The 224450-nt window shown below is 68.4% G+C and carries 212 protein-coding genes, 3 tRNA genes, 11 pseudogenes and 1 riboswitch (2 of these 227 only partly in view); of the genes and pseudogenes, 114 read left to right on the forward strand and 112 right to left on the reverse strand.

Going from position 1 to position 224450, the window contains the following annotated elements:
• The 15 genes from hisD to ACQ86G_RS12220 all read left to right on the forward strand — a co-directional run.
• On the forward strand, positions 1-85 hold the final stretch of the coding sequence (gene hisD, locus ACQ86G_RS12150; RefSeq protein ID WP_431260790.1) for a histidinol dehydrogenase. Its footprint begins 1229 nt before the window's first position; 85 of the gene's 1314 nt are visible here — the last part of the coding sequence; its start codon lies off the left edge, out of view; its stop codon occupies positions 83-85.
• A gap of 176 nt (positions 86-261) precedes the next feature.
• Positions 262-1812 (forward strand): methyl-accepting chemotaxis protein, encoded by a 1551-nt coding sequence (locus ACQ86G_RS12155; RefSeq protein WP_431260791.1) that lies wholly within the window; start codon positions 262-264, stop codon positions 1810-1812.
• A 176-nt stretch (positions 1813-1988) separates the two neighbouring features.
• Positions 1989-2207: a CopG family transcriptional regulator gene (locus ACQ86G_RS12160; protein ID WP_088408424.1), complete on the forward strand. Its 219-nt coding sequence runs from the start codon at positions 1989-1991 to the stop codon at positions 2205-2207.
• Positions 2204-2707 (forward strand): PIN domain-containing protein, encoded by a 504-nt coding sequence (locus tag ACQ86G_RS12165; RefSeq protein WP_431260792.1) that lies wholly within the window; start codon positions 2204-2206, stop codon positions 2705-2707. The genes ACQ86G_RS12160 and ACQ86G_RS12165 overlap by 4 nt, the downstream gene beginning before the upstream one ends.
• On the forward strand, positions 2704-3804 hold the full coding sequence (hisC, locus tag ACQ86G_RS12170; protein WP_431260793.1) for a histidinol-phosphate transaminase: 1101 nt from the start codon (positions 2704-2706) through the stop codon (positions 3802-3804). Before ACQ86G_RS12165 ends, hisC begins: the two co-directional genes overlap by 4 nt.
• 16 nt (positions 3805-3820) lie before the next feature.
• A complete protein-coding gene (gene hisB, locus ACQ86G_RS12175; RefSeq protein WP_431260794.1) occupies positions 3821-4417 on the forward strand; it encodes an imidazoleglycerol-phosphate dehydratase HisB in 597 nt (198 codons plus the stop codon).
• Positions 4414-5082, forward strand: a complete 669-nt coding sequence (hisH, locus tag ACQ86G_RS12180; RefSeq protein ID WP_431260795.1) for an imidazole glycerol phosphate synthase subunit HisH — start codon at positions 4414-4416, stop codon at positions 5080-5082. Before hisB ends, hisH begins: the two co-directional genes overlap by 4 nt.
• Positions 5083-5184: 102 nt before the next feature.
• On the forward strand, positions 5185-5928 hold the full coding sequence (gene hisA / locus ACQ86G_RS12185; protein ID WP_431260796.1) for a 1-(5-phosphoribosyl)-5-[(5-phosphoribosylamino)methylideneamino]imidazole-4-carboxamide isomerase: 744 nt from the start codon (positions 5185-5187) through the stop codon (positions 5926-5928).
• A 3-nt stretch (positions 5929-5931) separates the two neighbouring features.
• Positions 5932-6702 (forward strand): imidazole glycerol phosphate synthase subunit HisF, encoded by a 771-nt coding sequence (gene hisF / locus ACQ86G_RS12190; protein WP_088408420.1) that lies wholly within the window; start codon positions 5932-5934, stop codon positions 6700-6702.
• Positions 6699-7394, forward strand: coding sequence for a 16S rRNA (guanine(966)-N(2))-methyltransferase RsmD (rsmD, locus tag ACQ86G_RS12195; protein ID WP_431260797.1), 696 nt, complete (start codon positions 6699-6701; stop codon positions 7392-7394). The genes hisF and rsmD overlap by 4 nt, the downstream gene beginning before the upstream one ends.
• Before the next feature lie 8 nt (positions 7395-7402).
• Positions 7403-7912: a pantetheine-phosphate adenylyltransferase gene (coaD, locus tag ACQ86G_RS12200; protein WP_431260798.1), complete on the forward strand. Its 510-nt coding sequence runs from the start codon at positions 7403-7405 to the stop codon at positions 7910-7912.
• Between the two features lie 3 nt (positions 7913-7915).
• Positions 7916-8170: a YfhL family 4Fe-4S dicluster ferredoxin gene (locus tag ACQ86G_RS12205; protein ID WP_431260799.1), complete on the forward strand. Its 255-nt coding sequence runs from the start codon at positions 7916-7918 to the stop codon at positions 8168-8170.
• Positions 8171-8301: 131 nt separating this feature from the next.
• Entirely contained in the window at positions 8302-8805 is a 504-nt protein-coding gene (locus tag ACQ86G_RS12210; RefSeq protein ID WP_431260800.1) for a Panacea domain-containing protein, read from the forward strand.
• Positions 8774-9202: a hypothetical protein gene (locus ACQ86G_RS12215; protein ID WP_431260801.1), complete on the forward strand. Its 429-nt coding sequence runs from the start codon at positions 8774-8776 to the stop codon at positions 9200-9202. Before ACQ86G_RS12210 ends, ACQ86G_RS12215 begins: the two co-directional genes overlap by 32 nt.
• Positions 9121-9579, forward strand: a complete 459-nt coding sequence (locus ACQ86G_RS12220; RefSeq protein ID WP_431260802.1) for a hypothetical protein — start codon at positions 9121-9123, stop codon at positions 9577-9579. The genes ACQ86G_RS12215 and ACQ86G_RS12220 overlap by 82 nt, the downstream gene beginning before the upstream one ends.
• Positions 9580-9618: 39 nt before the next feature.
• Here the strand turns inward: ACQ86G_RS12220 and ACQ86G_RS12225 are convergent, their stop codons facing one another.
• The 4 genes from ACQ86G_RS12225 to ACQ86G_RS12240 form a co-directional block, all read right to left on the reverse strand.
• Positions 9619-10170 (reverse strand): histidine phosphatase family protein, encoded by a 552-nt coding sequence (locus tag ACQ86G_RS12225; RefSeq protein WP_431260803.1) that lies wholly within the window; start codon positions 10168-10170, stop codon positions 9619-9621.
• A 2-nt stretch (positions 10171-10172) separates the two neighbouring features.
• Positions 10173-10967 (reverse strand): adenosylcobinamide-GDP ribazoletransferase, encoded by a 795-nt coding sequence (locus ACQ86G_RS12230; protein WP_431260804.1) that lies wholly within the window; start codon positions 10965-10967, stop codon positions 10173-10175.
• Positions 10968-11132: 165 nt separating this feature from the next.
• Entirely contained in the window at positions 11133-12083 is a 951-nt protein-coding gene (locus ACQ86G_RS12235) for a DUF3369 domain-containing protein (RefSeq protein ID WP_431260805.1), read from the reverse strand.
• Between the two features lie 68 nt (positions 12084-12151).
• A complete protein-coding gene (locus tag ACQ86G_RS12240) occupies positions 12152-13174 on the reverse strand; it encodes a diguanylate cyclase domain-containing protein (protein ID WP_431260806.1) in 1023 nt (340 codons plus the stop codon).
• Positions 13175-13411: 237 nt separating this feature from the next.
• Between ACQ86G_RS12240 and ACQ86G_RS12245 the strand changes: the two genes are divergently transcribed.
• From ACQ86G_RS12245 to ACQ86G_RS12255, 3 genes are all read left to right on the forward strand, one after another.
• Positions 13412-14755, forward strand: coding sequence for an MFS transporter (locus ACQ86G_RS12245; RefSeq protein ID WP_431260807.1), 1344 nt, complete (start codon positions 13412-13414; stop codon positions 14753-14755).
• 150 nt (positions 14756-14905) lie between these two features.
• The gene (locus tag ACQ86G_RS12250; RefSeq protein WP_431260808.1) at positions 14906-15823 is read left to right on the forward strand and encodes an amino acid ABC transporter substrate-binding protein; all 918 of its coding nucleotides are present in this window, start codon (positions 14906-14908) and stop codon (positions 15821-15823) included.
• Positions 15824-16094: 271 nt separating this feature from the next.
• Positions 16095-17336, forward strand: coding sequence for a hypothetical protein (locus ACQ86G_RS12255; protein ID WP_431260809.1), 1242 nt, complete (start codon positions 16095-16097; stop codon positions 17334-17336).
• 42 nt (positions 17337-17378) lie between these two features.
• Here ACQ86G_RS12255 and ACQ86G_RS12260 read toward each other — a convergent pair whose 3' ends face one another.
• The 4 genes and pseudogenes from ACQ86G_RS12260 to ACQ86G_RS12275 form a co-directional block, all read right to left on the reverse strand.
• A complete protein-coding gene (locus tag ACQ86G_RS12260; RefSeq protein ID WP_431260810.1) occupies positions 17379-17837 on the reverse strand; it encodes a hypothetical protein in 459 nt (152 codons plus the stop codon).
• Positions 17824-19135 (reverse strand): annotated as a pseudogene (locus tag ACQ86G_RS12265) (hemolysin family protein). The gene ACQ86G_RS12260 and the pseudogene ACQ86G_RS12265 overlap by 14 nt, the downstream one beginning before the upstream one ends.
• 162 nt (positions 19136-19297) lie before the next feature.
• Positions 19298-19678: a hypothetical protein gene (locus ACQ86G_RS12270; RefSeq protein ID WP_431260811.1), complete on the reverse strand. Its 381-nt coding sequence runs from the start codon at positions 19676-19678 to the stop codon at positions 19298-19300.
• 113 nt (positions 19679-19791) lie between these two features.
• Positions 19792-20376: an NADAR family protein gene (locus ACQ86G_RS12275; protein ID WP_431260812.1), complete on the reverse strand. Its 585-nt coding sequence runs from the start codon at positions 20374-20376 to the stop codon at positions 19792-19794.
• A gap of 95 nt (positions 20377-20471) precedes the next feature.
• Between ACQ86G_RS12275 and ACQ86G_RS12280 the strand changes: the two genes are divergently transcribed.
• Positions 20472-21224 carry an NUDIX hydrolase gene (locus ACQ86G_RS12280; RefSeq protein ID WP_431260813.1) on the forward strand — a complete coding sequence of 251 codons (753 nt, stop codon included), beginning with the start codon at positions 20472-20474 and terminating at the stop codon, positions 21222-21224.
• 206 nt (positions 21225-21430) lie between these two features.
• Here ACQ86G_RS12280 and ACQ86G_RS12285 read toward each other — a convergent pair whose 3' ends face one another.
• From ACQ86G_RS12285 to ACQ86G_RS12415, 27 genes and pseudogenes are all read right to left on the reverse strand, one after another.
• The gene (locus ACQ86G_RS12285) at positions 21431-22000 is read right to left on the reverse strand and encodes a hypothetical protein (protein WP_431260814.1); all 570 of its coding nucleotides are present in this window, start codon (positions 21998-22000) and stop codon (positions 21431-21433) included.
• A 168-nt stretch (positions 22001-22168) separates the two neighbouring features.
• On the reverse strand, positions 22169-22960 hold the full coding sequence (locus ACQ86G_RS12290; RefSeq protein WP_431260815.1) for a hypothetical protein: 792 nt from the start codon (positions 22958-22960) through the stop codon (positions 22169-22171).
• Entirely contained in the window at positions 22954-23340 is a 387-nt protein-coding gene (locus ACQ86G_RS12295; protein ID WP_431260816.1) for a DUF4440 domain-containing protein, read from the reverse strand. Before ACQ86G_RS12295 ends, ACQ86G_RS12290 begins: the two co-directional genes overlap by 7 nt.
• A 43-nt stretch (positions 23341-23383) precedes the next feature.
• Positions 23384-24718: a hypothetical protein gene (locus tag ACQ86G_RS12300; RefSeq protein WP_431260817.1), complete on the reverse strand. Its 1335-nt coding sequence runs from the start codon at positions 24716-24718 to the stop codon at positions 23384-23386.
• A 154-nt stretch (positions 24719-24872) separates the two neighbouring features.
• Positions 24873-25934: a nicotinate-nucleotide--dimethylbenzimidazole phosphoribosyltransferase gene (gene cobT / locus ACQ86G_RS12305; RefSeq protein ID WP_431260818.1), complete on the reverse strand. Its 1062-nt coding sequence runs from the start codon at positions 25932-25934 to the stop codon at positions 24873-24875.
• A complete protein-coding gene (locus ACQ86G_RS12310) occupies positions 25934-27433 on the reverse strand; it encodes a cobyric acid synthase (RefSeq protein ID WP_431261390.1) in 1500 nt (499 codons plus the stop codon). The genes cobT and ACQ86G_RS12310 overlap by 1 nt, the downstream gene beginning before the upstream one ends.
• Positions 27434-27471: 38 nt before the next feature.
• Complete coding sequence (locus tag ACQ86G_RS12315) at positions 27472-28602, reverse strand: pyridoxal phosphate-dependent aminotransferase (RefSeq protein WP_431260819.1); 1131 nt, start codon at positions 28600-28602, stop codon at positions 27472-27474.
• Positions 28599-29618, reverse strand: coding sequence for an adenosylcobinamide-phosphate synthase CbiB (gene cbiB / locus ACQ86G_RS12320; protein ID WP_431260820.1), 1020 nt, complete (start codon positions 29616-29618; stop codon positions 28599-28601). Before cbiB ends, ACQ86G_RS12315 begins: the two co-directional genes overlap by 4 nt.
• A gap of 130 nt (positions 29619-29748) precedes the next feature.
• Positions 29749-30318, reverse strand: a complete 570-nt coding sequence (cobO, locus tag ACQ86G_RS12325) for a cob(I)yrinic acid a,c-diamide adenosyltransferase (protein ID WP_431261391.1) — start codon at positions 30316-30318, stop codon at positions 29749-29751.
• 112 nt (positions 30319-30430) lie between these two features.
• The gene (locus tag ACQ86G_RS12330) at positions 30431-32599 is read right to left on the reverse strand and encodes a TonB-dependent receptor (RefSeq protein ID WP_431260821.1); all 2169 of its coding nucleotides are present in this window, start codon (positions 32597-32599) and stop codon (positions 30431-30433) included.
• Positions 32596-36843, reverse strand: coding sequence for a cobaltochelatase subunit CobN (gene cobN / locus ACQ86G_RS12335; RefSeq protein WP_431260822.1), 4248 nt, complete (start codon positions 36841-36843; stop codon positions 32596-32598). The genes ACQ86G_RS12330 and cobN overlap by 4 nt, the downstream gene beginning before the upstream one ends.
• Positions 36840-37169: a DUF2149 domain-containing protein gene (locus ACQ86G_RS12340; protein ID WP_431260823.1), complete on the reverse strand. Its 330-nt coding sequence runs from the start codon at positions 37167-37169 to the stop codon at positions 36840-36842. Before ACQ86G_RS12340 ends, cobN begins: the two co-directional genes overlap by 4 nt.
• Positions 37166-37627, reverse strand: a complete 462-nt coding sequence (locus tag ACQ86G_RS12345) for a MotA/TolQ/ExbB proton channel family protein (protein ID WP_088408395.1) — start codon at positions 37625-37627, stop codon at positions 37166-37168. The genes ACQ86G_RS12340 and ACQ86G_RS12345 overlap by 4 nt, the downstream gene beginning before the upstream one ends.
• Before the next feature lie 8 nt (positions 37628-37635).
• A pseudogene (locus ACQ86G_RS12350) lies at positions 37636-39029 on the reverse strand (cobyrinate a,c-diamide synthase).
• 7 nt (positions 39030-39036) lie between these two features.
• On the reverse strand, positions 39037-39939 hold the full coding sequence (locus ACQ86G_RS12355; protein ID WP_431260824.1) for an ABC transporter ATP-binding protein: 903 nt from the start codon (positions 39937-39939) through the stop codon (positions 39037-39039).
• Positions 39936-40958, reverse strand: coding sequence for a FecCD family ABC transporter permease (locus ACQ86G_RS12360; RefSeq protein ID WP_431260825.1), 1023 nt, complete (start codon positions 40956-40958; stop codon positions 39936-39938). The genes ACQ86G_RS12355 and ACQ86G_RS12360 overlap by 4 nt, the downstream gene beginning before the upstream one ends.
• Positions 40958-41908 carry an ABC transporter substrate-binding protein gene (locus ACQ86G_RS12365; RefSeq protein WP_431261392.1) on the reverse strand — a complete coding sequence of 317 codons (951 nt, stop codon included), beginning with the start codon at positions 41906-41908 and terminating at the stop codon, positions 40958-40960. Before ACQ86G_RS12365 ends, ACQ86G_RS12360 begins: the two co-directional genes overlap by 1 nt.
• 5 nt (positions 41909-41913) lie before the next feature.
• The gene (gene cobU, locus ACQ86G_RS12370) at positions 41914-42540 is read right to left on the reverse strand and encodes a bifunctional adenosylcobinamide kinase/adenosylcobinamide-phosphate guanylyltransferase (protein WP_431260826.1); all 627 of its coding nucleotides are present in this window, start codon (positions 42538-42540) and stop codon (positions 41914-41916) included.
• A 112-nt stretch (positions 42541-42652) separates the two neighbouring features.
• Positions 42653-44439, reverse strand: a pseudogene (locus ACQ86G_RS12375) (TonB-dependent receptor plug domain-containing protein).
• Positions 44440-44716: 277 nt separating this feature from the next.
• A riboswitch (cobalamin riboswitch) is annotated at positions 44717-44985 on the reverse strand.
• Positions 44981-45127, reverse strand: a complete 147-nt coding sequence (locus ACQ86G_RS12380; protein WP_431260827.1) for a hypothetical protein — start codon at positions 45125-45127, stop codon at positions 44981-44983. It overlaps the preceding riboswitch by 5 nt.
• A gap of 524 nt (positions 45128-45651) precedes the next feature.
• A pseudogene (pth, locus tag ACQ86G_RS12385) lies at positions 45652-46278 on the reverse strand (aminoacyl-tRNA hydrolase); the annotation flags it as partial.
• A 139-nt stretch (positions 46279-46417) separates the two neighbouring features.
• Positions 46418-47035: a 50S ribosomal protein L25/general stress protein Ctc gene (locus ACQ86G_RS12390; protein WP_431260828.1), complete on the reverse strand. Its 618-nt coding sequence runs from the start codon at positions 47033-47035 to the stop codon at positions 46418-46420.
• Between the two features lie 118 nt (positions 47036-47153).
• Positions 47154-48116, reverse strand: a complete 963-nt coding sequence (locus tag ACQ86G_RS12395) for a ribose-phosphate pyrophosphokinase (RefSeq protein ID WP_431260829.1) — start codon at positions 48114-48116, stop codon at positions 47154-47156.
• A 67-nt stretch (positions 48117-48183) separates the two neighbouring features.
• Positions 48184-48260 (reverse strand) — tRNA-Gln (locus tag ACQ86G_RS12400).
• Positions 48261-48298: 38 nt separating this feature from the next.
• Entirely contained in the window at positions 48299-49369 is a 1071-nt protein-coding gene (gene ispE / locus ACQ86G_RS12405) for a 4-(cytidine 5'-diphospho)-2-C-methyl-D-erythritol kinase (RefSeq protein WP_431260830.1), read from the reverse strand.
• 10 nt (positions 49370-49379) lie between these two features.
• Entirely contained in the window at positions 49380-49979 is a 600-nt protein-coding gene (locus tag ACQ86G_RS12410) for an outer membrane lipoprotein LolB (protein WP_431260831.1), read from the reverse strand.
• Positions 49979-51805 carry a tetratricopeptide repeat protein gene (locus ACQ86G_RS12415; protein ID WP_431260832.1) on the reverse strand — a complete coding sequence of 609 codons (1827 nt, stop codon included), beginning with the start codon at positions 51803-51805 and terminating at the stop codon, positions 49979-49981. The genes ACQ86G_RS12410 and ACQ86G_RS12415 overlap by 1 nt, the downstream gene beginning before the upstream one ends.
• Before the next feature lie 99 nt (positions 51806-51904).
• Between ACQ86G_RS12415 and mutM the strand changes: the two genes are divergently transcribed.
• From mutM to ACQ86G_RS12430, 3 genes are all read left to right on the forward strand, one after another.
• On the forward strand, positions 51905-52756 hold the full coding sequence (gene mutM, locus ACQ86G_RS12420; RefSeq protein WP_431260833.1) for a bifunctional DNA-formamidopyrimidine glycosylase/DNA-(apurinic or apyrimidinic site) lyase: 852 nt from the start codon (positions 51905-51907) through the stop codon (positions 52754-52756).
• Positions 52753-53808, forward strand: coding sequence for an A/G-specific adenine glycosylase (mutY, locus tag ACQ86G_RS12425; RefSeq protein ID WP_431260834.1), 1056 nt, complete (start codon positions 52753-52755; stop codon positions 53806-53808). The genes mutM and mutY overlap by 4 nt, the downstream gene beginning before the upstream one ends.
• Before the next feature lie 160 nt (positions 53809-53968).
• Complete coding sequence (locus tag ACQ86G_RS12430) at positions 53969-54334, forward strand: hypothetical protein (protein WP_431260835.1); 366 nt, start codon at positions 53969-53971, stop codon at positions 54332-54334.
• A gap of 28 nt (positions 54335-54362) precedes the next feature.
• Here the strand turns inward: ACQ86G_RS12430 and rapZ are convergent.
• The 3 genes and pseudogenes from rapZ to ACQ86G_RS12445 all read right to left on the reverse strand — a co-directional run bounded on the left by rapZ (position 54363) and on the right by ACQ86G_RS12445 (position 57878).
• A pseudogene (gene rapZ, locus ACQ86G_RS12435) lies at positions 54363-55207 on the reverse strand (RNase adapter RapZ).
• An 86-nt stretch (positions 55208-55293) separates the two neighbouring features.
• Positions 55294-57003: a DNA repair protein RecN gene (gene recN / locus ACQ86G_RS12440; RefSeq protein WP_431260836.1), complete on the reverse strand. Its 1710-nt coding sequence runs from the start codon at positions 57001-57003 to the stop codon at positions 55294-55296.
• The gene (locus ACQ86G_RS12445) at positions 57003-57878 is read right to left on the reverse strand and encodes an NAD kinase (RefSeq protein ID WP_331612772.1); all 876 of its coding nucleotides are present in this window, start codon (positions 57876-57878) and stop codon (positions 57003-57005) included. The genes recN and ACQ86G_RS12445 overlap by 1 nt, the downstream gene beginning before the upstream one ends.
• An 80-nt stretch (positions 57879-57958) precedes the next feature.
• On the opposite strand from ACQ86G_RS12445, the gene hrcA reads away from it, so the two are divergent.
• Both hrcA and ACQ86G_RS12455 read left to right on the forward strand, forming a co-directional pair.
• Entirely contained in the window at positions 57959-58975 is a 1017-nt protein-coding gene (gene hrcA, locus ACQ86G_RS12450; protein ID WP_431260837.1) for a heat-inducible transcriptional repressor HrcA, read from the forward strand.
• A 100-nt stretch (positions 58976-59075) separates the two neighbouring features.
• Positions 59076-59152, forward strand: a tRNA-Ile gene (locus tag ACQ86G_RS12455).
• A gap of 9 nt (positions 59153-59161) precedes the next feature.
• On the opposite strand, the gene ACQ86G_RS12460 is transcribed toward ACQ86G_RS12455, so the two are convergent.
• The 4 genes from ACQ86G_RS12460 to ACQ86G_RS12475 form a co-directional block, all read right to left on the reverse strand.
• On the reverse strand, positions 59162-59770 hold the full coding sequence (locus tag ACQ86G_RS12460) for an HNH endonuclease (RefSeq protein WP_431260838.1): 609 nt from the start codon (positions 59768-59770) through the stop codon (positions 59162-59164).
• Complete coding sequence (locus ACQ86G_RS12465) at positions 59767-60270, reverse strand: hypothetical protein (protein WP_431260839.1); 504 nt, start codon at positions 60268-60270, stop codon at positions 59767-59769. The genes ACQ86G_RS12460 and ACQ86G_RS12465 overlap by 4 nt, the downstream gene beginning before the upstream one ends.
• A gap of 129 nt (positions 60271-60399) precedes the next feature.
• Positions 60400-62625 carry a sensor histidine kinase gene (locus tag ACQ86G_RS12470; RefSeq protein ID WP_431260840.1) on the reverse strand — a complete coding sequence of 742 codons (2226 nt, stop codon included), beginning with the start codon at positions 62623-62625 and terminating at the stop codon, positions 60400-60402.
• A gap of 13 nt (positions 62626-62638) precedes the next feature.
• Positions 62639-64075 (reverse strand): HsdM family class I SAM-dependent methyltransferase, encoded by a 1437-nt coding sequence (locus ACQ86G_RS12475; RefSeq protein ID WP_431260841.1) that lies wholly within the window; start codon positions 64073-64075, stop codon positions 62639-62641.
• Positions 64076-64935: 860 nt separating this feature from the next.
• On the opposite strand from ACQ86G_RS12475, the gene ACQ86G_RS12480 reads away from it, so the two are divergent.
• The 4 genes from ACQ86G_RS12480 to ACQ86G_RS12495 all read left to right on the forward strand — a co-directional run bounded on the left by ACQ86G_RS12480 (position 64936) and on the right by ACQ86G_RS12495 (position 67290).
• Entirely contained in the window at positions 64936-65403 is a 468-nt protein-coding gene (locus ACQ86G_RS12480; RefSeq protein ID WP_431261393.1) for a protein NO VEIN domain-containing protein, read from the forward strand.
• Positions 65404-65580: 177 nt separating this feature from the next.
• A complete protein-coding gene (locus ACQ86G_RS12485) occupies positions 65581-66294 on the forward strand; it encodes a hypothetical protein (RefSeq protein ID WP_431260842.1) in 714 nt (237 codons plus the stop codon).
• 46 nt (positions 66295-66340) lie between these two features.
• Entirely contained in the window at positions 66341-66811 is a 471-nt protein-coding gene (locus ACQ86G_RS12490; RefSeq protein ID WP_431260843.1) for a DUF6795 domain-containing protein, read from the forward strand.
• A 71-nt stretch (positions 66812-66882) separates the two neighbouring features.
• Positions 66883-67290: a DUF6795 domain-containing protein gene (locus tag ACQ86G_RS12495; RefSeq protein WP_431260844.1), complete on the forward strand. Its 408-nt coding sequence runs from the start codon at positions 66883-66885 to the stop codon at positions 67288-67290.
• Between the two features lie 17 nt (positions 67291-67307).
• Here ACQ86G_RS12495 and ACQ86G_RS12500 read toward each other — a convergent pair whose 3' ends face one another.
• Entirely contained in the window at positions 67308-68003 is a 696-nt protein-coding gene (locus ACQ86G_RS12500) for a restriction endonuclease (protein WP_431260845.1), read from the reverse strand.
• Between the two features lie 206 nt (positions 68004-68209).
• Between ACQ86G_RS12500 and ACQ86G_RS12505 the strand changes: the two genes are divergently transcribed.
• On the forward strand, positions 68210-69058 hold the full coding sequence (locus ACQ86G_RS12505) for a hypothetical protein (protein WP_431260846.1): 849 nt from the start codon (positions 68210-68212) through the stop codon (positions 69056-69058).
• 21 nt (positions 69059-69079) lie between these two features.
• On the opposite strand, the gene ACQ86G_RS12510 is transcribed toward ACQ86G_RS12505, so the two are convergent.
• The gene (locus ACQ86G_RS12510; protein ID WP_431260847.1) at positions 69080-69895 is read right to left on the reverse strand and encodes a hypothetical protein; all 816 of its coding nucleotides are present in this window, start codon (positions 69893-69895) and stop codon (positions 69080-69082) included.
• 60 nt (positions 69896-69955) lie between these two features.
• Here ACQ86G_RS12510 and ACQ86G_RS12515 point away from each other — a divergent pair, with 60 nt between their 5' ends.
• The 3 genes from ACQ86G_RS12515 to ACQ86G_RS12525 are packed head-to-tail and all read left to right on the forward strand — an operon-like array spanning position 69956 to position 72233.
• Positions 69956-70216 carry a hypothetical protein gene (locus ACQ86G_RS12515; protein WP_431260848.1) on the forward strand — a complete coding sequence of 87 codons (261 nt, stop codon included), beginning with the start codon at positions 69956-69958 and terminating at the stop codon, positions 70214-70216.
• 3 nt (positions 70217-70219) lie between these two features.
• Positions 70220-71110 carry a CPBP family intramembrane glutamic endopeptidase gene (locus ACQ86G_RS12520; RefSeq protein ID WP_431260849.1) on the forward strand — a complete coding sequence of 297 codons (891 nt, stop codon included), beginning with the start codon at positions 70220-70222 and terminating at the stop codon, positions 71108-71110.
• Between the two features lie 19 nt (positions 71111-71129).
• On the forward strand, positions 71130-72233 hold the full coding sequence (locus tag ACQ86G_RS12525; protein WP_431260850.1) for a porin: 1104 nt from the start codon (positions 71130-71132) through the stop codon (positions 72231-72233).
• A gap of 39 nt (positions 72234-72272) precedes the next feature.
• Here the strand turns inward: ACQ86G_RS12525 and ACQ86G_RS12530 are convergent, their stop codons facing one another.
• Positions 72273-73235 carry a hypothetical protein gene (locus ACQ86G_RS12530; RefSeq protein WP_431260851.1) on the reverse strand — a complete coding sequence of 321 codons (963 nt, stop codon included), beginning with the start codon at positions 73233-73235 and terminating at the stop codon, positions 72273-72275.
• Positions 73236-73342: 107 nt separating this feature from the next.
• Complete coding sequence (locus ACQ86G_RS12535) at positions 73343-73705, reverse strand: hypothetical protein (RefSeq protein WP_431260852.1); 363 nt, start codon at positions 73703-73705, stop codon at positions 73343-73345.
• Positions 73706-73897: 192 nt separating this feature from the next.
• Here ACQ86G_RS12535 and ACQ86G_RS12540 point away from each other — a divergent pair, with 192 nt between their 5' ends.
• Positions 73898-74689, forward strand: coding sequence for a transporter substrate-binding domain-containing protein (locus ACQ86G_RS12540; protein WP_431260853.1), 792 nt, complete (start codon positions 73898-73900; stop codon positions 74687-74689).
• A gap of 188 nt (positions 74690-74877) precedes the next feature.
• Here ACQ86G_RS12540 and ACQ86G_RS12545 read toward each other — a convergent pair whose 3' ends face one another.
• The 7 genes from ACQ86G_RS12545 to ACQ86G_RS12575 form a co-directional block, all read right to left on the reverse strand.
• Positions 74878-75000, reverse strand: a complete 123-nt coding sequence (locus ACQ86G_RS12545; protein ID WP_431260854.1) for a hypothetical protein — start codon at positions 74998-75000, stop codon at positions 74878-74880.
• Between the two features lie 21 nt (positions 75001-75021).
• Positions 75022-77274, reverse strand: coding sequence for a peptidase domain-containing ABC transporter (locus tag ACQ86G_RS12550; protein ID WP_431260855.1), 2253 nt, complete (start codon positions 77272-77274; stop codon positions 75022-75024).
• A complete protein-coding gene (locus tag ACQ86G_RS12555; protein ID WP_431260856.1) occupies positions 77271-77687 on the reverse strand; it encodes a secretion protein HlyD in 417 nt (138 codons plus the stop codon). Before ACQ86G_RS12555 ends, ACQ86G_RS12550 begins: the two co-directional genes overlap by 4 nt.
• Positions 77688-77719: 32 nt before the next feature.
• Positions 77720-78619 carry an HlyD family secretion protein gene (locus tag ACQ86G_RS12560; protein WP_431260857.1) on the reverse strand — a complete coding sequence of 300 codons (900 nt, stop codon included), beginning with the start codon at positions 78617-78619 and terminating at the stop codon, positions 77720-77722.
• A 447-nt stretch (positions 78620-79066) separates the two neighbouring features.
• Positions 79067-79351: an EF-hand domain-containing protein gene (locus ACQ86G_RS12565; RefSeq protein ID WP_431260858.1), complete on the reverse strand. Its 285-nt coding sequence runs from the start codon at positions 79349-79351 to the stop codon at positions 79067-79069.
• Between the two features lie 146 nt (positions 79352-79497).
• Complete coding sequence (locus ACQ86G_RS12570; RefSeq protein ID WP_431260859.1) at positions 79498-79686, reverse strand: hypothetical protein; 189 nt, start codon at positions 79684-79686, stop codon at positions 79498-79500.
• A complete protein-coding gene (locus ACQ86G_RS12575; protein ID WP_431260860.1) occupies positions 79683-80516 on the reverse strand; it encodes an excisionase family DNA-binding protein in 834 nt (277 codons plus the stop codon). The genes ACQ86G_RS12570 and ACQ86G_RS12575 overlap by 4 nt, the downstream gene beginning before the upstream one ends.
• A 108-nt stretch (positions 80517-80624) precedes the next feature.
• On the opposite strand from ACQ86G_RS12575, the gene ACQ86G_RS12580 reads away from it, so the two are divergent.
• A complete protein-coding gene (locus tag ACQ86G_RS12580) occupies positions 80625-81548 on the forward strand; it encodes a class I SAM-dependent methyltransferase (protein WP_431260861.1) in 924 nt (307 codons plus the stop codon).
• A 92-nt stretch (positions 81549-81640) separates the two neighbouring features.
• Here the strand turns inward: ACQ86G_RS12580 and ACQ86G_RS12585 are convergent, their stop codons facing one another.
• On the reverse strand, positions 81641-82975 hold the full coding sequence (locus ACQ86G_RS12585; RefSeq protein ID WP_431260862.1) for a PLP-dependent aminotransferase family protein: 1335 nt from the start codon (positions 82973-82975) through the stop codon (positions 81641-81643).
• A gap of 114 nt (positions 82976-83089) precedes the next feature.
• Between ACQ86G_RS12585 and ACQ86G_RS12590 the strand changes: the two genes are divergently transcribed.
• A complete protein-coding gene (locus ACQ86G_RS12590) occupies positions 83090-83959 on the forward strand; it encodes a DMT family transporter (RefSeq protein ID WP_431260863.1) in 870 nt (289 codons plus the stop codon).
• A gap of 424 nt (positions 83960-84383) precedes the next feature.
• On the opposite strand, the gene ACQ86G_RS12595 is transcribed toward ACQ86G_RS12590, so the two are convergent.
• Entirely contained in the window at positions 84384-84941 is a 558-nt protein-coding gene (locus tag ACQ86G_RS12595; protein ID WP_431260864.1) for a hypothetical protein, read from the reverse strand.
• A 17-nt stretch (positions 84942-84958) separates the two neighbouring features.
• Here ACQ86G_RS12595 and ACQ86G_RS12600 point away from each other — a divergent pair, with 17 nt between their 5' ends.
• A complete protein-coding gene (locus ACQ86G_RS12600; RefSeq protein ID WP_431260865.1) occupies positions 84959-85417 on the forward strand; it encodes a (2Fe-2S)-binding protein in 459 nt (152 codons plus the stop codon).
• Here the strand turns inward: ACQ86G_RS12600 and ACQ86G_RS12605 are convergent.
• On the reverse strand, positions 85366-85749 hold the full coding sequence (locus ACQ86G_RS12605; RefSeq protein WP_431260866.1) for a hypothetical protein: 384 nt from the start codon (positions 85747-85749) through the stop codon (positions 85366-85368). The two genes, ACQ86G_RS12600 and ACQ86G_RS12605, sit on opposite strands and share 52 nt — an antisense overlap.
• On the opposite strand from ACQ86G_RS12605, the gene ACQ86G_RS12610 reads away from it, so the two are divergent.
• On the forward strand, positions 85736-87751 hold the full coding sequence (locus tag ACQ86G_RS12610) for a molybdopterin cofactor-binding domain-containing protein (protein WP_431260867.1): 2016 nt from the start codon (positions 85736-85738) through the stop codon (positions 87749-87751). The genes ACQ86G_RS12605 and ACQ86G_RS12610 overlap by 14 nt on opposite strands.
• Positions 87752-87825: 74 nt before the next feature.
• Here the strand turns inward: ACQ86G_RS12610 and ACQ86G_RS12615 are convergent, their stop codons facing one another.
• The 5 genes from ACQ86G_RS12615 to ACQ86G_RS12635 all read right to left on the reverse strand — a co-directional run bounded on the left by ACQ86G_RS12615 (position 87826) and on the right by ACQ86G_RS12635 (position 89488).
• On the reverse strand, positions 87826-88158 hold the full coding sequence (locus tag ACQ86G_RS12615; protein WP_431260868.1) for a hypothetical protein: 333 nt from the start codon (positions 88156-88158) through the stop codon (positions 87826-87828).
• Positions 88158-88376 carry a hypothetical protein gene (locus ACQ86G_RS12620; protein ID WP_431260869.1) on the reverse strand — a complete coding sequence of 73 codons (219 nt, stop codon included), beginning with the start codon at positions 88374-88376 and terminating at the stop codon, positions 88158-88160. Before ACQ86G_RS12620 ends, ACQ86G_RS12615 begins: the two co-directional genes overlap by 1 nt.
• A gap of 73 nt (positions 88377-88449) precedes the next feature.
• Entirely contained in the window at positions 88450-88902 is a 453-nt protein-coding gene (locus ACQ86G_RS12625) for an SMI1/KNR4 family protein (RefSeq protein WP_431260870.1), read from the reverse strand.
• The gene (locus tag ACQ86G_RS12630) at positions 88899-89330 is read right to left on the reverse strand and encodes a hypothetical protein (protein WP_431260871.1); all 432 of its coding nucleotides are present in this window, start codon (positions 89328-89330) and stop codon (positions 88899-88901) included. The genes ACQ86G_RS12625 and ACQ86G_RS12630 overlap by 4 nt, the downstream gene beginning before the upstream one ends.
• Positions 89327-89488, reverse strand: coding sequence for a hypothetical protein (locus tag ACQ86G_RS12635; RefSeq protein WP_431260872.1), 162 nt, complete (start codon positions 89486-89488; stop codon positions 89327-89329). Before ACQ86G_RS12635 ends, ACQ86G_RS12630 begins: the two co-directional genes overlap by 4 nt.
• A gap of 225 nt (positions 89489-89713) precedes the next feature.
• Here ACQ86G_RS12635 and ACQ86G_RS12640 point away from each other — a divergent pair, with 225 nt between their 5' ends.
• Positions 89714-90871: an FAD-dependent oxidoreductase gene (locus ACQ86G_RS12640; protein ID WP_431260873.1), complete on the forward strand. Its 1158-nt coding sequence runs from the start codon at positions 89714-89716 to the stop codon at positions 90869-90871.
• Here ACQ86G_RS12640 and ACQ86G_RS12645 read toward each other — a convergent pair.
• The 5 genes from ACQ86G_RS12645 to ACQ86G_RS12665 all read right to left on the reverse strand — a co-directional run bounded on the left by ACQ86G_RS12645 (position 90790) and on the right by ACQ86G_RS12665 (position 94988).
• Positions 90790-91545, reverse strand: coding sequence for a hypothetical protein (locus tag ACQ86G_RS12645; protein ID WP_431260874.1), 756 nt, complete (start codon positions 91543-91545; stop codon positions 90790-90792). The genes ACQ86G_RS12640 and ACQ86G_RS12645 overlap by 82 nt on opposite strands.
• A gap of 51 nt (positions 91546-91596) precedes the next feature.
• Entirely contained in the window at positions 91597-91857 is a 261-nt protein-coding gene (locus ACQ86G_RS12650) for a hypothetical protein (RefSeq protein ID WP_431260875.1), read from the reverse strand.
• Positions 91858-91948: 91 nt separating this feature from the next.
• On the reverse strand, positions 91949-92584 hold the full coding sequence (leuD, locus tag ACQ86G_RS12655; protein ID WP_431260876.1) for a 3-isopropylmalate dehydratase small subunit: 636 nt from the start codon (positions 92582-92584) through the stop codon (positions 91949-91951).
• Complete coding sequence (gene leuC / locus ACQ86G_RS12660) at positions 92581-94044, reverse strand: 3-isopropylmalate dehydratase large subunit (RefSeq protein ID WP_431260877.1); 1464 nt, start codon at positions 94042-94044, stop codon at positions 92581-92583. Before leuC ends, leuD begins: the two co-directional genes overlap by 4 nt.
• Positions 94041-94988: an alpha/beta fold hydrolase gene (locus tag ACQ86G_RS12665; RefSeq protein WP_431260878.1), complete on the reverse strand. Its 948-nt coding sequence runs from the start codon at positions 94986-94988 to the stop codon at positions 94041-94043. Before ACQ86G_RS12665 ends, leuC begins: the two co-directional genes overlap by 4 nt.
• Before the next feature lie 90 nt (positions 94989-95078).
• Here ACQ86G_RS12665 and ACQ86G_RS12670 point away from each other — a divergent pair, with 90 nt between their 5' ends.
• From ACQ86G_RS12670 to ACQ86G_RS12695, 6 genes are all read left to right on the forward strand, one after another.
• Positions 95079-95993: a LysR family transcriptional regulator gene (locus tag ACQ86G_RS12670; protein WP_431260879.1), complete on the forward strand. Its 915-nt coding sequence runs from the start codon at positions 95079-95081 to the stop codon at positions 95991-95993.
• 153 nt (positions 95994-96146) lie between these two features.
• On the forward strand, positions 96147-97541 hold the full coding sequence (locus tag ACQ86G_RS12675) for a cytochrome ubiquinol oxidase subunit I (protein ID WP_431260880.1): 1395 nt from the start codon (positions 96147-96149) through the stop codon (positions 97539-97541).
• Positions 97538-98521: a cytochrome d ubiquinol oxidase subunit II gene (locus ACQ86G_RS12680; RefSeq protein WP_431260881.1), complete on the forward strand. Its 984-nt coding sequence runs from the start codon at positions 97538-97540 to the stop codon at positions 98519-98521. The genes ACQ86G_RS12675 and ACQ86G_RS12680 overlap by 4 nt, the downstream gene beginning before the upstream one ends.
• 153 nt (positions 98522-98674) lie before the next feature.
• Positions 98675-99337: an amino acid ABC transporter permease gene (locus tag ACQ86G_RS12685; protein WP_431260882.1), complete on the forward strand. Its 663-nt coding sequence runs from the start codon at positions 98675-98677 to the stop codon at positions 99335-99337.
• A gap of 169 nt (positions 99338-99506) precedes the next feature.
• A complete protein-coding gene (locus ACQ86G_RS12690; protein WP_431260883.1) occupies positions 99507-100619 on the forward strand; it encodes an IS481 family transposase in 1113 nt (370 codons plus the stop codon).
• 130 nt (positions 100620-100749) lie between these two features.
• Complete coding sequence (locus tag ACQ86G_RS12695; RefSeq protein WP_431260884.1) at positions 100750-101673, forward strand: DMT family transporter; 924 nt, start codon at positions 100750-100752, stop codon at positions 101671-101673.
• A 78-nt stretch (positions 101674-101751) separates the two neighbouring features.
• On the opposite strand, the gene ACQ86G_RS12700 is transcribed toward ACQ86G_RS12695, so the two are convergent.
• A complete protein-coding gene (locus tag ACQ86G_RS12700; RefSeq protein ID WP_431260885.1) occupies positions 101752-101970 on the reverse strand; it encodes a hypothetical protein in 219 nt (72 codons plus the stop codon).
• A 219-nt stretch (positions 101971-102189) separates the two neighbouring features.
• Between ACQ86G_RS12700 and ACQ86G_RS12705 the strand changes: the two genes are divergently transcribed.
• On the forward strand, positions 102190-102873 hold the full coding sequence (locus tag ACQ86G_RS12705) for an ion channel (protein ID WP_431260886.1): 684 nt from the start codon (positions 102190-102192) through the stop codon (positions 102871-102873).
• Positions 102874-103075: 202 nt separating this feature from the next.
• Entirely contained in the window at positions 103076-103828 is a 753-nt protein-coding gene (locus ACQ86G_RS12710) for an MBL fold metallo-hydrolase (protein ID WP_431260887.1), read from the forward strand.
• Between the two features lie 79 nt (positions 103829-103907).
• Here the strand turns inward: ACQ86G_RS12710 and ACQ86G_RS12715 are convergent, their stop codons facing one another.
• The 8 genes from ACQ86G_RS12715 to ACQ86G_RS12750 form a co-directional block, all read right to left on the reverse strand.
• On the reverse strand, positions 103908-104246 hold the full coding sequence (locus ACQ86G_RS12715; protein ID WP_431260888.1) for a hypothetical protein: 339 nt from the start codon (positions 104244-104246) through the stop codon (positions 103908-103910).
• Complete coding sequence (locus tag ACQ86G_RS12720) at positions 104243-105007, reverse strand: hypothetical protein (RefSeq protein ID WP_431260889.1); 765 nt, start codon at positions 105005-105007, stop codon at positions 104243-104245. Before ACQ86G_RS12720 ends, ACQ86G_RS12715 begins: the two co-directional genes overlap by 4 nt.
• 92 nt (positions 105008-105099) lie before the next feature.
• The gene (locus tag ACQ86G_RS12725; RefSeq protein ID WP_431260890.1) at positions 105100-106281 is read right to left on the reverse strand and encodes a glycerophosphodiester phosphodiesterase; all 1182 of its coding nucleotides are present in this window, start codon (positions 106279-106281) and stop codon (positions 105100-105102) included.
• A 147-nt stretch (positions 106282-106428) separates the two neighbouring features.
• Positions 106429-107361, reverse strand: coding sequence for a DUF2145 domain-containing protein (locus ACQ86G_RS12730; RefSeq protein WP_431260891.1), 933 nt, complete (start codon positions 107359-107361; stop codon positions 106429-106431).
• A 62-nt stretch (positions 107362-107423) separates the two neighbouring features.
• Positions 107424-107918 carry a hypothetical protein gene (locus tag ACQ86G_RS12735; RefSeq protein WP_431260892.1) on the reverse strand — a complete coding sequence of 165 codons (495 nt, stop codon included), beginning with the start codon at positions 107916-107918 and terminating at the stop codon, positions 107424-107426.
• An 82-nt stretch (positions 107919-108000) separates the two neighbouring features.
• A complete protein-coding gene (locus ACQ86G_RS12740) occupies positions 108001-108411 on the reverse strand; it encodes a hypothetical protein (RefSeq protein WP_431260893.1) in 411 nt (136 codons plus the stop codon).
• Positions 108412-108417: 6 nt separating this feature from the next.
• On the reverse strand, positions 108418-108984 hold the full coding sequence (locus ACQ86G_RS12745) for a hypothetical protein (protein WP_431260894.1): 567 nt from the start codon (positions 108982-108984) through the stop codon (positions 108418-108420).
• Positions 108985-109142: 158 nt separating this feature from the next.
• Positions 109143-111290, reverse strand: a complete 2148-nt coding sequence (locus ACQ86G_RS12750; RefSeq protein WP_431260895.1) for a CocE/NonD family hydrolase — start codon at positions 111288-111290, stop codon at positions 109143-109145.
• A gap of 374 nt (positions 111291-111664) precedes the next feature.
• On the opposite strand from ACQ86G_RS12750, the gene ACQ86G_RS12755 reads away from it, so the two are divergent.
• From ACQ86G_RS12755 to ACQ86G_RS12765, 3 genes are all read left to right on the forward strand, one after another.
• The gene (locus ACQ86G_RS12755) at positions 111665-112078 is read left to right on the forward strand and encodes a response regulator (RefSeq protein WP_431260896.1); all 414 of its coding nucleotides are present in this window, start codon (positions 111665-111667) and stop codon (positions 112076-112078) included.
• Between the two features lie 66 nt (positions 112079-112144).
• Positions 112145-114055 (forward strand): diguanylate cyclase domain-containing protein, encoded by a 1911-nt coding sequence (locus ACQ86G_RS12760; RefSeq protein WP_431260897.1) that lies wholly within the window; start codon positions 112145-112147, stop codon positions 114053-114055.
• Between the two features lie 182 nt (positions 114056-114237).
• The gene (locus ACQ86G_RS12765; RefSeq protein WP_431260898.1) at positions 114238-115794 is read left to right on the forward strand and encodes a methyl-accepting chemotaxis protein; all 1557 of its coding nucleotides are present in this window, start codon (positions 114238-114240) and stop codon (positions 115792-115794) included.
• A gap of 66 nt (positions 115795-115860) precedes the next feature.
• Here the strand turns inward: ACQ86G_RS12765 and ACQ86G_RS12770 are convergent, their stop codons facing one another.
• On the reverse strand, positions 115861-116397 hold the full coding sequence (locus ACQ86G_RS12770) for a carboxymuconolactone decarboxylase family protein (protein WP_431260899.1): 537 nt from the start codon (positions 116395-116397) through the stop codon (positions 115861-115863).
• Between the two features lie 198 nt (positions 116398-116595).
• Between ACQ86G_RS12770 and ACQ86G_RS12775 the strand changes: the two genes are divergently transcribed.
• Entirely contained in the window at positions 116596-117546 is a 951-nt protein-coding gene (locus ACQ86G_RS12775) for an AraC family transcriptional regulator (RefSeq protein WP_431260900.1), read from the forward strand.
• Between the two features lie 120 nt (positions 117547-117666).
• Here the strand turns inward: ACQ86G_RS12775 and ACQ86G_RS12780 are convergent, their stop codons facing one another.
• Positions 117667-118710, reverse strand: a complete 1044-nt coding sequence (locus tag ACQ86G_RS12780; protein ID WP_431260901.1) for an NADP-dependent oxidoreductase — start codon at positions 118708-118710, stop codon at positions 117667-117669.
• A 22-nt stretch (positions 118711-118732) separates the two neighbouring features.
• Complete coding sequence (locus ACQ86G_RS12785) at positions 118733-119863, reverse strand: MFS transporter (RefSeq protein WP_431261394.1); 1131 nt, start codon at positions 119861-119863, stop codon at positions 118733-118735.
• 242 nt (positions 119864-120105) lie between these two features.
• Here ACQ86G_RS12785 and ACQ86G_RS12790 point away from each other — a divergent pair, with 242 nt between their 5' ends.
• The 27 genes from ACQ86G_RS12790 (at position 120106) to ACQ86G_RS12920 (ending at position 148206) form a co-directional block, all read left to right on the forward strand.
• A complete protein-coding gene (locus ACQ86G_RS12790; RefSeq protein WP_431260902.1) occupies positions 120106-121200 on the forward strand; it encodes an AraC family transcriptional regulator in 1095 nt (364 codons plus the stop codon).
• Positions 121201-121424: 224 nt separating this feature from the next.
• Entirely contained in the window at positions 121425-122123 is a 699-nt protein-coding gene (locus ACQ86G_RS12795; RefSeq protein WP_431260903.1) for a DVUA0089 family protein, read from the forward strand.
• Positions 122124-122133: 10 nt separating this feature from the next.
• Positions 122134-124047, forward strand: a complete 1914-nt coding sequence (locus tag ACQ86G_RS12800; protein WP_431260904.1) for a S8 family serine peptidase — start codon at positions 122134-122136, stop codon at positions 124045-124047.
• Positions 124048-124360: 313 nt separating this feature from the next.
• On the forward strand, positions 124361-125482 hold the full coding sequence (locus ACQ86G_RS12805) for an EpsD family peptidyl-prolyl cis-trans isomerase (protein ID WP_431260905.1): 1122 nt from the start codon (positions 124361-124363) through the stop codon (positions 125480-125482).
• Positions 125482-126378 carry a polysaccharide export protein EpsE gene (epsE, locus tag ACQ86G_RS12810; protein ID WP_431260906.1) on the forward strand — a complete coding sequence of 299 codons (897 nt, stop codon included), beginning with the start codon at positions 125482-125484 and terminating at the stop codon, positions 126376-126378. The genes ACQ86G_RS12805 and epsE overlap by 1 nt, the downstream gene beginning before the upstream one ends.
• Before the next feature lie 43 nt (positions 126379-126421).
• The gene (epsF, locus tag ACQ86G_RS12815; RefSeq protein WP_431260907.1) at positions 126422-127840 is read left to right on the forward strand and encodes a chain length determinant protein EpsF; all 1419 of its coding nucleotides are present in this window, start codon (positions 126422-126424) and stop codon (positions 127838-127840) included.
• Entirely contained in the window at positions 127840-128760 is a 921-nt protein-coding gene (locus ACQ86G_RS12820) for a polysaccharide biosynthesis tyrosine autokinase (protein WP_431260908.1), read from the forward strand. The genes epsF and ACQ86G_RS12820 overlap by 1 nt, the downstream gene beginning before the upstream one ends.
• A gap of 133 nt (positions 128761-128893) precedes the next feature.
• Positions 128894-129283: an archaeosortase/exosortase family protein gene (locus ACQ86G_RS12825; RefSeq protein WP_431260909.1), complete on the forward strand. Its 390-nt coding sequence runs from the start codon at positions 128894-128896 to the stop codon at positions 129281-129283.
• Positions 129208-129825, forward strand: coding sequence for an archaeosortase/exosortase family protein (locus ACQ86G_RS12830; protein ID WP_431261395.1), 618 nt, complete (start codon positions 129208-129210; stop codon positions 129823-129825). Before ACQ86G_RS12825 ends, ACQ86G_RS12830 begins: the two co-directional genes overlap by 76 nt.
• Positions 129822-130589: an exosortase C-terminal domain/associated protein EpsI gene (locus tag ACQ86G_RS12835; RefSeq protein ID WP_431260910.1), complete on the forward strand. Its 768-nt coding sequence runs from the start codon at positions 129822-129824 to the stop codon at positions 130587-130589. Before ACQ86G_RS12830 ends, ACQ86G_RS12835 begins: the two co-directional genes overlap by 4 nt.
• A 99-nt stretch (positions 130590-130688) precedes the next feature.
• Positions 130689-131618: a hypothetical protein gene (locus tag ACQ86G_RS12840; protein ID WP_431260911.1), complete on the forward strand. Its 930-nt coding sequence runs from the start codon at positions 130689-130691 to the stop codon at positions 131616-131618.
• A complete protein-coding gene (locus ACQ86G_RS12845) occupies positions 131531-132250 on the forward strand; it encodes an O-antigen ligase family protein (protein ID WP_431260912.1) in 720 nt (239 codons plus the stop codon). Before ACQ86G_RS12840 ends, ACQ86G_RS12845 begins: the two co-directional genes overlap by 88 nt.
• Positions 132247-133302: an acyltransferase family protein gene (locus ACQ86G_RS12850; RefSeq protein WP_431260913.1), complete on the forward strand. Its 1056-nt coding sequence runs from the start codon at positions 132247-132249 to the stop codon at positions 133300-133302. Before ACQ86G_RS12845 ends, ACQ86G_RS12850 begins: the two co-directional genes overlap by 4 nt.
• Position 133303: 1 nt before the next feature.
• Positions 133304-133957, forward strand: coding sequence for a serine acetyltransferase (locus tag ACQ86G_RS12855; protein WP_431260914.1), 654 nt, complete (start codon positions 133304-133306; stop codon positions 133955-133957).
• A gap of 4 nt (positions 133958-133961) precedes the next feature.
• The gene (locus tag ACQ86G_RS12860; RefSeq protein ID WP_431260915.1) at positions 133962-134654 is read left to right on the forward strand and encodes a hypothetical protein; all 693 of its coding nucleotides are present in this window, start codon (positions 133962-133964) and stop codon (positions 134652-134654) included.
• Positions 134579-135448, forward strand: coding sequence for a hypothetical protein (locus ACQ86G_RS12865; protein ID WP_431260916.1), 870 nt, complete (start codon positions 134579-134581; stop codon positions 135446-135448). The genes ACQ86G_RS12860 and ACQ86G_RS12865 overlap by 76 nt, the downstream gene beginning before the upstream one ends.
• An 83-nt stretch (positions 135449-135531) precedes the next feature.
• Positions 135532-136800 carry a glycosyltransferase family 4 protein gene (locus ACQ86G_RS12870; RefSeq protein ID WP_431261396.1) on the forward strand — a complete coding sequence of 423 codons (1269 nt, stop codon included), beginning with the start codon at positions 135532-135534 and terminating at the stop codon, positions 136798-136800.
• Positions 136793-138013 (forward strand): glycosyltransferase family 2 protein, encoded by a 1221-nt coding sequence (locus ACQ86G_RS12875; RefSeq protein ID WP_431260917.1) that lies wholly within the window; start codon positions 136793-136795, stop codon positions 138011-138013. The genes ACQ86G_RS12870 and ACQ86G_RS12875 overlap by 8 nt, the downstream gene beginning before the upstream one ends.
• Before the next feature lie 4 nt (positions 138014-138017).
• Positions 138018-138875, forward strand: coding sequence for a WecB/TagA/CpsF family glycosyltransferase (locus ACQ86G_RS12880; protein ID WP_431260918.1), 858 nt, complete (start codon positions 138018-138020; stop codon positions 138873-138875).
• A 134-nt stretch (positions 138876-139009) separates the two neighbouring features.
• Positions 139010-140146, forward strand: a complete 1137-nt coding sequence (locus ACQ86G_RS12885; protein WP_431260919.1) for a polysaccharide pyruvyl transferase family protein — start codon at positions 139010-139012, stop codon at positions 140144-140146.
• Positions 140146-141150 carry a glycosyltransferase family 2 protein gene (locus ACQ86G_RS12890; protein WP_431260920.1) on the forward strand — a complete coding sequence of 335 codons (1005 nt, stop codon included), beginning with the start codon at positions 140146-140148 and terminating at the stop codon, positions 141148-141150. The genes ACQ86G_RS12885 and ACQ86G_RS12890 overlap by 1 nt, the downstream gene beginning before the upstream one ends.
• A 1-nt stretch (position 141151) precedes the next feature.
• Positions 141152-142669, forward strand: coding sequence for a lipopolysaccharide biosynthesis protein (locus tag ACQ86G_RS12895; protein WP_431260921.1), 1518 nt, complete (start codon positions 141152-141154; stop codon positions 142667-142669).
• 51 nt (positions 142670-142720) lie between these two features.
• The gene (locus ACQ86G_RS12900; RefSeq protein WP_431260922.1) at positions 142721-143281 is read left to right on the forward strand and encodes an acyltransferase; all 561 of its coding nucleotides are present in this window, start codon (positions 142721-142723) and stop codon (positions 143279-143281) included.
• A 31-nt stretch (positions 143282-143312) separates the two neighbouring features.
• Positions 143313-144377 carry an acyltransferase family protein gene (locus tag ACQ86G_RS12905; protein WP_431260923.1) on the forward strand — a complete coding sequence of 355 codons (1065 nt, stop codon included), beginning with the start codon at positions 143313-143315 and terminating at the stop codon, positions 144375-144377.
• A gap of 226 nt (positions 144378-144603) precedes the next feature.
• Entirely contained in the window at positions 144604-145716 is a 1113-nt protein-coding gene (locus ACQ86G_RS12910; protein WP_431260924.1) for a glycosyltransferase family 2 protein, read from the forward strand.
• 85 nt (positions 145717-145801) lie between these two features.
• Entirely contained in the window at positions 145802-146809 is a 1008-nt protein-coding gene (locus ACQ86G_RS12915) for an NAD-dependent epimerase (RefSeq protein WP_431260925.1), read from the forward strand.
• A gap of 56 nt (positions 146810-146865) precedes the next feature.
• Positions 146866-148206, forward strand: coding sequence for a UDP-glucose dehydrogenase family protein (locus ACQ86G_RS12920; RefSeq protein ID WP_431260926.1), 1341 nt, complete (start codon positions 146866-146868; stop codon positions 148204-148206).
• 65 nt (positions 148207-148271) lie between these two features.
• Here the strand turns inward: ACQ86G_RS12920 and ACQ86G_RS12925 are convergent, their stop codons facing one another.
• Positions 148272-149900: an Atrophin-1 multi-domain protein gene (locus tag ACQ86G_RS12925; RefSeq protein ID WP_431260927.1), complete on the reverse strand. Its 1629-nt coding sequence runs from the start codon at positions 149898-149900 to the stop codon at positions 148272-148274.
• A 562-nt stretch (positions 149901-150462) separates the two neighbouring features.
• Here ACQ86G_RS12925 and kdsA point away from each other — a divergent pair.
• The gene (gene kdsA, locus ACQ86G_RS12930; protein WP_431260928.1) at positions 150463-151302 is read left to right on the forward strand and encodes a 3-deoxy-8-phosphooctulonate synthase; all 840 of its coding nucleotides are present in this window, start codon (positions 150463-150465) and stop codon (positions 151300-151302) included.
• Between the two features lie 90 nt (positions 151303-151392).
• Here kdsA and ACQ86G_RS12935 read toward each other — a convergent pair whose 3' ends face one another.
• The 12 genes and pseudogenes from ACQ86G_RS12935 to ACQ86G_RS12990 form a co-directional block, all read right to left on the reverse strand.
• Positions 151393-152652, reverse strand: coding sequence for an acyltransferase family protein (locus ACQ86G_RS12935; RefSeq protein ID WP_431260929.1), 1260 nt, complete (start codon positions 152650-152652; stop codon positions 151393-151395).
• Positions 152653-152789: 137 nt separating this feature from the next.
• Positions 152790-153941, reverse strand: coding sequence for a non-hydrolyzing UDP-N-acetylglucosamine 2-epimerase (gene wecB / locus ACQ86G_RS12940; RefSeq protein WP_431260930.1), 1152 nt, complete (start codon positions 153939-153941; stop codon positions 152790-152792).
• A 7-nt stretch (positions 153942-153948) separates the two neighbouring features.
• On the reverse strand, positions 153949-154500 hold the full coding sequence (gene rfbC / locus ACQ86G_RS12945; RefSeq protein ID WP_431260931.1) for a dTDP-4-dehydrorhamnose 3,5-epimerase: 552 nt from the start codon (positions 154498-154500) through the stop codon (positions 153949-153951).
• A complete protein-coding gene (gene rfbA / locus ACQ86G_RS12950) occupies positions 154500-155390 on the reverse strand; it encodes a glucose-1-phosphate thymidylyltransferase RfbA (RefSeq protein WP_431260932.1) in 891 nt (296 codons plus the stop codon). The genes rfbC and rfbA overlap by 1 nt, the downstream gene beginning before the upstream one ends.
• A 14-nt stretch (positions 155391-155404) precedes the next feature.
• Complete coding sequence (rfbD, locus tag ACQ86G_RS12955; RefSeq protein WP_431260933.1) at positions 155405-156286, reverse strand: dTDP-4-dehydrorhamnose reductase; 882 nt, start codon at positions 156284-156286, stop codon at positions 155405-155407.
• A gap of 13 nt (positions 156287-156299) precedes the next feature.
• A complete protein-coding gene (gene rfbB / locus ACQ86G_RS12960; protein ID WP_431260934.1) occupies positions 156300-157358 on the reverse strand; it encodes a dTDP-glucose 4,6-dehydratase in 1059 nt (352 codons plus the stop codon).
• Positions 157359-157454: 96 nt separating this feature from the next.
• On the reverse strand, positions 157455-158735 hold the full coding sequence (locus tag ACQ86G_RS12965; protein WP_431260935.1) for a nucleotide sugar dehydrogenase: 1281 nt from the start codon (positions 158733-158735) through the stop codon (positions 157455-157457).
• A gap of 102 nt (positions 158736-158837) precedes the next feature.
• Positions 158838-160247 carry a mannose-1-phosphate guanylyltransferase/mannose-6-phosphate isomerase gene (locus ACQ86G_RS12970; RefSeq protein ID WP_431261397.1) on the reverse strand — a complete coding sequence of 470 codons (1410 nt, stop codon included), beginning with the start codon at positions 160245-160247 and terminating at the stop codon, positions 158838-158840.
• Between the two features lie 125 nt (positions 160248-160372).
• On the reverse strand, positions 160373-161395 hold the full coding sequence (gene galE / locus ACQ86G_RS12975; protein WP_431260936.1) for a UDP-glucose 4-epimerase GalE: 1023 nt from the start codon (positions 161393-161395) through the stop codon (positions 160373-160375).
• A gap of 16 nt (positions 161396-161411) precedes the next feature.
• Positions 161412-162584: a hypothetical protein gene (locus ACQ86G_RS12980; RefSeq protein WP_431260937.1), complete on the reverse strand. Its 1173-nt coding sequence runs from the start codon at positions 162582-162584 to the stop codon at positions 161412-161414.
• Positions 162585-162612: 28 nt separating this feature from the next.
• A complete protein-coding gene (locus ACQ86G_RS12985; protein WP_431260938.1) occupies positions 162613-163596 on the reverse strand; it encodes an undecaprenyl-phosphate glucose phosphotransferase in 984 nt (327 codons plus the stop codon).
• 20 nt (positions 163597-163616) lie between these two features.
• Positions 163617-164006 (reverse strand): annotated as a pseudogene (locus tag ACQ86G_RS12990) (undecaprenyl-phosphate glucose phosphotransferase); the annotation flags it as partial.
• Positions 164007-164143: 137 nt separating this feature from the next.
• Between ACQ86G_RS12990 and ACQ86G_RS12995 the strand changes: the two are divergent.
• The gene (locus ACQ86G_RS12995; protein WP_431260939.1) at positions 164144-164677 is read left to right on the forward strand and encodes a hypothetical protein; all 534 of its coding nucleotides are present in this window, start codon (positions 164144-164146) and stop codon (positions 164675-164677) included.
• 8 nt (positions 164678-164685) lie between these two features.
• Positions 164686-166239: a ubiquinone biosynthesis regulatory protein kinase UbiB gene (gene ubiB, locus ACQ86G_RS13000; protein WP_431260940.1), complete on the forward strand. Its 1554-nt coding sequence runs from the start codon at positions 164686-164688 to the stop codon at positions 166237-166239.
• Between the two features lie 15 nt (positions 166240-166254).
• Here the strand turns inward: ubiB and ACQ86G_RS13005 are convergent, their stop codons facing one another.
• The 3 genes from ACQ86G_RS13005 to ACQ86G_RS13015 all read right to left on the reverse strand — a co-directional run bounded on the left by ACQ86G_RS13005 (position 166255) and on the right by ACQ86G_RS13015 (position 167402).
• Positions 166255-166845 (reverse strand): sigma-70 family RNA polymerase sigma factor, encoded by a 591-nt coding sequence (locus tag ACQ86G_RS13005; protein ID WP_431260941.1) that lies wholly within the window; start codon positions 166843-166845, stop codon positions 166255-166257.
• On the reverse strand, positions 166803-167000 hold the full coding sequence (locus ACQ86G_RS13010; protein ID WP_431260942.1) for a hypothetical protein: 198 nt from the start codon (positions 166998-167000) through the stop codon (positions 166803-166805). The genes ACQ86G_RS13005 and ACQ86G_RS13010 overlap by 43 nt, the downstream gene beginning before the upstream one ends.
• Positions 167001-167180: 180 nt before the next feature.
• A complete protein-coding gene (locus tag ACQ86G_RS13015) occupies positions 167181-167402 on the reverse strand; it encodes a FliM/FliN family flagellar motor switch protein (protein WP_431260943.1) in 222 nt (73 codons plus the stop codon).
• Between the two features lie 496 nt (positions 167403-167898).
• Here ACQ86G_RS13015 and ACQ86G_RS13020 point away from each other — a divergent pair, with 496 nt between their 5' ends.
• The 4 genes and pseudogenes from ACQ86G_RS13020 (at position 167899) to aspS (ending at position 172448) form a co-directional block, all read left to right on the forward strand.
• Positions 167899-169344: a sodium:solute symporter family protein gene (locus ACQ86G_RS13020; protein WP_431260944.1), complete on the forward strand. Its 1446-nt coding sequence runs from the start codon at positions 167899-167901 to the stop codon at positions 169342-169344.
• 101 nt (positions 169345-169445) lie between these two features.
• Positions 169446-169796, forward strand: coding sequence for an FmdB family zinc ribbon protein (locus ACQ86G_RS13025; RefSeq protein WP_431260945.1), 351 nt, complete (start codon positions 169446-169448; stop codon positions 169794-169796).
• A gap of 21 nt (positions 169797-169817) precedes the next feature.
• Positions 169818-170492 (forward strand): DUF502 domain-containing protein, encoded by a 675-nt coding sequence (locus ACQ86G_RS13030; protein WP_431260946.1) that lies wholly within the window; start codon positions 169818-169820, stop codon positions 170490-170492.
• Positions 170493-170655: 163 nt separating this feature from the next.
• Positions 170656-172448 (forward strand): annotated as a pseudogene (aspS, locus tag ACQ86G_RS13035) (aspartate--tRNA ligase).
• Positions 172449-173027: 579 nt separating this feature from the next.
• Here the strand turns inward: aspS and ACQ86G_RS13040 are convergent.
• A complete protein-coding gene (locus ACQ86G_RS13040; RefSeq protein ID WP_431260947.1) occupies positions 173028-173357 on the reverse strand; it encodes a hypothetical protein in 330 nt (109 codons plus the stop codon).
• 380 nt (positions 173358-173737) lie between these two features.
• Between ACQ86G_RS13040 and ACQ86G_RS13045 the strand changes: the two genes are divergently transcribed.
• Both ACQ86G_RS13045 and ACQ86G_RS13050 read left to right on the forward strand, forming a co-directional pair.
• On the forward strand, positions 173738-174979 hold the full coding sequence (locus ACQ86G_RS13045; protein ID WP_431260948.1) for a hypothetical protein: 1242 nt from the start codon (positions 173738-173740) through the stop codon (positions 174977-174979).
• Between the two features lie 44 nt (positions 174980-175023).
• The gene (locus tag ACQ86G_RS13050) at positions 175024-175341 is read left to right on the forward strand and encodes a hypothetical protein (protein WP_431260949.1); all 318 of its coding nucleotides are present in this window, start codon (positions 175024-175026) and stop codon (positions 175339-175341) included.
• A 63-nt stretch (positions 175342-175404) separates the two neighbouring features.
• On the opposite strand, the gene ACQ86G_RS13055 is transcribed toward ACQ86G_RS13050, so the two are convergent.
• The 3 genes from ACQ86G_RS13055 to ACQ86G_RS13065 form a co-directional block, all read right to left on the reverse strand.
• A complete protein-coding gene (locus tag ACQ86G_RS13055; protein WP_431260950.1) occupies positions 175405-176103 on the reverse strand; it encodes a flagellar basal body L-ring protein FlgH in 699 nt (232 codons plus the stop codon).
• Between the two features lie 9 nt (positions 176104-176112).
• Positions 176113-176634: a cell division protein FtsI gene (locus ACQ86G_RS13060; RefSeq protein WP_431260951.1), complete on the reverse strand. Its 522-nt coding sequence runs from the start codon at positions 176632-176634 to the stop codon at positions 176113-176115.
• A gap of 92 nt (positions 176635-176726) precedes the next feature.
• Positions 176727-177140 carry a hypothetical protein gene (locus ACQ86G_RS13065; protein ID WP_431260952.1) on the reverse strand — a complete coding sequence of 138 codons (414 nt, stop codon included), beginning with the start codon at positions 177138-177140 and terminating at the stop codon, positions 176727-176729.
• A 303-nt stretch (positions 177141-177443) separates the two neighbouring features.
• Here ACQ86G_RS13065 and nudB point away from each other — a divergent pair, with 303 nt between their 5' ends.
• The 3 genes from nudB to clsB all read left to right on the forward strand — a co-directional run bounded on the left by nudB (position 177444) and on the right by clsB (position 180090).
• A complete protein-coding gene (gene nudB / locus ACQ86G_RS13070) occupies positions 177444-177995 on the forward strand; it encodes a dihydroneopterin triphosphate diphosphatase (protein ID WP_431260953.1) in 552 nt (183 codons plus the stop codon).
• Between the two features lie 119 nt (positions 177996-178114).
• The gene (locus ACQ86G_RS13075; protein ID WP_431261398.1) at positions 178115-178819 is read left to right on the forward strand and encodes an endonuclease/exonuclease/phosphatase family protein; all 705 of its coding nucleotides are present in this window, start codon (positions 178115-178117) and stop codon (positions 178817-178819) included.
• On the forward strand, positions 178816-180090 hold the full coding sequence (clsB, locus tag ACQ86G_RS13080; protein ID WP_431260954.1) for a cardiolipin synthase ClsB: 1275 nt from the start codon (positions 178816-178818) through the stop codon (positions 180088-180090). The genes ACQ86G_RS13075 and clsB overlap by 4 nt, the downstream gene beginning before the upstream one ends.
• 22 nt (positions 180091-180112) lie before the next feature.
• Here the strand turns inward: clsB and ACQ86G_RS13085 are convergent, their stop codons facing one another.
• The 3 genes from ACQ86G_RS13085 to hutU form a co-directional block, all read right to left on the reverse strand.
• Positions 180113-181393, reverse strand: a complete 1281-nt coding sequence (locus ACQ86G_RS13085) for an alpha/beta hydrolase (RefSeq protein ID WP_431260955.1) — start codon at positions 181391-181393, stop codon at positions 180113-180115.
• Positions 181394-181538: 145 nt separating this feature from the next.
• Positions 181539-183098 (reverse strand): histidine ammonia-lyase, encoded by a 1560-nt coding sequence (gene hutH / locus ACQ86G_RS13090; protein ID WP_431260956.1) that lies wholly within the window; start codon positions 183096-183098, stop codon positions 181539-181541.
• Between the two features lie 66 nt (positions 183099-183164).
• The gene (hutU, locus tag ACQ86G_RS13095) at positions 183165-184871 is read right to left on the reverse strand and encodes a urocanate hydratase (protein ID WP_431260957.1); all 1707 of its coding nucleotides are present in this window, start codon (positions 184869-184871) and stop codon (positions 183165-183167) included.
• Positions 184872-185012: 141 nt separating this feature from the next.
• Here hutU and hutC point away from each other — a divergent pair, with 141 nt between their 5' ends.
• From hutC to ACQ86G_RS13130, 7 genes are all read left to right on the forward strand, one after another.
• A complete protein-coding gene (gene hutC / locus ACQ86G_RS13100; RefSeq protein WP_431260958.1) occupies positions 185013-185747 on the forward strand; it encodes a histidine utilization repressor in 735 nt (244 codons plus the stop codon).
• A gap of 122 nt (positions 185748-185869) precedes the next feature.
• Positions 185870-186424, forward strand: a complete 555-nt coding sequence (locus ACQ86G_RS13105) for a HutD/Ves family protein (RefSeq protein ID WP_431260959.1) — start codon at positions 185870-185872, stop codon at positions 186422-186424.
• The gene (hutI, locus tag ACQ86G_RS13110; RefSeq protein ID WP_431260960.1) at positions 186421-187674 is read left to right on the forward strand and encodes an imidazolonepropionase; all 1254 of its coding nucleotides are present in this window, start codon (positions 186421-186423) and stop codon (positions 187672-187674) included. The genes ACQ86G_RS13105 and hutI overlap by 4 nt, the downstream gene beginning before the upstream one ends.
• 122 nt (positions 187675-187796) lie before the next feature.
• Positions 187797-188621 (forward strand): N-formylglutamate deformylase, encoded by an 825-nt coding sequence (gene hutG / locus ACQ86G_RS13115; protein ID WP_431260961.1) that lies wholly within the window; start codon positions 187797-187799, stop codon positions 188619-188621.
• Complete coding sequence (gene hutF, locus ACQ86G_RS13120; RefSeq protein WP_431260962.1) at positions 188618-189973, forward strand: formimidoylglutamate deiminase; 1356 nt, start codon at positions 188618-188620, stop codon at positions 189971-189973. The genes hutG and hutF overlap by 4 nt, the downstream gene beginning before the upstream one ends.
• A gap of 78 nt (positions 189974-190051) precedes the next feature.
• The gene (locus ACQ86G_RS13125; protein ID WP_431260963.1) at positions 190052-191608 is read left to right on the forward strand and encodes a methyl-accepting chemotaxis protein; all 1557 of its coding nucleotides are present in this window, start codon (positions 190052-190054) and stop codon (positions 191606-191608) included.
• Between the two features lie 266 nt (positions 191609-191874).
• On the forward strand, positions 191875-193431 hold the full coding sequence (locus ACQ86G_RS13130; RefSeq protein ID WP_431260964.1) for a methyl-accepting chemotaxis protein: 1557 nt from the start codon (positions 191875-191877) through the stop codon (positions 193429-193431).
• A 1-nt stretch (position 193432) separates the two neighbouring features.
• Here ACQ86G_RS13130 and ACQ86G_RS13135 read toward each other — a convergent pair whose 3' ends face one another.
• Positions 193433-195115 (reverse strand): diguanylate cyclase, encoded by a 1683-nt coding sequence (locus ACQ86G_RS13135; RefSeq protein WP_431260965.1) that lies wholly within the window; start codon positions 195113-195115, stop codon positions 193433-193435.
• Positions 195116-195225: 110 nt separating this feature from the next.
• Here ACQ86G_RS13135 and ACQ86G_RS13140 point away from each other — a divergent pair, with 110 nt between their 5' ends.
• Complete coding sequence (locus ACQ86G_RS13140) at positions 195226-196110, forward strand: DUF429 domain-containing protein (RefSeq protein WP_431260966.1); 885 nt, start codon at positions 195226-195228, stop codon at positions 196108-196110.
• A 78-nt stretch (positions 196111-196188) separates the two neighbouring features.
• Positions 196189-197119, forward strand: a pseudogene (locus tag ACQ86G_RS13145) (ketopantoate reductase family protein).
• An 86-nt stretch (positions 197120-197205) separates the two neighbouring features.
• On the opposite strand, the gene ACQ86G_RS13150 reads toward ACQ86G_RS13145, so the two are convergent.
• From ACQ86G_RS13150 to ACQ86G_RS13170, 5 genes and pseudogenes are all read right to left on the reverse strand, one after another.
• Positions 197206-197697: a Csu type fimbrial protein gene (locus ACQ86G_RS13150; RefSeq protein ID WP_431260967.1), complete on the reverse strand. Its 492-nt coding sequence runs from the start codon at positions 197695-197697 to the stop codon at positions 197206-197208.
• 342 nt (positions 197698-198039) lie between these two features.
• Positions 198040-198959: pseudogene (rocF, locus tag ACQ86G_RS13155) on the reverse strand (arginase).
• 43 nt (positions 198960-199002) lie between these two features.
• Positions 199003-199959: an LOG family protein gene (locus tag ACQ86G_RS13160; protein WP_431260968.1), complete on the reverse strand. Its 957-nt coding sequence runs from the start codon at positions 199957-199959 to the stop codon at positions 199003-199005.
• 96 nt (positions 199960-200055) lie between these two features.
• Positions 200056-200805 carry a HesA/MoeB/ThiF family protein gene (locus ACQ86G_RS13165; protein ID WP_431260969.1) on the reverse strand — a complete coding sequence of 250 codons (750 nt, stop codon included), beginning with the start codon at positions 200803-200805 and terminating at the stop codon, positions 200056-200058.
• A 3-nt stretch (positions 200806-200808) separates the two neighbouring features.
• Positions 200809-201969: a S1C family serine protease gene (locus tag ACQ86G_RS13170; RefSeq protein WP_431260970.1), complete on the reverse strand. Its 1161-nt coding sequence runs from the start codon at positions 201967-201969 to the stop codon at positions 200809-200811.
• Between the two features lie 13 nt (positions 201970-201982).
• Here ACQ86G_RS13170 and ACQ86G_RS13175 point away from each other — a divergent pair, with 13 nt between their 5' ends.
• From ACQ86G_RS13175 to ACQ86G_RS13185, 3 genes and pseudogenes are all read left to right on the forward strand, one after another.
• Positions 201983-202735 (forward strand): Nif3-like dinuclear metal center hexameric protein, encoded by a 753-nt coding sequence (locus ACQ86G_RS13175; RefSeq protein WP_431260971.1) that lies wholly within the window; start codon positions 201983-201985, stop codon positions 202733-202735.
• A pseudogene (pdxA, locus tag ACQ86G_RS13180) lies at positions 202732-203759 on the forward strand (4-hydroxythreonine-4-phosphate dehydrogenase PdxA). The gene ACQ86G_RS13175 and the pseudogene pdxA overlap by 4 nt, the downstream one beginning before the upstream one ends.
• Before the next feature lie 116 nt (positions 203760-203875).
• Positions 203876-204532, forward strand: a complete 657-nt coding sequence (locus ACQ86G_RS13185; RefSeq protein WP_431260972.1) for an energy transducer TonB — start codon at positions 203876-203878, stop codon at positions 204530-204532.
• A gap of 37 nt (positions 204533-204569) precedes the next feature.
• Here the strand turns inward: ACQ86G_RS13185 and ACQ86G_RS13190 are convergent, their stop codons facing one another.
• Both ACQ86G_RS13190 and mscL read right to left on the reverse strand, forming a co-directional pair.
• Complete coding sequence (locus ACQ86G_RS13190; RefSeq protein WP_431260973.1) at positions 204570-206984, reverse strand: DUF1631 family protein; 2415 nt, start codon at positions 206982-206984, stop codon at positions 204570-204572.
• Positions 206985-207101: 117 nt separating this feature from the next.
• Positions 207102-207545, reverse strand: a complete 444-nt coding sequence (gene mscL, locus ACQ86G_RS13195) for a large conductance mechanosensitive channel protein MscL (protein ID WP_088403231.1) — start codon at positions 207543-207545, stop codon at positions 207102-207104.
• Positions 207546-207766: 221 nt separating this feature from the next.
• Here mscL and petA point away from each other — a divergent pair, with 221 nt between their 5' ends.
• From petA to ACQ86G_RS13240, 9 genes and pseudogenes are all read left to right on the forward strand, one after another.
• Positions 207767-208363 carry a ubiquinol-cytochrome c reductase iron-sulfur subunit gene (petA, locus tag ACQ86G_RS13200; protein WP_088403232.1) on the forward strand — a complete coding sequence of 199 codons (597 nt, stop codon included), beginning with the start codon at positions 207767-207769 and terminating at the stop codon, positions 208361-208363.
• 32 nt (positions 208364-208395) lie between these two features.
• Positions 208396-209795: pseudogene (locus ACQ86G_RS13205) on the forward strand (cytochrome b).
• Positions 209796-209821: 26 nt separating this feature from the next.
• The gene (locus ACQ86G_RS13210; protein WP_431260974.1) at positions 209822-210604 is read left to right on the forward strand and encodes a cytochrome c1; all 783 of its coding nucleotides are present in this window, start codon (positions 209822-209824) and stop codon (positions 210602-210604) included.
• Between the two features lie 164 nt (positions 210605-210768).
• Positions 210769-211386, forward strand: coding sequence for a glutathione S-transferase N-terminal domain-containing protein (locus tag ACQ86G_RS13215; RefSeq protein WP_067276593.1), 618 nt, complete (start codon positions 210769-210771; stop codon positions 211384-211386).
• 14 nt (positions 211387-211400) lie between these two features.
• Complete coding sequence (locus ACQ86G_RS13220; RefSeq protein WP_431260975.1) at positions 211401-211952, forward strand: ClpXP protease specificity-enhancing factor; 552 nt, start codon at positions 211401-211403, stop codon at positions 211950-211952.
• Positions 211953-212083: 131 nt separating this feature from the next.
• Positions 212084-212159: transfer RNA gene (locus tag ACQ86G_RS13225), tRNA-Thr, on the forward strand.
• A 122-nt stretch (positions 212160-212281) separates the two neighbouring features.
• The gene (locus ACQ86G_RS13230; RefSeq protein ID WP_431260976.1) at positions 212282-213637 is read left to right on the forward strand and encodes a DUF6538 domain-containing protein; all 1356 of its coding nucleotides are present in this window, start codon (positions 212282-212284) and stop codon (positions 213635-213637) included.
• A gap of 14 nt (positions 213638-213651) precedes the next feature.
• The gene (locus ACQ86G_RS13235) at positions 213652-213903 is read left to right on the forward strand and encodes a DUF551 domain-containing protein (RefSeq protein ID WP_431260977.1); all 252 of its coding nucleotides are present in this window, start codon (positions 213652-213654) and stop codon (positions 213901-213903) included.
• A 201-nt stretch (positions 213904-214104) separates the two neighbouring features.
• Positions 214105-214878 carry a hypothetical protein gene (locus ACQ86G_RS13240; protein ID WP_431260978.1) on the forward strand — a complete coding sequence of 258 codons (774 nt, stop codon included), beginning with the start codon at positions 214105-214107 and terminating at the stop codon, positions 214876-214878.
• Positions 214879-215773: 895 nt separating this feature from the next.
• On the opposite strand, the gene ACQ86G_RS13245 is transcribed toward ACQ86G_RS13240, so the two are convergent.
• Positions 215774-216424: a recombinase family protein gene (locus tag ACQ86G_RS13245; RefSeq protein ID WP_431260979.1), complete on the reverse strand. Its 651-nt coding sequence runs from the start codon at positions 216422-216424 to the stop codon at positions 215774-215776.
• A gap of 161 nt (positions 216425-216585) precedes the next feature.
• On the opposite strand from ACQ86G_RS13245, the gene ACQ86G_RS13250 reads away from it, so the two are divergent.
• Both ACQ86G_RS13250 and ACQ86G_RS13255 read left to right on the forward strand, forming a co-directional pair.
• Positions 216586-217311 (forward strand): hypothetical protein, encoded by a 726-nt coding sequence (locus tag ACQ86G_RS13250; RefSeq protein WP_431260980.1) that lies wholly within the window; start codon positions 216586-216588, stop codon positions 217309-217311.
• A 523-nt stretch (positions 217312-217834) separates the two neighbouring features.
• The gene (locus ACQ86G_RS13255) at positions 217835-218776 is read left to right on the forward strand and encodes a DNA adenine methylase (protein ID WP_431260981.1); all 942 of its coding nucleotides are present in this window, start codon (positions 217835-217837) and stop codon (positions 218774-218776) included.
• Here ACQ86G_RS13255 and ACQ86G_RS13260 read toward each other — a convergent pair.
• Complete coding sequence (locus tag ACQ86G_RS13260; protein ID WP_431260982.1) at positions 218713-220083, reverse strand: ParB N-terminal domain-containing protein; 1371 nt, start codon at positions 220081-220083, stop codon at positions 218713-218715. The two genes, ACQ86G_RS13255 and ACQ86G_RS13260, sit on opposite strands and share 64 nt — an antisense overlap.
• Positions 220084-221059: 976 nt before the next feature.
• Here ACQ86G_RS13260 and ACQ86G_RS13265 point away from each other — a divergent pair.
• A complete protein-coding gene (locus ACQ86G_RS13265; protein ID WP_431260983.1) occupies positions 221060-221740 on the forward strand; it encodes a DVUA0089 family protein in 681 nt (226 codons plus the stop codon).
• Positions 221741-221825: 85 nt separating this feature from the next.
• Here the strand turns inward: ACQ86G_RS13265 and ACQ86G_RS13270 are convergent, their stop codons facing one another.
• Complete coding sequence (locus ACQ86G_RS13270) at positions 221826-222161, reverse strand: hypothetical protein (protein WP_431260984.1); 336 nt, start codon at positions 222159-222161, stop codon at positions 221826-221828.
• 255 nt (positions 222162-222416) lie between these two features.
• Between ACQ86G_RS13270 and secA the strand changes: the two genes are divergently transcribed.
• Positions 222417-224450: the 5' portion of a preprotein translocase subunit SecA gene (gene secA, locus ACQ86G_RS13275; RefSeq protein ID WP_431260985.1), read on the forward strand. 726 nt of this gene lie beyond the right edge of the window; the window shows 2034 of its 2760 coding nt (coding positions 1-2034); the start codon lies at positions 222417-222419; the stop codon falls past the right edge of the window.

A 224450-nucleotide genomic window follows, 5' to 3' on the forward strand; every position in this document is an offset into this window, starting at 1 on the left:
GCTCGGCCCCATCGCTGCGACGCTCGCCTACGGCGAGGGCCTGCAGGCGCACGCGCAGGCGGCGGAGTTCCGGCTCAAGCGATGACCCGCCGCCGTCGGGCGGCGGCGGTTCGCGGGCGGGGTCGCGCAGATTTCACGCGGTGACGCCGGGCAAACCCTGGGTCGCGGATAAACCGCCACATTTCCCGTCGTTTCGCGGTTCGCCCTTTCGTGCGAAACGCCTAGCATGCTTCGAACATCTCCATCACAGGACGTCGAATCATGAAGGTCTCGGATCTGCGCGTCGGGGTACGCATCTCACTGGGTTTCGCGGCCGTGCTGCTGGCCACCGTGCTGGTGGGCGTGGTGGCGATCACCCGCATGCAGGTGATCCAGGGCAACGTGGAAGAAATGGGATCCGATTGGATCCCGTCGATCAACGCGATCAACGCCTTGCGCGGCGATCTCAACGAGCTGCGACGGGCCGAGATGGGCATGTGCTTGAAAGACGTCATCCTCGAAGTCGAGCAGGAGCAGGAGCGCATCAAGAACCTGCGCGAGAAGTCGCTGCCCGAACTCGCCAAGACGTATGAGACGCTGGTGTCTTCCCCGGCTGAGGCTGAGCAATGGAAGGACGCAAAAGCGAAATACGCGACCTTCATCGCAGTGCAGGACAAGCTGATCGCCGCGCGCAAGGCCGGCAACCGCGGTGAATACCAATCCACTGTCAACGGCGAATCGCAGCAGGCCTTCGTCGCGCTGATCGGCGCCGTGCAGAAGCTGGTCGACATCAACACGCAGGGCGCGGGCGACAGCATCGAGGAATCGCGGAAGGCCTACAGGACCGTCATCACGACCATGGTGGTACTGATCTTGGCTGCGCTGGCCGCCGGTGGCGTGCTGGCCTTCTACCTGACCCGCAGCACGGTGCGTCCGCTGACCGCCATGGTGGGCGTCGCCACGCGTGTCGCCGAAGGCGATCTGACCGTCGACATCGATACCTCGCGCCGCGATGAGCTGGGCCAGCTGGCCCAGGCGCTGTCGGCGATGCAGGGCGCCTTGAACCGGTCCTTGTCGGCGGTGCGCACTAGTGCCGAGAGCATCGCGATGTCCAGCGCCGAGGTCGCCGCGGGCAGCAGCGACCTGTCGGCGCGGACCGAGCAGATGGCGTCCAGCCTGGAAGAGACCTCGGCGACGATGCACGCGCTGACCGACACGGTCCGTCTCAACGCCGACTCCACGCGCCAGGCCAGCCAGCTGGCGCTCAATGCCAGCCAGGTCGCCGATCGCGGCGGCGTCGTGGTGTCCGAGGTGGTCAGCACGATGGACCAGATCAACGCCTCCTCGCGCAAGATCTCCGACATCATCGGCACGATCGACGGCATCGCCTTCCAGACCAACATCCTGGCGCTGAATGCCGCCGCTGAAGCCGCTCGCGCGGGCGAGCAGGGCCGCGGCTTCGCGGTGGTCGCGAGCGAGGTCCGGTCGCTGGCGCAGCGCAGCGCCGAGGCGGCCAAGGAGATCAAGACCTTGATCGGCGCCAGCGTCGAGCGTGTCGACGTGGGGTCACGCCTTGTCAGCGATGCCGGCGAGACCATGCGCGAGATCGTCTCCGCGGTGCAGCGGGTGACGGACATCATCCAGGAGATCTCCTCGGCCACGCAGGAGCAGAGCACGAGCCTGATGGAGGTGGGGCAGGCCGTCCAGCGCCTGGACGAGGTCACCCAGCAGAACGCCGCGCTGGTCGAAGAGTCGTCGGCGGCCTCCGAGTCGCTGCGCGAGCAGGCGGGGAGCCTGCAGCACGTCGTCGCGCAGTTCCGCCTGCAGGCCTGACCCTCCGCAGTCCAAGACCAGGGGGGCAGCGAGCCTCCGTGGGGCCGGAACGACTCTGGGGGTTCCCGGAGGGACGTCCCCTGAGTCGTGGAGAGCCCGCGCCAGGACGACCGAAGTCGGTCTTCATCCAACACGAAGTTCGTGCAACACGAACTTCGTGTTACTCTGAAGGCCTGATGAAGAACGTCACCGTGACCATGGAAGACAGCGTCGCCGAGTGGGCGAGGCTGGAGGCGGCGCGGCGCAACACCAGCGTCTCGCGGCTGGTCGGCGAGTTGCTCGCCGAGAAGATGCGCCACGACGACGCCTACGAGCGCGCCTTGCAGGACTGGCTGCACCGCGAGCGCACCTGGTCGTCCGACGGCCAGCCGTATCCTGGACGGGAGCTGCTGTGAGCACCTCCGTTGCTCCCGTTGAACTGACCGCGCCGGTCTTCGTCGACACCTCGGTGCTGATCCTCAGCGAGGATGGCGCCGATCCTGCCCGCCGCGCGCAGGCCATGGCCTGGCTGCGCTGCCTGTGGCAGCAGCGCCTGGGACGCACGTCCAGCCAGGTCCTCAACGACTTCTACCGCGCGGTGACGACGCACATCACCCCCGCGATGCCGAACGGCGACGCGCGGGCCGAGGTGCGCCGCTACCAGCGCTGGGCGCCGTGGTCGACCGATCATGCGACGGTCGAATCGGCCTGGTCGCTCGAAAGCCGCTTCTCGCTGGCGTACGCCGACGCGCTGATCGTCGCGGCCGCCAAGGCGCAGGGCTGCGAGACGGTGCTGAGTCTGGCGCTGCCGCACGGACAGCTCTACGACAGCGTCCTGATCGTCGACCCGCGGCGCGCGTTGCCGGCTGGCGTCTCCCTTTCCGAATTGCTGCCCACCGCGGCGGTCGCCCCATGAAAGCTGCCCTCGATCGAGCCCTCGGTGTCCTGCGCGAGGACGTCCGCGCGATGCACGCCTACCAGGTGCATCCGTCCGCCGGCCTGATCAAGCTGGACGCGATGGAGAACCCGTTCCGGCTGCCGGAGGACCTGCAGCGCGCGCTGGGCGAGCGCCTGGGCGCCGTCGCCATCAACCGCTATCCGGGCGAACGCACGCAGGAACTGGCGCAGGCGCTGGCCGCGCACGCGAAGCTGCCCGAAGGCCAGTCGCTGATGCTGGGCAACGGCTCCGACGAACTGATCTCGCTGCTGGCGATGGCCGTCTGCCAGCCGGGCGGGCGTGTCGTCGTCCTCGCACCGGTGCCGGGTTTCGTCATGTACGAGCTGTCGTCGAGGTACCAGCACCTGGACTTCGTCGGCGTGCCGCTGACGGCGGATTTCGAGCTCGACGAGGCCGCGATGCTCGCCGCGATCGCCGAGCACCGTCCCGCGATCGTCTACCTGGCCTATCCGAACAACCCGACCGCCAATCTCTGGGACGACGCCGTCATCGAGCGCATCGCCCAGGCCGCGCCGGGGCTGGTCGTCATGGACGAGGCCTACCAGCCCTTCGCCGCGCGCGATTCGATGGCGCTGATGGCGCGCCATCCGCAGGTGCTGGTCATGCGCACGATGAGCAAGTTCGGCCTGGCCGGTGTGCGCATCGGCTACATGATGGGCAACGCCGAGCTGATCCGTCACATCGACAAGCTGCGGCCACCGTACAACGTCAGCGTGCTGAACGCGGAGGCCGGCCTCTTCGCGCTGGAACACGCCGAGGTCTACGAGCGTCAGGCCGCCGAGCTGCGGGCCGAGCGCCAGAAGCTGCAGACCGCGCTGGCCACGTTGGCAAGGACCGTCGACCTGCACGCCTTCCCGAGCGAGGGCAACATGATCCTGGTGCGCGTGCCCGACGCCAACCGCCTCCACGCTGACCTGAAGGCCCGCGGGGTGCTGGTGAAGAACGTCTCGGGCATGCATCCGCTCCTGGCTCGTTGCCTGCGCCTGACGGTCGGCACGCCGGACGAGAACGCGGCCATGCTGGCGGCCATCGAAGCCAGTCTGACATCCTCCTGATCTCCCTGGAATCCCCATGAGCTCCGAACGCATCGCCGAAGTCCGCCGCGACACCAAGGAAACGCAGATCCGCGTGCGCGTGAATCTGGACGGCACCGGTCAGGCGTCGCTGAACACCGGCATCGGTTTCTTCGACCACATGCTCGACCAGATCGCCCGCCACGGGCTGATCGACCTCGACATCGAGGCCAAGGGCGACCTGCACATCGACGGCCACCACACCGTCGAGGACGTCGGCATCACGCTGGGCATGGCGGTCGCGCAGGCGATCGGCGACAAGAAGGGCCTCACCCGCTACGGCCACAGCTACGTGCCGCTGGACGAGGCGCTGTCGCGCGTGGTCGTGGACTTCTCCGGCCGTCCCGGCCTGGCGATGGACGTCAAGTTCACCGCCGGATCGGTCGGCGCCTTCGACACGCAGCTGACCTACGAGTTCTTCCAGGGCTTCGTCAACCACGCGCTGGTGTCGCTGCACGTGGACAACCTCAAGGGCCACAACGCGCACCACCAGTGCGAGACGATGTTCAAGGCCTTCGGCCGCGCGCTGCGCATGGCGATGACGCTGGATCCGCGGTCGGCCGGCGTGATCCCGTCGACGAAGGGCACGCTGTGAACGCCTCGGGAACCAGCCAGCCGCGCACCGTCGCGGTCGTCGACTACGGCATGGGCAACCTGCGCTCGGTGTCGCAGGCGGTGATGGCGGCCGCGCAGGACCAGGGCGTGCGGGTGGTCATCACTTCGCAGCCCGACGAGGTCTATGCCGCCGAGCGCATCGTGCTGCCAGGGCAGGGCGCGATGCGCGACTGCATGCGCGAGCTCGCCGACAGCGGCCTGAAGGAAGCGGTGCTCGACGCCGCTGCGCGCAAGCCGCTGATGGGCGTGTGCGTGGGCATGCAGATGCTGCTGGACCACAGCGAGGAGCAGGATACGCCCGGGCTGGGCCTGATCCCCGGTCGCGTGAGACGCTTCCGCCTCGATGGGCAGCTCCAGCCTGACGGCAGTCGCTACAAGGTGCCGCAGATGGGCTGGAACCGCGTGCACCAGACGCGGGCGCACCCGGTCTGGGGCGAGGTGCCGGACGGGAGCTGGTTCTACTTCGTCCACAGCTTCTACGCCGAGACGTCGGACCCGCGCGACAGCGCCGGCGACAGCGAGTACGGCCCGCGCTTTACCTGTGCGGTGGCGCGGGATAACATTTTTGCCACCCAATTCCACCCCGAGAAAAGTGCCGCGTCCGGGCTCGCCCTGTATCGCAACTTCCTGCACTGGACGCCTTGAGCGCATGACGCGCGGCGTCCCGTCCTGCATCGCAGGCGTGGCACGCGACGGTCTCGAGTGTTCCAGAACCTTTCCCCTTCCTTCACCCCCACTGCCTCGGCCATGCTGCTGATTCCCGCGATCGACCTGAAAGACGGCAAATGCGTCCGCCTCAAGCAAGGCGACATGAACGACTCCACGACCTTCGGGGAAGACCCGGCGCAGATGGCGCGACGATGGGTCGACGCCGGCGCCCGGCGTCTGCACCTCGTGGACCTGAACGGCGCCTTCGCCGGCAAGCCGGTCAACGAGGCGGCGATCAAGGCGATCCTGCGCGAGGTCGGCGACGACATCCCCGTGCAATTGGGCGGCGGCATCCGCGACCTGGACACGATCGAGCGCTACCTGGACGACGGCCTGTCGTACGTGATCATCGGGACGGCCGCGGTGAAGAACCCCGGCTTCCTGCAGGATGCGGCGACGGCCTTCGGCGGCCACATCATCGTGGGCCTGGACGCGAAGGACGGCAAGGTCGCCACCGACGGCTGGAGCAAGCTGACCGGCCATGAGGTGATCGACCTCGCGAAGAAGTTCGAGGACTACGGCATCGAGGGCGTGATCTACACCGACATCGGCCGCGACGGCATGCTCACCGGCATCAACATCGACGCGACGGTGAAGCTGGCGCAGGCCCTCTCCATCCCGGTGATCGCCTCGGGGGGCTTGTCCAACCTCGCCGACATCGACGCGCTCTGCGCGGTCGAGTCCGAAGGCGTGAGCGGCGTGATCTGCGGCCGCGCGATCTACACCGGCGACCTGGACTTCGCCGGCGCGCAGCGGCGCGCCGACGAGCTGAACGGGGGCTGACCGGTGCTGGCCAAGCGGATCATCCCGTGCCTGGACGTGACCGGCGGTCGCGTCGTCAAGGGCATCAATTTCGTCGAACTGCGCGACGCCGGTGATCCGGTCGAGATCGCGGCCCGCTACAACGAGCAGGGCGCCGACGAACTGACCTTCCTCGACATCACGGCGACCAGCGACGGCCGCGACCTGATCCTGCCGATCATCGAACGGGTGGCCTCGCAGGTCTTCATCCCGCTGACGGTCGGCGGCGGCGTGCGCTCGGTCGCCGACGTGCGCCGGCTGCTGAACGCGGGGGCGGACAAGGTGAGCTTCAATTCGGCGGCGGTGGCCGATCCCGAGCTGATCCGCGCGGCCTCCGACAAGTACGGTGCGCAGTGCATCGTCGTCGCCATCGACGCCAAGCGCCGTCAGAACGCCGACGGCAGCACCGGCTGGGATGTCTACACGCACGGCGGCCGCAAGAACACGGGCCTGGACGCCGTCGAGTGGGCGACGCGCATGGCTGAACTCGGCGCGGGCGAGATCCTGCTGACCAGCATGGACCGCGACGGCACCAAGAGCGGCTTCGACCTGGCGCTGACGCGCGCGGTGTCGGACGCGGTGGGCGTGCCGGTGATCGCGTCGGGCGGCGTGGGCTCGCTGCAGGACCTGGCCGACGGCATCACCAAGGGCGGCGCCGACGCGGTGCTGGCCGCGAGCATCTTCCATTACGGCGATCACACCGTCGGCGAAGCCAAGGCGCTGATGGCGTCTCAGGGCATCCCGGTCCGCCAATGAGCAACTCCAGCGGGCGAGCCAAGGGCCGTGAGCGCGATCAGTCGCCGGAGATCGACGGCCTGCGCCGGTCCGGGCGACCCGGTCCGCGGGTGACGGTGGGCGAGGGCGCGGTCAAGCCGCGTCCGCGCGAGGCGGGGCCGGGAGAGGTCCGCATCGTCGGGGGTGTCTGGAAGCGATCCAAGCTGCCGGTGCCGTACGTGGTCGGTCTGCGTCCGACGCCTGATCGGGTGCGGGAGACGCTGTTCAACTGGCTGGGGCAGGACCTGGCGGGCTGGCGGGTGCTGGACGCCTTCGCCGGCAGCGGGGCGCTCGGCTTCGAGGCCGCGTCGCGCGGCGCGACCGGCGTGACCTTGCTGGAACGCGACGCGACGCTCGCGAACGCGCTGCGCGCCAACCTCAAGCGTCTGGACAAGGACGGCACGGTGCCGATGACGATCGCGAACGCCGACGCGCTGGCCTGGATGCGTCGCGGGACGCCGGGGTCGTTCGACCTGATCTTCCTGGACCCCCCGTTCGCGGACGGTCTATTCGTCGATGCCCTCACCGCGGCGGCGCCGCTGCTGGCCGGGAACGGCCTGATCTACCTGGAGTCGCCGGAGGCCATCGAAGCGCCTGCCGCGCTGGGCTTGTCCGTATGGAAGGAAGGGCGTGCCGGGGCGGTGCATTACCGCCTGCTGCGCCGCGGCGGATAATCCGCCCCATGACCTCCCAGATCCTGCTGACGGCCGTCTACCCCGGCACCTTCGACCCGATGACCCTCGGCCACGAGGATCTGGTGCGTCGCGCCAGCCGGTTGTTCGAGCGCCTGGTGCTGGCGGTCGCGGCGGGCCATCACAAGAAGACGATGTTCAGCATCGCCGAGCGCCTGGACATGGCGCGCCAGCTGGTGGCGCCGTATCCGAACGTCGAGGTGGTGGCCCTCGACGGCCTGCTGAGCCACTTCGTGCTGGCCCACGGCGGCAAGGTGGTGGTGCGCGGGCTGCGGGCGGTCTCGGACTTCGAATACGAATTCCAGATGGCCGGCATGAACCGGCAGCTGATGCCCGAGGTCGAGACGGTCTTCCTGCCGCCGTCGGACAACTACCAGTTCGTCTCCTCGACCTTCGTGCGGGAGATCGCCACCCTCGGCGGCGAGGTGGCCAAGTTCGTCTCGCCGCTGGTGCGCGAGCGCCTGGCGGAGCGCGTCGCCAAGAACCGCGTGGAGCAGTAAGCCATGGCCTTGATGATCACCGACGAGTGCATCAACTGCGACGTCTGCGAGCCGGAGTGCCCCAACCACGCTATCTCGATGGGCGAGGAGTACTACCAGATCGAGCACAGCAAGTGCACGGAGTGCGTCGGGCATTTCGACGAGCCGCAGTGCGCGATGTTGTGCCCGGTGGCCTGCATCCCCGTCAATCCTGATCACGTCGAATCGCGCGAGACGCTGATGCAGAAGTACGTGCGGCTGACCCAGCAGACCGCTTGAGTCATTCGCCTACTTGAACGGGCAATTGAAGCGCCGCACGCCACGGCGCAAGATCACCGCCTTCTGATTCCGGACCTCGACAGAGCGTCGTGAGACCTGCCGGGATCGCTCCCCAAGGAAGGACGGTGGTGATGGCGGATATCAATGACGTCGCAGACTATCTGATCGTGCAGTTGAGCGAAGCGGGCGAGATGCCCAGCGTTCACCGGCTTCACAAGCTGCTTTATTTCATCCAGGGCTGGCATTTGGCGGTGCATGACAGGCCGCTCTTCCCGGAGCCTTTCCAGGCTTGGGTCCATGGTCCGATCTGCCGGCGGCTCTTCGACCGTTTTGCGGCGAGCCGTTCGCTCTATGCGGGCGTTGGCCTGGAGGACGTGCGCGACTGCTTCGCGGCCGGCGCACTCACGGCTGAGGAGCGCAATCACATCGACAAGGTGATCGATGGATATGGCATCTATCCGACCTTCCAGCTCATGCGCATGTCGAGGGAAGACTCTCCCTGGCTGAGGGCCCGAGGCCGACTGCCCATTGAGGCCCGCTGCGAGGCGGAGCTGGACGACGACGAGATGCGCAAGTGCTTCCGGGCACAGATGGAGGAGACCGATGAAGTTCAAGCCCGTCTGTCGGCCGCTTGAGCGCGGCTACCGGCCGCCGGAAGGTCGCGGGGGAGATGCCGAGACGACGCATCCGTCCATGCGGCGCACGCGCACGTCGAAAAATCCTCCTTGGTCCTTCGGCTTTCGGCTCTTCCGGGAGATCAAGTACTTCGGTTTCGAGTCTGCCGAGATCGACCGGCGTTGGCTCGTCTCGGTACTTCATCGACTGAGCGAGCTCTCCGGTCTCCGTGTCCTCGATGTGATGAACGATCGATCGCTGCGCGAAGGCACCCTGCGGATCCATGACATCGATTGGGCGGCCAAGAGTATCCCGATCCGTCCCGAGGATCTCGATTGGATCGATCAGGATCAGCATCGACCAGGCAGCGAGTTCGTTCTATTGCAGATCGCGATATCCAAGGCGGGGGACGCCTGATCGGCTTCTTCGACGCCGACGAGATCTTCCAGATCGTGCTCTTCGATCCGCTGCACAACGCCCAGCCCAGCAAATACAACGACTACAAGAAGGTCCGTCTGTCCAAGCCGCTCGGCTGCGAGGTGACTGCACTGCGGCATGAAGTCGCGCAGGTGATGGCGAAGAGCCGTGAGCGCGCGTGCGGATGTGAGATCGACCTTGCTGCCGCGCTGCAATGGCGCCGCGACCAGCGTGGCAGCGCGATCGTCATGCCGGTCATCGACGGCACCGAGATCGAGGACGCCGACCAGCTCATCGCCGAAGGCCGAGTCGGCAGCTACCGAGACATCTTTGCAGCCGGCCTCGTGGCTGTGTTGGAGAGACGTCTCGATAGCTGAAGACGAAGCTGAGGAGGCGCCCGCAGCGGACTTCGGAACTCAGAGTTCCCAGCGCTCCGAGTAGTCGGGCGGCCGCGGCCATTGATCGGCTTGAGGCGGTTGGTCGCGATGCTCTCGCGCCCACCGCCTCGCCAGCATCCACCCGCCGTGGCTGACGACCAGCGCCCCGCCTGACCACGTCGAGGCGCGTTCGAGCAAGGCCGTCAGCGACTCGCCGCCCTCTGGCGCGAAGCGCGCGAAGTCCGCGACCCAGGCGTCGATCTCATGCTTCGGAATCTCCGCCCACGGCCGGCCATCCCACGCGCCGAAGTCGATCTCCGCGAGCGCCGCATCGATGCGATGCCGCCATCCCCATCGCTTGAGCCAGCGTCCGACGTCCGCGCAACGCCGCATGGGCGATGTCCACACCTCTTGCGGCAACCGGTGGCGTCGCGCGTGGGCCTGGATGCGCCGCGCGAGCCGCTTGGCGCGGCGGCGCTCGACCGACAGGTCGCAGCGCGCGCCGACGCACAAGCCCTTCGCCCCTTCTGGCCGCGGATGCCGCCAGACGGTGACCTGGATGCCGGCGCCGACGCTGGCAGGGGGAGCCATCGTCAATCCGCCGGGAACAGCGGCGCCATCGCCAGGAACGCCAGCAGCGCGCCCAGCTCCACGACCTGCTGCGTCGCACCGAGCGTGTCGCCGGTGTAGCCCTGCAGGCGGCGTTCCAGCATCGACTGCATGTAGAAGGTCAGTCCCGCGGAGACCACCACCGCCGCCAGCATCTCGGGCACGTTCTCTGGCGTGATCCACGCGCCGGCGACCGTCGCGAGCACCACCAGCGCCAGCGCGATGGCAAGGCCTGGCCCGCTGATCTGCATCGCCAGGGGTTTCGCCTTCGCGTGTTCGGCATCGCCGGCGTAGGGCAGGGCGTGCAGCAGCCACACCGGCGCCGCGCGCGAGGCGACGTGCGCCCACACGAGGGCGAGCATCGCGAGCGTCGGATCGATGTCCGCGAGTCCCAGCAGCACGGTCGCCTTCAGGCCCAGCACGAGGATCAGGCCCAGCGCGCCGTAGCTGCCGATGCGCGAGTCCTTCATGATCGTCAGCGCCTTCTCGCGCGAGACCGCGCCGCCGAGCGCATCGCAGCTGTCGGCCAGTCCGTCCTCATGGAAGCCGCCGGTCAGCCAGACGCTGGCCGCCATCGCCAGTCCCACGGCGACGGTGGCCGGGAACAGTTGGAGCGCGCCCCAAAGCACCAGTGCCGAGAAGCCGCCGATCACCGCGCCGACGAGCGGGAAGTAGCGCGCGCACTGCTGCAGCCACGCGGGTTCGAACCCGACCCAGCGCGGCACGGGCACGCGCGTGAAGAACTGCAGGGCGACGAAGAAGAGGCGGACTTGATGCATGGACGCGGAAGGGAAAACCGGCCGCGATGATACGAGCCGCCCGCCACAGATCGCTCGGTCCGGGGTCAGCGAGCGCTGGTGGGGCCGGAATGGGGCTTGGGGTCCCTGGAGGGGCGCCCCATGCCCCGTGGAGAGCCCGCGCCAGGCTTCCCGCGGTCGGTCGCTTCAGTGCGCCCGATCCCGCTCCAGCAGCCCCTCATACGCGATCGCGACGTTGGCACAGAAGATGTCGAGCATCTCCCGGCCCTCGTCGTCGAGCGGATCCGACAGCACCATGTACAGCAGGCTCTCATTGCCCGAGTGCGTGCGGTAGTAGCCGATGAAGCGGCCGTGCTCGAAGCTGCTTTCGCGGGTCGACAGCGCGCGGTCGAGCGCTTCGCGGACATCGGTGGGCAGGTCGGTCACCTGGGCGTCGGCGAGCAGGCCCTGGTATTCCGACGTCGCGGCCAGCACCTGCAGCCGGCCTTGCGCGTGCGACGCCGCGTACATGCGGCTCGCGCAGAGGCCCTGTGCCTGATAGCCGAGCATGTGCCCGACCTGCTCCAGCAACGCCGAGGCGAAATGGCGCAGGTTGCTCGAGTCGTGGATCTGCGTGATCGCGTCGATCGAGCGCCGCAGCGCCGCGCGCGACTGCGACAGGATCACGATGTCGCGGTACGAGCGCAGCGCCGAGTAGAAGACCGTGATCAGCTTGCGCTTGGTCAGTTCGGTCTTCTCCTTGTAGTCGTTGATGTCGTAGGTCTTGATGACGTGCTCTTCGGGCGCCTGACCCGGCTGCCCGGTGCGCAGCACGATGCGCACGTGGCTGTTGCGCAGCTCCTCGCGGATGAAACGCGCCACGTCCAGTCCCGCGTGTTCCGACTCCATCACCACGTCCAGCAGGATCAGCGCGATGTCCTGACGGTCGCGCAGCAGATCGCGCGCTTCCGCACCGTTGTAGGCATTGAGGAACTGCAGTTTCCGACCTGCGAACTCGAAGTCCGCCATGACCAGCTGGGTCACCTGATGCACCGCCGGGTCGTCGTCGACGATCATCACCAGCCACGGGGCTAGCGGGCGCGAGCGGGCGTCTTCTCCGGGATCGGGCAGCTCGTCGGCGAACACCATGTCGGTCATCGGTTCCTCCCTGCTGATTTTGTTGCGGGCCATTATCAACAGCCGGGGTGACATGGGAAGCCTGGAATTCAGCAGGACGGCTCCAGCGGCATCGGGCCGGTGCGGTCCCGGCCTTGCCGCGTGCGTTTGGCCTCGTACATCCGCATGTCGGCGCATTCCATCAGCGCCGTCGCGTCGCGCCAATCCTCCGGACAGCGCGAGGCCCCCATGCTGGCCCGCAACGGGAGGACACGATCGATGTAGGTGAAGGCCCCCTCGACGGCGGCGTGGATGCGCTGGAGCGTGGCCTCCAGCGTCGCCGCGGATCCCGCATGGGTCAGCAGGATCGCGAACTCGTCGCCGCCCAGCCGCGCGACCGTGTCCGATTCGCGCGTGGTGCCCGCGAGGCGGCGGCTGAACTCGATCAGCGCCGCGTCGCCCGCCGCATGGCCCAGCGTGTCGTTGATGTGCTTGAGGCCGTCCATGTCCAGCAGCACGATGGCGATCGGCGGATCACCGCGCTCGACCTCCGCGGTGGCGTGACGCAGCCGGTCCATGAACAGCGAGCGGTTGGCCAGCCCGGTCATGTCGTCGTGCGTGGCGCGATGGAACAGGTCGTCGCGCCCGTAGCGCGTGGCCCAGTACATCGCCGCGCCCAGTACCTTGGACATCAGCGACAGCACCTCCACCTCGCGGTTGCCGAAGTTGCGGATGCGGGACGAGAACGCCTTGAGCACGCCGACCGGCGTGCCCTGGTGGGAGAGCGGCAGCACGACCATCGAGCGCAGGCCCACGCGCCGGCAGGCCTCGAGGTCGACCCGGCTGTCCGTATCGACGTCCTCGCAGATCAGCGGGATGCCCTGGCGCAGGCAGGTGCCGGAGAGGCTGCCGTCGCGGCGCACGCGCACGCCGAGTTGATGGCTGGCGGCGCCGGCGACGGCCCGGTAGACCAGGTCTTCGCCCTCGGCCAGCTCGATGGCGGCGCCGTCGGCGTCGACCAGTTCCAGCGTGCCGTGGACCGACAGCGACATCACGCCGGCCAGGTCCAGCCCGAGCTGGGCCACCTGGCTGTGGATCTCGATGATGCGGAGTAGCGCTTCCCGGCTCGGCATCGACCGCCCCGAAAGGACCCGCTCCCTGGCCCACGACGGCCACCACCGCGCGCGCACTGGGTGCGTCGATGCGCGGGACCACCTGCCGTCGTGCCGCCAGTCTAGACCTGACCTCCGCGCGATTCACCCCCCGTTTCCGGTGACGTTGCGGCGCGGCACCGCCGCGTCTCGGGGAATCTCCCGATGGGGGCCATGTCTTTACGCTGCGGATACGCGGGATGCGCAGAATCGCGCCCCATGTCAGAAAACAAATCGTTCCCGGCTGCCGATGCAGCCCCCGCCGGCGCCCGTCCTGCGAACCACACGACGGGCGCGTCCGCCGCACCGGCCGCTCCCGCGGCGATCGTGCCGTTCACGTCGTACCAGAAGCTCGCCGCCGGGCTGATGGCGCTGCTGCAGTTCTCCGTGGTGCTGGACTTCATGATCATGTCGCCGCTGGGCGTGATGATCATGCCGGCGTTGAACATGAGCTCCGGCCAGTTCGGCCTGGCCGTCTCCGCCTATGCGTTCAGCGCCGGCATCGCCGGGCTGCTGACGGCGGGCTTCGCCGACCGCTTCGACCGCAAGCGCCTGCTGCTGTTCTTCTTCTGCGGCTTCCTGCTGGGCACGCTGTGGTGCGGCCTGGCGACGAGCTTCGCCTCGCTGCTGGCGGCGCGCATCGTCACCGGGCTGTTCGGCGGCGTCATCGGCTCCATCGTCATGGCGATCACCGCCGACCTGTTCCCGCCGGCGCAGCGCGGCCGTGTGATGGGGCTGCTGCAGGGCGGCTTCGCGGCCAGCCAGGTGCTGGGGCTGCCGTTCTCGATCTTCCTGGCCTCGCGCTTCGACTGGCATGCGCCGTTCATCGCGATCGTGCTGTTCGGGCTGCTCGCCGCGCTGGTGATCGCCTTCAAGCTCCAGCCGGTGAACGCGCACCTCGGCGCGGCCGGTACCGGCCAGCACAGCGCGGCGCGGCACCTGTTCCAGACGGTGCGCATCCCGCGCCAGCAGCTGGCCTTCGCGCTGACGGCGCTGCTGACCACCGGCGGCTTCATGCTGATGCCGTTCGCGAGCGCCTTCGTCGTGCACAACGTCGGCATCCCGCTGGACCATCTGCCGATCATCTACCTGATCACCGGCATCTGCACGCTGGTGTTCTCGCCGCTGATCGGCCGCCTGTCCGACCGCATCGGCGCGATGCCGGTGTTCTATGCGGGCTGCGCCATCACCATCGCCACGGTCGCGTTCTACACGCACCTCGGCGCGTCGCCGCTGTGGGTGCTGATCGTGGTCAACGTGGTGATGTTCGTGGGCATCTTCTCGCGCATGATCCCGGCGCAGGTGACGCTGGCCGGCGTGCCCGCGCCGGAGCAGCGCGGCTCGTTCAACGCGATCAACTCGGCGCTGCAGCAGCTGGCCGGCGGGCTGGCCTCGCTCGTGGCCGGGCACATCGTGCACATCGGACCGGACGGCCACGTCAACGACTTCCCGTACGTGGGCTACGTCGTCATCGCCTCGACGCTGGTCGCGGCGCTGCTGATGCGCCAGCTCGTGCGCGGCAAGCCGGCAGGCGGCGTGCCGGCAGCGGCCAAACCGCATTGAGTTCGCCCATCGATCCGTGAGGGAAGTCACGGATCGGTCCGCCATCTTGCGAAACTGTCTAGAGTGAGCCCTCGAGCAGGGGGCATTGGTTACACGCGGGGAACATCCGCTCCCTAGAATTCAGGGTTTCCACCGACCCGGAATTCGACCATGTCCACCGCGATCCGGCGCCTGAGCGGCGCATTCGTCCTGTCCGCCGCTGCGCTGACGTCGCTGTCGGCGGCCGCCGCCGGCCCCGTCGTCGACACGATGGCCCGCATCAAGGAGTCCAAGTCGATCACGCTGGGCGTGCGCGAGGCGTCGCGTCCGTTCTCGTTCGTCAACGAGCAGAAGCAGGGTCAGGGTTACTCGGTCGACCTGTGCCTGCAGGCCGTCGACGAGATCAAGAAGGAACTGAAGCTCCCCGAGCTGAAGGTCAACTACGTCGTCGTCTCCGGCGCCGACCGCATCCCGAAGCTGCAGAAGGGCGAGATCGACCTGGAATGCGGCTCGACGACCAACACGAAGGCGCGTCAGGAGCAGGTCGACTTCAGCTACACGATCTTCGTCGCGGGCATGCGCGTGCTGATCCCGAACGGTGCCAAGGTCGACTCGATCAAGGACCTGGACGGCATGACGATCGCGCTGGCCAAGGGCACGACCTCGGAGAAGCTGTTCACGCAGCTGAACAGCTCCGGCGAGGCCAAGATGCAGCTGGTGCAGTACCCCAACAACACCGACGCGTTCAAGGCGCTGCGCGAGGGCAAGGCCCGCGCGTTCGCGCAGGACGATGCGCTGCTGCTGGGCCTGGCGTCCAAGGACAAGGCGCTGGACAGCCTGAGCCTGGGTCAGATGGCGTTCTCGGTCGAGCCCTACGGCATCATGATGCGCAAGGGCGACGCCAAGCTGGCGGCGGCCGTGGACCGCGCGCTGAGCCGCGTCTACGGCAGCGGCGAGATCGAGCAGCTCTACAACAAGTGGTTCCAGACCTCGGCGCTGTCGATCCCGATGAACCGCCTGACGCGCGACGGCTTCAAGCGGCCGAACCGCGAAGCCGGCGTGGCGATGCTGCTGGGCTACTCGATCTGATCGTCGATCCGGGCGGCGATCCGGGCGATCCGTCCGGATCCTGATGAGCAAGCGGACCTTCGGGTCCGCTTTGCATTGGTGGGTCGGAAACGCTGGCCCGGGGGCAAGACCTGGACCCGCGTGGCCCGGTCGGACTCCCTAGCCCTTGGGGGATGCATTCGTGCGCATCGCCGGGACACTGCGCGCTTCCAGTTTCTGCAGGAAGTCCATGCGCTGTCCCGACCTCGTCCGCCGTTGCTCGTCGTCCCTGGGGCGAGCAGCCATCGCCGCCGTGTTGTCGGCGCCGCTGCTGCCTGCGCTGGCCCTGGAGGTCCCGTCCGGCTGGACGCAGCGCGTGCATGAAGACGGGCTGCTGCTGCAACCCGCTGACCTGCCGCCGGGCCAGGTGATGCAACTCTGGGTCGCGCCGCCGGTGGACGTCGGGCGCGAGGACGGTGTCGCCGCGCTCGCGCGCATCAAGGATCCGATGCGCGGCCTGGGCGCCGCGGGTCAGCCGACCTGCAGGACGCCGCAGACGCTGCAGGCCGGCGTGGTGCTCCAGAACTGCGTGGCGACGGTGAACGGCGCGCCGGTCGAGACGCAGATCTACCTGCGCCCGGCGCGCGACGGCCAGGTCGAATGGCTGCGGATCGCGTTCTCGCAGGATGAGGCGCTGCTGCAGCGTTACGGCGGAGGGTTGAAGACGCTGTCCTCGAAGTCCAATGAGCTGTGGCCCGCGTTGAAGGCCCTGGCCGGGGACGCGCGTCGCCAGCGCGAGGCCGCCGAGCGGGCGGCCACGCTGGAGCGCCGTGCCGCCGCCGATCGCGCGATCCACGTCGCGCCGGGCAAGGGCGTGGCGGAGCGCGACATCGCCTTCCTGCTCTGGACCTGGTACCAGCCCAGCGGCGAGAGCCTGGTGGAGAACCTCCACCTGCTGCTGAAGGACGGCACCGGCTACCGCAACCTCGACCTGCCGCCCGACGAGCTCGACATGGCCGCGGCGCGGAAGGTCAAGCCGGAGCGCGTCATCCAGTGGCGCCGCAGCGGCGGCGACTGGCAGATCAGGGAGCACGACGAGAAGGACTGGCGCACGATCCGCGGCACGCCGGCGACCCCGGCCTCGGCGGGCCAGCGGCTCGACGGGACGTTCACGCACTCCTGGTACAGCATCCTGGGCGGCGGCAGCTCGCAGCAGCGCTTCCACTTCCAGCCGGACGGCAGCTTCGAGCAGACCGGCAAGTCGGTCTTCGGCACCGGCGCGATGGCGGCGGCGAACGGCGTGGCGGGAATGGCGACGAACACCTACTCGCGCGGCGGCAGCACGACGACCTCGTCGGTCAGCGCGGCCGGGGCGGGCGCGGGCGGCGCGCAGCGACAGCGTCGCAACGGCGCCGACTTCGTCGGCAGCTATCGGCTCGACCGTTGGGCCATGGTCGTCGAGCGCGAGAACGGCGAGCAGGAGCGGGTGCTGTTCGCGTTCAATGGCGACAGGCAGCGGGCGGTGTTCATCAAGGACATGGGCTATTCGAAGTAGCGGCCATCGGCCGGGACCGTGCGGCGATCCCGGCCTCGGAGGCTATCTTGCGGTGGTGCCTTTCGCGCAATCCCTGATCAGCAGGTCCACCAGCAGGCTCCCTTGCGTCGCATAGGTCCACTTGTCCGTCTTGAGCAGGATCGCGATGGGCCGGGCGGCATCGATCGAGCGATCGATCAACGCGACGTCGTAGGTCTTCGCCTCGTTGTCGAAGACCACCTCCGCATCCATCGATCGCCTGAGCGTCACCGCCACGCGCCGCCTGTCCTTCCCGCTGCCTTGCTCGACCTCCAGCGCGCACCCCTCGCGCAGCGCATAGCGCCAGCGCGGGCCGGGCGCGTCGCGGCCGACGACGTTGAGCTCGGCGACGCGCTCGGCGTTGCTCATGTCGAAGGGACTGACCAGCGGCCGGTCCTCGCCGGGATAGCCCTCCGAACACGACACGAGCAGCGGCGCCGATACCAGCACGACCGCCACCCGCGCGACGTCACGCCACGACATCGGCAACCTCCGCGACCTCCGCCACGCGTGACGCCAGCACCTTGTCGATGGTCTTGCCGTCCATGTCGACGATCTCGAAGCGCCAGCCTTCCCACTCGACCGTGTCCGCCTCGCGCGGCAGACGGCCGGTGAGCAGCATCATCATCCCGCTGAGCGTGTGATAACGGCCGCGTTCCTCCTCCGGCACCTCATCGAGTTCCAGGCGGTCCTTCAACTCCGGCACCGGGATGTGGCCGTCGAGCAGCCACGAGCCGTCCTCGCGCTGCACCGCCCACGCCGACGCCGGATCGCGCGGCTGGAACTCGCCGGTGATCGCCTCGACCAGGTCGTGCAGCGTGACCAGGCCCTGGACTTCGCCGTACTCGTCGATGACGAAGGCCATGTGCACCGCCGACAGGCGGAAGTTGGGCCAGCAGCTCCATGCCGGTCAGCGTCTCCGGCACGTACAGCGCGGGCGCGAGGCGCTCGTCCAGGCGCGGCTGGCGCTGACGCAGCATCTCCGACAGCAGCTGGCGCGCGTTCACCACGCCGACGATGTCGTGCAGCCCGCCGCGCACGACCGGGAACAGCGCGTGGTCCGAGGCCTCGATGCGCGCAAGGGTCGTCTCCATCGGATCGTTCAGGTCCAGGCAGACCACGTCGCGGCGCGACACCATCAGCGAGCCGATCTGGCGGTCGTCCAGGCGGAAGACGTTGCGCACCATCGCGTGCTCGTGGGACTCGATGACGCCGGCGCTGGTGCCTTCGGCGAGCACGGCGTGGATCTCTTCCTCGGTGACGTTGAAGGCCGCCGACTGCTTCACGCCGAGCAGGCGCAGCAGCGCGTTGGTCGAGCCGGACAGCAGGCGCACGAATGGCTTGGTCGCGACGGCCAGCGCCGCGATCGGGCGCGCGACCAGGCGCGCGACCGCCTCGGGGTTGGACTGGCCGAGGCGCTTGGGCACCAGCTCGCCCAGCACGATCGAGAAGTAGGTGATCAGCACGACGACCAGGCCGGTCGCGGCGCCGCTGGCGTACTCCGCCGGCACGCCGTGGGAGGTGATCCAGAGCGCCAGCGGCCCGGCCAGCGCGGCCTCGCCGACGATGCCGTTGAGCACGCCGATCGAGGTGATGCCGATCTGGATGGTCGACAGGAAGCGGGTGGGATCCTCCCCCAGCTTGACGGCCGCGGCGGCGGCGCTGTCGCCGTCGTCGATGAGTTTCTGCAGGCGCGCGCGGCGCGCGGTGACCAGTCCGATCTCGGACATGGCGAACAGGCCGTTGAGCAGGATGAGGAAGAAAAGTAAGGCGATTTCCATGATGGATGAGGAAGGAGCGCGGCTCCACTGGCCCTCGAGGTCGAGGGGCGAGGTGGAGACGACGCGGACGCACGCGATCGCGGAATGCGCGACGCGTGCCGACAGGGACGGGCGAGGAGGGGGAGGCGGCGGAGCGCCTCGGCGCGGGCTACACGGGCGGCGTCAGGCGCGCGGCGGCCGCAAGGGCGGCTGCGGGCAGCGCTGAGGCTCGTGCAGCTGAGGCGTGGGGAGCGGGCTCACCTGCGGCGGCGCGACGCGCAGGGCGCGCGTGTCGGGCTTGCAGTGGTCCGGCATGTCGTCCGAGGTGTCGCCGAGCTCGAAGAGCAGGGCGGCGACGTCGGCGGAGAGACCCGCGGCGTGATCGTCGTCGGCGCTCGCCTGTGCCGCGGTGATGGCCGCGACGGCAGGATAGTCGGGTTGCCCGTCGACCAGCAGGTGCTGCGCATGCGCGACGCCCGCGGCGAACATCGTCACGCCGACGGCGGCGATGCCGTACGCGGGGACGAGGATCGTCAGGACAAGGATGCGGAACCAGCGGGTCACGGGCGTGATTCTATCGAGTCGCCCGGGTGGCGCTGCCGGCAGGTCATCTCGGCGGGCCGGTCGTTCCGAAGCGGGCGACGGTGGCGGCGGTCACGGCGTCGCCTTCCATGGGCTCATTGGTCCGTCGCCTCCTTGGCCGCCTTCAGCCGCGCGCGGACTTCCATCAACGCGAAGCCGAGCAGGTTCAGCCCCTTCCAGCGGGCCGGGTGGCACGCGTCGGCATCGTTCGCCGCGAGCCCGATGCCCCAGACCGGATCGACGGGGCTGGCCTCGACCAGCACCTGGTCGCCGGTGCCCAGCAGGAACCGGCGCAGCGCTCCGTTGTTCTCGAACTTCCCCATGTTGGCGGCCACGACGATGTCGAAGCGGTGCTCGGCCCATCGGCGTTCGTCGAAGCCGGCGACCTTGCGGCCGAGCTGCTTCGCGAGGTCCGGCGTCTTCGCCTCCAGGATCTGCTGACGCAGGGCGAGATCGCCGAACAGCTCGGCCTTGCCCGCCATCATGAAGTGTTCCGCCGTGCGGAAGGTCTCCTGGCCGACCTGGAACGGGGCGTCGTACCACTGGCTGAAGCACGAGGCGTTCACGCCGCGATCCTTGGGGGGACGATGGCCCCAGAAGAGGACGTATTCGACCGGTTGTCCGGCCTGGACGACGTCGACCAGGCTGCGGAGGTCCCGGGTGTCGCTGGCTTGTTTCATTGTTGTTCTCCCAGAAGTCAGTGGAGTTGTATAGTGCAACCCATCGAAGGTTGCACAATACAACCCTCCAACGATCCGATCAAGCCCGAATGACGATGACCACCGACCCTTCGCGCCGGAAACCACAGCCTGCTGCCGCGGTCCCGTCCTTTCCGTTGCCGTTCACGACGGTCGACGTGGTGATCTTCTCCGTCGTCCAGGACCAGCTGCGCGTGCTGCTGGTACAGCGGCCGTCGAAGGAGGACGAGCCGTTCCCCGACCGCTGGGCGCTGCCGGGCGGCTTCGTCGACATTGACCGCGACCGCGATCTGGAAGCCTGCGCGCGGCGCAAGCTGTCGGAGAAGACGGGCGTCGCCAGCCCGTACCTGGAGCAGCTCGGCAGTTGGGGCGGCAAGGACCGTGATCCGCGCGGCTGGTCGGCGACCCACGTGTACTTCGCACTGATCCCCGCTGACGGCGTGACGCTGGCCAAGGGGGCGAACGCCGCCGACGTCGGCTGGTTCGAGGTGGAGACGCTGCTCAAGCGCCCCCGTCTGGCCTTCGACCACGCGGCGATCCTGAAGGCCGCCGTCGAGCGGCTGCGCGGCAAGGTGGAGTACACGTCGCTGCCGGCGTTCCTGCTGCCCGAGGCCTTCACGCTGCCGCAGCTGCAGCGCATGTACGAGGTCGTGCTGGGCCGGCCGGTCGACAAGAGCGGTTTCCGCACGCGGATGCTCGCGGCCGGGTTCCTCGAGGAGGCGGGCGCGATGGCCGGCGACGCCAACCGCGCCGCGATGGGGTATCGCCTGCGCGATCGCAAGACGGCGGTGGTGTTCCCGCGGACCTTCAGTCCCAGGCAGGGCGAATGAACCTGGCCATCGGGCGCTGACCCGTCGCGGTCAGAAGTCCCGCGTGTCGCCGCGGCTCGCGCGAAGCGCCGGGGCGACGTGACGCGCGATTCCGCCTTTCCGGGAGGGCGACTCTGATCGACACCATGTCCGTGGGCGATGCCGCCGCGGACGCAGCGATCGTGGCACCGCCTTGCCGGGCTGAACGCAAGCCGCCGCGCGCGGCCTCATCCCTGGAGGAACGGCTCGATCCACCGTTCGAAAGCGTCCTGCCATTCCCGCTGCGCGGCCTCGAGGATCGCTTCCGGATCGTCGACGGGCGCCAGCTGCAGCTGTCCCCGCAGCCAGCCGATGTAGGCGTCGAGCCGCTCGCTCTTGCGGTAGTGATGCTCGCTGCGGAAGTAGTGGATGCGGTCGAAGTCGATGCGGGGTTCCACGTCGCAGGTGCTGACGCGCAGCAGCTCGCGGACGTCGCGCGCGACGATCCATTCGCCGCCTTCGTCGCCGAAGGCCACCACCGGCCAGCGATCGGGCATCGGCGGCTGCGACGGGTCCGGATTCCACAGCGCGTAGAACGAGCCCGACGCGGTCGCCCGCGCGAACGGGATCAGCCGGGACAGGAAGGCGGGATCCGCCGACCAGCCTCGGCGCAGGCCGTCATGGCCGTCCTGGGTCAGCGTCAGCGCGGCGGAATAGTTGCCGTCCCCGATCTCTTCCTGGAAGCGGAGCAGCTTGCGCAGGGATTCGGGAACGGGCAGGCCGCCGAAGGGGGCGGCAAAGTCGGTCGGATCGATCATGGGGGAGGAACGGGAGTCGGCACAACGACCGGCTGGACCCGGCCAGCCCCGCCGCCAGAAGGCAGCGGAGCCGCCGCGAATCTAGCGCCCATCGGGGTTCCCGTGACGTGACCTTCGTCCACTCCCCCGCCGATGTCCCCTGACCCGGCGTCGCACGCGTTATGTGCGTCAGCGCACCTTTTCGAGCGGGCGCACCTTCATCGCGCGGATCTCCGGCCGCAGCCACCTGCGCACCAGCGGTCCTTCGAGGAGCTCGCCGTCGCTGCACACCTCCCACACCCGGGGATCGAAATTCCGGTCCCCGCTCAGGCGCGCGGGCGGCGTGAACTGCATCTGGTCGATCGCCATGCCCTCGTTGCAGTCCGGATGATCCTTCTTCACGTTGCGCCCGATGGCTTCGGAGAGCGCGTCCAGTCCCTCGGGCTGGAACAGCGATTCGGTCGCCACCGTGGCCATCGTCCGTTGATCCAGCAGCACCGCCGTGTTGGCGGCCGACGGCCGGACGCCGCCGTAGGCCTCGTGGCTTTCGAAGCTCACGAACGGCCCGAACGCGTGCGTCGCGTTGAGCATCACGCGCGTGGTCTCGCAGCCGGCCGTCGATGCGGTCGCCTTGACCCGGGCGATCAGTTGCCGGTCGTTGAGCCGGGTGCGCTCCTGGTCGCTCAGGTCGCCGCACTCGCTGAGCCGCTCCGACCACCTCGCACGCACCCAGTTGTTCAGGCGGTCCGTTTCCGCGCGGTCCCCGCCGATGAAGACCGAATAGCTCCAGCTCACGTCCACGTCTTCCTGTGACGCCGCGTCGCAGGTTTCGCAGGACTTCGCCTGGACCTTGAACTCGTAGGTGACGTCACGGACCCGCAACGGCGTGGTCCACGGTTCGGCGGCGATCGCGGCGGCGACGGGGCTCAGCAGCAGCACCGCCACCAGGGAGCGCGGGTGGAAGCGCACGGTGGTCACCACGGCGTCGCCGCCGCCGTGCCCTGGTGATACCGCATCTGCCAGCCCGCCGCCGTCTTCAGCCACAGCGAGGACCGCAGCGTGTGGTGGATCAGCGAGCCGTCCTCCTGCCGATGCGCCGAGCGGTAGGTCAGCAGGGCCGCGTCAGGGGCGAGCGGCGCGATGCGGAACTCGTCCGGCACGACCTTCGGCGGCTCGTGGTCGTCGGCGAGCCAGCGGATGATGGTCTGGCGGTCGTACTGGCGGCCGGAGCGGCCGACCTCGTGGAACTCCGGGTGCAGCAGCTGCGACAGGCGCTCGGCGCTGCAGCGCACGCCGGGGTGGTGGAGCTCGACTTCCAGGGCGCGGAGCGTGTCGAGCAGCGAGACGTCGATGTCGGTCATTGCGGGGTTCAACGGTAGGACGACGGAAGGATAGCCTCAGCCTTCAGTGCGGCGGGGGCTGCCGCCAGTTCACGAGTTCGGTGCGGACCGGTGTCATGGCGCGTACCTCCGGCTTCAGGGCGCGACGGACCTGGATCCCCATGAACACGCTGACGTCCTCGCAATCACGCCATGTCGACGGCTTGTACGGGCGCTCATAGGCCAGGAGGTCAGGGACCCTCAAGGTCGATCTGTCGATCAAAGGCAGGTCATGGCAATCCGGATGCTCCCGCGCCACCGAAGCCTCGAACGCTGCCGAGAGTCCCAGGATCGCGCGCTCGTCGAAGAGGTCCGACAGGGCTACCGGTGCCAAGGTGTCGCGGTGGATCAGCATGTCCTCGCGCGCATGGCTCGTGTGGAAGGCCCCCGCCATGGCGGTGTAGCGCGTGAACGAGAGATAGGGGCCGAAGCCGCCGGTGGCCAGCACCGCGGACTGGATGGTGCCGCAGTCGTCCGACTTCGACGTGGCCTTCACTTGCGCGACGACCTCCTCGTCGCTCATCGCGGCCAGTCGGTCGATCGGCAGCTCGGCGCCGCAATCGCCGATGCCCTCGAGCCACCAGCGTCGCAGCCAGGCGTTGAGTCGGCCGATCTCCTCCGGCTTTCCATCCAGGAATATCGGATAGCTCCAAGTGATGTCGAGCTCGCGGTAGGTGACGGGCGGGGAGACCGGGCCCTCGGGTGTCCATGGATCGACGGGCACTTCCACCTTGAACTCGTGGCTGACCTCTCGCACGCGCAGCACGGCCTCATCCGCCGCGCGCCTGGCGACAGCAGTGACGCTCGTCGCGGTCTCAGCGAACGGTCCGATCTCGCGCCAGCGACGGGCATCGGCCGCGTCGAGCGCGACGTCCTCGCCTTCCTCGGGCAGCACGCCCGAGTTGGGATCGGCATAGCGCAGCGTGCCTTCGAGCCTGCCGGCGCGCAGGAAGCCGTTGAAGGCGATGCGATCGACGATGTCGAACCCGAGGCTGTTCCCGGCCGACAGGTGAAGTTCCCTCGTGCCTGGCCGGTACTCGCCACCGGTGATCCGGAACTCGATGCCCGGGCAGTTGCCGGCGGCCTCGTACAAGAATCCGTAGGGCTGCCACACCGGCTGCACGCGACCTTCCTTGAGGATGGGCCTGACCCACAGCTGCGCGGAGAGACCGCTGCAATCGCCGCTCTCCGAAGACACCGCGACGTTCGAGAAATTGCCGAGGAAGCGGGCCTGCGGCACGCGCTGCGACGCGGAGGCGAGCGGCGGCTGGTCCGAGCCCGCCGCGGCGCCGGTCGACAGCAAGCCGAGTGCGCAGGCGCCCACCGCGAGCACACCGCCCAGGGCGCGCCAAGTCGTCATGAATGAGCGAGTGGAGGGGAGGGACGGACAAGACATGGACATCGGCGCCGCTTGAATGTTGGCGCGAATGCTGCCATGCCGCTCACGCGCGTACCACGGAAGAAATCTTCCAGCCCCCTTGGCGCCTCAGGCCTGGCAGTGCACGCCGCGCGTGTCAGGCTCTGTCGCTCACGCCCGCCGAATCGAAGCTCGCCATCTCGCCGAGCACGCGGCAGGCCGACTCCAGCAGCGGCCAGGCCAGCGCCGCGCCGGAGCCTTCGCCCAGGCGCAGGCCCAGGTCCAGCAGCGGCTGCGCCTGCAGCGTGTCCAGCATCAGCCGGTGGCCCTGCTCGTTCGAGCGGTGCGCGAAGATGCATCGCTCCAGCACCGCGGGCTGCAGCTTCGCCGCCACCAGCACCGCCGCGCCGGTGATGAAGCCGTCGACGACGATCACGCGGCGTTCCAGCGCCGCCTGCAGCACCGCCCCGACCATCATCGCGATCTCCAGCCCGCCGAGCGCGGCCAGCGCCGTCAGCGGCTCGGTGGCACGCGGATGCTTCTCCAGCGCGCGCGCCAGCACGGCCAGCTTGTGGCGCAGCTGCGCGTCGTCCAGTCCCGTGCCGCGCCCGACGCAGTCCGCCAGCGCATACCCGCCCAGCCGCGCCAGCAGCAGCGCCGCCGACGAGGTGTTGCCGATGCCCATCTCGCCCAGCAGCAGCGCGTTGCCCGGCCGCTTCTGCAGCAGCGTCTTGCCGGCGGCGATGGCGGTCGCGCACTCGTCCGTCGTCATCGCCGGCCCCTCCAGCATGTCGCGGCTGCCCATCGCGATCTTGGCGATCAGCAGGCCCGGCCGCGGCACGAAGGTGTGGCGCACGCCGGCGTCGACGACGCTCAGCTGCAGCCCGTGCTGGCGCGCCAGCACGGACACGGCCGCGCCGCCCGCCAGGAAGTTCTCGACCATCTGCCAGGTCACGTCGGACGGGAACGCCGACACGCCGTGCGCCGCCACGCCATGGTCGGCCGCGAAGACCATCATCTGCGGTTCCACCAGGCGCGGCTCCTCCGTGCCCTGGATCAGCCCCAGCCGCAGCATCAGGCCCTCCAGCCGGCCCAGCGAGCCCAGCGGCTTGGTCTTGCGGTCGATGCGGCGCTGCAGCGCCGTCGCCAGCGCCGCGTCGTGCAGCGAAGGGATCTCGGGAATCAGGTCGGGCTTGGTCATCGGGGACGTCTCGGACATCAAGGGGAAGAGGAGGGGGAGGGCGAGGGCATGGACGCGGGAGACAGCAGACCCATCAGCACACCCGGCGCGAAATGGCGGTCGATGTAGTCGGCCAGTTCGTCGAAGACCTGGTCGAGCGGACGCGCGGGGCGGTCGAACAGCGCGGCCAGCACGCGGTCGTCCTCGAACAGGCCGTGCAGGTAGTGGCCGAGCACCGGCCCGTGCTGCCAGCCGACCGGCTCGCCGAGGCCGTCGAACAGCACCGGCCGCGCATCGGGCAGCCCCGGATGCTGCGCCGTGCGGCCATGGTGGATCTCGTAGCCGCGCACGGCCTGACCTTGGAGCGACGACCACGGCGCGCCCAGCGTCGGCGAGAAGCGGCACTCCGCCTCGCGCAGCAGCTTCTCGCGCTCGAACAGCGTCACCAGCGGCAGCAGGCCCAGGCCCGGCGCGTTGCCGTCCAGCCCGTGCGGATCGACCAGCGCCTCGCCCAGCATCTGCAGACCGCCGCAGATGCCCAGCACGCGTCGGCCGGCGGCGGCGTGCGCCGCGACGGCGACGTCCAGCCGCTGCGCGCGCAGCCAGGCGAGATCGGACGCCACCGCCTTCGAGCCGGGCAGGATGATCCAGTCCGCACCCTCGAGCTCCGCCGGCGTGCGGGCCCAGCTCAGCCGCACGTCGGGCAGGTTGCGCAGCGGCTGGAACTCGTCGAGGTTGGACAGCCGCGGATACGCGATCACGGCGACGCGGACCGGTGCGCGGCCGTCGCCACCGGTGCCGAGGCCGCCGGTGGTGCGGTCGTCGAAGACGCTGTCCTCCTCGGGCAGCCCATGGCCGCGCCACATCGGCAGCGTCGCGAGCGTGGGCACGCCGGTCATCTGCTGCAGCATCTCCGGCCCCGGCGACAGCAGGGCGGCGTCGCCGCGGAAGCGGTTCAGCACGAAGCCGCGGATCAGCGCGCGCTCGTCCGCCGGCAGCAGCGCGTGCGTGCCGTACAGATGGGCGAAGGCGCCGCCGCGGTCGATGTCGGTGACCAGCAGGCAGGCCGCGCCGGCTTCACGCGCGGTGCGCATGTTCACGTAGTCGCTGCTGTGCAGGTTGATCTCGGCGGGCGAGCCGGCGCCTTCGATGACGACGACGTCGTTCTCGACCAGCAAGTCGTGCAGCGCGCCGCGCGCGCTGGTCCAGAGCGCCTCGCTGCGCTCGCGCCACGGCGCGCGGCTCAGCGCCTCGTCGACGTCGCCGAGCACCACGACCTGCGAGGCCGTGTCCTTCTCCGGCTTCAGCAGCACCGGGTTCATGCGTACCTCGGGCCGCGCGCGCGCGGCCAGCGCCTGGAAGTACTGCGCCGAGCCGATCTCGCCCTGGCGTCCGTCCAGGCCGGGCACGACGCGCGCGTTGTTGCTCATGTTCTGCGCCTTGTACGGCGCGACGCGCAGCCCCTGGCGCGCGTACCAGCGGCACAGCGCCGTGGTGAGGAAGCTCTTGCCCGCGCCGCTCGTGGTGCCGAGCACCATGACGGCCCGCCCCCGGCGCTGCCCCGACGAAGCGCCGCTCACGACATCTCCCCCATCATCGTCGTGTCGAACGGATGCGTGGTGTCGAACGCGCCATGGCGAGACGGCGGCGACGGCAGCGGCGTGTGACCGCCGAAGGTGGCCATCGCCGCGGCCAGCGCGCCGACGGCTTCCGGCGATTGCACCGACACCCGCACCAGCCCGGGCAGACCGAAGGACGTGGCGTCGCGCAGTTTGATGCCCATCGCGCGCAGCCCTTCGAGCAGCGGCTCCGGCACGCCGTGCCAGGGCGACGGCAGCGCGGCGAGCCAGTAGTTGGCGACGCCGCCGTCGATCTGGTCGAAGCCCATGGCGGCCATCTGCGTCCATTGCATCGCGTGCCACTCGCGCAGCAGCGGCAGCGAGGCTTCGAGTTCGCCGCGGATGGACGGTGTGGTCCAGGCCTCGAGCAAGGCCTGGCCCTCGGAGGAGAGCACCCAGCTCGGCGCGAGTTCCGCGACCCGGGCGATCCAGAGTCCGTCGCGGGGACCGATCAGGTAGGCGCCGCGCACGCCGGTCAGGCCGAAGGCCTTGTTGGGGCAGACGAGCCGCCAGGCGCCGTCGGCGATCGCCTGGGGCAGCGAGCAGCTGCCGGAGAGGCGCAGCGCGTCATAGGCCTGGTCGACGACCAGTTGAGAGCCGCTCTGGCCGAGTGCGAGCGCCACGGCCGTCCACTCGTCGAGGCCGAAGCTCGCGCCGGTGGGGTTGTTGGGATCGCAGACCCACACCAGCGACGGCAGCGTCAGCGTGTCGGCGAGCTGGAACGCGTCGTCGTAGGCGGTCACCTGCAGGCCCAGTGCGTGGGCGGCGGCGGCGTAGTCGCCGAAGCCGGGCTGCGGCACGCAGACACGCGTGACGCCCGAAAGCATCGCGGCGAGCGTCAGGCGGCGGATCGCTTCCGAACCGCCGGACGCCGGCAGCACGCGGTCGGGCTCGACGCCGTGCCAGTTGCCCAGGCGGGCGCGCAGCGTGGCGTAGGTGGGATCGGGATAACGCAGCCGGTCGGCGCGCAGCACCGCGTCGAGCGCGGCCGGCGGCGGGCCGAGCGGGTGGGCGTTGGTCGAGAAGTCGTGGCGCACCGGCGGGCCCGCGTCGGTGCCGCCGTGCGTGAGCGATTGGAAGCGGGTCATCGCGGGCTCCCGATCGCGGCGCCCGTGTCGATGCCGCTCGTGCCGCCACCGATCCCGAGCACGAAGACGAACGCGAATCCACCGCGCAGCGCGGCCGCGCTCAGCGCCAGCAGGGCGGCGAGGCCCAGCATCGTCCCCGCGGCGAAACGTTGCGCGGCGACCATGTCCTCGGCCACGACGTCGCTGCCGGACGGATTGAGCCGGTAGTGGCCGGGTTTGCTCAACGCGCGGCCGAGCCGCAGCGCCATCGCGCCCATCGGCCAGCCGCCGTTGGGCGAGGGGGTGCGGGTGGCCTCGCGCAGCAGCGGTGCGAGCAGTGCCGGCCGCAGCGCGACGAGCGCCAGCCCGGTCAGCCGCGCCGGGATCCACGACAGCGCGTCGTCGGCGCGCGCGGCCCACTTGCCGGCCCATTCCCAACGGCCGCGGTAGCCCCACATCGCATCGGCCGTGTTGGCGAAGCGGTAGACCGCCGCGCCCGGCAGACCGGCGACCATGAACCAGAACAGCGGCGCGATGACGGAGTCGTTGAGGTTCTCGGCCAGCGTCTCGATCGCGGTCTCGCGGACCTCGAGCGCGGAGAGTTGCGTCGTGTCGCGGCTGACGAGGCGCGACAGCTGCGCGCGGCCTTCCTCGAGCGAGCGCGACAGCGCGCTTTCGACGGCGGCGACCTCGTCGCGCAGCATGCGCCACGCGAGCATCGGCTTCAGCGCGAGGCCCAGCAGCAGCGCCGCGACCGCGAGCCGCCAGCCGCCGAACCAGGGTTCGAGTCCGATGATGACGGCTTGCTCGATCACCAACGCGGCGAGGGCGGACAGCGCGATGCCCGCTGTCCATGCGAGCGCGCCGCCGATGAACGCCGCCTTCGGCGACATCCCGCAGAGGCGGTCGCCGAAGAGGGCCAGGTAGCGCCCCATGCCGACGACCGGATGCACGGCGGCCGGCGGCTCGCCGAAGCAACGGTCGAGCAGCAGCGCGATCGGGATCGCGAGGGCGAGCAGCCAGGACATCGGACTCATGGGACGGGCGTCGGGAGGCGTCGAAAAACGTCGAGAGGCGTCGGGTGACATCGGGTGACGTCGGATGACGGGGAAGGCGACGATGAAATCTGGCGCGCAGCTTAGCGGGCAGGAGGCCGTTGGAGGGAAGTCAATCCTCAATTCCGCGTTGTGCCGGCACACCTGCCTTGAAGTGGTGTTTCACCATTGTCATTTCCGTCACCGTGTCTGCCAGATCCATCAATTCCTGCGGTGCATTGCGTCCCGTCAAGCAGACGTGAACGTGCGCCGGCCGCGCGCGCAACGTCTCCAGCACGGGCTCCAGCGGCAGCCAGCCATAACGCAGCGGATACATGATCTCGTCGAGCACGACGAGGAAATGCTCGCCGCCGAGGATCGTCGCCTTCGCGCGCTCCCAACCGTCGCGCGCCAGTTGCGCCGAATGGTCCAGGTCCTTGCTCTTCCACGAGAAGCCGTCGCCCAGTCCCTCGATCGGCACGCCGATCTGCTCGAACAGGCGGTGCTCGCCGAAGCGCGCGCTCGGCACCTTCATGAACTGGTAGATGTGGACCCGCTTGCCACGCCCGTGCGCGCGCAGCGCCAGGCCGAAGGCGGCGGTGCTCTTGCCCTTGCCGTTGCCGGTGTGGACGATCACCAGCCCGCGGCGTTCGCCGTCGGGGATGATGCGCACGCGGTCGACGGGCGGTTGTTCGATTTCCATGTCGTGCTCCGGAGGATGGAACCTGTCGAGGATCAACTCGGTGTGCTCCCTCTCCCGCTTGCGGGAGAGGGTGGGGGTGAGGGCCAGCGGCCGTGGAAGTCCTGAAACTTCTTCAGATCCGCGCGCGCAGACTGAGTCGGAAAGTGCGCGGCTCCATCGGATGCACGAGCCGTCCGTTGATGCCTTCGCCGTTGTTGCAGCCCGCGCCTTCGGCGCGCGTGCAGGCCGCGCCCCAGTACTCGATGTCGTTGGCCTTCGTGTCGAAGAGGTTCAGCACGTCCAGCCCGAGCTGCCACCGGTCGCTGAGCTGATACCCCAGCCGCCAGTTGGCGGTGAACACGGCCTTGGATTTCTGCGTGCCGGTTTCCTCCAGCGCATACGCGCCCAGGTAGCGCAGCTTGAAGCCGCTGGACCAGGGACCGCTCGGCGCCCAGTTGGCCGACATCGACGCCGACCACGGCACCGCGTTGGGCACGCGCTTGCCGCTGCCGAACTCGGTCTCGGTCGCTTCGACGAAACGCGCGCGTGACCAGGCCACGTCCGCGTCGATCAACCAGTCGCGGCCGACCTGCACGTCGTTGGACCACTCCAGCCCCACGCGCTTGGACGCGCCGCGCGCCTCGGTCACGCCCTCGTCACCGACGAAGACCAGCTCCGACGCCAGGTTGGCCTGCCACAGCGCCAGGCTGGTGGTCCAGCCCTTCACGGGCTTGGTGCGCAGTCCCAGCTCGGTGCTCTTGGTGCGCGCCAGCAGCGGCAGCGTGTCGGTCGCGCTGCCGTCGGCCGGATTGACCGTCGTCGTCGCGCCGCGTGCATCGTTCGATCGGAAAGCCCGCGCCCAATGCAGGTAGACCTCGGTGTCCGCCGCAACGCGCGCGATCAGCCCGAGCTTCGGACTGAACTGCGACTGGCTGGCCTTGCCGCCGTTGTCCATGTTGAACTCGCCACCGGTCGGCGAGACCGTCGCGCGCATCGTGTCCCAGCGGGCGCCCACGGTGCTGCGCAGCCAGTCGGTCCAGCGGCTCCCCAGTTCGACGAACACGCCGGCGCTGTCCTCGCTGACGCGGTCCTCGCGCACGGTGTGCGTGCGCACGCGGTCGACGGTGTCGTACAGGCCGAGCGTGCCGATCTTGTCGTGGCGCCATTGCAGGCCCCAGGTCACCTGCTGATCGGCCGGCAGCCATGCGGCGGGCAGCTGATGCTTCAGCGAGCCGCCCCACAGCTTGCGGTGATCGGCCTGCTCGTGCTGGTCGCCATCGGGGCCGTTGATGAAGCCGGACGGCGCGGAGAACAGGTTCAGCGCGTAGTCCACCACCCAGGCGTCGGCGGTCCACTGGCCGCTGCCCTGGTTGTAGGCGATGCCGCCGCTCAGGCTGTGGCGATGTGTGCGGCCGCCGTCGTTGGCCACCAGCGTGCCGTAGCGGCCGATCTCGCCGCTGTCGATGGCGCGCTCGGGCACGTGCTCGCTGGCGCGCCAGGCGGCGCTGTAGCTCAGCAGGTCCACGTGCGCGCCGTTGCGTTCGTCGCCGCGCGTCAGGCGCAGCACTGCATTGCGGCGATGCAGGTCCTCGGCCTGGTCCCACGGGCCGTCGTAGACGCTGCCGTCGACCGCACCCAGCATCGACCAGCCGCCGCCGACCTTCGTGCTGCCCGCCGCCAGCGCGCGCCGATAGCCGTAGGGGCCAGCCGTCACCTGCGCGAAGGGCCGCTCGATCTCGCTCATGTAGCCGATGCGCGCGGCGCCGGTCGTCGCGAAGTCACCGTCCTCGGCATTGAAAGCGCCCTTGCGGTAGCGCAGGCTGTCGACCAGTTCCGGGATCAGGAAGTTCAGGTCCATGTAGCCCTGACCGTGCGCATGGCTGGCCATGTTCACCGGCATGCCGAGGACGAAGGTCGCGAAGTCGCTGCCGTGGTCGAGGTTGTAGCCGCGCAGGAAATACTGGTTGGCCTTGCCGTCGCCGCTGTGCTGCGTGACGGTCATGCCAGGCATGGCTTCCAGCAGTTCGGCCGGACGCAGCAGCGGACGCAGCGCCAGGCGCTCGACGCCGACTTCGCCCTCGGAGGCGCTCTCGGCTTCGCCGAGCTGCGCGCGGCTGCTGATGCGGACCGTGTCGAGCGTGCGCGAGGGGGCCGCGTCGATCGCGGCGTCGGCGGCGGCGTTCTGGGTGGCCTTCGGGGCGGCCGCCTGCTGCGCACTCTGCGCCTGTGCGGCGCACGCGGCCAGGGCCATCGCGCTGGCGATGGCGGTCAAGGCCATGGGCTGGCTGTTCTTCGAGTTCATGCGGTTCCCTGGGGGATCAAGTTGTTGTCGTTTTGGAGAGTCAGACCCGCTCGATGCGGCGGGTTCGATCGACGCGATTGCCAGATCGCGCCGGCGCACATCAGCAGCGCCATCGCGACCCAGGCGAGTGCCTGTTCGAGGCGCTGCGCCGCCGGCGCGGCGGGGGTCGGTTTCGGCGGCTCCGGCACGCGCTGCAGCGCGAGGCCGCGCACGGTCGGCACCGGCGGTACGGCCGGCGTCGCGCGCTGCTCCGGTGGCTTCTGCGCCTTGGCGGGAGGCTGCGGCGCGGCGGGCGTGGCCGGCTGGATCGCCGGCACGTCCTGCGGCAGTTGATCCGCCGTCCAGCGACGCACCGCCGCCAGCTCGTTGTTCAACGGCGCCGCCTTCGTCAGGTCGCGGTACAGCGAGGCGATCTCCTGCTTCGTCTGCGCGTCGGGCTTCCAGTAGCCCATGCGCTCGGCCTGCACCATGCGCTCGAGCGCCTGTGCGTAGGCCTGCGGGTTCTGCTTGAGCCACTCGGGCACGCCGAGCTTGTGCTTGTCCTTGACCAGCACGTCGTAGAAGCTCTGCCAGTGATCCGCCCGCACGGTGCCCGGCGCGATGCTCTGCCAGCCGAAGCTGTACTGCACCGCCTTGAGCACCTGCAGCGCGCCGGACCAGCCCTCCGCCTGCTGGGCCTTCAGCCAGCCGGGGTGCAGGTAGCGGCTCTGCATCTCCAGCGCGATCGCCTGCGCGGCGGTCTCGGTGTGCTGCTCGGCGGCGTCCTGCAGCTGGCTCACGTGCAGCGCGATGTCCCTGGTGCTGCCCGCGACCTTCGCTGCCGCGGCCAGACCGCCGAGGTACTGGAACGGGTCGTCGCTGCTGACCATCGCGTACAGATGGCTGCTGCGCGACATCAGCGCCGCGTCGGTGTGGCGCAGGTGCGCGCCGAGCGCCTGCTGCGCCTGCGCGGGCGGGACGCTTAGCGGCTCGCCGTCGACGTAGGGCTGGCTCATCGTCGACAGGAACAGCTGGCCCAGGCGCGGATCGGTCTTGCCGTCCTGGCCCTTCAGGCCGTTGTCCTGCACCGCGTCGGCGATGCCGGTGCCGTAGTCGCCGGCCGGGTTGCCGAACACGCGCGCCTGCGCCAGGGCCTGTGCCTGCGCGGGCTTCAGTCCGGCCTTGCGCAGCTCACCGGCGATCGTGCGGTTGTTGCTGGCGATGGCGTTGTCCGGCTCGGCTTCGCCGGCGGCGGCGACTGCCTGGTCGATCAGCTTCATCAGCGCCGGGAACTGGTCGCGGTAGGAGCCGGTGATCGACAGCAGCACGTCCACGCGCGGACGGCCGAGTTCCTTCGGGCTGAGCAGCTTGATCGAGGTCGGCCGGCCGGTGGCGTCCCACACCGGCGTCGCGCCCAGCGCCACCAGCGCCTGCGCCTCCATGATCCCTTGATGGCGGAGCGTCTCGCCCGCCCACAGCGACAGCGCCAGCCGCTGCGGCGCGGTGCCGGCCTTGGCCTGTTCCTCGTACCAGCGCTTGAACAGCGCCTGTGCGGCCTCGAAGGCCTGCTTCGTCGGCAGCCGGTTGGGGTCGAGGCCGGTCAGGTTGCGTCCGGTCGGCAGGCTCTCCGGATTGCGCAGCAGGTCGCCGCCGTAGGCTGCGGGAATGAAGCGGCCGTCGAGGGCCCTCAGCAGTCCGGGCATCTCGCCTTCGGTCGACAACCGCGTCGCCATCTCCTGCGCACGCAGCGCGAGCTGGTACAGCGCCGCCTGATCGATCGGCTTGCGCGCGGCGCGGTTCGGGACGAAGCCGTCGCCGCAGGTGACCGCCGGGGCGCTCGAAGCGGTACCCGGCGCGGACGCCGCATGCTTGAGTTCCGCGGCGACTGCGGACGCCGCCGAAGCCGCTGCCGCCGTGCCGGCCGCGATGCAGGCCGACGGCCGCAGGTCGAGGTGGCTCGCCGCCTCCGCGTCCTTCAGCGCGAGGTCCAGCCAGCGCGCCGGCCGCGCCGTCGCCACGCCCTCATGGTTGATGAGGAAGGCCTCGTCGATGTCCTCGCCGAGGGCATCGATCAGCGGCACGCGCAGCAGCTGCAGGATCGAGCCGCGGCGCTGGTCCTCATCCGGCACGACGCCGAACACCGCCAGGCCCTTGGGCTGCGAGCTCTGCGCCAGCCGGTCCAGGTAGGGATGCAGCAACTCCAGATATCCGCTGAAGTTCGCGGTGATCTGCTCGGCAGTCCAGCCCAGGTCGCGATGCAGGTTGTGCTCGACGAACTGCTGGACCATCTGCCGCTCCAGCCCTTGCCGCGTCGGACCGGGATCGACGGTCTCCCACTCATGCATCAGCTCGTGCATGTGGGCCATCTGCGCGTTGAACCCGGCGGGGGCGAAGCTCGGCGTGCGGTGGCTCACCATCAGCGCGCGACCACGGCGCTTGGCGGTGAGCGCTTCACCGAGGTTGTCGACGATGTACGGATAGATCACCGGCGTGTCGCCGAGCGGCAGCCACACGGGATCCATCACGTCGGGCCCGCGGATCTTGCCCGGCGCCCACTCCTGCGTGCCGTGCGTGCCGAAGTGGATGATCGCGTCGGCCTGCCGCGCCCACAGGTAGGTGGCGAGGTAGTGATGCGACAGAGGCGTCTTGCTGCGATGCATGAACGGGTCCTGCCCGTTGCGCAGCGTCTCCTCGCGCGGCGGCTGCGGCAGCACGGTGAGCGCGCCCAGCTTCAGGCGCGGGATCACGAAGACCGGCTCGCCGCGCACGCGCAGCACGTAGCGGCTGCTGGCGGGCGGCCCCCAGCGCGCGACGATGGGATCGCGCACGGCTTTCGGCAGCGCGTCGAACCACGCGGTGTAGCGCGCCAGCGGGAGGGCCTCGGCCTCGTCGGCGTCGAGCAGCGCCTGCAGGTCGGTGCCCGGGTAGTACGCCGACAGCATCGGCTTCAGGCCGGAGATCCAGTCGGCCTCGGCGATCGGCGTGACGCCGTAGCCGGCGTCCTTCAATCCGGTGCTGACGCGCGCGAGGCTGCGCGGCACGTTCAGGAACGAGGCGCCGAAGTTGCTCCCGCCGGGCGGGTAGTTGTAGACGAAGGCGACGAGACGCTTGTCGGCGTTCGGCTTGGTCTGCAGCGCGACCCAGCGCGCGGCCTTGCCGGCGACGCTGGCCGCCTGGCGATCGATGAGCTCGGGTTCGCCGCGCTTCGGATGCGCGACGACGACGACCGGGTCGATGAGTCCCGCCGCCTCCGGCTGCGCGAAGTAGAACGGGATATCGGCCTGCGCGAGACCGGTCTCGCTGCCTTCCCACACGGCCGCTTCATTCTGCCGGTAGGGCTGCGTCTGCAGCACCGGCACGCCCCAGCGCTCGAAGGTCGGCTGCAGCGTCGCCCCTTGCGGCAGCAGGCTGTGGTTGACGATCACGCGGGCCTGCACCTGTCCGTCGCGCTCCAGCAGCTCCGACAACGGCTTGTCGCTGAGCTGGCCGCTGAAGGCCGCATAGGCGAGCAGCCCCTGCTGGCGGAACATGGCCAGCCAGCGGTCCAGCCACGCGGTATTGCCTTGGACGAAGTGGTAGCGGTGCAGCAGGATGGCCACGGGCTCGCCGCGCAGTCCCTGCTGCGCGGCCCAGGCGCGGAACTCCGCCGCGTCGGCGAAGAGCCGGGGCGCGCCGGGATAGTGGATGCCGCGCTGCGGGATCAGCTGCGGCGGTCCGAGGTCGGACGGCGTCTTGCCGTCGAGTTGTGCCCGGGCGATCGCGAACGCCGAGCGCGTGTTGACCGGACCTCCGGCCTGCAGGTAGCCGCGCAGGCTGCGATCGCCCGCGACGGGTTCGCCAGCGGGGATCCACAGCACGCGCGGGGCGGGCAGGGCGGCGCGCTGCAGCGCGGCGTCGACGATCTGATGCAGGCGTGCTTCCGCCGTCGGGTGCGGGATGTCGATCCAGACGAGGTCCGCCTCGCGCAACGCGCGGTCCAGCGCCGGATCCTTGTCGACCGGCGCGCCGCGCAGCGGGTACTCGATCTGCTTCACGTCGAAGCCGAGGGCCTTGCCCTCGCGCTCCAGCAGCGCATGCTTGGCGGCCGGCGTGATGTCGACGCTGAGGAACAGCACGCGGGAGGCCGCCTTCGCTGCCTTCATCGTGTGTGCCGCGCTTGCCTTGCTCGCGGCGCGCGCCGTTTCGGCCGCGTTCCCGACGAGCGGCGCGCACAGCCACAAGGCCGCGACCGCGAGGCCGCGCACCATCAGGGACGCGATCCTCATGGCCTGGGCGCTTCCCCGGCCTCGGGCACGTAGATGATCGAGCCGTCCTTCATCTTGTACGCGACGCCGGCACGCTCGCCCTGGCCTTCGGCGTTGCCGCCGTTGCCGCGGTACTTGATCTCCTGGCCGTCCTTGCGCACGATGATTTCCATCCCCGGCTGCCCGGGGTTGCGGATCACCGTCTCGTCCGCATGCGACTGCTGCTGCAGCGCGACCGCGGTCAGCAGCGCGACGACCAGCACCAGGAACACGTCCACCAGGTTGACGGCGGACAGCATCGGATCGTCATCCTCTTCGGCGAGGATGGAAATGCGGCGGGCGCTCATGCCCAGCCCTGTTCGGCCTTGATGACCAGCAGCTCGGCCAGCAGCCAGCGGCGGCGGATCGAATACACGACCAGCGCGATCGCCGCCGCGGCCAGCGCGAGCACCACGCCCGAGAACGCCGAGCTGAACACCGCCAGCGCAGCCTGTCCCTGACCGGCCGCGACGCTCTGCAGCGCCGGTCCGAGCGGCACCATCGTGGCGATCAGGCCCAGCAGCGGCGCGACGCGACCCAGCAGGCGCGGCGCCTCCAGGCTGCGGACGATCTGCAGCTCCAGCGTCTCCAGGTTGCTGGTCGCATGAACCTTCAACTGACGGTAGCCGGGATGACGCCGCTGCACGGCCTCCATCACCGTGGCGCCCGCCGTCCACAGCGAGTAGACGAAGCCCAGGGCGACAAGGATCAGCACCGGCCACAACAGGGCCTGCGCGATGTGGGCGAATCCGGATTCGAGGAACATGGGTCAGCTCAGTTCTTGGAGAGGGAAGAAGCGCCGCCGAAGAACGCCGCGATGGCGTCGGGGTTCGACGGGAAGTAGTGGTGGACGTAGCTCGCGCGCAGCGAGCCGAAGTCGTACAGGCGCTCGGCCGCGCGGCCGGCGTTCGGATTCGTCGCCGTGGCGACGGCGGAGAGCGGTGTCTCCATCGCGGAGTAATGGAAGGTGTGGCCGCGCAGCTCGCCTTCGGGCCAGACCATCGTCTGCAGGCCCAGCGCCGCCATCCGCTTCTGCATCGTCGCGCGGCCCGGCATCAAGGCCGCCATCTCATGCGCCTTGCCATCGACATCGCTCAACTCGTCGAGCAGCACCAGCATCCCGCCGCATTCGGCCAGCATCGGCTTCGCAGCCTCCAGATGCGCCTGCAACGCACCGAAGAAGCGCGGATGCCCACGCAGCGTTTCCGCATGCAGCTCGGGATACCCACCAGGCAACCACAGCGCATCGCACTCAGGAACGTCCTCGCCAACGATCGGGCTGAACTCGCGGACATCCGCCCCCAGCTCGCGCAGCAGATCAAGATTCGCCGGATAGATGAAGGAGAAACACGCGTCGTTCGCCACCGCGATGCGCCTGCCCTCCAACGGGCGACCGAGCAGAAGACGCTCGGCCGGGGGCCCCTTTTCTCCATCTCCTCCTTTGCTTGCCTGCCGGCAAGCAAATTCCCTCCTTGAGTTACGAAAAGGGGCCCCCGGCCTCCCGTCTCCGATCCACTCTGGAAGAAATCACCCACCGAGCCGGCCTCCCACGCATCCGCCCACGCATCCAGTTGCCCGTCGATGTCCGGAAGCTCCAACGCCTGCACCAACCCCAGATGACGTTCCGGCAGTGAGAGCGCCGCGTCACGCTTCAACGCCGCAAGCAACGGCAACGTGTCCGGCAGACCCTCACCCACCATGCGCGCATGCGCATCGCTGCCCACACGATTGGCGATCACGCCGGCAACATGGATGTCGTCGCGGAATCGCGCCAGTCCCGTCGCCAGCGCCGCGAAGGTCTGCGCCATCGCCGAAGCATCCAGCACCACGATCACCGGCAGCCCGAACGTCGCCGCCAGATCCGCGCTGCTGGGCTTGCCGTCGAAGAGACCCATGACGCCCTCGACAAGGATCAGGTCGGCACTCTCCGCCGCCCTCGCCAGCAATGCCCTGCAATGCGCCTCGCCACCCATGAACAGGTCGAGCTGATAGACGGTGTGGCCGCTGGCGCGCTCCAGCACCATCGGATCGAGATAGTCCGGCCCCGTCTTGAAGACACGCACGCGCAGCCCGCGTCGGCGCACCGAGCGCGCGATCGCCGCAGTCACGCTCGTCTTGCCCTGGCCGGAAGCCGGAGCACTGATCAGGAAGGCAGGGCAGGCAGTCATCGAGTGTTCATTCATTGAGGGCGATCCAGCGCCCTTGCACTTGGAGGATCAGCAGCCGGCCGTGGAAGACGCGCTGCAGCGCGTCATGCGTCGCCGGGTCGTGCGGCGGGCCCTCGTGGACGATGCGGCCGCCGTCCATCACGACGACGGTGTCGGCCTGCAGCGCGACGTTGAGTTCATGCAGCACGCTGACGACCGCACCGCCCGCCGCGACGCGCTCGCGCACGATGCGCGCCCAGTCGCTCTGGTGCGGGGGATCCAGGTGCGCCAGCGGCTCATCCATCAGCAGCACGCCGGCGCGCACGGCCAGCGCGCGCGCCAGCAGCACCCGTTGCCGTTCGCCGCCGGAGAGGCTGCCCAGCGCGCGGTCCTTCCAGTCCCAGCTCTGCGTCTGGCGCATCGCGTGCTCGACCGCCTCGTGATCGGCGGCGCTCGCCGGCGCGAGCCACGGTTGATGCGGCAGGCGGCCCAGCATCGCGATGTCGTAGGCGGTGAGATCCTCGGACGCGGCCTCGTTCTGGCCGAGCCACGCGATCTGTCGCGCGCGGGCCTTCGCCGGCCATGCGGTCCACGGCCGGTCATCGAGGGTCAAGCTGCCGTCGAAGGGCAGCAGTCCCGCGATCGCGCGCAGCAGCGTGGACTTGCCCGCGCCGTTGGGCCCGACGATCGCAGTCCATGCGCGCGGCGCGGGGGCCAGCGTCAACGCGTGCAGCACGGGGCGATGGCTCAGCGACAGCGATTGGAGGTCGATGCGCAGCGACGGCACATGGCCGAGATCGACGGGGCTCGTGTTGCCGTCCCCGCCGCCGAGGTCGCCGCCACCGTTGCCGTGGCTCTTGCCGTGGCCGTTGCCGTGGTCCTGGCCATCCACCGCGGAACGGCCGCCCTCGTCGAACCGCGCGGCGCTCATCGCGTGCCTCCCATGCCGCCGAAATGCGCCTTGCGCCGATGCATCAGCCACAGCAGGTAGCTGCCGCCGAGCAGGGCGGTGATGATGCCGACCGGCAGTTCCTGCGGGGCGATGACCCAGCGCGCGGCGATGTCGGCGGCGAGCAGCAGCGCGCCGCCGGTGAGTGCGGACAGCAGCAGCAGGGCGCCGTGCGTCGTCGGTCCCCAGCTGCGCACCAGGTGAGGCGCGACGAGGCCGACGAAGGCGATGAGGCCGCATTGCGCGACCGCCGCGCCGGTCGCCAGCGAGAGCGCGGCGATGAGCAGCAGGCGGATGAGCGTGAGCCGCTGTCCGAGCGAGCGGGCGGTGTCCTCGCCCAGCGTCAGCGCATCGAGCGTGCGGCTGCAGGCGAGCGCGACCAGCAGGCACACGGCCATGGCGACGGCCATCACCTGGACCGCGCTCCAGCCGACGTAGCCGGTGCTGCCCAGCATGAAGGCCTGCATGGCGCGCAGGATGTCGGGATTCATCAGCGTCAGGAGCGCGGAGCCGGAGCCCAGCACGACGCCGACGACCACGCCCGCCAGCAGCAGGCGCAGACTTTGCGTGACGCCGCGGGCGAGCACGAGCGTGAGCAGGACGGCACCGATCGCGCCGGCGAAGGCCGCGCCGGTCATGCCGACGCGCAGCGCGAGCGCCGCCGCGGCAGGCGAGACGCCCATGACGAAGAGCAGCGCCGCGACGCCGAGCGACGCACCCGCCGAGCAGCCCAGCAGATAGGGATCGGCGAGCGGGTTGCGGAACAGCCCCTGCGCGATCGCGCCGGCCAGCGCGAGCAGCGCGCCGGCCAGCCACGCACCGAGGGAGCGCGGCGCGCGGATGTCCCAGAGGATCATCCGCATCGTGTCGCCGCCTTCGGTCCATGGGCTCCAGCCCATGCTGCCGATGGCCAGGCCGAAGGCGAGCAGCACGGCGCCGAGCAGCAGCAGCGCCGCGAGCTGCGCGGCGGTCCTGGCGGAGAGCAGGGAGGAGGCGCGCATCAGCGCATGCCCCCGGGCGGCGCGTTGAAGGGCACGGTCGGCAGCGGCACGGGGCCGGCCGCCGCCTCGCGCAGGCAACGCGCCATCAGCGCGGCCGCCTCGGACATGCGCGGGCCGGGGCGCACGAGCACGTCGGACTCGGCCGGGATCCAGACGCACAGGCGCTGGTTCTTCACCGCGCGGATCGCTGGCCAGCCGGGGCGTTGCGGCAGGCCCGCCGCGTTGCGCTGGCCGACCATGATGACCTGCGGATCGGCGCGGACGATGAATTCAGGGTTGAGCTTGGGGAACGGGCCGAGCTCGGCGGGGATGATGTTCTTCGCGCCCAGTCGCGTCAGGATCTCGCCCATGAAGGAGGCGGTGCCCGCGCCGTAGGGGCCGGCATCGACCTCGTAATAGACGCTCAGGCCGCGCGCGCCGGGCGGCAGCGTCGCGGCGCTCTGCGCGATGTGGCCGTCGATGCGGTTCCACAGCCGGCGCGCATCGTCTTCCTTGCCGAGGATCTGCCCCATCTTGCCCAGCACGCGCTGGACGTCGTTCATGCTCTTGGGCTCGAGCGCGACGACCTTCAGTCCGAGGCCCTCGAGCCGGTCGATGACGCGCGCCGAGACACCGAGCACGACGACGTCCGGCTTGAGCGCGACCAGCGCCTCGATGCTGGTGTCGTCGAGGCCGCCCAGTCGCGGCAGCTTCTGCACGCTCATCGGGAAGTTGGAGAAACGGTCCACGCCGACGACCTTGGCGCAGTCGCCGAGCTCGCAGATGGTCTCGGTCAGCGAGGGCAGCAGGCTGACGATGCGGCGCGGGACGTCCGGCAGCGTCACGGTATGGCCTCGGTCGTCCTTCAGCGAGATCGGCGCAGCGACGGCGGGCGTCGCCAGCGACGGGAGCATCCCCAGCAGCGCGCTGCCCACGGCGATCCTGATCGCCCGTTGCATCCAGCGTTCCATCGATGTCATCCGTTGTTCTCCAGGTCCGCGTCGTTCGCGTCGTTCACGTTGTTCGCCCCATCGGCCGCGGGGCCGATGTCGTCCAGGTCCTCGACCGGCCTCGTCCACGGCTGTCCCGCGACCATCAGCGTCAGCTCGCCGCATTGCCGCGCGACGAGCTGGTTGAGCCGGCCCAGTTCGTCCACGTACGCGCGCACCTCGCGTCCCATCGGCATCACGCCCCAGCCGACCTCGTTGGACACGAAGACGACCGGCGACGCCAGCTGCGGCAGCAGGCGCTGCAGATCGGCGCATTCGGTGCGCCAGTCCTCGAGCCGCGGCGTGCCGTCCATCGGCATCAGCCAGTTGGTCAGCCACAGGGTCAGGCAGTCGACCACCACCAGCCGGCGCGGCGACGATGCCGCACGCAAGGCCTCGCACAGTCGCAGCGGGGCTTCGACGGTGTCGAAGCCCGCCGGACGGTCCGCCTGGTGACGGGCGATGCGCTCGCGCATCTCGTCGTCATGGGCCTCGGCAGTCGCGACGACCGTCACCCGGTGTCCCGGGGTCCGCGCCCAGCGCAGCGCGAGGCGCTCCGCGTGGCGCGACTTGCCGCTGCGCTGGCCGCCGACGATCAGGTGATGAGGGGACATCGGGGATCTCCAGTGAGGCGCAGGGAATGAGGTGCGGTTGTGAAGCGCGGGTGGGAAGAGGGCGTACGACGGGCGCCGAGCTGCAGGCCTTGCCGCCCGGGCCGGTCGTGGCTCACAGCGTCGGCGAGTAGCGCAGGGTGACGAACCAGGTCCTGCCGGCCTGGAAGAAGTTGTTGGCCGTCTGGTAGTCGCGGTTGAACGCGTTGTCGACATTCAACTGCAGCCGCCAGTCCTTGGCGACAGCGTACTGCGCGTCCAGGTTGAGCAGGCCGTAGCCCTTCAGCCGGGTCTTGTTGGCCGCGTCGTCGAAGCGGTCGCCGGAGCCGACGACGGTCGCGCCCAGCGTCCAGGCACTCAGCGCGGTCTCGGCGCGCAGCGTGCCGAAGCGCTTGGCGCGGCGCGCCAGTTGGCGGCCGGAGTTGGCGTCCGTCGGGTCGAGGAAGTCCACCGTGCTGCTGAGCCTGACCGGGCCGAGCTGGGCTCCCCCTTCAGGCTGGTGCCCTTGAGCAGCGCCCGTGCGACGTTGCTGTAGCAGCCGGTCGTGGAGCGGCAGCTGCCGGCCGCGCCGAACGCGATCAGGTCGGTGACGCGGTTGTGGAAGGTGGTGATCGCGACGTCGATGTCGCCCTGCGCCCAGGCCAGGCCGGCTTCGCGGTTCTGCGAGCGCTCGGGGCGGAGTTCCTCGAAGCCCCTGCTGGTGTCGGGACCGTAGACGCTGCCGCGTTGATACAGCGTCGGCGCGCGGAACGCGTTGCCCGCCGAGGCCGTCACGCGCCAGCCGCCGCCGAGCTTGACGCCGGCCGCGAGGCTGCCGGTGTCGATGCCGCCGAACTCGCTGTCGTCGTCGTGGCGGCCGTGCGCCTGCAGGCTGACCGGGCCGACGTTGCCGAGGTAGCTCAGGCCGATCGCGTTCTGGCTGCGCGTGCCGCTGCCGCCGATCAGGTCGACGTTGACGAGCCGGTCCTCGCGACGCTCCAGCACGCCGTTGAGCTGGTGCTGGTCGTTGATCTTGTAGAAGCCCAGCAGCGAAGCGCTGCGGATGCGCGTCTTCGACAGGTAGGGGGCGTTCGGCCGGGTCTCGTAGTTCTCTTCCGACTGGCCCACGGAGAGCTGGCTCGACAGCGCGCCGGACCAGGTCGACTTCAGGCTGAGCTTGGCGGCCAGCGATTCGGTGATGCCGCGATCGTCCGAATCCTTGCCGACGAAGGTGCCCGCGTCGTAGCCGACGTTGCTGCGGCTCTTCAGTCCGATGAGTTCGAGCCGCTGGCCCTCGGCCACGCGCGCCCCCAGGCGCAGGCTGCCGTTGTAGTTGCGCCAGCCGTCCTTGTCGGTGTTGTAGTTCCTGTTCGTCGTCAGGGCGTAGACATTGAAGCCGGTGCCGCGGTCGATCGCCAGCGAGCCGGCGTAGTCGAAGTCGGCAGTGCCGCCGAGCAGGGAGACGTCCGCCTTGGTCTGGCCGAGGCTGCCGTGGCCGATGCCGAGGTCCAGCTGCGGACGGCCGCTGCCCTGGCGCGTGAAGATCTGCACCACGCCGCCGATGGCGTCCGAGCCGTACAGCGCGCTGGCCGGGCCCTTGAGCACTTCGACGCGATCGATGAGCGACAGCGGCAGGTTTTCCCAGCGGGCGCCGCCGGTGGACTGGCCGTCGATGCGGACACCGTCGATCAGGACGACGGTGTGGCGGTTCTCGGCACCGCGCACGAAGACCGACGAGCTGTTGCCGGGGCCGCCGTTGCTGGTGATCTGGAGGCCGGCGACGTTGCGCAGCAGCGCCGCGATGTTGCCGAAGCCCTGGCGCTCGATGGTGTCGCGGTTGATGACGGTCAGGTCGACGGCGACGTCGGACAGCTTCATCGGGCTGCGCGTGCCGGTGACGGTGACTTCGTCGAGCCGGCTCATGGAGGATGCAGCGGCGGCGGAGGCGGGGAGGAGGAGGGCGCGGACTGCGCGGACGCGGAGAACGCCCAGAGCGTCGACAGGGCGAGCGCCATCGGGGTGAGGACGAGCAGCGAGCGGGCACCAGCGCGCGCGCGCGAAACGAACGGAAGCATGAGGAACGGACCAACGACGGAGTTCAGACGCCTGCTCACCCGCAGGGCTTCTGAGAAACGGTGCCGCCGGCTCGTCGTCGAGTCGTCCTTGTGAGAGTTCACGAAGGACGCGTCGCGCGATCGGCTGGAGACGCCACCTGTTGGCCGGTATCCGGGCTGGCGGCCGCTGCCTGTGTCCTTCCCAGCGCGGGCGCGCCAGTGGACATGGGGACAGGCAGTGCCGGCCGTCGCCCGGTGGTCCCTCGTCAGGATCCCGGGCGCGCGACCGGCGGCCACTTACCGTTGCGGGGACAGCTCAGGTTGGCTCGCGCATCGGGGATGCGACCACTTCCTGATTCCCGTTTAACTGCACGGACGCAATGTCCGCGCGAGCACCAACGGCGCGCATTCTAGCGAGGTGTGGCCGTCGTGGCGTCGGCGCCCGTCGTGGGCCTGGGCTGCAGCGCGCCGTCCGGCGACTTCGGCACCTTGGGTTTCTTCTTCGGCGGCTTCTTCGGATCCTTGGGCTTGGGCTTCTTCGGATCCGCGGGTTTCACCGGCTTGGTCGCGCGCTGTCCCGACAGGCGGCCGTCGATGCCGGCGGCCTTGGACGGCGTCTTCGCCGACTGGCGTTCGCGTTCCCGCTCGCGCGCGGCCAGGTCGCGCGTCTCGGCGGCCGTGCGCTGTCGGGCAGCCTCGGCCTCCTTCGGATCGACCTTGTCCTTCGGCAGCTCGGCGGCACGACCTGACCCCTCGGGGCAGGGGCTGTCGCGCAGGTCATGGCCTTCCGGACCGCAGCGGTAGAGACCGAAGGTCCGTTCCTGCTGCGGGGGGACTGCTGCGGGGTGGGCTGCTGCGGCGGCTTGGGCGCATCCTGCGCGTGCACCGCGCCAAGCATGAGGACCAGAACAGCAGTCGTCAGGATCAGGGCGGCGCGCGCGGGCATGTCAGTCTCCGGAGGAAGGGGTGGGGCAGCAGGAATGTGGGGGGCGGGTGTTGCAGCCGGGGCGGCCGCGGCCGTCGTGGCCGTGGTGCCGGGGGCGGCAAGCGGGGCGCCAGGCGTCGGCCCGGCGCCGTCGGCGCCGGGCTTGGGCGGCAGGTTCGCGGGTCTCGGCGGCTTGGGCCGGGGCGGCTTGGCGTGCAGCAGCGCCACGGCCTTGGCCATGTCGCCGCCGGTCATCAGCTTGAAGGCCTCCAGCGACTTGCCGATGCTGTCCTCGACCGCCTGGCGCTCCGCCAGCGGCGGCTTGCGCAGCACGTAGCCGGCGACCTCGTCGCGGTGGCCCGGATGGCCGATGCCCAGCCGCAGGCGCCAGAAGTTGCCGCTGCCCAACTGGGCCTGCATGTCCTTCAGCCCGTTGTGGCCGGCGTTGCCGCCGCCCTGCTTGAGCTTGAACTCGCCGGGGGCGATCTCCAGTTCGTCATGGATGGCGAGGATCTCCTCCGGCGCGATCTTGAAGAAGCGCGCCAGCGCCGCCACCGACTTGCCGGAGAGATTCATGTAGGTCATCGGCTGCAGCAGCCAGATGGGCCCCGGCGCGCCGGGCGCGTCGTTCACGCGGGCCACCAGGCCCGAGTACTTGGTGTCCAGCTGCGGCGAAGCCTTCAGACCGCGCGCCAGCGCATCGATCCACCAGAAACCCGCGTTGTGACGGGTGTCCTCGTATTCAGGGCCGGGATTGCCCAGGCCGACAAAGAGACGAATCATGGGGCGCGATTATCAGTGTCGAGCGGAAAAGCAGAAGGCCCCGCGAGCGGGGCCTTCTTCGGGGGAGATGCCACCCTTAAGGGGGCATTCCGGACAGCGAACGCGATCCTCGTCAGGCGCGCGTCCGGAGACGAAGAAATTACTTCTTCTTCTTCTTCTTGTCGTCGGCCGGGGCGGCTGCCACGACGATGACTTCTTCCGCCGCGGCCGGGACCGGGGTGGCGACCACCGGGTTCGGCTTGCCGTGCGTGACGATCTTGATGTGATCGGCCAGCTTCAGGTCGTTCACGTGGATCGAGTGACCCATCGTCAGGTTGCTCAGGTCCACTTCGATGAACTCGGGCAGCTGTTGCGCCAGGCAGGTGATTTCCAGCTGGGTCAGCACGTGGTTCACGGTGCCCTTGTCGGTCTTGACGGCCGGCGACTCGGCTTCACCGACGAAGTGCAGCGGCACCTTCTTGGTGATCTTGGTCGTGGCGTCGACGCGCTGGAAGTCCACGTGCAGCACTTGCTGCTTGTACGGGTGCATCTGGAAGTCGCGCAGCAGCACTTGCGTGGTCTTGCCTTCCACTTCCATGTCGAGGATGGAGCTGTGGAAAGCTTCCTTCTTCATGGCGTGGAACAGCGCGTTGTGATCCAGCTCGATGACGGCCGGTTCACCCGCGCCGTAAACGATGCCAGGAACCTTGCCAGCGTGGCGCAGGCGGCGGCTCGCTCCGGTCCCCTGCAGCTTGCGCTCAAAAGCGACGAATTTCATATCAATCTCCAAGAATGGACGGAGCGCCAGGATTGACGCTCCGGGTGAAGGCCCCGCGACCAGGTGCCTTCGCGACACGGCCGCTGTCCTTGCGGACAGCGGCCGATACAGGGTGCGATCAGAAGTTGTTGTTCTGCTCGCTGAAGAGGGAGGTCACCGACTCACCGTCCGAGATGCGGCGGATGGTCTCGGCGAACAGGAAGGCGACCGACAGCTGGCGGATCTTGCCGCAGGCCTTGGCCGTTTCCGACAGCGGGATCGTGTTGGTGATGACGACCTCGTCCAGCATGGAGCCGGCGATGCGCTCGATCGCCGGGCCCGACAGGATGGGGTGCGTGCAGTAGGCGAAGACGCTCTTGGCGCCGCGTTCCTTCAGCACTTCCGCCGCCTTCACCAGCGTGCCGGCCGTGTCGATCATGTCGTCCATGATCACGCAGTTGCGACCGTCGATCTCGCCGATGACGTGCATCACCTCGGAGACGTTGGCCGACGGACGGCGCTTGTCGATGATCGCCAGGTCGCAGCCCAGCTGCTTGGCCAGCGCACGCGCGCGGACCACGCCGCCGACGTCGGGGCTGACCACCACCAGGTCGCTGTAGTTGCGGGCCTTCAGGTCCGACAGCAGCACCGGCGAGGCGTAGATGTTGTCGACCGGGATGTCGAAGAAGCCCTGGATCTGGTCCGCGTGCAGGTCCATCGTCAGGACGCGCTCGACGCCGACGGTCTCCAGCAGGTTGGCCACGACCTTGGCCGAGATCGGCACGCGCGTCGACCGCGGACGGCGATCCTGGCGCGCATAACCGAAGTAGGGGATCACGGCGGTGATGCGGCGCGCGCTGGCGCGCTTCATCGCATCGACCATGATCAGCAGTTCCATCAGGTTCTCGTTCGTCGGCGCGCAGGTGGGCTGGACGATGAACACGTCGCGGGCGCGGACGTTCTGCTGGATCTCAACAGCCACCTCACCGTCGGAGAAACGACCGACCACGGCCTTGCCGAGCTCGAGGCCCAGATGCGTGGCGATTTCTTTGGAGAGGGTCGGGTTTGCGTTACCCGTGAAGAGGACGGTATTGAGCAGCACAGCGGGCCATCCTTAGACTTATGGCCCGGTGGCCAACCCAGCGGGTCCCGGATTGAAACTGAAAATTTGGCAGGGGAGGAAGGACTCGAACCCTCGCATGTCGGAATCAAAATCCGATGCCTTGACCAACTTGGCGACTCCCCTACACCGGACACTGTTCGTGGAACAGCACCCTACAACCTTCAATCTTCGGCCCAGCCCCGCAAAGGGTGAACCGACAGACTGCGACACATTCTTCCGACCCAACCTTCGGGGAGTTTTTCGAACTCACCTTCCGGTGTCGCCTTGAGATTGCTCTCCAGGCCGGAAACTGCATCTATCTTTTCCGCTGCTGTCTGCATTGCATTCAGCGAGGGTCGAACTATAGCAAAAACTGCACTGCCTGAACCCGTCATACGAGAATTTTCGTAGCGGGCCTGCAACCATTCAAGCGCCTTCGATACTTCGTGGCTCACAGATTCCGCGGGAGGTTGCAGATCATTTCTGCCCCATCCTTCGTACAACTGCTGCACGGGTATTTCCAGCGTTTGGTGATCGCGGGCAATATTGCTTTCGCGTCCACCCCAGCTATTGACTTCGTTACTCCGGGAATCTGTTTCCAGTATCCCTTTGCTGCGTCCGTCGTTCGCTGCAGGAAAGCCCGCTACTATAGCCACGTTTTCTGACCTTTGCAACAGCGGGCTGGAAAAAATTTCCTTGGTGCCGATGCTCGCCGCCGGTTTGACGACCGCGAGCCGCAGTTCCGGCACCTCGATCGGGGTCAGCACCTCGCCGATGCCTTCGACGAAGGCATTGCGCCCGCCGACGAAGAAGGGCACGTCCGCACCCAGCTTCAGCGCGATCGGCAGCAGCCGCTCGCGCGACCAGTTCAAGCCCCACAGCCGGTTCAGCGCCAGCAGCGTGCTGGCCGCGTCCGACGAGCCCCCGCCCATGCCCGCGCCCGAAGGCAGACGCTTCTCGATGTGGATGTCCGCGCCGAAGGCGCAGCCGCTGGCCTGGCGCAGCGCGCGCGCGGCGCGCAGGCACAGGTCGTCCTCGGGCAGCGCGTCGCCGCGGTCGTGGCGGTGCAGCGCGCCGTCGTCGCGACGCTCGAAGTGCAGCGTGTCCGCCCAGTCGATCAGCACGAACAGCGATTGCAGCAGGTGATAACCGTCCGGCCGCTTGCCCACCACGTGCAGGAAGAGGTTGAGCTTGGCCGGTGCCGGCACGTCGTAGAGCGCCTTCAGCGGCGCCGCGGAGGGGGAGGAGGTCATGCAGGGAAATTCAGGGCGACGCCGGTGCGTCCAGTTTCAGGCGCAGGGTTGCCAGCGGTTCCGGACCGTTCGGATTGATCCGCTGGGCGGAGATCAACTGAACGTCGAAGCGCCGCAGGTCGACCTGCCAGCCGAGCTGCTGGAAGCCCGACTCGCCGGCGGTCCGCGACGGCGCCTGCGGCCACGGGCGTCCGCGCAGCCAGTCGAACAGCGCCTGCAGCGGCAGCGGCTCGCCGAGCAGCTCCTGCGTCAGCGCGTCGATGCTGTCGTAGGCGCGGTCGCCGTCGGGTGTCTTGACCCAGGCCGAGCCGGGCTGCCACGACACGCGCGCCACCAGGCTGCCCATGGCGGTGCTCATCTCCAGCTGACCGCGGCGCGGATCGCCGAGCAGCTCGAAGTTGGCGTTGACGTTCTGGCCGCGCGGCTGGCCGCCGGCACCGGCCGGAACGATCAGTCCGAACTTGCCGGTCAGCCGGGGCGCGTCGGCGAGCGCGGCGGCGTCCGCCTCGCTCGCCTTCGGCACTGAACTGCAGCCGGCGAGCGCGCCCATGCCGAGCGTCGCAGCGCCGAGCGCCGCCATCGCGCCCGCGCTGAACTGCCGCCGCCGCATCAGGGGCGGACCTGCAGGCGTTGCATTGCCGACTGCAGCGCCTCGTTGCGCGGATCGCGGCGGGCGGCGTCGGCGAAGACGCGGCGTGCCTCGTCCTGCTGGCCGGCGGCCCAGAGCACCTCGCCCAGGTGGGCGGCGATCTCCGCATCCGGACGCGAGCCGTAGGCCTGGCGCAGCAGCCGCTCGGCCTCGCCGAGCCGGCCGAGTCTGAATTCCACCCAGCCCATGCTGTCGACGATGAACGGTTCGCCCGGCGCGAAGCTCAGCGCCTTCGAGATCAGGTCGCGCGCCTCCTGGAGCCGCTCGTTGCGATCGGCCAGCGAATAGCCCAGCGCGTTGTACGCGTGATAGTGCTGCGGCTTGAGCTGGATCACCTTCTGCAGCAGCGCTTCCATCTCCTGCGCGCGGCCCAGCTTCTCGGCCATCATCGACTGCTCGTAGATCAGGTCGGCGTCCTCGGGCGTCTGGGCGATCGCGGTGCCGAGCAGGTCATAGGCGGCCTGCCACTGCTTGTTGTCGCGCAGCAGCTGCGACTCGGCCAGCGTGCGGGCGCGACGGTCCTGCTCGCGGTCGGCGGGCAGCTGGTGCAGCAGCTGGCGGCCTTCCTCGAGCTTGCCCTGACGCGCCAGCAGCGAGGCGCGGCGGTAGGCGATGTCGAGGTTGCCCGGCGCCGCCTCGATCGCGGCCAGGCGCTTCTCGGCGGTCTTGAAGTCGCCGCGCATCTCGGCGGTCTGGGCCAGCAACAACTGACCCTGCTGCTTCGCTTCACGCTCGGCCTTGTCCAGGCCGGCGGCGGCGATCGCGCGCTCGGCCAGCGGCGAGACGGCCGGCTTCTCGACCAGCTTCATGTAGCGCTGCAGCGCGTCCTCGGCGGCGTCCGGGTGCTGCAGGTCCAGCTCCAGCGAGCCCAGCGCCAGCCAGTGGCCGGCCTCGTCGGGCGACTGCTGCGTCAGCGTGCGGAACTCGCGCGCCGCGTCGCCGGGACGCTGGGCGCGGGCCAGCGCGCGGGCGTAGGCCAGGCGCAGCGACTGCTTGTCCGGCTTGGCCTGCAGCTCGGCGGTGATCAGCGCCTCGGCCTCGGGACGGTGCGGCAGCAGTTCCAGCGCCAGCAGCAGCGGCTCCTCGCGTTCCGGGAAGTCCTTGGCGGCGGCGCGGACGTGGATCAGCGCGGTCTCGTAGCGCTCGGCCTTCTTGGCGAATTCCGCCAGCACCAGCAGCGAGGCGAAGCGGGTCTCGGGCTTCGCGGCGGTCTCGCGCAGCATCGGCTCGAAGGCCTCCTGGATGCGGACCGGTTCCGGAGTGCGCTGGAACAGCGCCGGCAGCGCGGCGATCAGCGCGCCGCGGCCGTCGGCCGGCGTCAGCGCCATCAGCGAGCGCAGCACCGGCGGGATCTCGGCCGGGCGGTTCAGCAGCGCGAGCAGCTGGATCTGCGTGCGGTGCGCCTCCAGCGAGTTCGGGATCGCCTCGCGCCAGGCGCGGGTGGCGACGACGGCCTGGTCGCCGGCGCGCGACTGCAGCGCGATCTGGACGACGCGGCGGAAGAGTTCCTCGTCGCCGCTGCGGCGGGCGGCGTCGAGCATCACCTGGTAGGCGACGCCGGGTTCGCCGCCCTGGAGTTCCATCTCGCCGATCAGCAGCTGATAGAACATCGGCGCGTCGAGGTCGGAATTGACCACGGGCGCGGAGGCGGCGGAGGCGGGCGCATCGGCGGCGGCGGGCGCGTCACCCTGGGGGGCCGGGGCGGCGGGCGTGATCTGGGCGTGGGCGGCGCAGCTCAGGGCGAGGGCGGCAGAGAGCCACCAGCGGTGGCGCACAAGGGCGGGCATGACGTGACTCCTGAACTGGACGGGAAGGCTCGCGGGGCAAACCGTGGGCCACGGACCATTCTAGGGACCCGGGAAGAAGGGCGCGCCTATGATCCCGGGATGCCCGAGTTACCGGAAGTTGAAGTTACACGACGAAGTTTTGCGCCGGCCATCGCCGGGGCGCGCGTGCTGGACGTGCGGCTGGGGAAACCGCTGCGCTGGCCGCTCGGTGTCGCGGCCGAACGGCTGGTCGGCCGGCGTGTCGGCGACGCCCAGCGACGGGGCAAGTACATCTGGCTGCCGCTGCGGGCGACGGCCGAACAACCCGGCCATGCCGACGAGGGCGAAGGCGGGCTGCTGCTGCACCTGGGCATGTCGGGCTCGCTGGCGTTCCGCGAACAGCAGCCGCCGGCGGGGCCGCATGATCATTTCGAACTGGTGACCGACCGCGGCGTGCTGCGGCTGACCGATCCGCGGCGCTTCGGCGCGGTCGTGTGGTCGGACGGGCTGGACGTGGAACCGGCCGCGAAGCTGCTGTCCCGCATCGGCCGGGAGCCGTTCGACATCGAGTTCCACGGCCCCTACCTGCATGAAGGCTTCCGCGGCCGGCGCGTCGCGGTGAAGCAGGCGATCCTGGCCGGCGACGTGGTCGTCGGCGCGGGCAACATCTATGCGTGCGAGGCGCTGTTCATGGCGGGCGTCGATCCGCGCGCGCCGGCCGGCAAGCTCAGCAGGCCGCGCGCGGAAAAGCTGGCGGGGGCATTGCGGCAGGTGCTGGGCGAAGCGCTCGAAGCCGGCGGCAGCACGCTGCGCGACTTCAAGGACGCGCACGGCGTGGCGGGCAGCTTCCAGATGCAGGCGCGCGTCTACGGACGCGAGGGCGAGCCGTGCCGCGTCTGCGGCACGAAGATCCGGCGCATCGTGCAGGGGCAGCGGTCGACCTTCTTCTGTCCGAGCTGCCAGAAACGATGACCGACGACGAACTGGATGCCCGCGTTGACGCGGTGCGTGACGATTTCGCCCCGCGGCTGCTGGCCTGGCAGCGCCGGGACGGCCGGCACGACCTGCCGTGGCAGAACACCCGCGATCCGTACCGCGTGTGGCTGTCCGAGATCATGCTGCAGCAGACGCAGGTGACGACGGTGCTGGGCTACTACCGGCGCTTCCTGGAGCGCTTCCCCGACGTGGCCGCGCTGGCCGCCGCGCCCAGCGACGAGGTGATGGCCGCGTGGGCCGGACTCGGCTACTACAGCCGTGCGCGCAACCTGCACAAGTGCGCGCAGGCGGTGGTGGAGCGCCACGGCGGCGAGTTCCCGCGCAGCGCGGAGGTGCTGGCGGAGCTCCCCGGCATCGGGCGCTCGACGGCGTCGGCGATCTCGTCGTTCTGCTTCGACGAACGCGTCGCGATCCTCGACGGCAACGTCAAGCGGGTGCTCGGCCGGCTGCTGGCCTTCGACGGCGACCTGGCCTCCTCCGCGCAGGAGAAGCGCCTGTGGCGCCGCGCCGAGGCCTTGCTGCCGACCTCGCCGACCGACATGCCGGCCTACACGCAGGGGATGATGGACCTCGGCGCGAGCCTGTGCGCGACGCGCAGCCCGCAATGCCTGCTGTGCCCGGTGGCGTCGCTGTGCGCGGGGCTGGCGGAGGGGGATCCGACGCGTTATCCGGTCAAGACGAAGAAGCTCAAGCGCGGCCAGCGGGAGAACTGGTGGCTGTGGCTGGAGCACGAGGGCCGCATCTGGCTGCAGCAGCGGCCGTCCGAGGGCGTCTGGGGCGGCTTGTGGACGCTGCCATTGTTTGACGACGAGGCCGCGCTGACGGCCCAGAGCGCGGCGCTGGGCGTCGCGGCGCCGGAGACGCTGCCGCGCGTGAAGCACGTGCTGACGCATTTCGACTGGCTGCTGCACCCGCGGCGCGCGCTGCTGACGCGCGAGACGCGGCCGGCGGGCGAGGGCGTGTGGGTCGCACGCGAGCGGCTGGCGGAGTACGCGCTGCCGGCGCCGTTGAAGAAGCTGCTGGACTAGCCGTCGCTGGACGGTCTGGACACGCTGAGGCGGGCTGAGGCGGGCGGATTCCAAGGGCTTCCGCCGCTGGGCGCCGGGCCGCGCTGCCGGTATGCTCGCGCGATCGCGAAGACGGGCCCGGGAGTGGCCCGCGCAGGTCTCAACCGCATGCAGGGACACCATGTCGAACGACGTCAAGCCGGGCCGGGCCGCGGCCATCAAGAGCGCACTGGAATCGGCCTTCATCGCGCTGCTGGCCAGCGGCGTGTGCCTGTGGTTCCTGATCAGCGAGACCCAGGCGTCCGACGACGGTGATCCGGCCAAGCTGACGATGCTGGCGATCGGCCTGTCTGCGGGCCTCTGCGCGCATTTCGTCTACATGGCCATCGCGGCCAAGCGCGCGGAGCGCAACGCCACGCTGTGGGTGATCCTGATGGTGGTGCTGATGCCGTTCACCTCGGTGGTGCTGGGCATCCTGCTGTTCAACCAGGTGCAGGAGATCGAGCAGCAGGCACGGGAAGAAGGCGGCGCGGGAAGCGCCGCCTGAGACCCCGTCTGAGACCGTTTGAGCGCGCTCAGCGCGCGTCCAGCTCCCGATGCCGCTTCAGCACCTGGCCATGGAAGGCGAACTGCTTGGCCAGCGTCTCGACGAGGTAGACCGAGCGGTGCTGCCCCCGGTGCAGCCGATGGCGACGGTCAGGTAGCTGCGCTGGTCCTGCGCGAAGTTCGGCAGCCACTGCGCGATGAACGCGCCGATCTGGCTGAGCATCAGCCGCACCTCGGGCTGGCCCTCCAGGTAGGCCGCGACCGGCTCATCGCGACCGGTGAGCGGGCGCAGTTCGCGGTCGTAATACGGATTGGGCAGCACGCGGACGTCGAAGACGAAGTCCGCGTCGCTGGGCACGCCGTGCTTGAACGCGAAGGACTCGAACACCAGCGTCAGCGAGGAACCGCTGACATGCACCAGGTCGCGCAGCCAGTGGCGCAGCTGCGCGGGGCGGAGCTGGCTGCTGTCGATGACGGTGGACTCCATGCGCAGCGGCGTCAGCAGCTCGCGCTCGAGCGCGATCGCCTCCTGCAGCGCGCGGTGGGTGTCGCCGTCGTCGCGCGCGTCATAGCGGGCGCGCAGCGGATGCGGGCGGCGCGTCTCCGAGAAGCGGCGCAGCAGCGTGTCGTCGTCCGCGTCCAGGAAGATCGCGCGCAGCGACACGCCTTCCTGGCGCATCTCCTTGATGTGCAGCAGCAGCTGCGGCAGCGAGCCGGCGCTGCGCACGTCCACCGCGATCGCGACGCGGCGCCAGCCGCGCTGGCGTTCGAGGTCGAGGAACTGCGGCAGCAGCTCCGGCGGCAGGTTGTCGACGCAGAAGAAGCCGGCGTCCTCGAGCGCGTGCATCGCGATCGACTTGCCGCCGCCGGACATGCCGGTGACGAGCACGACCTCGCCGCGCGGCGAGGTGGCGGTGGGCGTGGCCTGGGCGGGGGGCACGGGCGCGGTGTTGGGCGCGCTCACGGCTTCACCTTTCTGTTGGGGGCGGGCTTGGCCGGGGCGCCCTTGGCGGACAGCTCCAGCATTTCCTGCGCATGGGCGAGCGAGGTCGACGACAGCCGCTCGCCGCCCAGCATGCGGGCGATCTCGGCGGTGCGGGCCTCGCCGGCGATGGGGCGGACGTCGGAGTTGGTCTTGCCGTCCTTGAGCGCCTTGGCGACGAGGAAGTGGTGGTCCGCGCAGGCGGCGACCTGGGGCAGGTGGGTGACGGCGAGGACCTGCGCGCGCTGGCCGAGCTGCTTCATCAGCCGGCCGACGGTTTCCGCGACGGCGCCGCCGACGCCGGCGTCGATCTCATCGAAGATCAAGGTGCCGGCGCCGCTGTTCTGCTGGCTGGTCGTGACGGCGATGGCCAGCGCGATGCGCGAGAGCTCGCCGCCGGACGCCACCTTGGCCAGCGGCCGCGGCGTGGAGCCCGCGTGGCCGGCGACGAGGAACTCGGCGGATTCCAGACCGAAGCTCTGCGGCTCGTCCTGCGGCAGCAGCGCGACCTCGAAGCGGCCGCCGGACATGCCGAGCTGCTGCATCGCCTGCGAGACGGCGTCGGACAGCGTCGGCGCCGCCTTGGCTCGCGCGGTGCTGACGGTCTTGGCTTCCTTCTGATAACGCTTTAGCGCGGCGGCCTGTTTGGCCTGCAGCGCGTCGAGGTCGGTGGCGGCGTCGAGCTGCGCGAGCTCGGCCTTCCATTCGACCAGCAGCGCGGCCATCTCGGCCGGCTGGCGGCGGTAGCGGCGGGCGAGCGTGACCCAGGCGGACACGCGTTCGTCGAGCTGCTGCAGCCGGTCGGGGTCGAGGTCGGCGGCGTTGAGGTAGGAACCCAGGCTGTGCGCTGCGTCCTGCAGCTGCGCCTGCGCGCCGAGCAGCGCGGTGACGGTGTCCTGCAGGCCGGCGTCGTAGCTGAGCACGTCCTGCAGCGCGGAAAGCGCTTCATCGGTGAGCGCTTCGGCGTTGATCTCCGCCTCGGCGATGCGTTCGAGCGCGCCGCGGGCGGCGTCCATCAGCGACTGCGCGTGCGACAGACGCTGGTGCTCGGCGTTCAGCTCTTCCCACTCATCGGCGCCGGGCGCGAGGCGGCCGAGCTCGCCGATCTGCCAGCTCAGACGCTCATGCTCCCGGGCGAGATCGGCCTGCTTGGACTGCGCGGCGGCGAGCGCCTCGGTGGCCTGGCGCCAGTCGGAAAAGGCGGCGGCCATGGGCTTGCCGTCGATCTGGGCGAAGTCGTCGAGCAGCGCGCGCACGCTGACCGGGCGGGTCAGGCCTTGCCAGGCGTGCTGGCCATGGATGTCGAGCAGGTGTTCCGCCAGCTCGCGCAATTGGGCGACGGTGGCGGTGCCGCCGTTGATCCAAGCGCGGCTCTTGCCTTGGGCGTCGATGACGCGGCGCAGGAGGAGCGACTCCTCAGAACCGTTCACGCCGGTTTCGAAGCCGGCTTCCTCGAGCCAGGGGGCGAGGACGGCGGGGCGGTCGAATTCGGCGGAGATTTCGGCGCGTGAGGCGCCTTCGCGGACGACGGCGGCGTCGCCGCGGGAGCCGAGGGCGAGCTGGAGGGCGTCGATGAGGATGGACTTGCCGGCGCCGGTTTCACCGGTGAGGGCGGAGAAGCCGGCGGCGAAGTCCAGCTCGAGCGCCGGGACGATGACGAAGTCCTTGAGTTCGAGGCGGCGCAGCATCAGGTGTTGCCTTCGTTCCAGCGGAGTTTGCGGCGCAGGGTGGCGTAGTAGGACCAGCCGCGGGGGTGGAGGAAGGGGGCGCGGTGCTGGGAGCGGCGCACGGTGATGCAGTCGCCGTGGAGCAGGGAGGCGAGGGATTGCATGTCGAAGTTCACCGACGCGTCGCGGCCGGCGACGATGGTGAGGCGGACCTCGCCGTTGTCGGGCAGCACGATGGGGCGGTTGGAGAGGGCGTGGGAGGCGATGGGCAGCAGGACCCAGCCGCCGATGCCGGGGTGGAGGATGGGGCCGCCGGCGGACAGCGCGTAGGCGGTGGAGCCGGTGGGGGTGCCGACGATGACGCCGTCGGCGCGCATGTTGGCGACGAACTCGTCGCCGACGTCCACGCGCAGCTCGACCATGGCGGCGGTGGCGCCGCGGGAGACGACGACGTCGTTGAGGGCGACGCCGGAGAAGATCTGCTCGCCGTCGCGGATCACGGCGCCTTCGAGCAGGGAGCGGTGTTCGATCTCGAAGTCGCCGGCGAGGATGGGGAGCAGGGCGTCCTTGAACTGGTCGGCGGAGATGTCGGTGATGAAGCCGAGGCGTCCCTGGTTGATGCCGACGAGGGGGAGGTTGTAGCGGGCGACCTGGCGGGCGAAGCCGAGCATGGTGCCGTCGCCGCCGACGACGATGGCCAGGTCGCACTGGGCGCCGAGTTCGGCGTGGGAGAGGCCGGGCAGGGCGGTGATGCCGGTGCTGTCGGCGGTTTCCTGTTCAAGGGAAACATCCAATCCCTGGGAGGCGACAAAATCGGCAATCTCTTCCAGGATGGGCCGGATGCCCCGGGACTGGGGTTTTCCGACGATGGCCACGTGGCGGAAGCGCTTGGACATGGCGGGAATTACACCACAGCGATGTGCTGGGACCGGGGGTGCGCAGGGGGTGTGGCGCCGGGTTCTTTAGAATGAAAAACATGCTCGACGATCGCGCGAAGACACTGCTGAAGGCTCTGGTGGAGCGGTACATCGCGGATGGATCGCCGGTGGGGTCGCGCACGCTGTCGAAGGCGTCGGGGCTGGAGCTGAGTCCGGCGACGATCCGCAACGTGATGGCGGACCTGGAGGAGCTGGGGTTGATCGCCAGTCCGCACACCAGCGCGGGGCGGATTCCGACGGCGCGGGGGTACCGGCTGTTCGTGGACACCTTGCTGACGGCCAAGCCGGGCGGGTTGCGGGAGGGGGCGGGCTCGTTCGAGAGCCAGTTGTTGCCTGACCAGCCGCAGAAGGTGATTGCCAACGCGGCGCAGCTGCTGAGCAGCCTGTCGAGTTTCGTGGGGGTGGTGACGTCGCCGCGCAAGACGGCGGTGTTCCACCACATCGAGTTCCTCCGGTTGGGGGATCGACGGGTGCTGGTGATCATGGTGTCGCCGGGCGGGGATGTGCAGAACCGGCTGGTGTTCACGGCGCAAGACCTGACCCAGTCGGACCTGACGGAGGCGAGCAACCGGCTGAACGCGCACTACGCGGGGCTGAGCCTGGATGTGGTGCGGGACCGGCTGAGGTCTGAGGTGGATCAGCTGCGCGGGGAGATTGCCAAGCTGATGAGCGCGGCGGTGGACGTCGGGCAGCAGGGGGTGACGGAGCACGAGCCGATGATCCTCTCGGGGGAGAGGAACCTGCTGACGGTGCAGGATTTCAGCCACGACATGGGGAGCCTGCGGCGGATGTTCGACATGTTCGAGCAGAAGACGCAGTTGATGCGGCTGCTGGATGTGTCGGAGCGCGCGGAAGGCGTGCGGATCTACATCGGCGGGGAGAGCCATGTGGTGCCGGTGGAGGAGCTCTCCATCGTGTCCGCGCCGTACGAGGTGGACGGCGAGGTGGTCGGCACGCTGGGGGTGATCGGCCCGACGCGGATGGCCTACGACCGCATGATCGAGATCGTCGACATCACGTCGAGGATGGTGAGCAACGCGTTGTCGCAGAAGTGAGCCGGGCGGCGAAGGCCGCAAGCGTGCTTACAATCCGCCCCTCCGGTGCAACGCCGGAACCAACGAACCCGCCAGGGTTCGTATATGCGATTACCCCCGGGGGCCGTTAGCTCAGTTGGTTAGAGCAGAGGACTCATAATCCTTTGGTCACAGGTTCAAGTCCTGTACGGCCTACCATAAGGGTGTTTATTTTCCAGTCATAATTAGCCGCACTTGCTTTAATGCGGCCGACAGAACATCCGCGCGTTGACGAATCTGCTCCACTGGAAGATTTGCCAGATTATCGAGTTCTAGAAGAATTTGCTCGATTAGCTGATCGGCATGAAGTTGCAACGTTCTCCTTCTTCTAATTGCAACTCGCGATATACGGTTGAGATTCATCAGCTCTACCATATAGCCATAAGGCACTTTTTTGGGCGTTATCTCGCCATTCTCTTCGACGAGAAAATAAGTGTCCTTGTCCGGACTGAATGGGTCAATAAACCCATGTTGGCCGTTATTGCAGGTGCCGTCCTTTTCGGGCCACCAATCTGACTTTAAGCGATTGCATCGAAAGCACGCTAGCACAAGATTACTCGGATCATTTGCTAGACTCAGAAAATGCTTCTGCGGCTTAAAATGATCAAGATTCATCCCCTCGCCGCCAATCTCTTCCAGCATTGCGTCACAATACACGCAACGATTCTGGCAGTCTTCAGCGATCTCATCGTAATAGACAGAGTAATTGGCGTAATGATTTCCATCGCTCTTGGTTTTGTAGTTCAGGCGACGTGCGAGCGCGGGAAAATGAGTCATGGGCGAAACTTTAAAGATTCTTCAATCTTTTTTAGTTGGAGTTCAGCATCATCGAGCTTTGCAAGAAGCCTATCTTTTGCTGGAGTCTCAACTGTCAGGTCCTCCCTATCGCGAGAGAATTTCAATCGTTGAAACTCATCTTCCTCATCGGAGTTAAGGCTTGTGTCGAAACGCTTTCGCAATAAAAGTTCGAAGCGCTCTTCGCGGTCGCCTTGGATATGTGAATAGATGTCCATATGTCGCTTTATTCGCGCACCGATGGCGGCAATCTTCTCCGTCGTAGCTAGATCGCCTTTGCTCAGGACATACTCGACGGTCCCCGTAAAAGTATCGATGTCCTCTGCGTGGTTCGTAAGGATATACAGCGGAATCTGCTTGTCCTGAAGCCGCAGGCGTTCGGCGAGTTGGGTGCCTAGATAATCAGCTGTCCCAGCTGCCATTAGTCGCTGGTCAATAACTATCGAAGCCAGCTGCGCAATTTTACCTATCTCGCCCATCATTGCATCTATGTTTGCAGCCGGGGGAGAGTGACAACATCTACCTCGCTACCGACACATAACTGCAGCCGACGTCGATATGTCCTTAGCGCGATTGGCTCTTCATCAATATAGAGAAGTACGGGCTTCATTTTATTGTTCGATACGAATGATGAATTCTGCACCGCCGATCGGACCTTTCGCCACCGCGCGAACTGAACCGGTTGTGTGCTCATTTACGAACATCTTGACGATTGATAATCCCATGCCAGTTCCCACTACATTCCCTCGCTCATCGCGGCGGGTGGAGTACATGGGATTGAAGATAAAGTCTTCAGTACCCTCTTCTAGACCGCAGCCGCTATCACGGAAGCGAACTTCCGCAAAAGAGCCCGTGCTTTGAATCTCAATCTCAATTCGACGCTGTGCCGCAGGCGTTTTTGCCATTGCCCATATTGAGTTTGACAGCATGTTGACAAATATGCTTTCCCAGTCAATCTCGTACACTCGACTGAGAACTACGCTTTCTTGAACCTTAGATAAATCCACCGCAATTTTTTGTCGGTCAAGTGATTCGCGTAGCGCTGACGTCACTTTCCTAATGACGGAGGAAATATCAACGTCGCCTTTTATTCTCTTTCCTTTGCTAACGCTGGAAAGCGAAAATGCTGCGAAGTTGTTAATGAAATGTGTGCTGGCAATGATGGTTTCGATGTCCTCCGTAAGGTCGGCTTCGACCTCAGGAAGAATCATAAACTTCCCAGCCTGAAAACTTTCTTTGAGCTCGATGGCTGCCGTTGCTGCTAGATTGCAATATTCGCGCGCTTCATGGCCAAAGCATACTGTCAATATGCCTAGCGAAGCAAGATTGGCCAGAGTGTCCTTCTCTCGCTCTAGTTCAACCCGTTGAGATTCATAAGCTTCCTTGTAGCGTTCTGAAGCCTGCTTTGTTTCTTCAACAAGTCGGTTGACCTCCAAAATTTTGAGGTTGACCTCCGACTGCGTAGGAACAATTTCTCCTTCAAAAGCCGCAGTCAAATCATCAACTGCTGATTGGCTTTTTGAGATTGATTCTTCGAGCTGACGGGTTACTTCCTCAACGGGTGTATCTGAAGTGGCGCTGCGAGCCTGTTCAGTCGCCAAGACTTCAAAGTCTGAAATCACCTTAACCACAAAAGCGCGGAGATCGAAGAACGCATCGCTTTCAACCATCGCTTCGCGATTGGCTTGGTCTTGAAGCGTCGGATTCTCGATTCTGCTAATAAAAATTGCTCCAACTACCTGCTTAGGGCCGACCCTCCACCCGCCTTGACGTATGCCGCCTGGGCTACTTGCCTTTCGAATGCCCAAATCCAGCCAGTCCCCTCGGCCCGATGGCTCGCCATATGGCCTGACTCGAAATCGGTCGCGATAAATGCGAATGCCATGCTGTAAGTTCATGAAGGTGCTCCAGGATTTTCTGGATAGTTCCTTCGCTACAGTTTTGTCGGGCTGAGGTACGTAATATATTTTCAGTGAGAGCGGACCGCATCGCGGAATGCTGGCCCGGTTCGGCATCCAGGTCTTCCAATCTTGTGCTGAACTTTGATACTTATCTCCACTCGGCTGATGAATGTACGTTGTAGAAACACTGTTGTCCGCGCCGATTTTGGCCTCAATTGTCCAGTTCGCCGCGTCTAATATCTTCTCCGATGTTATTACACCGTCCACCGACACCGCCCCCGTGCGCATTTCAATACTAAAATCGCCAAGGGAGTCAAATGGAGAGATTAGAAGTGACAGTTCATTTCGTAGACTGCTAAACTTTTCTTCACTCCAGTCTTCCTTTAGTCCAACCAGAAGCAACCGAGTGCCTTTTGATTTGGATTGGAAGAAGTCGCTGTACTTCGTCTCAGGGAGGAAGGGAGTCCTGAATAATCGGTGCTTTACACCCGAAAGTGTGGCGTCTCGCTTTGAGTATCCCCGCCAATTGATGTGCAATTCCAAAACATAATCCATCTCCGCCGTCTTTGTTTGGATGATGGCACGCTTGCATAACCGATCTATACCTAAGCGCCCCAGCCCTTTTGCGCCGGTAAATACGCGCGATTTTCGTTCGGATCTTTCGATGACCGACTTGTTCTCCGTTCCAATCTTTAGCCATTCCCGAACGAGTGTTTCCTCGTCCATTCCGTCGCCATCGTCCTCAATCTGAAGGCGAGCCACGGGTGCAGATTTGTTCTGAAAAGTTATCCGAACATTTTCCGCGTTGGCGTCGTATGAGTTCTTTATGAGCTCAGTAATGGCGGCGGTCGAGCTTGCAATGCTATCCCGCCCCAATTGAAGCGGTAGTCGTGCGGCAACCTCGAACGGGTGACTTCCAAGGAGTTCTTTTGTCATGGCTACTGGGGCGTCATTCAGGCGTGAAGAAGAGCTCGGTCATACGCTGATTCAAGCACTCGTCGCTTGCCGCCGCTTTATATTCCCTTCCCATCTTCGACAACTGAGCGCGGGTTGGTACGGGAAGTCTGTTGAGGTCGCCGGCATTGATTTGCGTGTGGCCTAGGCGGTCATCCAGATAGGAAGCGACTGCATCCGAATTAATGTAAAGTGCGAGTCCAATTGCTTCCCATTTGGAAAGAGGGGAATTTGCGCCTGCAATCACATTAAGGTGGTTTTCGATGGCTACCTTGGGGCCAAGAGAATCTGAAATAAATGGGGCTGCAATTATCCATTTTGTCGAGTCTCTTGGACTGAAACGTCGAACAAGCACGAGGTTGCCGTTCTGGGTAAATAGCTTCGCTGACTCCGTTGAGTCTTTGAAGTACTCGGCTTTATGTCCTAGCGGCCACTTGATACTGTTTCGTCTGACGTGTGACATCCATAGCAGAGGGTAGGTGTCACTTTCCTGGTCCGTGGCTACCCAATTCTTGGCGCGAAATGGGACAACCCTGCCCGTGGATGCACGCAATCCAATGGATTCAAAGGTATTTGGCAATAGCTCCACGCCCACTTGAGAGTTTCGGTGCGGAATTATGACCGCGCCATTCTCTAGATCGCTAAATACCGAAGCAGTCGGCACTAGTTTTCCGACCCCAGTTTGAAGATCGGCTGTTCCAAGGCTGGAGCTGATCATGACCTCGTCTTGCTGGGGTGCTTGGATGCTCGCCCACGTAATCATTGTTTCTTGCTGAATCTTGTCGGCTTTGAACGCGGCTTCTCTATCGTGGAATACATGAACCGCATGAATTTTTATACGGCAGAGAAGGTATTCGCGAAGACGAGAGAAATAACTTCCGCTGGTCCAGCTGCGTGGCGTTAGAAAGCAATAGAAGCCGCCACGATCAAGATGATCGGCGCAGGCCGCCATAAATAGACCATAAATATTCGGTTGTCCGTGAATGACCGCAGGAAGTGTCTTGGCGCGAAGGTCATCCTTGCGAACTTTAAAATACGGGGGATTTGAGATGATTGCGTCAAATCGCTCAGAGGGGCGATTCAAAAGAAAATCCTGATGCCGAATGGAAAAGCTGACTTTGAAACCGTGCGATTTGGCCTGAGTGCGCAGCGTGCGAGCCAACGCGCGCAGACGTTCGACCATTTGCTGGTCCACCTCATATAGTACGAATGAAACCAGCTTTGGCTTCTTTGGAATCGTCGTGATGTGCCTAAAAACGGCCTCCACAAGGTTTCCAGAACCGGCCGCTGGTTCTAGTACGCGAAAGTTTTCTGGCAGAGCGGTCTCGAGGAGGCGCGAAGCCATGAACTTTGCGATCGGGGCCGGGGTCATGTATTGACCGAGCTGACGTTGCCCTTGATCTGCGGACTTCTTCTTGCGGCGAGATGACATTTCGGGCTTGAGTTCTATGGCTTGGCGTTCTTCAATGGCCCATGAGGGACGGTGACGACGCGGTTGCGAAGATCGGGTTGGTCCCGAACGTGGACTTCGATCGGCATCCTGCGGGCCACTGCGACGGTTGAACTACGCAGTCGCTTATTCGTCGATGAGGAGCGGGATCGAGAGATCTTAAGGCCGGTGCGCGAGGCAGCGTCACGGTGAGTGCGAGTGCGCTACACCCTCTGTGGGGGGCGTGGCCGGGGCGCGGCTCTCAACTCTTGGCCGCTAGGCTGCGGGGATGCATTGGCTAGAGTGCCTTCGCTGTGCGTAGTTCGGGCTGCAGCTGTCAGAGAATGATGAAGACCTGCAAATTTGAGGAACTGTGTGCGCAATGCCAATGCCGGGCGTGGCGGGCGCCTCTACCGCTTTCGGGTGTATGACCGCTTCGCAATTCGGCTGATTTTTTAGACAGCTGCAATGGGGGAAGCTTGGCGGACCTTGGCAAAGCGGAATCGTCCAAGCGCCTAGGGGCTGCGGCAGTTTTGTTCTGTTGCTGACCCTAGGGGAGGCCGCTACGACGACGGGATGGCTACTTGCGCAGGAAGTCCGAGGACCAACAACGCCTGGACATGCTATCGATCCAACGCCTGAGTGCTCACGACCCCGGGCAGAGAGCAACTTTCACTTATTCATTCGCTCGGTACGGCAAAGCGAAAACGCCTATCTCGGCCTCCTCGAGTACATCGAGCACGACCTCGAGAAGCAGAACCCATGCGAGTTCGTCTGGCGCGTAATGCGCTGGGAGCTTTTCGGGTTCCGACCTGAGGCCGATGGGGCCGCTGTTCTCGCCGCCGCGGCTGATGCCGGTGACGATGCATTCAAATCTTCCGATTACGCCAAGCAAGCTGCTGGACGTGGCGCCTCCGAGGCGCTTAGCGAAGGTGTCGCGAGCTCTCCGCTCAAGCAGACATCAGACGAACTGGGCATGGCTCTTCGAGACGAGAGGAACCGCAGTCTTGGAGTTCGCGGCGAGAAGCTCGTCGAGGCGGGCCGGCGGGATCTTGCTGATCAAGTCGAGGCCGTTGCATTCGTTGTTAGCCGTTCGGGTTACGACATACGATCATTTGAAGTGGACGAGCGAGTCTCACACCGAGGTGAAGGCAACAGCCTGCCCCAAGTCCGCAGCGTTTTTCATCTCCGCCAACAGGGTGAGGGCCTCGGTGAAACACCCCGATGAATTCCGGATCTATCGAGTGTTCGGACTTCGCGGCGAAGAAGAACTGACTGGCTACTACGCCCGCAAGGACGGAGTCACTGAGGTGCTGCATCTCGTGTCGTAGTCCTCTCGAGAGCTGCCGAGCCCTGTAGCTGAAGCCGATTGATCAGCTAGACCCGCACCGGGATCCGCAAGCAGGCAAGTGACTTTCAACATTCCCCCCGCCCTAGACTGGCCGGCTGGCCTCTTTCGCTCCTGCGCAAGACCTGGCCCTCACCCATCCCAGTCCTGGAGCCCGAAGTTGACGATCACCCAAGCCGACCGCGCCCCTACGAACCCTGGCGGTTTGCCTGAAGCGGCGCTCGCGCAGCTGAACGACGTCCTCTCCCGCTGCCCGGCCACCTTCGCCGAGCACGTCCGCAGCGTGTTCGCGATGGACCACCTGGAATGGACCGTCGTCGACCAGATCACCGAGTCCACCCCCGCCTGGCGTCCCGCCACCCAAGCCCTGCTGATCACCGGCGACCTCGACATCGACGGCAACGTCCTCGTTTCCTCGAGCCAGCCCGTCGACGACACCTACCTGGTCGTCCTCGGTGCCGTGCGTTGCCGCAACTTCATCGTGGCTGACGGCGCCGCGTTCCTTGGCGCGGGCGCCCTCACCGCGAAGGAGGCCATCGTCTGCACCTCCCGGGGCAGCGTCACGGAGGTCGTCGGCGACCTCCAGGCGACCTTGCTGGATTCCGGCCCGGGCGCCTGGATCGACCTCCACACCAAGTCGCAGTTCGCCAAGGTCCAGCATCTGTCGTCCTACGTGATGGTCGCCGGCGACCCCACCCACGCCGACGAGGACGCCGATCTCACCGAACTCCTGGTCGACGAGGCGCTCGAAACGGAAGAGTGGGATGACCTCGATCCCGAGGAACAGGAAGACGAAGACAAGGCCGACTACGTGCGCGTCAACCCGCACCAGGCCTTCGATCTGCTGGCGGAAGGCAAGTCCATCCTCGCCTGAGGCACCTCCCGCCGCCTGACGACATCGCCCCACGAGGACCTCCCCCATGAAACGCATCGCCGCCTGGTTGGCCGTGCTCACCCTCGCACTCTTCGCACTCGGACTCACCATGGCCTTCTTCAAGACCTTCACCCTGTTCTCCGCCGTGGAGGGGACCGTCCTGATGGAGGGAAAACCGGTGGAAGGCCTCGAGGTCCAGCAGACCTGGTCCTGGCACTGGGGCGAGAAGAAGGGCAGCGCCGTGACCCGTACCGACGCCCAGGGGCGCTTCCATTTCCCGGTCGTCACCGGGCGCTCGATCACCGGCAGCCTGCTGCCGCACCAGCCGGTCATCGAGCAGAGCATCCTGTTCGTCCATCAAGGCAAGGTCATCGACGGATGGTCCCATGGCAAGGACAACTACGAGGATCAGGGCGAGCTCAAGGGCAAGCCCCTTCGGCTGGTCTGCGACCTCAAGGACGAGGCCGTCGGCCGCCCGGAGATCCGCAGCTTCGGCATCTGCACGGTGCAGCCGTGAGACGCGCGCTTCTCCATCGCATCGCGGCCTGGGCCGTGCTCACCATCGGACTCTTCACGCAGGGACACGCCATGGCCTTCTCGAAAACCTTCCACCTGTTCTCCGCCGTCGACGGCATCGTCCTGATGGGGGGCAAACCGGTGCAAGGCGTCGAGGTCCTGCAGGACTACTCCTGGCACTGGACGGACGAGAAGGCCAGGAACGTGACCCGCACCGACGCCAACGGGCGCTATCAGTTCCCCGCCATCATGGGGCGCTCGTTCAGCGGCAGCCTGCTCCCCCACGAGCCGGTCGTCGAGCAGCGCCTTCAGTTCGTCTGGCAGGGCAAGACCTACCAAGGGTGGTACCACTCGAAGCACAACTACGACGAGCTCGGCGAACTGGGCGGCAAGCCGCTGCGGCTGGTGTGCGACCTCAGCGAGGAGCCCATTGCGCGCCCGGAGATCGGCAGCTCCGGCATCTGCGCGCTGCAACCCTGAGCGTCTGGCGCCGGGAGTCAGGCGTCGGGCGTCAGGCCGGCCTCGTTCCCTTGCACACCGGATACGTCGAGCACGCATAGAGCTGCTGACCCGCCGTCGGCCCGCGCTTGAGCGTGCGCAGCACCATCGGCTGCGAACACGCCGGGCAGACCACCATCGTGACATCCGCCGGCGCCGGCTGCGACGCGGGCTGCGAGTCGAGCGGCGGCGCGGCCGAGGCGGCCAGCAGCGCCGCCAGCTTCGGCCCGTCGATGAGCCGCATGTTGCGGCCCTCCGCGAACGAGATCGCTTCCCTGGTGAACCGACCCGACGTCACCACGAACTCCACCCGCGGCGCTGCGCGCCGCCATCACCCCGTAGAGGTCCCTCGCCGCGCTGACCCCCACCTTGTGGGCCTTCCAGTGCCGGCACTGGACGAGGAAGGTCTCGTTCCCCGTCCTCGCCGGCTTGCGCAGCACGAGGTCGACGCCGCCATCGGGGCCACCGCCGCCGATCTCGACCACGGTGAAGCCCTTCTGCCGGAACGCCTCGCCGAGTTGCAGCTCGAACTGGTGCCAGGTCATGCCCTCGATCGCGGCGGCAGCCTCCCCTCGGGCGGACTGCTCGCGCCGCGTCCGTCCCGCGAGCTGCCGAAGGAAGGACACCACCGCGCCCGGCCATGCGACCGGATTCACCGAACCCTCTCCCGAGGACCCCTTCTTCTCTCTGGCCATGTCGGCTCTCTCCCTGAAGACGAACGGCGAGTATCGCGACCGCGTCACCTCCGGTGCACCAGACTGGCGCAAGAACGCGCCCCAAGCGTTATCGAGTACGCATTCGGCGCCTGAAGCCCGCCGGCCTGCCGCGGTTGTCGGCCAGAATCCGCCCGCACTCAGAACAACAGCGCCGCAGTCGCGCCCATCACCCCAGGGAGGGGCCCATGTCCACCACCATTTCCGCCCTTTGGCGGCCTCACGCACGGTCTCACGTACGGCATCACGCACGCCTGGCCGCGATCGCCGGCCTGATCGTCCTCACGCTCGGCCTCGGCGCCTGCGACCAGCGCGCCCGCGACCTCCGGGAGTACGAACGCTCCATCGTCAAGGCCACCCCGTTCCTGCAGGTCCTCCAGCGCGGCAAGTTCCCGACCGACGCCGCCATCAAGGCCGCCGACATCGGCCCGTACGAGCCGCTGCTGCTGTCGCAGATCGGCTTCCGCCGCGAGATCAAGCGGGTCCTCGATGCCTACGAGGCCAAGTGGGACGCGCTCGACGTCGACGGCATGCTCCATCCCGAACAGTCGACCAACGCGGCCAGCCGCGCGCGTTCCATGGCGAAGCTGCGGGCGGCGTCGACCTGGAACAGCGAGTTCGAGGACCAGATGACCACCGTGATCGAGCAGGGCGAACGCAAGGTCCTGGCCGAGATGAAGAAGGCCCCCTACGACTCGGCGACGGCGGGCAACCGCTTCAACGAGCAGGTCACGCGGCAGTACGACTACTACATGGACCTGGCAGCTTGGCGGACCGACTTCCATCGCCATGCGGTCGAACTCCTGACGCTGCTCGACACCCACCGGAAGAGCGTCCAGCTGAAGAAGGGCGCCCAGGTTCAGCTGGTGTTCAGCGACGAGGCGGTCCTGAAGCAATACAACGCGAAGGTCGAGGAGATCCAGGCGGTGGTGGCCCGCAGCCAAGCCATGAACGACAAGTTCAATGCCGATCAGGCGAAGATCGAGAAGACCGTGATGGACGCGGTGGAGCGCGCCCGCATCAACACCGCCCGCTGAGCGCCGCGGCGGGCGGCACGCTCAGTCCTCCGCGCCCAGCAGCTGCCCGATCTCGCGGCGGTTGTTCCGCACCGCCTGGTCCAGCACCGGCACCAGCGCCGCCAGGCTGCTGCCCCGCGCCGTCACGAAGCGCTCGGCCAGGTTGCCCAGCGGCGCGGGGCCGACCTTCAGCCGCTCCAGGTTGCCGCCCGAGTCCGTGATGCGCTGCCTCAGCACCCGCACATCCGCATTGAAGTGATTCGCCAGCAGCACGTCGCAGCGGCCGGCCATGAGCTGCCGGATCCTCGTCCGGAAATCCCCGGACACGTACTCCGCGGCAAAGAGTGACCCCTTGGCCTCTTCCAGCGTGCGTCCGTAATCGAGGCCCCGCACCAGGCACACCCGCAGGTCCTTGAGGTCCTCCACCGCGCGCAGCTCGCGATCCACCTCGCTCCTGGCGATCGGCCACACGCCGCTGACGAAGACGTCCTCCGAGAACAGCAGCCGCGACGAGCGGCTCGACGACCGCCCGGCCCCGAACCCCAGCGTCCAGCCGTTCTCCACCAGCGTCAGCAGGCGCGGCACCGGCACCAGCTGGTAGTCCCACGCGAGTTCCGCGTTCCGGCCGATGAGCTCGAGCACCGGCTTGATCCGCGCGATGTTGATCCCCTCCGGCAGCGCGAGCGGCACGACCTGCGTCATGGGCACCACCGGCGCGGCCGAGGCCTCCGCCCCCAGCGCGAGCAGCGGCGCCAGCACCACGGCACGACGGCGCACGCCCGTCCGCCGCGCGGCGACGGTCACGCCTGCCGCCTCCTGCCGGTCCCCACCCACGCTCACCCCCTCGACGCGCTGCATGACCACGATCGCTTTCTTCGGCGCCGGTGTGCCCGGCTTTGGCGACGGAGGCTACCCGCGATGCTTGAAGGCTTGGTGAAGGAGGCGTTGACGTGCGGCGCGCGGAATGAAACAGGGCGCCAAGGGGCCACGGGTCAGGGGTGGCTGGAAAAAATCCGCCGCAGGTTTTCCGATATTCCTGTTTGGCGCACGCCAGTTAATCAACCTCATGGGGTTTGCGATGGTTTTCTGTCGAATCTATTAACTCAAGTCATTGTCCTCGCTGATTTAAGTAATCGGGAAGCTCCCATTGCCGCGTCTGTCGGGTTGAATAGGATTTGAGCGATGATTTCAAACCCGATCGACCCTATTCAAGATATTGATCCGCCCATCGAATTCCTGGGCCGTGCCGCCAAGCGGTTTCTCGAATTCACGCTGTTGCTGCTTTCTGCCGCCGCCGTGTGCGTCCTGGTGGGCATCACCGGACGCGCGGTCCTGGATGCTGTCGCCGCCGATCCGACGCGACGGGTGCCTCCCCTGTGGGGCCTCTCGTTGATCTGCGTTCAGATGCTCGCGGCGCTCTGGATGCTGTCCCTCCTCAAGCGCGGGGATTCGTTGCGCACGCTCTTCCGGATTCGGCTGCGTGCCACCCTCGGACTGGCTGTCGGCGCGACCGCGTTGATCCTGGCGGCGGCGTTGCTCGTCGATTGCCCGGCAATCCTGACGAACGGGTTCTACCCGATCAATCCGAATGTGCATCCGGAACTCTGGGAAACGACATTGGCGACGATGGCCATCTCCGCCTTCCTCGAGGAGCTGTTTCACCGGGCGCTGCTCCAGCCATTGATTGCCAGGCTCTTCTCCAGCGAGGTGGCCGGCCTCGTCGGTGCGGCCGTGATATTCACGGCGATGCATGCGAAGAAGGACGTGGTCCTCATCATTCCCGGGGCCCTGTTGCTGGGCCTCGTCTTCCTGCGCACGCGGTCGGTGGTCTGCACGACGGTGCTTCATCTTGCGATGACCGTGACGCTGGACCTGCTGAAGGGCCGCAGCCTCATGGTGTCGCCGCTGCTGAGCCCCGAAGAGTTCGCGCCGATGCGACCCGCCATCGGCCTGGCGCTCGTCCTGCTCGCGATCGCCTTCGAGTGCTGGCATCGCCGCGCCGATCGACGCGCCATGCCGACTCCCCCGAACGAGAGAATCGCCAACGCCGCCGCCGAGCCAACATCGGTGTGACGCCACCTCGCTCGCTCCGATGCAGTCGCGCTCCTTCCCCTCGCTCGTCCTCGGCGGCCTCGCGCTCATCGCGTCCGCCGCCCACGCCCAATCCACGGTCACCGTCTACGGCCGCCTCAACGTCTCCCTCGAGCATGCCGACGCCGGCCATTCGCCGCGCGACCGCGCCGTCAACCGCGAGTCCAACAACCGCTCCGTCATCGGCTTCCGCGGCGTCGAGGACCTGGGCGACGGCGTGCAGGCGCTGTTCCAGATCGAGGGCTCGCTCGCGCTCGACTCCGGCGTCGGCCCGTCCCTGGCCAACCGCGACACCCGCGTCGGGCTGCAGACGCCTTACGGCCTGGTGTTCGCCGGCCACTGGGGCACGCCGTACCTGCTGGCCACCAGCACCCTCGATCCCTGGTACCCGACCACCGCCGGCTACATGGCCCTGATGGCCAACGGCTCCGCGCCCACCACCAACCACCTGGGCAACACCGCGTCCTTCGACCGACGGCAGCAGAACATCGTCCAATACTGGACGCCCGCGTGGAGCGGCCTGCCGGGTCTCAGCGGCCGCTTCGGCTACGCCTTCAACGACGGCGAGGTCGGTCCCAACGGCGCGCGCCCGCAGCTGCTGTCCGGCTCCCTCACCTGGGACGACGGCCCCTGGAACCTCGCGCTCGCCCACGAGCAGCATCGCGACTACCAGGGCCCGCATCTCACCGACTCCGCCACCAAGCTCGGCGCCGCCTACCGGTTCGGGCCGGGGCGACTCGCCGCCGCCATCGAGCGCCTGCGCTACGAGACGCCGCTCGGCGCCTTGACCCGCGACAGCGTCTTCGTCGCCGCGACCTGGCAGATCGGCGCCACCAGCCTGCGCGCCAGCTTCACCCACGCGGGCGAGGGCAAGGGCCCCGCCGGCACCCGCGTCGGCTTCGTGTCCGCCGGCGACGACACCGGCTCGCGGCAGTGGACCCTCGGCGCGGACTACACGCTGTCCAAGCGCACCGGCTTCTACGCCTACGTCTCGCGCATCGACAACCAGGCCCGCGCCGCCTACGACTTCGCGATCAACCCGCTGGGCGTCGGCATCGGCGAGAAGCCCACCGTGGTCGCGATGGGGATGCGGCACAGCTTCTAGAACTGCCGCAGATCCGTCATACAGGATCAGCGATGGGCATCAAAGGATGTTGCTCTTGGGACTGAACGAAAAGTCTAGTAGCGACGCAGACTCGACACCGTCTCCGTTCTTCTTGCGTTGTTTCCCAGCACGTAACGCGAGCCATGTGCCCTCGCTCAATCGAACGTCGATGCCGACTGCATGTTTGAAAACGGTCTGCGAAGGCACCGCTTTCTGAGTGCCTCGCACATCGCTCGCTTCTATCAGGCCTCGGACCTTCGACGTCCCGCCGCTGATGCGAGCGGCAATCAGCGTCGTATTCGTCTTGACAACGGATCCCTTGGCCAATTCGGTGAGAACGGGCTCATTCCTCGTGTGCTTCCAGGTCACTGAAATCGCGGCACCCTCTTCTAGCATCTTCGATCCCAGATGATCGAAGCCGTATATCAAGCTGCCGGCGAATGCTGTCCCTAGGCTCGTGGAGCGACCTTCATCCGCTCGAACCTTTCCAGTTGCGACAGAAAGGGATAGGCGCGATAGATTCCATTTCTTTGCCAACTCGGCTTCCTTGGCCACGATGCAGTTGGTGTAGGCCGTGTTCGCTGCCGCGGTGTCTCCAATCTGACCCGGCGCAGTGATCGGTGGGCTCCAAGTGCAGGACTTATGGACCGCAATGAGTGGGTCAAAGTCTCGGTCCAGAATAAGGCTGCTCTCGATGGAAACGGCCCGACGAGACATATCGACATTGCTGACCTTCGAACTGCCTTGTGCATAGGAGAAGGTGGTGTTGCCCCAAGCCCTTGCCAAGTAGCCAAAGGCATCGTTTTTGGCGTAAGTCGACAGACTCATCGGAAGCAAAGCGCTTCGAGCCGGTGTAAATGAAACACCCGCCTGCCCGCCATTGTTGCTGACCGATTTAATGGCAGCCACCAATGTGCGTGCGTTCTCAACCGCGATGACGGCGTCTCCGCCAATGCCCAGCACTTTCCCCGCAGACACCTGCCCGGCCGCAGTGTCAGTCAAGAGCTCTTTGATGTCCGTGATTTCCGTCGATGTCGCAGTTCCTTGTGCGAAGACTGCGCCTGTAGCACATGACGTCGTGAGTACCAGGATAAGGCTTGAAGCGTGCCTCATGAGACCACCATCTCGATGTCCGCACGGAGATTGACAATGTCATTTGGCTTTGAAGAGCTGTTGGCATCGCCGTTCTTTTGGAAGGCCTTGACCCCCTCAATGTCCAACTGTGCGTTGTAGATGCCATTCAACGCCTCGCGGGCGATTCCGATCAACACACATACGTACGGTCCTTTGGGAAGCTGCAACGATTCAGCTTCGTGCACAACGAGCGGGTTCGTGAAGTTGATGAGCTTGATCGGACGGTCGGCGGGCGAATATTTGTCCTTCTTATGCCAGACCTGAACCTGGCATTGGATGTCTGCCCCGCCCTGGCGGGCGAATTGAAACGTTACAGGGGAATTTGCTGCAATCGCCATGAGATGCTCTCAAAAGAATGGGAGCCCGACGGTATCGAGGCGCACAGCGGGCCGCATCAGCTGGACTGTGGATGACGCTCACGACAACCGGCTTCAGCCTGTCCCTCATGTCTTGCGCGGCATATCCATATGCCCGTTGACGGGGGCGACTGGTGGCAACATCGGCCCTTCCTACGAACAACGAGGGGCCCCATGAAAGCACTCCGCACTTCCCTGATCGCAGCCGCGCTGCTCGCCGGCGCTTCGCTCGCGGCCCACGCCGCCGACCTGCTCGACGACGTGAAGTCCCGCGGCACGCTGCGCGTCGCCGTCGAGGGCACCTACCCGCCGTTCAACTTCAAGGACGCCAAGGGCCAGCTCGACGGCTTCGACGTCGACATCGCCAAGGCCCTCGCCGCCAAGCTCGGCGTCAAGCCCGAGTTCACGACCACCGAATGGAGCGGCATCCTCGCCGGCCTGCAGGCGGGCAAGTACGACGTCATCGTCAACCAGGTCGCCGCCACCGACGAGCGCCGCAAGACCTTCGACTTCAGCGCCCCCTACGTCACCTCGTATCCGCAGCTGATCATCCGCGCCAACGAGACCCGCGCGCTCAACACCGCCGCGGACCTCAAGGGCAAGAAGGTCGGCGTCGGACAAGGCTCCAACTTCGCCGAGCTCGCCAAGTCCTGGGAGGGCGCCGAAGTCCGCACCTATCCCGGCGCCACCGAGTACCTGCAGGACCTCGCCACCGGCCGCATCGATGCCGCCCTCAACGACAGCCTGCTGATCCCCTACCTCAAGGACAAGACCAAGCTGCCCGTCAAGGCCGGCGCCGCCATCGGCAAGCCCGCCACCAACGCGATCCCGTTCCGCAAGGGCAGCCCCAAGTTCCAGGCCGCCATCGACAAGGCGCTCGCCGACCTCCAGGCCGACGGCACCTACGCCAAGATCTCCACCAAGTGGTTCGAACGCGACGTCAGCAAGCCGATCGAGAACAAGTGATCCAGCGCTGATCCTGCGCCGGTCCTGCGAGGACCCGCCGCGGATCCTCTGCTGAACGCGCGGTGATCGGACCGATCACCGCAACGGGCCGACGCGATGTCTCGCGCCGGCCCTTTTCTCTTGGACGTCTGCAAGCCTCTCGCAGACGTCCCGGCCACCGGGTCACGATCAGTGCCTCGGCGAACCGCTCACCATCCCATCAGGAACTCGTACGAGACCTGGCAGGGCGCACGGCCCTCCGGCGTGCCCGCCCAGTGATCGCCGCCGCTCACCAGCGCGATCTCCTGCGTCGTCAGCTCTTCGAACATCATCTGCCTTTCGTGTCATGTCAGTCATGAGGACCCGTTCGTCCGCAGCCCCATGCCGCGGATGAACACCCATCGACGGGACCGGTGGAAGGCCGTTCCGCCGTCGATGTGGATCAACTCTAGGTCGAGGGGCTGGCAATGAAACTCCCCGCGAGAGGGCGTCGATGGGGGCCACCGGAAGGGGAGAGGCGAGGCCTCGCGAAGCGCACCGCGCTCGAGTACCACCACGCGTTCCGCCCCGGCGATCGTGTCCGGCCGGTGCGCGATGATCAGCCGCGTCAGCGGCAGGTCGGCGAGGTGCGCCGCCACCGCGCGCTCACGCTCGACGTCCAGGTGGCTCGTCGCCTCGTCCAGCGCCAGGATCTTCGGCTCGCGGTACAGCGCGCGCGCCAGCAGCACCCGCTGCTTCTGGCCGCCCGACAGCCCGCCGCCCAGATCGCCGACCAGCGTCTGGTACCCCATCGGCATCGCGCGGATGTCCTCATCGATCTGCGCCAGCACCGCGCAGGCCCGCACCCGCGCCAGGTCCTGCCTGGCGTCGAAGAATGCGATGTTGTCCGCCAGCGAGCCGCTCAGCAGCACGTCCTCCTGCATCACCGTGCCGATGCGGCCGCGCACGTTCTTCAGGCCCAGCTGGCGCAGCGGGATGCCGCCGTAGCGCACCTCGCCCTCGACCGGCTCCAGCAGGCCCAGCAGCACCTTCAGCAGCGTCGTCTTGCCCGCGCCGCTGGGCCCGGTGATCGCGACGCTCTGGCCCGCCGGCACCGTCAGCGTCACATGGCGCAGGATCCACGGCTCGCGCTCGCCATAGCGGAAGCTGACGTCGCGCAGTTCCAGACTCGCGTCCAGGTGCGCGAGGTCGTTGGCGGCCGCCTCGTCGGGCTCCGGCGGCGCCAGCGCGATGTCGGCCAGCCGCTCGGCGTGCAGGCCGAGCATGCGGAACTCGACCGCGAAGTCGATCAGCGCCGACACCCGCCCGGTGAACTGCGTCCGGTAGCTGAGGAACGCGAACAGCATGCCCACCGTCATCGTCACGCTGCCGGCCTGCTGCCCGTCCAGGATCAGGCCGGCGCCGAGGTACAGCACCGCCAGGTTCTCCACGCCGAAGACGAAGGCGTTGGCCGTGCTCATCGCCATCGCCAGTCTGGCGGTGCGGATGTCGCGGTTCTGGACCTCGACGATCAGGTTCTGCCATTGCGCGCCGCGCTCCTGCTCGCGGCCGAACAGCTTCAGCGGCGTCATCGCGCGAAGCGTCTCGAGGAAGTGCGTGTTCTCGCGCGCGGCGACGACGAGCCGCTCCGCGGACGCCTCCTTCAGCGGCCGGTACGCGGCCCAGCGCAGCAGCCCGTACACCGCGACGGCGCCCAGCACGACGAGCGCCAGCGGCCAGGCGTAGAGCGCCATCATGACCAGCGCCGCCACGGCCATCAGGCCGTCGAGCATCGCCTCGACCGCGGAGGTGGTCAGCGTCTTCTGGATCGCCTCGACGGCGCCGAAGCGCGAGGTGATGTCGCCGAGGTGCCGCCGCTCGAAGAAGCCGACCGGCAGGCGCATCAGGTGGGCGAAGGTGTTGCCGCGCCACTGCAGCGACAAGGTCTGCGACAGCAGGATCAGCATCCACGAGCGCGCCAGGCCCAGCGCCGTCTGCGTGACGAGCAGCAGGCCGAAGCCGGTCACGAGCACCTTCAGCAGGTCGCGGTCGCCGGAGCTGAGCACGTCGTCGACGATGAGCTGGTTGCACAGCGGCGCGACGATCGCGAAGAGCTCCAGCACCAGCGCGACCAGCAGGACCTGCGTCAGCGAGCGGCGCAGCCCGAGCACCTTGCCGGTGAGCGCGCCCAGCGACACGCGCGGCGCGGGCGCGACGGGCCGGAAGGCGGCGTTCGGGGTGAATTCGACCGCGACGCCGGTGAAGTGCGCGGAGACCTCGGCCAGCGTCAACCGACGCGCGCCGACGGCGGGATCGAGCACGGTGACGACCTGGCCGCGCACCTTCGTCAGCACGACGAAGTGGTTCATGTCCCAGTGCAGGATGCAAGGCAGCGACAACTTGCCCAGCAGCGACAGGTCGAGCTTCAGCGGCCGGCCGGAGAAGCCCAGGCCGGCGGCGACCTCGAGCACGTCGCGCAGCGCCATGCCCTTCAGCGCGGCGGGGAAGCGGCCGCGCAGTTCGGGCAAGGTCACGGCAGTCCCGTGCGCCGTGGCGATCATGGCCAGGCAGGCAAGGCCGCATTCGGCGATCTCGGACTGCAGGACGAGGGTCGGACGCACGGTCATGGCCGGACCCGTCCCGCCGTCGCGAGCAGGGGCTCCAGCAGCCACTCCCAGATGCGTCGGCGCTCCAGGGTCACGTCGGCGTCCAGCGCCATGCCGGCGCGCAGCGGCACCGCCTGGCCGTAGGCGGCGATGTCGTCACGGTCCAGCCGCACGTCGATCCGGTACAGCGGCTCGTTGGCCTGCGCCGCGCTGACGAGTGCCTGCGCCTGCCCGGCCGGCAGGTCCTGCGGCGCGATGGGCGTCGGACTCACCTGGGCGACCTGGCCCCGGGCCATGCCGAACTTCTGGTACGGATAGGCCGCGTAGCGCAGCCACACCGGCTGGCCCGGCTGCACGAAGCCCACCGTGCGGCTCGGCGCGTAGAGCTGGGCAAGGAGTCTCGGCGCAGGGCCTGGTGCCGCACCGGGCGCCATGCCCGGTGTCCTACCCGGTGTCATGCCCGGTGTCATGCCCGGGGCCGAAGTGCCGGATGCCGCGGCGTCGGACGCCGCAGTGCCGGGGGCGACATGCCGGGCGTCGGCACCAGCGTGACCAGCGTCTGGCCGGCCTGGACCGCCTGTCCGTTGCGGAAGGGCAGGGCGCTGACGCGCCCGTCGCGCGGTGCGGTGACGGCAACGCCGGCGCGGGCCTGCAGCTCGGCGCGCTCCTGCGTGAGTTGCGCGGCGACGCGATCGAGCTGTGTCAGCGAGGTCGCCAATCCCGTCGGAATCGAGGCGAGTTCCGATGCCAGCGACTGCGATTCGCGCGTCAGTGTCTCGATGGCGCGCTGCGCGCCGCGCTCCCGCGCGCGAAGGTCCAGCAGCTCCTCGTCCTTCTGCTGGGTCTGGATCTCGGACACATAGCCGCTCGCCGCCAGCGCCGCATAACGCTTCAGGCTGCGCTGTGCGAGTTCGACGCGCTGGCGGACCATGCCCAGCTCCTCGGTCGCCTGCACTGTTTCTGCGCGCAGGCTGCGCAGGCGCGCGACGAGGGTCTCGCGGTGTTCGTCCGCCTGCCGGCGCTGCAGCCGCCGCTCGGTCTCGAGGCTCTCGCGCCGGGCCTCGATCGCGCGCAGGTTGAGCGCCGTCATGTCGCCGCCGTCGACCAGGCGCTCGCTGCGCACGCGCACCAGGGCCTGTCCGCGTCGCACCAGGTCGCCCTCGTCGACCAGCAGCTCCTCGACCTGTCCGGCCAGCGGCGCGGCCACCTGCAACAGCCCGCCGACCGGCATCAGCAGCCCCGGCACACGCGCCTTGCGCGAGACCTGCCCGATCAGCGCGAAGCCGATCAACGCGATGGCCAGCACGGTCGCGATCGACGCGACGAGCGCGAATTCCGGTCGCTGCGCGACGCGGATGCTCCCCATCCATGAGGCCTGCCGAGACTCCAAGACCGCTGCCCGAAACATGTGATGCCTGCTCGTTCCTGACGCCGCGCGTGCGACAACGGACCGGATTCTTGGGCGGTTCCCCGCGCGGCGACAGGGGGTACGGAAAGGCTTCGAAAGAGGATTGACTTCCCTGGGCCTGGATGCTCCGGACCAGGCATCCCGGCGGTCGATGACGGGGATGTGTGGCGGCCCGACCTGTCGAAGTCGGTCGGTCATCCCCGATGTGTGATCGAGGAGCCGTCGGAGGCACCAGAACGAGGCGGGACACCGGCGGCCCCGCCGATTGGCCGAGGCGCAATGACCGAGGTGCGCGATGCAAAGAGCGGCGCGGATGTGGCGCGGCGCCCACGCCGGTGAGGGCGGGGCGCCGCGGGGGAGCCGGTCGAGGCCGGTCGAGGCCAGTCGCCGAGGGCGACGGCGGGCTTACTTCTTGCGGTCCTTCATCTGGGCCGCGGCGTACTGCTTGACCTGGTCGAGCGTGACTGCGCCGGTCTTCTGCGTGTCGACCTCGTCGAAGTGCTTGGCCAGACGGGGCATGCCGGCCTCGGCTTCGGCCTTGGTGAGCTTGCCGTCGTGGTCCTTGTCCGCGGCGGCGAACCGGTCCTCGAGCTTCTGGGCGGCCTTGCCGTTCTGAGCCTGCGCGGGCAGGGCGGTGAGGGCCAGGGTGGCGACCACGGCGCCGGCCATGGCGGTCAGGACTGCTTTCATGGGAACTCCGCTGAAGTGGAGCCCCGAGCATCGCCGCGCTCTGTGCTGCCGTCGATGACCCGACGGTAAAGCTTCGTCAACGGGTGTCGCTGTCGTTGCGTGCTCACGGCTGCATGTGTCTTGCAGGGCATGTGAGCCGGGCGCTGTCAGGACCTGGCGTTCTTTCGTTCTGTCTGAGACCAGAACGGCAGGAAGAGCTGAGCTTCAGCCAAGTCCAGAAAGACTGCGCGCAGGTACTGGGGGATCAGCACGTTGGCATCCAGGAACACGGCAAGAGCAGCCGAATCGACCAGCGCTTCCAGGGTGGGTGTGGGGCACTTCTGAAGAGGCTTCATCCAGGGCGGGCCCTCTTGGTCGATTTGCTCTTGGAAACGTTGCCCGCAGGCTTGCGGGCGGGCCTGTCCTCCTTGCGGGCCGGCCTGTTGCTCGACGGCGACGGGGCAGCGCTCTTGGTAACCTCGGAGTCGCCCACGAGCCATCCGTCGCGTTCAAGAGCCGCCACGGCGTCCGCCAGTTCCGCCTCCATGAGAGGGGCGACCAACTCGTTCATCTCGTCAAGATGCGCACGTCGACGCAGATGCTCGTCGCGGTACACCAGCACTCGATCCCGCGAGACTCGCCGTTGCCCGCCTTGGGTGACTGCGACTGCACCCAAGAGGCCGCGATCGCACAACATCGCTACGTGAGGCCGGCTCAAGCCCAGCAACTGGGCCGCTTCCGACGTCCGGATCAGATCCGACGCGGGCTCTGCCTTGGCGGGCGCCGTGGCCGGTACCAATCGAAGCAGCACCGATCCCGGCTGCGTGGGGTCCGCCAGATACTCCACTTTCACCCGTCGATCTCCAAAGGTCTGGTCCCTCACCCGCATCACCGAACTTGCCAGCACTTCCAGGTCGATCAGCGCCTGTTCCAAGGTGCGATGCACGTCAGCCAATGCTTCCGGCGCCGGATAGGGCTCGTCCGCGCTCAGATGCGCGCAGATCGCAAGCGCTCGCTGGATGGCGGCGCTGACCGATTCCGGCGCGCTGTTGCTCGCGCCCGGCGCGAGGCGCATCGGCTTCGATCTGCGTCGCGGCTTCTCGAGCTCCGCCAGTGGAGCCGGCGGCGGCTTCGCCCTGCGACTTCGAGACGGGCGGACGGAGGCGGAAGGCTTCGAGGTGCTCATAAGGAGCATCCTATCGCGGTCACCATCAACTCGAAAATAGCGAAATGATGCTGGCCGATCAAAGTCTGCCCGCCTGTCTACACTGGCGCCCCTTCTCCGAGTCCCTCCATGCAAGCGCTCCTCGACGCCATCGCCACGCTCCAGCGGCCCACCGACGCCTGCCGCGTCTTCCACGGTCGCGGAGGCCGCTTTCCCGGCTGCGAGCAGTGGGCGCTGGACGCTTATCCGCCGGTCTTCCTGCTGACCAGCTTCGCGCCGGTCACGGACGAGGAGCTCGCCCGCATCGGCGATGCGCTCACCGCGCGCTGGGCCGAGATCGCGCCGGGCGAACCGCTGAACTGGCTCTTCCAGCACCGCGACGAGAACCGGCCCACCAACCGCCTGATGGCCGGCGCGCTGCCCGACGAGCATGTCGTCGAGGAAGACGGCGTGCGTTTCCACGTCAACCTGCCGCACGGCCAGAACCACGGCTTCTTCCTCGACATGGCCGAAGGCCGCCGCTGGGTGCGACGCTGGGCGCAGGCGCATCCGGGCGGCTCGGTGCTCAACCTCTTCGCCTACACCTGCGCGTTCTCGGTCGTCGCACGGCATGCGGGCGCCGGCGCCGTGGAGAACTACGACATGGCGCGCGGCCCGCTCTCGACCGGCCGGCGCAACCACCAGCTCAACGGCGTGCAGGATCGCGCCGCGTTCCATGCGCACGACATCTTCAACTCGTGGGGAAAGATCCGGCGCGGCGCGCCCTACGACCTCGTCGTGCTGGATCCGCCGAGCTTCCAGAAGGGCAGCTTCGTCGCGACCAAGGACTATGCGCGGCTCGCCCGCAAGCTGCCCGAGCTGCTGGCGCCCGGCGGCCAAGCGCTCGTGTGCCTGAACACGCCCAAGCTCGGCCCCGGTTTCCTGCGCGAGACGATCGCCGCGGAGGCGCCCGGGCTCGAGTTCGTCGAGCGCGTCGCCAACCCCGAGGCCTTCGCCGATGTGTCGGACGAGCGGGCGCTGAAGGTGCTGGTCTACCGTCAGCCTGCCCGTTGAGCGCGGCGCGCAGGTCGTGCGGCCTTCGTGTGCGCGTCGCCCGTCCAGGGCCTGGCGGCGACTGATGGCGACCGCGCGGACCTGGTCAAGCGTCAGAAGCTCCTTGCCTCGATCGCCTCCCTGACGCGGTCGAGCGCGACGCGCAGCCGCGCGAAGTCCACCGATCCGAGCGCCAGCCGGATCGCATGCGGCACCTGCTTCGTCGTGGCGAAGGGCTCGGCCGTCGACACCGACACCCGCTCGTGCTGCAGCGCCATCGCGACCTGGTCTGCGCGGACCTCCTCGCCCAGCGGCAGCCACACGAAGTAGGACGACGGATGGCCGATCCGCTTCATCGCGCCCAGCCGCTCGGCCACGAGGCGCTGGCGCCGTTTCGCGTCCTCGCGCTTCTGCGCTTCGAGCCGCGACACCGTGCCGTCTTCGAGCCAGCCGGTGGTGATCGCGGTCATCACGCCGGGCGTGTTCCAGGTCGTCGCGCGGATGGCCCGCTCCAGGGCGTGGACGCGATCCGCCGGCGCCACCGCGAAGCCCACGCGCAGTCCCGCCGCGACGCTCTTGGAGAAGCCCGAGACGTAGACGGTCCGCTCCGGCGCCAGCATCGCCAGCGGCGGCGGCGGATCTTCGGCGAGGTAGGCGTACGCGCCGTCCTCGATGATCAGCAGGTCGTGCCGCCGCGCCAGCGCCACCAGCTCGCGACGGCGTGTCGCGGCCATCACCCAGCCGAGCGGGTTGTTCAGCGTGGGCATCGTGTAGATCGCCTTCACGCGACGTCGCCGGCACAAGGCCTCCAGCGCGTCGAGATCGGGTCCCGCGCCAGCCGCCGGCACCGACGCCAGCTCCAGCCGCTGCATCCCGGCCACCAGGCGGAAGCCAGGGTAGGTCAGCGCGTCCACGGCCACGACATCGCCCGGCTCCAGCAGCGCCATCAGCGTCACCGCCAGACCGTGCTGCGCGCCGTCGACGATCAGCACCCGGTCGCCGTCGACGCTCAGGCCGCGTCGCGCCAGATGGCGCGCGATCGCCGCGCGGTCCGCGGGGCGGCCGCCATGCGGCTGGTAGCGCAGCAGCGCTTCCAGGTCGCCCGCGCCGGCCAGCTGGCGCAGCGCGCCGCGCAGCAGTTCGGCCTGGCCGGGCAGCGAGGGGTAGTTGAAGCTCAGGTCGACCATGTCCGCCGCGACCGCGTCCAGGTCCACGCCCTGGCCGGTCGCGAGCGCCGTCTCCTTGACGAAGGTGCCGCGTCCGGTCTCGCCGCTGATCAGCCCCATGGCCTGCAGCTCCGCATAGACCCGCGTCGCCGTCACCAGCGCGAAGCCCTCGCGGCCGGCAAGCTCCCGGTGCGTCGGCAGTCGTGCGCCCGGCGGCAGCGCGCCGGTCCGGATCTCCGCCGCCAGCCGGTCCACCACCGCCTTGTATCTGGGCTGCGCCATGCCTTCCGCCTCCAATGCCAGACGTTCGTTCCGCCTGTATCCATGACAATTCTTTGATTGTATTGATGCGCTCGCCTACGCTGCGTCCTCACTCCCCATCGAGGCATCGAGGACATGGACACCGCATCGCGAGGCTGGCTGAACGGATTCATCGGCATGCTGATCTTCAGCGGCTCGCTGCCGGCGACACGGGTCGCGGTGGCGGACTTCGATCCGGTCTTCCTCACGGCGGCGCGCGCCACGATCGCGGGCGCACTCGCGCTGCTGGCCTTGTGGGGGCTGCGGGCGACGCGTCCGACGCGCGCGCAGGCGGTGCCCCTCGTCATCGTCGCGGTCGGGGTCGTCATCGGCTTCCCGCTGCTGACGGCGTTGGCCCTGCAGCACGTGACCTCGGCGCACTCGGTCGTGTTCATCGCGCTGCTGCCGCTGTCGACGGCCGCGTTCGGCGTGCTGCGCGGCGGCGAGCGGCCACGGCCGGTGTTCTGGATCTTCTCCGTCCTCGGCAGCCTGCTGGTCATGGGCTTCGCGGCGGCACAGGGCCTGACCGCCTCGCCGGCCGGCGACCTGCTGATGCTCGCGGCCATCCTCGTCTGCGGACTGGGTTATGCGGAAGGCGCCAAGCTCTCCCGTGTGCTCGGCGGCTGGCAGGTGATCTGCTGGGCGCTGGTGCTGTCGCTGCCGGCGATGCTCGCGCTCGCGCTGTGGCGGCTGCCGGCCAGCGTCACGGGCGTGGGCGCGGCGGCCTGGGTGGGGCTCGGCTACGTGTCGCTGTTCAGCATGCTGATCGGCTTCGTGTTCTGGTACCGCGGCCTGGCCCAGGGCGGCATCGCGGCCGTCGGACAGCTGCAGTTGCTGCAGCCGCTGTTCGGACTGGCGCTCGCCGCCGGGCTGTTGCATGAATCGGTGAGTCCGGCGATGCTCGCGGTCACCGTCGCCGTCATCGGATGTGTCGCCGGGGCCAGGCACTTCTCGCGCGCCCGCTGAGGGCTCCCGGGCGTCTCCCTTGCCCGTCGTCGCCGCCGGTGGATCGGGCAAGTTTCCCGTCGCATCAGGCAAGCCATGGCCCCCGTCGTCTTCCTAGACTGCCCGGGTCACGACGCAGCAATCAGGAGATGGACATGGGTGCTCGCTTCGCATGGGATCCCGCTTGGGGATCCTCGTGGTCATGGCCGCTGCCGTCGCCCTGCGCGATGGCCTGCACGGCCATGCTGGGGCTCGCGGCCGTCACGCCGCCCGTCCACGCCGCCGACGATCCCGGCAACTTCCAGCCGACGCCGATCTCGGCGACGCCGAACCGGCAGGACGGGCTCGCGGCCTTCGCGCAGCTGGAGCGCGTGCTGAAACATCCGCGATGTCTGAACTGTCACGTGCCGGACTCCCCGCTGCAGGGCGACTTCAGCCGCCTGCACTACCCGCCGGTGCAGCGGGGCCCGGACGGCAAGGGCGTCGCGCCGCTGCAGTGCACGACCTGCCACTCGACGCAGAACAGCCCGCTGCCGCACGCGCCGCCGGGACTGGAGACCGACGGCAAGCCCGGCTGGCACATGCCGCCGGCGACCATGAAGATGAACTGGGTCGGCCTGCAGGGCGCGGCGCTGTGCAAGGTCTTCCGCGAGCCCGGGACCAACGGCCACCGCTCGCTGGCGATGCTCGAGCAGCACATGGTCACCGACCACCTCGTCGCCTGGGGCTGGAAGCCCGGACCGGGACGCGCGCTGCCGCCGCTGGACAAGGCGACCTTCGACGAGCAGGTGCGGACCTGGATCCGCAACGGCGCGCCCTGCGACGCCACCGAGCCGCTGCGCAAGTCCGTCGGCACGACGAAGGCCGACGCGACGCAAGGCGTCGTCGAGCACCTGCGCGCACTCGCCACGAACGGCACCGATGCCGCCGGAGCGACCGGCGCCACCAGCGCCCCCGCGGCACAGGCGGCACAGGCGGCACGAGCGGCATCAACGACCAGCAAGCTTCGAGGAGCCAGCCATGATCTCGTTCCGTCTCAACGGACAAGCGCAACAAGTCGACGTCCCGGGCGACACGCCGGTGCTGTGGGTCCTGCGGGACACGCTGGGCATGACAGGGACCAAGTTCGGCTGCGGCATCGCTGTCTGCGGCGCCTGCACGGTGCACATCGACGGCGAGCAGCGCCGCGCCTGCGTCACGCCGATCGAATCGGTGGCCGGCCAGCAGATCACCACGATCGAGGCCATCGGCGGCGACCGCATCGGCCTGGCGGTGCAGGACGCGTGGGTCAAGCACGACGTCGTGCAATGCGGCTACTGCCAGAGCGGCCAGATCATGGCCGCGGTGGCGCTGCTCAAGACCAATCCCAAGCCCAGCGACGCCGACATCGACGCCGCCATGAGCGCCAACCTCTGCCGCTGCGGCACCTACGTGCGGATCCATGCCGCCGTCAAGGACGCCGCCTCGGCGCTCGCCTGAAGGAGCACGACATGCGACCCATGTTCCAGTACCTGAGCGGTGAGTTGCCCGAGGGCATCGAGGATGCCGGCATGGAGGCCGGTGACCGCGCCGGCGCCGCCGGCCTCGCGTCGACCGGAGGCGGTGGCCTCGGCCGGCGCGTGTTCCTGAAGATGAGCCTGGCGTCCGGCTTCGCGCTGTACGCCACCGGTGCCGGTGCGCAGGAGGCAGCCGGGGGCGGCGCGTCCGCCGCGAGCGCAGCCGGCGCTCCGGAAGGGCTCAAGCCCTTCCAGCAGCTCCTCGGCCTTCGTCGCGATCGATGGCGACGGGATCGTCACGGTGACGATCGGCAAGATCGACTTCGGCCAGGGCGTGCAGACGGCGCTGCCGATGCTGGTGGCCGAGGAGCTGGACGCGGACTGGAGCAAGGTCCGCTGCGAGCTCGCGCCGGCGGGCGAGGCCTACAAGGATCCGTTCTTCCACATCCAGATGGTGGGCGGTTCCACCAGCATGAAGGCGTCGTGGCAGCAGTACCGCGAGATCGGCGCGCGGCTGCGCGCGATGCTCGTCGCGGCCGCATCGAAGCAGCTGAACACGCCGGCCGCGCAGCTGCGGACGGAGGCGGGCAGTGTCGTCGCGCCGGACGGCCGACGGCTCGGTTACGGCGCTCTGGCGAAGGCGGCGTTCGCCGAGCCGGTGCCGGCGGCGGTCCGGCTGAAGGACCCGTCGCAGTTCAAGCTGATCGGCAAGCCGATGAACCGGCTCGACGCGCGCGCGAAGTCGACGGGTCGCCAGGACTTCGGCATCGACGTCAAGCTGCCGGACCTGCGCACGGTGGTGATGGTCCACCCGCCGGTCTTCGGCGGGAAGGTGGCGACGTTCGACGCAGCGGCCGCGCTCGCGGTGCCCGGCGTCGAGGAAGTCATCCAGGTGCCGCTGAGCGGCGGCGCGACCGGTCTGGCCATCATCGCCAACGGCTTCTGGCCGGCGCGCAAGGCGCGCGAGCTGGTCAAGGTGGACTGGAACCTGAGTGGTCTGGAGCGCGTCGACAGCGCGGCGCAACTGGAGCAGTTCCGCGCACTGGCGAAGCAGCCGGGCGCCTCGGTGCAGAAGGCCGATACCTCCGCGCTGGAGGCGACGGGCGCGGCGAAGGGCGGCAAGGCAGCACCGGGCCGCATCACGGCGGAGTACACCTTCCCGTACCTCGCGCACACGCCGATGGAGCCGCTGAACTGCACGATCGACTTCCGTGGCGACCGCTGCACGGTGTGGGTGGGTTCGCAGTTCCAGACGGTGGACCAGGCGCAGGTGGCGGGCGTGCTCGGCCTCAAGCCCGAGCAGGTCACGTTGAACACGATGACGGCGGGTGGTGGTTTCGGTCGCCGTGCGACGCCGACGTCGGACTACCTGGTTGAAGCCGCGCAGGTCGCCAAGGCGCGCCATGCCGCGGGCAAGCGCGGCCCGATCAAGATGATCTGGACACGCGAGGACGACGTGCGCGGCGGCTTCTACCGCCCGACGCACCTGCACCGCGTCGAGATCGCGCACGACGGCAAGGGCCAGGTCCTCGCGTGGAAGCATGTGATCGTCGGCCAGTCGATCACGATGGGCACGCCGTTCGCGGACTTCATGGTGAAGAACGGCGCGGACGCGACGATGACCGAAGGCGTGGCGGAGAGCGCCTATCCGTTCCCGATCGCGCTGGACGTGCACCACCCGAAGGTCAACGTGCCGGTGCTGTGGTGGCGCTCGGTGGGGCACACGCACACGGCCTTCGTGATGGAGACGCTGGTCGACGAGCTCGCGCGCGCCGGGAAGATCGACCCGGTGGCGTACCGGCGGCGGCTGCTCGCCAAGCATGAGCGCCACATCGCGGCGCTGGACCTGGCGGTCGAGAAGTCCGGCTACGGCAGGGCGAAGCTGGCCAAGGGGCACGCGTGGGGCGTGGCGGTGCACGAGTCCTTCAACACGGTGGTCGCCTACGTGGTCGAGGTCTCGATCAAGGACGGCCGGCCGGTGCTGCACAAGGTGACGGCGGGGGTGCACTGCAACCTCGCGGTGAACCCGCGCACGATCGAGGCGCAGGTGCAGGGCGCGCTGGTGATGGGCGTCGGCATGACGCTGCCGGGGGCACAGATCACCTTGAAGAACGGCGAGGTCGAGCAGGGCAACTGGAACGACTACCGCGTGCCGATCCACGTGGATGCGCCGAAGGTGGACCTGCACGTCGTGCCGTCGGCGGATCCCCCGACGGGGATGGGCGAATGCGGCGTGCCGCCGATCGCGCCGGCGATGGCGAATGCGATGGCGGCGTTGACGGGGAAGCGGATCAGGAGCCTGCCGTTCCCGGTGTGAGTTCGCGCCCATTCACGAGAACCTTCTGCCTTGGCGTCCGGCGCAGCCGCGCCGGACGAGGGCAAGCCGATGGTTTACTGCAAGCTGTCCAGCAGATGTGAACTGTCCACACCAAGCGACGCGAGTTGTTCCTCGACCATCGCGAACAAGGCTTCAGGCGGCCTCCCGGGGGAACTCTCCGCCACGCTGCGCTGTAAAGAGGCGACCCGATGGATCAACTCGTTGAAACGCCGGAGGTTGGCAGGATGAACCACGTCATCCGTGCCGACCTCGTAGGTGTCGCGCGCGTACATTGAGATGAGGTGGATCAGGCGACTCAGCCAGATGATCTGATCGCGGCGTTGGAGCGCGAGGAAACGCGCCAGCTCCGAAGGCCATGTCGACGTGGTGCTTGGCGGGGTTGTCATCAACGCTTGAGACGGCGGATGCCGAAGTACAGGAGCATGTAGTAGCCGGCGGTGATTGCCGAGGAGAGGGCAACGAGCACGTTCTCGCTCGTTCCGATGTCGAAGAACATCAGTCCGATGCCCGGTGCGATCGCAAAGGAGATTGCGAACACTCCCATTGAATGGGCGACCGCATAGCCCATCGATTCGACAAGCAGTTTTGCCAATACCGCCAGCAAGGGCGATCAGTGGGAGGCCCCTTGAGGTCGAGGCTCGAAACAGTGAGTGCACAAGGGCCGACAACATCGGGGCTCACCAGGCATAGGGTGCGGTCTTCAAGGTGTCCATCCACGCGATGAGCTTGTAGTCTCGACGGACAAGTTCTTCCATGAAGCTCTGGAAGTGATCCGCCACGAACGCGAACGTGGACTCGAAGCGAGGGAAATAATAGACCCGTCCCATCGCGTCGACCGCATAGAAGCTTCCAAGGATGTCCTGGGCGAAGATGACGGCGCCAGTCAGTTCACCTGTCGAGATTCGCGTGAACCATCCTTCACGAAAGCTCAGCTCGTCTCCGAGGTCGCCGTAGCCCACGTGACCGAGCCACTCCAGCAACTGCGCCGGCAGGTCGGAGCCAACCGTCTGCTGCAGCGCCATCAGATCTTCGGAGGAGACCGCCGAGTAGCGGCGGAACACAGGAGCCTTTCGGAAAAGGCGCTGTTGACGAGCCTCCATGATTTTGACCGACAGTGTTCGGATGTTCATCGAATCTGGTCTCGTCCGATGGGCGCTTCAGGCAGACGGTCTCCTTTTGGCAGCATGCGCGTGATGTCCCGAATCGCTCCTGACCAGAGCCCGAAGTGTCCGCGATCCTGCATGGAGAACGTGCCTTCGACGAGGACATATCGTCCGTCGAACTCGCGCCGTTCCTGCGCGGACAGCCCCTCGACTTCCAGCCAGAGGCCGTTCTTCTGAATTCCCGCAGCTTCGTCGTCCCTGTGCAGATAGATCGCGTCGCCTTCAAATTCGAGGCGGACGAACCCAATGATCTGCACCCGCCTGCCGTCGAACCCCCAGGGTGTGGCGATCAGTTGAATCAGGGAGGCGCTGGGCGGCTGCTGCTTGGGCATCAGAAAGAGGCCGATCGCCGCAGCGACGGCCATGAGTGCGAAAAGTGCGATCCGAAGAATCATCCGGCGATCCACCATTTGCCGTTGTCGGCCAAGGAAGTGAGGAGGTGGTATGACATGGAGAACAGAGCCTTTACTGCTGTTGCGACGAGCCAGCGAGGATTCTGCCAACCCGCCAGCGGCGTGACCAACGTGCTGAACCGGCGCTGGTCTTTGGTCATTCCGCAGCTGCGGGGTCAGTCGTTGCTCCGTCATGTCCATCGCCCAGAGCTGCGCTTACCGGTGTGCGCTGGCGGGTTGTTCAAGAAGTCTGCGCCGCACGAAACAAAACGACTTGAAACGCAACCCAGGCCGGGCGGACCTCCCGCTACAACTGCGGTCCTGGCGCGGTGATGGGCCGAATGGGTCGGCCCATCACCCGCGCAGGATCAATGCATGGGTGGTGAATGATGTCGACGGCCGGAACGCAAACCGCAAGCCCCAACGAACGGTGCTTCGAAACAGCTGCACGCGGAGGCCGAGCCGCGCGCATCGCCATCGTCGGCGGTGGCCCCGGTGGGCTCACGCTCGCACGCATCCTGCATCTCAACGGCTTCGCCACCACGGTGTTCGAGCAGGAGTCCGATGCATCGGCACGCACGCAGGGCGGGTCATTGGACCTGCATCCTGACGGGGGGCAGTTGGCGCTCGCTCGGGCGGGTCTTCTGGAGGCGTTCCTCCAGTACGCCCGGCACGAGGATCAGGGCATGCGCGCCATGGAGCCGACCGGCAAGGTCCTGTTCGACCGGGTCGATGCGCATGGGGGAGATCGGCCGGAGATCGATCGCAAGCTGCTGCGCGACCTGCTGCTGCAGTCGCTTCCCGAAGGGATGGTGCGCTGGGATCGGAGGCTCGCATCGGTCGTACCCGTCGATGGCGGCTACACGCTTCGATTCGAGAACGGTGCGCAGGAGACCTTCGACCTGGTCGTCGGCGCGGACGGCGCCTGGTCGCGGGTCAGGCCATTGCTCTCGGCGGTCAGGCCGGCGTACACCGGCCTGACGTTCATCGAGATCGGCATCGACGACATCGATGAGCGATATCCGGCGCTCGCCGCGACGGTCGGCCATGGCATGTTGTCCGTCAAGGACGGGGAGCGGCGGCTTCTCGCGCAACGGAACGGCAACGGCCATGTGCGGATCTATGTGTCCCTGCGTCTGGACGAGCCGGAACTCGTCGATCGCCACATCGATCTCACGAGCCCGGCCGCTGCCCGGCGCGATCTGCTCCAGCGCTTCGAGGGCTGGTCGCCGCAGTTCCTGGACCTGATCCGCGTCTGCAATGACGAGATCGTCGCCAGGCCCATCTACGCATTGCCTGCCGACTTTGTCTGGTCGGGCCGTCCTGGCGTGACCCTGATCGGCGACGCGGCGCATGTGATGTCTCCCGCCGGCGGGCACGGCGTCAACATGGCGATGCTGGACGCCGCTGAACTGGCGAGGCATCTCGTCGGCAATGCCTCCGCCGACGAGGCCGTCCATGGCTACGAAACGGAGATGTTCGCGCGCATCGCGCCGCTTGCCGCCGAGGTGGCGCGGGGATGGGAGAACCACTTCAAACGCTGAGTGCGCTGCGCGACGGGCGCTCTGTCCGGCTGCCCCTCGTCCCGTTCCTGCGCAGGGGTGCCGCCGATCTCGCCAGGCAGGCTCCACGTCTTGAACAGCATGTAGGTGCCGTACAAGCCAGTCAGGCGTTCGTGCTCCTCCTCCTTCCAGGCCTTCTGGAGTTTTGCGACCATCACCGCCGCAGGTGCGGCCTGATCGGGCCGCAGATCCGAGGCCGCCGAGCACATCACCCGAAGCGTGCGCATTCGGGCAAGCGCACTCAGGATGTGGCGTTCGCTGTCGTTCTTGAAGTACATGGACAAGGCCACGCCAAAGGCCAGCGAGTACTTCAACAGGTCCAGGCCGTCGGGAACGACCTCGAAGAACTCCACGTAGTGCCGCACAAGGCCCTCCGTCGACGCCAGCATGTAGTGAGGATTGGCCTCGTTGGTCAACACGTCCCTGGTGAACCCCAGCACGCCCGCAACATAGAGTTCTGGCAATGCGCCTCCTGCCCCGGCGTCATCGGCATTGAAGATGGAGCTGCGAGAGTTCAGTGCGCGGAAATCCAGGTCCAACGGCTCCGGGTCCGCGAACGAATTCGCCAGCATGTACATCAGACGACAGAAATCGCTCGTTTCCGCGACAGCAACGGCGACCGGTCCGAGACCGCGTTCAAAGTCAGAGGGGTCCATGAAGTAGAAAGAGGCATGTTCCTCCGTGCCTCTGCCTGATCAAAGGATTGTTCAGATATGCCTGAATTTCCGAGACAGGTGGAACGGGTCCTTCACCAGTCGGGCAAGCAGCTCGGAGGAAGCGTTGCTCCGGGTTTGGTCTGCAGCATCGACCCCGCACTTGGCGAGCATCCGCGCTCGGCATTGCAGGTGAGAGGCCGCCAGCGTCTCGCACAGCTCCTTCGATTCGGACAGCATTCGTCCTGCCTCCAGCGCCATCGCTTCGAGCTGTTTGAAGTTGGGCAGATCGGACATCTTGGTCGGTTGAGGCATTCGTTCACTCCTTTCTGGAGAAATCAGAAACGATGAAGCAAATGCTAGTCCCGGCGAACGCGCCCGTCGATGACCTATCCCAGTAGAAACCTCACGGGGCCAGTCGTTGCCTCGCCACATCCTTCACCCAGGGCTGCGCCTCCCAATGCGCCTTGGCGAAGGCATCGATCCGCTCGCGGTAGGTCATCGACAGCCCGATCGCATCGAGCCCTTCCAGCAGCATCCGCTGATGTCGCGGCAGCATGTCGAAGCGCGCCTCGACGCCGCCGGCGCTGCGCAGCGTGAGCGTCTCCACGTCGATGGTGACGGCGTTGCCGGGCACCTGGTCCGCCTCGGCCATCAGCCGGAGCACGTCCGCCTCCGGCAGCGCGACCAGCAGCAGCCCGTTGCCCATCGCATTCGAATAGAAGATCTCGCCGAAGCCCGGCGCGACCACCGCGCGGATGCCTGCCTGCTGCAGGCCCCACACCGCGTGCTCGCGGCTGGAGCCGCAGCCGAAGTTGTTGCCGCCGAGCAGCACCGACACGCCGGCGTATTCCGGCCTGTTGAGGACGAAGTCCTCGCGCTCGCGACCGTCGGCGTCGAAGCGCAGGTCGTAGAGCAGCCCGTCGCGCAGGCCGTGCTTATCGATGCCGCGCAGGAACTGCTTGGGCATGATCTGGTCGGTGTCGAGGTTCTCGAGGCGCAGCGCCGCGGTGCGGCCTTCGACTTGGCGGACGGGGTTCATCGCGGGATCTCCTGGGCAGTGGCGGCGGGCGCCAGGCGGCGGACGTCGGTGAGGCGGCCGGTCACCGCGGCGGCCGCGGCCATCGCGGGGCTCATCAGGTGCGTGATCGCGCCGCGGCCCTGACGGCCCTCGAAGTTGCGGTTGGTCGTCGAAGCGCAGCGCACACCGTCGGCGAGCACGTCGTCGTTCATCGCCAGGCACATCGAACATCCCGGCTGACGCCATTCGAGCCCGGCATCGAGGAACACGCGGTCCAGGCCTTCCGCCTCCGCCATCGCGCGCACGGCGCCGGACCCCGGCACGACCATCGCGCGCACGCCTGGCGCGACGTGCCGGCCGCGCAGCACGGACGCGGCCGCGCGCAGGTCCTCGATGCGGCCGTTCGTGCAGGAGCCGATGAACACGTGCTGGATGGGCGTGCCTTCCAGCGCCGCACCGCCGTCGAGTCGGGCGTAGCGCAGCGCGCGCTCGGCGCTCGCGCGCGCAGGGCCTTCGTCCATGCGCGAGGGATCAGGGATCGCCGCATCGATCGCGGCCACCTGGTCGGGACTCGTGCCCCAGGTGACCTGCGGCGCGACCTCGGCGGCATCGAAGCGGTGTTCGATGTCGAAGGCTGCGCCTTCGTCGCTGTGCAGCGTCGCCCAGTGGGCGAGGGCGGGTGATCGCCATTCGCCGGCCAGGTCGGGACAGCGGGCGAGCACGTAATCGATCGCCGTCGCGTCCGGCGCGATCAGCGCGCCGCGCGCGCCGGCCTCGACCGCCATGTTGCACAGCGTGAAGCGGGCCTCGACCGACAGCGCGGTGATCGCTTCGCCGCAGAACTCGACGACGTAGCCGCGCGCGCCCTGGGCGCCGATGCGGCCGATGATCGCGAGGATCAGGTCCTTCGACGTCGTGCCGACCGGCAGCGCGCCGTCCACGCGGATGCGCATGTCCTTCGCGACGCGGTAGACCAGCGTCTGCGTCGCCAGCACGTGCTCCACCTCGGTGGTGCCGATGCCGAAACCCAACGCCCCCAGCGCGCCGTAGGTCGTCGTGTGGCTGTCGCCGCAGATGACGACCATGCCGGGGCGGATCATCCCGTGCTCCGGCGCCACCACGTGCTCGATGCCCTGCAGGGCGTCGGTGGTGTCGAACAGCCGGATGCCGTGACGGTCGCAGTTGGCTTTCAGGTTGGTCGCCTGCAGCGCCGACGGCTTGTCGGCGATCACGCGAAGCTTGGGCGCGACCGGATGCGTCGGGATGATGTGGCTCACCACCGCCACGTTCTGGCCCGGCATGGGCACGCCGCGGCCCTGCTCGTGCAGGCCGGTGAAGGCCTGCGGGCTGGTGTACTCGTTCATCAGGTGCAGGTCGCAGAACAGCAGCACGTTCTGTTCGTCGAGCCCCGTCACCGTGTGGCTGTCGACGAGCTTTCGATACAGGGTGCGCGGTGCGGCACCCGTGAGCGTGGCGGTCATGGCTGGCTCTCCTTGAAGAATGGAAGCACGCGATCGAGCAGTGGCTCCGGCGCCTCCTCGGGGATGTAGTGGCCGCAGGGCAGCGCCTCGCCGCGCACGTCGTCGGCGACGCCACGCCACAGGCTCAGCGGCTCGAAGCAGCGATGGACGACGCCTTCGCGGCCCCACAGCGCGAGCAGCGGCACCCGCAGCCGACGGCCGGCGGCGCGGTCCTCGCGGTCGTGGTCCAGGTCGATGCCGGCGCTGGCGCGGTAGTCCTCGCACAGGCCGTGCGCGGTGCCGGGCAGCGCCAGGCAGCGCTTGTACTCGGCCAGCGCACGCGGGTCGAAGGGCGCGAGGCCCGCGCTGCGGCGGCCCATGACGTCGCGGATGTAGGCGCCGGGGTCGGCCTCGATGAGGCGCTCCGGCAGCGGCGCCGGCTGGATCAGGAAGAACCAGTGCCAGTAGGCGCGCGCGAAGGCGACATTGGTGCCTTCGTACATGTCCAGCGTCGGCGCGATGTCCAGCAACGCGAGTCGTCGCACCGCGGCCGGCGCATCCATCGCCAGGCGGTGCGCGACACGTCCGCCACGGTCGTGCGCCAGCACGTCGAAGCGCTCGTGGCCGAGCTGGCGCATCACGCTCAGCATGTCGGCGGCCATGGTGCGCTTGCTGTAGGCCGCGTGGTCGTTGGGCACCGAGGGCGACTGCAACGCCTCGGGCACCTCCGGCTTCGACGAATCGCCGTAGCCGCGGAGGTCGGCCGCGATGACGGTGAAGTGCTCGGCCAGCGTCGGCGCGACCTTGTGCCAGATCGCGCGCGTCTGCGGATGGCCGTGGAGCAGCAGCAGCGCAGGTCCGGTGCCGCCCATCGTGAGATGGATGCGGACGCCGTCGGCCGTGGGCAGGCTCAGATGCTCGAAGCCGGGGTACAGCGCATCGAGTCCGTGGGAAGCAGCGGGCATGGGAAGACTCCTCGTTGGTCCCGATTCTGGAAGTGAATGCAGGGCACATAATTTCCGCTTCGGCAGTTCTTTCGTTCCGGAGGTTCATCAATGGACGGTTTCTCCGATCTGGCCTTCTTCGCGCTGCTGGTGAAGCAGGGCAGCCTGGCCGCCGCGGCGCAGCAGCTCGGCGTGACGCCGCCGGCGGTCAGCAAGCGGCTGGCGGCGATCGAGCGCCGGCTCGGCGTGCGGTTGCTGCAGCGGACCACCCGCCGCATCGGCCTGACGCCCGAGGGCGAGACCTACCTCGTCGACGGCGCGCGCGTGCTGGAGGACCTGGAGGCGCTGGAGCGCACCGTGGCCGGCAGCCGCGCGGCGCCCAAGGGACTGCTGCGCGTGGCGGCGAGCTTCGGCTTCGGGCGCAAGCATGTGGCGCCGGCGCTGTCGAAGTTCGCGCGCCAGTTTCCGGATGTCGAGGTGCAGCTCGAGTTGACGGATCGGCCGGTCAACCTGATCGAGCAGGGGATCGATCTGGAGGTCCATGTCGGCGAGCCGCCCGACGCGCGGCTCACGGCCCGGCTGCTGGCGCGCAACCGGCGGGTGCTGTGCGCGTCGCCCGCGTACCTCAAGCGCGCCGGCGAGCCCGGCACGCCGCGCGAGCTGGCGCGACATGCCTGCCTCTTCATCCGCGAGAGCGACGAGACCTTCGGCACCTGGCACCTTCAGCAGGGGGCGCGCAAGGAGACGGTCAAGGTGCGCGGGCCGCTGGCCGCGAACGATGGCGAGAGCGTGCTCGCGTGGGGGCTCGACGGGCACGGCGTGCTGATGCGCTCGTTCTGGGAAGCCGCGCCGATGCTGCGATCGGGCCGTCTGCGGCCGGTGCTGGCCGAGTGGTCGATGCCGCCGGCCGACATCCACCTGATCTATCCGCCGCGCGCGCAGCTGTCGGCGAAGACGCGGGCGCTCGTCGACTTCCTGCTGGAGCGCTTCGAGCCCAACCGTGAGGGTGACGACGGCGGGTGGTGATCAACGGCCGCTGGCCCTCACCCCCGCCCTCTCCCGCAAGCGGGAGAGGGGCAAGCAGGGCAATTTGTCCTAGGGCAATCCGTCCTTGGACAGCTTGTCCTAGGACGATCTGTCCCTTCCGCGAACAGGCCGCTTTCGCAACACTTCGCGGCCATGGACACCCTGATCCTCGCGCGCCTGCAGTTCGCGCTCAACATCACCTTCCACATCCTCTTCCCGACGATCACGATCGCGCTGGGCTGGCTCGTGCTCTTCATGCTCTGGCGATGGCGGCGCACCGGTGAATCGCCGTGGCTCGCCGCCTACCAGTTCTGGACCAAGGTCTTCGCGCTCAGCTTCGCGCTCGGCGTCGTCAGCGGCGTGACGATGAGCTTCCAGTTCGGCACCAACTGGCCGGGCTTCATGGAACGCGCCGGCAACATCGCCGGACCGCTGCTCGGCTACGAGGTCCTCACCGCCTTCTTCCTCGAGGCCGGCTTCCTCGGGATCATGCTGTTCGGGCGCGAACGCGTCAGCCCGCGCGTCCACTTCATCGCCACGGCGACGGTGGCCTTCGGCACGACGCTCAGCGCGTTCTGGATCCTCAGCCTCAACTCCTGGATGCAGACGCCCACCGGCTACGAAATCCGCGACGGCGTGATGCATGCCGTCGACTGGTGGGCCATCGTCTTCAACCCGTCCTTCCCGTACCGGCTGACCCACAAGCTGCTCGCGTCGGGACTGACGGCCGCCTTCCTGCTGGCCGGCGTCAGCGCCTGGCAGATGCTCAAGGGCAGCGGGAAGCCGGAGACGCGGCGCGTGATGCGGCTCGGCCTGACGCTGGGCGCGGTGCTGATCCCGCTGCAGATCGTCGCGGGCGACCTGCACGGCCTCAACACGCTGAAGCACCAGCCCGCCAAGATCGCCGCGATGGAAGGCGTGTGGACCACCGAACGCGGCGCACCGCTGCTGCTCTTCGCGCTGCCCGACGAGCACGCGAAGGAGAACCGCTTCGCCGTCGGCGTGCCGCGCCTGGCGAGCCTGATCCTCACCCACGACATCGACGGCGAGATCCGCGGCCTGGATGAATTCGACGGCGCGCATCCGCCGGTCCGGCCGCTCTTCTTCGGCTTCCGCGTGATGGTGGGCATGGGCGTGCTCATGCTGGTCTTCGCATGGGGCGGATGGTGGCTGTTCCGGCGCTCGGGCTGGCAGCGGCTGCCGCGCGCCTGGCTCTGGGGACTCTCGTTCATGAGCTTCTCCGGCTGGATCGCCACCGTCGCCGGCTGGTACGTCACCGAGATCGGCCGCCAGCCCTTCATCGTCTACGGCGTGCTGCGGACCCAGGAGGTCGCCGCGAACAACCCGGGATCGATGATCGCGGCCTCGCTGGCCGGCTACGCGACGGTCTACCTCGCGCTGCTGATCGCCTACATCGCCGCGATCAAGCGCATGGCCGAGAAATCTGCCTCCGCCCCTGACGTCGGGACTGCGCCGGCAGGAACACCAGGATCGCCCGGATGGCCGCGTCCCATCGCCGCGCCGGTGATCTCGAGGAGCTTCTCATGAGCGCGCTGCCGGTGATCTTCATGGCCCTGATGGCGCTGTCGCTGCTGATCTACGTGGTGCTGGACGGCTACGACCTCGGCGTCGGCATGCTGTCCGCGACGGCGCAGGAGGGCGACCGCGACCGCATGGTCGCGTCCATCGGGCCCTTCTGGGACGCCAACGAGACCTGGCTGGTGCTGGCCGTCGGCCTGCTGCTGATCGCCTTCCCGAGGGCGCAGGGCGTGGTGCTCACCGCGCTCTACGTGCCGGTGGTGCTGATGCTGCTCGGGCTGATCCTGCGCGGCGCCGCCTTCGACTTCCGCGCCAAGGGCGACCCGGCGCACAAGCGATGGTGGGACGCGGCCTTCGCGGGCGGATCCGCGCTCGCGTCACTGACGCAAGGGTGGATGCTCGGCCGGTACGTGACCGGCTTCGAGGACGGCATCGCGGCTCAGGCCTTCGCCGCAGGCACCGCGGTCGCGCTGACGGCTTGCTATCTGCTGCTGGGTGCCGGATGGCTGCTGATCAAGTCGGAAGGAGACCTGCAGCGCCGCGCGGTCGCCTGGGCGAAGGGCATGTGGCCGGCGGTCGTCGCGGGATTGCTGGTCGTGTCGGTGGCATCGCCCTGGCTGAATGCGACCGTGCGGGCACGCTGGTTCGACATGCCCGGCCTGATCGCCCTGGCGCCGTTGCCGCTGATCGCGCTGCTCGCACTCGCGGCGCTGCGCGGGATGCTCAACTCGCACCGCGTACTGGGCAAGCTGAGCTGGGCGCCGTTCGCGCTGATGGTGGTGGTGCTCACGCTGAGCTTCTTCGGACTCTCCTTCAGCCTCTATCCCTTCGTCGTCATCGACAGGATCACGATCTGGGACGCCGCTGCGGCGGACGAATCGCTGCGCTTCCTGCTGATCGGCGCGGCGCTGACGATGCCGGTGATCCTCGCGTACTCGGTGTTCTCGTACCGCGTGTTCAGCGGCAAGGTGCGCGCTCTCGCGTACTGAGCGAACGCCCGGCTCTCACTGGGGCCGGAGTGATCCTTGGGGTTCGCGGACGCGATGCCCCATGGGTCGCGGAGAGCCCGCGCTTGGCGACGGAAGTCCAGGAGATGGCAACATGCCGCCTTCCGCTGAGAAGCGAGCCATTCCAAGAACTCCATGGACTTCCACTCCCTGCTCTCCCTGGCCGAGCTGGCCTGGCCGGTGCTGTTGAAGGGCACCGGCTACACGCTGCTGTTCGCGGTGATGGCGATGATCTTCGGCCTGCCGCTGGCGGCGGTGATCACCTTGGTGCGGGTGCTGAAGCTGCCGGTGGTGGACCGGGTGATGGCGGTCTACGTCAGCGCGATGCGCGGTACGCCGCTGCTGGTGCAGGTCTTCATCGTCTATTACGGCCTGCCGAGCATCGGCATCGAGTTCTCCCCGCTGGTGGCGGGCGTGCTGACGCTGACCTTGAACGTCGCCGCCTACATGAGCGAGACCTTGCGCGGCTCGATCGCCGCGGTGGCGCAGGGGCAGTGGCTGGCGGGCACGTCGCTGGGCCTGAGCCGTCCGCAGACGCTGCGTTTCGTGGTCGGCCCGCAGGCGCTTCGCGCCGCCGTGCCCAGCCTGTCCAACAGCCTGATCTCGCTGATCAAGGACACCTCGCTGGTGTCGGTGATCGCCGTGACCGAGCTGATGCTCGCGACCAAGGAGGTCATCTCGACGACCTTCCAGCCGTTCCCGCTCTACGTGGCCGCGGCGCTGATCTACTGGGTGCTGAGCTTCGCGTTCGAGCAGGTGCAGAAGTGGATGGAGAAGCGGCTCGCCTATCCGCATTGATCCGGCACCGTCGATCCCTTTGAAGGCCGCGTGACTGCCTGGACCCCGCGCGCTTCGCGCGCCCCTCACCCCCGCCCTCTCCCGCAAGCTGTATGGACCGAGGACATGGGTAACAGGTGTGCCAGGACATGGGTGACACTTTTCCCGCCTAGTCAGCGGGAGGACGAAGTTGCCCTGGAGCCAAGTCACCGTGAAGGATCAAAGAGAGGAATTCGTTCGGCTGGCCCGACAGCCTGGCGCCAATATCAGCGAGCTATGTCGACGCAGCGGCATCAGCCGTAAGACGGGCTACAAGTGGCTCAGCCGAGTCGATCTTGAGGATCGATCTCGGCGACCACGAACCTCACCGACCCGTACACCCGAACAGCTGCAAGCTCAGGTGCTTGCAGTGCGGGCCGAATGTCCGGCTTGGGGTGCTCGCAAGATCGCGCATGTGCTGGGGCGCGATCATGGCGTGCACATAGCGGCCAGCACGGCCAACTGGGTGCTGCGCCGCAACGGCCTGATCGACCCGGCAGCAAGCCAGGCCGCAACGGCATGGCAGCGCTTCGAGCACGAGACGCCTAATGCGCTGTGGCAAATGGACTTCAAGGGCCACTTCGCCACCGACGCCCAGCGCTGTCACCCGCTGACCGTGCTGGACGATCACTCGCGCTTCAACATCGTCCTGCAAGCGCTGGGCAATGAGCGGCTCGAGTCCGTGCAGCCCGTGCTGCAGCGCGCCTTCGAGCGCTATGGGCTGCCTGAGCGCATCAACGCCGACAACGGCCCGCCCTGGGGTTCGCCTACGCGCGGCGCGCTCACCGAGCTGGAGGTGTGGCTGATTCGGCTGGGCGTGCGCTTGAGCCACAGCCGACCGATGCATCCGCAGACCAACGGCAAAGACGAACGATTCCATCGCACGCTGAAGGCCGAGCTACTAGCCAGTCGGCACTTCAAGGACCTGAGCGATGCCCAGCGCTACTTCAGCCAGTGGCGCCATCTCTACAACTCCAAACGGCCTCATTGCGCACTGGGCATGGGCACGCCAGCCAGCCGCTACGTGGCTAGCCCGCGCTCAATGCCAAGCTCACTGGAGCCCGTCGAATACGGCGATGGCGTCATCGTGCGCCGGGTCGGATACGGTGGACGGATCCAGTTCAAGGGCAATACCTACCGCGTTGGCAGAGGTCTCATCGGCCAACCTGTGGCCCTACGACCTCACTTGGATCTCGATGGCAGCTTCGATGTCTTCTTCTGCCACCAAAAGGTACGCATGATTGAGCTGTGCCAGGCTGACTAACCTGGACCTGACCTGTTACCCATGTCCTGGCACACCTGTCACCCATGTCCTCGGTCCATACAGCAAGCGGGAGAGGGGGCAAGAACCGATAAGCCTCACTGAGCCCGCCCGTCCTGTTGTTCCCGCACTGATGACCACCTCCGTCGCCGTTTCCCCCTCGCTTCTGTCCGTTCATCTGCGGCTCGTCGGCATGGCCGTGCTCTGGGGCGCGTCCTGGCCCATGGGCCGCGTGCTCGCGCAGACCATGCCGCCGCTGGCCGCCGCGGCATGCCGCTTCGTTTTCGCGGGCGCGATCCTGATGTTGTGGCTCGCCAAGACCGGCCGGCTGGCTGCCTTGCGCGACTGGGGCGCGAAGCGCTGGGCGGGCATGGGGCTCGCCGCGAGCTTCGGCGTCTTCGGCTACGCGACCTTCTTCATGAGCGGGCTGCAGCATGTGCCCGCCGGCAAGGGCGCGCTGGTGATCACGCTGAATCCGGTGATCACGCTGCTGCTGGCGGCGTGGATCTTCCACGAGCGCCTGAACAAGCGGATCGGGCTGGGCATGGCGATGGCCGCGGTCGGCGCCGCCATCGTGATCACCAAGGGCGAGCCCTGGCACGTCCTCGACGGGCGCGTCGGGATCGGCGAAGTGCTGCTGCTGGGGTGTGTCGCGTGCTGGGTCGCCTACACGCTGATCGGGCGCAAGGTGATGGCCGGCGTCGACGCGCTGACGACCACGGCCGTCACGGCGGCGATCGGCGCAGTGATGCTGCTGGTGCTGACGCTGGTCGTCGACGGGACGGCGGGGGTGGCCGGCGTGCTGGCCGCGCCGCGCAACGCCTGGCTGTGCATGGCCGGGATCGTCGTCGGCTCCACGGCGCTGGCCTACGCGTGGTACTTCGACGGCGTCAAGGCGCTGGGCGCCGGCGCGGCGGCCGGCTACATCACGCTGGTGCCGGTGTTCGGCGTCGTCTTCGCGGCGCTGGGGCTGGGCGAGGTCATCGACGCTTCGCTGGTCGTCGGCGGCACGATGGCGATCGCCGGCACGGCGTTGATGAACCTCGGCCGGCGCTGAGGCCGCCAGGGACGGCAGGACCGGCCAGGACCCTCGTCCGGCCGGTGACCGCGCTGGCTGGCGTTCCTGTTTGCGTGCTTACTTTCGTGCGCCGCCCAGCAGCATGACGCCGCCCACCGCGATGGCGGCGATGCCGGCCCACAGCGGGACGTTGACGCGCTTGGTCTCCTCGACCTTGAGTTCGATCGGGCCGACCTTGGCGGCGGTGTTTTCCTTGGTGTACGAGAACCCGCCGTAGACCAGGCCCAGCACGCCCGCGACGATCAGGATCACCGCGATCAATCGAATGCCACCCATGACGTCCTCCAGTGTTTGCGATGTGATGTTGAGTTGAATGCGCCCCGGCCGTCGCCTCGCATGTCGTACGGTGTCGGGGTGGCTCATTGAAGCGCCTCGGCGATCCGGCGCGCGTAGGACGACGCCGCGTCCGCGCGTCGGGCGGCTCCTGGCGCGGTCTCACGCGGTCGGCGTCATCGACCTCGTCCCGGATCGGTCCCTGGCGGTGAGAATGCGCCGATGCGTTTCCTCCGAGTCCTCGTCCTGACGCGGCGCCATCCGTCCGCGATCCTGCTGCTCGTGCAACTGCTGGGGCTGGTGCTGTACCCGCTGCTGGAAGGGAGCCGCTCGGCGCCGCTGGCGCTGGGGGCGTTCGGCATCGTCGTGCTGATCTTCACGACACGCATGGTGCGCAGCACGCCGGGGCTGACCTGGCTGAGCGTGACGATCGCGCTGCCGGCGGTCGCGCTCCTGCTGCTGCAGGCGTTCTGGCACATGGAGCAGCTGCTGCCGTGGTCCTCGGCGCTGGAGGCGCTGTTCTACTTCTATGCCGCCGGGAGCCTGATCTCCTACATGATGAGCGACTGGCACGCGACGACGGACGAGCTGTATGCCGCCGGCGCGACCTTCACGCTGCTGGCGTGGGGATTCGCGCATGTGTTCGTGGTGGTGCAGGCGCTGCATCCCGGCAGCTTCGCGGCGGCGGTGGATCCGCAGTCGCCGCGGACCTGGACGGAGTTGATGTTCCTCAGCTTCGCGCTGCTGTCGAGCACCGGCATCGGCGATGTCATCCCGGTGAAGCCGCTCGCGCGGGCGATGACGACGATCGAGATGTTCGTCGGGGTGATGTACCTCGCGGCCGTGGTGTCGCGGCTGATCGGGCTGACGCTGATCCAGCATCGGAAACTGTCCGACCTCGATTGAGGCGGAGTCCTCGCTGTACCGACTCCCTCTCCCGCTTGCGGGAGAGGGCCGGGGTGAGGGCCAGCGGCGGTGGCAGTGATGAAGTCCTCTGCGAATTGTCAAAGTCCGCGATCCATGCGGGCCGACTGCGCACAGCGGGTACCGAGCTGCCACCTATCGTCGCCGCCTTTCACAACGATCCACAGTGATCAGGGAGGCGGTCATGCCGATGGAACTCTTCAACGGCGGCGGCCATCGCTGCCTGATGTTCAGCGACTTCGGGCACGGGGACGGCGTGCAGGCGAACCAGTTCCTGATCGTCGACGGCAGCACCGGCGCGGTGATCGATCCCGGCGGCAATCTCGCCTACAACGACCTGTACCTGGGGATGACGAGCTGCTTCCCGCCGCACCGGCTGTCGGCGATCCTGGCCTCGCACGCGGACCCGGACATCATCGCGTCGCTGGACCGGTGGATGACGGCGACGGCGGCACCGGTCTACATCTCGGCGATCTGGGAACGCTTCGTCCCGCACTTCTGCAAGCCCGGCAAGACGGCGGGCCGCGTGATCGGCATCCCGGACCGCGGCACGCGCATCGCTGTCGGCGCCAGCGAGCTGGTCGCGCTGCCGGCGCACTTCATGCACTCGGAAGGCAACTTCCAGTTCTGGGACGCGGCGAGCGGCATCCTGTTCTCGGGTGACCTGGGCGTGTCCATCGGCGTCGATCCGTCGCAGCCGATCGCGGAGCTGGGGCCGCACATCGCGTCGATGTCGGCCTTCCACCGGCGCTACATGGTCAGCGGCAAGGTGCTGAAGCTGTGGGCGGAGATGGTGCGGCCGCTGCCGATCCGCATGATCGTGCCGCAGCACGGCGCGCCGCTGGTCGGCGACGCGGTGCGGCAGTTCATCGACTGGGTGGGGACGATCAGCTGCGGGATCGATCTGGTGACGCAGCGGGATTACGTGATGCCCTGAGCGCGATGCCGCGAGCGCGGCGCGGTGAACGCGATGCCTCAGCGGCGATGTCGCGAGCCTGTCGAGGCAGGCGAGGGTCCTAGTGCTTCGTCGGCGGGTCTTCCCGCTTCAGCAGCTTGTCGACGCCGGTCGTGTCGACCACGCGGATGGTCAGGTCCTTGGCCCAGTTGAGGCCCTTCTTCGCGGCACCCATCGCCTGGTTGGCCGCGTCCGCCGTGGTGTGGCGGACCTGCTCGGCCGAGGGCAGCTGCTGCTGCGTCCAGTCCGCCGTCTTGCGTGCCGCGTCCCAGGCCTGCGTGGCGGCGGTGGCCGTCGTGACGCGGACCTGGTCGGCGCTCGGCAGCCGCTGCTGCGTCCAGTCGGCGGTGTCGACCAGCACGGTACGCACCTGTCCGGCGGCGGCACCGGCCAGCGTCACGGTCTGGTTCCAGCGCTTGGAGAGTTCCCCGGCGGCGCCGTCGCGAGCAGGCGCACGACCGTCTCCAGCGACGCGGTCTCCTCGGGCGTCAGCGGGCCGCCGGCCTCGAGCATGCCGCGCATGAAGACGCCGAGGTCCTTGGCGATCGTGGCGTGGTTGCAGTCGGGGTTCAGGTGGAGGAAGCCGGCGCCCTCGACGGCCATGGCCTCGAGTTCGCTGCCGGCCAGCCGCGCCTCGACGGCGGCGACGGACTGCTCGACGAAGGCGCGGTTCAGGCCCCAGTCGGCGATCAGGTGGTCGATCAGGTACTGCCGCTCGGCCGGCTCGATGGCGCCGTCGACGGCGGCCAGGCGCAGCGAGAGCGGTGCGATCAGGTCGAACAGCGCCAGGCCCAGCGTGTCCAGCGGCGTGTTGAGGTACTTGGGGATCTCGATGACGCGCTCGCCCTTGGTCGAGCTGAGCAGGCGGTACATGCCGTAGCAGGCGCCGCCGGACGCGAGCGCGGCGAAGGCGACCCAGCCGACCGGCGTGGCGGACGCGCCCAGCAGCGATGCCACCATGCCGGTCTTGGCCACGGCCGCGCCGGCGCCCGCGGCGCCGAGCACGTCCCACACCTCGCGGCCGCGGCTGATCATGCGCAGCGAGGCGTAGGCGGCCTCGCCGATGGCGAGCTTGGCCTTGAAGCGCAGCGGGTCGGCGACGACCTGGTCGACGCCCTTCAGTTCCGGCGCAGGCAGCAGTAGGGGAGCGGAGGCGGGCATGGGGAAGGCTCCAGTCGGATGGGGAGAGTCTAGCGAAGTGACATGACCCCCTTCCGACAGGCACCTCCGGATGTGCCCGCACCCTGACGGCCTCAGCGCTTCACGTACGCATCGATCGCCTTGCGCGCCAGGAAGGACTGGTCGCTGAACAGGCCGTCCATGCCGAGCTTCAGGAAGGCGTCGATCTGGCCGGCCAGGTTGCCGATCGCGGCCGGATCGGCGCTGCTGTCGAAGTCGTCGGGCAGGAAGACGTTCTCCGCGCGGAAGGTCCAGCCGTGCACGATCAGGCCGGCGGCGTGGGCGTCCTTGACCAGCGTCGTCGGCGTCCCCAGGCGGCCCGCGACCAGCGGGATCATCAGGCTGGTGTTCGCGCCGATGCCCTGCGCGTAGCCGGCGATCTCGGCCAGGCCGGCCGGCTTCACCAGGTCGGCGTAGGTGCGGGGGTCGCCGCTCGCCGTGAAGTCGTAGGGCTGGCCCGAGCCGTTGATCAGCTGCACCAGCGGCACGCGCGTCATGCGGTTCAGCTTGCGCAGGTTGCCGACCTCGAAGGACTGGATGAAGACCGCCGCCTCCGCGCCGCGGTAGCCGTACTTGTTGAGCAGGCGGACCAGCGGCTCCTCCAGCGGCTTGCCGATGCCGGCGAAGTAGGTCGGGTGCTTGGTCTCGGGATACACGCCGATCGGCCTGACCTTGCGGCCTTGCCCGCCATGACCACCGCGTCCATCCTTGCCGGCCTCTTCCTGGCGGCGCTCGTTGGCCTGCTGGACCAGCTGCAGCACCTCCTCGAAGGTGGGCACCTCGAACATGTCGTTGAAGCGCGTGTTGGCCGGGCGGATCTGCGGGATGCGTTCGCGGGCGCGCAGCGTCTTGAGCTCGGCCAGCGTGAAGTCCTCGGTGAACCAGCCCGTGATCGCGACGCCGTCGATGGACTTCGTCGCCTTGCGGGCCGCGAACTCGGGCCGCTCGGCGACGTCGGTCGTCGCTTCGCGCACCGAGCCGTCGGCGTTCAGGATCGCGATGGCGTTCTCGTGGCGCGCGACCAGCACGCCGTCCTTGGTCAGTACCAGGTCGGGCTCGACGTAGTCGGCGCCTTGCTCGATCGCCAGCCAGTAGGCGGCGAGCGTGTGCTCGGGGACGTAGCCGCTGGCGCCGCGGTGCGCGATCAGCAGCGGCTCCTTGGCGCGCGACGGGGGTTGATGGCCATGGGCGCAGGCGGCGGTCGCCAGCGAGGCGGCGGTGACGGTGGCGAGGACAGCAGTGCGAAGCAGCTTCATCGGATGTCTCCTTCGGTCGATCGTCGAATGGACGGGGCGCCGGCAGCGTAGGCCCCCACCGATGAAGTTTTGATGATCCGCAATGGGGAGCGAGTCCCTTGAAACAGGTCTTACACGCCGCCGGAGGGGCGATGCCGACGGCCCCGCTCAGGACGCGAGCGGCAGGACCTCGTCGCCCTCGGCGGCGCGGCAGTCGGTCGGGAGCGGGTCCCAGCCCCGGCGCACGACGATCGTCGAGCCGGTGGCGCAGAACTCGACGCGTTGCGCGTCCGGCACGCGCCGATGCGCGAAGGCTTCGAGCGCCGCCGGTGTGGAGACCTTCAGGCGCATCGCGTAGAGGTCGTCGATCGGGTGATCGTCGCTGTGGATCAGCGGCACGAACTGGGCCGCGAACATGACCGCGTGGGAAGGAACCACGACAGGCGACGGGTCGTAGCCAAGCGTCCTCAACCACTGCTGCGCCTGCCGGCGTGTCGGCGGGTCGTCCTCCGCAGGCGCAGCGCCGTCGGTGCGCGGGGCCCAGGCGAAGCCCATCATCTCCGCGACCCATTGGTTGCAGTTCTGATAGCGCGTGCCGAAGGCATAGGCGCTGGCGCTGTAGCGCGACGTCAGCAACGCGAGCGAGCGCCGGTTGTCCAGCACGCTGTCGGCGAGTCGTGCGCCGGCGCTCCCGGGCAGCGTGACGATCGAGAGCCGGATCGGCTCGGTGCGCCCGGCGCTCAGCAGGAAGCCGGCGAGGCCCTGGTCGTAGAGCTTCGCCTGGGATTCGTCGCAGGCGTAGTAGAGCTGCCGCACCGACCACGGGCTGTTGCGGCTGTCCTTCAGCGCGATGCCGCTGTGGGAGTACTGCAGATGGAAACGGCTCAGGTCGGTGCCGGAGCGCGAGACCAGCGCGGCGGAGGCTCCGCTCGCTTCCAGCACCCGCCGCGCGAATGCGACGACCTGGAGCTGGCGGTCCTGCTCGGTGGCGCTGACTTCGTTGCCGCGATCGCAGAAGGTGGCGGCATGCGCCACGGAGGCGACGGCGAGCACCGCCATCGCGACGGCACTCGATGCCAGCATGACGAACGCGCGGCGCATGAGCGCCTCGACCGATGTGGCAGGCCTCGCCGCGTGGACCCCGGTGCGGGGTCCGGCGAGATTCACAGCGTTACCGGATGCGATTCGAGCTCGCGGTGCCAGTCGTCATGCAGCGCGAGCAGGAAGGCCTGCTTGTTCTCGGCACGGGCGAACTCGTAGCCGTAGTCGCGCTTCTGCGCCAGCACGTGGTCGCCGACGCGCAGCGGCTGGCCGGCGATGGCCTGCTTCGGGACGTAGAGGAAGAATTCGGTGCCGCCTTCGGCGCGGACCGGCTGCAAGCGCAGGCGTTGCGTGTCGGCGCGGCCGGCAGCGTCCTCGACGGCGAGGACCTTGTACTCGCCCTCGGCGACCTTGCGGTCCTTGCTGGAGCTGTCGCTGGACTGGCCGATCGAGTCGGACAGCTGACGCGAGGACACCGAGCCGGCGCTGGAGGCCGAGGTGGCGATGCTCTCGGCCTGCGCCGGCAGCGCGGCGAAGCCTGCGAGCGCGACAAGGGTCGTAGCGGCGGCGGGAACGAGGGAGAAGCGGGAGAAAATGCGGGAAGGGCTGTGGCGCATAAAACCGTCCATGTGCAGGTCAGTCCGGTCGCGACGGGCGGGCGGACGGCGCAAGCATAGGGGATGCGCTGCTCCCTTGTGGTTACTGAGCGCATGCCTCCCGAGACTCCGCGCAGGTCGCGAAGGTTTTCCTGACATCGTCGAACTGCGCTTCCAGCATCGTGTTGTCGAACGGTAGTTTCAGCTTGTAGTCGGCGTGGATTCGTCGCTCGCGTTGCTTGCGCATCAATTGGCCGAGTGCCAGCGCGTGCTGTGCGATGTGCTCGTCCCACAGAGGATTCGGCGCCTCGAGGACATCGATCAGCCTGGCATGGACGCTCCCCGATTCAGGCACCCGAGCGGGCGTCGGTAGATGGCTCACCCATGCCCTGCATCGGTGATAGGCGGCGAAATACGCACGGGATGCCGCGGCTCGGCGCCGAGCCTCCGAGGGGATCCCGGTGCTCAACGCCTCTGCATCCCTCCGAATGTCCCGGCTGGTGATGGCAGTCATGGCTCGTTACTCCTCATCCTCATCGTCATCGACCGTCGAGTCCGTGAATGCGATCCCATGCCTTGGCTGATGTGGATGGATGGAACGGAATGCAATGACAAAGCTTGCCTTTCGCGCATAGCAACGGATCGTCGCCTCCATGAGTTCGTGTCCGAGGTCATAGGCGCGGCCACTGTCCGTATCCACGCTGAAGTCGACGTGCATCAGCAACTCGCCTCCCTCGTCCCGGAGGTGACTGATAGCCGCAGGACCGGGGCACAGACGGACCGAGTTCTTCCACAGCACGCCAAGCGCAAGCCTGACTTCAAGGTACGCGTCCATGCAGGGGCGCCTGCCCGCTTCGAACAACTCGCAGAACAGATCACGAATTTCCAGCCAGTCGATAGATTCCCCTTGCGGCGCGGGGATCTGTCCGACCACGTAGGGGTGCGTCCTCTCCGGATACCTCAGCAGGTGGAGCAGTGAATCGATTCCATCGAGCCAGGGCGGCTGATGAAGGTCGCTTTGCCGGGTCAATGGCCCCTCGGCCTGCGGCGGGCTCCAGATCTCGGCCTCACGCAACAGTGCACTCATCTCGTCATCCTTTCCCGGCGATCAATTCACCACGAATGACGCTTAGTTTGAGCAGGAGCGGCGAAAGAATCACTCCCTCGGAAGAGCGCTTCGGCAGGGGATACCGATGCGAGTAGGTCAATCCCCCGACGAATGCAGATGAGGGTGGAGGCGCGGGGTCAGGCATTGCCTGCCTGCCCCGCTCGTTTCACGACAGCACGATCGGCGTGGAACTCAGTTGAGTTCCCCGCCGGCACCACCGGCAGCACGAGGCTCGACGGCCGCAGCGGTCCGGCATGGATCGTCGTCACGTTGCCGTTGGCCTGCTGCTGCAGCGGCGTCGGCCAGATCCCCTGCGCCTGGTTGCTCGCGCTGACCGCGATGCGCAGCCGGTGCCCCGCGCGGACCAGTGCCGCGACCGGGAAGACCTCCACCGGCACCAGCATCGGCTCGTTGGCCACCACCGGCAGCGTCGCGCCGGCGGTGAACGGATGCCAGGGCTGGATCATCGTGCCGTTGACGAAGCGCGAGCGGCTGGTGTCCACCGCGCGGTGCGCCGCCGACATCAGCCCGTGCGTCAACGGCTTGACCGCGCCGGTCGACGGATCGACGTCGTCGATGCGCACCGACAGCGCCGCCTGCGGGCGCGAGGCCGAGATCCACAGGTCCGCCTGGATCGGACCGTTCAGGTAGAGGTCCTGCGCCAGCGGCGCGGTCTCGTAGACGGCCGCGCCTTGCAGCGACTCGACCTGGGCGCTGTCCGAGTAGCACGGCTTGGGCAGCAGCCCCGCCAGGCCCAGCGTCCACTGCACCTGGCTCGCCGAGCAGTCGCTGTGATCGCGGATCTGCACGCTGGCGGTGAAGATCGTGCCCAGCACCGTGCCGCGCGTGGCCGTCGGCGCCGGCGGCTCCGACACGGTCCGTCCGGCGGCGACCGCCGGGATGCTCGAGGCCAGGCTCCCGTCGGGCTGCAGGTACCAGCGCTGCGGCGCCATCTTCGGATGCGGCCAGTCGCTCGCGGTCGCGAACCGCGGCGTGCCGCCGCTGCCGTAGCCGTCGACGAACTGCGTCACCGTCGGCAGCGTGTCGGCCCCGGCCGGACGCCCCTTCAGGTACTGGTCGAACCACTGCAGCAGCAGCGAGGTCGTGCTCGGCGGTCCGTACGACGGCGCGCCGCCGAAGCCGAGGATCCCGGTCGCCACCGACGCCAGGTGCGAGCCCGGCAGGATCGCGAGCTTCGCCGTCGCGTTGCGCTTGATCTGCTCGTACAGCAGCGGCTGGTCGCGCTGGAAGATGTCCAGCGACGCCCCGACGATGAAGGTCGGCACACGGATCCGTCCCGCGCTCTCCACCGGCGATCGGCCGGCCCAGAACGAGCCGTCGTCGGTCGCGATGCCGCTCGCGTTGCCGACGAAACCGTCGAAGGTCGGCGCGTACCAGGTGTCGATCGCCGCCACGTGGTCGCCGGTGGCCGCGTTGATCTGGCTCGCGTACCAGGGGTTGAGCAGCAGCTCCGGCGCGTTGGCCACGCTCAGCGATTGCGTCAGCGGCAGCCAGGTGCTCAGGAACTGCGCGTTGAACAGGCCGCCCGTCGCCGCGACGCCGCGGTAGGCGTCGCCCATCGGCACCGTCGCGAACGCGGCCTTCACCGCCGGATGCTGCTGCCCGGCGGTCAGCAGCGCGCTGATGCCGAGGTAGGAGGTCCCCGCCACGCCGATGTTGCCGTTGAAGAAGGACTGCCGCGTCACCCACTCGACCGCCTCGCGGTAGGCCTGCTGCTCCTCGGTCCCGATCAGCTGCGTGACGCCGCCGCTCATGCCGGTCCCGTGCGCGTCGATCGCGACCGTCACGTAGCCGCGGCGCACCATGAACTGGTCGAGGCCGCCGATCAGCAGCGTGTTGCCGCCGGCCGGCGTGAACACGCCCAGGAACTGGCCGACGTCGATCCGGTAGGCGGTCTGCGTCAGCACGACGGGATAACGGCCGGACTTCGGGAAGCCCAGGAAGTCCGCCGGCATCGACACCAGCACCGCCAGCTGCTTGCCCGACGAGAGCCGGATGAACTGCAGCGGCAGCGTGACCGCGCGGGGATGGTCGGGGCCGCGGCTGTAGGCCGTGGCCGGCCAGGTCGTGCCCGCGTTGGCGGTGACGGCGGGATTGGGCGCCGCCAGCGTGCCGCGCGTGCCCAGCGTCGTGGTCTGCGCGAGCGCGCCGAGCGCGACGAACGCGCTGCCGGCGGCCAGCGCCGCGATCAGCGTCCGGCAGCGGGCACGGCGTGAACGCCAGGGGCGGGAGGTGCCGCGCGGCGTCGGAAGGGCCAGGGTCATGTCTTGTCTCCAGGTCCCGAGGGTCGGGTGGTCGCTGAGCGACTCTGTGGGGCATGAGGGGGCGACTATGCCGGGCCGCGGCGGGCATGGCACGGGGGAAATCAGGAGGCCGATGGGTATGCGGCTTGCCGCCGCCGACGCCCGCGCGGACCGGACGCCGTCCGATTCCGGATCATGGAAACGGCCCCCCACGATGCGGACGTCCCGCCGGAGAGCGCGCAGGATGTCACGCCCGCGCCGTCCGGCGATGTCGGGTTCCAGCGTCCCGACGCGCCTGTAGGTCAAGTCCCTACAGCAGCTGCGGCAGGCGACGCTCATCGCCAGTGGGAGCCGCTGGATGGCGGCGGCGGCGCTCTGCGACGACGATGACATCCATGAACATCGCCGTCATCGAAGACAACGTCCCCGTCCGTCAACTCCTGGTCCGCCGCGCCCAGAAGCTCGACGGCATCACGGTCGTCGCCCAGGCCTCCGGCGAGGACGAGGCCGTGGATGCCGTCATGGCCACCACGCCCGACGTCGTGCTGCTCGACCTGAACCTGTCGCAGGGCACCGGCCTGTCGGTGCTGTCCCGCCTGCGCGACAGCGACTACGCGGGCCGCGTCTTCGTGCTCAGCGCCGAGGACGCCCGTACCCATGCCGCCCCGTGCCGACGCGTCGGCGCGGACGGTTTCTACGACAAGGCATTCGATTTCGAACAGCTGCTCGCCGACCTGCAGGACCTCTGCCGGCGCGGCGCCGCCAATACCCCGTTGCGTGACGGCCCGCGTGCCGTCGCCAACGGCTGAGTTCCCGAGCCACGAACCGGCGACGACAGACCGGAACGCTCGCACCCACCGACCGGAGGACCCGCCATGAAGCCCACGATGACACTGCCCCGGCTGCCGTTCCCGCTGCCGACGCTGTCCTGGGCGCCGCGCGGGCCCATGGCCTCCTGGCTGCTGCTCGGCAACCTGCTGATGATCGTGGCGCTGGCCGCGATGACCGCGCTCAGCCTCTGGAACCACCGCCAGACCGAGACCGATCGCGCCCGCGACGTCGTCGAGAACCTGGCGCAGAACATCGCCGTCGAGGTCGGCGCCGAGCTGCGCAACACCGACAACGCGCTGGCCACGATCGCGCTGCGTTTCCGCAGCGCCCCGCGGTCGGCGGACCAGAGCGCCATGGTCGCCCGGCTGATCGACGAACAGCGCGGCCTGCTCCCGCAGGTCGCCGCGCTGCGCGTGACCGACGTCCACGGCACCGTGACGACCGGCCTGATGCCGGGCGAGCGGCCCTTCAACGTCGGCGACCGCGCCTATTTCGCGCAGGCGCGGCAGACCGACACGATGGTGATCTCCGAGCCGCTGAACAGCCGCGCGCAGAACCACTGGTGCATCATCCTGGCGCGCCGCCTGATCGACCACGAGGGCAACTTCGACGGCATCGTCTACGCCGTGGTCACCGCCCAGCACTTCGTCGACCGCTTCAGCGGCGTCGCGCTCGGCCCCTCGGGCGCGGTCTCGCTGCGCTCCGACGGGCTGAACCTCGTGGCGCGCTACTCGGCCAGCGAGCCGAGCTCGACCAAGGGATTCGGCACGAAGTCGCTGTCCGAGCAGGCCGTGCGTTCGCTGGCGCAGAACCGGGAACGCGGCGTCTACATCACGCCCACGGCGATCGACCGCGTCGAGCGCGTCACCGCCTACCGCAAGGTGCCGGGCTACGCGATGACGCTGTTCACCGGCATGAGCAGCCACTACTTCCTGGCCGGATGGCGGGGGCAGGTCGTGCAGCAGTCGCTGCTGGCGGCGCTGGTCGCGCTGGCCGTGGCGGCCGCTTCGGCGCTGATCTTCCGCATCCACCGCCGCGAGCGCCGCGCCAAGGATGCGCTGCAGCAGCTGGCGCGCGAACAGGACGCGATGCTGCGCAACGACCTGATCGGCATGGTCCGCATCCGCGACAGTCACGCGCTGTGGGGCAACCCGGCGATGGAGCGCATGTTCGGCTCCCCGGCGGGCGGCATGGTCGGCCTGCCGGCGCAGACCCTGTTCCTCAGCCCGCAGGAGCACGCCCGCGTCCGCGAGGCCAGCCTGGCGACGATGCGCTCGGGCGGCCGGTTCCACACCCAGCTGCGCATGCGCCGGCTGGACGGCGCCGAGTTCTGGGTCGACCTGCACGGCACGGTGCTGTCGGAGAACGAATCGATGTGGATGCTCGTCGACATCGACAGCCTCAAGCGCAGCGAGGAGCAGGCGCAGCACCTGGCGCTGCGCGACGTGCTGACCGGGTTGCCCAACCGTCGCCTGTTCGAGGAGAAGGTCGGCGACGCCATCAACAACGCGCGCCGCAACGGCCGCGGCTTCGCGGTCTGCTACCTGGACCTGGACGGCTTCAAGGCGATCAACGACCAGCACGGCCACGAGGCCGGCGACGAGGTCCTGACCGACATCGCGCAACGCCTGCAGGACCTGGTGCGCAGCAACGACGTCGTCGCGCGCCTGGGCGGCGACGAGTTCGCGATCCTGCTCTCCGGCGTCAACCGGCCGGAGGATGTCGAGCAGACGCTGCAGCGCTGCCTGTTCTCCATCCAGCGCCGCATCACGCTGGACAGCGGCGAGAAGGTCTCGGTCGGCGCCAGCATCGGCGCCGTGATCGGCGGCGGCGGCGACGCCTGCCGCGAGCTGCTGCACGCGGCCGACGAAGCGATGTACGCCGTCAAGCGCACCGGCAAGGGCCAGATCCAGATCGCCGGGCACGTGCACTCCGAATGGGCCGTGGCCGCCTGACCCGGGACGTGCCCCTGCAACGGGTGACAGCGCCGGAGGGGCGGGCGACTGCCGTATCGCCGGATTCAACTTCGGTGCAGGATTCGCCGATGTGTTGGGAAGCACCCCGGCGGGAGGTCGGCTGACGGCCGGCCCCGGGCCGGGGATGTCATTCAAGTCTGTCCACTGGGAGGAGAGATCCAATGAACATCGGCACCTGGCGTTTGTCCACGCAGTTGACCGTGTCCTTCGTGATGCTGGTGGCGCTGTGCGCGCTGGTCGGGGGCATGGGGCTGCTGCAACTCAACCGCGTGCACGACAGCACGACCGAGATCGCCGAGGACTGGCTGCCCAGCATCCAGAACATGGCGGCGATCCGCGTGAAGGCCAACCAGATCCGGCGCATGGAGCCGGACCACCTGCTGTCCGACGACAAGCAGGAGATGGCGCAGATCGAGCGCAACATCGCCCACGCCCGCAAGGAACTCGCCGACGCGGAGAAGGCCTACCAGCCCTACATCACCAACGACGAGGAACGGCGGCTCTACGCCGAGGTCGTCGCCGCGCGCGACGCCTACTTCGCGGCGCAGGAGCGGTTGCTGCACCTGTCGCGCAGCGACGGCACGGACGCCGAGGCGAAGGCCTTCTTCCGCGCCGACTCGCGCAACAGCTTCAACACGTGGGTCAAGGCGATCGAGCGCAGCGCCGACTACAACGCCGCCGGCAGCGAGCAGTCGCGGCTGGACGCGCAGAAGAGCTACGCCGCCGGGCACGGCTGGAGCCTGTCGCTGACGCTGGTGTCGGTGGCGGTGGCCGTCGGGCTGGCGCTGCTGCTGCTGGGGCATGTGCGGCGCCAGCTCGGCGGCGATCCGGCCGAGGCGGCGCGTCTGGTGCGGCAGGTGGCCGAGGGCGACCTCAGCGGCGAGATCCGCGTGCGGCCCGGCGATACCCGCAGCCTGATCGCGGCGCTGAAGGCGATGCAGACCGGCCTGCGGCAGGTGGTCGGCGGCGTGCGCGAGGGCAGCGAGTCGGTGGCCAGCGCCAGCGGGCAGATCGCCATGGGCAACCATGACCTGAGCCAGCGCACCGAGGAGCAGGCCAGCGCGCTGGAGCAGACGGCGGCGACGATGACCGAACTCGGCGAGACGGTGCTGCAGACCTCCGAGAACGCGCAGCAGGCCGACCGGCTGGCCCGATCGGCGAGCGAGGTGGCACAGCGCGGTGGCGCGGTCGTGTCGCAGTTCGTGGAGACGATGCGCGGCATCGACGAGAGCAGCCGCCGCATCGCCGACATCATCGGCACCATCGACGGCATCGCCTTCCAGACCAACATCCTGGCGCTGAACGCCGCCGTCGAGGCGGCGCGGGCCGGCGAACACGGCAAAGGTTTCGCGGTGGTGGCGTCGGAGGTCCGCGCGCTGGCGGGACGCAGCGCCGAGGCGGCCAAGGAGATCAAGTCGCTGATCGCCGCGAGCGTCGAGCGTGTCGAGCAGGGCACGGGCCAGGTCGAGCAGGCGGGCGCGACCATGACGGAGATCGTCGCGGCGATCGGCCGCGTGACCGACGTCGTCGGCGAGATCAGCAGCGCGACGCGCGAGCAGTCGCAGGGCGTGAGCCAGGTCGGCGAGGCGGTCAACCAGATGGACCAGGTGACGCAGCAGAATGCCGCGCTGGTCGAGGAGTCCGCCGCCGCCGCGGAGAGCCTGCGCCAGCAGGCGCAGGCGCTCGTCGCGTCGGTGGCGAAGTTCCGCCTCGGCTGAGTCCGCTTTCTCCCTCTCCCGCTTGCGGGAGAGGGTGGGGGTGACGGCCAGCGGCCACTGCAGTACTCAGACCGGGACCGGGAAGTCGACGTCCGTGTCGTTGACCCGGTTCACGAGATTCGTGAAGCCGATCAACGCGATCGCCAACATCGCCTCGACCACCTGCGCGGACGTCCAGCCGGCGTCCAGCACCGCTTGCACACGCTCCGCCGCGACCGTGCCGGTCGTCGACGTCACATGCCGGGCGAAGTCGACCAGCGCCTGGCGCTTCACGTCCTCGACGCGGTCGCCACCGCGCAGCTGGCGCAGCTCGTCCGCCTTCAATCCGACCATCCTGCCGATCGCCGAGTGCGCGGCGACGCAGTAGTCGCAACCGTTCTGCGCGCTGACGGCGACGCGGATGGCCTCGATCTCGACCTTGGACAGCGTGCCGCGGGACAGCGCGGCGTCGCCCTCCATCGCCACCTTCAACGCGGCGGGGCTGAGCGCGCCGATCAGCGCGTAGGCGTTGGGCACCTTGCCGGCACCCTTGCGGATGGCGTCGAACAGCGGTTGGGCGACGGCGGGAGCGTCGGCGATGGCGGGAGCGGTGAGGCGGGACATGGCGATTCCTTTCGAAGTGGGTGGGCCGCGTCGAGGGGGTTCAGGACTCGTTCCTGACGCTCGTCCCTGGGGAGCGGCGCTGCATCGCTGCAGTGACTCCACTGTAGAAATCGGCGTCTCCGGCGCCCATGCCCGTCCGAGCCTGTCTAATGCCCGTTCGTTTCAGACGGACCGTGTCGACGGTCGATGGGGGGATCGATGGGGGACGGGAATGACGGCGCGGGCTTGCTGGACCGGCTGCTGGCGTTGGTGGACGTCGACGGACGGCTCGACATCCGCTGCGACCTCGGCGCGGGATGGTCGCTGGACCAGACCGCCCGGCTGGCCGACGCCGGCCATCACATCCCGTTCCACGTGCTGCTCGACGGCGAGGCCGTCGTCGACGCGGACGGGCTGCGCGATGCGCCGATGCAGGCGGGCGACGTCCTGATGCTGCCCGCCGGCGGCGCGCACCAGCTGCGCGATCGCGATCCAGCCAGCCTGCAACGCCCCGGCGAAGGCACGCTGCTCTGCGGGCGGTTCATCGTGCCGGCCGCCTCGTCGAAGTTGATCCGCGCGCTGCTGCCGCCGGCGATGGTGGTGCGCTCGCCCGGCGCCGGCTCGCGTCTGACCCGGCTGCTGGCGCTGATGCGCGAGGAGGCCGATGCGCCCGGCGAAGGCGGCGCGGCCCTGCTTCGACACCTCTCCGGGGCGCTCTTTGCCGTCGCGCTGCGCGCGGCGATGGGCGGGAACCTCCCGACGAGCATCGAAGCCCCGGGCGTCCTGGCGCTCGGCGCGCATCCGCGACTGGCCGCGCTGGTCGTCGACATCCTCGGGAACCTCGCCCAGGACTGGACGCTGGACAGCATGGCCGAGCGCGCCGCCCTGTCGCGCTCGTCATTGATCCGCAGCTTCCAGGCCGCGGCCGGGGTCTCGCCGGCGGAGTTCCTGAACCAGGTCCGGATGACGGAAGCCGCCCGCCGGCTGCGCGCCGGGCGCGATTCGCCGGCTGCCATCGGCGAAGCCGTCGGGTATGCGTCGGAAGCGGCGTTCCAACGCGCGTTCAAGCGGGAGATCGGGGTGACGCCCGCGGCGTGGCGCGATGGGGTGGAGGCGCTTCAGTCATCGCCAGGCAACGTGGCGCTGCCTGTGCGACAGCGGTTGGGGTGAGGCCGCCCGACTGCGCGGGGCCAAGCGCGGGCACTCCACGGTGCATGGGGCATCGCGTCCGCGAACCCCACGCACCATTCCGGCCCCACTCGCAGTCATCGACTGCGGGCCAGGCAGCTCTCACCGTGTGGCCACAGCCACCACCGCCTTGCCGACGTTGCGACCATCGAGCAGATCGATCAGACCCCTCGGCGCGAGCTCGAGGCCGTCGATGACATGTTCGAGCGCCTGGATCTCACCCGCGGCGATCGCCGCGTTCATCTCGCGCTGGAACGCCTGGAAGCGCGCCATGCCTTCGCCGTAGTGATCGAGGACGATGAAGCCCTCCATGCGGACACGCTTCTGGAGCACCGTGGCCAGCAGCGCCGGCAGGTGATCCGTGCCGGCGCCGGCATCGTCGTCGTTGTAATGCGCAATGAAGCCGCACACCGGCACGCGCGCGCCGATGTTGAGAAGCGGCAGCACGGCGTCCAGGACCTCGCCACCGACGCTTTCGAAGTAGACGTCGATGCCGTCCGGCACCGCCTCGCGCAGGCGTTCCGCGAACTGCGGATCGCGTCGGTCGACCGCCGCGTCGAAGCCGAAGGTCTCGATCAGGTGCCGGGTCTTGTCCGCCCCGCCCGCAATGCCGACGACGCGCGCGCCGGCGCGCTTCGCGAACTGCCCCACCATCGCGCCGACCGCGCCCGTCGCGGCACCGACCACCACGGTCTCGCCTGCACGCGGGCGGCCGATCTCCTCGAGACCGACCCGTGCGGTGATGCCCGGCATGCCCGCCGCGCCCAGCGCCAGCGAGGGCCGCTTCATGTCGCCCAACGCGATCAGGTCGCCGCCGTCGCTCAGCGCGTAGTCCTGCCAGCCCGCGTGGGACAGCACGAGGTCGCCGGCGCGGAAGTCCGCATGGCGCGACTCGACCACCCGGCTCACCGTGCCGCCGACGATGACGTCCCCGATCGCGATCGGCGGCGCGTAGCCCGGACCGACCTCGTCCATCAGGTTGCGCATGTACGGGTCGAGCGACAGGAACAGCGTGCGGAGCAACACCTGACCCTCGGCGGGCGCGGGGGCGGGCACCGATTCGAGCCGGAAGTCCTCCGGCGTCGGCCGCCCGGCAGGGCGCTTGGCAAGGACGATGCGCCGGTTGACGAGCGGGGTCATGAGCATCCTTCCGGGGAGGTGTCGAAGATCAGGCCTTCGCCACACGCGGTCCGTGGCGCAGCGTCAGCAGCGTGCCCAGCGTGATGGCGGCGGCGGCGAAGGTCGGGCCGCCGAGCGCGCCGATGTGGTCGACGAGCATGCCGCCGCCGATGGCGCCACTGGCGATGGCGATCTGGAAAGCGGCGACGAGCAGCCCGCCGGCGCCCTCCGCCTGGTCCGGCGCGGCGCGCACGATCCAGGTCTGGAAGCCGACGGGGAAGGCGCCGAAGGCGAAGCCCCACAGCACCACCGCCACCGCGGTGACCCACACCGAGCTGCCCGCCAGGAGGAGGGCGGCGGCGAGCACGACGATGAGGGAGCCGCCGGCGACGATGGCGCGCCGCTCGCTGCGTTCGGCGAGGAAGCCGCCCACCAGGTTGCCGAAGAAACCGCCGATGCCGTAGCCGAGCAGGACCGCGGAGATCATCGGGACCGGCAGGTGGGTGATGTTCTCCATCAGCGGCCGGATGTAGGTGAAGCCGGCGAAGTGACCGGAGATGACGAGCAGCACGGCCAGCAGCGCGACGCGCACGCCGGGGCGGGTCAGCAGCTCGCCGAGGACGCGCAGGTTGGGGTTGTCCTTGGGCGGGAGCTTGGGCAGGGTCAGGAGTTGCGCCGCCAGCGTGATCAGGCTGAGCACGCCCGCCGCGACGAAGGCGCTGCGCCAGCCCCACATCTCGCCCATCCAGGCGCCGATGGGCGCGGCGCAGACGGTCGCCACCGAGACGCCGGCCAGGATGACCGACATGGCGCGCGCGAAGAGGGCCAGGGGCACCAGCCGCATCGCGAGCGCCGCGGCCATGGACCAGAAGCCGCCGAGCGCGACGCCGAGGATGACCCGCGCCGCGAGCAGGACGCCGAGGCTGGACGCGGTGACGGCCATGACGTTGGAGAGCACGAGCAGCAGCGTCAGCACGATCAGGACGAGGCGCCGGTCGAAGCGCCTGGTCAGCAGCGGGATCGAGGGCGCGGCGACGGCGCCGACCAGCGCGGTCGCCGTGACGGTCTGTCCGGCGGCCCCGGCGCTGATGTTCAGGTCGGCCGCCATCGCGGTGAGCAGGCTTGCGGGCAGGAACTCGGCCGTCACCAGGCCGAAGACGCCCACGGTCAGCGAGGCGATCGCCGCCCAGTGGGCGGGCTCCTCGGCGGCGGGGGCTGCCGTTGCTGCCGCCGCGAGCGCGACGGAGACCGATTCGCCCTGCGAGGGGTGGGTAGAGGCGGAACCCGGAGGTGCGCCCAACGGCGGGCGGGGAGCGTCGAGGCAGTCGGTGCAGGTGGAAGACACGGCGGAGAAGAGGGACAGTGGGTATGGCTATCAGCTTATGGGTAGGATCCTGGCGTTTCCATGCCGGAAGAGCCGAAATGCATGACGATTCCTCCAGACCCTCCGTGGAGCCGCTGCCGCCGACCCCGCTGAAGCCCGCCGACCTGCTGACGCAGATCCTGCTGGGGCTGCGGCTGGAGGGCGTCGAGTACGGCCGCTGTCTGATGCGCGCGCCCTGGGCGATCGCCTTCCCGGCGCGCAAGGAGGCGCGCTTCCACTTCGTGGCTCGCGGCAGCTGCTGGCTGAGGACGCCGGGCAGCGACTGGGTGCAGTTGAACGCCGGCGATGCGGTGCTGCTGCCGCGCGGCAGCGCGCATGTGCTGGCGAGCGCGCCGGATCTGCCGGCGGTGGACATCGATTCGATCTCGCGCCGGCCGGTCGCGGAGGACATCTACCTGGTCGGCGCGGAGGCCGTGGCGATGGCCGGCATGGCCGCGCGTGACGGTGGAGGCGAGGGGGCGAGGGAGGCGGCGGGTGGAGCGGCGGGCGGGGCGGCGGGCGAGGGGACCTCGTCCGAGGGCGGTCCGCCCGACGTCCTGTTCTGCGGCGCGATGCGCTTCAACCTGGACCCGCTGCATCCGCTGCTGGCGATGATGCCGGACGCGATGCGGGCCAACGACCTGGCGCGTCGCGACCCGACGGTGCCGACGCTGCTGGAGGCGATGGAGCGCGAGGTGGCGCTGGACCGCATCGGCGCCTGCGGCATCCTCGCGCGGCTGGCCGACGTGCTGGCGGCGACCATCATCCGCGCCTGGGTGGAATGCGCCTGCAACGACGCCAGCGGCTGGATCGCGGCCGTGCAGTGTCCCGGCATCGGCAAGGTCATCGCCGCCATCCATGCCGAGCCCGAACGCGACTGGAGCGTGCCGGCGCTGGCCGATCTGATGGGCGCCTCGCGCTCGCGCTTCGCCGAGGCGTTCACGAAGACGGTCGGCGAGAGCCCGGCGAAATACGTCGCCAAGGTCAAGATGTTCCAGGCCCGCCGCTGGATCGCGCACGAGGGCATGCGCGTCGCCGTCGCGGCCGACCGGCTGGGGTACGACTCCGAGGCCTCGTTCAGCCGCGCGTTCAAGCGCATCGTGGGCCAGCCGCCCGGCGCGCTGCGGCGCTCGGCCGCGCAGGCTGCGGGCTAACCCGGAGTCGGCCGGCTTTACACCCCCGCCTTGCGGGGATCCCCCGTGGATCGGGGTGTCGGACCGCCGGCCTCCGCAAGTGCCGATGCCATCGGGGTTCCCGACGACGTACCTCGAAAGTTCGTGACACTTGGCACAGGTTGTGCATCGTTCCCTCTGTTCAGCACCGCACCAAGCGCGGTTGTGCCGCGCGGGGTGTCCACACCTTTCAGGGGGAACGTTCGATGTTCACGCGAATCAAGAGCTTCAAGAGCCTCAAGCACACCTGGCTGCCGATCGCAGCCCTGGCCTTCGGCGCGGCGACGTCCGCGCAGGCCGCCGCGGTCTTCGTCGAAGGCGGCGATGCCGGTGAGACCCTCGTCACGGCCAAGACCTTCCTGGGCAGCGGCCCGATCGATGCGATCCAGGGCTCGCTCGACGGCGACGCGGACCTGTTCGCGATCTACCTGACCGCCGGCACGGCCTTCTCCGCCACGACCACCGCGTCGGGCATCAACTACAACTTCTTCGACACGGTCCTGTACCTGTTCGACGCCGCCGGCAAGGGCCTGATCGGCAACGACGACGACGGCGACGTGGGCGGCTCGCAGTCCACGCTGAGCAACTACATCCCGACCGTCAGCGGCCTGTACTACCTGGCCATCACCGGCGCGGGCTACACGCCGGTGAGCGGCGGCTCGGCGATCTTCCCGTCGCTGCTGGGGCAGGGCGGCAACGTCGCCGCGATCTCCGGCTCCGGGTCCCTGACCGGCTGGAACAGCGTGACCAGCGAGTCCGGCGACTACGAGATCCAGCTGGTCGGCGCGAGCGCCGCCGCGGCTTCCGACGTGCCCGAACCCGGCAGCCTGCTGCTGGTCGGTGCGGCCCTCGGCGCGGCCGGCCTGATCCGCCGTCGCAAGCCCGTCACCCCCGTTCAAGCCTGAGGAGCCGCCCATGACGACTTCCAACACGAAGCACACCGCCCCCCGTCTGCGCGTCCTGAGCGCGCTGCTGGCCCTGGCCGCCTGCGGCGGCGCCTACGCGCAGCATGCCAAGCTCGACGGCGCGCTGTCGGACCTCGTCGACCAGCAGTCGCGCCGCCAGCTGCGCTCGCTGGCCGTCGACGCCGATGAGATCAGGCCCTACGTCCAGTCGCTGTCCGACGCGCAAGGCCGCGTGCTGGTCGACCTCTACCTCGAGGCGGGCACGTCGATCGACGCGTTCAAGGCCCAGCTCGAAGCCGCCGGCGCGCAGGTGACCGGCGTCAACCGCCTGTTCAACCACGGCGCGATCTCGGCCTACGTGCCGACCTCCGCGCTGGCCGCGCTGTCGGGCACCGACGGCCTGCACCTGGCCAAGCTGACGCGCCGCCCGCACAAGAACGTCGGCCTGACGACCTCGCAAGGCTCGACGGTGCTGCGCAGCACCGTCGCCAACGCCGCCGGCTGGACCGGCGCGGGCATCACCGTCGGCGTGCTGTCGGACTCCTATGACGGATCGCCGCTGAGCTTCACGACGGTGCGTGCCGCCAACGACATCGCCTCCGGCGATCTGCGTCCGCCGAAGTGGGTCCTGGACATCGGTGCCGATCCGAGCAACACCGACGAAGGCCGCGCGATGATGCAGATCGTGCAAGACGTGGCCCCGGGCGCGGACCAGTGCTTCGCCACCGCCTTCGCCGGCGAGGCCGCCTTCGCCGACAACATCCGCCGGTTGCGCACGGAGCCCGCCTGCCGCGCCGACGTGATCGTCGACGACGTCTTCTATTACGACGAGCCCTTCTTCTCCGACGGCCAGGTCGCGCAGGCGGTCAACGATGTCGTCAACAGCACGACGCTGGCGGGCCGCCCGGTCTCGTACTTCTCGTCGGCGGGCAACCAGGGCTCGGCCGGCGGCGGCGGCGCGATCGACGTGCCGGTCGCGACCTTCTCGACCTCGCCGACCAACCTGGGCAACGTCAACCTGGCGACGCTGAACACCTGCACCAGCTCACCGTCCTCGGGCAGCACGAAGGCCAACGTGGCCGGCGGCTTCCTGGACTTCGGCGGCGGTACCTACGCGCTGCCGGTGACCTACAGCGGCGCGGGTTCCACGCTGCTGCTGCAGTGGGACGACCTGTTCTACCAGGGCAAGGTCACGACCGACCTGAACTTCTACCTGATCAACGCGGCCGGCAACTGCGTGTTCACGTTCGCGACCAACAACATCGCGGCGGACTTCGGCGAGGAGATCGTCGGCCTGTCGGGCGGCGCCAGCGGCACCTACCGCATCATGGTCGGCCGCACCAGCGCCGGCACCAAGCTGGCGTCGCGCGTGCGCCTGGTCAACCTCGACGGCTGGGGCGGCGCGCCCTTCCAGGTGCGCAACGGCCCGACGACCTTCGGCCACAGCGCCGCGGCCGGCGCCAACAGCGTGGCGGCCTACCGCTACAGCTTCCCGGCGACGCAGCAGACCCCGTTCATCCCCGCGTTCGAGAGCTTCAGCAGCCCCGGCCCGGTGACGATCGCGTTCGACGCGGCAGGCAACCGCCTGGCCGTGCCCGAGACCCGCAAGAAGCCCGACTTCGCCGCGCCGGACGGCGGCAACACGACCTTCTTCTTCCCGAACTCGGACTACGAAGGCGACGGCTTCAACAACTTCTTCGGCACGAGCGCGGCGGCGCCGCATGCGGCCGGTGTCGCGGCGCTGATGCTGCAGAAGGCCGGCGGCCCCGGTTCGCTGACGCCCAAGCAGATCAAGAGCATCCTGCAGGGCACCCCGGCGGCGCGCGTGATCCCGTTCTCGGGCGGCGCGGCGGTCAAGGGCTGGAGCCTGTATGACGGCTTCGGCCTGATCGACGCGGTGAATGCGTTGAACAAGCTGCCCTGAGCGTTGTCCGCCAGTCCGGGACAGACCCGGCTGGTCCGGCATCCCGCAGCCTGGAGGCCGCCGACCGCAAGGTCGGCGGCCTTGTCTTTGGCGTGCCCGGGACGGCGTTCCATGCTCGCCTTCTGACGCCTTTTTCAAGCCGTTGCAATGACGGTCCGGCAGCCCTTTCCGAGGCCATCTTTACAGGGTGGATCCCCCTTGTTCGCGGGGTCCGGAGGTCCCCGTCCCACAGAGGCGGGACCCATTCTTGCTATGGACCCCTGCGAACCCGGGATGGGGGTCTCAGGGCCCTCCGGAACGGGTAAGTTCAGTCATGGTGCAGGGCTACACTCGCCGCTCGCGTACGCGTAGAGCACCCCTCAAGGGGCCGCCGGACAGACACAACATCAAGGTCGACACCATGCTTGCGATGAGGACTCGGGATCAAGGAATTCAAGCGCGACAGGCCGCACCGGCCGTCGCCGGTTTTGCGACCGTCTGCGCTGCCGTACTGGCTGCGGCAGTGCTCGCCGCCTGCGGCGGCGGCAGCGGCGCCAAGGCGTCGCAGACCGCGGCCAAGGTGAACAAGGAAGAGATCACCGTCCACCAGATCAACTTCGTGCTGCAGCGCCAGCCGAACGTGAAGCCCGAGCAGGTGGACGCCGCCTCGCGCCAGATCCTGGAGCGCCTGATCGACCAGGAGCTGGCCGTGCAGAAGGCCCAGGACCTCAAGGTCGACCGCGATCCGCGCGTGGTGCAACAGATCGAAACCGCCAAGCGGGAGATCATCGCCAGGGCCTATGCTGAACGCATCGGCGAGACGGCCACCAAGCCGACCGACCAGGAAATCAAGCAGTACTACAACGACAAGCCGGCACTTTTTGCCGACCGTCGCATCTACAACTTGCAGGAAATCAACATCGAGGCGAAGCCGGATCAGTTCGAAGCTATCCGCACCAAGCTCCAGGGAGCCAAGACCCTCCCCGAATTCCTCGAAGCGCTCAAGAGCGACAACTTCAAGTTCGTCGGCTCGCAGATCGTGCGCTCGGCCGAGCAGATCCCGCTCAACAACCTCGACGCGATCTCGCGCCTGAAGGACGGCCAGTTCATCATGAACGGCCAGCCCAACGGCATCACCGTGCTCTTCCTCGCCGGCTCGCAACGCCAGCCCGCGACCGAAGCCCAGGCGCGCCCCTCCATCGAGATGTTCCTGCTGAACCAGCGTCGCGCCGAGCTGGTCGCCAAGGACATCAAGTCGATGCGCGACAACGCCAAGATCGAATACGTCGGCAAGTTCGCCGACGCCGCGTCCGCGCCCGCCGCCACGCCGGCGACGCCCGCGCCCACCTCCGCTCCCGCGGTGCCGGCCCTCGAGCCCGCCGCCTCCGACAGCCCCACCGGTGCCGCCAGCGGCCCGGTGGACAACAACCTTGCCAAGGGTCTAGGCATCAAATGATGAATACGCGTCGCTTCCCGATCCTCTCCTTCGCCTCGGTGGCCGCCACGGCCGCCACGGCGGTGCTCTCGCTGTCGCTCGCCGGCGGCGCCGTCGCGCAGGCGCCGGCACGTCCCGCCACCACGGCGACAGCCCCGGCCGCGCCGACCGGCCTGGCCTCCGGCGCCACCGCCGAGTACCGCCTGGGATCGGGCGACGCCATCCGCATCAGCGTGTTCCAGAACCCGGACATGCTGCTCGAGACCCGCGTGTCCGAGGCCGGCACCATCACCTTCCCGCTGCTGGGCTCGATCCGCATCGGCGGCCTGTCCATCAGCGACGCCGAGCAGCGCATCGCCGACGGCCTGAAGAAGGGCAACTTCGTCAAGCAGCCGCAGGTCACCATCGTGGTCCTGAAGGTCACCGGCAACCAGGCCAGCGTGCTGGGCCAGGTGAACCAGCCCGGCCGCTATCCGCTGGAAGTCGCCGACACGCGCCTGACCGACCTGCTGGCCAACGCGCGCGGCGTGGCGGCCACCGGCGGCGACACGGTCGTGCTGACCGGCGTGCGCGGCGGCAAGGCGTTCCGTCTCGAGGTCGACCTGCCGACGCTGTTCGGCGCCAACGGCCGCGAGCAGGATGTGGTCGTGCTCAACGGCGACGTGCTGTGGGTCGACCGCTTCCCGATGATCTACATCTACGGCGAGGTCCAGAAGCCCGGCCAGATCCGCCTGGAGCGCGGCATGACGCTGCTGCAGGGCCTGGCCGCCGGCGGCGGTCTGACGCTGCGCGGCACCGACCGCGGCATCCGCGTGCACCGCAAGGACACGGCGGGCAAGGTGCAGGAGATCAAGCCCGCGATGGACGAGGCGCTGAAGGACGGCGACGTGATCTTCGTCCGAGAGAGCCTGTTCTGAGTTGTGTGATGCCGGACCGCCCCGGTCCGGCTGAGGAGTGCCCGTGACGCCAAGCAAACTGTTTTCCATCCTGCGCGCGCGCTGGTCCCTGGTCCTGCTCGTCGTGCTGCTGACCACCGTGACCGCGTTCGCCGTGAGCCTGGTGCTGCCCAAGAAGTACGTGGCCACGGCCTCGGTGGTGGTGGATGCCAAGCCCGATCCGATCTCGGCGCTGATCTACCCGGGCCTGGCGTCGCCGGCCTTCATGAACACGCAGGTCGACGTGATCAGCAGCGACCGCGTCGCGCTGCGCGTCGTGCGCGACCTCCGACTGGCGGAAGTCCCCGCGATCCGCGAGCAGTGGCAGACCGCCACCAGCGGCGAGGGCACGATCGAGCAGTGGCTGATCGCCTTCCTGCAGGCCAACATGGACGTGAAGCCCTCCAAGGAGAGCAACGTGCTGACGGTGGCCTACCGCGCGCCGGATCCGCAGTTCGCGGCGGCGCTCGCCAACGCCTTCGTCAAGGCCTACGTGTCGACGACGCTGGACCTGCGCGTCGACCCCGCGCGCCAGTACGCCGGCTACTTCGACCAGCAGGCCAAGGTCGCGCTGGAGAAGCTCGAGAGCACGCGCGCCAAGCTCTCCGCCTACGAGCGCGAGCACGGCATCATCGCCAGCGACGAGCGGCTGGATGTCGAGAGCAACCGCCTGTCCGAGCTGTCCTCGCAGCTGGTGGCGCTGCAGGCGCTGTCGGCCGAGTCCGGCAGCCGCCAGGGCCAGGCCGCGCGCGGCGCGGAGCAGCTGCCCGACGTGCTGGCCAACCCGGTGGTGATGCAGCTCAAGGCCGACCTGAGCCGTGCCGAGAGCAAGCTGCAGGAGCTGGGCACGCGCTACGGCGACAACCACCCGCAGGTGATCGAGGCCAAGGCCACGGTGGCGGACGTGCGCAGCAAGCTGCGCACCGAGATCGGCCGCGTCAGCGGCGGCGTGACCGTCACCAACAACATCAACAAGCAGCGCGAAGGCGAGATCCGCGCCGCGCTGGAAGCGCAGCGCGAGAAGGTCGCCAAGCTCAAGGCCGCCCGCGACGACGCCAGCGGCCTGATGCGCGAGGCCGAGAGCGCCCAGCGCGCCTACGAGAACATCACGACCCGGCTGACGCAGACCAGCCTCGAGAGCCAGACCACGCAGAGCAACGTCAACGTGCTGACCGAGGCCGTCGCGCCGCTGAAACCGTCGTCGCCCAAGATCCTGCTGAACACCGCGCTGGCCTTCGTCGCGAGCGTGATCCTGGCGGTGGGCCTGGCGCTGCTGCTGGAGATGCGTGACCGCAAGGTGCGCGACGCCGACGACGTCATGGCCGTGCTGCCGCTGCCGATGCTGGGTGTGCTGCCCGCGCCGGGCAAGCGCGCGTCGGCGCTGCCGTCGGCGGAACGTCGACTGCTCGGGAACTCCGCCCGACCCAGCCGAGGGACCGCCTGATGTCCGATCTGAAGGAACCCATCCCGTTGGCCCAGAGGAAATCCGTGGACGCACCGATCAACAGCAAGTCTTCCGGCCCGGGCGTGCATGACCGCTCGATCGGCGCGATCATCGCCGAGACCCGCAACCTCACCGCCGACCAGGTCGAGCGCGTGCTGCAGTACCAGCGCGAGCGCGGCATCCGCTTCGGCGAGGCCGCCGTGGCGCTGGGCTACGCGAACGCCGAGGACGTGCTGGAGGCGCTGTCCAAGCAGTTCCACTACCCCTACGCCCCGAGCGAGCGCAAGGTGCGCAGCCCGGAGCTGGTGGCGCTGAACACGCCGTTCTCGTCGCAGGCCGAAGTCTTCCGCGGCATCCGCAGCCAGATCACGATGCGGCTGTACCGCGAGAACGAGCCGCGCCGCGCGCTGGCCGTGATCAGCCCCGACTCGCTGGACGGCAAGAGCTACTTCACGGCCAACCTGGCCGTCACGCTGGCGCAACTCGGCGGCCGCACGCTGCTGGTGGACGCGGACCTGCGCCGCCCGCGCCAGCACGAGATCTTCGACGTCAACAACCAGGCCGGCCTGTCCTCGATCCTGTCCGGTCGCAGCGAGCCGCGCGTGATCCAGCAGGTGGAGGGCATGAACAGCCTGTTCATCCTGCCGGTGGGCGCGGTGCCGCCCAACCCGGTGGAGCTGCTGGAGCGTCCCGCCTTCGGGCTGCTGATGCGCGAGCTGGCCGGCAAGTTCGACCATGTGCTGGTGGACACCTCCGCGGGCCAATATGGTGCCGATGCGGCGATCGTGGCCGCGCGCTGCGGCGCGGCGCTGGTGCTGGCGCGCCAGAACAAGTCGCGGGTCACCGCGCTGCAGGAACTCACCGACAGCCTCGACGGTGTCTCGACGACCCTCGTCGGGACCGTCATGAACGAATACTGAGTCCGGGCCGCCAAGAGCCCATGCCGGCCCGGCACGCACCGGGCCTCCGCGGCGACGCGCGCGATCCCCGCCGGATCGCGGCGCCGCTGTCTGCCCGTCGCCGACCGTCTTTGCAGGGATCGCAGTGAAAGTCATGGCAAGCAATCTGTTCCTCCGCTCGGGTGACCGCGCAGGCCCCGGGCCGGGCCGCGGTTTCTGGGCGCTCAACCGGCTGGCGCTGCTGGCGCTGGCCGTCGGGCTGGCGCTGCTGTACGTGCCCACCATCATCGATTTCATCCACGGCCCCTGGCGCGGCGACCGCAACTCCCACGGTCCGATCGTGCTGGCGCTGTCGGCCTGGTACTTCTACTTCCAGACCCGCCGCCTGGCCTCGCAGGGGAGACCTTCGTGGTGCGCCCCGCGCCGCTGGCCGGCTGGTCGGTGCTGGTGCTGGGCCTGGCCGCGTACGTGCTGGGGCGCTCCCAGTCGATCGCGCTGCTGGAGCTGGGCTCGCTGCTGCCGGTCCTGCTGGGGCTGGCGCTGATCCTGGCGGGCCCCGCGCTCGCGCGCCGCTACTGGTTCGCGTTCTTCCTGCTGCTGTTCGCGGTGCCGCTGCCGGCGTCCATCGTCGACGTCATCACCCAGCCGATGAAGCTGGCCGCGTCCTGGGGCGCCGAGCACCTGATGTTCGCGCTGGGCTACCCGGTGGCCCGCGCCGGCGTGATCCTGCAGATCGGCCCCTACCAGCTGATGGTGGCCGACGCGTGCGCGGGCCTGAACTCGCTGTTCACGCTCGAGGCGCTGGGCCTGCTCTACATGAACGTGGTGCGCCATGAATCGGTGTTCCGCAACATCGCGCTGGCCGTCCTGATCGTGCCGATCTCCTACTGCTCCAACGTGATCCGCATCCTGATCCTGGCGCTGCTGACCTACCACTTCGGCGACGACGTCGGTCAGGGCTTCATGCACGAGTTCTCCGGCATGGCGCTGTTCCTGACGGCGCTGATGCTGATCGTCGTCGTGGACGGCCTGCTGCGCACCTTCTCGATGCGCTGGGACCGCTGGCGCGGCAAGGAGGTGGCATGAACACGACCCTCACTCCCGGAACTCCCGGAACTCCGACGCCCCCGACGCCGTCCGCGGCGCTGCGCCTGCCCAAGCTGTCCGTCGCCACCTGCCTGGCCGGCGTGGCGCTGATGGCCGTCGCGGCCGGCGGCGCGTGGCTGGCCACGCCGCGCCTGCAGGTGGTGCAGGGCGCGCCCAGCCTGGACGCGACCGTGCCCAAGGCCTTCGGCGACTGGCAGGCGGTCCAGGACTCGACGCCGCAGATCGACGTCTCGCAGGGCGTCGAGACGGTGCAGGAGCAGCCCTACGACCAGACGGTGATGCGCACCTACGTCAACAGCCAGGGCGAGCAGGTGCAGCTGGCACTGGCCTGGGGCGAGCGTCAGCGGCAGGACGTCAAGGTCCATCGGCCCGAGGTCTGCTACCCGGCGCAGGGCTACGCGGTGCGCCGGATCGGCGACGGCACCCCGATCGTCACGGCCGGCCGTGCGGAGCCGGTGCCCACGACGCAGCTGCTGACCGAGGGTCGCGGCGGCGGCGGGTACGAGTCGGTGCGGTACTGGATCCGCATCGGATCGCAGTATGGCGGCGACGGTCTGACCGCGCGCTGGTACATCCTCAACGAGGGCTTCCGCGGCCGCATCCCCGACGGGATGCTGGTGCGCGCGTCGCAGCGGCTGAACCGCGCCGAAGGCGCCGCGCAGTCGCAGGTGGTGATGGAAGGTTTCCTGCGCGAGCTGGTCGCCGCGGTGCCCCCGGGCACGCGGCCGCTGCTGGTGCGCTGAGGCCGGAGCGACGGATGACGGGACGTGACGGGATGACGGCGGCATGAGGAGCGGACTTCGGACGGGATCGGACACGCGCGCGCGCCGGGAGATCGGGCGATGAGCGCGGTCGGACGGATCACGGGCGCCTGGCGCGTCTGGCGCGACGGCCTGGACGGCATGTCGCTGCTGGCGCTGGCCGGGCTGCTGGCGGGCGCGGTCGCGATCGGGCTGATGACGGTGATGGTCGGCGGCATGGCGTCGGACCGCCCCGCGCTGCTGGCGGTGCTGCCGCTGATGCTGGTCACGGCCTTCCTGTTCCTCTACAGCCGCGAGGCCTTCCTGCTGGCGGTGCTGCTGGTGCGCGCCGGCGCCAACCCGATCTTCGAGGAGACCCGGCTCGCCGCCATCGGCGGCCTGGGCGGCCTGCTCAACGCGCTGATCATCGTGCTGGCCGGGATCATCATCGCCCGCGATCCCAAGCGCGTGCCGCGCGTCGCGTGGATGGTGTGGCTGCCCTTCGTGGCGGTGCAGGCGCTGGGGCTGGTGTATTCGCCGGACAAGGTGCAGGCGCTGCGGCTCTATCTGGGCCAGCTGTCGGTCATGGCGCTGTTCCTGGTCAGCTTCTACCTGGTCAAGGAAGAAGCGGATCTGAACAGGTTGCTCAAGTTGGTCACCTGGTCGTCGGTGCCTGTCGCAGTTGTCACGCTGATTTACATCGGCCTGGGCAGGACCGCTGGTAGCGTGGACGGCTTCGAAGTCGCGTCCAACCGGTACGGCGGCCCGTTCCCTCACGCCAACATCCTGGCGTTCTATCTCGTGTTGTCCGTGGGCGTCATCTTCTATCGCTGGAAGAGCGGTCTGGCCGGCCGCGGCCCCTGGCGACCGCGACGGTCGTGCTCTACCTGCTGCTGCTGGTGGGACTGCTGTTCGCGACCAAGACCCGCAGCGCGTGGATCTCCGTGCTGTTCATCTTCGTCGTGTACGGCCTGTTCCGCGAACGGCGATACCTCATCTATCTGGTCATCGGCGGCATGCTCTCCATGCTGATCCCCGAGGTGCGCGAGCGCGTGCTCGGCCTGGCCGAAGGCAACCAGGTGGTGCAGTACGCCAAGCTGAATTCCTTCGCGTGGCGCAAGCTGCTGTGGTCGGACGCGCTGTCGTGGATGGCCACCTCGCGCATGGCCTTCGGCTACGGCGCGGAGTCCTTCGTCTTCCACTCGCAGACCTTCTTCTCGATGGCCGGCGGCCGCAGCTGGGGCGCGCACAGCGCGGTGGTGCAGGTGTTCTTCGAGTACGGCGCGCTGGGCGTCGCCGCCTACGGCTGGATCTTCGTGGCCACCGCCCGCATGCTGCGCGCGCTGCTGCCGGTGCGCGGCCTGCTGGCGCTGATCGCGCTGGCGCTGCTGCTGTCCAACTTCCTGGTCTCGCTGTCGGACAACATGCTGTCCTACCTCATCTACAACTGGTACTTCTGGTTGACGATGGGCGTGGTGTGCGCGCTGGCCTGCCGCATCGCCGGCGCGGCCGATCCGCGCCAGCGCCGGCCGTGGGGCATCCGGCCGAGCAAGTACCGGCCGCGGCAGCCACATGACCGCGTCAGCGAGTTCCCGGCGACCCTGCCGCGCGTCAGCGAGTTCTCGCCCACGCTGCCGTTCAACAGCGCGGAGCAGGGGCGATGAGCACGTCGCCCGACCGCGATCCGGGCGAGGCCCTGGCCGTCGCCGCGGGCCACCGGCCCAGCGAGCGCCAGCCCGCGCTCGACGGCGTGCGCGCGGTGAGCATCCTGGCGGTGCTGTGGACCCACCTGTTCCCGCTGCGCGTGGGCGGGACGCCGCTGAACGAGTCGCTGGGTATCTTCGGCATGGCGCTGTTCTTCATCCTGTCGGGTTACCTGATCACCGGGCAGCTGCTGAAGCGGCCGACGGTGTCCTCCTTCGTCGCGCGGCGGCTGCTGCGCGTGGTGCCGGCCGCGTGGATCTGCCTGGCGGTGGTCTGGGCGTTCCAGCCGGAAAGCCTGGAGACGGCGCTCAGCTACCTGCTCTTCTACGCCAACCTGCCGCCGCAGCGGCTGGTGCCGCCGACCGACCACTTCTGGAGCCTGTGCCTGGAGGTGCAGTTCTACATGCTGTCGGCGCTGCTGCTGTGGCTGCGTCCGCGCGCGATCTGGTGGCTGTTCCCGGCGCTGCTGCTGGCGACCACCGCGCTGCGCGTGAGCCACCAGGTGACCGCGTCCAGCATCACCTGGTTCCGCTGCGACGACCTGCTCGCCGGCGCCTGCCTGGCGCTGCTGATGCACTCGCGCCACTGGGCGGTGGCACGCGACGTGCTTGCGCGTCGCGGCATGGTTCCGCTGTTGCTCGTCGCGCTGCTGGCCTGCAGCTTCCTGCCGCATCCGGGTCTGAACCCGCTGGGCTTCCTGCGGCCGTACGTCGCCGCGGCCTTCGTCGGTTCGCTGCTGGCACAGCCTTCGCACCGGCTGTCGCGCGTGCTCGGCGGCCGCGCGTTCGTCTACGTCGCGACGGTCTCCTACGCGCTCTACATCTGGCACCTGCCGCTGGCGGCGACCTGGCTGGGCAGCGGCGATGTGGCCACCAAGTACTTGAAACGACCGCTGCTGCTGGTCGTGCTGTTCGCGATCGCGCATGTGTCGACCTTCCAGATCGAGCGCCGGTTCAACGAGCTCGCCAAGCGCTTCGGCACCGGTGGCCGCCAACGGCTGAAGGAGGTCTGAGATGACGTCCGCCCGCCATTCCCCGACTGCCGCGCCGCGTGCGCCGCGCAATGCCCGCGAGGACGCCGACTGGCAGGCCGACCTGGCCCGCTGCGGCGGTGCCGCCGCGCTGCGCCGCGAGCAGTCGCTGTGGGCGCTGCGGGTCTACCGTTTCGGCCGGCGCGTCGACGCGATGCCCGAAGGCGGCGCGCGGCGCTGGTACACGCGGTTCTACTGGCTGGCCTTCCGCGCGGTCGAGACCGTCACCGGCATCAGCCTGCCGAAGGAATGCCGCATCGGGCCGGGGCTGCGCATCTGGCATTTCGGCGGCGTGTTCGTGAATCCGGGCACCGTCATCGGCGCGAACTGCACCTTGCGCCAGGGCGTGACGCTGGGCAACCGCGTCGAGGACGGCCCGTGCCCGGTGCTCGAGGACGGCGTCGAGCTCGGCGCCTATGCGCAGGTGCTGGGCGGCGTGCGCCTGGGTGCGGGCTGCAAGGTCGGCGCGATGTCGGTCGTGCTGCGCGACGTGCCCGCGGGCGCGACCGCGGTCGGCAATCCGGCGCGGATCGTCGCGCGTGGGGCGACGCCGCCGTCCGGCGAGTCCGCAGCCACTGCAGCCACTGAAGCGCTCACGTCGTCGGACCTCGCGTCCCCGATGACCATGGAGGAATGACACGATGACCTGGGATCGACGACGCTGGTGCACGGCCGCGGGCTGGAGCCTGACGGCGGGTGCGTTGCCTTCGGCGCTGTGGGCCGCGGGCGAGGGCGGCGATGCCCCCGCTGCCAAGGACGCCAAGGGCAGGCGCACGCCCGACGCCGCCAAGGGTGACCGCTTCGGCACGGTGCTGCGGCCGTTCTCGGCGCAGTCGCCATGGAACAGCCGCCCGGTCGAGCCCACGCTGGACGATTGGGAGATCCCCAAGGCGTCCTACGCGCCGGCGCTGGAATCGGGCAAGTGGTCCACCGGTGTCTTCGTCTGCCAGCCCGACGATCCGCCGATGCGCGTGGTCGGTCTGCCGGGCCAGAAGGGCGTCTGGGATCCGGATGCCGAGACGACGCAGCCCGAGGTCGTGCTGCCGCACTGGCCTGCGAGCGTGAATCCGGCCGAAGGCCTGGACGGCCACGCCGACATCGTCGATGCCGAGGCCGGCATCATCCATTCCTTCTACAAGCTCACCCGCGTCGACGACCAGTGGTGCGCCAAGCAGTACGCCTGGACGCGCCTGGACGGCCGCGGCTGGGGCGATCCGGCCCACTACTTCCAGGGGCGCGCGCGGCCGCGGTGCCGACGATGGGCGGCCTGGTGCGCCGCCATGAACTGGAGGAGGGCGCCGGCCCGATCCGTCACGCGCTGGCGATCTCGCTGACCTTCAACGCGCTGAGCGCGGACCCGGGGTATGTGTTCCCCGCGACCTCGGCGGACGCCGGGCTCAACAACAACAACGGCCGCATCCCCGAAGGGGCGCTGCTGATGCTTCCGCCGGACTTCGACGTCTCCAAGGTCGACGACGCGCGGCTGCGCCGCATCGCCGAGGCGCTGAAGGTCTACGGCGGCTACGTCGTCGACCGCAACGTGGGCACGCCCTTCGTCGTGTACTGCGAGATCGGCAGCAACGCCAAGCTGCACACCGCCAAGCTGTGGAACAGCCGCGCCGCCAGCGACCTGGAGCGCATGCGCCTGGCGCTGCGCCGCGTCAGCTCGGCCAAGGGCTGGCTGGACGGCCACGGCAAGCCGGTCGAGCTGCGCCAGCCGATGAACCTGCTGTCGATGCGCGGCGCCTGGCGCTCCGAGCGCGACGACGCGCAGGCGCGTTTCGAGACCTGGCCGCAGGCCGTCGTGCTGAAGGACGCCAAGGCGGGCCAGGCCGTCATCAACAACTCGGGCCGCCACATCACCGCGGTCACCTGGGCCAAGCCGCAACCGGGACAGAAGCTGACGTTGACCGCGCGCACCGGCAACGGCGCGACGCTGCGCCTGCAGGTGCGCGGCGGCGATCCGGGCGCCAAGGGCGGCGTCGCTTTCGACAGCGGCGACCTGGCGGACGGCAAGTCGGTCACCTTCGAGTGGCCGGAGAAATTCGCGGGCACGCGCCTGGTGGTGCGTGCCACGGCGTCGGGCGATTGCTGGGCCCGCGGCGACCTGCTGCCGGCCTCGACCTGACCCATCCGCGCTGAATCCTGGAGGAACGATTGATCACGAAGCCGTTGGATGACCCCGCCCGTCAAGGCCAGCCCCCGGTCGGCGTGCGCCCGCGCATCGCCTACCTGGTGAACCATTACCCCAAGGTCAGCCATACCTTCATCCGCCGCGAGATCCTCGCGGTCGAGCAGCAGGGCCTGGACGTGCTGCGCCTGGCCATCCGCGGCTGGGACGACGACGCGCCCGATCCGGTCGACCAGGCCGAGAAGGCCCGCACGCACTACCTGCTGAAGGACGGCTCGCTGGGCCTGCTGAAGGCGACGCTGGCGCAGGCGACGCGCGCGCCGGGGCGGTTCTTCTCCGCGCTCAAGCTGGCGCTGCGCATGAGCCGCCGGGCCGACCGGCCCTGGCCCTTCCACCTGGTCTACCTGATGGAAGCCTGCGCCGCGATGCCGGTGCTGCGCGCCGCCCGGATCGAGCACCTGCACATCCATTTCGGCACCAATCCGGCGGAGGTCGGCATGCTGATCGAGGCGCTGGGCGGTCCCGGCTACAGCATGACGGTGCACGGCCCGGAGGAATTCGACCGACCGGACTTCCTGCACCTGGGCGCCAAGATCCGGGGCGCGCGGTTCGTCGCCGCGATCACCTCGTTCTGCCGCAGCCAGCTGTCGCGCTGGGTCGCGTACACCGAGTGGCCCAAGCTGCGCATCGTCCATTGCGGGCTGGATCCCGAATTCCATGCGGTCGAGGCACCGCCGCCGCAAGGCAGGCGCCTGATCTGCATCGGCCGCATGACCGAGCAGAAGGGCCACCTGCTGCTGATCGAGGCCGCCGCGCAGGTCGCGCGCGAGGTGCCCGACTTCGAACTGGTGCTGGCCGGCGACGGCGAACTGCGCAAGACCATCGAAGACCGCATCAGGCAGCTCGGCCTGCAGCGCAACGTGCGCATCACCGGCTGGATCTCGAGCGAGACCGTGCGCCAGGAACTGCTGCAGGCGCGCGCGCTGGTGCTGGCGAGCTTCGCCGAGGGCCTGCCGGTCGTGATCATGGAAGCGATGGCGCTGGGCCGCCCGTGCGTCAGCACCTGCATCGCCGGCATCCCGGAACTGATCCGCGACGGCGAGAACGGCTGGCTGCTGCCCGCCGGCGATCCCGAGGCGCTGGCCAAGGCGATGCTCGCCTGCCTGCGTCTGGACGACGCCGAGGTGGCCCGCGTCGGACAGCGCGCGCGCGCGTCGGCGCTGGAGCGCCACGACGTCGACCGCGAGGCGGCCAAGCTGGTCGCGCTGTTCGAGGAGTACGCTTCTCCGGCGAAGACCTATTCGCCTCATCGCGCCGCCTCCGGCGCGAAGGAGAGTGCGCATGCCTGAGCTGCTGTCCACCGTGTCCGCCGTGGGCTGGACGCTGATGCTCGTCATCAGCCTGCTGGTGCTGACGCCGGCGGCGCTGGTGCTGTGGCAGGTGGTGCTGGCGCTGCAGCCGGACCGCCGCCCGCTGCCCGCGTTCGAGCGGCCGCCGCGCATCGCCATCGTCATGCCGGCGCACAACGAGGGCCGCGGCCTGCGGCCGACGCTGATGCAGGCGCTGGCGCAGCTCGGGCCGTCGGACCGCATCGTCGTCGTGGCCGACAACTGCAGCGACGACACCGCCGCCCAGGCGCGCGAGTTCGACATCACCGTGGTCGAGCGCACCCATGCGACCGAACGCGGCAAGGGTTACGCGCTGGACTTCGGCGTGCGCGCGCTGGAGCGGCTCGCGCTGGAGACCGGCCATGCGCCCGACGTCGTGATCGTGCTGGACGCCGACTGCACGCTCGGCCCGCAGCTGCTGCCGCGCATCGCCGCCGTGGCGCACGCCACCGGCCGGCCGGTGCAGGCGACCTACCTGATGACGGCGGCCAACGACGGCCTGAAGGCGCGTGTCGCGGAGTTCGCGATGCGCGTGAAGAACCTGGTGCGGCCGCGCGGCATGCACCAGGCCGGCCTGCCTTGCGGGCTCTACGGCACCGGCATGGCCTTCCCGTGGCACGTGGCGGTGCAGGCGCCGCTGGCCAGCGGCCATCTGGCCGAGGACATGCAGCTCGGCGTGCGCCTGGCCCAGCTGGGCGCGCCGCCGCTGCTGTGCGAGGACGCACGGGTGACCAGCGTCTTCGCCAACAGCAGCGAGGGCGAAGCCAGCCAGCGCACGCGCTGGGAGCACGGCCATCTGGCGATGCTGGTCGGCGAAGGGCCGAAGCTGCTGTGGCAGTCGATGCGTCCTGGACGCGGCGCGCAGCTGCTGCAGGTGATGGACATGCTGGTTCCGCCGCTGGCGCTGCTCGGCATGCTGCTGATGGGCTGGACCGCCGTCCAACTGCTGCTGGCGCTGGTGCTGGGCTGGACGGCGCCGTTCGTGCTGTCGCTGCTGGGCCTGGTCGCGCTGCTGCTGGCCATCGTGCTGGCGCAGCGACGTTGGGCCGGCGACATCCTGACGCTGGGTGAACTGGCCCGCGCGCCCTTCATCCTGCTGGCCAAGATTCCGCTGTACCTGCGCTTCATCGTCAAGCGCCAGGTCGACTGGGTGAGAACCAAACGAGATGTCTGATCCCATGAGCCCCACGCCCGTCACGCCCGCCACGCCCAGCCCGTCGGCATCGTCCGCCACGTCGACCCCCGCGAGCGCGGCGGGCGCCGCCGCGCTGCCGATCATCCACGTCGACGGACTGCCCTTCGCCGCCACCACGGTGCCGGTGCTGAGCGGCCACATCGTCGACGAGGCCGGTGCGGGCCGCGGCGGCTGGGTGGTGACGCCCAACATCGACATCCTGCGCCGCTGGCGCCAGGAGCCGGCCTTCCGCGCGCTGGTGGCCGACGCCACCGTCTTCACCGCCGACGGCCGCCCCATCGTCTGGGCGAGCCAGTTGCAGGGCACGCCGCTGCCCACCCGGCTCACCGGCTCGGACCTGTTCGTCGAGCTGATGCGCGCTGCCGCCGCGGCGGGCCTGCGCATCGCGCTGATCGGCGGCAACGAGGGCACGGCCGAGGCCGCCGCCGCCCGCCTGATTCCCGAGGCCGTGGCCGCGGGCCGCGTGCGCTGCCTGTGTCCGCCGTTCGGCTTCGAGCAGCAGCCGCAGGAGATGGCGCGGCTGGAAACGCTGCTGTCGGGCTGGCTGCCGCAGATCGTCTTCATCGGGCTGGGTTCGCCCAAGCAGGAGAAGCTGATCGCCAGACTGCGTCCGCTGGCGCCGCGCGCCTGGTACCTGGGCGTGGGCGTGAGCTTCAGCTTCGTGGCTGGCGACGTGAAGCGCGCGCCCGGCTGGATGCAGCGCAGCGGCCTGGAATGGGTGCACCGCCTGACGCAGGAGCCGGGCCGGCTGGCGCGGCGCTACCTGGTCGACGGCATCCCCTTCGCGGCCGGGCTGCTATGGCGGTCGGCCACGCGGCGCGGCCGCCGGCCCGCGGTGTGAGCGCGATCCGCGCCGACCCGCACATCGCCCCCACGCCAACCCCAGCGCCCGCGACGACATCGCGCCCCTTTCCGCCACCGATCCCGTCCCGCCCCCACGGCCTCCGACCTGGTCCCAACTTCTCCGGATTCCGCATGACCGACTTCCTGTTCAACGGCTACTACGGCTACCGCAACACCGGCGACGACGTGTTCTGCGTCGTCGCCGACTGGGGCAGCCGCAAGTACTGGGGCGCCCGCGACCTGGCCTTCGTCGCCACCGAGCTGCCGGTGCTGAGCCGCCCCGCGCAGGCCATCATCCCGACCGAGCGCCGCTACCCCGGCCAGCAGACGCTGTCGCGCACGCTGTCCGGACTGGGCGCGCGGCACATGGTGTATTTCGGCGGCTCGACGCTGCACTCGCCGCAGGAGCTGTGGGTCAACCTGCTGCGCCAGTCGCTGGTGCAGAAGGTCGGCCGCAAGTCGATCGCGGCGGCGGGCGTGTCGGTCGGTCCGTTCAAGTCCACCGACGGCGAGCGCGAGATCCGCAAGCTGATCGGCGAGATGAGCTACATCGCCGTGCGCGACCGCGCCTCGTTCGAGATCGTCCAGGCGATGAACGTCGACACGCCGGTGATCCAGGCCTTCGACCCGGCGCTGCTGATGCTGGACGTGATGAAGGATGCGCCGGCGCCGGTGCTGCCGGAGCGGCCGACGGGCCGGCCGGTGATCGGCGTCAGCGTGTGCAACGTCGAGCGCTATTACGGCAAGGGCAACCTGGAGAACGAGCAGCGCCGCGTGGCCTCGGTGAAGGCGACGGTGAAGGCGCTGGCGGAGGAGGGCTTCGCGCTGCGTTTCTTCGTGTTCAACGGGCATGCGGCCTCCGGTGACGACGCGGTGACCGACGAGGTGATCGCTTCGCTGGACGGTTATCCGCATGTGGAGCGGCTGCCCTACGACGACGATCCCAAGCGGGTCTACGCCGAGCTGCAGCGCTGCGACGCGATCTTCGGCGTGCGGCTGCATGCGTGCATCCTGGCCTACACGGCGGGCGTGCCCTTCATCCTGGTCGAGTACCACCGCAAGTGCGGCGACTTCCTCGACGAGATCGGCTACCGGCCCGAGGGGCGCGTGGGCGATGCGACCGCCGATCCGGTCGAGGCCGCGCGCCGCATCGCGAAGCTGGCCGTCGGCGGCCGTGCGTCGCCGCCGTGGACACGATCGATCCAGGACTCGTGCGAGATGGCGCGCCTGAACTTCACGGCGGCGCCGTACAGCGAGGGCCGTCGCTGATGTCCGTTCCGCGCATTTCCGTCGTCATCCCGCTCTACAACAAGGAAGGCCAGATCGCGCGCGCGCTGGACTCCGTGTTCGCGCAGCGCTTCCAGGACTTCGAGGTCGTCGTCATCGACGACGGCTCCAAGGACCGCGGCCCCGAGATCGTCGCGGCGATCACCGATCCGCGTGTGCGACTCCATCGCCAGGCCAATGCCGGCGTGTCGGTGGCGCGCAACCGCGCCGTCGAACTCGCGCGGGCGGACGTGGTCGCCTTCCTCGACGGCGACGACGCCTGGTACCCCGATCACCTCGAACGCCTGTGGCAGCTGCGCGCGGACTATCCGGGCACGGTCGCGTGGGCGATGAACTACCACGTGGTGGACCTGGCCGGCGGCCTGACGCCCGGCGTGTCGGTCGTGACCGAGCCCCGGCTGGTGCTGACGCCGGAGAACTACTTCCGCATCGCGCGGCACGGCACGCCGGTGTTCTCGTCCGCGGTGGCGGTGGACAAGGCCGCGCTGCAGCGCGTCGGCGGCTTCCCCGCCGGCGTGCGGCTGGGCGAGGACCTGGACACCTGGATCCGGCTGCTGTTCTCGGGTCCGATCGCCTTCGACGCACGGCCCGGCGCCTACTACCACGCGGACGGCGACGACCGCGCGCTGGTGCGCAACCCGCCGCCGGCGCGTTACGTGTTCTTCGACACCGACGAGGCCTGGATGCATGCGCATCCCGAGGCGACCCAGGTGGCGCAGGACATCGAGGCCTTCCACGATTTCTTCCGGCTGGCGCATGCGCATCACCAGATCAAGTGGGGCGACAAGGCCGCGGGCCGCCAGGTGTTGAAGGACTGCCGCTCGCAGGCCTTCGCCGCGGAACGCGACCGGCTGATGCGCATGAGCCTGCTGCCGCAGCCGCTGTACCGCGCGCTGGGACGGGTGCAGGCGACGCTGCGGCGCCGTGCCGATGCGCCGGCACCGTCCGCATCGAAGTCGTCCAACGCGCAAGCGTCGCGGGGCTGACGTGGGGCAGGGGAAACTCGGCGCGAACCTGATCAGCAACGTCGCGTTCTTTGCGCTGAACATCGTCGTCTCGCTGTGGCTGGTGTCCTACCTGGTGCGCCAGCTGGGCGTCGCCGCCTATGGCCTGGTGCCGCTCGCCGTGACGGTGGCGGGCTATTTCAACGTGATCACCGCGGGCCTGAACGCCGCGGTGGGACGGCACCTGACGGTGGCGATGAGCAGCGGCGACCAGCCGCGCGCCAACGGCATCTTCAACTCCTCGCTGTGGGCGTCCGCGCTGGTCGGTCTGCTGATGTGCGTGCTGGGCCTGCCGCTGCTGAGCCACATCGCGCACTGGATCGACGTGCCGGCCGGCTGGGAGCGCGACGCGGGCTGGCTGTTCTTCCTCACGGTCGGCGGACTGGCCGTGACCACGCTGGGCACGCCGTTCCAGTCGGTGGTCTACAGCCGCAACCGCTTCGACCTGCAGAACCTGGGCAACATCCTGGGCCTGGTCGCCCGGGTCGTCGTCGTCGTGGTGCTGTTCCAGCTCACGATGCCCAAGCTCTGGCACGTCGGCGCCAGCGTGCTGTGCGCCGCGCTGGCCACGATCGGCGTGGTGATCGTGGCGTCGCGCCGGCTCGCGCCCACGCTGCGTCCCCGCCTGGACGGCTTCTCCTGGCCGGTGGTGAAGGAACTCGGCGGCACCGGCGGCTGGGTCTTCATCAGCCAGATCGGCACGCTGCTGCTGATCAACATCGACCTGCTGGTGGCCAACAAGGTCGTCGGCGCCGCGGCGGGCGGGCAGTACGCGCTGGTGCTGCAGTGGTCGATGCTGCTGCGCAATTTCGCGCTGGTGGTCTCGGGCGTGTTCGGCCCGACCATCCTCACGCTGCACGCGCAGGGCAAGCTGGACGAGATGATCGACTACGCGCGCGCCTCGGTCCGCCACCTCGGGCTGGTGATGGCGATCCCGATCGGCATCGTCTGCGGCTTCTCGGAATCCATCCTGCATGTCTGGCTCGGCCCCACGTTCTCGCCGCTGTGGCTGGTGATGGTGCTGGCGACCGCGCATCTGGCGCTCAACCTGGCCTACCTGCCGCTGCACAACGTCAGCCTGGCCACCAACCACGTCAAGGTGCCCGGCATCCTGCAGGTGGTGGCCGGCGTGGTGAACCTCGTCCTGGCCATCGCGATGGCCAGGGCCTGGGGCCTGTACGGCATCGCCATCGCGGGCGGGCTGGTGCTGCTGCTGCGCAACCTGGTGTTCACGCCGCTGTACGCCGCGCACATCCTGCAGCGACCCTGGTGGACCTTCGCCCGCGAGGCCCTGCCGATCCTGGGCATGGCGACGCTGGTGTTCCTGGCCTCGCTGGCGGTCTCGCGCCTGGTGGTGCCGGCGTCCTGGCCCGCGCTCGCGCTGACCACCTGCAGCGTCGGCGCCGGTGCGGCGCTGCTGCTGTGGACGGTCTTCCTGCGCCGCGAGGACCGCGACGCGGTGCTGGGCAAGCTGCGTCGCAAGCTGAAGCGGGCGGCTTGAGCCTGCGCGAGGGCGTCGCGGACGACGCCCCGGAATCACGGAGAAAGACACATGGGAAAGATCTCGAGCGTGGTGCGTCGTCTGCTGGGACGGACGACGCCGACGGTGACCTTCAAGTCGCGCGGTGACGGCTGCGGCATCGCCGGGCGCAACGATTTCGTCTTCCCGGAGCGGATCTCGCTCGGCGACCACGTGCACATCGAGGGCGGCGGCTACTTCAACGGCCAGGGTGGCCTGACGATCGGCGACCACGTCATCTTCGCGCCCGGTGTCGCGGTGATGACCTCGATGCATCGCTACAAGGGCGCGACGATGATCCCGTACGACGAGGTCGACCTGTTGCGTCCGGTCACCATCGAACGCTTCGTCTGGGTCGGCATGCGCGCGATGATCCTGCCCGGCGTGACGCTGCGCGAAGGCACCATCGTCGGCGCCGGCGCGGTGGTCACGAAGTCCCATCCGCCGGGCGCGATCCTCGGCGGCAACCCGGCGGTGCAGATCGGCACGCGCGACATGGCCGCCTTCCAGGCGATGGTCGACGGCGGCCGCTTCTACCTGAAGCTCAAGCAGGAGCAGGGCCTGCGCAAGCGCGAGGTCCTGGACCCGCGTTGAGCGGTACAAGGACGTTCAAGGCAGTACGACGATGACGACGGCGCGGCTTTCCTCCTCCGACGCGGCGCGATCCGACTGGGTCGACATCGCCAAGGGCTTCGGCATCCTGCTGGTGGTGTACGGCCACGTCGCGCGCGGGCTGGTCAACGGCGGCGTGGCGATGGACCCGGTGTGGTTCGCCAGGGTGGACTCGGCGATCTACGGCTTCCACATGCCGCTGTTCTTCCTGCTGTCGGGCTGGTTCTTCGTCGGCTCGCTGACGCGGCGCGGCCCGCGCGACTACCTCGCCGGCCGCGTGGCCACCGTCCTCTATCCCTACGTGCTGTGGTCGCTGCTGCAAGGCGGGATCGAGCTGCTGATGTCGCGCTGGACCAGCAAGCCCGTCACGTTGGCGGAGGTGCTCGCGCTCGGCTGGACGCCGCGGGCGCAGTTCTGGTTCCTCTATGCGCTGTTCCTGATGAGCCTGCTCGCCGTCGTGATGTGCTGGCGTCGCCCGAAGGCCGGCGTCGCCGCGCTGACGCTCACCGGCGCGGTGCTCATGGCGCTGCAGCAGCGCGACTGGCCGATGCCCGCCGCGCTGGTGGCCAGCCATCTGCTGTACTTCGCCGCCGGCGCGTGGCTCGGCGCGCGCGGACTCGGCACCGCGGCGGTGACCCGGCTCGCGCTGGCAGGCATGGTCGCGGGCGCCGTCGCCACCGTGACCTTGCTGCCGCTCGGCCTCGGCGAACCCAAGCTGCTGAAGCTCGCGACCGCGACGCTGGGCCTGTCGGCCGTCTGCGCACTGTCCATCGGACTGGCGACGGAAGGCCGCGCCCGCCAGATGGCAGCGCTGGGGCGCGCGTCGATGGCGATCTTCCTCGCGCACATCCTCGTCGCCAGCGGCGTGCGCATCATGCTGATCAAGGGTTTCGGCATCACCGCTGCCTGGCCTCACCTGATCGTCGGCGTCGCCGCCGGCGTGCTGTTGCCCTGGTGGTTCTGGCGCGCCGCGCAGGGGCGCGCCGCGATGGCGCTGTTCGAGCTGTCCGCCGTCTGGCGGCGTCGGCTCGCCGGGACGGGCGCGCCCCGCCGCGATGCCGTCGTGACGCCATCGTGACTGCCGTCGTCCGCGGCACCCCCTGAGGGGTGCCCGCCGAGCCGTCCTTCAGGGACAACGGCGGCATGACGCCGCGTTGGTGCGGCGTTAACCTCTTTGGTGCGTATGGCGTGCAGCCGGCACCAGGCCGGGGCAAATCCAAGCTCCCGCGGCAATAACGTGGAGCGCCGACGTCCTTGCCGGGCTCGCGGGCTCCCGGTCGCGTGTGATCGCCACCGGGACTGCCATGAGCCCCTCGTCCATCCCTGCGCCTGCGTCCGACGACCTGCGTCTGTCCGTCGTCATCCCGCTGTACAACAAGGAAGGGCAGATCGTCCGCGCGCTCGACTCGGTCTGCGCGCAGACCGTGCGAGACATCGAAGTGGTCGTCGTCGATGACGGCTCCACCGACGGCGGCGCGGCGCTGGTCCGGCGATACCGCGATCCGCGCGTGCGCCTGATCCAGCAACCCAACGGCGGGGTGTCCTCGGCCCGCAACCTCGGTGTCGAGTCGGCGCGGGGGCCGGTGGTGGCCTTCCTGGACGCGGATGACGCCTGGTACCCCGACCACCTCGAGCGGCTGTGGCGCCTGCGCCTCGAGTACCCGCGGGCGGTCGGCTGGGCCACCAACTACGAGGTCGTCACCCCGGACGGCCGCCGCACGCTGGGCGTGAGCTCCGAGACCGCGCCGCGCGTCGTGCTGACGCCGGAGAACTACTACCGCATCGCCTTGCAGGGCTCGCCGGTGTGCTCGTCGGCGGTGATGGTGGACAAGGCCGCGCTGGCGGACGTCGGTGGCTTCCCGGTCGGCGTGCGCCTGGGCGAGGACCTGGACACCTGGATCCGCCTGATGTTCACCGGCCCCATCGTCTTCGATCCCAAGCCGGGCGCCTGCTACCACGCCGACGGTGACGACCGGGCGCTCAACCGCCATGCGCCGCCGGCCCGCTACCGCTTCTTCGACACCGACGAGGCCTGGCGCCGCGCGCATCCGGAGGCGGTCCAGGTCGGTGCGGACATGGAGGAATTCCACAACTTCTTCCGCATCTCCCATGCGCACCACCAGATCAAGTACGGCGACAAGTTCGCCGGCCGCCTGGTGCTGAAGCGGATCGAGACCCAGGTCTTCGCCGACGAACGCCGCCGCCTGCTGCGCATGAGCCTGATGCCGCAGGCGCTGTACCAGGGGCTGACGCGCCTCAAGCGTGCGCTGCGCCCGACGCCCGGCGCGGCGGCGCCGGATGCTGCCCGCGCGTCGAGCTCCGACTCGACGCTCGATTCCCCGCTGGGCGCCGGATCGGGCGGGGCCCAGGGAGGAAACGCCGCCTCCGCGAGCCCGCCCACCCGCGTTTACCCCTGACTGAGCGGTGCCGGGGACGCGGCGGCGTCATCCGGCTGGGTGAGAATCGGCGCCTTCGCGTTCGTCTCATCCCCGGGGAGCAGGTTTGAAAGTTCTCGTCACCGGCGCCGCCGGCTTCATCGGCATGCACGTGAGCCAGATCCTGCTGGCCCGCGGCGACCAGGTCGTCGGCCTGGACAACCTCAACGACTACTACGACCCCACGCTCAAGCACGCCCGCCTGGCGCGGCTGAGCGGCAAACCAGGTTTCGAGTTCGTGCAGATGGACGTCGCCGACCGCAGCGGCATCGCCGACCTGTTCGCCAGGCACCAGTTCGACCGCGTCGTGCACCTGGCCGCCCAGGCCGGCGTGCGCTACTCGCTGGTGAACCCGCACGCGTACATCGAATCCAACATCGTCGGCTTCACCAACATCCTCGAAGGCTGCCGGCATTCGGGCGTGAAGCACCTGGCCTACGCGTCCAGCTCCAGCGTCTACGGCGGCAACACGCACATGCCCTTCAGCGAGCACCACGGCGTGGACCACCCGGTCAGCCTGTATGCCGCGACCAAGAAGGCCAACGAGCTGATGGCCCACACCTACAGCCACCTGTTCAACCTGCCGACGACGGGCCTGCGCTTCTTCACCGTGTACGGGCCCTGGGGCCGGCCGGACATGGCGCTGTTCCTGTTCACGAAGGCGATCCTCGCGGGCGAGCCGATCAAGGTCTTCAACCACGGGAAGATGATCCGCGACTTCACCTACATCGACGACATCGCCGAAGGCGTCGTGCGCGTGCTCGACCGCACCGCGACGGCCGATCCGGCCTACGACCCGGTGCAGGCGGATCCGGCGCGCTCCAACGCGCCGTACCGCGTCTTCAACATCGGCAACCACGACCCGATCCCGCTGATGGACTTCATCGGCGCGATCGAGCAGGCCGTGGGCCGCGAGGCGGTCAAGGAGTTCCTCCCGCTGCAGGACGGCGACGTGCCGGCCACCCACGCGGACGTCGAGGAACTGGCCGCGTGGACGGGCTTCCGTCCCGCGATGCCGGTGCCCGAGGGCATCCGCCGCTTCGTCGCGTGGTACCGCGACTACTACAAGGTCTGACCGGCCGCCGCCACCGACCGCCACCGACCGCCACTGCTTCCAGCTGGAGAGAACGAATGAAAGTGACCACCATCGGCACCGGCTACGTGGGTCTCGTGACCGGCGCGTGCCTGGCCGAAATGGGCAACCACGTGGTGTGCCTCGATGTGAACCCCGACAAGATCCAGGTGCTCAACGACGGGGGCATCCCCATCCATGAGCCGGGCCTGGACGCGGTCGTGGCGCGCAACCGCGCCGCGGGCCGGCTGCAGTTCACCACCGACGTCGACGCCGCCGTCGCGCACGGCACGCTGCTGTTCATCGCCGTGGGCACGCCCCCGGGCGAGGACGGCTCGGCCGACCTGCAGTACGTGCTGGCCGCCGCGCGCTCCATCGGCGAGCGCATGACCGACTACAAGGTCATCGTCGACAAGAGCACCGTGCCGGTCGGCACCGCGGAGAAGGTCCGCGCCGCCGTCGCCGAGTCGCTCGCCAGGCGCGGCGTGGACGTGAACTTCTCGGTCGTCTCCAACCCGGAGTTCCTCAAGGAGGGCGCGGCGCTGGAGGACTTCATGAAGCCCGACCGCATCGTCGTCGGCTCCGACGACGAGCAGGCCACGCTGATGATGCGCGCGCTGTACGCGCCGTTCACCCGCAGCCACGACCGGCTGATGGTGATGGACGTGAAGAGCGCCGAGTTCACCAAGTACGCCGCCAACGCGATGCTGGCCACGCGCATCAGCTTCATGAACGAGCTGGCGCTGCTGGCCGAGAAGGTCGGCGCCGACATCGAGCTGGTGCGTCGCGGCATCGGCTCCGATCCGCGCATCGGCTACCAGTTCCTGTACGCGGGCGCCGGCTACGGTGGCTCGTGTTTCCCGAAGGACGTGAAGGCGCTGGTGCGCACCGGCCGCGAGTACGGCCAGGACCTGAAGGTGCTGAACGCCGTCGAGGAGGCCAACGACCGCCAGAAGCTGGTGCTCGTGGACAAGGTGGTGGCGCGCTTCGGCCCGGACCTGAGCGGCAAGCGCTTCGCGCTGTGGGGCCTGGCCTTCAAGCCCAACACCGACGACATGCGCGAGGCGCCGTCGCTGGTGGTGGTGGAGGAGCTGGCGCGGCGCGGCGCGGCGGTGGCGGCCTACGACCCGGTCGCGATGGGCGAGGCGGCGAAGCTGCTGAGCCAGGTGCCCGGCGTCAGCTTCTGCGAACGCGCGGAGCACGCGCTGAACGACTCCGACGCGCTGATCGTGATCACCGAGTGGAAGGAGTTCCGCACGCCGGACTTCGACCGCATCAAGAGCTCGCTGAAGCAGCCGGTGGTGTTCGACGGCCGCAACCTGTACGAGCCGGCGACGATGGCGATGCTCGGCATCGAGCATCACGCCATCGGCCGCGGTTCCAAGCCGAAGCCGGTCTGATCGCGCCGCCCGCGGCCTGATCGATCGCCGCGGCAGGCTGCCTCAGCCCGCCGCGGCCCGTCCGCTCAACCGGCGCAGACGCTGGCGGCCGGTCCGCCGGTCTTCACCAGCGTGGGGCGCACGGTCGATTCGACGTTGTCCACGCCGCTGCGCGCCCAGGTGGTGACCTTGAAGGTGGCCACGTTCGGCCAGACCAGCGTGGTCGAGTCGCCGTCGTTCAGGTAGCCGCTGTCGTACACGACGGCACCGGTGACCTTGTCGGCGATGGTCATCCGGAACGAGGCGCCGCCGGTGGCGTCGACGTCCAGGCGGAAGGTCTCGCCGCTGGCCGGGATGGCCCAGGTGACCGGGTTCATCGCCCGTCCGGTGGCGTTGGCCTGCTCGATCTGCGTGGTCGTGGCCGGGAACACCAGCGCCTGGCGCCAGGTGTCGAAGTCCCCGCTGACCGTGCCCTTGGTGCGCCACCAGCCGCCACGCATCGACAGCAGGTTCAACGCGGTGCTGGTCACCGTCGAGCTGGTGTTGCCGTTGCCGTCCTTCCAGGCCGAGGCGCTCTCCACCGGGCGCATCGCCGCGCGCATCAGCTCCAGGTCGTTCGCGGTGGCGTTGCTCCAGCCGTTGCGGTGCAGCTTGAGGTCGGCGCCGATCTCGACGTAGATGACGAAAGGCGTGCCGGTGTTGCGGTCCACCACGTAGGCGCCGTAGGCCTTCAGCGTCTCGGCCACCTTGCGCAGCTCGGGCGTCGCCAGGGCCTGCGCATTGAAGCTGGCGGGCAGCATCATCAGCGAGCCCATCGGGATCTGGCCGCTGTTGGTCGTCGCGGCATTGCTGTCGGCGGAGGTCGCCGGGAACCGGTAGGTCGGGGCGGCGCTCAGGCCGGTGGCGTCCAGCGACATGGCCAGCGCGTGGCGGTACATCGTGTCGCCGTCGACGGCTTCGGCGGTGCGGATCAGGCCGCCCAGCGTCGAGACGCCGGCCGCGCGCGCGCCCTGGTAGTAGTGGGAGGGATCCCCCATGCCGCGACCGGCCAGCGGGGTCCAGGCGTACTGCTTGGCGACCCAGGCGCCGTTGACCTGCTTCAGGCCCCAGAACGAATGGACGACGCCGGTCGCCGGGTCGACGATCTCGGCATGGCCATCGGTGCCGGTGGCCGGCGTGGTGGCGGCCGGCCAGTTGGGGATGGTGATGCTGGGGCGGTAGACCTCGCTGTCCGGATCCCAGACGCCTTGCGCGGTGGCGCCGGTGACGACCATCGGCGCATCGCTGGCGGACGCCTGGAAGGCGGCGCTCGACCAGGCGCCGGCGGCGACGGTCGGGGTGTACAGCGCGGTGGGGATCGTCGCGGTGCCCAGCACCGGGGCGACCGGACGGCTGTTCCACGGCGAGTCCGGGCTGAACGGCCGGTCGAAGCTGCCGAAGTCGCCCGCCGTGCAGGCGGCGGCCGCCGCGGTGCGGACATTGGCGGCCAGCGTCGAGACGCCGGCGACGACCTGGCTGGCCGCGGGGCTGGCCGGCGTGCCGGCCGTGGTGGCGGGCGCCGAGGCCGCGATCGGCGGCGTCTCGAGCGATTGGACGGAAGCGGTGCCGCCATTGGCGCCGCCGCCGCCGCCGCAACCGCTCAGCAACAGGCCGGCCGCCAGGGCGCAGGCGCTCAGGCCGGTGGAAACTCGCAGGGAAGAAGAGATATTCGTCATGGTGATTGAGTTACTGCTGATGCGCGTGAGCGCGTTGACGATTAATAGGCCTCGATCTCTTCTTCTTGCGCGCCGGCGATGACAGGGCCATTCGTCGGGCGGGATTTTTGTTACTGGATGTTGGCGACCCGGATATCTGACCGCTGATTTCCTCCAGGTGGCGGAGGTGTTGCGGCCATGAGTCAGTATGGGGAGATGACCCCCCGGTTCTCCAGCGTTGGTACCGGATCCGGGACCTGATTCCGGGAATATTCGGCAGGCGCCGGAGCGTACCGTTTGAAACATCCGGGTCGAGGATTGACAACCCCACGAATGTCTCGGATCACGAAGTTATTGCGGCCCGTTACATACTCGGATGTCGGGTGCCATAACCCGTTCGATATTCGAAATTGAAACCCGCAAAACGCACGGATTCGCGTCGGGAAAATCCCCCGCGGCGTGTCGGCGGAATGCCGTCACCGCCGTGGCGCGGGCCGGCGCGCCCGCCGATCGAGGGGGTGGGCACGGGCCGGTGGCGCCGGGAGCGCGTGGGATACTGCCGCCTTCGCCTGAGGGAATCGAGATGGTCAAGATCAATGACATCGTGGTCGACAACGCCAAGCCGTTCGTGCTGTTCGGCGGGGTCAACGTGCTGGAGTCGGAACAGTTCGCCGTGGACGTCTGCGGCGAGTACGTCCGCGTGACGAAGGAACTGGGCATCCCCTACGTGTTCAAGGCCTCGTTCGACAAGGCCAACCGCTCCTCGATCAAGAGCTACCGCGGCCCCGGCCTGGAAGCCGGCCTGAAGATCTTCGAGGCGGTCAAGAAGGCCCACGGCGTGGCCGTGCTGACGGACGTGCACGAGCCCCATCAGGCGGCCGACGTGGCCGCCGTGTGCGAGGTGCTGCAACTGCCGGCCTTCCTGGCGCGCCAGACCGACCTGGTGATCGCGCTGGCCAAGACGGGCCGCGTCATCAACATCAAGAAGCCGCAGTTCGTCAGCCCGCCCCAGATGAAGAACATCGTCGAGAAGTTCCAGGAAGGCGGCAATCCGAACGTGATGCTGTGCGACCGCGGCGCGCAGTTCGGCTATGACAACCTGGTCGTGGACATGCTGGGCTTCGGGGTGATGAAGCAGGTCAGCGGCGGCAAGCCGGTGATCTTCGACGTGACCCATGCGCTGCAGCAGCGCGAGTCCGGCGCCGCCGCCTCGGGCGGCCGTCGCGGTCAGGTGACCGAGCTGGCCCGCGCCGGCATGGCGATCGGCCTGGCGGGTCTGTTCCTGGAAGCGCATCCGGATCCGGAGAAGGCGCTCTGCGACGGCCCCAGCGCGCTGCGCCTGTCGCAGCTCAAGCCCTTCCTGGAACAGGTCAAGGCGGTCGACGACCTGGTCAAGGGCTTCCCGGTCCTCGACACGCACTGAGGCATTGAGGCGCGGGGCGCGTCGCCCCGCGACGCCCGCCGCCCCGCGATGCGTCCGCCGCTGTCGCAGCCGGGGGCCGCCCCGCTCAGCTCACGCCCGTCCGGGCGCGGCGGTGACGGCGTGCCCGCGCGGCGCCGCCGGGAGGCGGCCGTTGAACAGCAGCCGCGTGAGCGCGAAAGGCCGCACCACCCACCGGTGGAAGGCCAGGCTCAGCCCCAGCGCGCCCCCTGCGATCAGCGGGAACTTGAACGCCGCCGGCCAGTCGAGCGGCAGCAGCAGCAGTGCCAGCGCCACCACCATCACATGGTGGACCAGGAAGATCGTGTAGCTGGCGTCGGCGAGCGCGCGGCCCAGGAGGCCGCGCGGGCGGCCCCGCCACCGCGCCAGCAGGCCGATGGCCGCGCCGGTCGCCAGCCAGATGCCGAGCAGCTCGACCGCCAGCGCCGCCTCGCGCGCCACGGCGTGCGGCAGCGTGTCGCTGGCTGCGTCACCCCAGTTGGCGGCGAAGGCGGCCACCGGCAGCAGCCACCACGGCGTGCGCAGCCAGCCGTTCAACCATGTCGGGCGATGTCGCATCGTCAGGCCGGCCAGGAACATCGGTGCGTAGAACGCCAGGTTGAACAAGGTCAGGCCGCCGGGTCCCGGTGCATAGGCCAGGCCGCTCAGGCGGATGGCCAGGAGCAGGAGGTGGCTCAGCAGGGCGCCGATCAGCGCCACGGTCATCCAGTGGATCGGGCGGGACGTCGGCAGGGATGCGGGGGTGGTCCCGCGCCGGATCCGAAGCGGCAGGGCGCCGCGCATCGCCACCCAGGCCAGCACGAACAGATTCATCACCAGCAGATCGCGCACGAACCAGAGATGGCCCAGGGGCGTCGAGATCGATGCCAGCGCCTCCCACGGGTCGCCGCCTCGGTACCAGGCCAGCAGGGCGGTCTGCGCGGCATTGAGCAGGGCCCAGCAGGTCAGGAGCGGCACGCCCAGGCGCACCAGCTGGCGCAGCGCCAGGTCCGGCGTGGCGTGCCGCTTCAGGCTGCCTGCGAAGAGCAGGCCGGAAAGCAGGAAGAAGCCAGGGACGCGGAAGCTGTGGATCAGCGCGACCAGCGCGTCGAAGGCGAGGCCGCGGTGAGAGTCCGCGACCAGCCAGTCGCCGGCGGTGACGAAGACGTCCGCGGCGTGCAAGGCGATGCCCAGCACCATCAGCGTGGCGCGGATCCGGTCGAAATCGATGGCGACGGCCATGCCGACGGGGTCGGGCGTCGCTGTCGCGGGGGGCGTGATTGCGTCTGTGGTGGGCGGCCCGCCGACGGCGGAACCGGCCACCTCCCCGTGCGGGGCGATGGAAACGTGCATGGCTTACCTCCTCTGCACCAGCCGGGCGCCTCTCCGGGCGCCTGAGCGACGGACTGTACGAGTGGCGCACCTTTCTGCGCGCGCCCACCTGTAAGGAGATGCATCGACTCCCCCGGAACCGGGGGGCGGGAGGGTGGTCAGCCCAGCAGGTCACGGGCCAGGCGGGACACGATCCGCCCGGCGGCATGGCCGTCCCAGAGGGGCGGGCGGCGTACTTCCACGTTGGGCTGGCCCCCGATGGCGTCGAGCCGTCGCAGTGCCAGCGCCAGGATGCGCGCCGGGTCGGTGCCGGCGATCTGGTTGGTGCCGAGGTCGACCGTGACCGGCCGCTCGGTGTTGTCGCGCAGCGTGAGGCAGGGGATGCCCAGCGCGGTGGTCTCTTCCTGGAGGCCTCCGCTGTCGGTCAGGACCAGCGTGGCGCGGCGCCACAGGGCCAGGAAGGGGCGGTAGGGCAGGGGCGGCAGCAGGTGCAGCCCTGGCGCGGACGTGAGGCCCAGCGCCTCCAGCCGGGTCCGCGTGCGCGGATGCACCGGGAACAGCAAGGGCAGCCGTGCTGCCAGCGTGCCGAGCGACTGCATCAACGCGGCGAGCTGCGCCGGATCGTCCACGTTGGCCGGCCGGTGCAGGGTGACCACACCGAAGGGGCCCGCGATCGCGTCGCTGGCGCCCGCGGCGTCGAGCGCCGCCTTCGCGGCCGCTTCGGCGGACTGCGCATCGGCATCGCCGGCATCGAGCCGCCCCAGCTGGAACAGCAGGTTGTCGACCATGACGTGGCCGACCTCGGCGACGCGCTCGTCCGGATGGCCTTCGCGGCGCAGGTGCGCGGCCGCGCTGGGTTCGGTCGTGAAGAGCCAGTCGGCGATCGCGTCGGTCGCACGGCGGTTGATCTCTTCGGGCATCGTCATGTCGCCGCTGCGCAGGCCGGCCTCGACATGCGCCACCGGCACGCCGAGCTTGCGCGCCGTCAGCGCGCAGGCCAGCGTGGAATCGACATCGCCCACGACGACGCAGGCGGCAGGCCGGTCCGCGATCACGTGCGGCTCATAGGCCTGCATGATCCGCGCCGTCAGTTGCGCGTGGCCGCCGCCGTGGCAGTCCAGCGAGACGTCGGGCGCCGGCAGCCCGAGTTCGTCGAAGAACACGCCGCTCATCGCGGCGTCGTGGTGCTGACCGGTGTGGATCAGCTTCCAGGCCAAGCGGCCGTCGGCCCGCAGCGCCCGCACCAGCGGCGCGAGCTTCATGAAATTCGGCCGCGCGCCCGCGATGAGGTGGATCAGCGGCGCGGCCATCGGCAGGTCAATCGAAGTATTTCGCGTCCGCGAGCAGAGGCGCCTTCGCGTCCTTCTCGGCCAGCTTGAATTCGACCGGCAGCGTCGGCCACTCGATGCCGATCGCCGGATCGTCCCAGCGCACCGAGCCTTCGGCCTGCGGCGCGTAGAGGTCGGTGGTCTTGTAGAGGAAGTCCGCCGTCTCGCTCAGCACCAGGAAACCGTGCGCGAAGCCTGGCGGGATCCACAGCTGGCGATGGTTCTCGCCGGTCAGCTCGACGCCGACCCACTGGCCGAAATTGGCGCTCGAGCGGCGCATGTCGACGGCGACGTCGAACACCGCGCCCGCCGTGCAGCGCACCAGCTTGCCCTGGGCATGCGGCGGCAGCTGGAAATGCAGGCCGCGCAGCACGCCCTGGCTGGAGCGGGAATGGTTGTCCTGCACGAAGCGCACGTCGTACCCGGCCGCCGCGTTGAACTTCGGCTCGGTCCAGCTTTCCATGAAGAAGCCGCGTGCGTCGCCGAAGACCTTCGGCTCGATGATCAGCACCTCGGGCAGCGCGGTCGCAATCACATTCATCAGAACACCTTCTCGTTGAGCACCTGCTTCAGGTATTGCCCGTAACCGTTCTTGAGCATCGGCTGCGCCAGCTGCTCGAGCTGCTCGGCGGTGATCCAGCCCTTGCGGAACGCGATCTCCTCGGGGCAGGCGACCTTGAGGCCCTGGCGCTTTTCCAGCGTCGCGATGAACTGGCCGGCTTCCATCAGGCTGTCGTGCGTGCCGGTATCCAGCCAGGCGTAGCCCCGGCCCATGATCTCGACGCGCAGCTGCTGCTGCGCGAGATAGCGCGCATTGACGTCGGTGATCTCGAGCTCGCCGCGCGGGCTGGGCTGGATGTCGGCGGCGATGTCGCAGACCTGACGGTCGTAGAAGTAGAGGCCCGTGACGGCGTAGTTGCTCTTGGGCGCCTTGGGCTTTTCCTCGATGCTGACGGCGCGCTTGTCCGCGTCGAACTCGACCACGCCGTAGCGCTCCGGATCGTGCACGTGGTATGCGAAGACGGTGGCCCCGTCGGTCTGCACGTCTGCGCTGCCCAGCAGGCCGGCGAAGTCGTGGCCGTAGAAGATGTTGTCGCCCAGCACCAGCGCGCTCGGGGCGCCGCCGATGAAGTCCCTGCCCAGGATGAAGGCCTGTGCCAGGCCGTCCGGGCTGGGCTGCACGCAGTATTGGAGGTTGATGCCCCAGCGCGCACCGTCGCCGAGCAGCGCCTCGAAGCGGGGCAGGTCCTGCGGCGTGCTGATCAGCAGGATGTCGCGCATGCCCGCCAGCATCAGCGTGCTGAGCGGGTAGTAGACCATCGGCTTGTCGTAGACCGGCAGCAGCTGCTTGCTGATCGCGAGCGTGGCCGGATGCAGCCGCGTGCCGGAGCCGCCGGCCAGGATGATGCCCTTGCGGGTGTCGTTGCCCATCGTGCTGTCTCCTCTCACAGGATCTCGTCGAGCAGCCGGTCCACGCCGGTCTGCCAGTGCGGCAGCACCAGGCCGAAACGGTCCTGCAGCTTGTGGTTGTCCAGGCGCGAATTCAGCGGGCGCGGCGCCGGCGTCGGGTAGGCGCTGCTGGCCAGGGCCTCGACCTGCCCGGGTTGGACCTTCAGCGCCACGCCCTTGTCCCGCGCGCGCGTCAGCACGTGCTGCGCGTACTGGTGCCAACTGGTCTCGCCGCTGGCCACCGCGTGGTAGGTGCCGCACAGGGCGCGGTCCTTCAGCGTCGCGCGGATGAGATGGGCGGTGACGTCGGCCAGCAGGTCCGCGCCGGTCGGGGCGCCGATCTGGTCGGCGACGACCTTCAGCTGTTCACGTTCCGCGGCCAGCCGCAGCATGGTCTTGGCGAAGTTGCCGCCCCGCGCCGCGTAGACCCAGCTGGTGCGCAGGACCAGCGCGTCGGCGCCGCTCGCGGCGATCAGTCGCTCGCCCTCGAGCTTGGTCTTGCCATAGACGCTCAGCGGACCGGTCGGCGCATCTTCGAAACGCCAGTCGTCGCCGGCACCGTCGAAGACGTAATCGGTCGAGTAATGGACCAGCAACGCACCCAGGGCCCTGGCCTCCTCGGCCAGCACGCCGGCGGCGAGCGCGTTGATCTGGCGGGCGGCCTCGGGCTCGCTTTCGGCCTTGTCCACGGCGGTGTAGGCCGCGGCATTGACGATGACGTCCGGCGCGACGCGGCGCACCGTGGCGCGCAGCGCGTCGCTGTCGCCGAGATCGCCGCCTTCATGACGGTCCAGCGCGACCAGTTCACCCAGCGGCGCGAGGGCGCGTTGCAGCTCCCAGCCGAGCTGGCCGTTCTTTCCGAGCAGCAGAACTTTCATCGTGTCCTCGGGCTCAAGCGCCGTACTGCTTCGTGACCCACTCGCGGTACGCGCCCGACAGCACACGCGCGGACCACTCCTCGTTGGCGAGGTACCACTGCACCGTCTTGCGGATGCCGGTCTCGAAGGTCTCGGCCGGACGCCAGCCCAGGTCGCGCTCGATCTTGCGGGCGTCGATCGCGTAGCGGCGGTCGTGGCCGGGGCGGTCCTTGACGTAGGTGATCAGGCGGGCATACGGGCCGGCCGGATCGGGGCGCAGCTCGTCGAGCAGCGCGCACACCGTCTTGACGATGTCGATGTTGGCCTGTTCGTTCCAGCCGCCGATGTTGTAGGTCTCGCCCAGCGTGCCGCCGGCCAGCACCGCGCGGATGCCCGAGCAGTGGTCGGTGACGTAGAGCCAGTCGCGGATCTGCTGGCCGTCGCCGTACACGGGCAGCGGCTTGCCGGCCAGCGCGTTGACGATCATCAGCGGGATCAGCTTCTCGGGGAAATGGTACGGGCCGTAGTTGTTGCTGCAGTTGGTCGTGACCACCGGCAGGCCGTAGGTGTGGTGCCAGGCGCGGACCAGATGGTCGCTGGCCGCCTTGGACGCCGAGTACGGGCTGTTGGGCTCGTAGGCGTTGGTCTCGGCGAAGGGCGGGTCCTCGGCCTTCAGCGAGCCGTAGACCTCGTCGGTCGAGACGTGGTGGAAGCGGAAGGCCGCCTTCGCGTCGCCTTCGAGCGTGGTCCAGAACGCCCGCGCCGCCTCGAGCAGCGTGAAGGTGCCCTCGACGTTGGTGCGCATGAAGGCGCCGGGACCGTGGATGGAGCGGTCGACATGCGACTCCGCCGCGAAGTGCACGATCGCGCGCGGCCGGTGCGTGGCGAGCAACTGGTCGATCAGTGCGCGGTCGCAGATGTCGCCCTGGACGAAGACGTGACGGGCGTCGTCCTTCAGCGAGGCCAGGTTCTCGAGGTTGCCTGCGTAGGTGAGGGCATCGAGGTTGACCACCGGCTCGTCCGAGGTCTTGAACCAGTCGAGCACGAAATTGCTGCCGATGAAGCCGGCGCCGCCGGTGACGAGGATCGTCATGGAGCTTTCCTGAAATGTCTGTGATCCGCGCGGATCGTCCGAAAGGGGCTTGGGGCGACGGCGATGGCGACGACGGCGACCGAGCACCGTCCGCCGTCACAGTCGCCAGACCCGCAGGCCGGCCGCGCGCAGATTGTCGCTGTTAAACGCCGCCTTCACGTCGATGAAGGCGCCGCCGTCGACCAGCTTGGCGGCGAGCGCCTCGATGCCCAACGCCTTGTATTCGCGGTGGGCGACCGCGGCGACGATGGCGTCGGCGCGCGGCAGGTCCTCGAAGGCGTGCAGCTGCACGCCGTACTCGTGCATCGCCTCGTCGGACTCGGCGGCCGGGTCGGTCACGAAGACCTCGACACCGTAGCTGCGCAGCTCCTGGATGATGTCGATCACCTTGGAATTGCGCAGGTCGCCGCAGTCCTCCTTGAAGGTCAGGCCCAGCACGTTGACCTTGGCGCCCTTGACGTGCGAGCCGGCGGCGATCATCTGCTTGATGGTCTGCTCGGCGATGAACTTGCCCATGCCGTCGTTGATGCGGCGGCCCGCCAGGATGACCTGCGGGTGGTAGCCCAGCATGTCGGCCTTGTGGGTCAGGTAGTACGGATCCACGCCGATGCAGTGGCCGCCGACCAGGCCCGGCTTGAACTTCAGGAAGTTCCACTTCGTGCCCGCGGCTTCCAGCACCTCGGAGGTGTCCAGGCCGATGCGCTCGAAGATGATCGCCAGCTCGTTCATCAGCGCGATGTTGAGGTCGCGCTGGGTGTTCTCGATGACCTTGGCGGCCTCCGCCGTCTTGATGCTGGACGCGCGGTGCACGCCGGGCACGATGATCTGCTCGTAGGTCTTCGCGACGATGTCCAGCGTCTCGGGCGTGTCGCCGGAGACGATCTTGAGGATCTTCGTCAGCGTGTGTTCCTTGTCGCCCGGGTTGATGCGCTCCGGGCTGTAGCCGACGAAGAAGTCCTGCTTCCACTTCAGGCCGGACTCACGCTCCAGCACAGGAATGCAGACCTCTTCCGTGGCGCCGGGATAGACGGTCGATTCGTAGACGACGACCGCGCCACGCTTCATGTGGCGACCGACGCTGGTCGAGGAGCCGATCAGCGGCTTGAAGTCGGGGATGTGGGCCTGGTCCACCGGCGTGGGCACGGCGACGATGATGACGTCGGCCTCGGCCAGGCAGACCGGGTCGCTGTGGTACTCGGCGTGGACGGCGGCCTGGACTTCCGCGTCGGTCAGCTCGCGCGACGGGTCGGTGCCGGCGCGACACTTGGCGACCTTGTCGACGGCGATGTCGAACCCGATCGTGCGGCCGTGCTTGCCGAATTCGACCACCAGCGGCAGCCCCACATATCCCAACCCGACGACGGCGATCACGGACACGGCCTTCTCCTGTTCTTTCCGAGGACGGCTTTGTATCCGACTTTCATCCGACTTTCGTGTCGCCGCCCGCCACGTCCCCCGGGTGAGGGTCAGTGGCCGTGATCAATTGCGGCCGTAGGTGTCCTGGAAACGCACGATGTCGTCCTCGCCCAGGTAGGAGCCGGACTGGACCTCGATGATCTCCAGCGGCACCTTGCCCGGGTTGGACAGGCGGTGCACCTGGCCCAGCGGAATGTACGTCGACTGGTTTTCGGTCAGCAGCAGGGTCTTGTCGCCGTTGACGATCTCGGCCGTGCCCTGCACGACGATCCAGTGCTCCGCGCGGTGGTGGTGCATCTGCAGGCTCAGCGAGGCGCCGGGCTTGACCATGATGCGCTTGACCTGGAAGCGCTCGCCCATGTCGATGCTGTCGTACCAGCCCCAGGGGCGGTGGACCTTGCGGTGCAGGTTCTGCTCGTCGCGCTGGGTGGCCGTCAACTGGTTGACGATCTTCTTGACGTCCTGGCTCTTGCTGCGGTCGGCGACCAGCACCGCATCGGGCGTCTCGACGACGACGATGTTGTCCAGCCCCACCGCCGACACCAGCCGGCTGGTGGCGTGCACCAGCGTGTTGCGGCTGTCCGCGATGATCGCGTCGCCGCGGCTGGCGTTGCCGGACTCGTCCTTGTCGGCGACCTGCCAGACCGCCTCCCAGGCGCCCAGGTCGTTCCAGCCGGCGTCCAGCGACACCATGCGCAGGGCGATCGGGCTGCCGGGGCAGCGCTCCATCACGGCGTAGTCGATGGACTCCGACGGCACGGCGGCGAAGGCCTCCTTGGCCGGGCGCACGAAGGCGCCGTCCACCGCCTTGGCGGCGAAGGCGACGCGGGTGGCCTGGTCGATGTCGGGGCGGAACTGCTGCAGCGCCTTGAGCCACACGCTCGCGCGCAGCACGAACATGCCGCTGTTCCAGTAGTAGCCGCCCTGGTCGAGGTATTTCTGCGCGGTGGCCGCATCGGGCTTCTCGACGAAGGCCTCGACGCGCAGGCCGGCGCCCTCGGCACCGGCGCGGATGTAGCCGTAGCCGGTCTCGGGCCGGTCCGGGGCGATGCCCAGGATCACGATCGCGCCGTCGCGGGCCTGGCGCACCGCGTTCTGCAGCGCGGCGGTGAAGGCGGGACTGTCGGTGACGGTCTGGTCGGCCGGCGTCACGACGAGCACCGGATCCTCGCCGCCTTCGAGCGCCTGCAGCGCCGCCAGCGTGATCGCGGGCGCGGTGTTGCGGCCGACCGGCTCCAGCACGACCGCGCCGGGCGTGAGTTTCTGTTCCCGCAGCTGGTCCAGCACCATGAAGCGGTGCTCCTCGTTGCCGACGACGATCGGCGCCTTCACGGCGATGTCCTCGGCGGACAGCGCGGCCAGGCGTTCCGCCGCCTGCTGGAACAGGCTGGTGTTGCCGTTCAGCACCAGGAACTGCTTCGGGTAGCCGGCGCGCGAGAGCGGCCACAGCCGCGTTCCGCTGCCGCCCGCCATGATCACCGGCTGCGTGTCGATCTTGCTCAAGGTACTGCTCCCTCTTGGTCTCTTGCCGGCGGCCGCGCGCCGGGTGTCTGGTGAATCAAAAAACTGGACCTGTGCCGGTCGTCGCCGGCGGCCGGTCAGGCCTCGAAGCCGTTCGGGTTCGACGACTGCCAGCGCCAGCTGTCCTCGCACATGCGCTGCAGATCGTACTTCGCGGACCAGCCGAGCTTGTCGCGGGCCAGCGCCGGATCGGCGTAGCAGGCGGCGACATCGCCGGGACGGCGGGCGACGATCTCGTAGGGGATCTCGCGGCCGCTGGCGGCGGCGAAGGCCTTCACCAGATCCAGCACGCTGTAGCCGCGGCCGGTGCCGAGGTTGACCCAGATCGACTCGTCGCCGCGCAGCAGGAAGTTCAGCGCCGCGACATGGCCCTCGGCCAGGTCGACGACGTGGATGTAGTCGCGCACGCCGGTGCCGTCGGGGGTGTCGTAGTCGTCGCCGAAGATCGACAGCTTCGCCCTGCGGCCCACGGCGACCTGCGTCACGTAGGGCATCAGGTTGTTGGGGATGCCGCGCGGGTCCTCGCCGATGCGGCCGCTGTCGTGGGCGCCGACCGGGTTGAAGTAGCGCAGGCAGGCGGTCTGCCAGCGCGGGTCCGACGCGCCCAGGTCGCGCAGGATGCCCTCGCCGATCAGCTTGGTCGCGCCGTACGGGTTGACGGCCATCAGGTCCGCGTCCTCGCGCAGCGGCAGGGTCTTCGGCTGGCCGTAGACGGTCGCGCTGGACGAGAAGACGATGCGCTTGCACTCGTGGCGGCGCATCGTCTCGCAGACGGTCAGCAGGCCGTCGAGGTTGTTGCGGTAGTAGCTCAGCGGCTTGGTCGTGGATTCGCCGACCGCCTTGTAGGCGGCGAAGTGAACCACCGCCGCGGGCTGGTACTCGTTGAAGACCGCGTCCAGCGCCGCGCCGTCGCAGACGTCGAGCTTCTCGAACAGCGGCGTCTGGCCGCTGAGTTCGGTCAGGCGCTCCAGCACCTTGGGCGAGCTGTTGCTGAAGTTGTCCACGCCGACGACGCGGTAGCCCGCCGCCTGCAGCGCGAGCCAGGTGTGGGAGCCGATGTAGCCGGTCGCGCCGGTCAGCAGGATGGTGTCGTTGGCCATGAGGAGGTCCCGGGTCTCAGCGGATCATGCCCTGCACGTAGCAGCCGGCGGTGTAGGCGTTGTAGGAGTACAGCACGTTGGACGTGTCGCGGTCGAAGCGCGTGTACGAGCAGCCCACGGTCACGTTGCGCAGCGCTTCCCAGGCCAGGCCCAGGCTGTACTGCTTGGAGTCGTCCTTGGCGCCGGCGCCGGGCAGGGCGATGTCGCCGTTGCGGCTCAGCTTCGTGATGCCCAGGCCGGCCGTGGCCGTGACCTTGCCGCTGAGGCGGTAGCTGAGTTGCGACTGCAGCGCCGTCTGCACGCGGTTGAAGTCGGCCAGGCCGTTGTTGATGCCCAGGTAGTAGGCCTCGACGCCGGTGTCGCGCGACAGCTTGGTGTTGAGCGACCAGCGGCCGCCCGGGGCCCAGTTCCAGCTCAGCGCGCCGGTGACGCCGGTGAAGGAGTCCGAGGTGCTGCGGCTGATCCGCGCGTTCAGGCTGCTGGAGCCGGTGGCGCGCCACAGCGCGGTCAGGTCGATGTCCTTGCGGTCCCACTCGAAGCCGTTCGAGGGCACGCGGCCCTTGGTGTAGCGGCCCGCCACGCCGAAGCGCCAGGCGCTGCTGGCGTTGTAGAGCAGGCCCAGCGACGTCATGTTCTGGCGGTACTCCTGGCTGTCCCAGAGGGCCAGCGAGTAGTCGCGCTCGCGGCGCGTGAAGGTGCCTTCGAGCGTGAACGGCGAGAGGTTGGGCAGGCCCAGCCGGATGCTGCCGCCCAGGCTGCGGTCGGTCTGCAGGTTGCGCTCGGTGGTCGGGGCGATGCCGGTGTTGCTGTTGAAGTCGGCCAGCGTGCGCGCGGTGGTGTAGTCCAGCGTGCCGGACAGGTTGCCCGCGGTTTCCCAGTCGAGGCCGGTGTCGATGTTGTAGCCGCGGTTGTCCAGCGAGCTGTTGTGCTGGTAGCGCGTGTCGTTGAAGCGCGCGTCGGCATGGACGCGCTGGCGGCCCAGCCGTGTGTCGGCGCCGGCCAGCAGGCTCAGCGAGGTCAGCTGGTCGCTGTTGGAGGCGGCGTTCGAGCGGAACACGTTGTCCGTGTAGTAGTGACCCAGCGAAGCCCCGAGGTACCAGGGGCTGCCGGCATCGCTCTGCGCCAGCACGGGCGCCGCGGCGGTGGCCAGCAGCACGGACGGCAGGGCCAGGCGGTGGAGTCGCTTCATCGGTGGGATCCCCTTCTTGTTGTCGTCATCAGTAGGCGTGGCGATCGAACAGCATCAGCCGCACGGTCCGGACGATGATCTGGAGATCCAGCCCCAGCGACCAGTTGCGCAGGTATTCGAGATCGTATTCGACGCGCGCCTTCATCTTGTCCACGGTGTCCGTCTCGCCGCGCAGGCCGTTGACCTGGGCCCAGCCGGTGATGCCCGGCTTGACCTTGTGGCGGACCATGTAGGCCTTGATGATCTGGCGGTATTCCTCGTTGTGCGCGACCGCGTGCGGACGCGGACCGACGATGCTCATGCGCCCCTGCAGCACGTTGACGAACTGCGGCAGCTCGTCCAGCGAGGTCTTGCGGATGAAGGCGCCGAACGGCGTGATGCGCGAGTCGCCCTTGGTCGCCTGCTTGACGACCGCGCCGTTGTCCATCGAGCGCATCGAGCGGAACTTGTAGACCATGATCTCCTCGCCGTCGAGGCCGTTGCGGCGCTGGCGGAAGATCACCGGTCCCGGCGAACTCATCTTCACGCCGATGGCCAGCATCACCAGGATCGGCGAGATCAGCACCAGGATCAGCGACGCCAGCACGATGTCGCTGATCCGCTTGACGACCTCGTTCACGCCGGTGAAGGGGGTCTCCAGGATGCCGACGACGGGCACGCCGTTCACGTCCTGCAGCCGGCCCTGGATGATGCTGATGCCGAAGACGTCGGGCACGAAGAACAGCGACGCCGTCGTGCCCTGCAGCTGTTCCAGCAGGCGCAGGATGCGCGGCTGCGAGCCCAGCGGCAGCGTGATGTAGACCTCGCGCACGCCGTGCGTGCGGACGTAGTCGCTGAGTTGCGGCAGCGTGCCCAGCACCTTGCCCAGGCAGTCGTGGTGCAGCCGGTCGTCGGTCCGGTCCTCGAAGAAGCCCAGGCAGTCGGCGCCACCGACGGGGCCGAACTGCAGCGCCCGTGCCACCTTCGCGCCCAGGGGCCCGCGCCGATGATCACGGCGGTGCGACGGATCCACGGCTGGCGAGATCGCCAGCGCAGCACGCGACGGCCGATCTCGACCGCCACGATCTGCGCGACAGGCGTCAGCAGCGCCCACCACAGCAGCACCGGCCGTTCGAAGTAATGGAAGCTGCTGGTCGCGTAGGCGAACATGCCCAGGATCAGCAGCAGCATCAGCCAGGAACCGACGATGTCGGTGACCGCGCTGGCGGGATGATCCGCGAAGCGGTTGCGCCCCGGGAAGGTCAGCGCGAACACCAGCATGCACAGCGTGTACGTGGAACGCATCACCGGCTCGCCGAACCAGGCCAGCAGGGTCAGGTAGACCAGGACGATCAGGGTCGGTTCCAGGAAGGCCGCGATGAAGGATTGGACCGACTGCGGCGCGCTGTAGAAGGTTCTTTTGTAATTTCGGTCCTCAAACATTACCCAGTGGTCCTTCCCCGGCCAAGAGCCGGAAATTCTCGCTCAATTCGTTGCGTGGACTCGTAACCGGACCCCCTAGCTTGTCACCGGTTCCGTTGCGGCCGGAGCGCCATCGCGCCCTGCCTACAATCCGCCCCATGCTTCAAGAATGGTCCAAGCTCCTCGCCCCCGCCGTCCAGGATCGCATCACGCTGTTGCTCAACCATGTCATGTCCCGCGAGCCTGTCGCCACCGCGCGCCTGGCCCCGCACTCGGGAAAGACGTTGCGACTGCGGCTGGCCGGCTGGCCGGCCATGCTGCCGGCTGCGCCGGATCTGCGTCTGCGCATCACCCCCGCCGGTCTTCTGGAACGGATGGGCGACGAGGATGCCCCTAGGCAAGAACCGGACCTGCTCATCGAGCTGGACGCGTCCAACCCCGCCGCCGCCGCCTTCGCGGCCTTGTCGGGCGCGCGTCCGGACGTGCGGGTGCAGGGCGACGCGCAACTCGCCGGCGACTTCAACTGGCTGATCGATCACGTGCGCTGGGACATCGAGGACGACCTGGCGGCCATCACCGGCCCGGTCGTGGCGCACCAGCTCGGCCGCTTCGGCCGGGCGGCGGCCGCGGCGATGGCGACGCTGGCCCGCACGGCGGGCCGCTTCATGCCCGACGGCCAAGGCCGGGCATGAGGTCCTGAATGAGGTACCTGTCCCGCCTGCTGGTCATCGTCTGGACCCTGTATCGACACGGGCTCGACGAGCTGGCGCTGTCCACGCTCAAGCGTCGCCGGTTCCGCTTCCTGCGCCGCCTGATCACCGTCGGCCGTGCCTGGGACCAGCCCCGCGGCGTGCGCCTGCGTCTCGCGCTCGAGCGGCTCGGGCCGATCTTCGTCAAGTTCGGCCAGCTGCTGTCCACGCGCCGCGACCTGGTGCCGCCCGACATGATCGAGGAGCTCTCGCGGCTCCAGGACAACGTCCCGCCGTTCCCCGCCGAGTTGTCGCGCGAGCTGATCGAGCGCGCCTTCGGCCGCCGCATCGAGGAGCTGTTCGCCACCTTCGACGCCGAGCCGGTGGCCAGCGCGTCGATCGCGCAGGTCCATTTCGCGACGCTGCACGACGGGCGTGAAGTCGCCGTCAAGGTGCTGCGGCCGGGGATGCTGGACATCATCGAGGACGACCTGGCGCTGATGCGCACGCTGGCGGGATGGGTGGAACGTTTTTCCGCCGACGGCCGGCGGCTGAAGCCGCGCGAGGTCGTCGGCGAGTTCAACACCTATCTGCACGACGAGCTGGATCTGGTGCGCGAGGCGGCCAACGCGGCCCAGCTCCGTCGCAACATGCAGGACCTGCAGCTGGTGATGGTGCCGGAGATGATCTGGGAGCTCTGCCGCAGCGAGGTCATCGTCATGGAGCGCATGCGCGGCGTGCCGATCTCGCAGCTGGAGCGGCTGCGCGAGGCGGGCGTCGACATCAGGAAGCTGGCCCGCGACGGGGTCACGATCTTCTTCACGCAGGTGTTCCGCGACGGCTTCTTCCACGCCGACATGCATCCCGGGAACATCCAGGTCAGCCTGGATCCGCAGACCTTCGGCCGTTACATCGCGCTGGACTTCGGCATCATCGGCACGTTGACCGAGGTCGACAAGGACTACCTGGCGCAGAACTTCATCGCCTTCTTCCGTCGCGACTACAAGCGCGTGGCGGAGCTGCACATCGAATCCGGCTGGGTGCCGCCCGAGACCCGCGTCGATGAACTGGAAGGCGCGGTGCGCACCGTCTGCGAGCCGCATTTCGACAAGCCGCTGAAGGACATCTCGCTGGGCCAGGTCTTGATGCGCCTGTTTCAGATCTCCCGCAGATTTAACGTGGAGATTCAACCCCAGCTTGTTTTGCTGCAAAAAACGCTGCTCAACATTGAAGGTTTGGGTCGGCAGCTCGATCCGGACCTGGATCTCTGGGCGACGGCCAAGCCCTTCCTCGAGCGCTGGATGGACGAGCAGATCGGCTGGCGCGCGTTCCTGCGCCAGCTGAAGAAGGAGGCGCCGCGCTTCGCGCAGATGGTGCCGGAATTCCCGCGGCTGATGCACGAGGTCCTGCGCCAGCGTGCCGAGGACGGCCATGCCGACCTGACCCGGCAGTTGCTGGTGGAGCAGCGCCGCACCAACCACCTGTTGCAGGCACTGCTCTGGGGCGTCGGCGGCTTCATGCTGGCCCTGGTGCTGACCCAGCTCGCGATGCGCTGGATCGACTGAGGGCGCCGGGACGCGTCAGGTGGCGTAGTCCGCGAAGCCCTGCTTCAGTCGCGAGCGCAGCAGTGTCCGCACCCGGTTCACGCGCGATCGCACCGTGCCGACCGGGATCGACTGGATCTCGGCGACGTCGCGATAGGACTCTTCCTGCAGGCAGGCCAGGTCGAAGGTGTAGCGCAAGTCCGGAGACAGCCCGGACAAGGTCACGTCGACGATCCCGGCGAGTTGCCGGAATTCGACCTGCTGGCTGACGTCCATGGTGGCGTCTCGCGGCCGATGCACCGATTCCGCATCCATCATGTGGGGCGATTCGTCGAGGCTCTCCATCTGGCCTTTGCGCTTGGAGCACCGCGCCACATGATTGCGGGCGACGTTGGCGGCGATCCCGAAGAACCAGGTTTCCACCGACGAGCGCGCCTGGAAGCGGTCCGCGCATCGCGTCGCCTCCAGCATGGCGTCCTGGATGATGTCGTCGAGTTCACCCGGCGAGCGCTCGTAGCGCCGCAGGAAGCGCTTGAGCTTGCTGGAGTCGCTGCGCGAGTCCCGGGCGATCGTGACGATGTGGGTCAGCACGAGCTGCTGACGCTGCCGGACGAGTTCGGGGTCCACGGGCTCGAGGGGGCGAGCTGGTCGTCCTGCCCGGAATCCCCGAGGTCGTCGATCGCGAGCTCGAGCCGGGGGCAGGGTGGCGGGCTCGTGGGCATCGCGAGCTCTTGCGAGTGGGCATCGCCCGTGTGGCCCATGGCTTCGGTATGGTGGTTCATGAACAGACTCGAAGAAGGCCCGGATCCCCGTTCGGCTCGGTGTCAGGCGCTGGCCCGACGGGGTGGTCCGGAGCCGGGGGCTCCCTAGGACAGAGCAGAGGTCGCGCCGCGCCAGACGCAGGAGGAAGAACGGGGGCGATGAGGGGGATCGCGAGATCCGCGCGATGCGGCTGCGTCCGTTCACCGCGGATTCCCCCAGGTCAGGATCTCGACGGCGATCCCACCCTCGCGCTCGACCAGTTGCCCCGTGCCGAGCTCGGTGCCGTGCGCGACGATCCGCACCGGGGTCGACGTCAACGCGTCGAGGGGGATGGTCTGACCCGCCGCGAGCGCGCTCAATTCGCTGACGGTCTTGGCGACGCGGCCAACGATGAAATCCAGGTCTACGGTCAGGGCATCCACGTCGCGGCGCTCCGTTGGGGGTGAAAAGGCATGAGAGGAATTGGACGGCGGCCGCCCCGTCGAGCCCCATCCCTGGAACTCACGTGTGAGGTGGTCGGCCTGGCCTAAATGGATTAGTTGCCTCCCGGAAACTAAGCAGCGCGGCCCGCTTTGGCCTCGTGCATCGGGCGGCGAAGCGGAAGCCGTCGCCGGGTCGCTTGAATGGCGGTCGCGCGCTGGCGCAGGCGGCTCGCGTCAACCGGAGGGGCGTCGTCAAGACGACCGGGGTAGTGACCGGGGTGGTGACCGTGGACGTCGGAGCGTGTCCGATCCCGCTTGACGCCTGTCGTGTCCGGAGCGATGCGGCCGGCAGCGTCGGCGCCGAACGATCGGCGACCGGCCCGAGGGCGGGTGGACCCTGGGCGGCAGGGCTCGACGTTCCGGGGATAATCCGCGCGCAATTTTGTGTGCGGACTCCCGCGCCCCTGCCTTCCCCGCATTCCCAAGGCCCGCCGCCATGCTCCTGACCCTGGTCATCCTCTACCTGCTTGTCACCATCGCGATCGGTCTGTGGGCCGCCAGACGGGTCAAGAACACCGCGGACTTCGCCATCGCCGGCCGCCATCTGCCGCTGGTGATGATCATCACGACGACCTTCGCGACCTGGTTCGGTTCGGAGACCGTGCTGGGCATCCCGGCCAAGTTCGTGCAGACGGGGTTGAACGGCGTGGTCGAGGATCCCTTCGGTGCCGGGTCGTGCCTGATCCTGGTGGGCCTGTTCTTCGCGGCCAGGCTCTACAAGATGACGCTGCTGACGATCAGCGACTACTACCGCGAGCGCTACGGCCGCGTGGTCGAGGTGGTCTGCAGCTTCATCATCATCCTGTCCTACCTCGGCTGGGTGGCGGCGCAGGTGACGGCGCTGGGCCTGGTGTTCAAGCTGCTGTCGGGCGGCGCGATCAGCATCCCGGTGGGCATGATGATCGGCACGGCGTCCATCCTGGCCTACACGCTGTTCGGCGGCATGTGGTCGGTGGCGGTCACCGACTTCATCCAGATGATCATCCTGGTGGTCGGCCTGTCCATCATCGCGTGGTTCGCGGCCGACATGGCGGGCGGCGCCGACAAGGTCATCGCGCTGGCCAGCAGCCAGGACATGTTCCGCTTCCTGCCCGAACCGAGCTTCCACGACATCGTGTTCTTCCTCGGCGCGGCCGTGACCATGATGCTGGGCTCGATCCCCCAGCAGGACGTGTTCCAGCGCGTGATGTCCGCCAAGGACGTGAAGGCCGCGACGCGAGGCCCGGTCATCGGCGGCCTCTGCTACATCCTGTTCGCCTTCGTGCCGATGTTCATCGTCGTGAGCGCGCTGATCATCATGCCCACCGAAGCGAAGCAGCTGATCGCCGAGGATCCGCAGCAGGTCATCCCGACGCTGGTGATCGACAAGATGCCCTTCGTGATGCAGGTGATCTTCTTCGGCGCGCTGCTGTCGGCGCTGAAGTCGACCGCCTCGGCCACGCTGCTGGCGCCGTCGGTGACCTTCGTCGAGAACATCTGGCGCCAGTTCTTCCCGCGCGTGTCGGACAAGCAGGAACTGCGCACCATGCGCATCGCCGTGCTGCTGTTCTCGGTCTGCGTCTGCGGCTACGCGATCGCGCTGCAGGGCACCTCGATCTACGAGATGGTCTCCAGCGCCTACCAGGTGACGCTGGTCGGCGCCTTCGTGCCGCTGGTCTTCGGCCTGTACTGGAAGCGCGCGACCACGCAGGGCGCGATCTTCGCGATCGTGCTGGGCGTGGTCGCGTGGCTGCTGTTCCTGCTCACGCCCGCGGGCGAGCAGTTCCCCGCGCAGCTGGCCGGCCTGCTGGCGGGCATCGTCGGCATGCTGGTCGGCTCGCTGGGCCCGCAGGCGATCAAGGATTCGCACGGATCGCACCACCGCCTGGCCGGCGGGGCCTGAGCCCGGGCGCACGGCGCCCGCCTGCGGTCGGACCGATACCCGGGCCGGCGTCAGCGGCGCTCTCTATATAATTTCGGGTTTTGACCCGGTAGTCCCCACCCATGCCGATCTACGCTTACCGCTGCGGCGCCTGCGGCCACGCCAAAGACGTGCTGCAGAAGCTGTCCGACGCCCCGCTGACTGTCTGCCCCGCCTGTGGCGCGGAGAGCTTCTCGAAGCAGGTCACCGCCGCCGGCTTCCAGTTGAAGGGCTCGGGCTGGTACGCGACCGACTTCCGCGGCGGGTCGACCGCGGCCGCGGCGACCGCCGCCACCGCGCCTGCCGCCGGGGCCGAGGCGCCTGCGACGTCGGGCGGGTCGACCGCCGCGTCCTCCGCCTCTTCCGACTCCTCTTCCGGCTCGTCGGCGTCCTCCTCGGGCACGGCCTGCGGCGGCTCCTGCGCCTGCCACTGATCCCGAGGCCCGGACCCAGGCATGCGCAAGTACATCATCACCGGCCTGCTGGTCTGGCTCCCGCTCGCGATCACCGTCTGGGTGCTCCTCTGGGTGCTCGGCATGATCGACGGCGTCTTCGTCTGGCTGCTGTCGGCCGTCGGCGCCGTGCTGCCGCTGGCCGCCCAGGAATCGCTCAAGCAGCTGCACGACATCCCCGGGCTCGGGGTGGTCGTCATGGTGGCGCTGCTGATGCTGACCGGCATGTTCGTCGCGAACATCTTCGGTCAGTGGTGGCTGCGGCAGTGGGACCGGCTGCTCTACAAGATCCCCATCGTCAAGAGCATCTACAGCTCGGTCAAGCAGGTCTCGGACACGCTGTTCTCGTCCAGCGGCAACGCCTTCCGCGAGGCGGTGTTGGTGCCGTATCCGCACCAGGGCTCGTGGACCATCGCCTTCGTCACCGGCACGCCGCGTGGCGAGGTGGCCCAGCAGCTGGGCACGCTCAGCGGTGCCGAGGCCGACGAGCACGTCGCGCTGTACGTGCCGACGACGCCCAACCCCACCTCGGGCTTCTTCCTGATGATGCCCCGGGCGCAGTTGCGGCCTTTGGCGATGAGCGTCGACGAAGCGCTCAAATACATCATCTCGATGGGTGTCGTTGCGCCCCAGGGGGATCCTGCGATCGTCCTGCCGAGCGAAGCCACCCGAAATTGACCGGGCTGAGCGCCCCGGCAAGCGCTCAGTCCTGAGGGTCCGCAGGACCCCGCCAGCGCCCTTTTGATCGAGCTGGCCACGCCCGTCGAGCCCCGCGCCGACAGCGCATCGACGACGGACCGCCAGCCCCGCCCCGAACACTGAAGAATTTCCGGAGAACCCCATGCGTACCTGCTATGCCGGCCAAGTCAGCGAAAAGCTGCTGGACCAGACCGTGACCCTGATGGGCTGGGCCCATCGCAGCCGTGACCACGGCGGCGTCATCTTCATCGAACTGCGCGACCGCGAAGGGCTCGTGCAGGTCGTCTGCGACCCCGACCGCCCCGAGATGTTCAAGGTGGCCGAAAGCGTGCGCAGCGAGTTCTGCATCAAGGTCGTCGGCAAGGTGCGCGCGCGCCCGGCCGACAAGCAGAACGGCAACGTCGCCAGCGGCAAGGTCGAAGTCCTGTGCCACGAGCTGGAAGTGCTGAACCCGTCGGTGACGCCGGCCTTCCCGCTGGACGACGAGAACATCTCCGAGACCACGCGCCTGACGCACCGCGTGCTGGACCTGCGCCGCCCGTACATGCAGAACAACCTGATGCTGCGCTACCGCGTGGCGATGGAAGCGCGCAAGTTCCTGGACGAGCACGGTTTCGTCGACATCGAGACGCCGATGCTCACGAAGAGCACCCCGGAAGGTGCGCGCGACTACCTGGTCCCGTCGCGCGTCCATGACGGCATGTTCTTCGCGCTGCCGCAGTCGCCGCAGCTGTTCAAGCAGCTGCTGATGGTGGCGGGCTTCGACCGCTACTACCAGATCACGAAGTGCTTCCGCGACGAAGACCTGCGCGCCGACCGCCAGCCCGAATTCACGCAGATCGACATCGAGACCTCGTTCCTGGGCGAGGAAGAGATCCGCGCGATGTTCGAGGGCATGATCCGCCACGTCTTCCGCAAGGCGCTGGACGTCGAGCTGGGCGACTACCCGGTGATGAAGTACGCCGAGGCGATGCACCGCTTCGGCTCCGACAAGCCCGACCTGCGCGTCAACCTCGAGTTCACCGAGCTGACCGACGTGATGGGCGATGTCGACTTCAAGGTCTTCTCCGGTCCGGCCACGACCCCGGGCGGCCGCGTGGTCGCGCTGCGCGTGCCCGGCGGCGCGACGATGAGCCGCGGCGAGATCGACAGCTACACCGAGTTCGTCAAGATCTACGGCGCCAAGGGCCTGGCCTGGATCAAGGTCAATGAAGTGGCCAAGGGTCGCGAGGGCCTGCAGTCGCCGATCGTGAAGAACCTGCACGACAAGGCGGTCGCGGACATCCTGTCGCGCACCGGCGCCAAGGATGGCGACCTGATCTTCTTCGGCGCCGACAAGGCCAAGGTCGTCAACGACGCCATCGGCGGCCTGCGCCTGAAGATCGGTCACAGCGAGTTCGGCAAGACCACCGGTCTCTTCGAGGACAAGTGGGCGCCGCTGTGGGTCGTCGACTTCCCGATGTTCGAGGAAGACGAGGAGAACAAGCGCTGGGCCGCCGTGCACCACCCGTTCACCGCGCCGAAGGACGGCCACGAGGACCTGATGGTCACCGACCCGGGCAAGTGCGTGGCCAAGGCCTACGACATGGTGCTCAACGGCTGGGAGCTGGGTGGCGGATCGGTGCGTATCCACAAGGCCGACGTGCAGGCCAAGGTCTTCGAGGCGCTGAACATCAGCCCCGAGGAACAGCGCGTGAAGTTCGGCTTCCTGCTGGACGCGCTGCAGTACGGCGCCCCCCGCACGGTGGCCTGGCCTTCGGCCTGGACCGCCTGGTGACGCTGATGACCAAGGCCGAGTCGATCCGCGACGTGATCGCGTTCCCGAAGACGCAGCGCGCGCGGTGCCTGCTGACCGGCGCGCCGTCCTTCGTCGACGAGAAGCAGTTGCGCGAACTGCACATCCGCCTGCGCAACCCGGGCGCGGCCACGGCTTGATGCCCGCGAAGCCGCCGCGGCGTTGAACAACGCCGCGGCACGATGAACAACGCCCCGCGGCTGATGCCGTCGGGGCGTTGTTTTTGTGGGCTGGCGTCGCGCGGGCGCGGAGCGCCGTCGCCGACGCGCGTGACGTCAAACGGTTGTCTGCGTGTGTTCGACGCAGACGAACGGCATGTCCGCCACTTCGGGCAGGACGATGACCAGCGCGAAGATCAGGGCAGTGATCGAGGTCGAGAGGAATGCGGCAACGGCGTTGACGGCGGGGGAAGCGAGGGCGTGTTCATGAGGCGGCGGCGGTGGGTGGATAAGAGCCTCTATCGTCCGTTCGAGGGGTGTTCCCCCTCAATGACCGAAATGAGCTGTCATCCCGCGAACGACCTACCCATCGAAGTCGGTCTCCATCCATCGATTGATGGGGGACAGGCGACAACAGCCGACAGCCACCGGGTAGCGTGGGGCACATCCCCTTGCGCAAACCCCGGCGCCGCGCGGATCGGAACGCCAACGCCCCGAGGCCCAGGCGGGCAGGGCGTTGTCTTTCCGGCGACCTGGTGGACGCCGGCGATGACGGACACGTCAGTCGACCCGACGCTTGAAACCGAATCCGACTGAGTCGACGCTGTTGGGGCTGTCCGACGTGCGGCCTTGCAGGCTGCGCTCGCGCGACGGACCGTAGTTGATGCCGGGGGCGCCGGTCCGTTGATCGCCGATGCTGCGGTTGTCGTGTCGGCGCAGCACGGTCCGTGTTTCAAGGGTGGTGTCGCCCGACGGGGACGAGATCGAGCGGCGTTCGACGATGTCTCCCTCTGCCGTCCGTTCGCGCGTTGGCGGGTCGATGGTGGGGGAAGGCCCGCGAGACGTGATCCGGGTGACGAGTGGCGGTCGATGGGGTGCTCGAAGCGGCATGGCGGCGGACTCGGACGGTCGGAGGTGGTGATTGCCGGATGCTGCCGTCTGAACGGGAGGCGGGGGTGTTTCTGCCTGAGCGGGCAGGACGATGACCAGGCCTGACATGGCGGCGGCGCACGCCGTTGACAGAACGACGGCACAGGCGGTCCGGGTGGCTTGGAAAGGAGGAGTGGTCATAGGGCGGGTGCGTTGTGGCAAGACGTCGATCCTCTCGTTGGGACGCGATGCGCTTCAATGACCGAGACGAGTGGGAGTTCGTCCGTGAATCACAGGAATGTGCGGGCGACTCCCGCTTCCTGGTGGGATGCCGTTGAAGGAGCGGGGCAGCACGATCCGCCGGGGCGTTTATGCTTCCGCCGTCCCCCGGAGGGGATGCATTGAACGGGACGGACATGGCGACGGGCGAGCGGGGCGAACGCGGAAGCAAGGGCAGGGACGGCCGCGTGCGGCAGGCAGGCGCGCGACGCGGCGCCGGTGCGGGCGGCCCGGCCATGACGCCGCAGGCGCGCTGGGAGCGGCTGGTGATGCGGCGTCCCGGCCTGGCCTTGCCTCGGCTGCAGCGCCTGATCGCGCGCGAGGGCGAACCGCCGTTCCAGGCGCTGCTGGGTGCCTTCTTCATCCTCGAACGCTGGGGCCGCGGACCGGAGCTGCAGGCCGAGCTCGAGCGGGCGATCGCGCGGGCCTTGCAGCACCGGCTGCTCGAGGAGGCGGCGGAACTCAGCGAGGCGCTGGGCCGCATGCACTACCAGCGCGGCGACTATGTCCAGGCCTGCAATGCCTGGAGCCAGACGCTGGAACTGGCCGACGACGAGACCCGCTGGGCATGCCTGGCGCGGATCGGCCTGGCGCACCTGTGCTTCGCGCTCGGCGACTGGGCGCGCGGTGGCCGCGTGCTGGATCAGGCCGAACTGCACTATCCGCAGTTGGGCGACGACCCCTACATGCGCTCCAAGATCGCACTGAACCGTGCGGTGTCGCTGCGCGCGACGCAGGGGCCGCAGGCGGCGCTGCCGCGCCTGGACGAGGCCCGCGCCGACGCGCGTGCCGTCGGGCATCGCGACTATGAGGCCGAAGCGATGTGGCACCACGCGCGCTGCGCACGCGACAGCGGCGCGGTGGAACATGCCTTGACCCTGGCCGCCGAGGCGGAAGACCTGTCGCGCCGTTGCCGCTACCGCTGGTTGCAGGCGCAGACGCTGCTGCTGATCAGCGAGCTGCGTCGCGGCACGGAGGCCGTGCCGCCCGCGCAGCAGGCCCTCGCGCTCGGCGAGGAGATCCAGTCGCGGTCCTTGCAGGCTGCCGCGCACGGCCGGCTGGGGCAACTGATGGCCGAGCAGGAGCAACTGGGCCCGAGCTGGTATCACCAGCAGCAGCGGCAGCGGTTGGAAGCGACCCTCGGACAGACCGAACTGCCGGCCCGGCTGGAGCAGCTCGCGCGTTTCGACACGGATCCTCACGGGGCGGAAGGACTGCTGTTGACGCTGGGCCGTTCCGGTACGGCAGTGGCCACCGCCGCGGATGTCGAGTCGCATTGGCAGCAGGCGCGACCGCGTCTGCTGGAAGCCTTGGCACTCACGGCCCTGACGCTGCGCTGGACCGGGGGGACTCGCCCGCGCTGATCGGCGCCGCGGTGCGCCCGGGCCGGTCGTCGCAGGCGCTGTCGTTGCGCAATGCCGCGGGCGCGGTCGTCGGCGAACTGGTGCTGGAGCGCGCGGAGGGGGCCGTCTGGTCGCGCGCCGACCGCAGCCGGGCCGAACGGCTCGCCGGCTGGCTCCAACGCTTGATTGCCCAGCTGCCCGCCGCGGAGGCCGGCGCGGGCACCGCCGATGCGGCCGATCCCGGCGCGCAGGCGCGTGCCCTGGTGTCCGTGCTGGAGCGGCTCTCGAGCCGGGTCGGTGGTGGCGAGGCGGCCGACCTGGGACGCCCGGATCTGTCCGAGGCGCTCGAGCTCGCCCGACGTCTCGCCGCGCGGCTCGCGTGAGGCGACGTTGACCTTGACCTTGTCCTGCGCAACACCCGGCGGCACCCGCCCGCCGGGCGGTGATCACCAGATGGCGAGGCTCGACGTCAACACCCGCTGAAGCCAGCTGCGCCGGGCGGCCTCGGACACCTCGCCCTTGCCGGCCACCTCCATCCGCGCATTGACGACGTCCGCCGACTGGACCTGGTTGCCGGTGCGGATGTCCTGCGGATTGACCACGCCCGAGAAGCGCAAGGTCTGCAGCCCGCCGTTCATCGCGATGCTGCGTTCCCCGGCGACGACGAGATGCCCGTTGGGCAGCACGTTGATCACCGACACGGCCATCTGCCCGCTGAGGCTGCCGCTGGCTTCGGTGTCGCCGCTGCCCTTGTACGAATCGCTGCCCGACGCGGTGGCGTCGGCCTTGAGCAGCCGGTCGACGATGCCGACGTTGCTGGAGCCGCCCGGGCCCTTGACCGCGAGCTTGTTGTCGCGGCTGGTGTCGGTCCTGCTCTTCTGCGTGGCGCTGAGCGACTCGCTGATGGCGACCTTCAGCGAGTCACCGACCTGCCGCGCGCGGCGCTCGGTGGTGAAGAGCGAGGCCGCGGCCATGCCGGGCTGGTAGATGGCGCCGTTGTTGACGCGCTCGACATAGGCGCCGTCGGGCGCCGGCATCCCCTGCACCGGTCCCTGCACCAGCGCCTCGTTCGAGGCGCAGGCGCTCAGGAGGGCGCCGCCCAGCAGCAGTCCACCGCGTCGCGCGGCCATGGCAACGTTGAACATGAATCCCCCTCAACCTTCAAAGCCGGTGAGCAGCGCCCGCACCACCGGTGCGAGCTTGTTGCGCGTGCTGGCCCACTTCCCCAGGCCCAGCGTCGCGTCGTCGCTGCGGTAGCTGCTGGCGGCCATCAGCCGGCCGCCGGCATCGTGCAGGCTCAGCGTCGCCTGCGACAGATAGGGCCGGACCTGGTCCGACAGCGGCGGCTTGTCCCACTGCTGCAGACCCTGGTAGTGCACCCAGGCGGGGCAAGCCTCGTCGCCGGGGCGCACGCCCGCTTCGAAGACGCGGGCCTGGACTTCGTGGTCGCGCAGCTCGGCGATCAGCGCCGGCACGAACTCAGGCAGCGAGAGCGAGCGGTTGTATTCGATGCAGACACGGTCCGGCAGCGCCGCATCGTGGAACACGGTCTGCGTCGCACGCGTCGGCCCCTGGCCGATCGCCACCGTCGCCATGCCGGCCGTGGCCTTGGCCAGCTCGATGCTGGGCATCGGGCTCAGCAGCGAGCAACCGGCCAGCGGCAGCAGGGCACCCATCCCGAGCGCGAGCCTGAGGGAGAAGGCGCGGGCGCGGGCTCGTGTTCGGGCGAGGACGGGACGGCGCGGGCGGACGACGGCGGTGCGCATGCTCAGAGGATCTCGTCGATCAGCGCCTTGCCGGCGACCGCGCCCGCGGCCAGGTAGCCGCTGACGGTGCTGCCGATGTCGCCGGCCTCCTTCATCACCGTGCTGGTGCCGCTGGCGACCGCGTCCTTCACGTCGCCGGCCAGTTCCTTGACCTCCGACAGGCCGGTCGAGAGGGCATGGCCCAGGTCCTTGGCGCCGTCCTCGAGCGCCTGCAGGCCTTCCTCGCTCCAGTGAACGACGGTGCTGACGGCGTTCTCGCCGCCCTGGTAGGCCGCCTGGGCCAGGCCGATCGCGCCGGCGGCGACGGTGCCGTACTCGCGGGCGTTGATCTCGAAGCTGCCGCTGGGGCGGCTCACGAGCTGGCGGGACGCGACCAGCGGAGCGCCGGTGCCGTTCGTGGTGGTGACGGTGGTCATGACCCCTCCTGGGTGGTCGTTGCGATGGAGGTCATTCTTCCGGGGGGAGGCACGGCGGATGCCCTCATGACCGGCAGCGTCCGGCGGCTCTACAAACTTTCTATATTTCCTGCCGCACATCTGCCGACGCCGTTGTTCATCGACTGTGAACAAGCGTTGCCCGCGCGGTCGGACGGCGTGTCGGGCGACGCGATGCGCCCCTCCGTGTCCGGTGTTTGTCGGGCGTGTGGGAGTCCATGTCGATGGCGTGCCGGACCCGGCACACGCCGGCCGTGCCATGACCCTGGGATATGCTTGTCCGCTATGAGCGAAGTGCCTCTCGCCCCTGTCGCCACCCCGCTCCCGGCCGCCGCCCAAACGGCCTCCGCCGAGACGGCTGCGCGTGCCCACAAGATCCCCGAATCCGTGCTGGTCGTGATCCACACCGACGCGCTGGACGTGCTGATGCTGGAACGGGCCGACCGGCCCGGCTTCTGGCAGTGCGTGACCGGCTCCAAGGACACGCTCGAGGAGTTGCTCACCGACACCGCGCGGCGCGAGGTGTTCGAGGAAACCGGCATCCGCGTGCAAGACCTGGCCCCCGAGGCGCTCGTCGACTGGGGACTGGCCAACGTCTACGACATCTATCCGGTCTGGCGTCACCGCTACGCGCCGGGCGTGACGCGCAACACCGAGCACGTCTTCGGCCTGACGGTGCCGGCGGACACCGCGGTCACGCTGGCGCCGCGAGAGCACCTCGATTTCCGCTGGCTCCCGTGGCGCGAGGCGGCGGACCTGTGCTTCTCGCCGTCCAACGCGGAAGCCATCCTCCAGCTGCCTGCCCAGCGGGCACGCGATGAAAGGGCCGCGCCATGATCCGCCGAACGCCGCGCCACGCGGCCCTGGCCAACTCGGCGACCACGGACACCTCGCCGGCCGACAGCGTCGGACGCCTGCGTGTGGCGACCTACAACATCCACAAGGGCGTGCGCGGCATGGGGCTGGGCAAGCGCCTGGAGATCCACAACCTCGGCATGGGCGTGCAGGCGCTGGACGCGGACCTGGTCTTCCTGCAAGAGGTGCGACTGTTCCACCATCGCGAGGCGCGCCAGTTCGATCGCAGCTGGTTCGGTTGGCCGGAGCAGGGGCAGGCGGAGTTCCTCGCGCCGGAAGGTTACGAGGTGGCCTACCGCACCAACGCCGTCACGCGCCACGGTGAGCACGGCAACGCGCTGCTGTCGCGCTATCCGCTGGGCGACATCGGGCACCACGACGTGTCGGACCACCGCTTCGAGCAGCGCGGCCTGCTGCACGTGCCGGTGCGCTGGCAGGGCACCGAGGTGCATGCGGTGGTCGCCCATCTCGGATTGATCCACGGCAGCCGGGTGCGCCAGATCCAGAAGCTGGCGGCCTTCATCGAGGACCACGTGCCGCGCGGCGCGCCGCTGGTCGTGGCCGGCGACTTCAACGACTGGGGCGAGCGGCTGGAAGAGTCCATGCGCACGACCGGCCTGAGCCGGGCGATGCTGCCCGGCGCGAAGCGCTCGCTGCCGACCTTCCCGTCGCGGGTGCCGGTGTTCGCGCTGGACCGCATCTACATGCGCGGCCTGCGCTGCGTGGACATGAAGGTGCCGCGCGGTCCGGCGTGGGCGCGGATGTCCGACCACCTGCCGCTGCTCGCCGAGCTCGTGCTGACTTGAAGCGGACGCCGGAACCCCTCTTCCCGTGGACCCTCGGGTCCCAGCCCAGCTTCACCGGCGGCAACGCGGTGCGGCTGCTGTGCGGCGGCGACGCGCTGTTCCCGGCGCAGATCGAGGCGATCGATCACGCGGAACACGAGGTCTGGCTGGCGACCTACATCTTTCACGATGACGAAGCCGGCGCCGCGACCGTCGACGCCCTGAAGCGCGCGGCGCAACGCGGCGTGCGGGTGAGGGTGGTGGTCGACGGCTTCGGCTCCAAGGGCAGCCTGGCGTGGCTGCGGGCGCAGCTCGACGGCGCGCCGGTCGCGCTGGCGGTGTTCCGTCCGATCGACCGGTGGTGGAACTGGCTGCATCCCGGGCAGTTGCGACGACTGCACCAGAAGCTGTGCGTGGTCGACGGCCGGGTGGGCTTCGTCGGCGGCATCAACGTGATCGACGATCGCGTGGACCTGCACCACGGGCGCACCGAGATGCCGCGGCTGGACTTCGCCGTCAGCGTCGGCGGGCCGGCGGTGCGGGCCATCGAGCAGGCGGCGCGTGCGGTGTGGACACGGGCGTGGCTGGGCCACGACTTCGGCGACGAGATGCGGGCGATGATCCGCAGCGCCTCGCCGGCGCGGCGCGCCAGGCGACTGATGCGGCGCATCCGGATGCCGCGCGGGGAACACCGCCGGCGCGACCCCGACCGCCTGCCGCCGGTGCGCGCGGCCTTCGTGCTGCGCGACAACCTGCGGCAGCGCCGCACCATCGAACGCGCCTACGTCGACGCGATCCGCGCCGCGACCGCGCGTGTCGACCTGATCACGCCCTATTTCTATCCGGGGCAACGCTTCCGCCGCGCGCTGAAGGATGCCGCCCAGCGTGGCGTCCAGGTGCGGCTGCTGCTCCAGGGCAAGGTCGACTACAAGATCGCCGCGCTGGCCGCCCACGCGCTCTACGACGAGCTGCTCGGGCACGGCGTCCAGATCTACGAATACACGCCGGCGTTCCTCCACGCCAAGATCTGCGTCGTCGACAACGACTGGGCCACCATCGGCAGCTCCAACATCGATCCGCTGTCGCTGCTGCTCAACCTCGAAGCGAACGTCGTCGTGCGCGACGCCGCGTTCGCCGGCGACGTCGCACGGGAGTTCGACGCGGCGGTCGCCCTGTCCCATCGCGTCGAGCAGACCGCGGGGCGGGGTCTGCGAGGCTTCCTCGGGCGCGCGTTGGTCGCCTGGGTCGCCTATGTGTACCTGCGGGTGGCAGGCGCGACCGGGCGGTATTGATCGGCCGTGGGGACGCTTGAACCTACCACTGCGTGGGACGTCGTGGCTTGAAGATGTCGGGCACGAACGAGGTCGGGAACGGATCCTGGCCCACGGCGGGCTCCTTGCGGCCGTCGGGATTCCACACCTGCCGGTCCAGGAAACGGAGCATGTCGCCGAAACGGGCTGCCCAACTGGCCTCGTCGTGCGTCCCGCCGGGGACCTCGACGTAATTCAAGGTCGTGCGCTGCCAGCCGCGCGCAAACAGCTGCGCGCGCAGCTGTCGCAGCTGGGCGACCGCCTGCGGCCCCTCGTCGGTGCCCATGTCCAGCCACAGGCGCGGCCGGTCCAGGCTCATCGGCAGCGGCGTACGGGCCACGTCGCGGATCGGGAACTCGTTGTCCCACCACAGCGACGGGGAAATCACCAGCGCCGCGCCGAACACGTCGCTGTGATGCATGGCCAGCCACAGGCTCGCGATGCCGCCCAGCGAAGATCCCCCGACCGCCGTATGCGCCGCATCCGGCTTCGTGCGGTAGCGCGCGTCGATCGACGGCTTGAGCTGCTCGATCAGGTAGCGCGCGTAGGCGGGCGCGAGACCGCCGCGCGTGTTGCCCTCGTACTTCATCGCCGTCGCGGTGTATTCGTCGATGCGACGCGAGGTGTTGTTGACCGCCACGATGATCAGCGGCTGGATCTGGCCGTCGACGACGAGGCGCTGCGCGGTCTCGTCGACCTGCCACTCGGCGCCCGCCGCGGCGGCGTCGAAGACGTTCTGGCCGTCATGCAGGTAGAGCACCGGGTAACGGCGGTCGGTGTCGCGCTCGTAGTTCGGCGGCAGCCAGACCTGCACCGGACGCTGGGCGACGAAGTTGCCGGGCAGCGGCGCCAGGCGTTCGATCGTGCCGGCACGGCTCAACGAGATCGGCGCGCCCGGCGCATTGAAGGCGCGCGAGACCCGGACCTCGTCGGCGACCAGTTCCAGCGACCGGTTGGAGCCGGACTCCCAATCGCCTTCGGGGTCGTTCTGGCCGGGGTGCTCGACATGGAACTTGTAGGGCACGTTGCCGCCGGGCGGAATGCGCTCGAAGACGATGGAGACGCTGTACCAGCCCTCGCGGCCCAGGCCTGCCGCGGGCGCGACGATCGAGCGCCCCCAGTTCAGCGGCGCCGCGCCGCCGCGCACGCCGACGACGTCCTTGGTGGCATCGAAGCGGCCGCCGGCGATCTCCTCGCGCATGTCGATGTCGAAGACGACCTTGGTCGCGGCGAAGGCGCGCGGTGCGACGAGCAGCGCCGCCATCAGCAGCAACAGGCCGGCCACAAAGCGCACAAGCAGGGGCGAAGCGCGTTCCGGCGCGGGGAGGGTGGAAACGCGAACGGCGCGCGGAGTGCGCGCCGTCGAGGCGGTGTGGGGCATGCGGGACTCGCGGGGAGGTGGCGGGCGCGGCCCGCCGATGTCCCGGATGTTAGTCCAGCACGACCATCTCCGTGCGTGCGCGCAGCAGCGCGGCCGGGCCGCGCGGACCGTCGTCGTTGACCAGCACGAAGGCGCGCTCGATGTCCGGCGCCAGGTAGTGGTCGGTGGCCATCGCCGGACACTGCTCGCGCAGCAGCGCATGCACGTCCTCCAGCGGCGCGGAGCTGCGCAGCGGCCGCAGGAACTCGATGCCCTGCGCGGCGGCCAGCAGCTCGATGGCGACGATGTGCGCGGTGTTGTCCAGCATCGGGCCCAGGCGACGGGCGCCGAAGGTGGCCATCGAGACGTGGTCCTCCTGGTTGGCGGAGGTCGGCAGGCTGTCGACGCTGGCCGGATGCGCCAGCGACTTGTTCTCGCTGGCCAGCGCCGCGGCCGTGACGTGCGCGATCATGAAGCCGGAGTTCAGGCCGGCGTTCTCCGTCAGGAACGCGGGCAGGCGCGAGACGCCGGTGTCGATCAGCATGGCGATGCGGCGCTCGGCGATGGCGCCGACCTCGGCGATCGCGCAGGCGAGCGCGTCGGCGGCGAGCGCCACCGGCTCCGCGTGGAAGTTGCCGCCCGAGACCATCGTGGCCGGGCCGTCCTCCGGCGCGAACACCAGCGGGTTGTCGGTGACCGCGTTGGCCTCGCGCAGCAGCACGTCGCGGACGTGGCGCGACTGGTCCAGGCAGGCGCCCATGACCTGCGGCTGGCAGCGCAGGCAGTAGGGATCCTGCACGCGGTCGTCGCCGTCGCGATGCGACTGGCGGATCGGGCTGCCGGCGAGCAGCGCGCGGTAGGCCGCGGCGGCCTCGATCTGGCCGGGCTGGCCGCGCACCTCGTGGATGCGGGGATCGAAGGGGCCGTCGCTGCCGCGCGCGGCGTCCAGGCTCAGCGCGCCGCTGACGACGGCGGCGGCGTAGACGGTCTCGAAGCGCAGCAGGCCTTCGAGCGCGAGCGCCGTCGAGGTCTGCGTGCCGTTGATCAGCGCCAGGCCTTCCTTGGCTCCGAGCACCAGCGGCTTCAGCCCGGCCTTCTCCAGTTCGGCGAGCGCGGGCTTGCGCTGGCCGTCGACCAGCATCTCGCCTTCGCCCATCAGCGCCAGCGTCATGTGCGACAGCGGCGCCAGGTCGCCCGAGGCGCCCACCGAGCCCTGCGCCGGCACGTAGGGCACGAGGCCGGCGTTGAAGGCGTCGAGGATGCTCTGCACGACGGATTCACGCACGCCGGAGAAGCCACGCGCCAGCGAGGCGGCCTTCGTCGCCAGCATCAGCCGCACGACCGGCGGCGCCAGCGGCGCGCCGACGCCGACGCAGTGCGAGCGGATCAGGTTGCGCTGCAGGGCGGCCAGCTCGTCCTTGCCGATGCGCTTGGACGCGAGCTTGCCGAAGCCGGTGTTGACGCCGTAGACGGGGTCGTCGCCGGCCGCGGCCGCCTGCACGACGGCAGCACCGCGGCGGATCGCGGGCCAGGCCTCGGCATGCAGCGCGAGCGACACGCCGCCGGCGCGGATGCGGCGCAGCTGCTCCAGCGAGAGCTGGCCGGGAATGAGTTCGAGGGAAGTCGTCATGGGAACTCGGATCGAAGTCTGATTCGGTGTCTGGGGAAGGGCGGGAGCGTGGGCGGGCGTGAGGGCTCAGCGGCCCAGCATCGGCAGCTTCAGGCCGCGCTCCTGCGCGGTCTGCTGCGCCAGCTCGTAGCCCGCGTCGGCGTGGCGCATGACGCCGGTGCCGGGGTCGTTCCACAGCACGCGCGAGAGGCGCTTGTCGGCCGCTTCGCTGCCGTCGCAGACGATGACCACGCCGCTGTGCTGCGAATAGCCCATGCCCACGCCGCCGCCGTGGTGCAGCGAGACCCAGGTCGCGCCACCGGCGGTGTTGAGCATCGCGTTGAGCAGCGGCCAGTCGGACACGGCGTCGGAGCCGTCCTTCATCGATTCGGTCTCGCGGTTCGGGCTGGCGACCGAGCCGGAATCCAGGTGGTCGCGGCCGATGACGATCGGCGCCTTCAATTCACCGGTGCGGACCATCTCGTTGAACGCGAGCCCGGCCTTGTGGCGCTCGCCCAGGCCCAGCCAGCAGATGCGCGCGGGCAGGCCCTGGAAGGCGATGCGCTCGCGCGCCATGTCCAGCCAGCGGTGCACGCCGGCATGGTGGGGGAAAAGTTCCTTGATCTTGGCGTCGGTCTTGTAGATGTCCTCCGGATCACCGGACAGCGCGACCCAGCGGAACGGGCCGCGGCCCTCGCAGAACTGCGGGCGCACATACGCGGGCACGAAACCGGGGAAGTCGAAGGCGTTCTTCACACCCTGGTCGAAGGCGACCTGGCGGATGTTGTTGCCGTAGTCGACGGTCGCGATGCCCATCGCCTGGAAGTCCAGCATCGCCTGCACGTGCACGGCGCAACCGCGCGCGGCGGCGGCCTTCAGGTCGGCATGCTTCGAGGCATCCGACGCGGCGGCCTTCCATTGTTCCACCGTCCAGCCCACCGGCAGGTAGCCGTTGATCAGGTCGTGCGCCGAGGTCTGGTCGGTGACCAGGTCCGGCTTGATCGCGCTGCCGGCCTTCACGCGGGCGACCAGCGCGGGCAGGACCTCGGCCGCGTTGCCCAGCAGCGCGATGGAGACGGCCTTCTTCTCCGACGTGTACTTGGCGATGCGCGCCAGCGCGTCGTCGAGGTCGGTCGCCTGTTCGTCGACGTAGCGCGTCTTCAGGCGGAAATCGATGCGCGACTGCTGGCACTCGATCGTCAGCGAGCAGGCGCCGGCGAAGGTCGCCGCCAGCGGTTGCGCGCCGCCCATGCCGCCCAGCCCCGCGGTCAGCACCCAGCGGCCGACCATGTCGCCGCCGAAGTGCTGGCGGCCGGCCTCGGCGAAGGTCTCGTAGGTGCCCTGCACGATGCCCTGCGAGCCGATGTAGATCCACGAGCCGGCCGTCATCTGGCCGTACATCATCAGACCCTGGCGGTCGAGCTCGTTGAAGTGCTCCCAGTTGGCCCAGGCCGGCACCAGGTTGGAGTTGGCCAGCAGCACGCGCGGCGCATCGACGTGCGAGGGGAAGACGCCGACCGGCTTGCCCGACTGGATCAGCAGCGTCTCGTCCTCGTTGAGGTTCTTGAGCGACGTCAGGATCTGCTCGAAGCAGTCCCAGTTGCGGGCCGCCTTGCCGATGCCGCCGTAGACCACGAGCGCATCCGGGTTCTCGGCCACGGCCGGATCCAGGTTGTTTTGGATCATCCGGTAGGCGGCTTCGATCAGCCAGTTCTTGCAGCTCAGCTGCGTGCCGGTGGGCGCGCGCACCGGGCGGGGCTGGGCCGAGGGAACAGGGGTCGTGGTCGTCGTCATCGAGGTCTCCTGGTCTGGGCAACGAGGCCCGGCCGCCGTGGATCGCGCGGCCGGCGGGCCGCTGGTGGGCCGATGGGGCGCGATCATAGGAGCGGTTTTCTCAGTTGTCTATACAAGTACAGTCAAGTAGGATCGCGCCCCATGGCGACCCCCTCATCGAGCCCGGCCGGCGACGGCCCCTCGCCGCAATACCTGAAGGTGAAGACGCATCTGCGCGAAGGCATCGCCGGCGGGCGCTGGCGCCCGGGCGAGCGACTGCCGTCCGAGGCGGAACTGACCGGGACCTTCGGCGTCAGCCGCATGACGGTGAACCGCGCGCTGCGCGAGCTGCACCAGGAAGGGATGATCGAGCGGGTGCAGGGCGTGGGCACCTTCGTCGCGCAGCTGCACCGGATCGCGTCGACGCTGACGGTGCGCGATGTGCATGACGAGATCGCCGAGCGCGGTCACCGCCATGAGGCCCGGGTCCATGTGCTCGAATCGTTGAAGGCGAGCGCCGGACAGGCGGCGATGCTGGGACTGCGCGCCGGCGCGACCCTGTTTCACAGCGTCATCGTGCACCGCGAGAACGGCATCGCGATCCAGTGCGAGGACCGCCTTGTCAATCCGGCCTGCGCACCGGCCTACATGGACCAGGATTTCGAGCAGGTGACCCCGACGCATTACCTGCTCGAGGTCGCCCCGCTGTCGGAGGCGCGCTATACGATCGAGGCGGCCATGCCCAGCGCCCTCGAGGCGAAGCTGCTGGGGATGCCGCGCGCCGAACCCTGTCTCGTGGTGAAGCGGGCGACATCGAGTCTTGGCCGCACGGTGACGGCGGTGCGGTTGGTGCATCCGGCCAGCCGATATTTTCTTGAAGGCAGCTTCCAGGCGTGACGCTGTTCACGAGTTGGCGGGCCAGTTGTAGCAGGAGAGCGGATGTGACGTTTCGTGACGTGACGCGGTGGATGAGTCTTCGAAAATCCCGGGCTTCGACAAAAACCAACAAGCTGCCGGACATGAGCTGGATGAGGATCACCGCTGATGATGTCGCGCCCACCCCGTGGCGCAACGGGGGAGGGCGGACGCGCGAGTTGCTGGCCTGGCCGCACGTGGCGGACTGGAAGGTCCGCGTCAGCATCGCGGACATCGACCGCGACGGGCCGTTCTCGACCTTCCCGGGCGTGGACCGCTGGTTCAGCGTGCTGTCGGGCGGGGGCGTGATCCTGCGCGGCCGCGCGCTGAAGCCCAACGAGGGCATCGTGCAGTTCGCCGGCGAGGACGCACCGAACTGCGTGCTCATCGACGGTCCGACGCAGGACTTCAACGCGATGCACCGTCGGGACGCGGGCGTGTTCCGCGTGCAGCCCGCCGACCGGCCGGTGATCCCGCACGGGGCGCAGTGGCTCGGCCTGTTCACGCAGGAGGGCGGGATGATCATCCACGGCCACCGCTCCGTGCCGCTGGCGCCGCACACGCTGGCGTGGTGCGAGTCGCCGGCCTCGCAGAGCTGCGTCTTCGACGACGGCGATCAGCATGGTCCCGCGTGGTGGCTCATCTGGAGCGAGTCTTGACGATCGGGGCCTCGACGGCAGGAACGGCGTCGGCACAGGCGCCGCGGCGCGTGCTGTACGCCCATGCGACGCTGACCACCCTGGCGGGCGACCGCGACTGGGGCCGGGTGAACGACGGCGCGTTACTGGTCGAGGACGAGTCGCTGCGGTGGGTCGGGCCGATGGCGGCGCTGCCGGCGGATCTGCGCGACAGTGCGGCCGAACTGCACGACCTGGGCGGCCAGCTGGTGACGCCCGGCTTCATCGACTGCCACACGCATCTGGTCTACGGCGGCGAGCGCTCGGCGGAGTTCGAGCTGCGCCTGCAGGGCGCGACCTACGAAGAGATCGCGCGCGCCGGCGGCGGCATCCGATCGACCGTCGCCGCGACGCGGGCGGCGAGCGAGCAGGACCTTCATGCGCTGGCCGTGCAGCGGGCGCGGGCGCTGATGGCCGAAGGACTGACGACGCTGGAGGTGAAGTCGGGCTACGGCCTGTCGCTGGCGGACGAGGCGAAATGCCTGCGCGTCGCGCGCCAGCTCTCCGGACTCGGCCTGACGGTGAAGACGACCTATCTGGGCGCGCATGCACTGCCGCCCGAATTCGACGGTCGTCAGGACGAGTACGTCGACGCGGTCTGTGCGTGGTTGCCGGAGTTGCACCGGCAGGGACTGGTCGACGCGGTCGACGCTTTCTGCGAACCCATCGGTTTCACGCCCGACCAGACCCGCCGCGTGTTCGAGGCCGCTCAGGCGCTCGGTCTGCCGGTGAAGCTGCATGCGGAGCAGTTGAGCGATCAGGGCGGTGCGGCGCTCGCGGCGGCGTTCAATGCGCTTTCCTGCGACCACCTCGAATACCTGAGCGATGCCGGCATCGCCGCGATGGCGCGTGCCGGAACGGTGGCGGTGCTGCTGCCCGGCGCCTTCTACTTCCTGCGCGAGACCAAGCTGCCGCCGATCCAGGCGCTGCGCGACGCCGGCGTGCCGATCGCGCTGGCCACCGACCACAACCCGGGCAGCTCGCCAGGGCTGTCGCTGCTGCTGATGCTCAACATGGCTTGCACTTTCTTCCGGATGACGCCGGAAGAGGCGCTGCGCGGTCTCACGACGAACGCGGCACGGGCGCTCGGTTTGCCCGATCGCGGGCGGCTGGCCGCAGGCCAGCGCGCCGATTTCTGCATCTGGGACGCCGCGCATCCGCGGGAACTCGCCTACTGGTTCGGCCGCAATCCGTTGCGGCAGACCGTCGTCGGCGGACGGCCGCGCGGCTGAAGCGGCGGGTGGCTGAGCGGCTGCGCGGCTGCGCGGCGGAGGTTCGGCCGAGACAAGAACGAAGCGGCCCACGGTGCGCGCCAGCGCCTGCCGCGGCCCCAGGAGACGAGAGGAAACGAGCGATGAAGCACGACGTCTTTGAATTGCGGCGCGGCCGCACCCCGCTGCTGATCAGCATGCCGCACGTGGGCCGCGAGATCCCGGCGGACCAGCATCACCGCTACGTCGAGCGGGCGCTCGGCAGCGAGGACACCGACTGGCACCTCGAGCCGCTGTACGCGCCGATCGCCGGGCAGCTCGGCGCGGGGTTGCTGGTGCCGCGCTTCTCGCGTTACCTGATCGACCTGAACCGCCCGCCCGAGGACACGCCGATGTACCCCGGCGCGTCCAACACCGAGCTGTGCCCGACGCGCTTCTTCACCGGCGAGCCGCTGTACAAGGAGGGCCTCGCCCCCGACGCCGAGGAGAAGCAGCGCCGCGTCGAGACCTACTGGGCGCCGTACCACCAGGCGCTGCAGGGCGAGCTGCAGCGGCTGCGCCAGGAACACGGCTTCGCGCTGCTGTTCGAGGCACACAGCATCCGCTCCGAACTGCCCTGGCTCTTCGAGGGCCAACTGCCCGACCTCAACATCGGCACCGTCGAGGGCAAGTCCTGCAAGCAGGTCACGCGTCAGGCGATGGAGATCGCGCTGCAGGCGCAGGACCGCTTCAGCTGGGTCCTCGACGGACGCTTCAAGGGCGGCTACATCACGCGCCAGTACGGGCGGCCCGAGCTCGGCCAGCAGGCCGTGCAGCTGGAGATGTGCTACCGCTGCTACATGGTCGAGAACGACATGGGCTTCACGGGCTACGAGCTGGACGCAGCCTGCGTCGAGAGTGTCCGCCCGGTGCTGACGACGCTGCTGCAGGCCTATCTGCTGGCCAATCCGGCCCGGAACGCCGCATGAGCCCGACGACTTTCCACGCGCGCCTGGCGTGGCTCGACGGCCGCTGGCAGCCGGACGTGCTGATGCGCGTGGGAGCCGATGGTCATTGGGCGGCGATCACCGTCGGAGAAGCGCCGCCGGCGGACGCCCTCCGCCTGGACGGCCCGGTGCTGCCGACGCTGGTCGACGCGCACAGCCACGCCTTCCAGCGCGCCTTCGCCGGCCTGTCCGAGCAGCGCGACAGCGACAGCGACGATTTCTGGTCCTGGCGCGATCGCATGTACGGCGTCGCGCTGCGCGTGACGCCCGCGCAGCTGAAATCCATCGCGGCGCAGCTCTACACCGAACTGCTGGCGGGCGGCTACACCCAGGTCTGCGAGTTCCACTACCTGCATCACCGCGAGGACGGAACCCCGTACGAGGACGAGCTCGCAATGGCGATGGCCCTGGCCGAGGCGGCGCAGGAGACCGGCATCGGCCTGACGCTGCTGCCGGTGCTGTACGCGCATGCCGGCTTCGCCCAGAAGGGCCTGCGGGACACGCAGCGGCGCTTCCGCACCGATGCGGAGTGGGTCTGGCGCGCCTGCCAGCGCATCAACGCGGCGGGCCTGCCGCTGGTGCGCGCCGGCGTGGCGGTGCACTCGTTGCGTGCGGCGCATGCGGACGATGTGCGGGCACTGCAGGCGCTGGTCGGCGATGCGGACATCCCCATCCATGTGCACGTCGCCGAGCAGCAGCAGGAAGTCGACGACTGCCTCGCGGCCACCGGCAGGCGGCCGATCGACCTGCTGGCCGACTACGGGCTGGATCCGCGCTGGCATCTGGTGCATGCGACGCACAGCACGCGGGACGAGATCGCGCGCATCGCCGCGAGCGGCGCAGGCGTCGTGATCTGCCCGGGGACCGAGGGCAACCTCGGCGACGGCCTGGCGGACCTGCCCGGCTGGCTGGGAGCGGACGTGCCGCTGACGGTGGGTTCGGACAGCCAGGTCACGCGGGGCTGGGTCGAGGAACTGCGCTGGCTGGAGTACGGACAGCGCCTGGGCCAGCAGCGGCGCAACGTCGCCGCTCGGCCGGGCCGGCAGCCGTCGACGGCAGCACGCCTGTTCGACGCCTGTGTCGCGGGCAGCGCGCGAGCCGCGGGCCTGGACGCGTGGGGCCTGCGGGCCGGCGCACGCGCGGACTTCCTCGTGCTCGACACTGCCGCGAGCGGCCTGGCCGGACTGCCGGAAGCGGCGCTGCTGGACGGCCTGGTCTTTGCCAGCCAGGGAGCGACCTGGGCCGCGGTCTACGTCGCGGGGCAACGGCGCGCCATCGACGACGCCGCCCGCCGCGAGGACTTTGTCGCGACGATGAACGCGCTCTGGCGCTGACCCCCGTTTCCACAGGGTGTCCGGCTGGCACGCCGGCTGCTAGGCTTTTCCCACTCCTTCTACAAAGATGGGAATGCCATGTGGTCCTTGCGTAACTTCACGATCCGGACGCGCCTCATGGCGCTCGGCCTGTTGTCGGTGTTCGCGCTGCTGCTCATCGGCGGCGACGGGCTGTGGGCGATGGCCCGCACCAAGCAGGATTTCCAGCACTACGTGCAGCAGGATGTCGAGTCGCTCGTGCAGCTGTCCGAGATCCGCGCCGGCGTCGGCAACCTGCGGCGCTACGAGAAGGACATGCTGATCAACATCGGCGACGATGTTGCGGTGAAGCGCTACCAGGAGGAATGGCGCAAGGCCTTCGAGGGCGTCAACAAGAGCCTGGACGCGATCGGCCAGCTCGACATCCTCCCGGAGATCAAGTCGATGCCGCCGGCCATGAAGGCGTCGTTGGGCAGCTACCGCAGCGGACTCGACGGCATCGTGGAACGCATCCTGAAGCAGGAGTTCGTCGATTCCGCCGAGGCCAACCGGCAGACCGAGCCGATCAAGGGGCCGGTCCGGGAGATGGACAAGCAGCTCGGCGCGATGACGAAGGCGATCATGGAGCGCGGCAACCAGGAGGTCCAGCGCATCGACGCGGAGGAGGTCCGCATCCGGATGGCGCTGGGCGGCGTGATGCTGGTGGGCGTGCTGGTGATCGGGACCTTCACCTTCTTCAACATCGCGTCCATCCTGACCCCACTGGCGCAGGCGGTCGGCACGACCGAACGCATCGCGCGGCAGGACCTGAGCGAACGCGTCGACGTGCACGGCACCGACGAGACCGCCGCGATGATGCGCGGCGTGCAGGGCATGCAGGCATCGATCCGCAACGTGGTCAGCGGCGTGCGCAGCGCCACCGACAGCATCGCGACGGCGTCGCGCGAAGTCGCGGCCGGGGCGCACGATCTCAGCCACCGGACCGAGCAGGCGGCGTCCAACCTGGAGGAGACCGCCTCGGCGATGGAGCAGCTCACCGCGAGCGTGCAGCACAACGCCGATTCGGCGCGGCAGGCCAACGCGCTGGCGGAAGAAGCGGCGGGCGCCGCCGGGCGCGGCGTCAACGTGGTCGGCGAAGTGGTGCAGACGATGGGCAGGATCAGCGCCTCGTCCGCGCGCATCGTCGACATCATCGGCACCATCGACGGGATCGCGTTCCAGACCAACATCCTCGCGCTGAACGCGGCCGTCGAGGCGGCCCGTGCGGGCGAGCAGGGGCGCGGCTTCGCCGTCGTCGCCGGAGAGGTCCGCACCCTGGCGCAGCGCAGTGCCGAAGCCGCCAAGGAGATCAAGCAGCTGATCACCGCCAGCGGGGAAAGCGTCTCCAGCGGCGCCGCCCTCGTCGAACGCGCCGGGCAGACGATGAACGAGATCTCCGATTCGATCACCCGCGTGTCGCGCATCGTGGCGGAGATCAGCCACGCCACGACCGAGCAGAGCGGCGGCATCAACCAGATCGGATCGGCGATTTCTCAACTCGATCAGATGACGCAGCAGAACGCGGCGCTCGTCGAGGAGTCCGCCGCGGCGGCGCAGAGCCTGCAGCATCAGGCGGATGCGCTGTCGCAATCGGTGGCGGTGTTCAAGCTCGGTTGAATACCCGTGCTTCGACGGTCGGGGCGTTGGCCGCCAGAGCGCAGGGCCTTGGCGTCAAGCGCCAAGACCCCGTGCTCTGCCGTCCCCGATCACTGTCGTACTCCCGCGGTTTTGCCACGGAGGACTTCGGGTGAGCGATCGAGGGTCTCGTTCGTGACATCGGTGCGGGAGAACTCCACGGTGCACGAGGTTTAGAGGACGGCGTCCTCGGGCGCTGGCATGGCGGCTGCTAGTCTTTTCCCATCGATCCACCTCGTTTGGAAAACATGCAGTCGTTGCGCCATTACACGATCCGGACCCGCCTCCTGGGTCTGGGTCTCCTGTCCGTCCTCGCCCTCCTGTTCATCGGCGGCGCCGGCCTCTGGGCCATGGGCAGTTCACGAGCCGACTTTCAGCAGTACGTCGCGCAGGACGTCGGCGCGCTGACGCAACTCTCCGAAGTCCGCGCCGGGATCGGCAACCTGCGCCGCTTCGAGAAGGACATGCTCATCAACATCGGCGACGACGGCACCGTCAAGCAGGCCCAGGCCGATTGGCAGAAGACCTACGCCGGCGTGATCCGCTCGCTCGACACGCTGGCGACACTCGACGCCAGCCCCGAGATCCGCGCGCTGCCGCCCAAGCTCAAGCAGTCGCTGGAGGCCTACAAGGCCGGCGTCGACGACATCGCCAAGCGCATCCTCAACGCCGACTTCGTCGATGCCGCCGAGGCCAACCGCTCCACCGACGCCATCAAGGCGCCCGTGCAGGCGATGGACAGCGGCGTCGGCGACATGACGACGGCCATCCTCCAGCAGGGGCAGGACGAGGTGGAACGGCTCGGGACCCGCGAACTGAGCGTGCGCGGCGTGCTGGGCGTCGTGATGGCGGTCGGCGTGGCGCTGATCGCGCTGCTGACCGTGCTGAACATCCGCTCCATCCTCGTGCCGCTGGCGCAGGCCGTGAGCACGACCGAACGCATCGCCCGCAAGGACCTGAGCCAGCCCGTCGAGGCCGAAGGCGCCGACGAGACCGCCGCGATGGCGCGCGGCGTGCAGGGCATGCAGGCGTCGATCCGCGAGGTCGTCAGCGGCGTGCGCAACGCCACCGACAGCATCGCGACGGCGTCGCGCGAGGTCGCCGCCGGCGCGCATGACCTGAGCCAGCGCACCGAGCAGGCCGCGTCGAACCTGCAGGCCACCGCGTCGGCGATGGGACAGCTGACGTCGAGCGTTCAGCACAACGCCGCTTCCGCCGGCGAGGCGAAGTCGCTGGCCGAGCAGGCCGCCGAGGTCGCCGTCCGTGGTGTCAGCGTGGTGGGCGAGGTCGTGCAGACGATGGGCAGGATCAGCACCTCGTCGGCGCGGATCGGCGACATCATCGGCACCATCGACGGGATCGCTTTCCAGACCAACATCCTGGCGCTGAATGCGGCGGTGGAAGCCGCGCGTGCGGGCGAACAGGGGCGCGGTTTCGCGGTCGTCGCGAGCGAGGTGCGTTCGCTGGCCCAGCGCAGCGCCGAGGCCGCCAAGGAGATCAAGCAACTGATCACCGCGAGCGGCGAGAGCGTCTCCAGCGGCGCCGCGCTGGTCGGCCGCGCCGGCGAGACGATCAACGAGATCTCCGAGTCGATCTCGCGCGTGTCGCGCATCGTGGCGGAGATCAGCCATGCGACCGCCGAGCAGAGCGGCGGCATCAACCAGATCGGCTCGGCGATCTCGCAGCTGGACCAGATGACGCAGCAGAACGCCGCGCTCGTCGAGGAGTCCGCCGCCGCCGCGCAGAGCCTGCAGCATCAGGCCGATGCGCTCGCCCAGTCGGTCGCCGTCTTCAAGCTGAACTGACTCAGCAGGGCATGAACTGCACGCGGTTGCGTCCCGCGTGCTTCGCGGCATAGAGCGCCTGGTCGGCGGTCTCGACCAGGAGGGACGGTTTCGCGGGCGGCTCGCCCGCGGACAGCCCGATGGAGACGGTGACCTTCAGGCCGTCGGCCAGTTCTCCCCAGTCGTGGCTGGCGATGGCGCCGCGCAGCCGCTCGCAGATGTCCTGCGCGCGTTCGGCCGGAACGCCGACGAAGACCAGCATGAACTCCTCGCCGCCGACCCGCGCCAGCAGGTCGGCGCTGCGCAACTGGCGCCTCAGCACCTGCGCGACCTTCTGCAGCGCCTGGTCGCCGACGCCGTGCCCGAAGGCGTCGTTGACCTGCTTGAAGTGGTCGATGTCCAGCAGTCCCAGCGAGATCGGACGCTGCTCCTGTCTCGCCCGTTCGAGCAGCAGCGGCAGCGCGAATTCCGCATGCCGACGGTTGTTGAGCCCGGTCAACGCGTCCTCATGCGCCATGCGGCCGAGTTCGGCGGCCTGACGCCGCAGGCGCTGCTGTTCCTGTTCCGCGAGGTCCGCGCGCTCGCGCTCGCGCCGCGCGTCCTGCATCGCATGCTCGGCGCGGGCCTGCGCCTGCTGGAACTCCTGCCGGATCAGCATCGCTTCGGTCTGCAGTGCCATCGCGCTGCGCGCCGACTGGCGCTCCAGCGCGGTGAGCTGCTCGTGCGCCGCCAGCGCCCTCACCGCATCGCCGCGGAGCTTGTAGCCGCGGTAGATGGCCAGCGTGAGCTGCCGCCGCAGGCGGGCCGGCAGCGATTGCGGCGCCTGCTGACCCACCAGGTCCTGGAGCGTTTCCAGCGCGGGCAGGGCGTCCTGCGCGCCCGCGGTGTCGTCGCGCCTGAGCTGCAGCAGCGCCCGCTGCGCCCGGGCCTGCAGCACCATGCCGGCGTAGCCGTGGCGTTGCGCCAGACGTTCGTATTCATCGGCGATCTGGAGCGCCGCGTCGATCGCGCCGGTGCCGAGCTGCAGCTCGACCAGGTTGGACAGCGACACGACGACCAGGAAGGGATTGCCTTCCTCCCGCACCAGCGCGGCCGCCCGCACCGCGTAGGGCTCGGCCTGCGCGAGCGCCTCCGCGGACGCCGTGCGGTCTTCGTCCCGGATCGCCTCCGCATGAGCCTGCAGCCAGAAGTGCGCCAGGTTGTTCAGGCAGGAGAGCAGCAGTTCGCGCTCGCCGGGCGACTGTTGCTGGACGATCTCCAGGGCCTGCAGTGTGTGCTGGCAGGCCTGCTCGACCTGATCCGACACCGCGAAGGCGACCGCCAGCCGGTTCAGCGCCCAGGCTTCGCGGGCGGGATCGCCGGCGCGTCGCGCCGCCGCCAGGGCCTGCCAGCCGGCCTGCATCGCGTCCCGGCTCATCTGGAACTGCGCGTAGACGTAGCAGAGCTCGGTGAGGGCCTCGGCCGTCCAGGCGTCCTGGTCGTCGCCATCGATCAGCCGGACCACCGCCGCGGCCTCGCTGGCGCGCCGCAGCGCGCCCGGCAGGTCGCCTTGCCGCGGCAGGTTGTGGGCGATGAGGATCAGGGCCCGCGCCCGGTCGCGGACCGTGTCGGCGGCCACCAGGGACAGCTCCAGCGCATCGGTGGCGTCGCGGTAGGCACCGCGGCGGCTCAGATGCAGGGCTCGGGCCAGTTCACGTTGGAACAAGGCGGACTCTCCTCCGTCGATGTTGTCGACCTTGATGACGCAGCATTCGTCGCCGCATAGCGCACGTCAATGGCGGCTGGCCCCAGTGGACGATGGATACAGTCGCAGGCATGTCAAAAGTCTCGAAAGCGTCCGGCGCGTCCCGACGTATCGCCGACGCGCCGCCGATCCCGGCGACGGAACCGGTGGACCGCGCGCTGGTCGGCGTCGACTTCACCAGCGCGCCGTCCGCCCGCAAGCCGATCCGTCTGGCGTCCGGTCGCCGGCAAGGGAGCGTCCTGAAGCTGGAACGGCAGGTGGCGATCTCGTCGCTCGAGGCCTTCGAGACGTGGCTCGCGGAGCCCGGCCCCTGGCTCGGCGGCTTCGACCTGCCGTTCGGGCTGCCGCGCGAGCTCATCGAGACGCTGGACTGGCCGACCGAGTGGGCGCCGCTGATCGCGCACTACGCGAGCCTGTCGAGGGCCGAGATCCGGGACACCTTCGCCGCGTTCTGCGACGCACGACCGGTCGGCGGAAAATTCGCGCATCGCGCCTGCGACGGCCCCGCCGGGTCGTCGCCGAGCATGAAGTGGGTCAATCCGCCGGTCGCCTACATGCTGCACGCGGGCGTGCCGCGCCTGGTGCGGGCCGGCGTGCATCTGCCAGGGCTCCATGCCGGTGACACCACGCGCGTGGCGCTGGAGGCCTATCCGGGGCTGCTGGCACGCGAACTGATCGGCACACGCAGCTACAAGAGCGACGATCGCGCCAAGCACACGCCGGAACGCCTGATCGCCCGCAAGGACCTGATCGAGGCGCTCGAACAGGGCCGCAGCCGTCTCGGCCTGCGTTTGAAGCTCAGCCACGCGCAGCGGGACGAACTCGCCGATGACGGCAGCGGGGACAAGCTCGACGCCGTGCTGTGCCTGATGCAGGCGGCCTGGGCCGATGCGCGGCCGGACTACGGACTGCCCGCCGACATGGATCCGCTGGAAGGCTGGATCATCTGCGCCTGACGGCGGCCTGGGCCGTGCCGTGCCTTCGCCGTCTTCATCTCTCTCAACGTCCCGAACCCTGATCGCGAGGATGACGCCATGATCCGCACCGATGACACCCCGGTCCCGCACACGTCCCTCCAGGTCGCCGTGATGGGCGCCGGCGCCGTGGGCTGTTTCTTCGGCGGCATGCTGGCCCGTGCGGGCCACGACGTGACGCTGATCGGCCGCCCCAGCCATGTGGAGGCGATCCGCGACCGCGGCCTGCGCATGGAAACGCGGATGTTCGACGAGCAGGTCCGCCTGCGCGCCGACACCGAGCCCTCCGCCGCGCGCGGCGCGCAGGTGGTGCTGTTCTGCGTGAAGTCGACCGACACGGTGTCGGCCGCGCAGGCCCTGGCGCCGTACATCGGCGCGGATACGCTGCTGCTGTCGATGCAGAACGGCGTGGACAACGCCGAGCGGCTGCGCGAGGCGGTACCGCAGCCGGTCTCGGCGGCGGTCGTCTACGTCGCGACGGAGATGGCCGGCCCCGGCCACGTGAAGCACCACGGGCGCGGCGAGCTGGTCATCGAGCCGGCGATCGGCGCCGCTCGCGCCGCTCAGGCGCTGGTCGCGGCGGGTGTGCCCACCGAGGTGTCCGACAACGTGCGTGGCGCGCTCTGGTCCAAGCTGCTGATCAATTGCGCCTACAACGCGCTGTCCGCGTTGGCGCAGCAGCCCTACGGCGAACTGGTGAAGGGGAGGGCGTCTGGGCCGTGATGGACCAGCTCGTCGACGAAGGGCTGGCGGTCGCCGCGGCCGATGGCGTCGCGCTGGCGGGGGACGTCCGCCAGGCCGTGCGCAAGATCGCGGAAACGATGCCGGGCCAGTTCTCGTCGACGGCGCAGGACATGAGCCGCGGCAAGCGCACGGAGATCGACCACCTCAACGGATTCCTCGTGCGCCGTGGCGAGGCGTTGGGGTGCCCACGCCCGCCAATCGCGTGCTGCACACCTTGGTGCGGCTCGCCGAACTCAGCCGGGACTGAGAAGGGCGGGCAAGGACAGTCAGGGACAGACGTGAAAAAGCCGGGACAGGCCCGGCTTCGTGGGGAGTTCGGCGCGAGGCCGGCGCTCAGTAGGTGATGGTCAGCGTGACCGTGTCGGCATAGTTGCCGGGCACGATGCCGTTCAGCGATGGCAGGCGGCCGTAGACGGTCAGTTGCTGCTGGCTGCCGGTGCCGGTGCCGGTGTACACGCCGCTGCCGTTGCCGTCGCCCCAGACCTGGGTGCGGCCGGCGTCGAGGTAGAGCTGATACGGCAGGTTGTTGTTGCCGCTCTTCATGACGCGCGACCCGAAGGCCGAGGCGTTGCCCGCGTTGGCACCGGCGCTCAGCGCCACGCTGTAGGGCGTCGTCTTCGTGCAGGTGACGTTGAGCGCGGTCGACGCGTCCACCGGACCGGGCGTCTGCAGCGGATCGATCGAGCCGCCGAAGGTCAGCGTGCTGCCGGTGACGTTGCAGGCGACGAGGATGGTCGCACCGACCTGGAAGGTGCCTGACGCCGTCGACGGATTGGCCGCGTGACTGGCGGTGGCTGAGCCCGCGATGGCCACGGCGATGGCCACTGTTCGCGAGAGAACTGAAGACAACTGACGTGACAACATGGTTGGGGTTCTATTCATGCATCGCAGGCGTCGGCGGGCTGCTATGACTTCGGTGCGATGCCTCCGATGTCGGGCCTCTGTGCCGTCCCTGGGTATCAATTGGACACGATTTTGTCAGTTTCGCTCCGTGAGCCACTTCACGGATCATGGACATCGGCCTAGAGAGTTCCCCCGAATCGGGAGGAGTCCTCCGCATTCTGATTGGTATCGCAACCATCGCTGTCGGGTAGTGATCCAACGACGCGCCTGTCACGGAAGTCTCACCCCGCGCGACCCCGGTCGACGTCCCCTGCGCGTCACGCGTCACTTGCGCATCAACGTCGACTTGCCGAACAGCGACTCCACCAGATCCACGGCCACCAGCGCCGTCTTGTTGCGGACGTCGAGCGCCGGGTTCAGCTCCATGATGTCCAGCGAGCCCAGCCGCCCGGTGTCCGCGATCATCTCCATGCACAGCTGGGCTTCGCGGTAGGTCGGGCCGCCGGGAATCGTGGTGCCGACGCCGGGCGCGACGTCCGGATCGAGGAAGTCGACGTCGAAGCTCACGTGCAGGTGGGTGTTGGCGTCCATCGTCGCCAGCGCCAGCTCCATCGTGTGGCGCATGCCCATCTCGTCGATGTAGCGCATGTCGAAGACCTCGAGGCCGACCTCGTGCACGAAGCGTTTCTCGCCCTCGTCGACGCTGCGGATGCCGATCTGGCGGATCCACTTCGGATCGATCGCCGGGATCTTGCCGCCGATGCCGATCAGTTCCTGCGGGCCGTAGCCGCACAGGCACGCGACCGGCATGCCGTGGATGTTGCCGCTGGGCGTGAGCTTGCTGGTGTTGAAGTCCGCATGCGCGTCCAGCCACAGCACGCGCAGCTTCTTGCCGGTGTCGCGGCAGTGGTGGGCCACCGCGGCGATCGATCCCAGTCCCAGGCAGTGGTCACCGCCGAGCAGCACGGGCATGCGGCCACCGTTGAGTTCCGCATAGACCGCGTCGTGCACCGCCTGGTTCCACGCCGTGACCTCGTCGAGGTGGCGGTAGCCCTCGGTCGGCGGCTGCCAGGGATTGGACGGTCCGATCAGGTTGCCGCAGTCCTTGACCTCGACCCCGTGCGCCCGCAGCGCCTCGGCGAGGCCCGCCACCCGCAGGGCCTCCGGTCCCATGCTGGCGCCCCGGGCGCCGGCCCCACGTCGGTGGGCGCGCCGATCAGGCTCACGTGTCGTGCTGCGGTCATGGTCGAACCTCTCTTGCTTGCTGGAAGGCCCCGCGGGGCCGGGTCAGGTGCCGTCGGCCGGGACCGTGCCGGTCCCGTTGTGGCCGTTCGTGCCGTTGGTGCCGTTGGTGCCGTTGGTGCCGTTGGTGGCCCCGCCGATGTCGTATTCCTTCTTCAGCAAGGCCCAGGCCTCGTCGGCGGTTTCAACGTAATGGAAGAGCTGCTCGTCGCCCGGACTGATCATGCCGGTGTCGATCAGCAGCTCGAAATCGATCAGGCGCGACCAGAAATCGCGTCCGAACAGCAGGATCGGACGCCGGCGGCACTTGCCGGTCTGGATCAGCGTCAGCGTCTCGAAGAGCTCATCCAGTGTCCCGTAGCCGCCCGGGAAGGCCGCCAGCGCCACCGACCGCATCAGGAAGTGCATCTTGCGCAGCCCGAAGTAGTGGAAGCGGAAGCAGAGTTCCGGCGTGATGTACTGGTTCGGGCGCTGCTCGTGCGGCAGCACGATGTTCAGGCCGATGCTGCGGCCGCCGGCCTCGTGCGCGCCGCGGTTGCCGGCTTCCATGATGCCGGGGCCGCCGCCGGTGACGACGTACAGCGGGTGCGCGAAATCCTTGGTCGTCTCGGTGACCAGGCGCGCGAACTTGCGCGCCTCCTCGTAGTAGCCGCTCATCACCAGGCGGCGCTCGGCGCGCTGCACGGCCGCCTCGTCCTTGGCGGCACGGGCGGCGTCGACGGCGGCCTGGGCCGCTTCACGGTCGGCGATGCGCGCGCTGCCGAAGATCACCACCGTCGACTGGATGTTCAACTCCTGCTGGATCAGCTCCGGCTTGAGCAGTTCGAGCTGCATGCGCACCGGGCGCAGTTCCGGCCGGACCAGGAAGTCCGTGTCGGTGAACGCGAGCTGGTACGCCGCCGGCGGATTGGCGTCGAAGGCCGCGTCGAAGGAAGCCTGCTGTGCAGCTTCCTCCTGCGCGGACGGGAAGTTGCGGGCGGTGAGTTTGTCGCTTCTGATCATGATTCGATGGCCCGGGACTTTACGGGCGTAGCCACTTAATTTCTGTTCGTTCGCCAGCGCCGGACAGGGCCGCGAGCGTCGGTTTGTTGCGCGGGGTCAGGTCGTGCCACAGCACGGGCAGCGCGGGTCGCGGGCGACCCTGAGGTCGGTCCATTCCATGCGGCGCGCGTCCAGCATCAGCAACCGGCCGGGGAGCGTCGAACCCATGCCCGTCAACAGCTTCAAGGCTTCGGCGGCCTGCATGCTGCCGATGATGCCGACCAGCGGCGCGAACACGCCCATGACGGCGCAACGCTGCTCCTCGGGCGGCTGGTCCGCGGGGAACAGGCAGGCGTAGCAGGGGAAGACGCGACCGCGGCTGTCGTAGACGCTCAGTTGCGCATCGAAGCCCAACGCCGCGCCAGACACGAGCGGCTTGCCGTGTGCCACGCAGGCGTCGTTGACGAGGTGGCGCGTCGGGAAGTTGTCGGTGCAGTCAAGCACGACGTCCGCCAGCGGCACGAGCTCGTCGAGCAGGGCCGCGTCGGCGCGTTGAATGACGGCCCGGACACGCGGTTCCGGATTGATCGCCGCGATGCCCGCGGCGGCCGATTCGGCCTTGGGTTGGTCCACCCGCGCGAGGCTGTGGGCGATCTGGCGCTGGAGGTTCGTCACGTCGACGCGGTCGTGATCGACCAGCGTGATGCGGCCGACGCCGGCCGTGCCCAGGAACAGCGCCGCGGGCGAGCCCAGCCCTCCCGCGCCGATCACCAGCGCGCGTGCGTCCAGCAGGCGCTGCTGACCCTCGACACCGATGTCGTCCAGCAGGATGTGGCGCGAATATCGCAGCAGCTGATCGTCATCCATGGCTCATTCCGGCACCGCGTCATCGGTTGTCTGCGGCTGCCGCAGGCCGACCTGCAGCGGCAGCTTCAGCGTCTCCTTGCCGCGTTGCACCGAGATCGAGGTCTGGCTGTCGGGCTTCAGCGCGGCGACGACGTTGACCAGTTCGCGCGGCGATCTCACCGGCTGACCCGCCACCTCGACGACGACGTCGCCGGCCTCCAGGCCGGCCTTCGCCGCCGGGCTGGCCTTGAAGACTTCCTTGACCAGCACGCCATGGTCGACCGACAGCTTCAGCGTGTCCACCACCTCGGCATTGATGTCGCCGGTGATCACGCCCAGCCATCCGCGCGAGACCTTGCCGTCCTTCACCAGGGCCTCCAGCACCTGGTACGCCGAGTCGACGGGGATCGCGAAGCCGATGCCCAGGCTGCCGCCGCCGGTGCGCGAGTAGATCGCCGTGTTGATGCCGACCAGCCGGCCCTGCACGTCGACGAGCGCGCCGCCGGAGTTGCCGGGGTTGATCGCGGCGTCGGTCTGGATGAAGTTCTCGAAGGTGCTCAGGCCGAGCTGGGTGCGGCCCAGCGCGCTGATGATGCCGGAAGTCACCGTCTGGCCGACGTTGAACGGATTGCCGATGGCCAGCACCACGTCGCCGACCTGCAGCTCGCCGGCCTTGCCGGGGTGGATCACCGGCAACGGCGGCGGCAGCGTGATGCGCAGGACGGCCAGGTCGGTCTCCGGATCGGTGCCGACCAGGCGCGCCGGCGTGTCCCGGCCGTCCGCGAGCTGCACGCGGATCTCGGTCGCACCGGCGACGACATGGTTGTTGGTCAGGACGTAGCCTTCGGGCGAGACGATCACGCCCGAGCCCAGTCCCGTCTGCGGCCGCTGCTGCTGGGGGCGCTTGCCGAAGTGGAAACGCAGCCAGGGGTCGGCGTCGATCTCGCGCTGGCTGGGCGCCGGCTTGTTGGCCAGCACCGCGACGACCGCCGGCGACGCCGCCTGGGCCGCCGCCGCGAAGCTGAACTGCACCGAGGCGCGGGGCGGGGCCCCGGCGGCGGCGGGCAGCGTGGGCACGACCTTGGGGGCCTCGTGCAGCCATTCGGGCTTGAGCGTCGACACGACGAAGTAGCCGGCCAGCGCCACCGTGGTGGCCTGGGAGAAAATCAGCCAGGTTTGACGCAAGAGAGATCCTGTCATGGCACATCGCACGGAGCTGGAGCGGCTGCTCGCCGCCACGCTGGAGCCCACGCGCTTCAAGGATTATGGGCCGAACGGTCTTCAGGTCGAGGGCCGCGACCAGATCCGGCAACTGGTGTGCGGGGTCACCGCCAGCCTTGCGCTGATCGAGGCCGCCATCGACGCCGGGGCCGACGCGATCCTGGTCCATCACGGGCTGTTCTGGCGCGGCCAGGACGGCCGTGTCACCGGCTGGATGAAGCAGCGCCTGTCGCGGCTGCTGACGAACGAGATCAACCTGTTCGCCTATCACCTGCCGCTGGACGCGCATCCGGAACTTGGCAACAACGCGCAACTCGCGAAACACCTGGGCTGGGCCGCCGAGGGCCGCTTCGGCGATCAGGACCTGGGCTGCATCGGCGCCCTGCCGGCGGCTTGCGAATCGCTGCAGACGCTGGGCGCACACGTCGAGCAGCGGCTCGGTCGCGCGACGATCCAGGCGGCCGGCGACGGCCGCCCGCTCAGGCGGGTCGCCTGGTGCACCGGCGGCGCGCAGGGCTACTTCGAGGCGGCGATCGCGGCGGGCGCGGACGTGTTCATCACCGGCGAGATCTCCGAGCCGCAGGCCCATTACGCCGCCGAGACCGGCGTCGCCTTCATCGCCGCCGGCCACCATGCGACCGAGCGCTACGGCGTGCAGGCACTGGGCCGGCAGGTCGCCGAACAGCTGGGGCTGCAGTGCAGCTTCATCGACATCCCGAATCCCGCATGAACACTGTTATCGAGCGTTCCCGCCCGCTGCTGCTGACGATGGGCGATCCCTGCGGCATCGGTCCCGAGATCGCTGTCGCGGCCTGGTCGCGCGATCGCGGGACGGATCTCCGCCTGGTTGGCGACGCCGGCGTGCTCCGCCGCGCGGTGGGTCTGGTGGGATTGGATCTGCCGGTGGCGGTGCTCGAGCGCGCGGACGATCCTGTGCCGCCCGGTTGCCTGCCGGTGTGGCAGCCGGCCGGACTGCCGGCGGATCTGCTCGCCCACCCGTTGGGGCGGGTGAGCGCCGCGGCGGGCGCCGCCGCGGCGCGCTGCATCGTCGCCGCCACGAACGAGCAGCTGGCCGGTCGATCGCGGGCGCTGGTGACGGCGCCTATCCACAAGGAAGCCCTGCACGCCGCCGGCATCGACCATCCAGGCCACACCGAGCTGCTGCAGGCCTTGTGCGCCGGCACGGACGGCCGCTTGCCGCCGGTGCGGATGATGCTGGCCAACGACGAGCTCCGGGTCGTGCTGGTGACCATCCACGTGGCGCTGCGCCAGGCGGTCGATCAGATCACCACCGGTCGCGTGCTGCAGACGATCCGCATCGCCGATGCCGCGCTGCGTCGGGCAGGCATCGCTGCGCCGCGCATCGCGGTGGCAGGCCTGAATCCGCACGCGGGAGAGGGCGGGCTGTTCGGCAGCGAGGAGATCGAGCACATCGCGCCGGCGATCGACCAGGCGCGCACGCTCGGGATCGAGGCGCACGGACCGTTCGCGCCCGACACGGTGTTCATGCGGGCGCGCCATGCGCCGCCGAAGCATCCGGGCGAGTTCGACGTGGTCGTCGCCATGACGCACGACCAGGGGCTGATCCCGGTGAAGTATCTGGGCGTGGAGGAGGGGTCAACGTGACGTTGGGGCTGCCGCTGGTGCGGACGAGTCCCGATCACGGCACCGCCTTCGACATCGCGGGAACCGGGCGTGCGGACCCGTCGAGCATGTCCGCGGCGATCCGCATGGCGAGGGCCATGTCGGCCTGAGCCGCGGATCAGGAGGTGCGGCGCCCTCCATCCCCCTCATGGGGAACTCGCGCGGTGGATTCCGCGCGAGGCGTTGCTGATAATCGTCGGCATCACATCAATGCGGGGAGTTCGAGATGGAAGCAGGACGGATGACGCGGCCGGGCCGCCTGGGGCTGCTGGTCCTGGCCGGCGCGCTGCAGTTCGGCGTCGTGGCCGGCGCGTCGGCGCAAGAGGTGCAGCAGCCTTTGAACGTCTGGTTCGACGTGCTGTTCGACGAGAACGGCCAGGCCAAGGAAGTCGTGCCCATCGACGAAGCCTCGCAGTCACCGGCCTTCTGGCAGCAGATGACCGCCCGGCTGCAGAAGGCCAAGATCCCGCCGCGCCAGGAAGACGGGAAGAACGCGAGCTTCCGTACCGGCGTGCGCCTGTACCTGAACGTCGACAAGGTCAAGTCGACGGTGGCTATCAGTTCGATGCAGATGGTGCCCATTCCCACGAAGATCGCCTACGCCTCCTATCCCAAGGACGCCGCGTCGAACGCCGGCTGGGAAGGTGAGATCAAGATGATCTGCCGCGTCGGCACCGACGGCACCTGCGTGCAGGCCAACGTCGAGATGCCGGCGGGCATGCCCGAGTCGCTGCGCCGCTACGGACGCGCCTCGATGGAGCAATGGCGCTTCCAGCCGCAGGAAGTGAACGGCAAGCCCGTCGAGGGCGAGTACGTGGTGCAGATGCGCATGAAGACCCGCGACGACATGCCGGTCGACTTCCGGGATCCACGCAAGCTCTGAGCGAGAACGCCGGCGCGGGCGCCGGCGTCGCGCCGCGTCAGTGCTTCGCGCCGAGCGCAGCCAGTTGCTGCCGGGCGCGCGCCGTCGCGCGCTCCAGCAGATGGGCATGCTCGTACGCTCGCAGCCGGCCACCTTCGCACAGCTTGTGCAGCATGCGCGAGGTCATCGTCAGCGTCTCCTGGTGCTTCGTCCCGTGGGTGAAGATGAAGAAGCTGCGCGTGGCGCTGATGTGGGCCAGTCGCACCTTGATCCAGTCGCCGTCGCGGTGCATGCGATAGGCGGTGCCGATATGCAGGTGGTCGATCAGCAGCTCGCCCGAGGGCGGCGAGGGGGCCTCTTCGGCGGCGGGCAGGCCGTCGATGCTGATGTCCACCGCCTGCAGCGGCACGTGTTCATCGGCGTCGAGGTCGAGATCGATGTCGACGTGGCCGTCCCAGTCGACATGCTCGTCCGCCATCAGGCCGAGCCGCTGGGCTTCCTCATCGGACAGCTTCTCGCTCAGGTCCAGATCCAGGGGCGCGTTGCCAGCGGCGGGCAGATCCTGCTCTCGCGGCGGCGCCATGCCGAAGACGGACTCCAGCTGCTTGGCCAGCAGGTTGTATTCGAGCGGGCTGAGGGCCTGGCCCTTCAACGATTCGGCGTGCGCGGGCAGCAGTTCTGCGAAGAACTTCTTGCGGTCGGCCTCCGGCCAGCGGATCAGGTCCAGGCCCTCGTTGAGCGTGCGCATCAGCACCGGCAGCGAGGCCAGGAATCCCTGACGCTGCTGGGGCGTCGTCTTCGGCTGGACCGACAGCACGAGGTCGCGGCCCATGTTGCGCAGCCGCTCGACCAGCGCCGCGTCCAGGTCCGGATGACGCGAGGCATGCACCAGGACCTCGCTCCAGGTCTGGGTCAGGAAGTCGCGCAGGAAGTCCCGCATGTCCACGCTGGACATGGCCTGCTGCAACTGCTGCATGTAGCGGCGCTGCAGGCGGAGTTCGGTCTCCTTGCGCTCCAGCAGGGCCGCCGTGTCGCCCTGCGACTTCAGCGTCTGGGCCGTCTGGTCCTGGATGAACTGCTCGAGTTGACCGAGCTTGGACTCGTACAGCTCCATCCGGTCGAAGTCGCCGCTGACGACGTCCTGGATCAGGTCTCGCACCAGGGCGAGGTAGGACTTGCCCGGCTCATCGGTGAAGTCGTCGTACGCCGCGGCCAGCGTCGCGATGCGATTGACCAGGCGTCGCACCGGGTGCCGGCGCGAGGAGAAGAAGGAACGGTCGCCCAGCGCCGCGCGCAGCACCGGGAGTTGCAGCCGCGCGATCTGCTGAGCCATCAGCGGCGGCAGCTTGGCATCGGACAGGATCTGGTCGAACAGGCCGGCGACCACGTCGATCACCATGTGATCGAGCGAGCCGCTGGCTGCCTGCCGCAGCTCGTCGCGGTGCAGGTGGATCAGGTTGGGCGGCAGGACGATGGGCCCACCTTCGACATAACTGGCGGGATCGCCGTCCCAGCCTTGCCATTGGCTGTTGACAGGCAATCCGCCGCCGGTCGACGGCATGCCGAGCGCCGGGCTCATCGCCAGCCGGCGCATCAGGTCCATCAACTGAGGATCCACCGACCAGCCCATGCCGCCGCCCGCCTGGCTGCCGCCAGTCGTCGCGTAGCCGTCCGCGCCGCCGCCGTGGAATCCGCCGGCCATGCTGTGAAGACCGCCGGCGCGACTGCCGTGGACAGCCGGATGAAGGCCGCCGGGCAGTGTGGCGTAGCGGCTGTCGTGCAGCGGCACGCCGGACGTCGTGCCACCACCGTGCAAGGCCTGACCCCGCGTGGCGCCCGCGACCGCCCGGACGCGCAGGTCCTGCGGCCGCAGGCCGCGGCTGCGGAACAGGCCGGCGACGTCGGCATAGCAGGCGCGCATCTCCAGCGCCAGCGCCCGCGTGAGTTCGTCGGTCAGGACCTGGCGCGTGTCCGGGTCGTCGGTCACCGCGTTCACGGCCTCGATCAACGCCTGGGCGATGGCCTGCGGTCGCAGCGGGTGACGGTCCTCGTCGACGCCGGGGATGTCGCCCATATAAGAGTTGACCTCGCGCAGCTCCCACTCGCTCTGGTGTCCCAGCGCCAACCCGATGCGATCCGTCGCGACCAGCGTGTTGACCTGGTCGTCGTCCATCAGGGACAGCTCGTCCCACTGGGTCGCCTTGGGCGCGGCACGCGCATTGCCGGACGAGGCTGCGCCGCCGTTCGGTGTCTCGGCCGCCTGCTGACGCATGGACTGGTCGAAGCGTTGCGAGAACAGCGCCTGGTGCTTGCGGAAAATGAATTGCGCGGACAACAGCGAGTCCCGCCGCTTGGCCTGTCCAGAGGACAGGGCGGCGAGACCCAGACCTTCAGCGCCGCGTTCGGCGGCTTGTTCCGCCGCGAGGCGCACGCGCTGAAGCGCCGCGTCGACGTGGGGGTTCAGACGGTTCATCAAGGCATCAGGCACATTGTGGTGACCGCACCACACGCCAAGTATCGGCGATGGCCATCCCTCGTCCGGGTGGGACTCACCCGGCTTGTGCGCAAAAGGTGAGCTTTGAGCGCAGATTTACGCTTTGTCACGCCTCAGTGCATCGCGGATCTCGCGCAGCAGCTGGATGTCTTCCGGCGTCGCTGCGGGCTCCGCCGGGGCGGCGGGCGTGTCGCGCTTCAGGCGGTTCACCTGCTTCACCATGATGAAGATGATGAACGCCAGGATGATGAAGTTCAGCAGCACCGTCAGGAAGTTGCCGTACGCGAAGAGTGGTACGCCTGCCTTGGTCAGGGCTTCGTAGGTCATCGGGCCGGCATAGTTGGCGGGCGGGTCCGACAGCATGATGAAGTAGCTGCTGAAGTCCAGTCCCCCGACCGCCTTGCCGACGATCGGCATGATCAGGTCCTTGACCACCGAGTCGACGATCTTGCCGAAGGCGGCGCCGATGATCACGCCGACGGCGAGGTCCATCACGTTGCCTTTGACGGCGAACTCACGGAATTCGGTCAAAAAACCCATCGCTTGCTCCTTGTGCTCCACGTGTGCGAAGGCGCCAACTACCAAGCGCTTTCCCGGGGGCGTACTCCGCCTCCGGGCAAGCATCCTAACGGCGTTTGCACCACGACAAATGTCAACGTGGTGCACCGATGCACATCGGTAGAGCGCCTAGGGGCGCGCCGGAAGTTTCTTACCTAGAATCTTTGGTTGCCCCTGATCAGAAGTTCCCTGTAAGGACCCTCATGAGTGACCCACAAGTGGACCAAGGCAAGCGCACCTGGCTGATCGCCACCGGTTGCGCGGGAGCAGTAGGCGGCGTGGCCACCGCCGTCCCGTTCGTCAGTACCTTCGCGCCGAGCGAGCGCGCCAAGGCGGCCGGTGCCGCCGTCGAGGTGGATATCGGCAACCTCGCCCCCGGTCAGAAGCTGACCGTCGAATGGCGCGGCAAGCCGGTCTGGATCGTGCGCCGGACCAAGGAGCAGCTCGATGCGCTCAAAGGCAACGATCCGGAACTGGCCGACCCGCAGTCCGATCGCAAGGCCTTCCCGATCCCTGAGTACGCCAAGAACGAATGGCGCTCGCTCAAGCCGGAGTACCTGGTCGTCGTCGGCATCTGCAGCCATCTCGGCTGCTCGCCCAGCGACAAGTTCCAGTCGGGTCCGCAGCCCTCGCTGCCGGACAACTGGCATGGCGGCTTCCTGTGCCCCTGCCACGGCTCGACCTTCGACATGGCCGGCCGTGTCTTCAAGAACAAGCCCGCGCCCGACAACCTCGAGGTGCCGCCTTACGCGTTCCTGTCCGACACCCGGCTGTTGATCGGTGAAGACAAGAAGGCCTAACTCCCCAGGAACAGGACCGAGGCAGACAACACATGGCTGAATTCAAGGAAGCACCCGCCGGAGCCCCCTTGGGCGTCAAGCTGATGACCTGGGTGGACAACCGGTTCCCCGCGTCCAAGCTCTACAAGGAGCACATGTCGGAGTACTACGCTCCGAAGAACTTCAACTGGTGGTACATCTTCGGCTCGCTGGCGCTGCTGGTGCTGGTGATCCAGATCGTCACCGGGATCTTCCTGGTGATGCACTACAAGCCGGACTCGACGCTCGCGTTCGCGTCGGTCGAATACATCATGCGGGACGTCCCCTGGGGATGGCTGATCCGCTACATGCACTCGACGGGCGCGTCGGCGTTCTTCGTCGTCGTCTACCTGCACATGTTCCGGGGACTGCTGTACGGCTCGTACCGCAAGCCGCGCGAACTGGTCTGGATCTTCGGCTGCGCGATCTTCCTGTGCCTGATGGCCGAGGCCTTCATGGGCTACCTGCTGCCGTGGGGCCAGATGTCCTACTGGGGCGCGCAGGTGATCGTGAACCTGTTCGCCGCCGTGCCGTTCGTCGGCAACGACCTGGCGCTGCTGATCCGCGGCGACTACGTGGTCGGGGACGCGACGCTGAACCGCTTCTTCAGCTTCCACGTGATCGCGGTGCCGCTGGTGCTGCTGGGCCTGGTCGTCGCGCACATCATCGCGCTGCACGAAGTGGGGTCGAACAACCCGGACGGCGTGGAGATCAAGGCGAAGAAGGGGGCGGACGGCCACCCGCTGGACGGCATCCCGTTCCATCCGTACTACACGGTGCACGACATCTTCGGCGTCGGCCTGTTCCTGATGGCCTTCTCGGCGGTGATCTTCTTCGCGCCGGAACTGGGCGGCTACTTCCTGGAGTACAACAACTTCATCCCGGCCGATCCGTTGAAGACGCCGCCGCACATCGCGCCGGTCTGGTACTTCACGCCCTTCTACTCGATGCTGCGCGCCACGACCGACGTGATGGTCCAGGTGCTGTGCGGCGTGATCGCGCTCTCCGCGGTCATCACGCTGCTGCGCGGCGGGCTGTCGGCGCTGGGCAAGGGCATCGTGGTGGTCGGCGCGGCGGTCGGCATCGCGCTGCTGCTGACCTTCGACGCGAAGTTCTGGGGGTCGTCGTCATGGGCGGCGCGGTCATCATCCTGTTCTTCCTGCCCTGGCTGGACCACAGCCCGGTCAAGTCGATCCGCTACCGCCCCGATTGGCACAAGTATCTCTACGGCATCTTCGTGCTGCTCTTCCTCGTGCTGGGCTACCTGGGCGTCAAGCCGCCGTCGGATGCGGGAACGATCGTGTCGCAGATCGGCACGCTGTACTACTTCGGCTTCTTCCTGCTGATGCCGTGGTGGAGCCGGGCCGGCACCTTCAAGCCGGTGCCCGATCGCGTCACGTTTCACCCGCACTGAACCGCCAACGTCACGGAGTCGAACGAATGAAGAAAATCATCGCCACGCTGCTGACGTCGCTGTGCCTGGGCGCGGGTCTGACGTCGACGGCGCTCGCGTCTGAGGGCGGCATCGAGTGGGACCGTTTCCCGACGTCGAAGATGAACGATCTGGCCGCGCTGCAGCACGGCGCCAAGATCTTCGTCAACTACTGCCTCAACTGCCACAGCGCGAGCTTCATGCGCTACAACCGGCTGAAGGACATCGGCCTGACCGACGAGCAGATCAAGGGCAATCTGCTGTTCGCCGGGGAGAAGGTCGGCGAGACCATGAAGGTCTCGCTGGACCCGAAACAGGCCAAGGAATGGTTCGGCGCACTGCCGCCGGACCTCACCGTGATCGCCCGTTCGCGGGCCGACGGCGCCAAGGGAACAGGGGCGGATTACCTCTATACCTACCTCAGAAAATACTACCGGGACGAAACCAAGGCCACGGGATGGAATAATCTCGCTTTCCCCAGCGTGGCCATGCCGCATGTGCTGTGGGAGCTCCAGGGCGTCCGCACCGCCAGGTTCGAAGAGGAAAAGGACCCGCATGACCCGAGCAAGGTCACGCATGTCTTCAAGGACTTCGTACAGGTGACGCCCGGGACGATGACGCCGCAGCAGTACGACGAGTCCGTTGCCGACCTGGTCGCCTATCTCCAATGGATGGGCGAGCCGGCGCAGGGGGCCCGTTTCCGGCTCGGCATCGTCGTGGTGCTGTTCCTGCTGGGGTTCACCGTGTTCGCCTGGCGCTTGAATGCCTCCTTCTGGAAGGACATCAAGTAAGAACCGATGACCCGGTCGAAGACCGGGTCCTCAAGCGCAGTGGGGCGCCGAACAGGCCCCCACTGCGTTGTCGTTTGTCTGTTCGGTCTTTGACCGCGCCGGCGTTGAACTGTGTTTTGTAGAAATCGATGAAGCCGAGAGGCTTCGATCAGGAGTCCACTGCCATGATGGTGCTTTATTCCGGAACCACTTGCCCCTACTCGCACCGTTGCCGGTTCGTGCTGTTCGAGAAGGGCATGGACTTCGAGATCCGTGACGTCGACCTGTTCGCCAAGCCCGAAGACATCGCGCTGATGAACCCGTACAACGAGGTACCCATCCTCGTCGAACGCGACCTCATCCTGTACGAGTCGCACATCATCAACGAGTACATCGACGAGCGCTTCCCGCACCCGCAGCTGATGCCCGGCGACCCGGTGGCCCGTGCCCGCGTGCGCCTGTTCCTGTTCAACTTCGAGAAGGAACTGTTCGCCCACGTCAACGTGCTGGAGAACCGCGGCCAGACGGTCAAGCCGACCGAGAAGCAGCTGGAGAAGGCCCGTTCGCAGATCCGCGACCGCCTGACGCAGCTGGCGCCGATCTTCCTGAAGAACAAGTACATGCTGGGCGACGACTTCTCAATGCTGGACGTCGCGATCGCGCCGCTGCTGTGGCGCCTGGACTACTACGGCATCGACATGTCGAAGAACGCCGTGCCGCTGCTGAAGTACGCCGAGCGGATCTTCTCGCGTCCGGCCTACATCGAGGCGCTGACGCCGTCCGAGAAGGTGATGCGCAAGTAATACACTGGCTCCCCATGGATGACAGCAAGGACGGCGGCGGTCTCGCCGCCAGCTCGACGCGACCGTACCTGATCCGCGCCCTGCACGAGTGGTGCACGGACAACGGGTTCACGCCCTACGTCGCGGTTCACGTGGACCGCACGGTCCAGGTGCCGCTGGAGTACGTGAGCAACAACGAGATCGTGCTCAACGTCGGTTTCGACGCGACCAGCAACCTGGACCTCGGCAATGAACTGATCCAGTTCAAGGCCCGGTTCGGTGGCGTGGCGCGCGAGATCATCGTGCCGGTCGATCACGTGGTCGCGATCTACGCGCGTGAGAACGGCCAGGGCATGGCGTTCCCTCCGCCGACTGCGGAGGATGCCGCCGCACGCCAGGCGGCGCCGAATGCGCCGCGAGGTCTGCGCCTCGCGTCGGATGCGAACGGTGGCAGCGGCAACGGCGGGACGGCGCAAGGCGAACCCAAGCCGGAACCCGTCGCGCCGACGCTCGCGACGCCGCCGGACGATGACGATCCGGGTGCGGGTCCGTCGGGTGGTCGTCCAGCGCTCAAACGCATCAAGTGATCGGCTGATCCCCGTTCAAGTGCGGGGGGCGGGATGAGGGGGATGGCGCGGTTTTTCGCTCCGGACCCCTCGAAGCTGCATCTAGAATGCAGCCCGCGTCGCAAGTTCTGCGGCGCGCCAGTTTTCCTTGTGCCGGCTTAGCTCAGTTGGTAGAGCAACCGCCTTGTAAGCGGTAGGTCATCAGTTCGAATCCGATAGCCGGCACCATTAATTTAGGAAAAGTCGTTGTAGATCAACGGCTTGCGTGATTCCAAGGCGAAGGAGTGTGCTACAAACTGCGCACTCGGCGTGCTACACGGCATGCCCTGGGCCATCCGCAGGCCGCCCTTGTGATCATCCGTCTCAGTAAAACGCTCTCTCTGATGGCCAGCTATCTCTATCAGAGAGGCGAGACCTTCCACTTCCGTCTCCGCGTTCCCCAGGAACTCCACGACCGCTACCCCCAGCAGGTCATCCGCAAGTCGCTCAAGACCTCGGACCCTCGGGAGGCTGCTCGACTCGCAGACGCGATGTTCCAGCAGCACCAAGCCTCCTTCAGCGCCATGCGCGGCAACGCCTCCCTGACCCCTGCGGACACGCTCCGGGCTGCTCAGGTGCTGGCGGATTCTCTGCCGCCGCTGGAGCACGACACTGACTACTTCGAAGAGAAGTTCCGCGCCTACGTACGTCGCAAGGGCCTGGACCCGCTCTCGTTGGAGCAGAACCCCGAGATGCTCAGGGAAAGCGACTACCTGGGGCCGGTGGACCTGAAGGCGCTGCAGCTTCTCCGGTCGGAGCGCGACCCGAAGCCTCGTCTGTCGGCTGCCTTGGACGTGTATATCTCGACCCACAAGAACGCAGACAGCAAGAAGGCAATGGAGCGTGCCAAGCGGGACTGGGGTCAGTTGTTGACCTTGGCCGGTGATATCTGCGTTGCTGACCTTGGACGGGAGCACGCGCGTGCATTCGTGGCCCAGTGCGCCGCCAACGGGATGAAGACCGCCACCGCTCGCCGTGCCGTGAACACGCTCTGTGCTGTGCTCAATGTGGCGATCCGAGAACTGGACATTCGTGGCGCAAACAACCCGTTCTCCTCGGTTCCTATCGCCAATGAGGGCAAGGACTCCAAGGAGGTCAAGACGCCCTCGGCCACGGAGCTTGCAGAGATCCTGGCGAAGTTCGGTCCTGACACCTCTGATCCGGCATTGGTCATCCTGATCCAGATGGGTATTGGTTGCCGCGTTGGCGAGGTCTCGGGCTTGGCGCTGACGGATGTGGTGCTTGATGCCGAGGTGCCCTATCTGAAGATCCAGGACCGTCCATGGCGCACGCTGAAGAACGACACGAGCCCCCGTGAAGTGCCGCTCGTGGGCTTTGCTCTAGAAGCCGCTCGGATCGCAGTGGGTCGCGCTAAGGGCTCGCAGGGGCTGTTCAGTCGCTACGCCAAGACGAACGGCAACGCCAACGCTTCAGCGACGAACAACAAGCGTCTCAAGCCTTGGGGGATCGGCACGCACGGTTTCCGGCACGGCATGAAGGACGTCTTGCGGGAGGTCGGCTGCCCGGAACCCATCCAGAAGGAGATCCAGGGCCATGCTGGCGACGGCATCTCGGCCGGGTACGGCAAGGGCTACAGCCTCAAGGTCAAGCACGAATGGCTGACCAAGGCTCAGGCGCACATCAAGAACAACACCAAGCAAGCCTGAGGGAGGCGCACGACATGAACACCGCCGCCTGGATTTCCATCGAAGACGCCTTCCCGCCGCTGGGGCAGCCCGTGCTGGTCTCTGGCGTCTCCAGCGACCCCGCGCACGCTGGTGCCGTCCAGATCACCGCTCGCCTCGTGGAATCGTGGGAGCGCTCGGAGACCGACGGTATGCCGGTGTGCGTCTGGGCCGACGAGGACGAGATGGATGAACTCGCTTTCGACCCGTCCCACTGGCAGCCGATCCAGGCCCAAGCGCTGGCCTGACGCACTCGCCGGGGTGCAATTGCACGCATAAGGGTTGCACCCTGGATGCCTTGAGCCCCCCATTCCCAAGCCCCTGGAGCCTCCTCATGGCTCAGCTGGAGTGACCCTTGTCCTCCTCGACCGACATCGCTAACGAACATGGATAGAGACGAGTTCAGGGCCCTTGAGGCCGCATGGCAGCCGCTGAAAGATGGGGCAGTCTTGCCCAAGACGCTGCCGGTGGCCTCCTTGGAGGTGCTGCCGTCCGTCTTTCAGGTTCGCCCGAGGCACGACGCGGCGACGGGTATCTCAAATCCCATCCACGTTGACGTCCTAGCTGCCCACTTGCTCAGCAGCCCCAAGTACGAACTGGATCCAATCACGGTCATCCTGATCGGTCAACGTCACATCCTGATCGAAGGACACCATCGGCTCGCCGCTTACCGCCGGGAGAAGCGCGAGACCATCCCCGTTCGCTTCTTCAAGGGCAGCCCTCAGCAGGCCCTGGTTGAGTCCGGCAGGGACAACAAGAAGGACCGCCTTCCGATGGGCCGCACGGAGCGCTCCGAACGAGCCTGGGCATTGGTCGTTGCGGACCTGGGTCTGACCGTCCCTCAGATCGTGGAAGGCTCTGGGGTCAAAGAGCGTACCGTCAAGATGATGCGCAAGAAGCGCAAGGAGATCCTGGCCGAGGGGAAAGAGCTTCCCGAGCAGTGGGCTAGCGTCCTCTACGGCGAACGCGAGGCCAATCCCGCCTGGTTCGATGAACAGGTGAAGAACTTCGCCGACCGCCTAACTAAGACCTTCGGCCCTGGAGCCACCTTCAGCCCTGGGAAGCAAGAGATCATGGCCGACGCCCTGATTGCCTGGGACCAGGGTCGGGCCGTCAACATCGCCATGGAGCTTGTCGAGAGGCTCGGCCTGTACGAGGAGGTCGCATCCCACGCCGCCCTCCTTGCGGAAGAGGCCAAGGAGTTTGAGAACCTTCCGTTCTGACGACGGTAGTCGGCGGGGCTGCCCAAGTTGCCCTTTTGGTGGTCTTGAGCTCGTGGCTTTCCTGTCGGCATGCGGTCACCGCCGAGACCTGCTTAGCTTCCGCAGTTCGCGGCAGAATCCGTTTACGCGTTCACCTTCGAAACGCCCTGGAGGATTCATGCCGTTAGCTCGCATCTTGAGTTGTGTGGATATCGATGGCGCACCGCACGAAATAGAGGTGCACGAGACTCCTTCTCCGAACGTGTCTGGGGTGGCCTCGGTTGCAACGGAATACTGGGCCGATGCTGGGATCTGCGACGTCGTTTCTACCGTGCCACTGGTGCTCGAAATCCGATCCTCCGGTGTGCAACTAGTGGACCCAGCAACCATTCCGGACGGGGATTGACCGATTCGTTTCTAAGCACCTGGGCACCCCTCGGGGAAAGATCGGCTGAGTTCTCAGCACATCTCCCGGACAGCTACGGTCGCCCGCAGCCGTTGTTCAACCTCCCCAAGGATCTGACGATGATCCTGGTGGCGGGCTACAGCACCCCTCTGCGGTTCAAGATCATCAGGCGCTGCCGGCCTTAGCGGATCTCCACCGACGGTGGGAATCTCCCGGCTCCCTGGGCCTGGACACGCGAGGGCACGACGTCCCGAGGCTCCGGAGGCTCGTCTTTCGCTTGAAGCGACGCCGCCAGGACAACTTAGGTTTCTGCTCGCCGTTCGCACCGACCGACGGCCACTGGGCGGTGGCATGCCGTGGGCCACGCTGGATGCCGGGGACACGCGGCATTGCTGGTGGAGGGCATCGAGGACTGACTTTCCCTTCATGAGCGGCCTTCTGGCGCAACATATTCTTCTGTCGAGGAATTGCGGCCAATCGCACCTGGGGCTTCTAAGGGGCTCTGCGCCCTCAGGATGACTGGCGGCCTTCCCAGGTCTCCAGCGCCGCCAGCATCTTCGCAGGGTCTTCCTTGATCCGGTAGACCACGGCCCGGGAGACCCCTGCGTCTGCGGCGATGGCCGAGGGGCTGACGCCCAGAGCAAGTCGCTCACTGACTTGCAGAAGCTGAGCGCGGTCGAAGCTCGGCTTGCGGCCCAGGTACTTGGCCTCGCCCTCCGTCTCCTTGGCCTTCTTGATGCCGGCTTTCTGTGCCTCCTTGATCGCCTCGGCCTGGGCCTGGGCGGTCGCAGCCATGAACGCAATAAGCGCATCTCGGACTGCCTTTTGAATGGGGTCAGTCGTTGCCCCATCGAAGGTCATCCCGTTGATGATGGTCTTGATGACCACGCCCTTCGACATCAAGGTGCGGATGGTCTCGGTCACGTCTTCGTAGTTCCGGCCGAGGCGATCCACCCAGCGGACCACGAGCACATCCCCGCGACGGACCTTGTCCAGCAGCTTGGCGCCGCCCTTGCGGTCCTGGAATCGGGTGCTGATGCCTGAGACGCCGTCGTCCTGAATGACCTCATCGAGCGTGAACCCTGCGGCCTCAGCGTGGTCTCGCTGGTGGCTGATGGTCTGGTCCGAGGTGCTGACGCGGGCGTACAGGAAGGTCTGCATGTTCTGTCCGTTGAAGTTCCGTCCGCATGATATGTGTCCGCAGATCAGAAATCAACCCTAGCGGACATCAATCAGACCAGCTAGATGATGTTCGTAGAGGCATGCCCTAGCGCACACAAACCCGGTCCCACCTGGCGGGCGCCATAGATGACACTGAGCGCATGGACGTCTACTACTTCCTTCAACAACGCACCGAGTTCATCAAGCACTTCTATGACACGGCCACAACGCCGATGTTCGAAACGAAGCGGTTGATAGAAGCGTCAGATGTTCCTTATAACGATCCGCCATTTGATGACTCGGGCGAGCCGGCGTATCTGGAGGAGTGGCTCCGTGCGGACGTGGAAATTGAGGTTGTAGGCCGCGCTGCGGTGTCAATGCTGTCCGAGTCCATCAAGCACTTCTTCGTCACCTGGGAGCGCCGGCTGTGGGCCGGGGACAGGCCGTGCCAGAAGGAGCTGCCCAAGGTCTTCAAGAGCGAAGGCTTCGTCTCAGGCTATCGGGCTTGCTTTCAGGAGGCTCTGGGCATCGACTTCTCGGCTGCGCCTGCAGACTTGGGCATCATCGAACAAGTGGTGCTCGCCCGAAACGACTCCCAACACCACGGCGATTTGCTTCGCTCGCATGTCGAGCACAGTGACGCCACGCGGGCTAAGTACCCAAGGCCATTCTTCATGCGGCCTGACGAGCTGGAGCCCGACGATAGCCCTGGCAACTTTATGAACCCTTCGCTGCACATCAATCGGGAGTCGCTCTTCGAGGCGATCCACCAACTGGAGCTGTTCTGTTCATGGCTACAAGCGCAGATCGAGGAGGCTTGGATGCGCAAGCGCCGCGAGTCTCGACAGTCGGCAAGTTCGGACGCCACCAGCGAAGGGCAGACGTGATCGATAGCGCTCAGATCAACGCCCTGGTTCAGCACGGCGAGACCGTCGCCCGATCCAATCGGCCAATGTATGCACAGGCAGTCGAGACTTCGGGCCTTGGCTGTGGCGTTTGCCATTCTGGCGGCAGCTGGGGTCGCCAAGGTTCGCTCTGGCCAAGGCGGGTCCGCGAGAATCGGTCGCGACTTGGGGAAGTACCCCCCACTCCCCTGGCGCCCCGGCCACTTCCAAAAGACGGCTAAAGCCTCGACCGCTGTTGTTGTAGTTCGACCTCGCAGGTGAGTGGAAGCTAGCAATTGCAGCGTCCAACGAGGATGGGCGTAGGGCGATGCAACGGCGAAGGCCCTCATAGGCGCCACGGCTGGGGAGACCGACAATTGGGTGGCGTCTGACGACGCAGAGAGCAAGTGGTGCCGCACTCGGGGGGCGCTTACTAGAATCCTTGGCTACACGGCAAAAACGAATGAGAACACCACCGCCTCCAATCACAAGCGTCAGGCGTTCAACGCAAGCCTTGACCCCATCCATGCCAGTGACCGCTCCGTCAGGAGGTGGGGCCTTTGCTACACCGCTTCGATACCCCGGTGGGAAGGGGCGCCTCGGGCCATGGCTGGCGGAGTTGATGCGCCACAACCGAATTTCAGGGGGGTGGTATGTTGAGCCCTATGCCGGTGGGGCAGGTGCAGCGCTCTTCTTGTTGATGCAGGGGTATGTCGACCACATTGTCATCAACGACGCAGACCCGGCAATTTACTCATTCTGGCGAGCTGCCACGGAAGCGAGTCCAAGGCTGATAAAGCTAATTCGGGACACCCCAGTAACCATGAAGACATGGGAGCGCCAAAGGGAGATCCTGCTAGCTCCTGAGAAGCATGACTTCGTAGAAGTGGGGTTCGCGGCGTTCTTCCTTAATCGAACCAATCGATCTGGGATCCTAGCTGCGGGGGTGATTGGCGGCAAAGCCCAGGCGGGCCAGTGGAAACTAGATGCTCGCTATGTCGTCGGCGATCTTACGGCTCGGCTTGCCAAGATCGGCGCCATGTCCAGACACATCTCCGTTGTGGGGATGGATGCGCTTGACCTCCTAAGTGACGTCGCGCCGGGATTCCCATCAAAGTGCTTGGTGTATCTGGACCCGCCCTACTACGTTAAGGGAAGCCAGCTCTACCGCAATCACTACAGGCATGACGACCATGACGCTATCGCTCGCTGCGTCAAGTCGGCTAGCTACCCTGTTCTGGTTACCTACGACGATTGCCCCGAGATTCGGGCGCTTTACTCGGGGATGGATGAGGTCAATTTTTCGTTGCACTATTCGACGCATCTGGCAAGGCCGCTCGCAAGCGAAGTCCTCTATTACAGGAATCTAGAACTGCCTTGCGAGCCCACGCTCACGAGAGGATTTCAGCTGGCCCAGCACGCTCGGACGAATGGGGCCACGTTGTCCCAGAAGGTGTTGACCACCTGATAGCTTGGGATGTGCGTGTCCCGATGCAGGATCTTCTGAAGCGTTTCCACATGCAGTAGATCAGTGCCTCCTGGTTGGGCCAGCCGCGAGACCATGTCATAGGCGCTCGTAGTGAGCCTACTGCTGTCACGCATGTGGGTCGCGCTGGCGACGATGTTCCGACCGAGTTTGCCCGTGTCAGGGCGGTTGTGTGCACGTCGATAGTGCTCATCACTGATCTCGATGAGGGCGCGAAGCAGCATGGCAGCCGCCAGTGGCGTGTCGCGCACGTCCAGTTTTCGAAGCTCCGCCACGATAGTTCGCGCCTTAGCCTCCGCCTCTGGAATCGCAAACCCCGGTGCGCCAGTACCTAGAACGCGCTTTCGCTCGGACGGCGGTTGTCGGGGGGCTGCGGGCGGCCTGGGCGGAGTTCCGGGGTCGCCACCATCATCAGCGTCGCTCGGCGGAGACGGAGGCGGGCTAGGGGAATCTGGTGCGGGAGCACTTGCCCCGCCGCCGTTCGTAGGCGGCGTTGGAGCGGCGGCGCTTCCTCCGCTAGGGGGCGGCTCCGGTGCTGGTGTAGGTGCTGGCGTTAAACCTGCACGGCCCCGTGCTTTCGCGATGTAGTCTCGTGCCTGCTCAGGTGAGCGGACGTTGTCCACCTTGATCGCTGCGGTGTCGAAATCAGTAATGACGATCTGGGCAAGTCGCTTCGCAGAGTCTTCAGGGATGGTTAGGGCCAGATCGTCGCCAGCGGCGTTGAAGCCGAGGAGGGCCAGGTTCTCAATCGAGAAGAAGCGCTGCAGCGATGTAATCGGAAATTCATCGCCAACGTAAATCCCATGCCGTTCGGCCCACATCGCGTACTGGCCTGGCCGCTTGTACTCTGGCGGGTGGCCATGGTTGAGCTGAAACACCGTCCGGAGATACGCCGACCAATCCAGTTGTCCGACGCCGCCCTGAGCACCCGAGTGCCGTGCGAGGACCTCACGGGCAATGGCGTCATCATTGGTAGAACTCAGGACATCAATAACCGACGGGATGCCCTCCCGGTAGTCTGCCTGAAGGGTTCGCAGCCGGCCCTTCAAGCGTTCCACTGGGCATAGATTCGGATCGTTGAGCAACTTCAACGCGGTAATGCGCCTGTTGCCATCCATGACAACGTACCGGCCATCACCCTTCGGTCTGACCAAGATCGGGGCGGTCGTCAGTCCGTTCTTCGCGACATCTTGAATGAGCGCGATCAATTGCTCTTCCTTGCGGAGGATGCGTGCGATGCAGTCCGCTTGGTCTTGCCCGTCGCGAATGCGAGGGTTGCCTTGGTCCAACAAGATGTCCACGATCGGAACACCCGCGATCAATTGAAAGTCTCTGCGTCCCACGCAGCCTCCCCAGAATTCCTAGTTGTGGGGCAACTGTAACCGGGCGTTGGTTGGCCAGAACTGGGAAGTGCCCTGCATATCGAGGCTGAGGCCACGCATCCCTCTGAACAGTCCGGACCCGACTGATTTCACATGCCGCAGGCTGCAAAAGCCATTCGTGGTGCGCTGCAGGGGAGGGCTAGGTGGAGCTGTCCACGGCGGGATAGGGCTCAGGCGAGGCTGCGGTTACTTTGTTCCGCCCCAGCGATGGGAGATCCAGGCAGCCGCTGCGAGTGCGACAACTGCGGGGAGGCCGGCCCAGCCGGATCGCGGACCTTGAAGCATGTAGGCGGTAATTGCGCCAGCACACAGGAAGACCGCGTAGGGAAGCGACGCCCACACAAGGGTGGACAAGATGCAAAGCCCGGCGAGGGCGAACGGGATGGCAGCAAGGATCAAGAGCGTTTCGAGCATGGGCCGTCGAAGTAATTCGGCGGGCATTCTGTGGGCTTCGAGGTGGGGGCGAAGGCGTCCTAACGGCTGCTCTGGCAGCCTCGGCTGTGCCTCTCTTTGTGCTACACCGTGTGCTACAGTGATCTCTCTGGTGCTCTTTCGCCCAGAAGAATCAACGAGTTAGGTGTGGCTTTTCAGGAATCGAACCTGATAGCCGGCACCATCGAACTCGCAGGCGCCATGCCTGCTCCGAAGCCCCGTTTCGTCACCGACGATCCGGGGCTTCGGTCTTTCTGGCCTCGAGCTTTGAGTACCGACACCCCCAAAAGGCGGTGTCGCCACGCTTGACACTTGTGTGCAGTTACTCACGTAACTGCATGTACGTAATTGATTTAAAAGGAAAATTAGCTGTGGCATAGGCTTTGCTCCAGCCGCCCCCGTGTTCAACCCGCCGGTCCACCTCCACATGCCGGCCTTCACGGGAAACTTCATGCACAGCTTGTTCCGCCGCGGTGTCGCCGCACTGGCCACCGTCGCCGCCCTCGGCCTTTCCGCCGTCGCCCATGCGGCGCCGACCAACTTCTCGTTCGCCGGCAGCTTCGCGCAGGCCAACGACGTCCAGACCTTCACCTTCACGGCGAATGGCTCGTCGGCGGTCCGTCTGATCACCTACAGCTATGCGGGCGGCACGCAGGCCAACGGCAACGTGGTCGCTGCCGGCGGCTTCGACCCGATCCTGGCGCTGTTCAACGCCAGCGGCGTGCTGGTCGGCCAGAACGACGACGCCACCAGCGGCACGCCCGGCACCTGCGGCGGCGGCGCGGTGAACCCCGATCCGGCGGGCGGCATGCGCTGGGACACCTGCCTGGACCTCACGTTGAGCGCTGGCGTCTACACGGTCGCGGTCATGCAGTTCGACAACTTCGCCCTCGGCCCCAACCTGGCCAACGGCTTCACCTACGACGGCAACCCCAACTTCCTGAACGGCAAGTGCGCCAACGGCGTGTTCTGCGATGCCGGCGGCCGTGAGCGCAACGCGCTGTGGGCCTTCGACATCCTGAACGTCGAAGGCGCCCAGCAGAACGATGTGCCGGAACCGGCCTCGCTGGCGCTGGCCGTGATCGCGCTGGCCGGCCTGGGTGGTGCGCGCCGTCTGCGCCGCAAGGACTGACCCCGAAGCGGGCGAACGACAAGGGACCGCCTCGGCGGTCCCTTTCTCCTTGTGGCGCGGCGTGGGGCTGGAAAGGGGGCGCGGCTCAGGACTGCCTGACGCGGATCCGGAGTTCGCCTTCCAGCAGCAGGCCTTCGTCGCGCAGCAGCCGCAGCAGGGTCGGCTGCAGGTGTCGCAGCTTGGCGGCGATGGCGGCGTTGTCGGCGACCAGTGTCCAGCCCTGCTCGTCGAGCGTGCCGGCCTGGACGAACCGCTTCATCGCGCCGGGCAGCGCGACGCTCACCGCCGCCAGATGCCGGCGCGACAGCGCCAGCTGGTTGCCCAGCCGGGCCAGCATGCCGTTCTGCGACATGGCCCGGCCGAAGTCCAGCGGATCGGGCGCGTCGGGCTTGACGCGAGGAGGCAGATAGCGGGTGGCCATGGGGCGGCAGTGTAGTCCCGCCGCTGGGAAACCCGGAGTCCGCCGCCGGTCCGGCGCCGTGGCCGCCGCCCGGTGCCGCCAGGGGCCGGGTGCTAAACTCCGCCGGTTTTTCTCCGCGCAGACGCTTGCAACCCGAGGCCCCGTCCTCATGTGCACCGGTCGCGCGGCGCTGCCCTCATCAGGCCGCCCACGAGGCGGTCCGCCGGGCGTCCAGGCCCGGTCGACCGGGCCCCCCACAGAACTTCAAAAAGCCGCATGTTGCCCAAGCTTTTGACCCAGATTTTCGGCAGTCGCAACGAGCGCCTGCTCAAGACCTATCGCAAGGACGTCGAGCGCATCAACGCGCTGGAACCGCAGTTCGAGGGCCTGAGCGACGACCAGTTGCGCGCGAAGACCGAGGAGTTCAAGCAGCGCATCGCCAAGGGCGAGACCGTCGACGACATCCTGCCCGAGGCGTTCGCCGTCTGCCGCGAAGGCAGCAAGCGCGTCCTGAAGATGCGCCACTTCGACGTGCAGCTGATCGGCGGCATGGTCCTGAACGCCGGCAAGATCGCTGAAATGCGCACCGGCGAAGGCAAGACGCTGATGGCGACGTTGCCGGTCTACCTGAACGCGCTGACCGGCAAGGGCGTGCACGTCGTGACGGTCAACGACTACCTGGCCCGCCGCGACGCCGAATGGATGGGTCGCCTGTACCGCTTCCTCGGCCTGACCGTGGGCATCAACTACTCGGGCCTGCCGCGCGACGAGAAGCAGGCTGCCTATGGCGCCGACGTCACCTACGGCACCAACAACGAATACGGCTTCGACCACCTGCGCGACAACATGGTCTACGAGGTGCGCGACCGCGTGCAGCGCAGCCTGGCCTACGCGATCGTGGACGAGGTGGACTCGATCCTGATCGACGAGGCGCGCACGCCGCTGATCATCTCCGGCCAGGCCGAAGACCACACGCAGATGTATGTGGCGATCAACGCGGTCTCGCCGAAGCTGAAGCGCCAGGTCGGCGAGCTGGATCCCCGCACCGGCGAAGGCGTGATCGAACCGGGCGACTTCACCGTCGACGAGAAGTCGCACCAGATCTACCTGACCGAGGACGGTCACGAGAACGCCGAGCGCCTGCTGGGCCAGGCCGGCCTGCTGGCCGAGGGCGCGTCGCTGTACGACGCGGCCAACATCACACTGATGCACCACCTGTACGCGTCGCTGCGCGCACACCACGTGTATCACCGCGATACCAACTACGTCGTGCAGAACGGTGAAGTCATCATCGTCGACGAGTTCACCGGCCGCCTGATGACCGGTCGCCGCTGGAGCGACGGCCTGCACCAGGCCGTCGAAGCCAAGGAAGGCGTGCAGATCCAGGCCGAGAACCAGACGCTGGCCTCGGTCACCTTCCAGAACTACTTCCGCATGTACGGCAAGCTGTCGGGCATGACCGGAACCGCCGACACCGAAGCCTACGAGTTCCAGGAGATCTACGGCCTCGAGACCGTGGTGATCCCGCCGAACCGGCCGACGGTGCGCAAGGACGAGCTGGACCTGGTCTACAAGACGACCAAGGAGAAGTACGACGCCGTCACGCAGGACGTGCGCGACTGCCACGAGCGCGGCCAGCCGGTGCTGGTGGGCACGACCTCGATCGAGAATTCCGAGAAGGTCGCGGAACTGCTGACGAAGGCGGGTCTGCCGCACCAGGTGCTGAACGCCAAGCAGCATGCCCGCGAGGCCGACATCATCACCCAGGCCGGTCGCCCGGGCGTGATCACGATCGCGACCAACATGGCCGGCCGCGGCACCGACATCGTGCTGGGCGGAAGCATCGAGAAGGACGTCGTCGCCATCGAGGCCGACGAGTCGCTGTCCGACGCCGACAAGCACGCGAAGATCGCCGCGCTGAAGGCCGACTGGCAGAAGCTGCACGAGCAGGTGAAGGCCGCGGGCGGCCTGCGCGTGATCTCGACCGAACGTCATGAGAGCCGCCGCATCGACAACCAGCTGCGCGGCCGCTCGGGCCGCCAGGGCGATCCGGGCTCGTCCCGCTTCTACCTGTCGCTGGACGACCAGCTGATGCGCATCTTCGCCGGCGACCGCGTGCGCGCGATCATGGACCGGCTCAAGATGCCCGAAGGCGAGGCGATCGAGGCCGGCATCGTCACGCGCTCGATCGAGAGCGCGCAGCGCAAGGTCGAGGCCCGCAACTTCGACGTCCGCAAGCAGCTGCTCGAGTACGACGACGTGTCGAACGACCAGCGCAAGGTCATCTACCAGCAGCGCAACGAGATCCTC

The organism is Roseateles chitinivorans, assembly GCF_050632145.1.
GTDB lineage: Bacteria > Pseudomonadota > Gammaproteobacteria > Burkholderiales > Burkholderiaceae_C > Roseateles > Roseateles chitinivorans_B.

Coding starts and splice junctions, on each gene's coding strand:
- recN (WP_431260836.1), bottom strand. CDS start 57,003: ATGCTGCGCCGCCTCGAACTCAAGGACTTCGTCATCGTCCCGGCGCTC.
- ACQ86G_RS12475 (WP_431260841.1), bottom strand. CDS start 64,075: ATGTCATCTCGCCGCAAGAAGAAGTCCGCAGATCAAGGGCAACGTCAG.
- hisC (WP_431260793.1), top strand. CDS start 2,704: ATGAAAGCTGCCCTCGATCGAGCCCTCGGTGTCCTGCGCGAGGACGTC.
- ACQ86G_RS12565 (WP_431260858.1), bottom strand. CDS start 79,351: ATGAAAGCAGTCCTGACCGCCATGGCCGGCGCCGTGGTCGCCACCCTG.
- ACQ86G_RS12735 (WP_431260892.1), bottom strand. CDS start 107,918: ATGCGCCACAGCCCTTCCCGCATTTTCTCCCGCTTCTCCCTCGTTCCC.
- ACQ86G_RS12430 (WP_431260835.1), top strand. CDS start 53,969: ATGTCGAACGACGTCAAGCCGGGCCGGGCCGCGGCCATCAAGAGCGCA.
- petA (WP_088403232.1), top strand. CDS start 207,767: ATGAGTGACCCACAAGTGGACCAAGGCAAGCGCACCTGGCTGATCGCC.
- cobN (WP_431260822.1), bottom strand. CDS start 36,843: ATGAGGATCGCGTCCCTGATGGTGCGCGGCCTCGCGGTCGCGGCCTTG.
- ACQ86G_RS12415 (WP_431260832.1), bottom strand. CDS start 51,805: ATGCCCGCCCTTGTGCGCCACCGCTGGTGGCTCTCTGCCGCCCTCGCC.
- ACQ86G_RS12155 (WP_431260791.1), top strand. CDS start 262: ATGAAGGTCTCGGATCTGCGCGTCGGGGTACGCATCTCACTGGGTTTC.
- ACQ86G_RS12280 (WP_431260813.1), top strand. CDS start 20,472: ATGACCACCGACCCTTCGCGCCGGAAACCACAGCCTGCTGCCGCGGTC.
- ACQ86G_RS12345 (WP_088408395.1), bottom strand. CDS start 37,627: ATGTTCCTCGAATCCGGATTCGCCCACATCGCGCAGGCCCTGTTGTGG.
- ACQ86G_RS12495 (WP_431260844.1), top strand. CDS start 66,883: ATGGCCTTCTCGAAAACCTTCCACCTGTTCTCCGCCGTCGACGGCATC.
- ACQ86G_RS13250 (WP_431260980.1), top strand. CDS start 216,586: ATGGACGTCTACTACTTCCTTCAACAACGCACCGAGTTCATCAAGCAC.
- ACQ86G_RS12365 (WP_431261392.1), bottom strand. CDS start 41,908: ATGGAACGCTGGATGCAACGGGCGATCAGGATCGCCGTGGGCAGCGCG.
- ACQ86G_RS12755 (WP_431260896.1), top strand. CDS start 111,665: ATGAACATCGCCGTCATCGAAGACAACGTCCCCGTCCGTCAACTCCTG.
- ACQ86G_RS12770 (WP_431260899.1), bottom strand. CDS start 116,397: ATGTCCCGCCTCACCGCTCCCGCCATCGCCGACGCTCCCGCCGTCGCC.
- ACQ86G_RS12805 (WP_431260905.1), top strand. CDS start 124,361: ATGGTGCAGGGCTACACTCGCCGCTCGCGTACGCGTAGAGCACCCCTC.
- ACQ86G_RS12550 (WP_431260855.1), bottom strand. CDS start 77,274: ATGACCGTGCGTCCGACCCTCGTCCTGCAGTCCGAGATCGCCGAATGC.
- coaD (WP_431260798.1), top strand. CDS start 7,403: ATGACCTCCCAGATCCTGCTGACGGCCGTCTACCCCGGCACCTTCGAC.
- ACQ86G_RS12725 (WP_431260890.1), bottom strand. CDS start 106,281: ATGAAGCTGCTTCGCACTGCTGTCCTCGCCACCGTCACCGCCGCCTCG.
- ACQ86G_RS13060 (WP_431260951.1), bottom strand. CDS start 176,634: ATGGGTGCCCTGCTGCCGCTGGCCGGTTGCTCGCTGCTGAGCCCGATG.
- ACQ86G_RS12275 (WP_431260812.1), bottom strand. CDS start 20,376: ATGAAACAAGCCAGCGACACCCGGGACCTCCGCAGCCTGGTCGACGTC.
- ACQ86G_RS12210 (WP_431260800.1), top strand. CDS start 8,302: ATGGCGGATATCAATGACGTCGCAGACTATCTGATCGTGCAGTTGAGC.
- ACQ86G_RS12750 (WP_431260895.1), bottom strand. CDS start 111,290: ATGACCCTGGCCCTTCCGACGCCGCGCGGCACCTCCCGCCCCTGGCGT.
- ACQ86G_RS12780 (WP_431260901.1), bottom strand. CDS start 118,710: ATGCTCATGACCCCGCTCGTCAACCGGCGCATCGTCCTTGCCAAGCGC.
- ACQ86G_RS12670 (WP_431260879.1), top strand. CDS start 95,079: ATGGACGGTTTCTCCGATCTGGCCTTCTTCGCGCTGCTGGTGAAGCAG.
- ACQ86G_RS12860 (WP_431260915.1), top strand. CDS start 133,962: ATGACCTGGGATCGACGACGCTGGTGCACGGCCGCGGGCTGGAGCCTG.
- ACQ86G_RS12390 (WP_431260828.1), bottom strand. CDS start 47,035: ATGAAATTCGTCGCTTTTGAGCGCAAGCTGCAGGGGACCGGAGCGAGC.
- cbiB (WP_431260820.1), bottom strand. CDS start 29,618: ATGAGTCCGATGTCCTGGCTGCTCGCCCTCGCGATCCCGATCGCGCTG.
- ACQ86G_RS13175 (WP_431260971.1), top strand. CDS start 201,983: ATGGCACATCGCACGGAGCTGGAGCGGCTGCTCGCCGCCACGCTGGAG.
- ACQ86G_RS12360 (WP_431260825.1), bottom strand. CDS start 40,958: ATGCGCGCCTCCTCCCTGCTCTCCGCCAGGACCGCCGCGCAGCTCGCG.
- rfbD (WP_431260933.1), bottom strand. CDS start 156,286: ATGAAAGTTCTGCTGCTCGGAAAGAACGGCCAGCTCGGCTGGGAGCTG.
- ACQ86G_RS12740 (WP_431260893.1), bottom strand. CDS start 108,411: ATGACTGCCATCACCAGCCGGGACATTCGGAGGGATGCAGAGGCGTTG.
- rfbA (WP_431260932.1), bottom strand. CDS start 155,390: ATGGGCAACGACACCCGCAAGGGCATCATCCTGGCCGGCGGCTCCGGC.
- ACQ86G_RS12285 (WP_431260814.1), bottom strand. CDS start 22,000: ATGATCGATCCGACCGACTTTGCCGCCCCCTTCGGCGGCCTGCCCGTT.
- ACQ86G_RS12300 (WP_431260817.1), bottom strand. CDS start 24,718: ATGACGACTTGGCGCGCCCTGGGCGGTGTGCTCGCGGTGGGCGCCTGC.
- rfbC (WP_431260931.1), bottom strand. CDS start 154,500: ATGAATGTGATTGCGACCGCGCTGCCCGAGGTGCTGATCATCGAGCCG.
- ACQ86G_RS12790 (WP_431260902.1), top strand. CDS start 120,106: ATGCATGACGATTCCTCCAGACCCTCCGTGGAGCCGCTGCCGCCGACC.
- ACQ86G_RS12525 (WP_431260850.1), top strand. CDS start 71,130: ATGCAGTCGCGCTCCTTCCCCTCGCTCGTCCTCGGCGGCCTCGCGCTC.
- ACQ86G_RS12905 (WP_431260923.1), top strand. CDS start 143,313: ATGACGACGGCGCGGCTTTCCTCCTCCGACGCGGCGCGATCCGACTGG.
- ACQ86G_RS12460 (WP_431260838.1), bottom strand. CDS start 59,770: ATGACTCATTTTCCCGCGCTCGCACGTCGCCTGAACTACAAAACCAAG.
- ACQ86G_RS13255 (WP_431260981.1), top strand. CDS start 217,835: ATGCCAGTGACCGCTCCGTCAGGAGGTGGGGCCTTTGCTACACCGCTT.
- ACQ86G_RS12720 (WP_431260889.1), bottom strand. CDS start 105,007: ATGCCCGCCTCCGCTCCCCTACTGCTGCCTGCGCCGGAACTGAAGGGC.
- ACQ86G_RS12580 (WP_431260861.1), top strand. CDS start 80,625: ATGCAAGCGCTCCTCGACGCCATCGCCACGCTCCAGCGGCCCACCGAC.
- leuD (WP_431260876.1), bottom strand. CDS start 92,584: ATGAACCCCGTCCGCCAAGTCGAAGGCCGCACCGCGGCGCTGCGCCTC.
- ACQ86G_RS12825 (WP_431260909.1), top strand. CDS start 128,894: ATGGCAAGCAATCTGTTCCTCCGCTCGGGTGACCGCGCAGGCCCCGGG.
- ACQ86G_RS13105 (WP_431260959.1), top strand. CDS start 185,870: ATGAGCTGGATGAGGATCACCGCTGATGATGTCGCGCCCACCCCGTGG.
- ACQ86G_RS12250 (WP_431260808.1), top strand. CDS start 14,906: ATGTCCACCGCGATCCGGCGCCTGAGCGGCGCATTCGTCCTGTCCGCC.
- ACQ86G_RS12540 (WP_431260853.1), top strand. CDS start 73,898: ATGAAAGCACTCCGCACTTCCCTGATCGCAGCCGCGCTGCTCGCCGGC.
- ACQ86G_RS12710 (WP_431260887.1), top strand. CDS start 103,076: ATGCCGATGGAACTCTTCAACGGCGGCGGCCATCGCTGCCTGATGTTC.
- ACQ86G_RS12875 (WP_431260917.1), top strand. CDS start 136,793: ATGCCTGAGCTGCTGTCCACCGTGTCCGCCGTGGGCTGGACGCTGATG.
- ACQ86G_RS12515 (WP_431260848.1), top strand. CDS start 69,956: ATGCTTGAAGGCTTGGTGAAGGAGGCGTTGACGTGCGGCGCGCGGAAT.
- ACQ86G_RS12490 (WP_431260843.1), top strand. CDS start 66,341: ATGAAACGCATCGCCGCCTGGTTGGCCGTGCTCACCCTCGCACTCTTC.
- ACQ86G_RS12920 (WP_431260926.1), top strand. CDS start 146,866: ATGAAAGTGACCACCATCGGCACCGGCTACGTGGGTCTCGTGACCGGC.
- ACQ86G_RS12695 (WP_431260884.1), top strand. CDS start 100,750: ATGACCACCTCCGTCGCCGTTTCCCCCTCGCTTCTGTCCGTTCATCTG.
- ACQ86G_RS12850 (WP_431260913.1), top strand. CDS start 132,247: ATGAGCACGTCGCCCGACCGCGATCCGGGCGAGGCCCTGGCCGTCGCC.
- ACQ86G_RS12260 (WP_431260810.1), bottom strand. CDS start 17,837: ATGTCGTGGCGTGACGTCGCGCGGGTGGCGGTCGTGCTGGTATCGGCG.
- ACQ86G_RS12800 (WP_431260904.1), top strand. CDS start 122,134: ATGACGACTTCCAACACGAAGCACACCGCCCCCCGTCTGCGCGTCCTG.
- ACQ86G_RS12355 (WP_431260824.1), bottom strand. CDS start 39,939: ATGAGCGCCGCGCGGTTCGACGAGGGCGGCCGTTCCGCGGTGGATGGC.
- ACQ86G_RS12685 (WP_431260882.1), top strand. CDS start 98,675: ATGGACTTCCACTCCCTGCTCTCCCTGGCCGAGCTGGCCTGGCCGGTG.
- ACQ86G_RS13235 (WP_431260977.1), top strand. CDS start 213,652: ATGAACACCGCCGCCTGGATTTCCATCGAAGACGCCTTCCCGCCGCTG.
- ACQ86G_RS12630 (WP_431260871.1), bottom strand. CDS start 89,330: ATGATTCTTCGGATCGCACTTTTCGCACTCATGGCCGTCGCTGCGGCG.
- ACQ86G_RS12555 (WP_431260856.1), bottom strand. CDS start 77,687: ATGGCGCCCGGTGCGGCACCAGGCCCTGCGCCGAGACTCCTTGCCCAG.
- leuC (WP_431260877.1), bottom strand. CDS start 94,044: ATGACCGCCACGCTCACGGGTGCCGCACCGCGCACCCTGTATCGAAAG.
- ACQ86G_RS12855 (WP_431260914.1), top strand. CDS start 133,304: ATGACGTCCGCCCGCCATTCCCCGACTGCCGCGCCGCGTGCGCCGCGC.
- ACQ86G_RS12650 (WP_431260875.1), bottom strand. CDS start 91,857: ATGCCTCAACCGACCAAGATGTCCGATCTGCCCAACTTCAAACAGCTC.
- ACQ86G_RS12330 (WP_431260821.1), bottom strand. CDS start 32,599: ATGAACTCGAAGAACAGCCAGCCCATGGCCTTGACCGCCATCGCCAGC.
- ACQ86G_RS12600 (WP_431260865.1), top strand. CDS start 84,959: ATGATCTCGTTCCGTCTCAACGGACAAGCGCAACAAGTCGACGTCCCG.
- hutU (WP_431260957.1), bottom strand. CDS start 184,871: ATGACGACGACCACGACCCCTGTTCCCTCGGCCCAGCCCCGCCCGGTG.
- ACQ86G_RS12995 (WP_431260939.1), top strand. CDS start 164,144: ATGCTTCAAGAATGGTCCAAGCTCCTCGCCCCCGCCGTCCAGGATCGC.
- epsE (WP_431260906.1), top strand. CDS start 125,482: ATGAATACGCGTCGCTTCCCGATCCTCTCCTTCGCCTCGGTGGCCGCC.
- ACQ86G_RS12570 (WP_431260859.1), bottom strand. CDS start 79,686: ATGAAGCCTCTTCAGAAGTGCCCCACACCCACCCTGGAAGCGCTGGTC.
- ACQ86G_RS12510 (WP_431260847.1), bottom strand. CDS start 69,895: ATGCAGCGCGTCGAGGGGGTGAGCGTGGGTGGGGACCGGCAGGAGGCG.
- cobT (WP_431260818.1), bottom strand. CDS start 25,934: ATGTCCGAGACGTCCCCGATGACCAAGCCCGACCTGATTCCCGAGATC.
- ACQ86G_RS12665 (WP_431260878.1), bottom strand. CDS start 94,988: ATGCCCGCTGCTTCCCACGGACTCGATGCGCTGTACCCCGGCTTCGAG.
- ACQ86G_RS12890 (WP_431260920.1), top strand. CDS start 140,146: ATGTCCGTTCCGCGCATTTCCGTCGTCATCCCGCTCTACAACAAGGAA.
- ACQ86G_RS12795 (WP_431260903.1), top strand. CDS start 121,425: ATGTTCACGCGAATCAAGAGCTTCAAGAGCCTCAAGCACACCTGGCTG.
- ACQ86G_RS12885 (WP_431260919.1), top strand. CDS start 139,010: ATGACCGACTTCCTGTTCAACGGCTACTACGGCTACCGCAACACCGGC.
- ACQ86G_RS12615 (WP_431260868.1), bottom strand. CDS start 88,158: ATGACAACCCCGCCAAGCACCACGTCGACATGGCCTTCGGAGCTGGCG.
- ACQ86G_RS13065 (WP_431260952.1), bottom strand. CDS start 177,140: ATGACCACCGTCACCACCACGAACGGCACCGGCGCTCCGCTGGTCGCG.
- ACQ86G_RS12910 (WP_431260924.1), top strand. CDS start 144,604: ATGAGCCCCTCGTCCATCCCTGCGCCTGCGTCCGACGACCTGCGTCTG.
- ACQ86G_RS12675 (WP_431260880.1), top strand. CDS start 96,147: ATGGACACCCTGATCCTCGCGCGCCTGCAGTTCGCGCTCAACATCACC.
- galE (WP_431260936.1), bottom strand. CDS start 161,395: ATGGCCAACGACACCATCCTGCTGACCGGCGCGACCGGCTACATCGGC.
- ACQ86G_RS13125 (WP_431260963.1), top strand. CDS start 190,052: ATGTGGTCCTTGCGTAACTTCACGATCCGGACGCGCCTCATGGCGCTC.
- ACQ86G_RS12295 (WP_431260816.1), bottom strand. CDS start 23,340: ATGACCGACATCGACGTCTCGCTGCTCGACACGCTCCGCGCCCTGGAA.
- ACQ86G_RS12230 (WP_431260804.1), bottom strand. CDS start 10,967: ATGCATCAAGTCCGCCTCTTCTTCGTCGCCCTGCAGTTCTTCACGCGC.
- rsmD (WP_431260797.1), top strand. CDS start 6,699: ATGAGCAACTCCAGCGGGCGAGCCAAGGGCCGTGAGCGCGATCAGTCG.
- hutH (WP_431260956.1), bottom strand. CDS start 183,098: ATGACGACTTCCCTCGAACTCATTCCCGGCCAGCTCTCGCTGGAGCAG.
- ACQ86G_RS12935 (WP_431260929.1), bottom strand. CDS start 152,652: ATGCACGTTTCCATCGCCCCGCACGGGGAGGTGGCCGGTTCCGCCGTC.
- ACQ86G_RS13270 (WP_431260984.1), bottom strand. CDS start 222,161: ATGGCCACCCGCTATCTGCCTCCTCGCGTCAAGCCCGACGCGCCCGAT.
- ACQ86G_RS12310 (WP_431261390.1), bottom strand. CDS start 27,433: ATGGTGCTCGGCACCACGAGCGGCGCGGGCAAGAGCTTCCTCACCACG.
- ACQ86G_RS12865 (WP_431260916.1), top strand. CDS start 134,579: ATGGGCGGCCTGGTGCGCCGCCATGAACTGGAGGAGGGCGCCGGCCCG.
- cobO (WP_431261391.1), bottom strand. CDS start 30,318: ATGGAAATCGAACAACCGCCCGTCGACCGCGTGCGCATCATCCCCGAC.
- ACQ86G_RS12765 (WP_431260898.1), top strand. CDS start 114,238: ATGAACATCGGCACCTGGCGTTTGTCCACGCAGTTGACCGTGTCCTTC.
- mutM (WP_431260833.1), top strand. CDS start 51,905: ATGCCCGAGTTACCGGAAGTTGAAGTTACACGACGAAGTTTTGCGCCG.
- ACQ86G_RS13265 (WP_431260983.1), top strand. CDS start 221,060: ATGCACAGCTTGTTCCGCCGCGGTGTCGCCGCACTGGCCACCGTCGCC.
- ACQ86G_RS13220 (WP_431260975.1), top strand. CDS start 211,401: ATGGATGACAGCAAGGACGGCGGCGGTCTCGCCGCCAGCTCGACGCGA.
- ACQ86G_RS12520 (WP_431260849.1), top strand. CDS start 70,220: ATGATTTCAAACCCGATCGACCCTATTCAAGATATTGATCCGCCCATC.
- ACQ86G_RS12160 (WP_088408424.1), top strand. CDS start 1,989: ATGAAGAACGTCACCGTGACCATGGAAGACAGCGTCGCCGAGTGGGCG.
- ACQ86G_RS12470 (WP_431260840.1), bottom strand. CDS start 62,625: ATGACAAAAGAACTCCTTGGAAGTCACCCGTTCGAGGTTGCCGCACGA.
- ACQ86G_RS13140 (WP_431260966.1), top strand. CDS start 195,226: ATGTCAAAAGTCTCGAAAGCGTCCGGCGCGTCCCGACGTATCGCCGAC.
- ACQ86G_RS12445 (WP_331612772.1), bottom strand. CDS start 57,878: ATGTCCAAGCGCTTCCGCCACGTGGCCATCGTCGGAAAACCCCAGTCC.
- ACQ86G_RS12680 (WP_431260881.1), top strand. CDS start 97,538: ATGAGCGCGCTGCCGGTGATCTTCATGGCCCTGATGGCGCTGTCGCTG.
- hrcA (WP_431260837.1), top strand. CDS start 57,959: ATGCTCGACGATCGCGCGAAGACACTGCTGAAGGCTCTGGTGGAGCGG.
- ACQ86G_RS12635 (WP_431260872.1), bottom strand. CDS start 89,488: ATGACCAAAGACCAGCGCCGGTTCAGCACGTTGGTCACGCCGCTGGCG.
- ACQ86G_RS12410 (WP_431260831.1), bottom strand. CDS start 49,979: ATGCGGCGGCGGCAGTTCAGCGCGGGCGCGATGGCGGCGCTCGGCGCT.
- ACQ86G_RS12480 (WP_431261393.1), top strand. CDS start 64,936: ATGCATTCAAATCTTCCGATTACGCCAAGCAAGCTGCTGGACGTGGCG.
- ACQ86G_RS13160 (WP_431260968.1), bottom strand. CDS start 199,959: ATGATCAGAAGCGACAAACTCACCGCCCGCAACTTCCCGTCCGCGCAG.
- ACQ86G_RS12500 (WP_431260845.1), bottom strand. CDS start 68,003: ATGGCCAGAGAGAAGAAGGGGTCCTCGGGAGAGGGTTCGGTGAATCCG.
- ACQ86G_RS12705 (WP_431260886.1), top strand. CDS start 102,190: ATGCGTTTCCTCCGAGTCCTCGTCCTGACGCGGCGCCATCCGTCCGCG.
- ACQ86G_RS12730 (WP_431260891.1), bottom strand. CDS start 107,361: ATGCGCCGCGCGTTCGTCATGCTGGCATCGAGTGCCGTCGCGATGGCG.
- ACQ86G_RS13020 (WP_431260944.1), top strand. CDS start 167,899: ATGCTCCTGACCCTGGTCATCCTCTACCTGCTTGTCACCATCGCGATC.
- ACQ86G_RS12745 (WP_431260894.1), bottom strand. CDS start 108,984: ATGAGTGCACTGTTGCGTGAGGCCGAGATCTGGAGCCCGCCGCAGGCC.
- nudB (WP_431260953.1), top strand. CDS start 177,444: ATGAGCGAAGTGCCTCTCGCCCCTGTCGCCACCCCGCTCCCGGCCGCC.
- ACQ86G_RS13025 (WP_431260945.1), top strand. CDS start 169,446: ATGCCGATCTACGCTTACCGCTGCGGCGCCTGCGGCCACGCCAAAGAC.
- wecB (WP_431260930.1), bottom strand. CDS start 153,941: ATGGCCGCGCCGCTGATCCACCTCATCGCGGGCGCGCGGCCGAATTTC.
- hutG (WP_431260961.1), top strand. CDS start 187,797: ATGAAGCACGACGTCTTTGAATTGCGGCGCGGCCGCACCCCGCTGCTG.
- ACQ86G_RS12980 (WP_431260937.1), bottom strand. CDS start 162,584: ATGAAGCGACTCCACCGCCTGGCCCTGCCGTCCGTGCTGCTGGCCACC.
- ACQ86G_RS13190 (WP_431260973.1), bottom strand. CDS start 206,984: ATGAACCGTCTGAACCCCCACGTCGACGCGGCGCTTCAGCGCGTGCGC.
- hutC (WP_431260958.1), top strand. CDS start 185,013: ATGGCGACCCCCTCATCGAGCCCGGCCGGCGACGGCCCCTCGCCGCAA.
- ACQ86G_RS12215 (WP_431260801.1), top strand. CDS start 8,774: ATGAAGTTCAAGCCCGTCTGTCGGCCGCTTGAGCGCGGCTACCGGCCG.
- ACQ86G_RS12700 (WP_431260885.1), bottom strand. CDS start 101,970: ATGGGTGGCATTCGATTGATCGCGGTGATCCTGATCGTCGCGGGCGTG.
- mscL (WP_088403231.1), bottom strand. CDS start 207,545: ATGGGTTTTTTGACCGAATTCCGTGAGTTCGCCGTCAAAGGCAACGTG.
- ACQ86G_RS12900 (WP_431260922.1), top strand. CDS start 142,721: ATGGGAAAGATCTCGAGCGTGGTGCGTCGTCTGCTGGGACGGACGACG.
- ACQ86G_RS12240 (WP_431260806.1), bottom strand. CDS start 13,174: ATGCCGAGCCGGGAAGCGCTACTCCGCATCATCGAGATCCACAGCCAG.
- ACQ86G_RS12835 (WP_431260910.1), top strand. CDS start 129,822: ATGAACACGACCCTCACTCCCGGAACTCCCGGAACTCCGACGCCCCCG.
- ACQ86G_RS12625 (WP_431260870.1), bottom strand. CDS start 88,902: ATGAACATCCGAACACTGTCGGTCAAAATCATGGAGGCTCGTCAACAG.
- ACQ86G_RS13165 (WP_431260969.1), bottom strand. CDS start 200,805: ATGGATGACGATCAGCTGCTGCGATATTCGCGCCACATCCTGCTGGAC.
- ACQ86G_RS12840 (WP_431260911.1), top strand. CDS start 130,689: ATGAGCGCGGTCGGACGGATCACGGGCGCCTGGCGCGTCTGGCGCGAC.
- ispE (WP_431260830.1), bottom strand. CDS start 49,369: ATGACCTCCTCCCCCTCCGCGGCGCCGCTGAAGGCGCTCTACGACGTG.
- ACQ86G_RS13075 (WP_431261398.1), top strand. CDS start 178,115: ATGGGGCTGGGCAAGCGCCTGGAGATCCACAACCTCGGCATGGGCGTG.
- ACQ86G_RS12575 (WP_431260860.1), bottom strand. CDS start 80,516: ATGAGCACCTCGAAGCCTTCCGCCTCCGTCCGCCCGTCTCGAAGTCGC.
- ACQ86G_RS12590 (WP_431260863.1), top strand. CDS start 83,090: ATGGACACCGCATCGCGAGGCTGGCTGAACGGATTCATCGGCATGCTG.
- ACQ86G_RS12880 (WP_431260918.1), top strand. CDS start 138,018: ATGAGCCCCACGCCCGTCACGCCCGCCACGCCCAGCCCGTCGGCATCG.
- rfbB (WP_431260934.1), bottom strand. CDS start 157,358: ATGACGATCCTCGTCACCGGCGGCGCCGGCTTCATCGGCAGCAATTTC.
- ACQ86G_RS13040 (WP_431260947.1), bottom strand. CDS start 173,357: ATGCCGCTTCGAGCACCCCATCGACCGCCACTCGTCACCCGGATCACG.
- ACQ86G_RS12535 (WP_431260852.1), bottom strand. CDS start 73,705: ATGGCGATTGCAGCAAATTCCCCTGTAACGTTTCAATTCGCCCGCCAG.
- kdsA (WP_431260928.1), top strand. CDS start 150,463: ATGGTCAAGATCAATGACATCGTGGTCGACAACGCCAAGCCGTTCGTG.
- ACQ86G_RS12925 (WP_431260927.1), bottom strand. CDS start 149,900: ATGACGAATATCTCTTCTTCCCTGCGAGTTTCCACCGGCCTGAGCGCC.
- hisA (WP_431260796.1), top strand. CDS start 5,185: ATGCTGCTGATTCCCGCGATCGACCTGAAAGACGGCAAATGCGTCCGC.
- ACQ86G_RS13245 (WP_431260979.1), bottom strand. CDS start 216,424: ATGCAGACCTTCCTGTACGCCCGCGTCAGCACCTCGGACCAGACCATC.
- ACQ86G_RS12820 (WP_431260908.1), top strand. CDS start 127,840: ATGTCCGATCTGAAGGAACCCATCCCGTTGGCCCAGAGGAAATCCGTG.
- mutY (WP_431260834.1), top strand. CDS start 52,753: ATGACCGACGACGAACTGGATGCCCGCGTTGACGCGGTGCGTGACGAT.
- ACQ86G_RS12970 (WP_431261397.1), bottom strand. CDS start 160,247: ATGGCGGGCGGCAGCGGAACGCGGCTGTGGCCGCTCTCGCGCGCCGGC.
- ACQ86G_RS12225 (WP_431260803.1), bottom strand. CDS start 10,170: ATGGCTCCCCCTGCCAGCGTCGGCGCCGGCATCCAGGTCACCGTCTGG.
- ACQ86G_RS12775 (WP_431260900.1), top strand. CDS start 116,596: ATGGGGGACGGGAATGACGGCGCGGGCTTGCTGGACCGGCTGCTGGCG.
- ACQ86G_RS13215 (WP_067276593.1), top strand. CDS start 210,769: ATGATGGTGCTTTATTCCGGAACCACTTGCCCCTACTCGCACCGTTGC.
- ACQ86G_RS12560 (WP_431260857.1), bottom strand. CDS start 78,619: ATGGGGAGCATCCGCGTCGCGCAGCGACCGGAATTCGCGCTCGTCGCG.
- ACQ86G_RS12235 (WP_431260805.1), bottom strand. CDS start 12,083: ATGACCGACATGGTGTTCGCCGACGAGCTGCCCGATCCCGGAGAAGAC.
- ACQ86G_RS13210 (WP_431260974.1), top strand. CDS start 209,822: ATGAAGAAAATCATCGCCACGCTGCTGACGTCGCTGTGCCTGGGCGCG.
- cobU (WP_431260826.1), bottom strand. CDS start 42,540: ATGTCCCCTCATCACCTGATCGTCGGCGGCCAGCGCAGCGGCAAGTCG.
- ACQ86G_RS12315 (WP_431260819.1), bottom strand. CDS start 28,602: ATGACCCGCTTCCAATCGCTCACGCACGGCGGCACCGACGCGGGCCCG.
- ACQ86G_RS12545 (WP_431260854.1), bottom strand. CDS start 75,000: ATGATGTTCGAAGAGCTGACGACGCAGGAGATCGCGCTGGTGAGCGGC.
- ACQ86G_RS13130 (WP_431260964.1), top strand. CDS start 191,875: ATGCAGTCGTTGCGCCATTACACGATCCGGACCCGCCTCCTGGGTCTG.
- ACQ86G_RS13055 (WP_431260950.1), bottom strand. CDS start 176,103: ATGTTCAACGTTGCCATGGCCGCGCGACGCGGTGGACTGCTGCTGGGC.
- ACQ86G_RS12645 (WP_431260874.1), bottom strand. CDS start 91,545: ATGGACCCCTCTGACTTTGAACGCGGTCTCGGACCGGTCGCCGTTGCT.
- ACQ86G_RS12640 (WP_431260873.1), top strand. CDS start 89,714: ATGATGTCGACGGCCGGAACGCAAACCGCAAGCCCCAACGAACGGTGC.
- ACQ86G_RS12465 (WP_431260839.1), bottom strand. CDS start 60,270: ATGATGGGCGAGATAGGTAAAATTGCGCAGCTGGCTTCGATAGTTATT.
- ACQ86G_RS12340 (WP_431260823.1), bottom strand. CDS start 37,169: ATGAGCGCCCGCCGCATTTCCATCCTCGCCGAAGAGGATGACGATCCG.
- ACQ86G_RS12760 (WP_431260897.1), top strand. CDS start 112,145: ATGAAGCCCACGATGACACTGCCCCGGCTGCCGTTCCCGCTGCCGACG.
- ACQ86G_RS13030 (WP_431260946.1), top strand. CDS start 169,818: ATGCGCAAGTACATCATCACCGGCCTGCTGGTCTGGCTCCCGCTCGCG.
- ACQ86G_RS12585 (WP_431260862.1), bottom strand. CDS start 82,975: ATGGCGCAGCCCAGATACAAGGCGGTGGTGGACCGGCTGGCGGCGGAG.
- ACQ86G_RS13185 (WP_431260972.1), top strand. CDS start 203,876: ATGGAAGCAGGACGGATGACGCGGCCGGGCCGCCTGGGGCTGCTGGTC.
- ACQ86G_RS13010 (WP_431260942.1), bottom strand. CDS start 167,000: ATGAACCACCATACCGAAGCCATGGGCCACACGGGCGATGCCCACTCG.
- ACQ86G_RS12205 (WP_431260799.1), top strand. CDS start 7,916: ATGGCCTTGATGATCACCGACGAGTGCATCAACTGCGACGTCTGCGAG.
- ACQ86G_RS12505 (WP_431260846.1), top strand. CDS start 68,210: ATGTCCACCACCATTTCCGCCCTTTGGCGGCCTCACGCACGGTCTCAC.
- hutF (WP_431260962.1), top strand. CDS start 188,618: ATGAGCCCGACGACTTTCCACGCGCGCCTGGCGTGGCTCGACGGCCGC.
- ubiB (WP_431260940.1), top strand. CDS start 164,686: ATGAGGTACCTGTCCCGCCTGCTGGTCATCGTCTGGACCCTGTATCGA.
- hisB (WP_431260794.1), top strand. CDS start 3,821: ATGAGCTCCGAACGCATCGCCGAAGTCCGCCGCGACACCAAGGAAACG.
- ACQ86G_RS12245 (WP_431260807.1), top strand. CDS start 13,412: ATGTCAGAAAACAAATCGTTCCCGGCTGCCGATGCAGCCCCCGCCGGC.